Raw genomic sequence first — 226518 nt, forward strand, 5'->3', positions numbered from 1 at the left:
CGGGACCCAGGCAGCGGGCAGTAGCGCGGAGAAATGGGCCCCGGCTCTGCGGCGCATCGCTGAAGCAGCGCTGCGCCGCGTCCGGGGCAAGAGAGTGCCTCACTTCTCCGCCAGATAGATCTCGCCCAGCAGCGACGAGTTCGACCACGGCACCTGCTTGTTCTTCGTGTCCGAGACCACCTCGGCCCGCACCCGCGTCAGCATCTGCTGCACTTCCAGCCCCGGCGTGCCGATGTGGCGGCGCCGCGGAGAACGGCGAATTGGCGCCTTCGCCATCGAGCGCCACCTGGCCCGGTGCGGTCGCGAATGCGATCAGCGTGCCGGCCCCTAACGTCGCGCCGGACCCGAGGCTCGACGGAGGCGAGGCCTGGCGCGCCCTCGATGCCGCGACTGCTGCCGGCGCTTGCGACCTGCTGCGCCATCGGATTGTTGCGGCAGGCATCGAAGATCAGGATATTAGTACGGACCTGGTCGTCGAGGCCGGCCTTGATCGTGTCCATGTCGATCATCGCTCGGTCATGCTCTCGCCCGGCTTGAGTTCGACATCGAGGGAATGAGGTAGTTACGGCCGTCGACCTGCACGCCGCGGCCGGCATAGTAAACGATTGCGACCTGCGCCCGCGCCGCATCACGCAAAAACGCGCGTGTCATCCTCTGAGATCGTTCTTCGCGCGCCAGATCGCAGTGCGGCATTGCCGCGGTTGTGGAAGATGATGCCATCAGGCGGCCCGAGCTTCAGTGCGTCGTCGAAATCCGCGATCGCGAGGTCGTAGGCGCCGTTGTCGTAACAGGCCGAGCCCCGCAAATTGTAGGCCGCCTGGCTCGGCTGCAGCCGGATAGCTTCGGTGGTATCGGCAATGACAGGGGCGTAATCGCCCTTCTTATTCCAGCCCACCGCGCCAGAAATAGACCATCGCGAGCTGCTCGCCCTTGAACACCTTCAGCGCGATGATCTTGCTGCAGGCGTCGACCATCTGGTCCGCCGGCGTGGTCTCGGTGGTGCAGAGCGGGCCGAGCTGGCTGCGCGATTGCCCGGATGCCGGCGCCGAACAGAGTGTTGAAGCGAGCAGGCGGAGCGCGACAAGCAGGCGGCGCATGGCGATGGTCCCGGACTTCAGGAGAGGCGCTCGTTTGTCGCCCGGCGGCGGGCCGGGGTTGATCGCTCCCACCATCACCAACCTCGCGGGCGGCTGCTTCATTCGGGTATTCCCAGAGTGGGCAGAATTTGCTAGGAGGCAAGTCCCAACTTCTCTGCCCACTGCCATCCCACTTATGAAAAACGACGAAATCCTGAGCCAAATCACCGAGTTCTGCCGTAAGGCGGACATGGCGGAATCGACGTTTGGCCGACGTGCAGTGAACGATGGGAAGCTCGTGCAGCGGCTGCGGGAGGGCAAGCGCATCACCATCGACACGCTGGAGCGAATCCAGGCCTATATCGCCGCGTCCACGACGGGCGGCCTGCCGCCACCGCGGGGGCTCCAGGTACCCCCGGAAAAGCGCGATCCGCGCGGTAATTTCCGCTTCTTCGAGAACCGGCAGAAATATCTCTTGTTCGTCCACACCTGCAGTGAGAAGCGGGTGGTTGCGGAGCGCGTCTCGCTGGAACTCGCCAGCATCCATCCTCGGCCGCCTGCCCTGCGCATCTTCGACGCCGGCGTCGGCGACGGCACGGTGCTGGCGCGGGTGCTGCGCGCCACGCATCAGCGCTACCCGCACATGCCGTTCTACGTTGCCGGCAAGGAGCTCAGTCTCGAGGATTTGCGCCTGACGCTGGAGAAGGTGCCGGATCGAATTTTCGAACATCCTGCGTCGGTTTTCGTCTTCACCAACATGTTCTACTCGGAGGCGCCCTGGCTGACGCCGGCCTCGCCTGCGGCCGCCGCTGCCACCGTCTGGCACGAGGTCCCCCTGCGGGGCGCCTCATCAGGCGAGTTCGAGCAGCAGATCGCCGAGCTTCGGCCGTTCCTGGAGCAGAACTGGCGTGCCGCGATCAGCCCGCGCACGGCGATGCCGCTATATGAACGCCCGGTCGTGCTGGTGCTCTACCGCGAGGACCACCGATTCCTGCTGGATTCGACTATTCCGCGACCGGGCCAGACCGAGGCCAATTTCGACCTCGTCATTGCATCCCAGCCATACCGGGCCCTGTCCTCGGTCAATTTCCGGGCCAAGCGGATCATCGCACCGCTGGCGCGGGCGTTGCGGCCGGGCGGCCGCCTGATCGGTATTCACTCCCATGGTCACGATCCGGGCATGGAAATGATCCAGGCGATCTGGCCTGGAGAAAATCCTTTCTCGGTGAGCCGTCATGAGCTATTGCGCGCCGTTAAGTATGAGCTTGGATCGTTGGGCCGCGACTTAAATTTTAATGCATATGCGGATAACCGTTCGATCTTCAGGTATGATATGGAAGCGCTGCCCAACGAGGTGACGGGTACCATCGGAACCTCGACGGCCTTTGCAGCGTGGAATGCGGCGGTGTATGTCGCTCAGATTGAGGACGACCGGTTGACAGATATGACTCAAAACGGTCGCACTCTGGATGCCGCCAGGGATGTGCTGCGAAAGTACAACGGGCTCTGGTTTCTCGACGAATCCTACGTCATCTCGCGCCGGCGTGATTGACATAATCCAAGGGTAAACATCGCAAACGTCCGCCCGAAGCGGCGGAACAAGGGGTTACTGATGCGCGCGTCCTATCTTTTCACCAGCGAGTCCGTGTCCGAAGGCCATCCGGACAAGGTCTGCGACCGGATTTCCGATGAAATCGTCGACCTGTTTTACCGGGAAGGGCCCAAGGCCGGCATCGATCCCTGGCAGATCCGCGCGGCCTGCGAGACGCTGGCCACCACCAACAAGGTCGTGATCGCCGGTGAGACCCGTGGTCCGAAGTCCGTCACCAACGAGCAGATCGAAAGCGTCGTGCGCGACGCGATCAAGGACATCGGTTACGAGCAGGACGGCTTCCACTGGCAGAAGGCGGACATCGAGATCTTGCTGCACCCGCAATCGGCCGACATCGCGCAGGGCGTCGACGCGCTGCAGCCGGGCGAAGTCAAGGAAGAGGGCGCGGGCGACCAGGGCATCATGTTCGGTTACGCCACCAACGAGACGCCCGATCTGATGCCGGCGCCGATCTTCTACGCCCACAAGATCCTCCGCCTCATTTCCGAAGCGCGTCACTCCGGCCGCGAGAAAGTGCTGGGCCCGGATTCCAAGAGCCAGGTCACCGTGCAGTACGAGAACGGCAAGCCGGTCGGCGTGCGCGAGATCGTGGTGTCGCATCAGCATCTGGTCGAGGACATCTCGTCGAAGCAGATCCGCGACATCGTCGAGCCCTATGTGCGCGAGGCGCTGCCGAAGGACTGGATCACGCCGAAGACCATCTGGCACATCAATCCCACCGGCAAGTTCTACATCGGCGGTCCCGATGGCGACTCCGGCCTGACCGGCCGCAAGATCATCGTCGACACCTATGGCGGTGCGGCCCCGCATGGCGGCGGCGCGTTCTCCGGCAAGGATCCGACCAAGGTCGATCGCTCCGCGGCTTACGCGGCCCGCTACGTCGCCAAGAACATCGTCGCCGCCGGCCTTGCCGACCGCTGCACGCTGCAGCTCGCCTACGCCATCGGCGTCGCGCGGCCGCTGTCGATCTACATCGACACCCACGGCACCGGTAAGGTGTCCGAGGATCAGCTCGAGAAGGCCGCTGCCAAGGCGATGGACCTCACCCCGCGCGGCATCCGCAGCCATCTCGATCTCAACCGCCCGATCTACGCGCGCACCTCGGCCTATGGCCATTTCGGCCGCACGCCGGACAACGAGGGCGGCTTCTCCTGGGAGAAGACCGATCTCGTCGAGGCGCTCAAGCGCGCGGTCTGACGCTCTTACCTCGCCCCGCTTGCGGGAGAGCATAGGCCGCCTTCGGCGGCCGTCTCTTAGAGACGCCGAAGCAAAGCTTCGGCTATGCGCGAAGCGGCGGGTGAGGGGGACTCTCCGCGAAGGCAGTGCGCCGATAGAGCCCCTCACCCCAGCCCTCTCCCCGTAAGAATGGGGGAGAGGGAGAAACTCTGCCACAAAGCCCTCAGCTTGCTTTGTTACTGACACGCCAGCCCCATCGATTAGGAAACAGACATGAACGCGAAGCCCGGCTTCACCGATTACATCGTCAAGGACATCTCGCTCGCCGATTTCGGCCGCAAGGAGCTCTCACTCGCCGAGACCGAGATGCCGGGCCTGATGGCCACCCGCGAAGAGTACGGCCCGAAGCAGCCGTTGAAGGGCGCGCGTATCGCGGGCTCCCTGCATATGACGATCCAGACCGGCGTGCTGATCGAGACGTTGGCAGCCCTCGGCGCTGACATTCGCTGGGTCTCCTGCAACATCTATTCGACGCAGGACCACGCCGCAGCGGCGATCGCAGCCGCCGGCATTCCGGTGTTCGCGGTCAAGGGTGAGACGCTGACCGAATATTGGGACTACACCGCAAAACTGTTCGACTGGCACGGCGGCGGTCACCCGAACATGATCCTCGACGACGGCGGCGACGCCACCATGTATGTCCATCTCGGTCTGCGCGCCGAGAACGGCGACACCGCGTTCCTGGACAAGCCGGCTTCGGAAGAAGAGGAAGTCTTCTTCGCGCTTTTGAAGAAGCAGCTCAAGGAAAAGCCGAAGGGCTACTTCGCCGGGATCGCCAACAGCATCAAGGGCGTTTCCGAAGAGACCACCACGGGCGTGCATCGTCTCTATGACATGCAGAAGGCGGGCACGCTGCTGTGGCCTGCCATTAACGTCAACGACAGCGTCACCAAGTCGAAGTTCGACAACCTCTATGGCTGCCGTGAATCGCTGGTCGATGGCATCCGCCGTGGCACCGACGTGATGATGTCGGGCAAGGTCGCGATGGTCGCGGGTTTCGGCGACGTCGGCAAGGGTTCGGCGGCTTCGCTGCGGCAGGCCGGCTGCCGCGTGATGGTGTCGGAAGTCGATCCGATCTGCGCGCTGCAGGCGTCGATGGAGGGTTATGAAGTCACCACGATGGAAGACGCCGCGCCCCGCGCCGACATCTTCGTCACCGCGACCGGCAACAAGGACATCATCACCATCGAGCACATGCGTGCGATGAAGGATCGTGCCATCGTGTGCAACATCGGTCACTTCGACAACGAGATCCAGATCGCGTCTCTGCGCAATCTGAAGTGGACCAACATCAAGCCGCAGGTCGACGAGATCGAGTTCCCCGACAAGCACCGCATCATCTTGCTGTCGGAAGGCCGGCTCGTGAACCTCGGCAATGCGATGGGCCATCCGTCCTTCGTGATGTCGGCGTCCTTCACCAACCAGACGCTGGCGCAGATCGAGCTGTTCGCCAACAACAAGGACGGCAAGTACAAGAAGGAAGTCTACGTGCTGCCGAAGACGCTCGACGAGAAGGTTGCGCGCCTGCATCTGGCCAAGATCGGCGTCAAGCTCACCGAGCTCCGCAAGGACCAGGCCGACTATATCGGTGTGAAGCAGGAAGGTCCGTACAAGTCGGACCATTATCGCTACTGAGCCGCTGATCACATCGATCATCGATGCAAAGCCCCGGAGCGATCCGGGGCTTTGTTGCTTCGGCCTATGGAATTCAACTCGCTTTGCAGTTGCTGCACGGCTGTTTGCCGATTGACGGCTAGCAGCGACGGGCGGACAATCGCTCCCGGCGGAGGAAACGATGCAACAAGAGCATTTCGACGTGCTGATCGTCGGTGCCGGCCTGTCCGGTGTCGGCGCGGGCTATCATCTTCAGAGCAAGTGTCCGGGCAAGAGCTACGTCATCCTGGAGGGGCGCGACTGCATCGGCGGCACCTGGGACCTGTTTCGCTATCCCGGCATCCGCTCCGACAGCGACATGTTCACGCTCGGCTATTCCTTCAAGCCGTGGACCGACCCGAAGGCGATCGCCGACGGGCCGCAGATCCTGAACTATGTGCGCGAGACCGCCGCCGAGAACGGCATCGAGAAGCACATCCGCTTCCGTCATCGCGCCACGCGCGCGGCGTGGTCGACGCCGGACGCGCGCTGGACCGTCGAGGTCGAACGCGCCGCAGGCGACGGCGCGACCGAGCTCGTGCGCTTCACCTGCAATTTCCTGTTCATGTGCTCGGGCTATTACAAATACGAAGCGGGCTATACGCCGGAGTTCAATGGCGTTGCCGATTTCGCCGGCCGCATCGTGCATCCGCAGAAATGGACTGAGGACATCGACTATGCGGGCAAACGCGTCGTCGTAATCGGTTCGGGCGCGACGGCGGTGACGCTGGTGCCGGAACTCGCCAAGAAAGCTGCACAAGTCACCATGCTGCAGCGCTCGCCGACTTACGTGGTGTCGCGCCCGGCGCAGGATCCCGTCGCCAACAAATTGCGCCGCAATCTGCCGACGCGGCTGGCTTATCACGTCATCCGCTGGCGCAACGTGATGTGGGGGATGTTCTTCTTCCAGCTCAGCCGGCGGCGGCCGGACAAGGTGAAGAACCTGATCCTGGGCGGCGTGCGGATGGCGCTCGGGCCGGACTACGACATCGCCACGCATTTCACGCCGCGCTACAACCCCTGGGACCAACGGCTGTGTCTCGTACCCGATGGCGATCTGTTCAGGGCGATCCGCGAAAAGCGCGCCGCCGTCGTCACGAACGAGATCGACACCTTTACCCGCGATGGCATCCGCCTGAAGGACGGCAGCGAGCTTGCCGCCGATATCATCGTGACGGCGACGGGCCTGGTGCTCCAGGTCGTCGGCGCGTTAGAGGTCAGCGTCGACGGCCGCACCGTCGATTTCGCCAGCACGCTGACCTACAAGGGCATGATGTATGCCGACGTGCCGAACATGGCTTCGGCCTTCGGCTACACCAACGCGTCCTGGACGCTGAAATGCGATCTCACCTGCGAATATGTCTGCCGTCTCATCAACTACATGGACCGGCACAATTTCCGCCAGGCCATGCCGCACAATGACGACCCCGAGATCACTGCGCAGCCGTCGCTCGATTTCACCTCGGGCTATGTGCAGCGCTCGGTCGCGAAGATGCCGAAGCAAGGCTCGAAACAGCCGTGGCGGCTGTACCAGAACTACGCCCTCGACATCGTCTCGTTGCGCTTCGGCCGGATCGACGACGGCGTGATGCGATATTCCTGATCCCGCCGCCGCTCTATGCGGCTGCCAATGCGTTGTTTTGCGTATACGGCCGCCCCCGCTGAATCAGGGATGGTTCCGAACGGTTAACGCCGGATTAACGGATGAGTCCTAGCCTGTCCCGGCCGGGGTTACTCGCGAGGCCGAGGTGAGCCCAATGGAAGCCCAGAAGATCGCGGTCGATGCCGTCGTGGCGCTGACCGATTGCGACCGCGATGCGGTCATCGCCTTTATCCGCCGGCTCTATCTCGCCGGCGTCACCGACCCCAAGCGCCTGACCTTTAAGGGCCTTCAGGCGCTGTCGCGCTCGTGATTCGGCTCGTTTCGGCCCCGTGCCCCCAAGATTGACCGCAACCCACCGGTGAATATCTTGCCGCTTGGGCCGGACGGGGGTAGATCACGTCCCCGGTTGGGTTCACTCGGGAACTTGGGGAATGCTAAAGCAGCTTTTTGCGCCGCAACTTGTCGTTTTGTATGTGCTTGCGGCCTCGACGATTTACGTTCATTTCCGCGGCAAGCAGCGGCTGCGCTTCGCGCGCCAGCTCGGCGATCACTCGACCTATCTCGCTCCCTACAATGTGCTGATGTATGCGGGCTCGGCCGTGCCGAACAAGCCCGTCATCGCCGTCGAGCAGTTTCCCGAACTGAAGCCGCTCAGCGAGAACTGGGAGTCCATCCGCGACGAGGCGGTCCGCCTATTCGACGAAGGCTTTATCCGCGCGGCAGCGAAGAACAACGATTGGGGCTTCTACTCGTTCTTCAAGAGCGGCTGGAAACGCTTCTACCTGAAATGGTACGACGACTTCCTGCCCTCGGCGCGCTCGCTGTGCCCGAAGACGGTGGAGCTGCTCAATTCGATTCCGAGCGTGCATGGAGCGATGTTCGCGATGCTGCCGCCGGGCGGCAAGCTCGGCGCGCACCGCGATCCGTTCGCGGGCTCGCTGCGCTATCATCTCGGCCTGGTGACGCCGAACTCGAACAAGTGCCGCATCCTGGTCGACAGCGTCGAATGCGTCTGGCGTGACGGGGAGGCCTTCATGTTCGACGAGACTTTCATTCACAGCGCGGAGAATGCGACCGGCGTCAACCGCATCATCCTGTTCTGCGATGTCGAGCGCCCGATGAAGTTCGGCTTCATGACCGCGATCAACCGCTGGGTCAGCCATCACATCGTCAAGGCGTCGGCGACCCAGAACGTCGACGGCGAGAGCGTCGGCGTGCTCAATAAGGTCTTCGGCAAGCTCTACGAGGTCCATCTCGGCAGCCGCAGGGTCAAGGAGTGGAATCGTAACGTCTACTACACGCTGAAATACTCGATGACGGCCCTGATCCTCGGCCTGATCGTGCTGTCGGCGCTGCGGTGAATGGGGCAGGCCGTGGAGCTCTTGCCGGTCGCGAACGCGGATGTCGTGGAGTTCTTCCACCGCTGGCTCGAAACCTTCGCGGGTTATGTCCGCGAAGTCGACTATGCTTCGGCGCGGCCGCTCTTCCATCCTGATGTGTTGGCCTTCGGCACGCATAACGATGTCATTCCGGGCCTCGATCAGTGGGTCTCGTCCCAATGGAATAACGTCTGGCCGAAGACGACCGACTTTCGGTTCGTGCTCGAGCAGGCCGCGATCCTGGCGTCATCCGATGGCACGATGGCGACCGTGATCGCGCCCTGGACCAGCGCAGGCTATCATCCCGATGGCAGCGCGTTTCCGCGGCCGGGCCGGGCAACGATGGTGTTTTCGAGGGATGGCGATGGTTGGCTGTGCGTGCATTCGCACATGTCGCTCAATCGCGGCGTTCCGCAGGCGAGTCATGCCAATCGGCCGGTGAAGGCCTGGTAAAGGGCAGTCACCGCGGGCCCGATCGGCGACTAAAGTTTTAGCCTCTCGTTCCGGCCGGTTGGAACCATCGGAACCTGATATCGTTCGTTCTACAACGAACAATCGATGAAAACGCGCAAGCGGGGGTCTGTCGGAGGGAGCATTCCGATGGCAACACTTGACCTTGATGTCACCCAACTCACTACATCCGAGCATCAGCGCCAGCTTCGTCGCGCCGTGATCGCCTCCACGATCGGGACTGCGATCGAATGGTATGATTTTTTCCTCTACAGCACTGTCACAGGTCTGGTTTTCGCAAAGCTGTTCTTTCCGCACTCCGATCCCTGGGTCGGCACGCTGGAAGCGTTTGCGATCTACGCGGTCGGCTTCGTCGCGCGCCCGATCGGCGCGGCCATCTTTGGGCACTATGGCGACCGCATCGGACGCAAATCCACACTGATCGCGACCCTGCTCTTGATGGGATTGGCGACTGCAGCGGTGGCCGTGGTGCCGACCTATGCAAGCGTCGGCATCTGGGGTGCCGTGATCCTGACCGTACTGCGATTCATTCAGGGCGTCGGCGTCGGCGGCGAATGGGGCGGCTCCGTGCTGATGTCGATGGAATGGGCCCGCAACGATCACTCCCGAGGATTGATCGCATCATGGCCGCAATTCGGCGTGCCATGCGGCCTGTTTCTCGCCAATCTCGCCGTGCTGGCGTTCAGCCAGATGGCGGGCGATCAGTTCCTGGCGTGGGGCTGGCGCATTCCGTTCGCGCTCAGCATCATCCTGGTCGGTGTCGGCCTCTACATCCGGCTCGGCATTCTCGAAACGCCCGTGTTCTCAAAGCTCGTGGCCGAACGTCAGGTCGACCGCACGCCGATGCTGACCGTGATCCGGGAATATCCGAAGGAAATTCTGCTGTCCGCCTTCGCGCGCATGTCGGAGCAGGCGCCGTTCTACATCTTCACTGCCTTCGTGTTCTCATATGGCATCGGCACCCTGCACGTGTCGCGCGACTTCCTGCTGACCGCGGTGCTCTCGGCCTCGGTGCTGTCCTTTGTCTCGATCCCGCTCTGCGGGCACATCTCAGATCAGATCGGCCGCAAGAAAATGTACATGCTCGGCGCTGCCGCGACCGGCATCTTCGGCTTCATCTATTTCGCGATGCTCAATACCGGATCGCTGACCATCATCTTCCTGGCGATCATCCTCTCGCTGATTCCGCATGACATGCAGTACGGGCCGCAAGCCGCCTTGATCGCCGAGAGCTTTACCGGGCGCCTGCGCTACAGCGGCTCCTCGCTAGGCTATCAGCTCGCATCCGTGATCGCCGGCGGCCCCGCGCCGCTGATCGCCGCCTGGCTGTTCGGCACATTCCACTCGGCGACCGCCATTGCGGTTTATATCGCGATCTGCGCAATCATCACGCTGGCCGCAACCGCGATGATGACCGACTACACCGGGAAGGACATCAACGCGGCGGGAGCGCACGAGCGGCGAATTTGAGACCACAAAAAGCCTCGGACGCAATGTCCGGGGCTTTGCTCTTCCCGCCATATAAAATCAGCCTTACTCCGGCTGGCCGATGCTCACCTTCAGCGTGCCGACGCCGTCGACGCCGCATTCGAGCTTGTCGCCGGGCTGGAGCTGCGACACGCCGGCGGGCGTGCCCGTCATGATGATGTCTCCGGCGGCGAGCTTCACCTGCTGCGACAGCTGCCAGATCGTCTCCGGCACGTTCCAGATCATCTGCTCGGAGATCGCCCGTCTGCGCTTCCTTGCCGTTGACCGTGAGCCAGATCTTGCCCTTGGAGGGATGGCCGATCTTTGAAGCCGGCTGCACCGCGGAGGCGGGCGCCGAGCCGTCGAATGACTTGCCGATCTCCCACGGACGCTCCTTCTTGCGCGAGGCGATCTGAAGGTCGCGGCGGGTAAGGTCGATGCCGACGGCGTAGCCGTAGACATGGTCGAGCGCCTTGTCGGCGGGGATGTTGAGGCCGCCGCTCTTCAGCGCCACGATCAACTCGACCTCGTGATGCAGATCCTTGGTCAGCGGCGGATAGGGAATGGTGGCGCCGTCCGGCACCAGCATGTCGGCGTGCTTGGCGAAGAAGAACGGCGGCGCGCGCTCGTCATTGCCCATCTCGCGAATGTGCTCGAGATAGTTGCGACCGACGCACCAGATGCGGCGCACCGGGTAACGGCCGGACTCGCCGACGACGGGAAGCGAAGCCTGCGGCGGAAGCGGGATGACGTAGGAGGCGGCGTTCATGAAGCGATCTCGCTGCTCTTGAGGTGGACGGAACTTTATGCGGTGGCGCTGATCGGCGCCCGAGCGCCGCTGTCGCGATGTTGCAGGCGGAAGAACGAGGCGTAGCGGCCGGAGCGGCGGAGCAGCTCCTCATGCCGGCCCTGCTCGACGATCTCGCCGGCCTCGACCACCAGGATCGCATCCGCATGCATGATGGTGTGCAGGCGGTGCGCGATCACCAGGGTGGTGCGGTTCTGGCAGAGATGCTCGATCGCCTCCTGCACCTGCCGCTCGGACTCGGAATCGAGCGCGGCAGTGGCCTCATCCAGCAGGATGATCGGGGCGTTCTTGATCAGCGCGCGCGCCACCGCTATGCGCTGGCGCTGGCCGCCCGAGAGTTGCGTGCCGTGCTCGCCGACCGGCGTGTCGTAGCCGAGCGGGAAGCTCATGATGAAATCATGCGCGCAGGCGGCCTTCGCGGCCTCCATGATCTCGCTCTCGCTCGCGCCTGGTTTCCCGAAGGCGATGTTGTTGCGGATGGTGTCGCGGAACAGATAGACGTCCTGGCCGACATAGGCGGTCTGCGCCCGCAGCGATTTGCGCGACGCCGCACCGATCGACTGGCCATCGATCACGATGTCGCCTTGCGTCACCTCGTAGAAGCGCAACAGCAGCGCCAGCACGGTCGACTTGCCGCCGCCGGAGGGGCCGACCAGCGCGGTGACCTTGCCGGGTTCGGCGACAAAACTCATTCGGTTGAGCACGGTCTCATTGGCGCGATAGGAGAAGCTGACGTCGCGCAGCTCGATCCGCGCATCGGAGAGTTTGAGCGCCGGCTTGTCGTCGTCGGAATGCTCGCTGGCCGGGCTGTCGACAACTTCGAGCAGCATGCGCGCGCCGACGAGCTGGCTGTTGAGGTCGATGTTGAGCCGCGCCAGCCGCTTGGCCGGCTCGGTCGCCATCAGGAAGGCGGTCATGAAGGAGAAGAAAGCGCCGGGCGTGGCGTTGAGCGCGACCACGCTGTAGCCGCCATAGAGCAAGCAGCCGGCGACCGCGAAACCGCCGAGCATTTCCATCAGTGGGTTGGAGCGGTTGGCGACGCGGGCCATCTTGTTGGCGTTGCGCTCGACGATTCCGATGTTCTCGTCGATGCGCTTCTGCATTGTCTCTTCGAGCGTGAACGCCTTCACGGTGCGGATGCCTTGCAGCGACTCCTGCATCGTTTCCATGATGTCGGCGGTGCCGGTGAACTGGTTGAAGGCGAGACCCTTGATGCGCTTGACCAGCTTGCGCAGCACCAGCATCGCCGGCGGCACCGCGACGAGGCCGATCAGCGACATCAGCGGATCCTGCCACACCATCACGCCGATCATGGCGAGCAGCATCAGCAGGTCGCGCCCGATGGCGTTGACCAGCATGTTGAGCACATCTGTGATCGATTTGGCGCCGGCCGTCAGCCGCGCCAGGAATTCGGACGAATGCCGCTCCGAGAAGAAGCCGACGCTCTCGCGCATCAGCTTGGTAAACAGCTGGCGCTGGTTGGTGGCGAGGATGGCGTTACTGATCTTGGTCAGGATCACCATGTGGCCGTAGGTCGCCACGCCCTTGATGAACAGCAGGATCACGGTGATGCCCGAGAACATCGCGATGCCCGGAATGTTCTTGTCGACATAGGCCTGGTTGATGACCTGACCGAGCACGTAGGTTGCGCCTGCTGTGGCGCCGGCGGCCGCCGCCATCAGCGCAAAGGCGACGAGATAGCGCCGCCAGTAGACGACCCCCTGTTCCGTGACCAGGCGGCGGATCAGGACCATCGCCTCATAGGGATCGTCGGTAATTTTCTTTGGAAACTGGGCCATGCGTAGTCCATTGACGGCCAAGGCGAAAAGCCTGCCCGCGCGTCAGGGATCGAATGGCCTCTGTGCCCGCTAAAGCTACGCTTTTCAAGCCCAATTAAGGGCTTGCGCCTGGAGGGTTTTAGGCCGACACGGCGTGACGGAGCTCGCCGTGGCGCTCGCGGAACAGCTTGTCCTCCCAGGCCAGCGCGTGTGCCGCAATGGTCTCGAGGTCGTCATATTGTGGCTTCCAGTCGAGCAGGCCGCGAATGCGGCTGGTGTCGGCCACCATGGTCATGATGTCGCCGGGCCGGCGCGGGGCGTATTGCACGGCGAAGCTGCGGCCCGACACCCGCCGCACGGCGTCGATGGTTTCGAGCACCGAATAGCCGCGGCCATAGCCGCAGTTCAGCGTGGTCGAGGCGCCGCCATTGCGCAAATAAGCCAGCGCCGAGCGATGCGCCTGCGAAAGATCCGTCACGTGGATGAAGTCGCGGATGCAGCTGCCGTCCTGGGTCGGGTAGTCGGTGCCGAACACGTCGATCTTGGCGCGTTGGCCGGTCGCGGCTTCCACCGCGATCTTGAGCAGATGCGTGGCGCCGATGGTGGCAAGGCCGATGCGGGCCTGCGGGTCGGCACCGGCGACATTGAAATAGCGCAGGGTCACGTACTGCATGCCGTAGGCGGCGGCGACGTCGTGCAGCATGATCTCGGTCATCAGCTTCGACGAGCCGTAGGGCGACAGCGGCCGCGTCGCCGCGTGTTCTGGCACCGGCACCTGGTCCGGATCGCCGTAGACGGCCGCGGTCGAGGAGAAGATGAAGCGGCCGATGCCGCGCTTGACCGCGACATTGAGCAGGTTGCGCGCGGTCATGAAGTTGTTGCGGTAGTAGCCGAGGGGATCGCGCATCGACTCGGGCACGACCACCGAGCCGGCGAAATGGATGATGCTCTCGATGTTGTGCTGGGCGATCACGCCCTCGAGCAAATTCTCGTCGCCGGCATCGCCGATGAACAGCGGCACGCCTTCCGGCAAGTAAGCGGAGAAGCCGGTGGAGAGATCGTCGATCACGACGACGTCCTCGCCGGCTCCCGCCAGCGCGAGGACCGTGTGACTTCCGATATAGCCGGCGCCGCCGGTGACTAGCACAGTCATGATCTCACCCGTCTTCGATCAACGCACTAAGTTAACGTTTGCGCGGTGAAGAGGGGGTTTCGGCGCGGCTGAACTGGTCACTATGCTTAATGTTGCGTATAGGGGGCGCACCAGACGGAGCATGACGTGGCGAATTTCCCGGACGATCTGCAGGTGATCGTGCCAAATCTGCACAGGCGCTATTCCGGGGTCACCGCGACGAACCGGATGGTGGCGCCGCGGCTGGCAAAACTCTATCGCGCCGCATGGTTCGGATCGGACGCGCCGGAGGGGATTGCGCGGCTGGGCGCCGCCGGTGTCCTGAAACTGTGGCGCCGCAAGTCGCCGCTGATCTGGCATGCGCGCCGCAACAACGAGATGATCGCTGGCGTCGTGCTGCGCGCGCTCGGCTGGCCGCTCAAGCTCGTCTTCACCTCGGCGGCGCAGCGGCATCACAGCTGGATCACGCGCTGGCTGATCCGGCAGATGGACGCGATCATCGCGACGTCAGACATCTCGGCCTCGTTTCTCAAAGTGCAGTCGACCGTGATCCCGCATGGCGTCGACACTGAAATCTATGTGCCGCCAGCAGATCGCGCCGCGACGTTCGCGGAAAGCGGCTTGCCGGGCCGTTACGCCATCGGCTGCTTCGGCCGCGTGCGCGCGCAGAAGGGCACCGATGTGTTCGTGGATGCGATGTGCCGATTGCTGCCGCGCTATCCTGAGTTCACGGCCGTGATCGTCGGACAAGTCACGGCCGAGCAGACGCCGTTCGCGAACGATCTGAAGAAGCGCATCGAAGCAGCCAATCTTCAAGCGCGCATCGTCATCACCGGCGAATTGCCAATCGAACAAGTGCAGCGCTGGTATCAGCGGCTGACCATCTACGCCTTCACCTCGCGGAACGAAGGCTTTGGCCTCACGCTGATCGAGGCGATGGCAACCGGCAGCGCGCTGGTTGCCGCGCGCGCCGGTGCGGCCGAACTCGTGGTCGAGGATGGCGTGAGCGGCGTGCTGATCCCGACCGGTGATGCGGAGGCGCTGGCGGCTGCGCTCGAGCCGCTGATGCGCGACGTGGCTCTCGCGACCGCGATGGGCGAGCGCGGTCGCGCGCGCGTGCTCGAAAAGTTCAGCCTCGACGCCGAGGCGGCGCGGATCGGCGAGATCTATCGTCCGCTGCTCTGAGCGACCGCAGACAAAAGCGCGAAAACAACCCCATGCACAGTAGCCCGAGGCAACAAAATCAACGGCTTGCCGGGCAGGCACGAGGGCGGTGCGGATTTTACGAATTTCATTTGACTCGTCGGGCAAAACAAGGGCACGATGTCATGATCGGCGTAGCTTCGATGGCTACCTGAGTCAAAATGCCGCTTTCGCAAGTGTCAGCGACGCTGCCCTTTCTCCGCGAATGAACCGACCACGTCACTAAAGCAGGCAGGCGGAAATCAAGACCTTCTGCTGGATCACGGCCATGCCCTCGCGGCTGTTGATCTTGTCAACCCTTGGATGCTATTCAGATATTATGCAATTGGGCCTCTCACAAAGGCCCTTTGTCCGCGAGGTGCCTAAAAGGCGGCTGGCATCTTTGCCCTCCCGATTGATAGCCGCCGAGAACACCCCGGCCGCGCGCAATGCCGAGCCGGGTCGACACTTCTGCAAGCCATGTCGGCTTCAGGTGCATGCCAGGACGAGGATCATGTCATGAGTAACGATAGGATTCCGGCAAATCCCGAGACAAGCTCACGGCCAACGGGTCCAGAATTGAAGCGCCGCGATCTCTTGTTGAGCGGTAGCTCTCTCACTGCGGCTTTGGCACTCTCCGCCGTCGGTCCGATAAGTTTCGCGCAAGCGCAGCAGCCAACAGCGGCCCAGGCCACAGCCCCGGCCGGGCAACGGCCCAACATCGTCGTCATCATGGGCGACGATATCGGCATCTGGAATATCGGTGCTTACCATCGCGGGATGATGGCTGGCCGGACGCCGAACCTCGATAAGATTGCGGCCGAGGGCATGCTCTTTACCGATTACTACGCCGAGGCGAGTTGCACCGCGGGCCGCGCCAACTTCATCACTGGCGAGCTCCCGATCCGCACCGGCATGACGACAGTCGGTCAAGCAGGCGCCCCCACAGGCTTGCCCGCGGAGGCCGTGACGATTGCGACCGCGCTAAAAGGGATGGGCTATGCCACTGGCCAGTTCGGCAAGAACCACCTTGGGGACAAGAACGAGTTTTTGCCAACAGTGCACGGCTTCGACGAATTCTTTGGCTATCTGTATCACCTCGATGCGATGGAAGACCCGGCCCACCCGGCCTATCCGCAAGAGCTGCTGAATAAAGTCGGTCCGCGCAACATGGTCCATTCGTGGGCGACCACTGTGGACGATGCCACCGTCGATCCGCGCTGGGGCAAGGTCGGCAAGCAGAGGATCGAGGATGCCGGAACGCTCTATCCCAAGCGGATGGAAACCGTGGACGATGAGATCCGCGACTTAGCGCTGGGGTTCGTTGAAAGGGCAAAGGCGGAGAACAAGCCGTTCTTCTTGTGGCTCAATCCAACCCGCATGCACATCGTCACGCACCTGTCGCCGAAGTACCAAGCGATGCGCAACTCCAAGAACGGCTGGTCGATTCATGAAGCCGGCATGGCGCAGCTCGACGACGATGTCGGCATCGTGATGCAAAAGCTCAAGGACATGGGCGTGGATGACAACACCATCGTCATCTTCACCACCGATAACGGCACCGAGGTCTTCACCTGGCCGGATGGCGGACAGACGCCGTTCGCGCAGAGCAAAGGTACGGTCATGGAAGGCGGCTTTCGCGCGCCGGCGATGATCCGCTGGCCGGGCAAGGTGCCGGCCGGCAAGGTCGAGAATGGTATCATCTCCGGGCTGGACTGGTTTCCGACCTTGCTGGCCGCTGCCGGCAATCCGAACATTGCCAACGAATTGAAGAACGGCAAGCTCATCGGTGACCGCAGCTACAAATGCCATCTGGACGGCTACAATCAGATGGACATGATCACCGGCAAGGGACCGTCGAACCGGCACGAAATCTGGTACTTCGGCGAAAGCGAGCTGGGGGCCGTGCGCATCGACGACTACAAATATCGTTTCATCGACCAGCCCGGGGGATGGCTCGGCGAAAAGAGCAAGGTCGACGTGCCGTACCTGATCAACCTTCGCCTCGATCCGTTCGAGCGAACGGGCTGGCCCGACAGTGGGACCAAATACGGCGCGCAAGAATACTTCGACTGGTTCAAATATGAGTTCTGGCGATTCGTGTTTGTCCAGCAGGAGGTCGAGAAACTGGCCATGACCGCCGTCGAGTTTCCGCCAATGCAGAAGGGCGCGAGCTTCAACCTCGATGCCGTGAAGGCGAAAATCGAGGCTGCAAGGACGGCGATGGGAAAATAAGCTGCGTCTATGATCATCATGATGGGACGGCCCGCATCCGGGCCGCCCCACGCCCCAGGCGACATGCATCAACGTTGGTGATAGTCGCTTTGCGGGAGTCGAGCGGACCGGCCGTCTAAGCCCGCCTGTTCCGCGCCAGCACCCCCGCCACGAAGGCGTCGAGGTCGCCGCCTGGGAAGAGGAAGCCCGGCAGTCCGAGAGCCTTGCCGGCCTCGATGTCCCGGGCCTGGTCTCCGATCACGAAGCTGCCATCGAGTTGCACGGGCCAGTGCTGGACGAGATCGCGCAACATGCCGGGCGCGGGCTTGCGCCAATCATGCTCGCCGATGTAGCCTGGGACACTTCCCTGCGGATGATGAGGACAAAAGCGGATGTCGTCGATACGAGCGCCTTCGCGGGCGAGCTCGTCGCGCATCCAGCCGTGTAGTGTGTTCACATCCTCTTCGGTGAAGAGGCCGCGCGCGACGCCGGACTGGTTGGTGAAGACGAATACCCAATAGCCGGCCTCGTTGAGACGGCGGATGGCTCTCGCGACGCTGGGCATCCAGCGGATGCGGTCTCGCGTGCCGATATAGCTATCGTCATGGTTGATGACGCCGTCGCGATCGAGGAATGCGGCGGGCTTCGCGGCGCGGCCGTCAGACATTTGCAAGTCCCTGAGTCCTGGCAAGCACGTCTGTTGCGATCTCGACCACGTCCTGTGCCGTGATGTCACGCATGCAGCGGTGGTCGTTCATCCGGCAGATCGTGCTCTGGCAAGGCTGGCAGGCGAGCACGCTTTTATTCTGGACCACGGTCGCGGCGAGGCCGTTGAGGGGCGCCCAGAGATAGGGACTGGTCGGGCCGAAGATGCCCATGGTGGGCGTGTCGAGCGCGGCCGCGATATGCATCAGGCCTGAGTCGTTGGAAATCGCGACGCCGGCCGCGGCCATGGCAAGGACGCCGTTGCGCAGATCGTTGCCGGTGAGGTCCCGCACCGCCCGGGCCACCGGCTGTAACGATCTCCTGGGCGAGACCCTTTTCCGCGGGGCCGCCGACCACCCAGACCTCGAGCCCGCGCGCGACCAGCAGGCGGGCGGCCTCCGGATAGGAGGTCCAGCGTTTTGACGCCCCGACCGAGCCGGGGGCGAGCGCGACGGCGGCCGCGGTGCCGAGGCCATTGGCCTGCCGCCAGCGGGCGATCTCTTCGGGCGGCACCCGCAATTGCGGCACCGGCCATTCCGGCGGCAGGGGCGCGCCGTCGGGTTGAGCGAGGGCGGCATTCTTGTCGATAAAGCGGGGCAGCTTCTTCTCGCCCCAGCGCCAGCGGTTGAGCAGGCCGAACCTGAATTCGCCGACGAAGCCGACCCTTTCAGGTATGCCGGCCAGCGCCGGTGCAATGGCCGCCTTCCAGGTCCGCGGCAGCACTAGGGCGGTGCCGTAGTTCCGCTCGCGCAGGAGCCGCGCCAGGCCGAGCTGGCGGCCCACGGCGAGGCGGCTGCGGGGCAGGTCCCAGACGATCCCGGCGCGTACGCCGGGCATGTAGTCGACCAGGGGAGCGCACAGGGACGTGGTCAGGAGATCGACCGGCCGGTTCGGCCATCGCTCCTTCAGCACCCGGACAACGGTGTGATTCCGGACGAAATCGCCGATCCACATGTAGGGCACGATCAGGATCGGGCGGGTGTCGCTCCGATCCTCACTTCCGTCAAATTGCGAATCATCGTTCATTCGTTGGTTGGGCCACGCGCGCTCTCGCGCTCTGATGTGACGGTTCGGTTAGCCGCTCCCGGCCCACAGGTAAAGCCGGCGGAAGCGGCGGTCCCAAAACCGCTTACACTTTGGCGGATCATGCGCTAGGGCAGGATCGGACCGTAGGCAGATCGGGCAGGGTGATTGGAATGTTGCTGGTGACCGGCGGGGCCGGTTTTATCGGATCGAATGTCGTCGCAGCGCTGAACGACGCCGGCCGCAGCGACATCGTGGTCTGCGATCTCCTCGGCAGCGACGGCAAATGGCGCAATCTCGCCAAGCGGCAGCTTGCGGATATCGTTCCCCCGGCCGAACTGCCTGACTGGCTCAAGGGTCGCAAGCTCGACGCCGTGATCCATCTCGGGGCGATTTCCGAGACCACCGCGACCGACGGCGATCTCGTGATCGAGACCAATTTCCGCTTCTCGATGCGCCTGCTCGACTGGTGTACGGCCAATGCGGTGCCGCTGATCTACGCGTCGTCGGCTGCGACCTATGGTGACGGCGCGGAAGGTTTTGACGACGATGCCTCGCTGCCGGCGCTGAAGAAGCTGCGGCCGATGAATCTCTACGGCTGGAGCAAGCAGCTGTTCGATCTCGCGGTCGCCGAGCGCGTCGCGCGCGGCGAGAGGCTGCCGCCGCAATGGTCGGGCCTGAAATTCTTCAATGTGTTCGGCCCGAACGAATACCACAAGGGCACGATGATGAGCGTGCTGGCGCGCCGCTTCGACGACGTCAAGGCGGGCCGCGTCGTGCAGCTGTTCAAGTCGCATCGCGACGGCATCGCCGACGGCGACCAGCGCCGCGATTTCATCTATGTCGACGACGTCGTGCGCGTGATCCTGTGGCTGCTGGCAACGCCATCGGTGTCGGGGCTGTTCAATGTCGGCACCGGAAAGGCGCGCAGCTTCCGGGAGCTGATGCTGGCTGCCTATGCCGCGCTCGGCACGAGGCCCAACATCGACTATGTCGACATGCCCGAGCAGATCCGCGGCAGCTATCAGTATTTCACCGAGAGCAAGGTCGATCGTCTCCACCGCGCCGGCTATAACGGCGGCTTCACGACGCTCGAGGACGCGGTGAAGGCCTATGTCGCCGATTATCTCGACCAGCCCGACCGTTTCCGCTAAGGCCCCAAGGATCTGAGGCCCAATCACCATGCCGACGCCCATTCTCGATTTCGATGCCCTCGCGCAAGCCATCTCCGGCCGCACGGTGCTCTGCATCGGCGACATCATGCTGGACGAGTTCGTCTATGGCGAGGTGTCGCGGATTTCGCCGGAAGCGCCGGCGCCCGTCATCGCGGCCCAGCGCAGCGAGATCCATATCGGCGGCGCCGGCAACGTCGCGCGCAATATCGCCTCGCTCGGGGCCCGCTGCGTCTTCGTCGGCCTCGTCGGCGAGGACGATGCAGGGGCGCGGCTCAAGGCCGCGCTGGCGGACCATGCCGGCATCGAGAACGTGCTGGTGTGCGACCCGTCGCGGCCGACCACGCGAAAAGTCCGCTTCGTCTCCGAGCATTTTTCCACGCATATGCTGCGCGCGGATTGGGAGCAGGCGATAGCGGCCTCCGACGAGGTCGAGACCAGGCTGATCGAGGCGATCCTGCCGCAGATCGCGCGCGCCGACATCGTGCTGCTGTCCGACTACGCCAAGGGCGTGCTGACCGCGCGCGTGATCCGCCACACCATCGACGCCGCGCGAAAGCTCGGCAAGCCCGTGATCGTCGATCCCAAGAGCCTGAACTGGGCGATCTATCGCGGCGCCACGCTGCTCACGCCCAACCGCAAGGAATTTTCGGAAGCCACCCGCAGCCGCGCCGACACGGTGCAGAGCATCGTCGATGCCTCGGAAGACGTGATGCGGCTGGCTGATTGCGAAGCGATCCTGGTCACCCAGGGCGAGCACGGCATGACGTTGGTGCCGCGCAAGGGTGAAGCCGTCCATGTTCCGGCTTTTCCGGTGAAGGTGCGCGACGTCTCCGGCGCCGGCGACACCGTGGCCGCCGCGCTCGCGGTCTCGATCGCGGCGGGCGCGGATTGGGACACGGCGCTGCGCGTTGCGAGTGCGGCCGCCGCCGTCGCGGTCGGCAAGCAGGGCACCGCCAGCGTGAGCGCCGACGAGCTGCGGCGAAAGATCCTGCCGCATGCCACTCTCGCGGCCGAGGAGAAGGTCGTGAGCGCGCCTGATACGCTCGAGGCCCAGCTCGCCGAATGGAAGGGGCAGGGGCTGCGCGTCGGCTTCACCAATGGCTGCTTCGACATCCTGCATCCCGGCCACGTCAAGGTGCTGACCGCGGCGCGCGCCGCCTGCGACCGCCTGATCGTCGGGCTGAACAGCGACGCCTCGGTGCGGCGGCTGAAGGGCGCGGATCGCCCGGTCCAGGACGAGCGGGCGCGTGCCGAAGTGCTGGCCGCGCTCGAAGCCGTCGATCTCGTCGTGATCTTCGAGCAGGACACGCCGATCGACCTGATCGCGCGCATCACGCCGAGTGTGCTGGTCAAAGGCGGCGATTACACCCGCGAGCAGGTGGTCGGCCACGAGGTCGTCGAGGCCGCGGGCGGCACGGTCGTGCTGGTCGACATCCTCAAGGGCTTCAGCACGACGGCGCTGGTCCATCGCGCGCGCGGAGAGACGAAGTGACGGAGCTCGTGCGGGAGTCGATGTGGGGGACGACGCTGCGGCGCTTGCGCAGTCCGGCGGCATGGTCGGAGACGGTCGACCTGTTTGCCATCCTGACCGCGGCCTCGCTGCCGTGGTCGACGTCGCTGGCGGCCATCTTCAACGTCACGATGCTGATTTGCATGGTGCCGTTTCTCGACGTCAGGGACTTCCTTCAGTCGCTGAAGCGACCGATCTGCGCGCTGCCGATCGCGCTGTTCCTGCTCGCGCTCGTCGGCACGCTGTGGTCGGGGGCGGCCTGGGGCGCGCGGCTCTACGCCGTGAACCCGACGACGAAGCTGCTCGTGCTCCCGGTCCTGATCTATCATTTCGAACGCTCGTCGCGCGGGCACCTTGTGTTTATCGCATTTCTGGTGTCCTGCGCGCTGTTGTCTGTGATGTCCTGGCTGGTGTTTTTCCATCCCACGCTCTCGCTGAAGCCGCCTGATGAACCCAACTCGCGCGGCATCTTCGTGAAGAACTACATCGACCAGAGCCAGGAATTCACTTTGTGTGCGGTCGCGCTCGCGTTTCCGATCGTGAAGCTGCTGCAGAAGAACAGGGTCTGGCTTGCCGCGCTGCTGACGGCGGTCGCGCTCAGCTTCTTCGTCAACATGGCCTTTGTGGTGATCTCGCGTACCGCCCTCGTGACCATACCGATCATGCTGGCGGTGTTCGGGCTGCTGCATTTGAAATGGCGCAGCGTCCTGATCATCTTCGCTGTTCTCGCGGCCTTCGCCGCGCTCACATGGAAGACCTCGTCGACGCTGCACAACACGATTGAAACATTCTCCGTGCAGTACAAGCTCTACAGGGACGAGGGCATTCCAACATCGATCGGGCTTCGCCTCGAGTTCTGGCGCAAATCGCTGGGTTTCTTTGCTGAGGCGCCGGTCGTCGGTCATGGAACCGGCTCGACGCGCGGCCTGTTCGAGCTGGCTGCGACCGGCGGCCCCTATCAGGCCTCAAGCGAGGTGATCGGCAATCCCCATAACCAGACGCTGAACGTGGCCGTGCAATGGGGCGTTGTCGGCATCATCATCCTGTATGCGATGTGGGCGGTGCATCTCCTCCTGTTCCGCGGCGACGCGCTCGCCAGCTGGATCGGCTTGCTGGTCGTTGTCCAAAACGTATTCACCTCGCTCTTCAATTCCCATCTTTTCGACTTCCATGAAGGGTGGATGTACGTGCTCGGCGTCGGTGTGGCCGGCGGCATGGTGCTCAATTCGCGCCGGAACGGCCGGAGCCCGGGAGGAGCCCGCGCCTGAGCTTCGGAGCGCTGGCAAGTCCCGGCGAGATGCGCTATCAGCGCGGTCAGTTTGTATGCAGCATTGGAGATATTCGGCCGCAGATGACGCGTCTTTCGCATCTTACCTTGCGTAACTTCCTGATCGCGCTTCACGACCTGGTGGCGACGGCCGCGGCCCTGTTCGTTGCGTTCTATCTGCGCTTCGAGGGCGGCGAGGGCTTCACGGCCCGCTTGCCGCTGCTGCTGCAGATCCTGCCCTATTTCCTCGCCTTCAGCGTGGTCGTCTTCTACGTCTTCAACCTGACGACCACGAAGTGGCGCTTCATCTCGCTGCCTGATGCGCTCAACATCATCCGCGTCGCCACGGTGCTCACCGTCGCTCTCCTCGTGCTCGACTACATCTTCGTCGCGCCGAATGTGCACGGCACCTTCTTTCTCGGCAAGATCACCATCGTCCTTTACTGGTTCCTGGAAATCTCCGCGCTGAGCGCGTTGCGGCTAACCTACCGCTATTTCCGCTATACCCGCGTGATGCATCACGTCAGGACCGAGAATGCCGCGACGACGCTCCTGATCGGGCGCGCCGCCGATGCCGAGGTCGTGCTGCGCGGCGTCGAGAGCGGTGCCATCAAGCACCTCCGTCCGGTCGGGGTGCTGTCGCCGTCCCGGGCCGATCTCGGTCAGCTCATCCGCAACGTGCCGGTCGTCGGCGCGCTCGACGATATCGAGCACGTCATCGCCAGCTTCGCCAAGCGCAACAAATCGATCGCCCGGGTGGTGATGACGCCCTCCGCCTTCGAGCCGGAATCGCATCCCGAATCCGTGCTGATGCGGTCGCGGCGGCTTGGCCTGATCGTCAGCCGCCTGCCGTCACTCGAGCAGGGGGATATGCCGCGGCTCACCTCGGTTGCGGTTGAGGACCTGCTGCTGCGGCCGAGCGAGACGATCGACTACGTGCGTCTCGAGGCCCTGATCAATGGCAAGAGCGTCATCGTCACGGGCGGTGGAGGCTCGATCGGCTCGGAGATCTGCGAGCGCGTGGTTGCCTTCGGCGCGGCGCGTCTCCTGATCGTCGAGAATTCGGAGCCGGCCCTTTATGCGGTCACCGAGGCGCTCGCCGCGCGCGGTTCCGGCGCCGAGATCGAAGGCCGGATCGCCGATATCCGCGACCGCGAGCGCATCGCGCGTCTGATGGCAGAGTTCAAGCCGGACATCGTGTTCCATGCCGCCGCGCTCAAGCACGTTCCTATCTTGGAGCGGGACTGGAGCGAGGGCGTCAAGACCAATATCTTCGGTTCGATCAACGTGGCCGATGCCGCGCTTGCGGCAGGCGCCGAGGCCATGGTAATGATCTCGACCGACAAGGCGATCGAGCCGGTCTCGATGCTCGGCCTAACCAAGCGGTTCGCGGAGATGTATTGCCAGGCGCTCGACCACGACCTCGTGGCGCAGGCCGGCGGCAGCAAGCCGGCGATGCGCTTCATCTCGGTCCGGTTCGGCAATGTGCTGGCTTCGAACGGGTCGGTCGTGCCGAAGTTCAAGGCGCAGATCGAGGCCGGCGGTCCAGTTACCGTGACGCATCCCGACATGGTCCGCTATTTCATGACGATCCGCGAGGCCTGCGATCTCGTCATCACGGCCGCCACCCACGCGCTCGGCGCCAAGCGTTTCGACGTTTCGGTCTACGTGCTGAACATGGGCCAGCCGGTGAAGATCGTTGATCTGGCGGAACGGATGATCCGGCTCTCGGGTCTGCAGCCCGGCCACGACGTCGAGATCGTGTTCAGCGGCATGAGGCCGGGCGAGCGGCTGAACGAGATCCTGTTCGCCTCCGAGGAGCCGACCGTCGATATCGGGGTCGCAGGCGTCATGGCGGCGAAGCCGAACGAGCCGCCGATGCAGACGTTGCGCAAATGGATCTCCGCGCTCGAGCTCGCCATCGCGCACGATGATCGCGCCACCATCAGGACCATCCTGAAGGATGCCGTTCCGGAGTTCGGCGTCAACGCGAGCGCTGCATCCTGAGGAACGCCGGCGAGCGGAGTTGAAAGATCCGCCGGGCAAAGCGCAGGAAGAACGCGGCATCGACGACCGGCGCGTTCAGATGCTGCCGGCGCGACCGCAGGCACTCCAGATTGGCGCGCAATGTCACGCGCCAGCCGCTGGTGCTGATGCCGCCCATCTGGAAATCGGCGATGACGCGCTGGAGGTAGGCGACCCTGTAGTCGTTCAGCGCCAGCGCACGCAACATGTAATCGTAATCGGCGGTCGTGACGTAGCTGAGATCATAGTCGCCGACCGTCTCGGCGACCTGCCGACGCATGTAAAAGGTCGGATGCGGCGGAACCCAGCCGAGCTGAAACGAGTAGCGACCGTAGTGTCCGCCACGCCAGGCGCGCACGAGGGCCTTGGATTGGTGATCGGTGACCATGTCGAGGTCGCCATAGACGACATCGGCCTGTTCCAGCGCCGCCGCGATCGCCGCCAGCGCGCTGTCGTTGTGGAAGGTGTCGTCCGAATTGAGGAAGCCGATCGCGTCGCCCTTGAACAGATGCAGCCCCTTGTTCATGGCGTCGTAGACACCCTTGTCGGGCTCGGAGATCACGCGGATATCGCTGGAGCCGAACGACTCCACGATCTTCAGCGTCGCATCCTTGGAGGCACCGTCGACCACCAGCATCTCCTTGTCGGGATGTGTCTGGGCGAGGAAGGATTCGATGGTGGCGCCGATCGTCGCCTGGGAGTTGTAGCTGGCAGTGATGACGCTGATCTTCATTCCGGGTCCGTATTCCGGGTCCGTGATGCTACACGCCGGAGGATTATAGGAAACAACCCCTACGGTTGATAGGTAATTGCAGCAGTCGCGGTGCTTCTGTGCCGACCTTGTTATCCGTTATTCACGCGCCCCGATCGGCGCCGAGCCCTGCGCGGCTTTTTCCGCACTGAGGATCCAGACCAGGCCGCCGAACGCGCCGACGATGAAGGAGACCGCGCCGAGCAGCAGCGAGACGTTGACGCCTTCATTGGCTGCCAGCCCGGCGAAGCCGAAGGCCAGCCCCATGCTGGCCTCGCGCACGCCCCAGCCGGCGATCGAGATCGGCATCAGTGTGATCAGCATCACCGGCGGCACCAGCAGGAAGACCTGCGCGAAGCTGACCGGCGCTGCGATCGACTGCACCACACACCAGGCGATGACCACGGCAAGCACGTGAACCAGCAGCGACAGGATCGCGATCATTGGTCCGCGCGTGCGGTTGAAGATCACGCTGTTGGCGATCACGGCGCAGGCGTGAAGGTGGTGGGTGGCCCACCAGGTCTTCAGCCACGGCCATTTCAGCGCGCCGAAGATCAGGAAGCCGATGCCGCCGGCAAGTGCCGCGAAGTCGACGAGCAGCAGTGCCGAGCGGCCGTGCGGATCGCTGATGAGCGTGTAGCTCCAGGGCAGGCTCGCGACGATGAGGATCGCCAGCGCAACTAGGCCGATCGCGCGGTCGACGAAGATCGAATAGGTCGCTGCGCGCCATCCGGCGCCGGCGCGCGCCACCAGCCATAGCCGGACGGCATCGCCGCCGATCGCGGACGGCAGGGTCTGGTTGAAGAACGAACCGATCACGTTGTAGCGCATCGCGCGGCCGAGCTCGAGCGGCGCACCGCATGCGTCGCTGACCTCGCGCCAGCGCAGTACGCCGACGAAGATTTGCAAGAATGTGACCGCGATCGCCATGCCGATCCAGAACAGGCTGGTCGCGGTGAAGCGCGAGACCAGCTCGGTCAGGTCGACCTTGCGCAGCGCCAGGTAGAGCAGCGCCGCGGAGATCAGGATTTTGGCCGTCGACAGCAGGATTCGGCGCATCTCGCCCGCTTGAACAGGGTTTCGGGGCAACCCGACGCGAGGCGCCGAATTCGGCCGCTTTGGTATGGTTTTGGCGCCGATCTTGCAATAGCCGTCACAGAGGAGCTGTCACGGATGGGCTGTAAAGGGGACAGCGGCCTATTGCGGCCTCGTCGGTGTCGGCTAGAGAGGTGCCGCGGGCCCACTTCAAGGATTACTTGGGAACAGGATGACGGATCAGACGATTTTGGTCACGGGTGCCGCCGGTTTCATCGGCTTTCACGTCGCCCGGCAGCTCCTGGCCGAGGGCCGGTCCGTGGTCGGGCTCGACAATCTCAACAACTATTACGATCCGGCGTTGAAACGGGCACGGCTTTCGCTGCTCGGCAACGAGTCCCGTTTCTCCTTTGTCCAGACCGATCTGGCCGATCGCGAGGCGATGGCGGCGCTGTTTGCGCTGCATCGCTTTTCAGAGGTCGTGCATCTCGCCGCCCAGGCCGGCGTGCGCTACTCGATCGAGCAGCCGCAGAGTTACGTCGATTCCAATCTGCAGGGCTTTCTCAACGTGCTCGAGGGCTGCCGGACGAGCGGTTGTCGTCATCTCGTCTACGCCTCGTCATCTTCCGTTTATGGCGCCAACACCAAACTGCCATTTTCCGTGCAGGACCGGACCGATCATCCCGTGAGCTTCTACGCAGCGACCAAGAAGGCCAACGAGGTGATGGCGCAGTCCTACAGTCATCTCTACCGGCTGCCGGTCACTGGCTTGCGCTTTTTCACCATCTACGGTCCGTGGGGACGGCCTGACATGGCCATGTTTCTGTTTGTCAACGCCATCATGGCGGGCCAGCCGATCCGGCTCTTTAACCATGGCAAGATGCGCCGCGACTTCACCTATGTCGACGACGTGACCCGTGTAGTATCCAAGCTGATCGATTTTGTGCCTGCGGACAATCCCGCTGCCGCAAATGCGCCGTCGCGGGTCTACAATGTCGGAAATCACCGCCCCGAAGAACTGATGCATGTCGTCGGAGTTCTGGAGCGGGAGCTGGGTCGGACGGCGGTCAAAGAATTGCTGCCGATGCAGCCGGGAGACGTGGTGGAAACGTTCGCGGATGTCGAGGACTTGATGCGCGACACCGGCTTTGCACCATCAACGCCGATCGAGCACGGGGTCCACAAATTTGTCACCTGGTATCGCGACCACTTCAAGGTTTGAAATGACGATGGACAAACGCATTATCCCCCTGATCATGTGCGGCGGCGCCGGCACGCGGCTGTGGCCCGCATCACGCGAGGTGCGCCCGAAGCAGTTCCTGCCGCTGTTCGGCGCGCGCTCGACCTTCCAGGACACGCTGCTGCGTGTTTCGGATGCCTCGCTGTTCGACCGCCCGATCGTCATCACCAACGCCTCCTATCGCTTCATGGTGCTGGAGCAGCTCGCCGAGATCGGCATTGAGGCCGACGTGATCCTCGAGCCGATGCGGCGCGACTCCGGTCCCGCGATCGCCGCCGGCGCGGCCTTCGCGCAGAACCGCACCAGTGAAGCGATCGTGCTCGCGCTCGCCGCCGACCATGTGGTGCGGGACAACGCCGCCTTCGTCGCGGCGTGCCGCGAGGGCCTCGCTGCCGCGAGCACCGGGCGCATCGTCACCTTCGGCGTCAAGCCGGAGCGGCCGGCGACCGAATACGGCTATATCAGCCCGGGTGAGGTGATCTCCGGCGAGGTGCACGCGGTCGCCCGCTTCGTCGAGAAGCCGGACGCCGTGAAGGCCGCCGACTACGTCAATTCGGGCTATCTCTGGAACAGCGGCAACTTCATGTTTCCCGCCGCCCTGCTGCTCGACGAATATCGGAGGATCGATGCGGCAAGCGTCGAGGCGGTGTCCAGCGCGGTTGCCAATGCCGGCCGCGATCTCGGCTTCGTGACGCTGGAGCCGCAGGCCTTCGGCGCGGCCAAGGCGATCTCAATCGACTATGCGGTGATGGAGAAGACCTCGCGCGCAGCGGTGGTGCCGGTGTCCTGCGGCTGGTCCGACGTCGGCTCCTGGCACGCGGTGTGGGAATTGTCGGACAAGGACGCGCAGGGCAACGCCTCGCATGGCGCTGCGGTGTTCGAAGACTCGCGCAACTGCAACGTCACGACGGATTCCGCACTCGTCGCGCTCGAAGGCGTCGATGATCTCGTCGTGGTCGCGACGGCGGACGCGGTGCTGGTCTCGCGCCAGCAGGATGCCAACGGGCTCAAGCGGTTGGTCACAAAACTCAAGGCGGTCGCGCCGAAGGTCACCGAGGAGCATCTCAAGGTGCATCGGCCCTGGGGCAGCTACCAGTCGGTCGACAATGGCGAGCGCCATCAGGTCAAGCGCATCGTGGTGAAGCCGGGCGGGCGGCTGTCGCTGCAGAAGCATCATCACCGCGCCGAGCACTGGATCGTGGTCCGTGGTGCCGCCCGCGTCACCGTGAACGAGACCGTGAAGACGGTGCACGAGAACGAGTCGATCTACATCCCGATGGGCGCGGTCCACCGGATGGAGAATCCCGGCAAGATCATGCTGGAACTGATCGAGGTCCAGACCGGCTCCTATCTCGGGGAAGACGACATCATCCGGATTGAAGACGACTATCAAAGGTCGTAACCAGCAAGCTCCGAATCACGGAATCCGGGCCTGAAACATCCGCTTCATGCGGCTTAAGACCCGGAGAACGTGTAATTTTTTGAATCAAATCGTGTCCGGGCCATTTTGCCGGCATTCGCCACAAATGTGGCGCCCGTGCTAGAAGCGGCCCGGGGATTTGCGGTGAATCGGGGTTCGATCAGATGAGTTCCAAAGGGTCACAACCGGCAAAGGCCGGTTTGCGCGTCGGCGTCATCGGCGCGGGTGTGATGGGCAGCAACCATGCGCGCGTGCTGAGCGGTCTGCCCGGCGTCGGCCTGGTCGGCGTGGTCGATCCTTCGCTATCGCACCGCGCGCGCACCACAGAACTGGCCGGCTGCCAGGGGTTCGAGACCATCGAGCAGCTCTTCGCCGAAGGCGTCGATGCCGTCACCATCGCGGCGCCGACCCATCTGCATCACGAGGTCGCGCTCGCCTGCATCGCCAAGAACATCCACGTGCTGGTCGAGAAGCCGATTGCGTCCACGGTCGCCGAAGGCCGCGAGATCGTCGCCGCCGCGCAAAAGGCCGGCGTCACGCTGATGGTCGGCCATGTCGAGCGCTTCAATCCGGCGGTCGCCGCCGTCAAGCAGGCGATTGCGGGCGAGGACATTCTCTCGATCGCGATCACCCGCGTCGGTCCGTTCCCGCCGCGCATGTCCAATGTCGGCGTCGTCATCGATCTCGCCGTGCACGACATCGATCTGATCCGCTGGTTCACCGAATCCGACATCGTCGAGGTGCAGCCGCAGCTGTCGAGCGCGGTCGCCGAGCGCGAGGACATCGCGCTGCTCCAGTTCCGCACCGCCAACGGCGTGCTCGCGCACATCAACACCAACTGGCTGACGCCGTTCAAGGCGCGCAGCGTCACGGTCGCGACTCGCGGCAAATACGTGATGGGCGATCTCCTGACGCGCCAGGTCACCGAATGCTTCGGCTTCAGGCCTGACGGCAGCTACTCGATGCGGCATCTGCCGGTCGGCCATGACGAGCCGCTCCGCGCCGAGCTGATCGCCTTCCTCAAGGCCGTGCGTCACGGCGAGACGCCGGCGGTCACCGGCGACGAGGGCGTCGCCAGCCTCGAGATCGCGACGCAGTGCCTCGAGACGCCGTCGCGGCCCGCAGCCACGTCGCCCGCCCGCAAGGGCCCGCGCCGCGTCGCCGGCTAAAACGCTTTCCATGTCGACCATTCAAGAAGGCGCCAAGGACCAGGTCATGAACCAGCATTTGCGTTCCGAACCCATTCCCTTCATCGACGTGGCCTCGCAGCGCCGCCGGCTCGGCGCATCGCTCGATGAAGCGGTCAAGCGGGTTCTCGACCATTGCCAGTTCGTCAATGGTCCCGAGGTCACTGAGCTCGAAAAGCAGCTCGCGGCCTATTGCGGCGCCAGGCACGTCATCGGCTGCGCCAGCGGCACCGATGCGCTGCTCATGGTGTTGATGGCGAAGAACGTGGGTCCCGGCGATGCCGTCCTGTGTCCATCGTTCACCTTCATCGCGACCGCGTCGCCGGCGGCGCGGATGGGCGCGACGCCGGTCTACGTCGACGTCGACGAAGCGACCTTCAACATGAGCCCGGACTCGCTCAAGCGCGGCATTGCGACGGCGCGCAAGGCCGGCCTGAAGCCTGTCGCGGTCATTCCCGTCGATCTGTTCGGACAGCCTGCCGACCACGACGCCATCGCCGAAATCGCCAAGGCCGAGGGCCTGTTCGTGATCGATGACGCCGCGCAAGGTTTTGGTGCAAGCTACAAGGGTCGCAAGCTCGGCACCTTCGGGCTTGCCACCACGACCAGCTTCTTTCCGGCAAAGCCGCTCGGCTGCTTCGGCGACGGCGGCGCGATCTTCACCGACGACGACGAGCTCGCGGCGACGCTGCGCAGCATCCGCGTGCACGGGCAGGGCGTCGACAAATACGACAACGTCCGCCTCGGCCTGACCGGCCGGCTCGACACCATGCAGGCCGCGATCCTGATCGAGAAGCTGAAGATCTTTGATGACGAGATCGCCGCCCGCAATAAGGTCGCCGAGCGCTACGCACGCGGCCTCTCCAACGTCGTCACCGTGCCGCGTCTGGCGCCGGGCAATACCTCAGTGTGGGCGCAGTACACGATCCGTCTCCCTGAGGGGACCGACCGGGATGGCTTCGCCGCCGCGCTGAAAGCCCAGGGCGTGCCGACCGCGATCTATTATGGCAAGTCGATGCATCAGCAAACCGCCTACAGGCAGTATCCGGTCGCCGACGGCGGGCTGCCTGCTTGCGAGCGCCTGTCGCAGGACGTCATCAGCCTGCCGATGCACGCCTATCTGACCGAAGCCGATCAGGAGCGAATCATCGCGGTCGTACGCGGCGCGCTTTCGGCCTGATCTCGCCGCTTTGCCCTCTTCCCCTCTCCCCCTGTGGCAGAGGGTGGCTCGCCGCGATAGCGGCGAGACGGTGAGGGGTCTCTCTCCGCAAGGAATGCGCGGAGAGAGACCCCTCACTCCAGTGAGCTTGTGTCTACTCGCGGCGCTGCCCTCTCCCACAAGGGGAGAGGGCGCAGCAATGCGCATCGCAAGATGCGGTCGATCTCTGTCCGATAAGTATTTAAAACAATCGCATGCTCGGACGCATCTTCACGGTCGGTGGTTATACGCTGCTCTCGCGGCTGACGGGATTTGCCCGCGACATCATGCTCGCGGCGATCCTCGGCGCCGGCCCCGTGGCCGACGCCTTTTTCGTGGCGCTGCGGCTGCCCAATCATTTCCGCGCGATCTTCGCCGAAGGCGCCTTCAACGCCGCCTGGGTGCCGGCCTATGCCCATGTCCATGGCGAGCGCGGGGAGGGGGCGGCTCGATTGTTCGCCGACCGCATCTTCACGCTGCTGCTGGGATCGCAGGTCGTGCTGCTGATCGTCGCGTGGCTGTTCATGCCGCAGGCCATGAGCATTCTGGCGCCGGGCTTCAGTGAGGACGCCGAGCAGCGCAGGCTCGCGATCGAGCTGACCCGGATCACGTTCCCCTATCTGCTGCTGATCACGCTGGTGACGCTCTATGGCGGCATGCTCAACGTGATGCAGCGCTTTGCCAGCGCCGCGGCCGCGTCGATCTTCCTTAACGTCGCGATGATGATGACGCTGGCGCTCGCTGCCTGGTTTCCGACCGCGGGCCACGCCGCCGCCTGGGGTGTCCTGATCTCGGGCTTCCTGCAATATTTCCTGCTCGCAGGCGATCTCGCCCGGCATGGCGGCCTGCCGCGCTTTGCGCCGCTCAAGCTCGACGAGGACGTCCGCGGCTTCTTCAGGGCGCTGGGACCAGCGACGCTGGGCTCGATGGGCACGCAGGTCGCGCTGTTCGCCGATACCATCATCGCGACCTTCCTGCCGGCGGGCGCGCTCTCGGCGCTCTATTACGCCGACCGGCTCAATCAATTACCGATCGGCGTCATCGGCATCGCGATCGGCACGGTGCTGCTGCCGGAGATGTCGCGGCGGATCACGGCCAACGACCACGATGGTGCGATGAAGGCACAGCGCCGCGCCTTCGACTTCACGCTGCTGTTCTCGGTGCCCTTCGTCGCCGCCTTCCTGACCGTGCCCGACGAGATCATGCGCGCGCTGTTCGCCCGCGGCGCGTTCTCCAGGGACGATGCGGTTGCCGCAGGCAGCACGCTCGCGGCCTATGCCATCGGCCTGATCCCCTTCGTCCTGATCCGCAGCGCGGTCGCGACTTTCTATGCGCGCAAGGATACCGCGACGCCGGTTCGCGCCTCGTTGTCGGGTATCGCGGTCAATGTCGCGCTGAAACTCGCCTTGATGGGATCGTTCGCCCAGATCGGCCTGGCGCTGGCAACCGCCGTCGGCGTCTGGACCAATCTGCTGCTGGTGCTGTTCTTCGCCGTGCGCCGCGGCTTTCTCGTGCCGGACCGCGCCTGGCTGCTGTCGCTCGCCAAATTCCTGCTGAGCGGGCTGATCCTCGCCGCCGCCTTCTGGCTGATCGCGCACTTTGGGGGTTCTGCGCTGGGCGCCATGCACTTCCGGGACGAAGTGATGCTGGTCCTGTTGGCCGCCGGCGGCACCATCGTCTATGCGCTCGCGATCCTCGTATTGTTCGGTCGCAACTGGCTGGTCGCGCTGGTGCGTGGTTAGAGCAGATATCAGCCGGCGCTGTGTGAAACTGCCCCGCTCCTCCACATCTCCGCGAGGAAGCGTGCCGCGAACGCGCCTGCTCGAATCGAAGAGGCTTCGATGAATCGATACGCCAGTGCTGCGATGCCGATCGCTGCGACAAGTGACGTCACCATCACGAACAGGTTGCCCCAGGCCTGCGTCGGCACGATCGAGCCACAATCGACCGCGATGAGGGCGCAGACATAAAAGATCGGCCAGTGCACGAGGTAGAGGCTGAACGAGATTCGTCCAAGAAACCGGAGCGGCGCGCTCGTCGTCCACCGCAGCATGTCGCGTGACGACACCACCGCACCCATCATCAGCGCGGCTGCGGTGGCCGAAACCAGCACAATGCCCGTCGTATAGAACTCATCGTAGGAGCCGGCTATTTCCAATCCGACCAGACCGGAGACGAACGCAACTGTGGCAAGCTGCCTTCGACCCGCGAGCAGCGCGGCAAACTCCTTGACGAGAAAACAGCCGAAATAGAACCACAGCAGCGTTCGGTAAGGGCCGCTCGCGAGCAGGATCGTGACCGCGGCAAACAATGCCCAGCGCCATCGTGGTTCAATCCTGCCGTGCGCAGCGACCGCGAAGGGCAACATCACGGATCCCAACAATTCGGGAAAGAGCGTCCAGGTCGGTCCGTTCACCCGATTGGAGCCGAGCAGCAGATTGTCCCACAGATCGTGCCAGGTCGGTTGCGGCCAGAACAGCTGCCGGAAGCCGGATGTGAGCCCGTTCGGGGCCGGATCAAGGCGCAACAGGCGCTCGCAGGCGAAGGCGAACACGACCGCTGCCGCAAACGGCGGTATCAGCCGGAACAGCCGTCTTGCCAGGTAAGGCGCGATTGTAAGGTCGCGCTCCAGCGAGGCCCCGAGCACATAGCCGCTCAGCACGAAGAAGAACATCACGGCCGCGGCCGGATTGGCGGCCAGCAGCAGCGTGTCGAGGAAAGCCGATTGCGGATTGCTTTCGAAGACGTGCGTTGCGTGGAATACGCATACGGTCAGGCAGGCGAGGCCACGCAGCGATTCCAGCCGAGGGTCAAATGGTGAGGCGGGCAGCGCGTCAGCGAGACGATGCTCTCGTGGGTTCGATTCCGCGACCCCGAATCGTTGGAGACTGCTGACGCCCGGCCTTGCAGCCGCAGAGTGAGAAACATCCCCGGTCATACGAAGTCCTCAATTCCAACGCGACTTATTAAATCGCAGGGCGTATCGCCGGAGTTAAATTAAACGTCCAACTTGAACAAATCGTCGCTCACCGGTGCGCGAGCATTTCAGGGAGCTGCCTGCGGCAGCTGATGCGGCCTCGACCAGGACGCGCAAGATCAACCCGATGGCTTGGGAAGAGCGCCGAAATGAGGCTCGCCTCCAGGGTGTGGGCTCAGTCCGCACATCTATTGATTTTGTGCGGTTGCCGTGCTATTCGAGCGCCCATGATCAAATGGTCGCGCAACGTTAACTTCTCGCACATGACCCGCTTCGGCTGGGCCGTGGAAGGAGTCGCGCGCTAGGTTCGTCGACGACATCTTTTCCACCAGGCCCCGCCGGCATCGGACGGGGCCTTTTGTTTGGCCACGCTCCCTGCCGGCACAACAGCAGGAGCATCCGATGCCACCCCAACTGACGAACATCTCACCTGAAATTGAGGGCGATGCCGCAAGGCGCGGCCTCGCCCTGTCCATCGTGCAGGCCAAGAGTGCGGTCGACCAGGCGTTGGCAGCGCGCCTCAAGGCTTCCGCGGCAGCGCTGGAGAACGTTTTCCCGGACAAGGATGCCGCCCGACCAGCGGTCGCACCGGCGCGAAGCGTCCTCGGCCTGCTCGGGCAATATTGGCGTGCGTTTCGGCAGCGGCGCCAGAACCCGCCGCTCTCATTGCAGGACCTGAGTGACAGGGAACTCAAGGACATCGGCCTGACGCGCACCGAGATCGACCACTTCTCGCCGCAGCGATCGATCGATAGACTGAGAGACAGCACGCGGTATCTGTCGAGCCGTGGTGGGATGTAAATGATGAACTGCGTGAGGCTGATATGCCCTCCGAGAGCAAGCGGCAGTCGATAAAGCCGCTTGCTCTCAGGCGCGTCTTTGCAGGCCGTGCCTGCTATTCGAGAATTGTCTCGGAGCTTCTCGTCGGGAAGCTTTCACAATCAGGATTTGTTCCTGCCTCACGAGCCGCGGCCGTGCGGCAGAGGTCGCCGCGCCCGGGATTGAGGTCCGGTCCTGACAAAGCCGTTTGCCTTGCCAATTTTTCCACGGCAATATGCCGGCAAAACAACCATAGGACGGGACAAGACAATGGCGGCTCCCATCAAGTTCGGCGTTGGCCAAAGCGTGCTGCGCAAGGAGGACGACGCGTTGATTCGCGGCAAGGGCCGCTATACCGACGATTACGCGCCGCAGGCTGCGCTTCGCTGCCTGGTGCTGCGCTCGCCGCATGCGCAGGCGAAGTTCACCATCGACGCGAACCGTGCCCGCAGCCTTCCCGGGGTGGCGCTGATTCTGACCGCGGCCGAGGTTGCGGATCTCGGCGATCTGCCCTGCCTGTTCAACCTCGAGACCGATCCGTTCACCGGCCCGCCTTACCCGATCCTCGCCAAGGACGAGGTGCGCCATGTCGGCGATTCCGTCGCCTTCATCGTCGCCGAGACCATCGATCAGGCCCGCGACGCGATCGAGGCGATCGAGGTCAAATGGTCGCCGCTGCCGTCGGTGACCGGCCTCGTCAACGCCGTTAAAAAGGGCGCGCCGCAGGTCTGGCCGGACAAGCCCGGCAATGTGCTGTTCGACGTCTCGGTCGGCGACAAGGCCGCGACTGAAGCTGCGTTTGCCAAGGCGCATACGGTCGCCGAGATCTCCATCGTCAATCCGCGCGTGGTCGCGAGCTTCATGGAGACGCGCGCGGCGGTCTGCGAGTACGACGCCAAGAACGATCATCTCACGCTGACAATCGGCAGCCAGGGCAGCCACCGCCTGCGCGACATCCTGTGTCAGAACGTGCTGAAGATCCCGACCGAGAAGATGCGCGTGATCTGTCCCGATGTCGGCGGCGGCTTCGGCACCAAGCTGTTTCCCTATCGTGAATACGCCCTGGTGGCGGTCGCGGCGCGCAAGCTCAAGAAGGCGGTGAAATGGGCGGCCGACCGCTCCGAGCATTTCATGGGCGACGCGCAGGGCCGCGACAACGTCACCACCGCGAAGATGGCGCTGACGGAGGACGGCAAGTTCCTTGCGATGGATTGCGACCTGATGGGCGACATGGGCGCCTATCTCTCGACCTTCGGCCCCTACATTCCGCATGGCGGCGCCGGCATGCTGCCCGGCCTCTACGACATCCAGGCCTTCCACTGCCGGGTGCGCACCATCTTCACCAACAGCGTGCCGGTCGATGCCTATCGCGGCGCGGGCCGCCCTGAAGCGGCCTATGTGATCGAGCGCCTGGTTGACGCCTGCGCGCGAAAACTCGACATGACGCCGGACGCGATCCGCCGCAAGAATTTCATCCAGCCGAAGGCGCTGCCCTACAAGACCGCGACCGGCAAGGTCTACGATTCCGGCGACTTCGCCGCGCATCTGAAGCGCGCGATGGAGATCGCCGACTGGAAGGAGTTTTCCAAGCGTGCCAAGGCGGCCAAGAAGAATGGCCTGATCCGCGGCATCGGGCTTGCGAGCTATGTCGAGGTTTGCGGCACCATGGGCGAGGAGACCGCCAATGTGCGGATGGACCCCAATGGCGACATCACCGTGCTGATCGGCACGCAGTCGAGCGGCCAGGGCCACCAGACCGCTTATGCGCAGATCGTCGCGGAGCAGTTCGGCGTCGCGCCGGAGCGCGTGCACGTCCACCAGGGCGACACCGCGATGATCGCCACCGGCCTCGGCACCGGCGGCTCGGCCTCGATCCCCTCCGGCGGCGTCAGTGTCGAGCGCGCCACGCGCGAGCTCGGCCAGAAGTTGCAAGAGATCGCGGCGCAGGCGCTGGAAGCCAGCGCGGGCGATCTCGAGATTTCGGAAGGCGTGGTGCGCATCGCCGGCACCGACCGTTCGATCTCGTTCGCCGATCTCGCCAAGCGCGCGGGCGCCGATCCGTCGAAGCTGAACGCGAGCGCGACCTTTGCCAGCGCCGACGGCACCTATCCGAACGGCACGCATGTCGCGGAAGTCGAGATCGATCCGGCGACCGGCATCATCAAGGTCGTCAATTATGTGATCGTCGACGATTTCGGCAAGACGCTCAATCCGCTACTGTTGGCGGGCCAGGTGCATGGCGGCGCCATGCAAGGCATCGGCCAGGCTTTGATGGAACAGGTGGTCTATGGCGCGGGCGACGGCCAGCTCATCACCGCGACTTTCATGGACTACGCGCTGCCGCGCGCGGCCGACGGTCCGTCCTTCGTGTTCGAGACCAACAACATTCCCTGCACCACCAATCCGATGGGCGTGAAGGGCGCGGGCGAGGCCGGCGCGATCGGTTCCTGTCCGGCCGTCGTCAACGCCATCGTCGACGGGCTCTGGCGCGAATACAAGATCGACCACATCGACATGCCGGCGACACCGGAACGTGTTTGGATCGCGATCAACGAGCATCATCGCCGCCACAGCTTGTAAAGCGTGGCGCCGGCGGCGGGAATAATCGCCCGCCGCCGGGTTCTAAATGAATGATCTTCCCCCAAGCCGCCGTGTGAGCCGGAGAAACAGGCCGATGAAGCGAATTCTGATTGTCGCGGGCACCCTGGTGCTGGGCGCGGGCGCCGTGATGGCGCAGCAGGAGATTGCCGTCCAGCAGGACAATCTGATGCGCTCGCAGGCCAAGAGCATGTACGGCGTGATCCTCAAGATGACGAAGGGCGAAATCCCGTACGATCAGAAGGCCGTCGACGCGGCGATCTCCAGTCTCGAGGCCGACGTCGCCAAGATCGCAAAAACCTTCGAGGTCAATCCCAAGCAGAACGTGGTGAACGCGACTTATGGTTCCTCGCCAAAGGTCTGGCAGAACAAGGCCGATTTCGACTCCAAGATCCCGCCGGTGCAAAAGGCGATCGCTGAGGTCAAGGGCAAGATCACCGATCTGGCGAGCCTGAAGGCCGCCTATACCGCGATGAACGATCGCTGCACCGACTGCCACGAGACCTATCGGCTGAAGCTGAAGTAGGCGGCGCGGGCGCATCACTACAGCTCGGTGTCATCGCCCGCCTTGTGCGCTCTTGCTGGGGCGGGCGATCCAGTACACCGAGGCGATTCGGGGAACGTTTGATGTCTCTGGAATACTGGATTCCCCGCTTTCGCGGGGAATGACAGCAGTGGGCGAGGCTTCGCAATCGCGGTCATGCTGCTCATGACCGGCGCGCAGCTCATCAGCAAATTCTGCTCGCATGGCCTGACGGATCGACGTCAGAGTAGTTATCTTTGCTCGCGCCGTCGCGGCGTTGATGCCTCACGACGTCTGGGGTTCCGACGCGCGGCGGTGGTCCCAGGCAACAGCGAGACAGGCCATGGTCAAACCGTTCCCGTCGAAAACCCATATCGGCAACCATATGCTGCATCCGGAAACGTTGATGCTGACCTATGGCTATGATCCGCAGCTGTCGGAAGGCGCCATCAAGCCGCCGGTGTTCTTGACCTCGACGTTCGTGTTCAGGACGGCCGAAGACGGGGAGGACTTCTTCGATTTCGTCGCGGGCCGGCGCGAGCCGCCGGAGGGCATGGGCGCGGGCCTGGTCTATTCGCGCTTCAATCATCCCAACAGCGAGATCGTCGAGGACAGGCTCGCGGTCTACGAGCGCACCGAGAGCTGCGCGCTGTTCTCATCCGGGATGGCGGCGATCTCGACGACGATTTTGGCATTCATCCGGCCTGGCGACGTCATCCTGCACTCGCAGCCGCTTTATGGCGGAACGGAAACGCTGCTGACCAACACGCTGGCGCGGCTCTCGATCGGCGCGGTCGGCTTTGCCGACGGCATCGATGAAGCGGCGGTCAATCAGGCCGCCGAGGAGGCGATGCGCAAGGGCCGGGTGTCGATGATCCTGATCGAAACCCCGGCCAACCCGACCAACGGTCTGGTCGACGTCGCGCTGATGCGCCGCGTCGCCGACGCCATCGGCAAGGCCCAGGGCCACACGCCGATCATCGCCTGCGACAACACGCTGCTCGGGCCGGTGTTTCAGCGGCCGATCGAGCATGGCGCCGACCTCTCGCTGTACTCGCTGACCAAATATGTCGGCGGTCATTCCGACCTGATCGCAGGCGCAGCGCTCGGCAGCAAGGCGATCATGAAGGGCATCAAGGCGCTGCGCGGCGCCATCGGCACCCAGCTCGATCCGCATTCCTGCTGGATGATCAATCGCTCGCTCGAGACCTTGAGCCTTCGCATGGAGAAGGCCAATAGCAACGCGCGCCTCGTCGCGGATTATCTGCGCAACCACGCCAAGGTGGCCAAGGTGCACTATCTCGGTCATCACGAGGAGACCTCGCCGGCCGGACGCGTGTTCGCGCGGCAATGTCTCGGGGCGGGATCGACATTCTCGTTCGACATCGTCGGCGGCCAGGCGGCGGCGGAGAAATTTCTCAACGGCTTGCAGATCTTCAAGCTCGCGGTCAGCCTTGGCGGAACGGAGTCGCTGGCGAGCCTGCCGGCGACGATGACTCATTCCGGCGTTCCCGCCGACATCCGCCGCAAGATCGGCGTGCTCGATTGCACCATCCGGCTGTCGATCGGCATTGAAAATCCGTCGGACCTGGTCGCGGATCTTGAGCATGCGCTGAGCGCTGCGTAGCGACAGGCATACTGCGCGCAAGCGTTCGGCCTGACGCGCTCAGCCGGAATCGAAAAGGCCGGACGCGTTACTCGCGCCCGGCCTTCTCGGCAACAATTGCAATAAAGCTTACTTGGTCACCTGGCCGCGGATTTCGCCGCCCGGATTGGCCGCAGTGTGAATGTTGACGTAGAGCTTGCCGGCGAGGAGATCGGAGGCCTGCGCATCGGTCAGCGTCGCCGAGCCCTCGACAGGGCTGTTGGCAGCACCCGGGATCGGCACCGCGACGCCGGCATTCTTGCCGGCCTCGGCGGGGCCATGGAAATGGGCGGCGGTGGCGGGGCCGGAGAGGCCGGAATAGGTCAGCTTCCAGGACAGCTTCTTGGTGGCGGCGTCATAGTCGAGATCGGCGGTGCCGGTGCCGCTGCTGGTGGTGGCGGGCACTTCGGACTTGCCGTCCAGCGTCGCCTTCAGTTTCTCCGCGCTGGCCGAGCCTGCAAATGCAACGGCGGCTCCGAGCGCCAGCGTGGCAAAAAGCGCTTTGTTCATGGGTCTCTCCCTGTTGACGTCTGATTGCGGTCAACTTGCAAACAGTGCGGCTCCGACTTTATTCCCGGATTCCGATCAAACCATCTAAATTATTCGTGGCTGGAGCGGTTGCGGGATGATCCGTAAATTCGCCGGAGCTCGATGGGATTCTCCATGCTGCGACGAACAATTTCTGTCATCCTGATCGCCGCTGTCGCAGCCGTTGCCGTCTACTGGTGGCTGACCGCGCCGACCGCTTTGGCCTTGCCGGCGCCGACGCGCGGGCCCGATCTCGCCAATGGGCAGGAGTTGTTCAATGCCGGCGGCTGCTCGTCCTGCCATGCGGTGCCCAACCAGCCCGATCGTCTCAGGCTCGGCGGCGGCCTGGCGCTCGGCTCGCCATTCGGAACGTTCTACGCCCCGAACATTTCGCCTGATCCCACCGACGGCATCGGCCGCTGGAGCGAGGCCGATTTCGTCAACGCGGTGATGCGCGGCCTCTCGCCCGAGGGCGCGCACTATTATCCGGCGTTTCCCTACACCTCCTATCATATCGCCAAGGTCGACGACGTTCGCGATCTCTTTGCTTATCTGAAGACGCTGCCGCCGATATCCGGCCGCGTGCGCGACCACGATTTGCCGTTTCCCTTCAACATCCGCCGCAATGTCGGCATCTGGAAATTGCTGTTCATGGACGTCAGGCCGTTCATGCCGGATGCAACGCGGTCGGCGCAATGGAATCGCGGCGCCTATCTCGTGAACGGATTTGGCCATTGCGCCGAGTGCCACAGCCCGCGCAATTTTCTCGGCGGCGTCATCACTTCGCAGCGCTTTGCCGGCGGTCCCAATCCCGAAGGCGAGGGCTGGGTGCCGAACATCACGCAGAAGGGTGTTGGTGACTGGAGCGAGAAAGATATCGCCGACTTCCTCGAGACCGGCGACATGCCCGAAGGCGACACCGCATCGGGCTCGATGCGGCCGGTGATCAAGAACCTCGCGCGGTTGACAGCGGAGGATCGCGCCGCGATGGCCGCCTATCTGAAGTCGCTGCCGCCGGTCGACGGCCCGACTCCGCCCAAACGCAAAGAGGGTGGCGGCTGACACAGGTCGTTGGGATTGAAGTGAGTACTGGGAGTCATGGCCGTGACCACGACGGCCCCCGGCTACGCAACACGGCGGCTTGCGCCGATTGCAGGAGCTAGCTGGTACCGAACGCCTTGAAGGTGATGATGGTGAGCGTGTCCTGGATGCCGGGCAGCACCTGCACCTTCTCGTTGATGAAGTGGCCGATGTCGGTGTCGTTATCGACATAGAACTTCACCAGCAAATCGTAATGGCCGGCCGTGGAGTAGATCTCGGAGGCGATCTCGGCTTCGGCAAGCGCATTGGCGACCGTATAGGACTGGCCGAGCTTGCATTTGATCTGGACGAAAAAGGGAACCATTGCACTCACTCCGAAGGCGTATTCTTCCAGCTAATAGGCCAAAACCGGCCGGATTTAGCAAGCGGACTTGCGGCCCGCGGGGATAGGCCGCCCGCGCACAAACACCGGCTTTACCCTACGAGATCACCGCTGCGGCGGCAAAGGCGTCCCTGAGCCGCTGGGCGAGTTCGGCCCTGCGATAGGGCTTGGTCAGCACGACGGCCTGCGGCGGCGCGCGGCCCTGCTCGACCAGGGTCTCCAGCGCATAGCCGGAGGTGAACAGCACCGGCAGGCCGGCCGGATCCGCCGGGCCTGGTCGGCGAGCTCCCAGCCGCTCATTCCGGCGGGCATGACGATGTCGGTGAACAGCATGTCGATGTCGGGATCGGTGCGCAGCCGTTGCAATGCCTCCTGGCCGTTGACGGCGGCGACGACACGATAGCCGAGCGCCTCCACCCGCTGGATCACCGAGGAGCGCACGAACGGATCGTCCTCTGCAATCAGGATGGTTTCGTGGCCGCGCGGTGCGGCGTCCTCGCTGTCCAGCACATCCGTCGGCGCTTCTCCGCCGCCCGGACGCGGCAGGTAGATCCGGACCGTCGTCCCAAGGCCCTGTTCGCTATAGATCGACACGTGGCCGTCGGATTGCTTTGCGAACCCATAGACCATGCTCAGCCCGAGGCCCGAGCCTTTGCCGACCTCCTTGGTGGTGAAGAATGGTTCGAAGGCGCGCTCGATGACCTCGGGCGTCATGCCTTCGCCGTCATCAGTCACGGAAATCAGCGCGTAGGCGCCGGACGCCACTTCCGGGTGCAGGGCGCGATAGTCCTCATCGATTGCGGCCAGCTCCGTGCTCAGCGTCAGATGTCCGCCTGACGGCATCGCGTCCTGCGCGTTGAGCGCAAGGTTCAGCACGGCGGATTCGAGCTGGGCGCGGTCCGCAAAGGCCTGGACGGCGCCAGGACCGAACGCCGTCTTGATCTCGATGTTTTCGCGCAAGGTGCGCTTGAGCAGCTTGAGCATGGACCCGAGCAGCTCGCGGCAATCGACCGTCCGCGGCTGGAGCAATTGGCGGCGACTGAACGCGAGCAGCCGCTGCGTCAGCTCCGCGCCGCGTTCGCCGGACTCGCAGATGTCGTCGGCAAATTGCCGCAAATCGGGCTGCGTCTTGAGCTGCTCGGCGAGATGCTCGGCGTTGCCAATGATCACAGTCAGGAGATTGTTGAAGTCGTGCGCGATGCCGCCGGAAAGCTGGCCGACCGTCTCCATCTTCTGGGCCTGCTGGAGCTGTAGTTCGGTCAGCTTGCGCGCGGTCAAATCGCGGATGATGCCGACGTAGATCAGTTCGCCGTCCTCCCAAGCCTGGCCGACCGACAGATCCATCGGAAAGCTCGATCCGTCCTTGCGCAGGCCGACGGCTTCCCGGTCGCCAAGCGCCGCGCGTGACCGGTGGAGAGGCGCCTCTCCTGGTGGGACATCAGCATGCCGATGTCGCGATTCATGACCTCGGCGGCGTGATAGCCGAACAGCCGTTCGCAGGCGGGATTGAACAGGAGAATGCGGGCTTGCGCGTCGAACAGGATGACACCGTCGACGGCGGTCTCGACGACCGCGGTGAGACGCGTCATGCTTTCGCGCATCGCGCGCTGGGCGTCCCCGACCTGCCGCAGCAGCAGCGTCGCGTCGCGGCTCTTGATCTCTTCCTCCTCGAGCGCAGCCCGAACCTTCTGCAGCTCGAACGGGGAAGGGATGGACAGGATTTTCGGCAAGAGCGGCCAAAGTGCACCGGCGGTGACGATGGAGGCCACAGCCGTGACCGCCTTGACCAGGCCCTCGATGCCGTAGATCGGGACCCAGAGCGTGTAGATCGACAGCAGATGGGTCAGGCCGCAGGCAATGATGAAGATGGCGAACGCCCAATAGACCCGGCCGAATTGGAGGTCGTGCCGCTTGGTGACGAGAATGGTGAGAGCGAACGGGATTGAGAAATAGGCGGCGGCTATGATGGCATCGGAGGTGACGTGGAGCCACATCAGCTCAGGCTGCCACAGCAGGCAGATGCCGTGCGGTGAGAACATCGAGGAGTCGAGGATGCGTTCGAAGTAGGCCCACATGATTCCACTCCGATAGACTTGCGGGCCAGGGGCGGGCCCGCGACCTTGGTCGGTTCCACCAACTAACGTCTCACTCCTGCGCGTCGCCGCCAAGGGCCAAGGCGATATCGGGCTGAATTTTGCAGCCTGTGCACGAATACGGGTCGACAGCGCCTCGCCGGATCACGGTTGGCTGATTCGCCGGTGCCGCGAATCGCAGCCGGTCCGGCTTGCTGGGGCTCCGCGCGCGCGCTAGGACAAGCCATGGCTGTGTCCCTATCAAGCAAGCGTTTTCCTGCGATGACCACGCCCGTGGCGCTCACCATCGCAGGGTCCGATTCGAGCGGCGGCGCGGGCATCCAGGCCGACCTCAAGACTTTTGCAGCGCTCGGCGTCTACGGCGCGTCCGCCATCACGGCGCTGACGGCGCAGAACACCAAAAGCGTCAGCGGCATTCACACGGTGCCCGCCGCGTTCGTCACCGCACAGATCGATGCGGTGTTCTCCGATCTCGAGGTCGGCGCGGTGAAGGTCGGCATGGTGGCGCAGGCCGAGAGTATCGATGCGATCGCCGCTGCGGTGGCGCGCTGGAAACCTCGCCATGTCGTGCTCGATCCCGTGATGGTCGCAACGTCGGGCGATCGCCTGCTGGCTGCAGACGCCGTCGAGGCCCTGCGCACGAAGCTGATGCGGCTGGCGTCTGTCATCACGCCAAATCTGCCGGAGGCGGCCGCGCTGCTGGACGAGCCGATTGCGCGAAGCGAGGCCGAGATCGTGAGCCAGGGGCGTCGTATACTCGGGCTCGGCTGCCGCGCGGTGCTGATCAAGGGCGGGCATGGCGAGGGCGTCGAGAGTACCGACTATCTCGTCGAGGCCGAAACTATGATCGCACTTGCCGCGCCGCGCGTCGCCACCAAGAACACCCATGGCACCGGCTGCTCGCTGTCAGCGGCGATCGCGGCAGGTCTCGCCAAAGGCGAGGATCTTGAGACGGCCGTGCGCAACGCCAAGAGCTGGATCAGCGCTGCGATTGAAGCTGCCGACCGCTTCAGCGTCGGTCACGGCCACGGGCCGATCCATCATTTCCACAAGTTTTACTGACGCGCTTCGTGCGGCCCGCCCGCCCGGCGTTAACCGGCAGGCCATGGAATTCCGGACTTTTGCGGACAACCCATGTCGCCTGATTGTCGCATGCGACTGATATTCGCGGGGAGGGCGAGGCGAGGTTTGATTCGTACCTGAGGGTGCCTCAAAGGTTCGATCGGTCATCCACCTGTCACGGGACATTGTTACAGGCTGTCGCATGGGAAGCTATGATGTGAGTGACGAGAGCCCTGAAAGGCGCTTTCGCACCTTGTTCATTTCCGATGTCCATCTCGGAGCCCGCGGCTCGCAAGCCGACCTTCTGCTGGACTTCCTGCGCTACCACGATGCCGACACCATCTATCTCGTCGGCGACATCGTCGACGGCTGGGCGCTGAAATCGAGTTGGCACTGGCCGCAATCGCATAACGACCTGGTGCAGAAGCTGCTGCGCAAGGCGCGTAAGGGCGCCAAGGTCATCTATGTGCCCGGCAATCACGACGAGTTCCTGCGCAACTATTACGGCACGCATTTCGGCGGCATCGACGTCGTCGAGAACACCGTTCACACCGGCGCGGACGGCAAGCGCTATCTCGTCATCCACGGCGACATCTTCGACCTCGTGGTGCAGAATGCGCGATGGCTCGCCCATCTCGGCGACAAGGCCTATGACTTCGCGATCCAGATGAATCGCTTCGTCAACTTCTTCCGCCGCATGTTCAAGGTGCCCTACTGGTCGCTGTCGCAATGGGCCAAGCAGAAGGTCAAGAACGCGGTCAACTATATCGGCGCGTTCGAGCAGGCGCTCTCCGCCGAAGCACGGCGCCATGACGCCGACGGCGTGATCTGCGGCCACATCCACTACGCCGTGATCCGCGACGAGAACGGCATCCGCTACATGAATTGCGGCGATTGGGTCGAGAGCTGCACTGCGCTGGTCGAACACGATGACGGCCGTTTCGAGATCATCACCTGGGCGGACCACGCGCAAAAGCCTGCAGCCGTACCGCAGGTGGCGGCAAGGGCGGCTTGATGCGCATCCTGGTCGCGACCGACGCCTGGCACCCGCAAGTCAACGGTGTGGTTCGGACGCTGACCAAGCTCGCTGACGCCACCAAGACGCTCGGTACCGAGATTACATTCCTGACGCCGCAATCGTTCCGCACCTTTGCGATGCCGAGCTATCGCGACGTGCGGCTCGCGATGCCGCGCCCCGCGCGCATCGCCAGACTGATTGAGGAAGCGCGGCCCGACAGCATCCACATCGCGACGGAAGGGCCGATCGGCCTGATGGTCCGCCGCTATTGCCGGCAGCGCAAGCTGCCGTTCACGACCAGCTTTCACACCCGCTTTCCCGAATATGTCCGCGCCCGGGTGCCGGTTCCGGAATCCCTGATCTGGCGGGCGTTGCGGCGTTTCCACGGCGCCAGCCGCGCCGTGATGGCGGCGACGCCTGCGCTGGCTCGCGAGCTTAGCGAGCGCGGTTTCGACAACGTCGTGCTGTGGCCGCGCGGCGTCGACACCCATCTGTTCTACCCCGCGCCATCGACCTGTGCCTACCGGCACCGGTGTTCCTCTCGGTCGGCCGTGTCGCGGTGGAGAAGAATCTCGAGGCGTTCCTCGATCTCGATCTGCCCGGCACCAAGGTGATCGTCGGCGATGGCCCGGCGCGCAACGCGCTGGAACAGGCCTATCCCGAGGCGATTTTCTTGGGCGAAAAACACGGCGAGGAGCTGGCCGACATCTATGCGGCGGCCGATGTCTTCGTGTTTCCGAGCAGGACCGACACGTTCGGCCTGGTCCTGCTCGAGGCGCTCGCGAGCGGCCTGCCGGTTGCGGCCTTCCCCGTGAAGGGGCCGCGCGACATAATCGGCGATGCGCCGGTCGGCGCGCTGGACAATGACCTGCGCAACGCCTGTTTCGCGGCGCTCGACATCTCCAGGCCAGCCTGCGTCCAATTCGCCGCCAATTACACCTGGGAAGCCTCGGCAAGGGCGTTTGTGGACAGCATTTTGGCGGTCGGTGCCGTGCTGCCCGGCCGGAACGGAGCGGACCCGGACCGGTTTGCCGCCTGATCGCGAAGATCCTCTCGCGGAGGTGTCTTGCCCGCGCCGCGTCTGCCGCGATAACATCACCCCCATGTCCGAACAGCCCCTTCCGATCGGCCCTGCCGATATCGATGCCGCAGCGCGCGTGCTCGCCCCTTTCGCCGTCCGCACCCCGCTGTTGTCGTTTCCCGTGCTCAACGAGCGCGTTGGCGCGAAGGTCTTCCTGAAGCCGGAGATGCTCCAGCGCACCGGCTCCTTCAAATTCCGCGGCGCCTTCAACAAGGTGTTCTCGATCCCGCAGGACAAGCGCGCCGGCGGCGTCGTCGCGTTCTCCTCCGGCAACCACGCCCAGGGCGTGGCGGCGGCGGCCAAGATCCTGGACATGCAGGCGACCATCGTGATGCCGACAGACGCGCCGCTGTCGAAGCGCGAGCGTACCAAATCCTATGGCGCCGAGGTCGTGCTGTACGATCGCGACCGCGACGATCGCGAGGCGATCTCGCGCGGCATCGCCGAGAAGCGCGGCGCGACGCTGGTCAGGCCCTATGACGATCCCTTCGTGATCGCGGGACAGGGCACCGCCGGCCGCGAGATCGCGGAGGACATGGCCACGCTCGGCCTCTCACCCGACATCGTGGTGGCGCCGGCCTCCGGCGGCGGCCTGATCGCGGGCGTCGCGACGGCCGTGAAGGCGCGCTATCCGCAAGCCCAGATCGTGGTGGCCGAGCCCGAGGCGTTTGACGATCACGGCCTGTCGCTGACCGCAGGTCATCGCGAGCCGCACGCGCCGGCTGGCCGCACCATCTGCGACGCGCTGATGGCGCTGATCCCCGGCGAGATGACCTTTGCGATCAACAGCAAGCTTCTGGCGCGCGGCGTGACCGCGTCGGACAAGGAAGTCGGCGCGGCCGTCGCCTTCGCCTATCGCGAGCTGAAGCTCGTGGTCGAACCCGGCGGCGCGGTGGGCCTCGCCGCACTGCTTGCGGGGCGTCTCGACGTTGCCGGCAAGAACGTGGTCATCGTGCTCTCCGGCGGCAACGTCGATGCGGATCTGTTCGCCGAGCTGGTGGCCTGAGTTTTGGGCTTCTGACAAATCACGCGTAAGGGCGTGGGGCGTTTGCCTCACACTCCGTCATTGCGAGTTGGGACCGGCTTGAGGAGCCGACGCGCGCTGAATGAAACGTTGTTTGGCGACGCAAATGGAATCAATGGGTTAGCTCGACGTTTCTTCCTAGCGCAGCGAAGCAATCCAGAATCTTTCCCGCGGCGGCAGTCTGGATTGCTTCGCTGCGCTCGCGATGACGATGGCGAGAGTGCGCAGCGTTACGAGAAGAACGCGATCTTCTCGGCCTGGGTCATGCGGCGGATCGGCGCCAGCGCGTCGTTGGCCGCGGGGCGGGGCTTTGCACGATGCCGCTGGCGAGGACCGTGGCGCCGAGCGAGAGCTCGGGCAGGGGGACGACGGCACCGGAAGTGACGCGGTCGGTGCTGCGCCGAAATTCGCCACGGCCGCCATGGCGGGGCTGGCTGCTCCATCACTTCGGCGGCGGCTTCGGCGATGGCATCGGTCAGACGCGCGAGCGATTCCATGGCGATCGGCGCTTCGATGATCGGCTCCTCAACAACCCGCTCCTCGACAAGGGTCTCCTCAACTTGCGGTGCGATTGGCGCCGCCATGGCGACCGGCTCCGCGATCTCCGCAGCCATCGGCTCCGGCATCGGCTCGGGCATCGGCTCGGGAATGGCCGCTTCCATCTCCATGGGCTCGACGATCTCGTCGAACTCCGGATCGGGCGCGGCCATTTCCATCGCGATCCGCGCCAGCACGGCGTCGTCTTCGGCCTCCGCGGCGGCATCGAGCGAGAACTCGTCCGCGATCTCGGCGACGGAGGCGGGATCGGCCAGGCTGTCCTCGACCGCAGCAGAACGCTCTTCGACAGCGGTGTGGCTTTCGGCGATCTCGGGCGCGATCGCGAGGTCCATCGTCGCGTCCTCGGCGCTGCCGCTCGCGTGAGCGGCCGCCGCGATCTCCTGCGGCGCCTCCGTAAAAGCGACGGGTGCTTCGCTCACGGTCGCGGCGGGCGCTTCGGCAACCGGCGGTTCTGCAGGGCGCGGCTGCACCGAGCCTTGCGGCGCTTCGACGCCGCCAAGATCGGTCTGCTCGACCCGGTCCTTGAGCAGATCGAAGGCGGCCTTGAGGTCGGCGCGCGGGTCGATGGTCGACACTTGGGCGCAGGCTGCTTCGATCGAGGCGAGCTGCGAATCAATCAGGTCGCAGATTCGCCCATCCGCGCCGATCTCGCGCCACCGCCAGGAGATCTCCTTGATGATGCGCACGCCGCGCGGGATCGGTGCGAGGCTCGCCTCGAGCACAGCCGGATCGAACGCCTTGCCGGCGGCGCTTTCTGCGTCCTCGACGGCGCGGCGGATCGCGACCAGCGCTTCGGGCAGGCGGTCCTCGACGATTGGTTGCCGCTGTGCCGCAAGGGTTTCTTCGATTTTGGCGACCGCGTCGAGCACCATGCTCGTGTCTGCATTGCGGTTGCGCTTGGCGTATTCGCCGAGGAACCAGCGGCCGCGCGCGGTCTCCATGAAGGCTTCGCGGATCGCGTCGTAATCCTGCTCGTTCGGGTCGGCCGCGCGGGCCGACATGGGCGAGAGGGCGAATGCTTCGTTGGCCATGACAATCTCGTCGCGCAAATCACCGCGCGTTACTGTAACGATCACCACGATATCGACCGAATCGCAATTGGTTTGATGGCAGGCGAATCACAAATTCCCATCGCGACATCCGTCAAGCGGCGATTCGCCGTGCGTCTCGCGCTGTTCTATTCGGCCGTGTTCGCGGTCTCGGGCACGCATCTGCCGTTCTTCCCGGTCTGGCTCAAGGCGATCGGCGTCGATGCGGCCTGGATCGGGATCATCAACGCGCTGCCGGGGATTACGCGCTTCACCACGCTGCCCTACGCAACCGCCTTTGCCGAAAAGCGCCACGCGATTCGTGCCGGCATGGTGGTTTCGGTCTTCGCGACGGCGGTCGGATTTGCGCTGGTCGGCTTGCAGCACCAGCCGCTGGCACTTCTGCTGGTCTATGCGCTCACCTGCATCATGTGGACGCCGGTCGTGCCGCTCACGGACGCTTATGCATTGCGCGGCGTCATTCGCTACGGTTTCGACTATGGGCCGGTTCGGCTGTGGGGCTCGGCAGCCTTCGCTGCCGGCGCACTCGCCTGCGGCTATCTCCTCGACAGCATCGACACGCGCGAGCTGATCTGGGTCATCGTCGCATGGGCGCTCGTTGCGGCCATCGCAGGCCTGTTGCTTCAGCCGCTCGACGACGTCAGGCGAAGGACGGCGGAAAAGCATGCCGGCAATGCGCTGCTGCGCGACGCCGGCTTCTGGTCGGTCATCATTTCGGCCGCGCTGATCCAGGGCAGTCATGCCGCCTATTACTCATTTTCGGCGATCAGCTGGCAGGCGCATGGGCTCGGCGGGTTCACAATCGCAGGACTCTGGACTCTGGGCGTGATCGCCGAGATCGTCGTCTTCGCCCTGTCGCCGCGCTTCTCGCTGCATCCGTCATCGCTGATGGCGATCGGCGGCGTCAGCGCGGTGCTGCGCTGGATCGTTACGGCGCAGGAGCCGCCGCTGGCGCTGCTCGCGGTCGCGCAGCTCGGTCACGGCCTCACCTTCGGCATGACCATCGTCGGCACCATGAACTTGCTGGTGCAGCGCGTGCCGTCGCATCAGATTGCGCGGGGGCAGGGCTACTATGCTGCGTGCAGCGGATTGCTGGGCGCGACAAGCTCGATCGCCTCGGGCGCGATCTACGCCCGCATCGGCGACAGCCTCTATTACGTCATGGCCGGGATGGCGGCTGCGGGCGCGATTGTCATCTGGTCGGCGCGGCATCGGCTCAAGGCTCAGCCCCAGAGCGAAGCGTCCGGCGGATAGACCAGGCTCTCGTCGTAACGCAATCCATGATCGCGATCGCGCGCCAGCAACAAGGGGCCGTCGAGATCGATGAAGCGCGCCTGCGGGGTCACCAGCATGGCGGGCGCCATCGACAGCGAGGTTGCGACCATGCAGCCGATCATGATCTCGAATCCGAGTGCCTGCGCTGCATCGGCCATGGCCAGCGCCTCGGTGAGACCGCCGGTCTTGTCGAGCTTGATGTTCACGGCGTCGTAGCGCGCCCGCAAGGGTGCCAGCGAGTTGCGATCATGTACGCTCTCGTCGGCGCAGACCGCGAGCGGCCGCTTGATCCGCGCCAGCGCGTCGTCCTGGCCGGCCGGCAGCGGCTGCTCCACCAATGTGACGCCGACGGCGTCGCAGGCGCTGAGGTTGGCTTCCAGATTGGCCTCGGTCCAGGCCTCGTTGGCATCCACGATCAACTCGGACTCGGGGGCCGCCTTGCGCACGGCCGCGATCCGCTCCGGATCGCCGTCGCCGCCGAGCTTGATCTTGAGCAGCGGCCGGTGCGCCGCATTGGCCGTCGCCGCCGCCATGGCCTCAGGCGTGCCCAGCGAGATCGTATAGGCGGTGGTGCGCTCGCCGGGCTCGGGGCGGTCCAGCAGGTTCCAGGCTCGCAGGCCCGCGGCCTTGGCTTCCAGGTCGATCAGGGCGCAATCCAGCGCATTGCGGGCCGCCCCAGGCGGCATGGCGGCCTGGAGCGCCTGCCGCGTCAGCCCGCCCGCCACGGCCGCCCGCATGGCCTGGATCGCGGCCAGCGTTGCCTCGGGCGTCTCGCCATAGCGGGGATAGGGGACGCATTCGCCGCGGCCGATCAGGCCGTTTTGGCTCACTTCGGCCACAACGGTCACGGCTTCCGTCTTGGCGCCCCGGCTGATGGTGAAACTGCCGGCGATGGGAAACCGCTCGATTCGCGCGACAAGGAGAGGAACTTTGCTGGAAGTCATTTTGAACTCTGGCGAAATCTGAACCTGCTGGTTACCTCTAGCAACTAACATTAACCAGTTGGGGATACCTTTTCTGGGTAAGGGCGCGTGCGCAACGATCCGATTTCTCCCGCCCTGGTACAGGAGCGGACATCTTGAGCGGCGATCCGAAGCTGGAACGGATTGCCAAAGGCAACGCGCTGGCCCTCTGCGCCACCGGAACCTGGACTGCGAGCTTCGCGCCGGTGCTGGAGCGGATGGTGGCCGAGGCCGAGAAACTCGCCGGCGGCCCCCAAAGTATCTTCATTGACGTCTCCGAGGTCGCCAAGCTCGACACCTTTGGTGCCTGGCTGATCGAACGGTTGCGCCGCAGCCTGACCCAAGGCGCCGTCGAGGCGCAGATCGCGGGGCTGTCGGCCAACTATTCGAGCCTCGTCGACGAGGTGCGCCGGGTGCGGGCGACGGCGGTGGTTGAGACCTCCGCGATCACCCTCACCGGCATGCTGGAGCAGATCGGCCGCGCCGTGGCGGGCATCGGCGGCACCATTGCGAGCGTGATCGACATGCTCGGCGCGGTGCTCGCGGCGGGCGGGCGCGTGCTGATCCATCCGCGCTCGCTCCGCCTGACCTCGACCGTGCATCATCTGGAGCAGGTCTGCTGGCGCGCGGTGCCGATCATCGTGCTGATCACCTTCCTGATCGGCTGCATCATCGCCCAGCAAGGCATTTTTCATTTCCGCCGCTTCGGCGCCGACATCTTCGTCGTCGACATGCTCGGCGTGCTGGTGCTGCGCGAGATCGGCGTGCTCTTGGTCGCGATCATGGTCGCGGGCCGCTCGGGCAGCGCTTACACCGCCGAGCTCGGCTCGATGAAGATGCGCGAGGAGATCGACGCGCTGCGCACCATGGGCTTCGACCCGATCGAGGTCCTGGTATTGCCGCGCATGCTGGCACTGGTGCTGGCGCTGCCGATCCTGGCCTTTCTCGGCGCCATGGCTGCGCTCTATGGCGGCGGGCTCGTTGCCTGGCTTTATGGCGGCGTCGATCCAGAATCGTTTCTGCTGCGGCTACGCGACGCCATCTCGATCGACCATTTCATCGTCGGCATGGTGAAAGCGCCCGTCATGGCCGCGGTGATCGGCATCGTCGCCTGCGTCGAGGGCCTCGCCGTGCAGGGCAGCGCGGAATCGCTCGGACAGCACACGACTGCGTCGGTGGTGAAGGGCATCTTCTTCGTCATCGTCATGGACGGCGTGTTCGCCATCTTCTTCGCCTCGATCGGGATGTGACGATGGCGCAGGAAACTCAAGACGCGATTCAAAACCCCATCATCCGAGTCCGCGACATCACCGTGCAGTTCGGCGCGACGCGCGTGCTCGACGGCCTCAACCTCGACGTCAAGCGCGGCGAGATTTTGGGATTTGTCGGCCCGTCGGGGGCGGGCAAGTCGGTGCTGACGCGGACTATCATCGGCCTTGTCCCCAAGGTGGCCGGATCCATCGAGGTGTTCGGCGTCGATCTGGATTCCTCCAACACATCGCAGCGCCGCAATGTCGAGCGGCGCTGGGGCGTGCTGTTCCAGCAGGGCGCGCTGTTCTCCTCGCTCACGGTGCGGCAGAACATCCAGTTTCCGATGCGCGAATATCTGCGGGTTTCGCAGCGGCTGATGGACGAGATCACCATGGCCAAGCTCGCCATGGTCGGCCTCAAGCCGGAAGTGGCGGAGCGCTTCCCGTCGGAACTCTCCGGCGGCATGATCAAGCGCGTCGCGCTGGCCCGCGCGCTGTCGCTCGATCCTGACCTCGTCTTCCTGGACGAGCCGACCTCCGGCCTCGATCCGATCGGTGCCGGCGACTTCGACGATCTGGTCAGGACGCTGCAGCGTACTTTGGGGCTGACCGTTTTCATGGTAACCCACGACCTCGACAGTCTCTACACGGCCTGCGACCGGATCGCCGTTTTAGGGAACGGTAAGATCATTGCGGCAGGGTCGATCGCCGACATGCAGGCCTCGCAGCATCCCTGGCTGAGGCAGTATTTCCATGGCAAGCGCGCCCGCGCGGTCGTGACTTGAGTAGCCGGAGCAGCTGATGGAAACGCGGGCGAACTACGTACTGATTGGATCCTTCACGCTGGCCGTGCTCGCGGCTGCGATCGGCTTCGTGCTGTGGTTCCAGTCGCTGCACACCACCAAGCAGCGCAGCCCCTTCCGCGTCGTGTTCGAGGGCCCGGCCGCCGGCCTGCGCAACGGCGGCAGCGTCAACTTCAATGGTATCCGGGTCGGCGAGGTGGTCTCGGTGAAGCTCGACAACCCGCGGCGGGTTGTCGCACTCGCCATGATCGAGAACAACACGCCGCTCCGCAAGGACACCCTGGTCGGCCTCGAATTCCAGGGCCTGACGGGTGTGGCCGCAATCTCGCTCAAGGGCGGCGAGGAGGCGGCTCCGCCGCCGCCGCTCGACGAGGACGGCATCCCGACGCTGACGGCCGACCCGAACAAGCTCCAGGACGTCACCGAGGCGATCCGCGGCACGCTGCAGAACATCAACAAGATCGTCGCCGACAATCAGGAATCGGTGAAGAACTCGCTGAAGAATCTGGAGACGTTCACCAACTCGCTCGCCCGCAATTCCGAGAAGATCGACGGCGTGATGGCCAAGGTCGATGGCGTCATGCTGAAGGCCGACAACCTCATGCTCGGCCTCAACACGCTCGCCGGCGGCAAGGACGGTGGCGAGCTGTTCCTGACGGTCAAATCGATCCGCGAACTCGCCGAGGATTTCGACAAGCGCTCGGGTGCGCTGATGACCGACGGCCGCCGCACCCTCGGCGACATCAGCCGCGCCGTGAACAACTTCGACCGCAACCCGACCCGCGTGCTGTTCGGCGCCAGCAACAGCGCACCGGCCGCCGCCCCGCCTCCGGCAGAGGCGCCCAAGCCCGCGCCCGCGAACGAGCGCAAGCGGCAGTAGGGCCTCTCTCCTCCGTCATTGCGAGCGAAGCGAAGCAATCCAGACTGTCCCTATGGGTAGCCTGGATTGCTTCGTCGCAAGAGCTCCTCGCAATGACGGAGCTTGTGGGGGCGTCGTAATTTCCTAACGGTGAACTGTTGGCGCAACATCGGCCAAAACAAAACGGAGCCCGACAGGGCTCCGTTTTCTCATTCGCTATTCGCGACTCGCGAGCTTTGTTTACCCCAACCGGCCCGCCGCATGAGCGAGCAGCGTGTACACCAGGCCCGTCTCCGACGTGAGGTGGCTGCGCAGCTCCTGCGGGCCGCGGCCGTCGCGGGCGACTTCGTCGAGCAGGCGCTCGAACTCGCCGATGTAGCGGTCGACCGTGCCCTTGAAGTTGCGGTCGGCGCGGTACTTGCGGGCGACCTCGTCAAAGGCCTTCTGGCCGGCGGGCGTGTACAGGCGTTTGGTGAAGGCCTTGTTCTCGCCGCGCTGGTAGCGGTCCCACATCTCGCTGGCGAGATTGCGGTCCATCAGCCGGCCGATGTCGAGCGACAGCGATTCCAGCGGATTGCCGCCATTCTGCGGGGCCTGCGGCTGCGGAGCGGGAGCAGCCTGGCGGCCGCGCGGGACCTCGCGCCCGTTCGGGGCAGCCTGGTTGGCGTCGGTGCGGTTCAACAGATCCGACAGCCAGCCGTCGCGGCCGGGATCGTTGGCGCCCGGTGCGACCGGCGGCGCTTCGGTGCGCCGTGAGGCGGCGGGCATGCCGAGGTCGGGCGGCGGCAGCGTGGAAGCGCTGCCCGTGTCGCGCATGCGGGTCTCGGTACCCCGAACGCCCGCACTTGCCATCACCGGCTCTTCCTGGCGCTGGACGGCGACGGAAGCGCGGCCCGTCGTGGTGACGTCGAGGCCGCGGCCGTGCTGGGCCACGATGCGGTTGAGCTCGGCGAGCGCCTCGATCTGGTCGACGATCACCTTGCGCATCTGCGCAGTGCTCTCGGCGGCCTCCTGCGGCATTTCGAGCACGCCGCGGCGCAGCTCGTTGCGGGTGGCTTCGAGCTCGTTGTGCATCTCGAACGCCATCTGCTTCATGCTGGAGACGAGGTTGCCGAACTTCTCGGCCGACTGCTTGAACATCGCATCCGCCTCGTCGGTGGTCTGGCGGTAGATGTCGTGCATGGCATCGATGGTCTGGCGATGCTCCTCTTCGGACGCCGACCGCACCGCCTCGAACTGGCGGGTGATCGCGGCCGAACCTGCGCCGGCGGTCTCCGCGACCACGCGGGCGATGTCGCGGGCACGCTCTTCGGCCGCAGCGAGCGACTCATCGAGCAGCCCGGTGAAGCGCGACAGCCGCTGGTCGAGATCGGCGGTGCGCAGGTCGATGGTGGTGACGAGCGATTCCAGCGCCTGCTTGCGCTCGGCGAGCGAGGCGGTGGTGTTCTTGTTGCTCTGCTCGACGACCTGCGCGGCATCGACGAGCGCCTTGCCGTGGGCGTCGAACTGGGTCGACAGTTCGCCGAGGTCCTGGAGTGCGCGCGTGGTCTTGGTGTTGAAGACGTTGAGCTGGTCTTCCAGGTTCTGCGTCGCAGCGCCGTTGCGCGAGGTGACGTCGTTCATCGCCGAGACGAAGTCGGCGACGCGTGTCACCAGCGCCCGCTCGAGCGAGTTGAGGTTGTCGTGTGCACCGGTCAGCACCTCCTGAAGGAGGATGTTGCCCTCGCGCAGACGCTCGAACAGCGCGACCGTGTCGGTGCGCAGGATCTTGCTGGTCTCCTGCATCTCGGTGACGGCCGCAATCGAGACCTGGCGTGACTGGTCGATGGCCGCACGCGAGGCCTGTTCGAGGTCCTTGAGCGACTTGCCCACCGCACTGGTCGCGATCTCGCTCGCCGCGTTGATGGTGCGGGCGACTTCGTTGCCGTTGCCCATCATGGTCTGCGAGAAGGCCGTGCCGCGCGTCTCGATCGACTTCAGCGCGTCGGAGGTGACGCGGTCGATATCGAGCGTGAGCTGGCTGGTCTTGGAGCCGATCGCGTCCACGAGCGAGCCGCGCTTGGCATCGATCATGTTCGCGAGGCGGTCGGCCTGCTGCTGCACATAGGTGACGATCTCGTCGGTCTTGCCGGTCATGGCCTGCCCGAAGCTGCTCGAGGCGGAGAGCACCGAGCGCTCGACGTCGGCCGAGCTCGACTTGACCCGCGAGCTCGCCTCGTTGGAGGCGTTGATCAGCGCATTCTGGGCGTTGAGCGCGCTGGTCTGGATGTCGTTGGTCGCGTTCGCCGTGGCCGTGCTCAGCGTGCGCTCGATCTCGGTCGAGATCGTGCGGATCTGGCTTGCGGCGTCCGCCGAGCTCGCGGTCAGCGAGGTCTGGGCCTCACGTGCGCTGCTGAGAATGGTCGAGGCGGTGTCGGCGCCGACCGCGGTCAGCGTGCGCTCGATGTCGGTCGTCAGCGACTTGATCTGGCTCGCCGCATCGGTCGACGCCGATATCAGCGTGCCCTGGGCCTCGCGCACGCCGCTGGTCAGTGCCTCGATGGTGGCGCCGCCGGCAGTCGCCAGCGCGCGCTGCATCTCGGCTGCGAGCGAACGGACCTGGCCGGTCTGTTCGGCCGAGACCGCGAGTAGGGTGCTCTGGGCGTCGCGGGCGCTGGCCGTGATCGTCTCGGCAGTGCTCTGGCCGACCTGCGAGAGCGAGCGGTGCACTTCGGCCGCGAGCGATTTGACCTGGCTCGCCGCATCCGAGGAGGCGTTGACCAGCGTGCTCTGGGCTTCGCGCGCACCGCTCATGATGGTCTCGGCGGTCGAGGTGCCGGCCATCGAGAGCGAACGCTGCACGTCGGAGGACAGCGTCTTGATCTGGTTGGCGGTCTCGGTCGACGCCGCGATCAGCGTGCCCTGCGCGTCGCGAGCGCCGGCGGTGATCGATTCCGCCGTGCTGGTGCCGGCGAGCGACAGCGAACGCTGCACGTCGGCGGTGAGCGTCTTGACGTGGTTGGCCGCGTCCGACGAGGCCGTGACGAGCGTGGTCTGCACCTCGCGGGCGCCGGCCAGGATCGAGGCCGCGGTGGCCGCGCCGGCTGCGGACAGCGTGCGTTCGACGTCGGCGGCGAGGCCCTTGATCTGGTTGGAGGCATCGCCCGACGCCGCGACCAGGGACGACTGCGCCTCGCGGGCGCTGGTCAGGATCGAGTTCGCAGCACCGGTGCCGACCGTGGTCAGGGCGCGCTCGACCTCGGCGGAGGTCATCTTGAGCTGGGCGTTGACGTCGGAGGAGACCGTCATCAGCGACTGCTGCGCAGTGCGCGCACCGGTCTGGATCGTCTCGCTGGTGTTGACGACGAGGTTGGTGAGCGAGCGCTCGGCGTCCTCGACGTGCGAGCGGATCGCGGTCGAGATCATCTCGGCGCGGGACATCATGTCCTCGCTGGCCTGGCGGCCGCTGCTTTCGATGCGGCCGGCGACGGCCTCGACACGCGAGCCGAGCAGGTCTTCGAACTGCGCCACGCGCACGTCGATGTCGCTGGCAACCGAACCGACCTTGGTCTCGATCGCCTGGTGGATGTCCTGGAAGCGCGCCGTGACCGTGTCGGTCAGGTACGTGCTGCGACCATCGATCAAATCGGCGACGCTGGTGATGCGGCGGTCGACCGCCTCGATTGCCTGCGCCGTGCCGTCCGTGAGCGTCGAGGTCAGCAGGCTGAGACGGGTGTCGATCGACTGCACGGCCTGCGAGGCGCCGTTGGTCAGCGCGGTCGTCAGATAGGTGAGGCGGCTGTCGACGGACTCCAGCGCCTGCGATGCGCCGCTGTTGAACGTCGTCGTTAGGTACGTCAGCCGCGTATCGATCGCCTGGATCGTCTGCGAGGCGCCGTCGGTCAGCGTCGTCGTGAGGTGGGTGAGACGGGAGTCGATGGACTCGAGCGCCTGCGATGCGCCACCGGTGAGTGTCGTCGTGAGGTGCGTCAACCGCGTGTCGACCGACTGGATCGCCTGGGCGGCACCATCGGTCAGCGTCATGGACAACGTGTTGAGACGTTCGTCGACGGTCTCGGTGACGGACCTGGCGCGGGTGTCGAACGACTGCTCGAGCGCGGCGACGCGGCCAACGAGCTGCTCGTCGAAGGTCTTGATGTGGCCTTCGATGGTGCTGTCGAGGCTGGCGATCTTTCCGTTCAGCGAGGCGTCGAAATTGGTGACGCGTTCGCCGATCGTGGTTTCGAACTCCACCAGGCGCTGGTCGAGCACGGCCGTGATGGCACCGCCATTCGAGGTGAAGCGGGTGTCGAAATTGTCGACATAGGTCTTCAGCGACTCGTGGATGTCGTGGGTGCGCTGGCCCATGCGCTCGACGATCTCGCCGCCGAACGTCTTCACGGTGCGGTCGAACTCGGAGATGTGGCGCGTGATCAGGGCACCCAGCGTGCCGGAATCGCGGGCGAACTTCTCGACCAGCTCGGAACCCTGGTTCTTCACCAGCTCGTCGAACGCACTCATCTGCAGCGACAGCGAATCGTGCGCGGTCTCGGTCTGGCTCACGACCTTGGCGACGAGGGTGTTCACCGTGGCGTCGAGCGCTTCGCTCGCCTTGTCGCCGGAGGTCATGATCTGGCCGGCGAGGCGGCTGCCGGCGTCGTCGATCTTGGCGGAGAGGTCGTTGGAGCGCAGCTCGAGCTCGAGCAGCAGCGAGTCCGACGAGTTCTTCAGGCTGTCATGCACCTGCTCGGTACGCTCGGAGATGCCGTCGACGATCGCGGCGGAACGCTGCTCGAACTCGCCGGTGATGCGGTCGATGCGCTCGTTCAGCATCTCGTGGACGCGGTCGGCGAGGTCGACGAACTCGTCGTGGACGTGGCCGGTCTTGAAATTGAGGCTGGTGGTCAGCCGCTCGCTGGCATCGAGCACCGCGCGGGTGGTCTCGGCGCTGGCCTCCTCGAGGCGGTCGAGCAGGTCGCCGCCGCGCTCGCCGAGCGCCAGGATCATGTTGTCGCCGGCCTGGCTCAGCGCGCCGGTGATGTGGGCGCCGCGCTCTTCCAGCGCGCCGGTGATGGATTTCGCGACCTCGTCGACGCGCGAGGCGATCGCGTCCGAGATCAGCGCGATATCGTGGCGGAGGTCGATCTGCACGCCGGAAATGGCGCTGCGGACCTGCTCGGCCTGGCCGACCAGGTTGTCGCGCTGATGCGCAATGTCCTGGAGCAGGGCGCGGATGCGGACTTCGTTGTCGGAATAGGCGCGCTCAAGCGCGGCGACTTCGTTGGCGACCAGCGTCTCGAGCTCGCCGGCGCGCGCGATCGCGCGCTCGATGCCGTCACCCATCGCCGCGACCTCGCGGCGGATGGCCTGGCCGACGGTGACCATGGAATCGGACGCCGAGCCTTCCGGCTCGGAGAAGCGGATCGCGACCTGCGCCATCGCCTGTGCGACCTGGCTCATCTGCTGGCCGCGCCAGACCAGGCTGGCGAGGAAATAGAACAGCATGATCGGCGCAAAAAACATCGTGGCGAGGCCGGCGATCGCCAGCACGCCGCCGCTCTCGCCCATCGCAGCCCGGATCGAGGGCAGGAAGCCGACCGTCAGCGCGGCGCAGGCCGCAAGCCAGACGACGGTGAAGATGGTTGCGCCGGTGTAGATGTTGCGGGCAGGGCGGCCCGTCTGCAGCGACTGGAGCAGCTGGCCGATTGTCTCGCGGTCGTCATTGGCGGCGCGGCGCGAGGTGCGCGGCTCCTCGATTGGATCGAACACCGCGCGCTCGTTGGCGGCGGGGCGCGGCTCGAACGTCGGCTCGTCGAACACGGGAGGTGTGGGCGGCGTCACCGGAGGCGCCGTTTCGTTGCGCATCGATGCGTTACGGCTGGTGTCGGCAGCCGTGTCGCTTATGTTGAGGGCTTCCTGGATCGCAGAAAGCGCAACTTCTGTGGGGTCTTTGACCTTTTTGGGAGTGTTGGCCATGTTCAGTCGAGCCCTCGTTACTGGTACGCGTCCCCCCGCGAGCCCTGCGCGCTCCGCAAGCCCACAGACCGGATCATGCCGCTTGCGCGGATCTCCGAGCCATCCCCACCCGGACGGCTTGTCCGCTAATTTCCGCAACATCCTATTGGCAGAGCGTCGCGAATGAAATGCCTGCGGTTAAGACAATCTTAATCATCGTTAACAGGATCGCGCCGTAACACCTTAGGGCTAAATGAAATTCTCCACGGAACTTGGTGGATTGCGGCAACTTTTCGTCAACAAACGGGCAGATTTGCGTAAAACGGCCCAAACACTTCGTTAACCATTTCCATGCTTCGGTGGGGCGAACCGCCGGACCGGCGGACCGTCGCGCGATGCCGGGGCCTGCGCCATGATGCCTGAACTGCAACGGATGGACTGGATGCCCTCGCCCCCGCTTGCGCCCATCGACAGCCCCCTCGACCTCGACCACCTCTCGCGGATGACGCTCGGCGACGCGGAGCTGGAACAGGAAGTGCTTGCGATGTTCGCCGAGCAGGCGATTCGGCTGATCGCGACGATGACGGCGCTGCCGGCCGAGACCGGTGCGCTCGCGCATAAGCTTAAAGGCTCGGCGCGCGGGATCGGCGCTTTTGCGGTCGCCGATGCGGCCGCCGGGCTCGAGACCGCTGTCAGGACCGGCAACAACCCACCCCGGGCTTTTGCGGATCTGAAAGAGGCGGTTGCCGAGGTCCGCGCCGCCATCGCCGCGATCCTGAAGCATTAGGCCGCGCTCCCGCAAAGGCGGGTGGACTGCGCACTAGCGCTGCCCTGACCGACCCGTTATAGGACAGCCCGGACCCTCCTTTTTCCCCAGATCCCGGCAGCACGAGTACTCATGGCCAAAATTCACTTTGTCGACCACAAGGGCGAAACCCGTACGGTGGATGTCGAGAACGGCGCAACCGTGATGGAAGCTGCCATCCGCAACAGCATTCCCGGCATCGAGGCCGAGTGCGGCGGCGCCTGCGCCTGCGCGACCTGCCATGTCTATGTCGACGAAGCCTGGCGCGAGAAGGTCGGCAGCCCGACGCCGATGGAAGAGGACATGCTCGACTTCGGTTTCGACGTGCGCCCGAACTCGCGCCTGTCCTGCCAGATCAAGGTCTCCGACGAGCTCGACGGGCTCGTGGTGTCGACGCCGGAACGTCAGGCCTGATCCTTCTTACGATATGCTCGGCTGCGCGACCTCGATGCCGCGCTTGTGCCAGGGTTTGAATTTCTCGATCACCTCTGCAGTCAGCGGCGCCGGTCGCCGCGTCGTCTCGTCGAGCAAGACGCCGACGGATGTCGCGGAGGCGATGCATTTTCCCTGCGAGAAGATGACCTGCTCGAAGGTCACTGACGTCCGTCCCAGCTTCACGACGCCAAGGCCGAGCTCGATCGTGTTCGGCCAATGCAGCTCGGCGCGGAAATGCATGTCGAGCCGCACCATGATCCAGGCGAGGCCCGGCGGGGTCAGCCCGTATTCCGGGAGCTTCATCAGCGTGACGCGGCCGGTCTCGAAATAGGTGGCGTAGACCGCATTGTTGACGTGCTGGTTCGGGTCGAGATCGCCGAAGCGCACGTTGTCGCTGAGGCGAAAGGGGAAGTCCTCCAGGCGCGGCGTCGTATCGAGGCGGCTTGGTGCGTTCACCGATTGATCTCCGTCATGTCCAACCTCGTTACAGCCCAGTTATTTTGACCCGGCAAGTGGGCGCGGCTGCGGGGCGCTCCCGCTTTTATGCCTTCCCTGATCCATTCCCGTTGGCTAGACAGGCAGGGTCACCTCTGCCCGCCGGGCGCCGTCCAACCGATAACGACCGATAAAGAGACGACATGAGCGACGTGATCAAAACCGATGTGCTGATTATTGGCGCCGGCCCTTGCGGTCTGTTCGCCGCTTTCGAACTCGGCCTTCTCGACATGAAGGCGCATTTCGTCGACATCCTCGACAAGGTCGGCGGGCAGTGTGCCGAGCTTTATCCGGAAAAGCCGATCTACGACATTCCCGGCATTCCGAAGGTTTCGGGGCAAGGCCTCACCGAAGCGCTGATGGAGCAGATCAAGCCGTTCCACCCGACCTTCCATCTCGGCGAGATGATCGAGACCGTGGAGAAGATCGGCGATCCCCTGTTTCGCTGCACTACTGACGCCGGCAAGGTGTTCGAATGCAAGGTGGTGGTGATCGCGGCCGGCGGCGGCTCGTTCCAGCCTAAGCGTCCGCCGGTGCCGGGCATCGAAGCCTATGAAGGCACCTCGGTGCACTACGCCGTGCGCAAGATGGAAAATTTCCGCGACAAGAACGTGCTGGTCGTCGGCGGCGGCGATTCCGCACTCGACTGGACGCTCAATCTGCATCCGATCGCAAAGCGCATCACGCTGCTGCACCGGCGCGACGATTTTCGTGCCGCGCCTCACAGCGTCGAGCAGATGCGCGCGCTGGTGGCCGACGGCAGGATGGATCTGCGGCTCGGCCAGGTCACCGCGCTCTCGGGCGCCGGTGGCCTGCTGACCGGCGCCACGGTCAAGGGCAACGACAACAACATCAGCGATATTGCTTGCGATACCATGCTGCCGTTCTTCGGACTGACCATGAAGCTCGGTCCCGTCGCGAACTGGGGCATCGCGCTGGAGAACAATCTGGTGCCGGTCGAGACCTCAGCGTTTGAGACCAACGTATCAGGCATCTTCGCCATCGGTGACATCAATACTTATCCCGGCAAGATCAAGCTGATCCTGTGCGGCTTCCACGAAGGTGCACTGATGTCGCAAAAAGCCCACCGCTACGTCTATCCGGAGAAGCGGCTGGTGTTCCAGTACACGACCTCGTCCTCCAGCCTGCAAAAGAAGCTTGGTGTCAACTGATCGCGAGGGAGCGGAGGGGCGATGCCCCATGTTTCTGGTGCTGGAATCGTTCGCGAAATCGCCGTAGTCTGCGGCCATTGCAGCGGCGGCTTAGCAGGATGATCATGATGCGGAATCTCTTTACCGGCTTTCGACTGCTCCCGTTTCTCGCGCTCGCGACGTCGCTCAGTGCGGTGAGCCCGGCTGCGGCGCAAGCGCAGCAGCCAACTGCTGCGGGCCTCTGGCAGAAGGTCGAAGACGGCAAGACCGTGGGGTGGTTCCTCTTCATCGACCACAACGGCATCTTCGAAGGTGTCATCGCCAAGACCTTTCCGCGCCCCGGCGACGACCCGAACGAGGCCTGCACGAAGTGCACGGACGATCGCAAGAACCAGCCGGTGCTCGGGCTCTCCTTCATCCGCGACATGAAACGTGACGGGCTGAAGTATGAGGGCGGCAACGTGGTCAATCCGCGCGACGGCAACATCTGGAAGGCCAAGATGACGGTGAGCCCGGACGGTCAGGTCCTGACCATGCGCGGCTTTCTCGGCATTTCCCTGTTCGGCAAGGACGAGACCTGGCAGCGTTTGCCGGATGCAAGCATCGCGGAAGTCGATCCCGCCATCATCGCCAAATATCTCCCCGCACAGGCCGTCGCGACCAAGCCGGCGCCCGCACCGGCGACCAAAAAAGGCGGCGCGATGATGATGGCGCCGGCAGCGAAGAAGTAGGCTGCTTTCACGCCGACCGTCTGCCAATCTCAATACGTCCGCACCTTCGTGCAAGGCGCATAAAACCTGCCGTTGCCGGCGACGACCCGCTCAAGGCATTGCCGGATCGGTGATCTCGTCTTCGACCCGAAAATAGTAAGCCTGCGGTCCAAGGACGTTCCAGGCCGATCAAGCGGGGCTGTTGCGCCAGTAGTTCCCCGGAATGCGCGCTGGCGCTGAATTTGCATAGCTGTCGGTAAATCTGCCCGGAGGAGCGAGTCGTCGCTGCCGCGCCTGCTCGGGGGCGTGAGCGACGTCGCCTGTTCCTCGCGGCGCTGACTTCGATCCGTGAGATGACGCGATGAGATTTGCAAGACGATGTGCCGCGACGCTGACGGGACTGACGTTGCTGCTGGTGACATCGGCGATGGCGCGCGACGACGGACGCTATGCCAACTCGCCGCTCAAACCCTGGTTCGAGAGTCTGCGCAGCGAGTACGGACAGTGCTGCTCGGATGCCGACGGCTATGTCGTCGCAGATGTCGACTGGGAGTCCGATAAGGGGCACTACCGCGTGCTTCTCGACGACGAATGGGTGGTCGTGCCCGACGGCGCCGTGGTCACCGAACCGAACAAGATCGGCCGCACCATGGTTTGGAAGCACTATGTAGACGGCCACCCGCGCGTGCGGTGCTTCATGCCGGGCAGCATGACGTGAGAATGCTCCTGGAATTTATGTCGAGCAGGTTGTTGACATCGCGCTGAAGCCGGCCTCGGGCGGGTTTTTCGGTTGCGTGAGACGACGGTACGAAACGAGGAGGAGTTCTCCGCGTCAATATCTCCGGACGGTTTCGCGAAAAACCGGCGATCGTGCTTTACGCGCCGAGTTTGGTCTCTCGCACCACTGCGTCGGCGCGTCGGCGCAGATCCGGATTGAGCGCGAGTCCGAGCCCGGGGGCAGTCGGTGCCAACACGATGCCGTTGTTCACGACGGGCAGCGCGGTGACGAGGTCGCGGTACCAGGTCGACAGCGTCGCGCGCACGACCTCCTGGAAGATCGCGGTTGGCGCATGCAGCGCCAGATGCAGCCCCGCCATCAGCGCGACGGGGCCGGTGCAGTCATGCGGAGCAAGCGGCTTGTTGTAGGCCTCGCCCAGTGCGGCGATCTTGCGCGCCTCGCTCAGGCCGCCGCACCAGCCGATGTCGAGCATCACGACGTCGACGGCATCGGCCGCGAGCAGATTGCGGAAGCTCGCCGCCCCCGCCAGCGTCTCGCTCCCGCAGATCGGCGTCTTCACGCGTCGCCTGAGATCGGCAAGCCCCTGTACGTCGTCCATCTTGTTGAGGGGGTCCTCGACCCAGAACACGCCGTAGTCCTCGAGCGCGCGGCAGATGCGCTCGGCGGTGTGCATGCCCCACAGGCTGTGCAGCTCACACATGATCTCGATGCGGTCGCCCACCGCGTGACGGATTTTGCGGAACGGCTCCAGTCCGGTCTTGAGGTCGGTGAGCGAGATCGCATGGCCGCCATTCGCGGCAAAGGATCGAACGGCCAGATCTTCATCGCGCCGTAGCCTTCGCTCAGAAGGCTTTCGGCAAGCGCTCCGGCATCGCGCATGAAGGCGATCTGGTCGTCATAGGGGCCGCGCGCGGCGTCGTCAGTGCCGATCTCGCGGCGCCCGGCGCTCTTCGTGTTGTAGGCATAGCCGGCGCAGGTGTTGTAGGCGCGGATCTCGAGCCGGCTCGCGCCGCCGAGTGCCTCGTGCACGGGAATGCCGTGACGCTGGCCCTTGAGGTCCCACAGCGCTATATCGATCGCGCTGGCCGCGCGCACCTCGGCGCTGACGCTATGGAAGCCGAGATAGGGCGTCAGCAACTGGCGAGAGATCGCCTCGATGCGGCGGGAGTCCTGGCCGAGCACCAGCGGCGCAGCGAGTTCGTGCACCGTGGCTTCGACCGCCTGCGCGCCGCGAAAGCTCTCGCCGAGGCCGGTCAGTCCCTCGTCGGTTTCGATCTCGACCCAGATCAGGTTCGGCCGCTCGTCGATGCGGACCGTGCGCAGGGTCGTGATGCCCGACATCGAGCTCCTCTTGGACCAGTTGCCGGCGCTCAGGTCACCGGTGCCGGATTGAACAGCGTGAGGTCGTTGTGGATACCCCAGCGATCCGACCACGGCTTGATGCGGCCGGAGGCGACGTCGAGGATCAGGTGGAACAGGTCCCAGCCCGTTTCCTCGATGGTCTTTTCACCGGTGGCGATGCCGCCCGCGTCGAAATCGATCAGGTCCTTCCAGCGCCGCGCCAGTTCGGTGCGGGTCGCGACCTTGATCACGGGCGCAGCGGCAAGGCCGTAGGCGTGCCGCGGCCGGTGGTGAACACCTGCAAGGTCATGCCGGAGGCAAGCTGGAGCGTGCCGCAGATGAAGTCGGAAGCCGGCGTCGCTGCAAACAGCATGCCCTTCTGCGTCGCCTTCTGGCCGGGCGACAGCACGCCGGTGATGGCGCTCGAGCCGGACTTGACGATCGAGCCGAGAGATTTCTCGACGATGTTGGCGAGGCCGCCCTTCTTGTTGCCGGGCGTGGTGTTGGCACTGCGATCGGCGCCGCCACGGGCGAGATAAGAGTCGTACCAGGCCATCTCGCGCACCAGCGCGCGGCCGACCTCCTCGTTGATGGCGCGTCGCGTGAGCAGCTGGATGGCGTCGCGCACTTCGGTCACTTCCGACAACATCACGGTGGCGCCGGCGCTCACCAGAAGGTCGGCGGCGAAGCCGAGGGCGGGGTTCGCAGTGACGCCGGAGAAGGCGTCGCTGCCGCCGCATTGCAGGCCGATCACCAGATCGGCGGCCGGGCAGGTCTCGCGTGTGCGTCTGTTCAGGATTTTCAGGCGGGCTTCCGCCTGGGTCATGATCGCGTCGACGATCGCGCCAAAGCCGTCGAAAGCTTCGTCCTGCATGCGCACGATGGCATCGCTGACGCCTTCGGGGACCAGCCGCTCGGGCGCAAGCTTCTCGCAGCCGAGACTGATGACCAAAATCTCGCCGCCGAAATTCGGATTGAGCGCGATGTTCTGCAGCGTGCGGATCGGCACCACAGCATCGGGCGCATTGATGGCGACGCCGCAGCCATAGGCGTGCGTCAGCGGCACGACGTCATCGACGTTCGGGTATTTCGGCAAGAGCTCGGCGCGGATGCGCTTCACCGCATATTCCATCGTGCCCTTGACGCATTGCACGGAGGAGGAAATGCCGAGGATGTTCTTGGTGCCGACCGAGCCGTCGGAATTGCGAAAGCCTTCGAAGGTAAAGCCTTCGAGCGGCGGCAGCGGCGCGGGCACGGCGGTGGAGATTTCCAGCTTGTCCAGCGCTGGCGCCTCCGGCATGCGGATGCGCGCCTCATCGACCCATTCGCCGGCCAGGATCGGAGAGAGCGCATAGCCGATCACCTCGCCATAGCGGATAATCGGCGCGTCCTGCGCGATGTCGACCAGGGCGGTCTTGTGCCCCTGCGGCACGAAGGCGCGCAGCGTCAGCCCGCACGCAAAGCGGGAGCCGGCGGGAAGCCCGAAATCATTGACCACGATCGCGACGTTGTCGCGCGCGTTGAGCTTGATGTAGCGGGGTTGTTCTTTCGCCGCGACGTCCTGGTCCATGCGCTTTTGCCTCAGAAGCTCATCGTAGGGTGGGCAAAGGCACAACGCGCCGTGCCCACCATGTGCCTCACGCCGAACGTAAGCGGTGGGCATGCTTCGCTTTGCCCACCCTACGATATCTTCCCCGTGGTTAGCCGGGATACGTATAGGCCGTCTTCACCGTGGTGTAGAACTCGCGCGCATAGGAGCCCTGCTCGCGGGCGCCGTAGCTCGAGCCCTTCCGGCCGCCGAACGGCACGTGATAATCGACGCCGGCGGTCGGCAGATTGACCATGACCATGCCGGACTCGCTGTTGCGCTTGTAGTGCGAGGCGTATTTCAGGCTGGTGGTGCAGATGCCCGAGGCGAGGCCGAATTCGGTGTCGTTGGAGATCGCAAGCGCTTCCTCGTAATTCTTCGCGCGGATGACGGTCGCGACCGGGCCAAAAATCTCCTCACGCGCGATGCGCATGTTGTTGTTGGCTTCGGTGAACAGCGCCGGCTGAAGGTAGTGGCCGGGCGTCTCGCGCTTGAGCAACTCGCCACCGAAAGCGAGCTTGGCGCCTTCGTCCTGGCCGATCTTGATGTAGCGCAGGTCCTGGTCGAGCTGGCTCTGATCGACCACGGGTCCGATATGGACACCGGCCTTGAGCGCGTCGTCGACCGACAGGCCGTTCAGACGCTCGGCCATCGCCGCGACGAAGCGGTCGTGGATGCCCTCGGTGACGATCAGGCGGGACGACGCCGTGCAGCGCTGCCCGGTCGAGAAATAGGCGCCGTTGACGGCGACTTCGACGGCGGTCTTGAGGTCGGCGTCGTCGAGCACGACCAGCGGATTCTTGCCGCCCATCTCGAGCTGGAACTTTTTCATGTTGCTCGAGGTCACGCAGGCCTGCGCGATCTTGCGGCCGGTCTGCACCGAGCCGGTGAACGAGATCGCCGCGACATCGGGGTGCTCGAGCATGGTCTGGCCAACCACCGAGCCGGATCCGACCACGAGGTTGAAGACGCCGGCGGGCATGCCGGAGCGGGCGATGATCTCCGAGAGCGCATGCGCCGAGCCAGGCACCAGCTCGGCCGGCTTGAACACGACCGCATTGCCGTAGCAGAGCGCGGGCGCGATCTTCCAGGCCGGGATCGCGATCGGGAAATTCCAGGGCGTGATCATGCCGACGACGCCCATCGGCTCGCGGGTGAGCTCGACGTCGAGGCCCGGGCGGACGGACGCGCCTTTCTCGCCGATCAGGCGCAGCGCCTCGCCGGCGAAGAACGCAAAGATCTGGCCGGCGCGGGCGACCTCGCCGATGCCCTCGGGCAGAGTCTTGCCTTCCTCGCGGGCAAGCAGGCGGCCGAGCTCTTCCTTGCGGGCGAGGATTTCGAGAGAAATCTTGTTCAGCGCGTCATAGCGCACCTGCGGCGTCGACTGGGCCCAGGCGGGGAAGGCGGCTTTCGCGGCCGCGATCGCCTTCTCGGTCTGCGCCTTGTCGGCCTTGGCGTATTCGCCGACCAGATCGTTGGTGTTGGAGGGATTGATGTTCCTGGTGATGCCGGAGCCGTCGACCCATTCACCGCCGATAAAGTTCTTCAGCATCGCAGTCATAGATTCCTCCAGAGTTTCTTAGCGCACGAGGCACGGACGCTTGTCGTCAAAGGTCCAGCCGGGGATCAAGTCCTGCATGGCTGTAGCGTCATCGCGGGCGCCGAGTCCATGCTGCTTATAGAGCTCATGCGCGGCCTCGATGGCCGCACGGTCGATCTCAATGCCGAGGCCCGGACGATCCGGGACCGCGATCTTGCCGCCCTTGATCCGGAGCGGTTCCCTGGTGAGCGCCTGGCCATCCTGCCAGATCCAGTGCGTATCGATCGCGGTGACCTTGCCGGGGGCCGCGGCGCCGACATGGGTGAACATGGCGAGCGAAATGTCAAAATGGTTGTTGGAGTGCGAGCCCCAGGTCAGGCCGTTGTCACGGCAGGTCTGGGCGACGCGGACCGAGCCTTGCATGGTCCAGAAATGGGGGTCGGCCAGCGGAATGTCCACTGCACCCAGGCGCAGCGCGTGGCTGAGTTGGCGCCAGTCGGTCGCGATCATGTTGGTCGCGGTCGGCAGGCCCGTGGCACGGCGGAACTCGGCCATGATCTCGCGACCGGAGAAACCGGCCTCGGCGCCGCAGGGATCCTCGGCATAGGCGAGGATGCCATGCATGTTCTTGCAGAGGCGGATTGCCTCATCAAGCGACCAGGCGCCGTTCGGATCGAGTGTGACGCGCGCATTCGGAAAGCGCTTTGCGATGGCCGTGACCGCCTCGATCTCCTGCTGGCCGTGGAGCACGCCGCCCTTGAGCTTGAAGTCGGCGAAGCCGTAATGGTCCTGGGTCGCTTCCGCCAGCCGCACCACCGTCTCCGGCGTCATCGCCTCCTGATGGCGGAGGTTGAACCAGTCGGGTTTGCCGGTTTCGCCCTTGACGTAATCGAGCCTGGATTTGCGGATGTCGCCGACGAAGAAGAGATAGCCGAGCGTTTCGACGCTCTTGCGCTGCTGGCCTTCGCCGAGCAGCGCCGCGACGGGAAGATTGAGGTGCTGGCCGAGAAGGTCGAGCAGGGCGGATTCGATCGCGGTAACCGCGTGAATCATCACGCGAAGGTCAAACGTCTGCTTGCCGCGGCCACCGGCATCGCGGTCGGCGAAGGCCGTACGGACATCGGCGAGGATGTTGTTCATCGCGCCGACGGTCTTGCCGATCACGAGATCGCGGGCGTCCTGGAGCGTCTGCCAGATCTTTTGCCCGCCCGGCACCTCGCCGACCCCGGTGTGACCGGCATTGTCGGTGAGGATGACGATGTTGCGGGTGAAGAACGGCGCATGCGCGCCGCTCAGATTGAGGAGCATGCTGTCGCGGCCTGCGACCGGCATCACCTGCATCGCTGTGACGACCGGTGCGCCGGAGACTGCCGCGCCGGAGATGTCAGTCTGGGCCATCGCACGCTCCTCCCTGTCGTTTGTTATTCTGCAGCCTGTTGTGACGATCGAATGGCGGGCAGGTTCTTCACCAGCGCGGTCAGCTCCGCAATCTCCTGCTCGTTGAGATCGGTCAGCGGCGGACGGACCGGGCCGGAATCGCGGCCGATGACCTTCATGCCGGCCTTGATGATCGAGACCGCATAACCCTTCTTGCGGTTGCGGATCGCGATCAGCGGCAGGATGAAATCCTTCAGGCCGGCGTGGATCGTCGCATGGTCGCGCTTGCGCACAGCGGCGTAGAAGTTGGTGGCGAATTCCGGCACGAAGTTGAACACGGCCGACGAGTAGGTCGTCACGCCCATGTCAAGATAGGGCAGCGCAAACGTCTCGGCGGTCGGCAGGCCGCCGACATAGGTCAGACGGTCGCCGAGCTTGGTGTAGACGCGAGTCATCAGCTCGATATCGCCGATGCCGTCCTTGTAGCCGACGAGGTTGGGGCAGCGCTCGGCGAGCCGGGCGACCGTGTCGGGCTGGAGGATGGCGTTGTCGCGATTATAGACGATGACGCCGATCTTCACGGCGGCGCAGACGGCCTCGACGTGGGCGGCAAGGCCTTCCTGCTCGGAATGGGTGAGGTAGGGCGGCAGCAGCAACAGGCCGTCAGCGCCGGCCTTCTCGGCGCCGATCGCGATCTCGCGGGCGATTGCGGTGCCATACCCGGTGCCGGCGAGCACGGGCACGCGGCCCTTGGTCTCCTCGACGGCGACCTTGACGACGTGGGGGACTTCGCTCGGGGTCAGCGAGAAGAACTCGCCGGTGCCGCCGGCCGCGAACAGACCTGCGACATCATAGCCGCACAGCCAATCCATGTTGGCGCGGTAGGTCGCCTCGTCGAACGAATAGTCCGCCTTGAATGGCGTGACGGGGAAGGACAGGAGCCCGGATCCGATCTTCTGGGCCATTTCCTGCGGGGTCATCTTGCTCATGGGCGCTGCTCCCTGTTTCTCGTGTTGTGGCGGCCGCAACAAGGCCGCGCGTCCATGTGTCGTTGTGTAGGAGACCGTTCGATGCGGGTCCAAGCCAAAGCCTATATCGACCGATGCGGATTGAGCATCAATCTTCCAGCACCTCGGCCGACGATAATTCGCTGGCGATCTTGACCAGCGCGGACAGCAGCGGATTCTCGTCGTCTCGGCGCCAGACCATGAAGAGCTCGACCGGAACGCGGTTGCGCAACTTCAGAGGGCGCAGCCGAACGTCGGAGATTTTCAGGCCGGCGGCCGCAGCCGGCACGATGGCGAGGCCAAGGCCCGCGCGCACCATCGCGAGGATCGAGTGGATCTGGCTCAGGTGCTGGACGTAACGTGGCAATATGTCGGCGCGGGTGAACAGCGCCACCAGGAGATCGTGGAAGTAGCGGCTCTCATAGGGCGAATACATCACGAAGGGCTGGCCGTCGAAGTCCTTGATGGTGATGCTGTCGGCATTCGCGAGCGGGTGCTTCTTCGGAATCGCGGCGAGCAGGGGCTCGGCGACGACGCGGCGGCTGGCAAGCTCGGGCCGCGCGATCGGCGGCCGCAGCAGGCCGGCATCGATCTGGCCCGAGGTGAGCGCCTCGAACTGGTCGCCGGAGACCATCTCCTTCAGCGAGAAATCGACCTCCGGCAGCTTGGCGCGGCAGGCTGCGACCAACTCGGGGAGAAAGCCGTAGGCAGCCGCGGCCGTAAAGCCGATCTTGAGCGAGCCGATTTTGCCGAGCGCGATGCGGCGGGCAACCTGCGAGGCGCTTTCCGCAAGCTTCAGGATGCGGCGGGCCTCGGGCAAAAAGCTGCGCCCGGCCGGCGTCAGGCGCACCGAACGGCTGGTGCGCTCCAGCAGCGGCGCGTCGATGATGTGCTCCAGCACCTGGATCTGCCGGGACAGCGGCGGCTGGGTCATGTTCAGCCGCGCTGCGGCACGGCCGAAGTGCAGTTCTTCGGCCACCGTGACGAAACAGCGGAGCTGGTTGAGGTCGAACATCGATACATGCCTTAGATGAATAAGGCGTTTCCCCGGCACTTCTAGCATCGATCATCACCAAAACAAAGACGGCGGCCTTGTGAGCCGCCGTTGAGTTGCCTGTCCCACTCCGATCACTCGGAGCGCTCAGGAGGAACGTTTGAGCACCACCCGCTCGATCTTGCCGACCACCACGAGATAGGCGACCGCGGCGACCAGCGCGTTGATGCCGACGAACACCAAGGCACCATTGAAGGATCCGGTCGCGGCCACGATGTAGCCGATCACGATGGGCGTGGTGATCGAGGAGAGGTTGCCGAAGGAGTTGAACAGGCCGCCGGAGACGCCGCCCGCCTCCTTGGGGGAGGTGTCGGAGACAACCGCCCAGCCGAGCGCGCCGATGCCCTTGCCGAAGAACGCGAGCGCCATGAATCCGACCACCAGCGCCTGGCCGTCGACATAGTTGCAGGCAATGATCGACATCGACAGCAGCATGCCGCCGACGATCGGGATCTTGCGCGCCATGGTCAGCGATCCGGTCCTGCGCAGGATGGCATCGGAGATGATGCCGCCGAGCACGCCGCCGATGAAGCCGCAGAGTGCGGGCAGCGTCGCGACGAAGCCGGCCTGCAGGATCGACAAGCCGCGCTCCTTGACCAAATACACCGGGAACCAGGTCAGGAAGAAATAGGTCAGCGTGTTGATGCAGTATTGGCCGAGATAGACGCCGAGCATCATGCGATTGGAGAGCAGCTGGCGGATATGGTCCCATTTCGGGCCGGAATCCGGCGCACGCTCGTCTTTGGGCGCGTCGATATCAACCAGCGCGCCGCCTTCCTTGATGTAGTCGAACTCGGCCTCGTTGACCGAAGGATGCTCCTTCGGTCCGTAAACGGTCTTGATCCAGGCAAGGCCCATGATGACTTCGAGGCCGCCCATCACGAAGAACACGCAGCGCCAGCCGTAATCATGGGCGATCCAGCCCATCAGCGGCGCGAAGATCACGGTGGCGAAATACTGGCCGGAATTGAAGAAAGCAGAGGCGGTGCCGCGCTCATTGCCGGGAAACCAGGCCGCGACGATGCGGGCATTGGCGGGGAAAGACGGCGCTTCCGCGACGCCGACCAGGAGGCGAAGCCCGAACAGCACGACGATCGCAGTGCCGGCGCTGAAGAAGCCGACCCAGCCTTGCAGCATCGTGAACAGCGACCAGACGATGATGCTGAAGGCATAGACGAGGCGCGAGCCATAGCGATCGAGCAGCCAGCCGCCCGGCACCTGCGCGGCGACATAGGACCAGCCGAACGCAGAGAAGATCCAGCCCATCGCGACGGGATCGAGATGAAGTTCCTTCGAGAGCGCGGGACCCGCGATCGAGAGCGTGGCGCGATCTGCGTAATTGACGGTCGTGACCAGGAACAGCATGGTCACGATGAACAGCCTGACGCGAGACCTCCTCACGTCCGTTGCGGACACCACTGCGCTCATCAGGCGCCTCCTTAGAACTCGAAATGTTTCCTCACTGCGACTCCTAGAGGCGCGCGCAGGAAAGTGTCCAAGTTCAAGGGAGTATCGATTGATGCCGTTTTTGAATTGATGGAACGGCAAGTCGCGGGAACGACGGGGAGCGAGCTCGCTTTTGTCTCTACTGCTGCACGCCCGGCAGGAGCGGCGCCAGCAGTCCGCGCGTGACGCCTGGCGGCACGGCGTCAAGGCCGAGCACCGCGCTCGCGGCCGGCAGTGTCGCGTCCGCCATCGCCGCGTGGCCTTCGGCGCTCGGATGCACGGCGCCGCCATAGACGGCCGAGAGCACGCCCCAGGTCGCGTCGTGGATGTCGTTCGGCTGGCTCGCCGCTGGCAACCCTTGCGGATAGGTCATCGCCGCAAAATAACTGTCATTGGCATCGCGGATCCAGCGCGCGCGCGGCAGGTAGGCGCGATATTCCGAGGCGCCGCGGCCGCACAGCATCGGCTGGCTCGCCGCGCTGACGATGTCCGGATTGAAGCTCTGGCCGTTCTCGGCGAAGCAGGTGCGATCGAATTCGGGATCATTGCCGGAATGAGCGCAAAATCCATGATCGGCGAACGCCTCCTGATGCGCGTCGACGAAGGTCATGCGGTCAGCCTCGGGATCGCGGCACAGCGCGCCGTGCGTGCAGGTGGCGAGCCCCTTCAGTTGTGGCAGGAACTCGGTGTCGACGAAGGTCGAGACATGGGCGAGACGTTGCGGATCGGCGCTGAAGGCAGGATGGATGTCGAAGCCGGCGCGGCCGCCGCGGCAGGGCACGCCGCCGTCGGCCAGCGCCGGATTGGCGTAGGAGACGTAGACCACGTGCGAGAGATCGCCGCCGAGCAGCGGCTTCAGCTCTTCGCGCAGCTTGACGAAATTTTGGGGCAGCTCGCGCTGGAGCGCATCGCGGGACTCCTCGACGCTCGCCATCACGCCGGAGCGGCGGAACAGTGCACGTTCGGTTGCGGTATCGACGATGACGTCGGCGACGAGACCGGAGAAGTAGACGTCGTTGGCGCCGATCGAGAGCAGCACCAGATCGAGATTGCGATCCGGCTGGCGTTTCCTGGCCGCGGTGAGCGCCTCGCGCAACTCCGCGACTTGGGCATTCACGCTGGTGTTGCAGACGCCGGACTTGCCGGGCGGGCATTCGCGGGCGCGCTGTGAGCCGAGCAGCCCGTCGCTGATGCTGGCGCCGGTGCAGGCGAGCGGCAGATAGGTGACGGCGATATGGGTGTAGCGCACCGCGAGCGCGAGCGCGGTGCGGGCCTGGTAGCTGTAGAGCGAGCGGTGGCAAGGTGAGTTGAACCAGAGCGCACCGTAGCGCTGCCAGTTGGCGAGCGTATCCGGCGCTTCGCAGGCGCGACCGCCCTTGAAGCCGGCGCGGCTCGGCCGGTAATACTGTCCACCGGCGGTGCCGAGATAGGAGCGGAAGCAAAAGCCGTCGTCCGACAGCGCCAGCGGCCGGTCCGGATTGCCTTCGCCGGAGGCGATGCTGTCGCCAAGGCCGGCGATGAAGATGTCGCGGACCTGGATCTCGGTCTGGACGCGCTGGCTTGGATCGGAGCCGGAGGAGACGTCGACGCTCGCGACCGTCTGCTTGCCGTAGCGGACCCGCAGATTGACCGGCTCGGCGCAGTCGAAGGTCGAGGTCTGTGGTCCGTCGCCATCGTCGAACGACCATGCGCAAGTGGCGCCGACCGGCACGGTGCCGGTCAGGCGCACGGTGACGGGGTGGTCGATCGGGGTGATGTAGTTCTCTTTGACGTTGTCGCGGGTGCAGGGCTGGTTGATCCGGCCCTGGAGGTCAATGCAGAGCCGGTTGACCATGTTGCGGGCCCAGCCGCGGCCTTCGCTCTGCAGCTCCAGTGACTGTTCGGCGGCGAGGATGCTGCGGTTACGCGCATTCTCGACATGCAGCAGGAAGTCGCGCTCCTCGCGGAACAGGCGGAAGCGGTTGCGGACCTCCCAACTGATCTGCATGGCGCCGGCATCCTGAGCGACTGCGCGCTGAAGCGGCAAAACGGCAAGCAGCCCGGCCAGCAGCAGGGCGCCCGAGAGAAAACAGCGAAGGGAAACAGGGATCATGGCCCGCGTCTTCAACGGCAAAGTTGAGGCGGAAATAAGAGAGCATAGCTCTCCGCACCGCAACCTTTGTCTGCCGGACTGCCGGCGTGACCGCTGGCTGGGCGTTATCGTTTGCTGGCCTGGCGCACCAGCCGCTCGCGCTCCATCGGCGTCACCTGCTTGGGCAGGTTGGCCTGGGCGCAGGCTTCCGCCAGCCGCCGCCGCTCCTGCCAGGGCTGGACGACGTTCATCCAGAGCTCGCGGGTACCCATGATGGAAATGGCGAGGCCGAACGGGATCACGAAATAGAGGATGCGGAAGACGAGCAGGGTCGCCAGCAACTGCTCGCGGCCGAATTCGGGCAGCGCCACCAGCATGGCGGCGTCGAACACGCCGATGGAGCCCGGCGCATGGCTGGCGAAGCCCAGCAGAGTCGCCAGGATGAACACCACTGCGAGCGACAGGAAGTCGATCGGCGGATTGGCTGGCATCAGCAGGTACATCGCCAGAGCGCAGAAGCCGAGATCAACCACGCCGATCAGGATCTGCACCAAGGTCAGCGGCGCCGACGGCAGCACGACCTTCCAGCCCTTCTGACCGAGTTCGCGGCGTTTGTCGCCCATGCAGAGCCAGACCAGATAGGCGGCGATCGAGGCGAGGCCGCCGAGCGCGATCAGCCGATTGATCGACGACGGCAGCTGATCCATGTAGGAGGCCGCATCCGGGTGGATGGTCATGCCGATCGAGAGCACGAAGATGTTACCGAGCCAGAAGGTCAGGCCGGAGAGGAAACAGATCTTGGCGACGTCGATCGCATTCAGCCCGTAATCCGAGTAAATCCGGAAACGGATCGCACCGCCCGTGAACACGGTGGCACCGATGTTGTGGCCGATCGAGTAGGATGTGAAGCTCGACAGCGCTGCGATGCGGTAAGGCACGTGCTTCTTGCCGATCGTTCGCAGTGCAAAAAAGTCGTAGAAGGTCAGCGTACAGAACGCGAAGAACACGCAGATCGCGGCGAGCCCGATATGCCCCCGGGGAATATCGGTCAGTGCGGTCAGGATGACGCCGGTATCGATGCCCTTGAGGGTCCGCAGCAGCGTGGTGACCGCGAAGGCGATAATCATCACGCTCGCGGCAACACCGAGCCGTCGCCAGCCGATCCATCTCTTGAAGCCGCGTTTCAGCGCGGGCAGCAGTCCGTGCATTCATCCTCCCGGCGGGGGGCAAAACCGACCGGGCCAGGTATTGGCCGCTCGGTTGCGATCACTGCCCGAAACGGGCGTCGATCGCTAGGCATGATGTAGCTCATTTAAGGCAAAAACAGCGGCTTGTGCAGCCCTTGACAACGACACCTTCTGCGCCGGACCGCCTGTTTTTGTCATAAGTGGTTCACATGCCGCGCGCGTTAAGCATATGAGTCGAGGGACCGACTTGCATCATGCCCCCGATGTTCAGATGGTCTCAAATCTTGCGGCCGCAAGCATGGTTCCGGTGCAAAACGCTGCCGGCTTTCTTTGGAACGACGGCGCGGTGGGCAGGTTAGCGCCCCATCAGCAATCGAACACGACGAAACAACCGGCTTCGTACAAGCCGGTGCCGTCGTGTTCCCGAAACCCAGGAGGATCGGAACGATGGGACTGTTCACAAAAGACATCAAGACCATGAACGACCTGTTCGTGCATCAGCTGCAGGACGTCTATTACGCTGAGCAGCAGCTCACCAAGGCGCTGCCGAAAATGGCAGATAAGGCGACGGATCCGCAGCTGAAGCAGGGCTTTTTGACGCACCTTGAAGAAACCAAGCAGCACGTCACGCGGCTCGAGGAAGTGTTCAACATGCACGGTGTCCAGGTGAAGGCGGTCGACTGCCCGGCGATCGACGGCATCATCGAGGAGGCCGACGAGACCGCGGGCGAAGTCGCGGACAAGGCGGTGCTCGATGCGGCTCTGATCAACGCGGCGCAGGCCGCCGAGCATTACGAGATCGTCCGCTACGGCAGTCTGATTGCCTGGGCCAAGCAGCTCGGCCGCAACGACTGTGCCGCCGTGCTGGCGAAAACGCTCGAGGAAGAGAAGGCGACGGACAAGAAGCTGACCTCGCTTGCCGAGAGCAAGGTGAACCTGCGGGCGGCGAGCTGACGGCAAGATACACTTGCCAAGATACTTGCCGAGATAACTTGCCGAGATAACTTGCCGAGATAACTTGCCAAGATAACTTGCCAGGAGACGCCGTGCATCCGCGCGGCGTCTCTTTTTCGGGCTTCGTCTCTAGCTGGCTTGGTATTTCAGGCCGAACACCAGGGCAAGCACCGCAAAGACCGCAATGGTCGTGGCGAAGACCAGGCTCGCCACACTCGAGCTGATCAGGGTCGAGAGGACGCCGATTCCGATCACCGGAAGCGCATTGCCGAGGAAGCAGCAGATAAAATAGGCCGAGACCACTTCGGCGCGGCGATCATCGGGTGCGATCTGGTTCACCACCTGCAGGCTACCGCGATAGCCGAGGCCCGCCGCTATGCCGCAGGTTGCGGTTGCCGCGATCATGACGCCGAGCGATGCTGCGAACTGTGCAGTCACGAGCAGGGCAAGGCTCGGCAGCATCAGGCCGAGCGACCAGAGCATCGCAGCGCGGCTCGACAGCGACCGCGTCAGAGCAATGACGAGTGCGACGGCAGCGGCAAGCTCGAGGAAGATCGCGCCGGCGACCGCGTGGCTGGTGACATGCAGTTCGGTGGCGAGCACGCTCGGCTCAAGTGCGGCAAAGAAAGCAACGAGGGCCATGGCGCCGAAGCCGGTAACCGCCGGCGCCACGAAGCGTGGCCGGATCGACGACGGAACGCCGGCGCGCGGCTGCACCGATAGCCGGGCGAAGGCGGCCAAAGGACGATTCACTGTCTCGCGGGCGAAGCCGAGAAGGGCCGCGACCACGACCAGTGTCGTGAGATAGGCGATGAACGGCGTCCGCAGCGGAAGCGCGACATACTCGGCGAGCAGGCCGGCGATCAATGCGCCGAGACCGAGGCCGGTGAAGTTCGCGATCGTCGCAATCACGGTGGCGCGGGAGCGATCCCGTTCGGCAATCAGTTCCGCCAGCCACGCGGTTCCGGTTCCCGCGCCGATCCCGATCGCAAGGCCGCTCAACACCCGTGCGATGTAGAGCGAGCCGACCCCATGTGCAAAGAGGAACACGAGCGCGCCGATGATGGCAATGCCGATGGCAATGACCGCGGTACGCCGCCGCCCGACTTGATCGGACATCCGGCCGAATATCAGGAGTGCGGTCAGGTTTCCGATAACGTAGACGGCGTAGATCAGGGTCAACGTGATCTGGGAGAATCCCAGCTGCTGCTTGTAAATCACGTAGAGCGGGGTTGCGACCGTGCTGCCGGCGAACAGCGCGCCGATCATGCATCCGACAGCAACAATGGTTGCGGTCTTGCCGAACTCAGAACTCGCGCCCGACGGAGCCGAGGTGTTGCCAACTCTTGCCATGACTTTTTGCCTTGCAGGTTTGGGCTCAACACGAAGCAATCTGGTGCTGTTCCCATGCCTCCGTGCGGACGGGACTTGCATGGCGAGCAGGGCGCGAGACCAAGACGTCTTCCGCCGAAGGATATGGTTCATCTCGCGATGATGCTTCGATCATAACCGAAGCATGGTCACGCAACGAAAGCCTAATGGTAGCGTTCACCTGCAAACATCGAGGTGGATCATGCCGGTAGAATCTCTTCAGCTGCATTCGTTTCCGAAAGCGTGGAAGGCGCAAGGCGCGCAAGTGGCGTCAGCTCTGACGCTGGCCGCGATGAGCCTGGGCTATGGCGTGGTGCAGCTCGACGTCACCATCGTCAACACCGCACTCGACGCGATGGGCAAGTCGCTCGGCGGCGGCGTTGCCGAACTGCAATGGGTGGTCAGCGCCTATACCATTGCCTTTGCCGCCTTCATCCTGACGGCCGGTGCACTCGGCGATCGGATCGGCGCCAAACGCGTCTTCATGGCGGGGTTCGCGATCTTCACAGCGGCCTCGTTGGCCTGCGCGCTATCTCCCAACGCCGTCGTGCTGATCGGCGCACGGCTGGTCCAGGGGCTGGCTGCTGCGATCCTGGTGCCGAATTCGCTGGCGCTGCTCAATCATGCCTACACGGACGAGCGCGCGCGCGGCCGTGCCGTCGCGGTCTGGGCCGCAGGCGCGAGTCTGGCGCTGACCGCCGGTCCGTTCGTCGGCGGCGCGCTGATCACGCTGGTCGGCTGGCGCGCGATCTTCCTCGTCAATCTGCCGATCGGCCTCGCCGGTCTGTGGTTGAGTTGGCGTTTTGCGACCGAGACCACGCGCGCGCGCTCGCGCGAGATCGATCTGCCCGGCCAATTCGCGGCGATCGGCGCGCTTGGGGCTCTCGCGGGTGCAATCATCGAAGGCGGCGCGCTCGGCTGGCAGGATCCGCTCGTGCTTTCGGCTTTCGCGGCGGCCGCGGTCCTCGCCACGCTGTTTGTCTGGCGCGAGAGCCGCACGGCGCAGCCGATGCTGCCGCTGTCTCTGTTCGGTCACCGGCTGTTTACTTTGACCACGGTCGTCGGCCTCCTCGTCAACATCGCAATCTACGGCCTGATCTTCGTGCTCAGCCTCTACTTCCAGCGGATCAACGGCTTGTCGGCGTGGTGGACCGGGCTTGCCTTCGTGCCCATGATGGGCGCGGTGTTGCCGGTCAATCTGCTGGCGCCGCGCCTTGCCGAGCGTATCGGCGCGTGCTCGACCATCGTCGTCGGCGCCTGTATCTCGGCGCTCGGCTGTCTTGGTCTGGTCTGGATCGAGGCCGGGACAAGCTATTGGGCGATCTTCGCGCAGTTGATCGCAGTCAGCGCGGGACTTGGTCTCCTGGTGCCGCCACTCACCTCGACCTTGCTCGGCAGCGTCGAGAAGGCGCGCTCCGGTATCGCTGCGGGTGTGCTCAATGCAACCAGACAGACCGGAAGCGTCCTTGGCGTCGCGCTGTTCGGTTCGCTGGTGGCTTCGGACAGCGACTTTATGATTGGCCTTCACCAGTCGCTAATCATATCGGCGGCCGTGCTGCTGCTGGCCGCCGGCGTGATCGGCCTCGGTGCAAAAGCGCACGGGCGAACAATGTGAGCAGCCGCGCAAATTGCCTGTTCACCATTCCGGTAACCGGCTGATGGCCGGTTACCGACTGTCCATCTCTGCCGGTTCTAGTGCCCGACGGAATAGGGACCGGCAATGTATCAAGTTCTGTTTTGTCTGACGCACCAGCATGATTGGCGCTTGGTCGTGCTCGGGGGAGCGGTATGTCTGCTCGCAAGCGCGGCGGCAATCAGCCTGTTTCATCGCGCGCGTGCGGCGAGTGGGTCGGCACGTCTGGTGTGGATCGGGCTCGATGCCATCGTCGCCGGCTGCGGCATCTGGGCAACCCATTTCATCGCCATGCAGGCCTACGGGCCGGGTGCCGGTGGCGCCTACAACGTCCCCCTGACCGTCCTGTCGCTGCTCTTTGCGATCGCGGTCACCTTCATCGGCCTCAGCATCTCGGTTTCGACGACGCGCGGAGTTCTGGTCGCTGTCGGCGGCGCCGTCGTTGGCGCGGGTGTGGCCGCGATGCATTACACCGGCATGATGGCGTTCGAGATTCCTGCCCATGTTGGCTGGACCACCGGGACCGTGACGGTGTCGGTCTTGCTCGGCATCGTCTTTGGATCGTTCGCCCTGCACGTCGCGGGACGAGGCGATAGTCTCTCCAACGCGCTTGCCGCAACGATCCTATTGACGGTCGCCATCGTCTCTCACCATTTCACCGCGATGGGCGCGCTGGAATTGACGCCAGATCCTACGCTTGTGATCAGCGGTCTTGCGATTCCGCCGGCGTCGTTGTCCATGCTCACCGCCAGCGCGGCCGCTGCCATTCTCGTCATTGCGCTCTCGGCGGCGGTGCTCGATCGTCGCGCCAAGGGCGAGATCGGACGCCAGCAGGTCGTGCTCGACACCGCGCTCGAGAACATGTCGCAGGGCCTGTGCATGTTCGATGCGGACGGCAAGATCCAGCTGTTTAATGAGCGCTACGCCGCGATGCTCGGCCGCACCGGCATTCCGCTCACCGGTCGACTGCTGGTCGATGTGCTGCGGGAAGAGCAGGCCAAGGGCCAGTGGCAGGGAGATGCGGGTGAATTTTTCGCGCGGCTCGTCGCCGATGCGCGCGACTCTGCGCAGCTTCCCCTTCGACAAGATCAAGATCGATCGTTCGTTCGTGTCGGAGCTTGCCACGCGCGAGGATTCGGTGGCGATCATCCGCGCCGTGACGGGCCTTGGCCGCAGTCTCGGCATCGTAACCACGGCGGAGGGCGTCGAGAACGACGCGCAGCTCGAGCTGCTCCGCCGTGAAGGCTGCACCCAGGCGCAGGGCTTTCTGTTCAGCAAGCCCAGGCCCGCATCCGAAGTGGGTTTGATGCTGGAACGCCCGCGGCTGCTTGCCTCGGCCTGAGAGGGCTTAGCCGCGGCGCAGTGCGAAATGCGCGCCGCAGAACGCCATGACCGCCCCGAGACACAGCGCCGCGAGGCCTGCGAGCACGCCGGAAATGGTCGGGATCGGGCTCGGCGCCGAGGCCGCTTGTCCGGCGCCGGCGAGCAGGAGCACGCCGACCGCGATAAGGAACTGGCGCATCCGTTGCGGGATCTGGCCGGAGACGGCGCTTTGCATCAATGACGCGGTGAAATAGCCGCCGGAGAATCCGACGGTCGCAATCAGCCACCAGGCGATCGCCGCACCCGTCGGCATGAACTCATGCGTGTCCGAACGCCAGAGGCCGCCGAGGTCGAGCCCGTAGCGCGCGCCGAGCATGTGCACCGCGAGCGCGAGCAGCACGCCCGAGATCATGGCGGCACCGAGAATCAGCCGGCGCGGAAAATAGATCGTCTCAGCCATGTCCCGCTTGTAGGATGGAGGAGGGCGATCGCGCAAGCGGATCGCAGACGGGATTGACAGATGCAGGTTTCGGACGGTCAGGGCCGGTCGGTTACGAGCTATGCCTACAAGGCGTCGCTGATCGGATCGGCGCATCGCTTCGAGCTGACCGATGACGGATTGTCCTGGCACGTCGCCGGCCGCTCGGGCGTCTGGCGCTATGATGAAATCAGTGCGGTCAGGCTGTCGTTCCGCCCGGTCTCGATGCAGCAGCACCGCTTTCGCGCCGACGTCAGCCGTAGCAGTGGCGGCCGCATCGCGATCCTGTCGACGAGCTGGCAGACCGCGGCGCTGATGGCGCCGCAGGACAGCGGCTTTCGCGATTTTCTGGTGGAATTGCACGCGCGGATGGCGAAGGCCGGCAGCCGGGCGGAGTTGACCGCCGGCCTCGGCCGCAACACCTATGCGGCGGTGCTGGCGTTCCTCGCGGTGCTGGCCGTGGCGATGACGGGGTTGTTGATCCGCGCGCTCATGATCGGCGAATTCGCCGGCGTCCTGTTCATCCTCGGGTTCGCCGCGCTGTTCGCCTGGCAGGTCGGCGGCTTTGTCCGGCGCAACCGGCCGCGCAGCTACAGTTTCGATCGGCTGCCGGCCGGCTTGCTGCCGTAGCGCTTGCAATCGGCCGCAATCAAAATTGACTTCGCAGCCGCGCGCCGGTCCCGCATCGTGCCGCGATGACAGTCAGGGATCGCAGCACGCGCCTGCCGACGGCGGACGAGATCGCCGAGATCAATCGCACCCATCTCATCGATACGCCGCTCCGGCCCGCCGACCTGCTGTTGCTGTTCGGCACCCGCGAGGACGTAGCGCTCCGCGTCGAGACGGCCGCGCGGCTGTGGCGCGAGGGCTTGTTCCGCTGGTCGATTGTCAGCGGCGGCGTGACGCCCGGCTCGGAGCAATCCGAGTGCATGGTCATCAAGGCGGCGATGGTCGATGCCGGCATTCCGGCGGATCGGATCCTCGAGGAGCATCGCGCGAAAAACACCGGCGAGAACGTGATCTTCTCGCTGCCGATCATCGATGCGGCGCTGGGATTGCACAACATCCGCAGCGTGATCTGCCTCGGCAACACCTGGACCGCGCGGCGCTATCCAATGACGCTGCACCGGCACTGGCCCGAGGTGGCGAAGCTGCTGGTCACCGTCGACAGTCTTGCGACGCCACGCTCGCTCTGGCATACCGACGCCGAATTTCGCCGTCGTGTCCTGCACGAGTGGGACAAGATCGAGCCGTACCGGGCGAAGGGTTTTATCGCGGAGTGGCCGGAGCGCTGACCGGCGAGGGGCTACTCCGTCGAATCGAAATCTTCCTCCTTGGTGCCGAGCAGCGAGACGATCGTGCGCAGTCCGGAATCGAGCTGCTCGAACGAGGGCGGCGCGAGCGCCAGCCGCACCGCGTTCGGAGCATGGCCATGCGCGACCGCGAAGGTCGAAGACGGCGTCAGCGCGATGCCGCGCCGGGCCGCCGCGGCCACGAACGTCTGCGAGCGCCATTGCGGCGGCAGCGTCAGCCAGAGATGATAGGAGCGCGCATCGGCGGCGATCTGGTAACCGGCGAGCAGTCGTGCCGCGGTCTGCTGGCGGCGTGCGGCGTCGATGCGCTTGAGCCGTGTCAATTCGGCGACAGTGCCGTCGGCCATCAATCGCTGACCGGACGCGAGCGCGTGACCCGACGCGATCCAGCCGCCGGTCCGGACCGCGCTCATCACGCTCTCGCGCAAGCGAGGGGGCACGACGAGGATGCCGAGCGCGAGACCGGGCGCAACCTTCTTGGACAGGCTGTCGAGCACGATGCAGCGGTCGGGTCCGAGCGCGGCCAGCGGCGTGTCGTCGGCGAGGAAGCCGTAGACGGTGTCCTCGATAATGGTGAGGTCGAGCTTCTCGGCGACGCGCATGATGTCGGCGCGCCGCGCCGCGTTCATGGTGACGCCGAGCGGATTCTGGATGATGGGCTGCAGATACAGCGCCGACAGATGCGCCTCGCGATGCGCCTTCTGGATCGCGTCCGGCCGCGCGCCAAATTCGTCCATCGGGATCGGCACCAGCGTGATGCCGAGCCGGGTGGCGATGCTCTTGACGTAGGGATAGGTGAGCGCCTCGACGCCGCAGCGCCCGCCGGTCGGTACGAGCGCGGCGAGTGCGGCCGCGAGCGATTGCTTGCCGTTGGCGGTGAACACGATCTGCTCGGCCTGCGGCGTGAAATCCTTGCGCCCGAGATAGGCGGCGGCCGCATTGCGCACGCTCTTGGTACCGGTGCTGGTCGAGGCGCGCAGCGCGGCTTCGAGCGCGTCAACCCGTTCGAGCCCGGCGAGGCTCTTGGCGATCATCGCCCATTGCTGCGGCAACAGCGGATAATTGACCTCGAAATCGATGCGCGCATCACGCGGCTCGGTGATGGTCTCAACCTCGCGCCTGATGTCGCCGGAGATGAAGGTGCCGCGGCCGACCTCGCCGACCACGAGGCCGCGGCGCAACAGCTCCGTGTAGACGCGACTCGCGGTCGAGACCGCAATGCCACGGTCATAGGCAAAATTGCGCTGCGGTGGCAGCCGGTCGCCGGCCCTTAACCTGCCGTTAGAGATATCCGCGGCAATGGCATCCGCAAGCTTCACGTACTCGAACTTGGACATATTGCACCGAGAGCAATGTTTTCCTTGCTCCGAGCAATGTACCGGAGCATTTAGGTTCCATCAAGGTCCGCGATTGAGCCGAGGAGAGCGAGAGCAATCCGACGGCAAATGAGGTGCAGGCGCTCAGGCGTTTGCGCCAACGGCATCGGCTTCGCCGCGCAGGACCAAAGGCCGGAGAAGAAACATGACCACGATCTCGCAAACTGCCGGGCGGAGCTTGCGCCCATCCTCGTCGAGCGGATTTTTTGGCACGCTCGTCACCGCCGCCTATGAGCTGTTCGATCGGCTGGAGCGCCGCTCCGCCGTCAAGACGCTGAACGAGCTCGACGACCGCGCTCTGCGCGACATCGGCATCCACCGCAGCCAGATCGAGGACGCCGTCTACGGGCAGTTCAAAGCCGAGCTGACGCGGTATCTGTGAGCGACTGTCGCGACGCCCAGCAGATCTGGGCGTAGTGATGTACAGTGTTGCGGCATCGTCATTGCGAGCGTAGCGAAGCAATCCAGAGTCCCTCCGCGGAGGCAGTCTGGATTGCTTCGTCGCAAGGGCTCCTCGCAATGACGGAGTGACAAGTGAGGGCGTCGCTCTTTCAATTCGCATCATCATCACAGACACGCCTTCGCCCTCTCGGCTCATTTCGCCCGAGTCTTGCTTCGTCGCCTTGCCCTCAATCGAAAGAGGGCGCAGGGAAGACCGGGTGCCGGCTGGCACCCGCGGTCCACTGTGCGAATTTGCGCTACGAAAAAGCTGCACAGCGGCATACAGGTGAAGCCAAACAACCGGCCTTCCCTGCGCAGTGGTTTTACGGTTTATGTCGCGCTCTCCCCGGGGAGCGATGCACTATTGCCCCCGTCGCCTTGCGGATGACTGATACGCATATCCGGTTGGACACAACGCATCACCGCAAGCCTTGGCGCACAGACCCCGGGCGCGAGGACCACACGATTTCACCGTACGCAGGTCACCCCAGTCGTGTGCGCGACGCTTTTGCTCACGGTTGCCCGCCCTGCAAAACCCTTCGCGCCGACGTGACCCGCGTCCACCGCCATCCGGCCCGCGTTCGTGACGATCGCGATACGCCCTCTTCCTTGGGCCGGGTTGTGCGACACATACGCTGTTTCCGAATTTCGGTAAAGCGGAATATTTTTGACGGCGCGGATGACCGAGAGTTTGGGTGTTTTGCCCGTCAGGCAGCGCTAGACCTTGCAGCCGGAATCAGGCCAAGGCGACGTGGTCCCACATCCCGCCATGAGCTCGATCATCCTCGGGTTGATCAGGCTTGCGGCGAGGCCGCGTCGGGCCACCCCGCTGGCGCCGGTGCCGGACATCGAGACGCTGCAATTGTGTGACAACGCCGCCGGTGAGCAACGCAATGCGCGCCGCCGCTTGTTTGACGACGAACAAGATCGTCGTGATGCGACCCAGCACGCCGAGCAGCAACAGCACCGAGAAGATATCGATATAGGCCAGGAAATCGCCGATCAACATTAGTTCCGGCGGAATGGGAATGCTGTGATAGTAGGCGGCTATGAGGATGATTACGGGGATGAAGGCAATGACCTTCCGCACCGTCAGCCGGTCGAGCAGCACGGCCAGTTGAACGACCAGCACCTCCCATAATGCATCTCCGATTGCGAGCGGGACCTCGTGGGTCCATCTCCGCCACCATTGCTTCACGACATTGCTCCGCGTTTAGTGTCTCACCACCAGCACCGAACACTTGGCATAACGCACCACATGCCCGGCGTTCGAGCCGAGGAAATAGGTGCGCATCGCAGGCCGGTGCGAGGTCATGACGATCAGATCGGCCTTCATGTGCACGGCTTCCTCCAAGATCTCGTGATAGATGCCGCCCTGGCGCACCACGCTGGAGATGTGAGAGGCGTCGATCCCGGATTCGCGGGCGACGATGGCGAGCGCTTCTTCCGAGGTCTGGCGCTGCTGTTCGTCGAAATCGGCCGGGACGTATTCGGCCAGCATCACCGGCGTCATCGGCAGCACATTGAGCAGCCGGATCGATCCGCCCCAGTTCTGGGACAGCGTCGCCGCGGTCGCGATCGCCGGCTTTGCCAGATCGGTGTCGGCGAGGTCGATGGGTACGAGGATGGACTTGAACATCTGCGCCTCCAAATCTTCCAGTCAAGATCTTGGGACCAAGCTGGTCAACCGGTCGAGACGGCGTCCGCGCGTCTCATCCCAATCGAAGCAACTTGGGGCTGACGAACAGCACCAGTTTGCCGCGGCGGTAGGCCACGTCATTCCAATCCTTGACGTCAAAGTCGAGGACCGCAAGCCCCGCGGTCGGAAGATTGTCGGCAAGCGCCTTGGCGCCGGCCGGATCGCCGCTGCCCATCAGCATCAGGCCGGCCTCGTGCATGCCCGGATTGTGCCCGACCAGCAGCAATTGCTTGGAATTGGCGGCGACGGTTGCAGTGCGAATGGTTGCAAGAATCTGCGCGGGATCAGCGCCGTAGAGTTCCGGTAGGATCTCGACCTGCGGCGCTGCGACCCGGTCCTTCATCGCCTGCCAGGCGATGTCCCAGGTCTGCCGGGCGCGGACGGCGTGCGACACCAGCACGAGTTCGGGCACGGGCGGGTGGGCGGCCATCCAGTCGCCCATCTCGGCGGCATCCCGCTGGCCGCGGTCGTCGAGCCGGCGGTCCTGGTCGCGGCCGCTCGGCGCGTCGGTCTCGGTCTTGGCGTGACGCAGCAGCATCAAACGGCGCATGGCATTCTCGAATCGTTCCACGTTCAGGATAGTCTCAAGGGATAATCTACGGGCGCCGGTTGAGGAGAAGGTGACAAGCGCCCGATTGGTCCTTTAAGAAGATTGCTCCCTTAACAAAAACGACATGAGCGAGACTTTCACAAGCGTGTCCCAGGAAGAAGCCGGCTTTCGTGAACGTGCGCGGCTGTCGTTCGATCTCGACGCCGACATTTGCGTGATCGGGGCGGGGCTTGCCGGCCTCTCCATTGCGCTTGAAGCGGCCCGGCTCGGGGCCAGCGTCGCGGTGCTCGAGGGCCGCCATATCGGCTGGAATGCCTCCGGCAACCAGCTCGGCGCCGTGACGCCGGGCTTCGCGCTGCCGCTCGCGGAGCTGATCGAGCGCATCGGCTTCGAGGACGCCAGCGAATTGTGGACGCTCTCGAAGGAGGGCGCCGAGTTCGTCCGGGCCAACGCCACCGAAGAGAACATGCCGGGCATCGGTCTCACCGACGGGGTGCTGGAAGTCTCGAACGTCGATGCCGGCGACCGGCTGATCAGCCGGCTCCAGATGCTGAACGAGGATTTCGACACCGAGGCCGAGGGCTGGCAGGTCGATCGCGTCCACGAGGCGCTCAAGACCGATCGCTACTTCCACGGCATCTATTACCCCAAAGCGTTCCAGGTCGACGGCCGCAAATATGTGCACGGCCTGGCCGCGCTGGCGCGGCGCGCCGGAGCCCGCATCTTCGAGGATACGCCGGTCGTCAGCATCGATCATTCCGGCATCCGCAAGCGCATTGTCACGCCGTCGGCGCGGCTGCGCGCCACGCACATTGTGCTCGCCGGCAACATCCATCTCGGCGCGCCGTTGCGGCGGTTGTCGGAGACGCTGCTGCCGGTCTGGCGTTATGCCGGAATTACCGCGCCGCTCGGCGAACGGGTGCACGAGATCATCGGCTTCAAGGGATCGGTGATGGATTCCGACGGCGTCGATCATTTTCGCATCGTCGACGGCGACCGGCTGATGTGGGAGAGCCCGGAGACCACCTGGGCCGCGCGGCCGCAGCGCTTTGCAGGTCCCGTCAGGCGGCGGATCCGCACGATCTTCCCCCGGCTCGGCGATGTCGAGATCACCGAGATGTTCGGCGGGGTCACCGGCCAGACCGTACATGGCATGCCGCAGATCGGGCAGCTGCGCAAAGGCCTGTGGGTGGCGAGCGGGTTCGGCCGCCACGGCATGAACACCTCCGCCATGGCGGGGCAGCTGATCGCGCGCAGCATCCTGTGGGGCGACGAGCGTTGGAAACTGTTCTCGCCGTTCGAGCTGGTCTGGGCCGGCGGCACCGCCGGGCGGGTCGCGGGCCAATTGGTCGGCATCTGGGGCAGGGCGAGTTCGGCCGCCGCGGGATCGCTGGCCCGCTACCGCGAGCGGACACGGGTCAAGGACAGGGAACGCGAGGCGCGGCTGGCCGAGGCCAACCGGGCCGCCGGCACCGGTCCGCGCCGTCCGCCGCACGATATTCGACCGCGGATGGGCCCGCCGCCGCAGCCGGTTGCCACGGAGGAGGCGGAACCGGTTTCCGACGAGCAGGGCGTCTCGCAATAAGTTGAGAAAAATCCCGCCCGGAAGTGTAACGTCCGCCGTTAGAACCCGTATGTCAGGGCGTGGACTTCCTGCGCACGGAGAAAGACATGTTTGACCGCCGCATCCTGTTGACGACCGTCGCCGGCCTGTTCGGCCTTTCGGCCTTCCGCTGGCTGAGAGCAACCCCGGCCCAGGCTGGTGAGAAGGCCGCCGAGAAGTTCGAGATCGAGAAGACCGATGCCGAGTGGCGGGCCCAGCTCACCCCGCAGCAATACGAGATCCTCCGCAAGGAAGGCACCGAACGGCCGGGCTCCAGCCCGCTGCTCAAGGAGCATCGCAAAGGCGTCTTCGCCTGCGCCGGCTGCGATTTGCCGGTGTTCGCCTCGGAGACCAAGTTCGAGAGCGGTACGGGGTGGCCGAGCTTCTATCAGCCGATCGAGGGCAATGTCGGCAAGACCGAGGATCGCACCTTCGGCATGGTGCGTACCGAGGTGCATTGCCGGCGTTGCGGCGGCCATCTCGGCCACGTCTTCGACGACGGTCCGAAGCCGACCGGTTTGCGCTACTGCATCGACGGTTTCGGGCTGGTCTTTCACTCGGCGTCGCCATCTGCCACGTGAGCTTTGCGTGACGTTTAATCCCGGCAATTGTTGCCGGCCCGGCAATTGTGCCCCGGTCATCAGACCGGGGCATGTCTATTTAAGTCATTGATTTCCTGAGAATACCCGCATTGGCATAGGCCTTGCGACGTCTCCACCGAATGCGGCCATTGGTCTGCCGGCCGCCGAGATCGGATCTGGAGACAAAGTTATGGGTATCTTCGATGCAATGAACACCTCGGTAGGTGGCCTGCAGGCGCAGTCCTACGCGCTGCAGAACATTTCCGGCAACATCGCGAATTCATCCACCACCGGTTACAAGGGCATCGGGACCTCATTCGAGGATCTCATCCCCGACGCCTCCGTACCGAGCAAGCAGGTCGCCGGCGGCGTGACCGCGCACGCACAGGCGACCATCACCACTCAGGGCACGATCTCGGCCTCCAGCGTCGCAACCAACATGGCGATCACCGGCGACGGCTTCTTCTCGGTGCAGAAGGCGACCGGCACCGTCGACAACGTGCCGGTGTTCGACGGCGTCACCTATTACAGCCGCCGCGGCGACTTCCAGGTCAATGCCAACGGCAATCTCGTCAACGGCGCTGGCTACTACCTGATGGGTGTCACGGTCGACCCGAAGACCGGCAACCCGACCGGCAGCGTGCCGACGGTGCTGCAATTCCAGAACAACTTCGTCCCGGCGCAGGCGACCACCTCGATCCAGTATGCGGCGAACCTGCCGTCGCAGCCCAACACCGTGTCGAGCTCCACGGCGCAGAGCGGAACACTGCTGGCTGCTGGTGGACTCAATCCGTCGGACTATGCCTCGAACCCGCTGACGGTGGGCACGCCGCCCGCGCCGTATACAAGTGCGGCGGCTTCCGGCGCTGCCGCCACCGGCAATACGCGCTCGGCCTACACGTCGACGATTGCGACGGGTTCGGTTGCGCTGCAGGACAATGCCTCGGCAGCGGCAGGCACGGGTACGTCTCTCGACAGTATCCAAGGTTCGCACCTCAATCAGGCCATGCTCACTGCGCTTGACGGCACATTCATGACTATCAACGGCACCAAGATCGCCTTCGACAGCAGCGCCTCAGGCGTGACGAACGTGGCGGGTCCCCCCGCGGTCACCACGATCGGTATGGCGGCGGGCTCCGGTACGACCGTTAACAGCATCCTGACCGCAATCAAGAGCGCCGGTGGCTCTGGCGTCAACGCTACTCTGACCGCCAGTGGCAACATCCAGATATCAAGCGGCACGAGTGTCGACGTGGCGATCAGCGGCGCCGCGGCCACCACGCTCGGCATCAGCTCTGTGACACGCGGCGGCAATGTGCTGTCCACGCCCGCGATCACCGGCTCAACCGTGCTGAGCGGCGCTGCGACAGCCGGCGGTACGGAGGTCCTCTCATCGGCCTTCGCCAACAACGATACCATCACCGTCAACGGCCAGACTTTGACCTTCGTTGCCCCGCCCGCGACCGCGTCGGGCGCCAACCAGATCAGCACTACCGACAATATCTCGAACTTGCTCCTCAAGATCGACGGACTCACCGGCGCGACTGGGTCCTCGATCTCCAACGGCGTCATCACGCTGAACACCGGTACGGTCAAAGACTTGTCGGTGACCAGCTCCAACGCCAGCGCCTTCGCCGCGCTCGGCTTTACATCGACCATCACCAAGAGCCGCGGCGGCGGCGGTACCGCCGGCACGGGCACTGTGGTCGGCAACGACATTGCGACCTTCACCAAGGAATCGATCAGCGGTGGCGCGGTGACCGCATACAACGCAGCGGGCACGCCGGTGAATCTGCAATTGCGCTGGGCCAAGACGGACAGCGCATCGCTGGGCGCCGGCCATACCGATAGCTGGAACCTGTTTTATCAGACCGATCCGAATGCGACCGGCACGACGGTCGGCTGGATGAATACCGGGCAGACCTTCACCTTCGCGAGTGATGGTTCGCTCACCTCGCCGAGCGGTTCGGGCATCACCATTCCCAACGTCACCGTCAGCGGTCAATCGCTCGGCTCGGTCGCCTTGAACATCTCCTCGGGCGGTCTGACGCAATATGCGAGCACCAGCGGCGCGGTCACCATCAACACCATCACGCAGAACGGCTACGCCGCCGGTCAGCTCCGCTCGGTCGCCGTCAACAACAATGGCCTCGTGGTCGGCACCTTCTCCAACGGCCAGAATCTCGACCTCGCCTCGGTGACGCTGTCGCACTTCAACGGCACCAACTATCTGAAGGCGATGGACGGCGGCGCCTATGCCGTGACCGATCAGTCGGGTCCGGCGATCGCGGGCGCCTCGGGCACCATCAGCGGTTCGTCGCTGGAGGGATCCAACACCGACATCGCCGACGAATTCACCAAGCTGATCGTGACCCAGCAGGCCTATTCGGCCAACACCAAGGTGATCACGACGGCGAATTCGATGGTCCAGGATCTCCTGAACGTGTTGCGCTGATCGGCGCGTAACGTAACCAAAGGCGGCTAGTCAACATGGGTTTGAGTTCAGCCCTTGCCAGTGCGATGAGCGGTCTGCGCGCCAACCAGGCGGCGTTGTCGATCGTCTCGTCGAACGTCGCAAACTCGCAGACGCCGGGTTACGTCGCCCAGACGCCGAACCAGATCGAAGTCACCACCGGTGATTTCGGCTCGACGGCGAAGACCACCGGCGTCAGCCGCGACATCGACAGCTATGTGCAGAACCAGCTGCGCACCGAGACCGGCGGCAGCGGCTACGCGGACCAGATGGCCAACATTCTGAAGCAGCTTCAGAATGTCTACGGCACACCCGGCAACAGCGGCACGCTCGAAACCGCACTGAACAATTTCACCAGCTCGCTCCAGGCGCTGTCGACCAGCGCAGGCTCGTCGTCGGCGCAGACGGTTGCGGTCGGTGCGGCGCAGGCGCTGGCAACCCAGCTCAACGTCACCACCAAGGGCATCCAGTCGCTGCGCTCAAACGTCGAGCAGGATCTCGGCACTTCGGCGCAGCAGGCCAACGCGGCGCTGAACCAGATTGCAGACATCAACACCAAGCTGCAGGGCCTGGCCTCGACCGATCCGTCAGCGGCGACCCTGATGGACCAGCGCGATCAGGCCATCAACTCGCTGTCGAAATATGTCGACGTCCGCGTCACCACTGATGGATCGAACCAGGCCAATATCTACACGACCACCGGCATCCAGCTGGTCGGAGCGGGACTGGCCTCGCAATTCTCGTTCGCATCTGCTGGCGCGTTGGGTGCGACATCGCTCTACAACATCGATCCGGCCAAATCCGGGGTCGGCGCGCTCACCATCAAGCTGCCGAATGGCGCGTCCATCGACGTCGCCGGCAACAACGTCGTCTCCTCCGGCCAGATCGCGGCCGACCTGAAGCTGCGCGACCAGACACTGGTGCAGGCGCAGAACCAGGTCGACCAGCTCGCCGCGACGATGTCGAGCGCGCTGTCGGACAAGACCACGCCGGGCAGTGCCGTGTCCGGTCCGCCCGCCGGCTTCGACATCGACCTCGCCGGCGCGCAGCCGGGTAACACCGTCAACATCACCTATACCGACTCCACCAACACGCAGCGCCAGATCACGCTGGTGAACGTGACCGATCCGGCGGCGCTGCCGCTTCAGAACGCCACGAACGCGAACCCGATGCAGATCGGCGTCAATTTCTCCGGCGGCAGGGGCGCGATTGCCTCGGCGCTCAACACTGCGCTGCCTGGCTCGCACCTGACCTTCTCCGCGGCGCCGTCGCCGGCGACCGCGACGACGCTGCGCGTCACCGACGACAACTCCGGCCTTGCCAAGATCACTTCGGCGTCGAGCACCAAGACGATCTCCTCGCTGACCTCAGGCAGTCCGCAATTGCCTCTGTTCACCGACGGCGGCACGGCGCTCTACACCGGCGCCATCACGGCATCGGGTTCGCAGATGACCGGCCTTGCCGGCCGCATCGCCGTGAACACGGCGTTGTCCACCGACCCGACCAGGCTGTCGGTCTACAGCACCTCGCCGGTGACGCCCACCGGCGACACCACGCGCTCGGACTATTTCTACTCGCAGCTCACCAACACGGTGTTTTCCTATTCGCCACAGACCGGTCTCGGTTCTGCCAGCCAGCCGTTCAGCGGCAGCGTCTCGAACTATCTGCAGCAGTTCCTGAGCGTGCAGGCCAACGCCTCAACCCAGGCGACCGCGCTCCAGCAGGGCCAGAGCGTCGTGGTCTCGACGCTGCAAGCCAAGTTCAACTCGACCTCCAGCGTCAATCTGGACTCGGAGATGTCGAACCTGATCCAGCTTCAGAATGCCTATGCCGCCAACGCGCATGTGATGTCGGTGGTGCAGAGCATGATGAACACGTTGATCCAGGCTCAAGGGTAATCAGTAGGGCTCTGAAACATGTCGATCAGCAGCATCAATTATGGTTCGTCCGTTCTCGGCGCGCAGGTCCGGAACATCAACCAGCAGCTCACCGACCTGTCGACACAGCTCTCGACCGGCAAGCTGTCGCAGAACTATTCCGGCATGGGCACCAACGAAGGCTTCGCGATCGCCTCGCGCGCCCAGCTTTCGAACATCGCCGCCTATACCGACACGATGACCAACGTCAACGTCAACATCAACCTCGCCAACACGGCGCTGCAGTCGCTGACGACGATCCGCAACACGGTGCAGACGGGCTCGGCCACCAGCTCACAGGATCTCAACGTCAACGGCCAGACGGTGGCGCAGAACACCGCGGCCGCGCAGTTCGGCTCGATGGTTGGCGTTCTCAACACGCAGTCGGGCAACCGCTATTTGTTCTCCGGAACCGCCTACAACACCCAATCCGTCGCGAACGCCGGCGACATCATCAACGGCACCACCACGCAGGCGGGCCTGAAGACCGTCATGGCCGAGCGTCAGGCCGCCGATCTCGGCGCCAACGGCATGGGGCGGCTGGTGCTGACGACGCCACAGCCGACGCCGAGCTCGGTGCAAGTGTCCGAGGACGTTGCGGGATCGCCGTTCGGCCTGAAGATCGCCGCCGTGTCCTCGACCCTGACGGGTGCGACGGTCACCGGTCCCAGTGGTTCGCCGGTGTCGTTCTCGGTCGATCTCAACGGCGTCAACCCGAAGAACGGCGACAAGCTCAGCGTGCAGTTCACGCTGCCTGATGGTTCGACCGAGCAGATCGACCTGACCGCCTCGACCGTGACGCCGACGCCGGTCGGCAGCTTTGCGATCGATCCCGGCAACGCCAATGTCGTTCCGGTGGTGCCACCCGACCCGAACATCACGGCATCGAACCTCGACACCGCGCTGAACACCGCGATCACGAAGCTCGCCAACACGTCGCTTGTGGCGGCGTCGGCCGTGGCCGCCGGCGACAATTTCTTCAACACGGATAGCTCGGCGATCGGCGCCGCCAAGACCAACCAGGCGACGCCTGCAGTGCCGATCAGCGGCACCACCGCGCTATCGGGCGCTGCACCGTCGAACTCGATTGCGCCGGGCTTCTCTGCCGGCGACAGCATCACCGTCAACGGCACCACGCTGAGCTTCGTGGCCTCGGGCGCGACCGGCAACCAACTCAATGTTGCCGACAGCATCCAGGCCCTGATGAGCAAGATCGACGCCATCACGGGCACCTCGCGGCCGTCGACCATCCATGGCGGCTCGATCACGATCAACACCGACGATGCGGCGAGCCTGAGCATCTCGGGCTCGACCCCAGGTGCGACCGCCGCGCTCGGCGCGCTCGGTTTCAGCTCGACGCCGATCACGGCCACGCAGCCGCCGTTGCGGGTCGGCTCGTCGCCGGCAAGCTCGGCGACGACGCTCGTGAACGGCTCGGCCACGACAGTGAAATGGTACACCGGCAATGACGGGCCGGGCTCGGCGCGCTCGACCGCGGTGGCGCGGGTCGACGATTCCGTCACGGTGCAATACGGCGCCCAGGCCGACGAGGACGCGATCCGCAAGCAACTGCAGGCCGTCGCCGTGTATGGGACGTTCTCGACCTCGCCGACCGGACAATATTCAGGCGCGCAGGTCGCGGCGCTGAGCCTGCGCACGACGCAGGCGCTGACGCCGCAGGCGGGGCAGCAGAAGATCGAGGACATCCAGACCGACATCGCGATGGCCCAGAACACGATGAAGGACGCGAGCACGCGCCAGACCCAGGCCAAGGCGCAGCTGCAGAATATCGTCGATCAGGCGGAGTCGGCTTCGCCCGACCAGGTCGCCAGCGAAATCCTGTCGCTCCAGAATGCACTGCAGGCCTCCTACCAGACTACCGCCAATCTCGCGCAGCTCTCCTCGTCAAGTTCCTGTAGGCGCGCATTAAGGCGCCGTTAACCATGCCTGTTTACCTCTTGGTGAGGATTTGAGCGGGGGCGGGGCCGTCGATGTCGGACAAGGTGCAACTGGTGGTGGCTACGCCGTGCTTCGGCGGGCAGGTGTCGAGCATCTACGCGAGCTCGATCTTCGCGCTCCAGCGTGCCGTGCACGGCATGTCCAATCTCGGGCTCAAGGTGCACTTGCGCGACAGCGACGCGCTGATCACGCGTGCACGGGCCAATCTGGTTGCGATGTTCCTGGACGACCCCGATGCGACGCATTTCCTGTTCGTCGATGCCGATATCGGCTTCATGCCGGAGCAGGTGTTCCGGCTCATCGGATCCGGCGCCGACGTCGTCGCCGGGTGCTATCCGATCAAGCGCGTCAACTGGGACAAGGCGACGCGCGCGATCAAGGCGGGACGGACCGATGTGACGGCGGCCTCGCTCGACTACGTGCTCGAGATCGAGGATCCCGACCGCATCGTGGTGGTCAACGGCTTTACCCGCGTGCGCTATGCTGGCACCGGTTTCCTGATGATCCGCCGCCAGGCGCTGGAGGCGATGTGCCGCCATCCGGACTATGCCAATCTGCAATTCTTCCGCGAGCATTCGCATGACTCGCTGGTCGCGAGCCAGAACAGGTTCGCGCTGTTCGAATGCATGATCGATCCGGCGACCGGGACCTACCTCTCGGAAGACTTCGCCTTCTGCAAGCGCTGGACCGATATCGGTGGCGAGATTTGGGCCGACATCCAGAGCTCGCTCGACCACGTCGGCCCCTCGGTGTTCCACGGCGACATCGCCTCGCAATTCGCGCCGGCCCCCGCCGCTGCGGCCGACGCGGCGTGAGCCTGTCGGGATGAGCATCGGCGCATCCGCCTGTCAGACATCGAACGAGCGTCCGAGGGCGGCTCGCGCTATCGCCTGCGCGATCTCTTCACGCCGCTGGACACGTTGCTCACATCCGGCGGAGACCAGCGGCTGGCGCTCGATCCGAAAGAGCGCGTCAATGCCTATGGCTGCGCGCCGTCTCCCGAACCCGAGATCTGGAATTTCGCCTCGTCGACCGCATCGCCGATCTCGCAGGCGGCCTATGGCCGTGCCGCGCTGGCGCGCGAGGACCTGGTCCACAAATCGCTGTTCGACGAGGTCGAGATCGCCTTCGACCGCCGCTGCGAGAACATGCGCGACGAATTGCGCGGTCACTTCCAGCTCCGCCGCGCGTCGATGTCGTGTTCTCGGCATCAGGTACCGATTCCCAGCTCCATGCCTTGTTCCTTGCGCACGCGGTGCTCGGCGGACCGCCGGTGTCCATCGTGGTCGGGGCCGACCAGACCGGCAGCGGAACGGCGCATACCGCGCGCGGGCACCATTTCAGCACGATGACGGCGAGCGGCGTTGCGGTGCGCAAGGACGCTGCGATTGCCGGTCTCGCCGGCGACAGCATCGCGGTGCCGCTGCTCGACGCCAATTCGGGCCTCGCGATGCGCACCGACGCTGATGCCGAGGTCATGCGTGTCATCGAGGACAGCCTCGCGCAAGGCCGGCGCGTTTTGTTGCACATCATGGATTCGTCAAAGCTCGGCTGGCGCGCGCCGAGTGCCGCCTGCCTCGATGAGATCGCGCGGCGCTGGCCCCGCAAGGTTCAGGTCGTCGTCGATGCCTGCCAGGCGCGGCTCGGCCGCCGGCGGCTGCGCTCCTATCTCGATCGCGGCTACATGGTGCTGATCACCGGTTCGAAGTTCTTTGGCGGGCCTGCCTTCAGCGGTGCGCTCCTGGTGCCGAAGGGCCTGTCGCGCACGCTCGACCGGATTGAAGGGATCGCGCCGGGCTTCTTCGATTATGTCGGCCGCTGCGATTGGCCGATGAATTGGACGGCGCTGCGCTCGCGCTTTGAACGCCGTCCGAATTTCGGCCAATGGTTGCGCTGGGAAGCGGCGCTGGCCGAGATCGGCAATTACTATGCGGTGCCCGGGGCGTTCCGCGCCAAGGTCCTGGCCGAGCTCGCGGCCGGCATCGACAGCATGATTGCGCTGTCGCCATCGCTGCGCGCCGTACCGGCAGCCTTCGACAACGCCGATGCGGACGACGAGGAATTCGCGCAGCGCACGATCTTTCCATTCACCCTGCTACGTAACGGCAAGCCCGTGTCCATCGCCTACGCTGGCACCGTTCATCGCGCGCTGGCGCGCGACATGAACGATGACATCGTCGGGAGCGCGGCGGACCGGCAGGTTGCCGCGCAGCGCTGTCTCGTCGGCCAACCGGTGCGGCTGGAGCAGCGGGACGGCGTGCCGCAGGCTGCGCTGCGCCTGTGCATCGGTGCGCGGCTCGTCACCGACGCCTGGTCGGCCGACAGCGCGCAAGCGCAACGCAATGTGCAGCGAATCCTCGATCGCATCGCCCACGTCCTGGTGAAGACCGAGCTGCTGCTTGACCATACCGCCGATGTGCCGGCGTAGCCTTCATAGGTGTGAGATGTTGCATCCGCTTGCCGCGCCGAACTTTGCCGACCGCATCGGCTTTGCGCATTTGACGCGCCAGGCCTTCGAGGGCGTCGATCTGCATCCGTTGCGCGAGCGGCTGCTGGCGCGGATCGCGGAGGGGACGGCGCAGGCGGGCGAGGGCCTCGATCTGTCGCTGATTGCGCAGCTGATGGGCGAGAAGGAAGCCGGGCTCGTGATCCAGTCCGAGGTGCTCTCGTTCCACCAACTGTTTCGCACGCCCTCCGCGGCGCCGAAGCCGGGCTTGCGCGTGCTTGCGCTTGCGGCCGATATTGACATGGGCGGCAACACGCCGATCGAATTTCTGCTCGAAGGCTCCGACATCGAGCTCCTGACGCTCTACGTGACCAAAACAAATGGCCTGCCGGAAACGTTGCCCGATCACGACGTTGCCATCGTGGTCGCATCCGATTCCGAGGAATGCCGCGAGGCGCTGGCACTGATCGAAAAGGCCGCGCCGCGCTGGCCTCGGCCGCTGCTCAATCGCCCCGAGCTGGTCGGCAATCTCGACCGCGACAAGCTCTATCGGTTGCTGGCCGATATCCCCGGTCTCGATATTCCCGTGACCGCCAACGCGACGCGTGCGCAATTGGCGGCTCTCTCGGAAGGGCGGATCGCTTGCGCGGAGATCTCGGGCGAATTGCACTTTCCGATGATCACACGGCCGCGCGGCACGCACGCCGGCGTCGGGCTTGCGAAGATCGACGATGCTTCCGCGCTCGCGGCCTATCTTGCCGAACGGCAGGAGCAGGACTTTTTCGTCGCGCGTTTCGTCAACTATGCGAGCCCCGACGGGCTGTTTCGCAAGATCCGGCTCGCCATGGTCGACGGCAAGCCTTATGCCTGCCACATGGCGATCGCCGATCGCTGGGACATCTGGTATCTCAACGCCTACATGGCTTTCAGCGACGAGAAGCGCGCTGAAGAAGCCATCTTCATGCAAGACTTCGACAGCGCTTTCGCAGCGCGTCACAAGAATGCGCTCGACGAAATGAGCAGGCGCATCGGCCTCGATTACTTCATTGTCGATTGCGCCGAGAACCAGAACGGCGAGCTTCTGGTGTTCGAGGCCGACAACACCGCCGTCGTGCACAACATGGATTCGCCGGTGGTGTTTCCGTACAAGCCGCCGCAGATGCGCAAGATCTTTACTGCGTTCACGTCGATGCTGTCGCGGCATGCCAAGGCCAGCGCGGGACGTGCAGCATGAACGAGATCATCCGCAACACGCAAAGCTCCGTCACGCACACCTCGCTCGATCCGCAGGACTGGAGCGAGTTTCGTGCACTCGCCCATCGCATGCTGGACGAGGCGATCGACGGCATCGCCAATGTCCGCGCGCGCCCGGTCTGGCAGCCGATCCCGAGGAGGTTCGCGCGGCAATCCGGACCGGCGTGCCGCGCGAAGCGACGTCTCTCGCGGACGTGTATCGCGAATTCGCCGAACACGTCGCGCCTTACGCGACGGGCAATGTTCATCCCGGCTTCATGGGCTGGGTGCATGGCGGCGGCACCGCCGTCGGCATGGTCGCGGAGATGCTCGCGGCCGGCCTCAATGCCAATCTCGGCGGCCGCGATCACATGCCGATCGAGGTCGAGCGCCAGATCGTCGAGTGGATGCGCGGCCTGTTCGGCTTGCCGGAGGGCGCGAGCGGTATCTTCGTCACCGGCACGTCGATGGCCAATCTGATGGCGGTGCTGGTTGCGCGCACGAGCGCGCTCGGCGCGCTTGCGCGGCAGCACGGCATCGGCAATGACGGCGCGCTGCTCACGGCCTACGCCTCGAAGGCCGCGCATGGCTGCATCTCCCGTGCGATGGACATCGCCGGGTTCGGCACCGATGCGCTGCGGAAGATCGACATCGATGGCGATCACCGCATCGATGTCGCTGCGCTGCGCGCGCAGATTGCGGTCGATCGCGAGGCTGGCTTCAGGCCGTTCCTGGTCACGGCGTCCGCCGGCACCGTCGACATCGGCGCGATCGACGATCTCAGGTCGCTGGCGGATCTGTGCCGCGAAGAAGGTATCTGGTTTCACGTCGACGGCGCCTTCGGAGCGCTCGCGATCCTCTCGCCCGAGCTTGCGCCGTTGCTCGAGGGCATCGAGCTCGCGGATTCGATCGCGCTCGACTTCCACAAATGGGGGCAGGTGCCCTACGATGCCGGCTTCCTGCTGGTGCGTGATGGCGAACGGCATCGGCAGGCCTTTGCGCAGCCGGCGGCCTATCTGAGTCATGAGGCGAGGGGCTTGCGGCCGGTGCTGTCTGGCCGTGCGATCTCGGTCCGGATCTGTCGCGCGGTTTCCGCGCGCTGAAGACGTGGTTCACGCTGAAGACGTTCGGCACGGACCGGCTGGGTGCGGTCATCGCGCGCAGCTGCGCGCTCGCAAGGTATCTCGAGACGCGCGTGCTCGCCGAACCGCGACTCGAACTGCTCGCGCCCGTCAATCTCAACATCGTCTGCTTCCGCTATCGCGCCGACGATGCGGTCAATCGCGAGATCGTCGCCGATATCCAGGTATCAGGCATTGCCGCGCCGTCTGGCACGACGCTGGACGGTAAGTTCGCGATCCGCGCGGCGATCGTCAATCATCGCACGGCGGAGCCGGATATCGACGCGCTGGTGTCGGCCGTGATCAGGTTCGGTATGCGGCGGACGGGCGGATTGATCGAGGTGGACGCGCCGCCGCTCGCCGCGCAGTAAGAGCGACCCGTTGAAACGACAACGGCCCCGGAGACGATCCGGGGCCGTTGTCGTTTGCGCGGGTCTCTAGCTTAGGTCTTAAGATCCTGGATCAGGCGGCCGTGCTGACGTCGCTTTCGGAATGCGCTGCGTTGTACTGGTCGCGCAGCTTCTCTTCATAGGCGATCAGCTTGCGGGCATCCTTCAGCGCCCGGTAGAGGTCGCCGTTCAGGATGTTGTTGTTGATGCCCTCGATGATCGGCCAGGAGCTCGGCACGGCGGTGACGATGTCGCGCACCAGGTTGAAATAGGTGCCGTGCTGGGTCTGCGGGTCCGGCGAGATGTACATGAGCTGGACCGCCAGATAGACGAGCTTGGCGGGCGTATCCGCGGTCTCGGGCGTGAGGATATCGCGCTCGCGCAGGATCGGCACGTTGTCGCCATCGATCAGGAGGCGAGCCCGCTGGTCGGTGTTGGTGATGACGCAGTTACCGACAATGATGCGTTCGTGCGGCCTGAGCTCGACCTTGAGGGCCATTGCCTGTTCTCCATCAACGCTTTCGTAACCGAGCGCGTGTTGCGGCGGGTCAGGGTGTAATAGTCCATCAAGACTAGTTAACGAGTTGTAAATCTCGGGCCTCTGTGCAGAAAAGTTCAACAATTTCAATGACGAAACAACGCGGCGGTGGAGCGGCTCGCACGGCTAGATTGGCCGAATCAGGCCGCGACTCGGCGAAAGCGCCATTTTCATTTCATGCTTCGTTAGATTCTCGGAGCCACGGTCCGCCGGTCGCTGGGTCGATCAAGATCCCAGGAGACGCGTAACAGTAAGCGTCGTTTACCAGAAAGGTAACACAGCATGTCCGGTATCGTTCTCTCCGCATCGGTTCGTCAGAACCTGCTCTCCCTCCAGTCCACCGCTGATCTTCTCGCCACCACCCAGAACCGTCTGGCCACCGGCAAGAGCGTCAACTCGGCTCTGGACAACCCGACCAACTTCTTCACCGCCCAGTCGCTCGACAACCGCGCCAGCGACATCAACAACCTGCTCGACAACATCGGTAACGGCGTGCAGGTGCTGCAGGCTGCCAACACCGGCATCACCTCGCTGCAGAAGCTCGTCGACTCCGCGAAGTCGATCGCCAACCAGGCGCTGCAGACCACGGTCGGCTACTCCACCAAGTCCAACGTCTCGACCACGATCTCGGGTGCGACGTCGTCGGATCTGCGCGGCACCACCAGCTACACCAGCGCGGACGCGCTGAGCAACGTGCTGTACAAGGGCGCTGCCGGCGGCACGACCGCTGCTGCCTCCACCACCACGCTGGGCGGCGTTGCTGGCGCCTTCACGGGTACGGTGATCAACGCGGCGACCACCGCGACGAGCCTGCTCAACGGTACGGCCACGGCGGGTGACGCCAACGCCGGTATCGCGGCTGGCGACACGCTCTCCGTCAACGGCAAGACCGTCACCTTCGCTGCGGGCGACCAGCCGGCCACGGTCCCGAGCGGCCTGACTCAGGTTGCGGCGGTTGCCAACACGACGACGGGCAACGTCTATACCGACACCAGCGGCAACGTCACCGTCTATCTCGGCTCGACCACCAAGGCTTCGGTGGGTGACTTGCTGACCGCCGTCGATCTCGCAAGCGGCGTGCAGAGCAACGTCGCCGGCACTCTCACGTCGAACACCGGCCAGACCCCCTCGACGGTCAGCGCCGGTGGCGCGCTCGTGCTGCAGAGCTCGACCGGTGCCGACCTGAGCATCAGCGGCAAGGCCGACATCCTGAAGGCCCTCAAGCTGACCACCGCGACCGGCGCCGGCAACGTCACCGTCTCCGCGACCCGCACCACGAGCACGGCGACGTTGTCGTCGTTCATCTCGTCGGGGTCGACGCTGAACGTCGACGGCCACGTCATCAGCTTCAAGGATGGCCCGACGCCTGGTGCTTCCTCGCTGGGATCGACCCAGGGTGTGTCCGGCAACGTCGTCACCGACGGCAACGGCAACTCGACGGTTTACCTGCAGGGCGCCACGATCGCCGACGCGCTGAAGGCTGTCGACTTCGCCACGGGTGTGCAGACCTTCACGCTCAATGGCAGTGGCGGCGGCACGCTCGCAACCGCCTCGGGTCAGACGGCTTCGTCGATCAACGCCTCCGGCCAGCTCAATCTCTCGACCGGCGTCAATGCCGATCTGTCGATCACCGGCACCGGCAACGCGCTGCAGACGCTCGGTCTCGCCGGCAACACCGGCACGTCCTCGGCGTTCACCGCAGCTCGTACCTCCGGCACCGGCGGCATCAACGGCAAGACCCTGACCTTCACCTCCTTCAACGGCGGTGCGGCGGTCAACGTCACCTTCGGCGACGGCACCAACGGCACGGTCAAGACGCTCGATCAGCTCAACACCGCGCTTCAGGCCAACAACCTGTCCGCGACGATTGACGCCAACGGTCTGCTGACGATCTCGACCACCAATGACTACGCGTCCTCGACGATCGGGTCGAACGCCGCGGGTGGTGCGATCGGTGGCACGCTGACCTCGTCGCTGACGTTCTCGACGGCCTCCAGCCCCGTCCAGGACTCTGTTGCGCAGACGGCGCGTGCCAATCTGGTTTCGCAGTACAACAACATCCTGAGCCAGATCGACTCGACCTCGCAGGACTCCTCGTTCAATGGCGTCAACCTGCTGAACGGCGATCAGCTCAAGCTGGTGTTCGACGAGACCGGCAAGTCGAGCCTGAACATCACCGGCGTGACCTACAACTCCAAGGGTCTGGGCCTCGCCGCGCTGACTCAAGGAGCGGACTTCATCGACAACGCCGCGACCAACAAGGTGCTGACCAATCTGAACTCGGCTTCGAGCACGCTGCGTTCGGAAGCATCGAGCCTCGGTTCGAACCTCTCGGTCGTGCAGGTGCGTCAGGATTTCAACAAGAACCTGATCAACGTGCTGCAGACCGGCTCGTCGAACCTGACGCTGGCTGACACCAACGTCGAAGCGGCCAACAGCCAGGCGCTGTCGACCCGCCAGTCGATCGCGGTCTCCGCGCTGTCGCTGGCCAACCAGTCGCAGCAGAGCGTGCTCCAGCTGCTCCGCTAACAAGCGGACAACATCGCAAGACATTAGAGCGGCGGGGCTTCGGCTCCGCCGCTTTCTTTTGACGCAAGTGTTTGAGGGCATCGTGTAGCGACGCGAAGACGATGCATTCAGATGCAGCCGTTCGCTGACTCTGAGTTATGGTTGACAAGTGGCAAACGTGTTGCGGTTGCACGAAAAAGCATCATCCGATCATGACGATACGTGTGAGCTCGATTTTGCTTCGAGCGCGCATATGGTGAATCAGCGCAAGGACTGGCGCGACACGCTTCATGCTTTGTTAGCCACCTACGTTCACCGTCCCGGCATCGATTAATCCTAATCGAAGTTTGTTGCGTTGCGTACCAGAAGGGTAACACTCAATGTCCGGTATCGTTCTCTCTTCGTCGGTTCGTCAGAACCTGCTCTCCCTCCAGTCCACCGCTGATCTTCTCGCCACCACCCAGAGCCGCCTGTCGACCGGCAAGAGCGTCAACTCGGCCCTGGACAACCCGACCAACTTCTTCACCGCCCAGTCGCTCGACAACCGCGCCAGCGACATCAACAACCTGCTCGATGGCATCGCCAATGGCGTGCAGGTGCTGCAGGCTGCCAACACCGGCATCACCTCGCTGCAGAAGCTGATCGACTCTGCGAAGTCGATCGCCAACCAGGCGCTGCAGACCACGGTCGGCTACTCCTCCAAGTCCAACGTCTCGACCACGATCTCGGGTGCGACGTCGTCGGATCTGCGCGGCACCACCAGCTACACCAGCGCGGACGCGCTGAGCAACGTGCTGTACAAGGGCGCTGCCGGCGGCACGACCGCTGCTGCCTCCACCACCACGCTGGGCGGCGTTGCTGGCGCCTTCACGGGTACGGTGATCAACGCGGCGACCACCGCGACGAGCCTGCTCAACGGTACGGCCACGGCGGGTGACGCCAACGCCGGTATCGCGGCTGGCGACACGCTTACGGTCAACGGCAAGACCGTCACCTTCGCTGCGGGCGACCAGCCGGCCACGGTCCCGAGCGGCCTGACTCAGGTTGCGGCGGTTGCCAACACGACGACGGGCAACGTCTATACCGACACCAGCGGCAACGTCACCGTCTATCTCGGCTCGACCACCAAGGCTTCGGTGGGTGACTTGCTGACCGCCGTCGATCTCGCAAGCGGCGTGCAGAGCAACGTCGCCGGCACTCTCACGTCGAACACCGGCCAGACCCCTCGACGGTCAGCGCCGGTGGCGCGCTCGTGCTGCAGAGCTCGACCGGTGCCGACCTGAGCATCAGCGGCAAGGCCGACATCCTGAAGGCCCTCAAGCTGACCACCGCGACCGGCGCCGGCAACGTCACCGTCTCCGCGACCCGCACCACGAGCACGGCGACGTTGTCGTCGTTCATCTCGTCGGGGTCGACGCTGAACGTCGACGGCCACGTCATCAGCTTCAAGGATGGCCCGACGCCTGGTGCTTCCTCGCTGGGATCGACCCAGGGTGTGTCCGGCAACGTCGTCACCGACGGCAACGGCAACTCGACGGTCTACCTGCAGGGCGCCACGATCGCCGACGCGCTGAAGGCTGTCGACTTCGCCACGGGTGTGCAGACCTTCACGCTCAATGGCAGTGGCGGCGGCACGCTCGCAACCGCCTCGGGTCAGACGGCTTCGTCGATCAACGCCTCCGGCCAGCTCAATCTCTCGACCGGCGTCAATGCCGATCTGTCGATCACCGGCACCGGCAACGCGCTGCAGACGCTCGGTCTCGCCGGCAACACCGGCACGTCGACGGCGTTCACCGCAGCTCGTACCTCCGGCACCGGCGGCATCAACGGCAAGACCCTGACCTTCACCTCCTTCAACGGCGGTGCGGCGGTCAACGTCACCTTCGGCGACGGCACCAACGGCACGGTCAAGACGCTCGATCAGCTCAACACGCAGCTCCAGGCCAACAACCTGTCCGCGACGATCGACGCCAACGGTCTGCTCACCATCACCGCGACCAACGACTACGCGTCCTCGACGCTTGGTTCGGCGGTCGCGGGTGGTGCGATCGGTGGCACGCTGACGACCTCGCTGACGTTCTCGACCGCTTCGACCCCGGTCGCTGACAGCGTTGCCCAGACGTCTCGCTCGAACCTCGTCAACCAGTACAACAACATCCTCCAGCAGATCGACTCGACCTCGCAGGACTCCTCGTTCAACGGTGTCAACCTGCTGAATGGCGACCAACTCAAGCTGGTGTTCGACGAGACCGGCAAGTCGAGCCTGAACATCACCGGCGTGACCTACAACTCCAAGGGTCTGGGCCTCGCCGCGCTGACTCAAGGAGCGGACTTCATCGACAACGCCGCGACCAACAAGGTGCTGACGAATCTGAACTCGGCCTCGAGCACGCTGCGTTCGGAAGCCTCGGCACTCGGTTCGAACCTCACGATCGTGCAGGTGCGTCAGGACTTCAACAAGAACCTGATCAACGTGCTGCAGACCGGCTCGTCGAACCTGACGCTGGCCGATACCAATGTCGAAGCGGCCAACAGCCAGGCGCTCTCGACCCGCCAGTCGATCGCGGTCTCCGCGCTGTCGCTGGCCAACCAGTCGCAGCAGAGCGTGCTCCAGCTGCTCCGCTAACAAGCGGACAACATCGCAAGACAGGTTAGAGCGGCGGGGCTTCGGCCCCGCCGCTTTTTTGCACCAGTGCGGCGGCCTCGATGAAGCTCCGAAAAGTAACCAGCGGTTATGGTTAATGAAGCGTAAGCGCAAAAATCGTCAATAAATTCAGTCGGATTTCAGACGCTTCCAGCGTTCGCCGCCGGTTTATGGTGAACCGGCGCTTAGGATGGCGCAGCACGTTTCACCCTTTGTTAGCCATGTCGCGGCACGCTGTCCCCGTCACTCGATCCGAAGCGATCGAACAAAGACGCGTAAACCAGAAGGGTCAGAGTTATGTCCGGTATTGTTCTCTCTGCGTCGGTTCGCCAGAACCTGCTCTCCCTCCAGTCCACCGCTGATCTTCTCGCCACCACCCAGAGCCGCCTGTCGACCGGCAAGAGCGTCAACTCGGCCCTGGACAATCCCACCAACTTCTTCACTGCACAGTCGCTCGACAACCGTGCCAGCGACATCAACAACCTGCTCGATAGCATCGGTAACGGCGTGCAGGTGCTGCAGGCTGCCAACACCGGTCTGACCTCGCTGCAAAAGCTGATCGACAGCGCGAAGTCGATCGCCAACCAGGCGCTGCAGACCACCGTCGGCTATTCCTCCAAATCGAGTGTCTCGACCACGATCGCCGGCGCGACGGCGGCTGATCTGCGCGGCACCACCAGCTTCTCCAGCGCAGTCGCAAACAGCAACGTGCTCTACAGCGGTGCTTCCGGCGGCGTAACCGCCGCAACTTCCGGCGCAACACTGGGCGGCATTGCGGGGACCGACACGGGCACCGTCATCAACGCCGCAACGACCGCCGCCAAGCTCTTGAATGGTGCAGCCGCGGGCGACGCGAATGCCGGCGTTGCGGCGGGCGACACGCTTACGGTCAACGGCAAGACCGTCACCTTCGCTGCGGGCGACCAGCCGGCCACGGTCCCGACCGGCCTGACTCAGGTTGCGGCATCTGCAGGCGTGACCACGGGCAACGTCTACACTGATGCCAGCGGCAACGTCACTGTCTACCTCGGCTCCACCACGAAAGCCTCGATTGGCGACGTGCTGACCGCTGTTGATCTTGCGAGTGGTGTGCAGAGCAACGTCGCCGGCACTCACCCCGAACGCCGGCCAGACCCCCTCGACAGTCAACGGCAGCGGCGCACTGGTGCTGAAGAGCACGACCGGTTCCGACCTAAGCATAACCGGCAAGGCTGATATCCTGAAGGCGCTTGGCCTCACGTCCGCGACCGGCGCCGGCAATGTGACCGCCACCGCTGCTCGCACCACGAGCTCAACCACGCTGTCATCGCTGCCTTCGTCAGGTTCGACCCTGAATGTCGATGGCCATGTCATCACCTTCAAGGACGCGCCGACGCCGACTGCCGCCTCGCTTCCGGCTACTCAGGGCGTGTCGGGCAACGTCGTTACCGATGGCAACGGCAACTCGACCGTCTATCTGCAAGCCGGCTCGGTCGCCGACGTCCTCAAGGCGATCGATTTTGCCACGGGCGTGCAGACCTTTACGCTGAACGGCAGTGGTAGTGGCACGCTGGCGACAGCGTCGGGTCAGACGGCTTCGACGATCAACACCTCCGGTCAGCTCAAGATCTCCACCGGCGTCAACGCCGATCTGTCGATCACCGGCACTGGCAACGCGCTGCAGGTGTTCGGTCTCGCCGGCAACACTGGCACTGCTTCGGCGTTCACCGCGGCGCGTGCCTCCGGCAACGGCGGTATCGCTGGCAAGACCTTGACCTTCACCTCCTTCAACGGCGGTGCGGCAGTCAACGTCACCTTCGGCGACGGCACCAACGGAACTGTCAAGACGCTCGATCAGCTCAACTCGCAGCTCCAGGCCAACAACCTGGCCGCGACCATCGACGCCAACGGTCAGCTCACCATCACCGCCTCCAACGACTATGCGTCCTCGACGATCGGCTCCACGGCCGCGGGTGGTGCTATCGGTGGCACGCTGACCTCGTCGCTGACGTTCACGACCGCCTCCACTCCGATCCAGGACGTGGTGGCCCAGTCGGCTCGTGCAGATCTGGTCTCGCAGTACAACAACATCCTGAACCAGATCGACACGACCTCGGTCGACTCTTCGTTCAACGGCGTGAACTTGTTGAACGGCGACCAGCTCAAGCTGGTGTTCGACGAGACCGGCAAGTCGAGCCTGAACATCACGGGTGTGACGTACAACTCCAAGGGTCTGGGCCTGGCGTCGCTGACCGTCGGCCTGGACTTCATCGACAACGCCGCGACCAACAAGGTGCTGACCAATTTGAACTCGGCGTCGAGCACGCTGCGTTCGGAGGCCTCGGCGCTCGGTTCAGATCTCTCGGTCGTGCAGATCCGTCAGGACTTCAACAAGAACCTGATCAACGTGCTGCAGACCGGCTCGTCGAACCTGACGCTGGCTGACACCAATGTCGAAGCGGCGAACAGCCAGGCGCTGTCGACCCGCCAGTCCATCGCGGTCTCGGCGCTGTCGCTGGCCAACACCTCGCAGCAGAGCGTGCTTCAGCTGCTTCGCTAATAAGCAACTGAAACTACTCAATAAAGCAGGGCGGCGGGGCTTTTGTCCCGCCGCCTTTTTTTGCGTTTTGAGGCGGGACAAAGCGTATACCAGCCATTAACCGTGTCCCTTAAACCGGCGTTAACCATACTTTAAAGGACAGCCCCTAAAACTGGACAAAAGCCCGCTTCCAGACCCGCGCGGCCGATTCGTATCCGGTTGAAGAGGAAGACCTGCCAATGTCCAACATCGTTCTCTCGGCGTCCGTTCGCCAGAACCTGTTGTCGCTGCAGTCGACGGCCGACTTGCTGGCCACCACGCAGGAGCGGCTGTCGACCGGCAAGAAGGTGAACACCGCGCTCGACAATCCCACCAACTTCTTCACGGCGCAGGGATTGGACAATCGGGCGAGCGACATCAGCAACCTTCTGGACGGCATCAACAACGGTGTGCAGGTGCTCCAGGCGGCCAATACCGGCATCACTTCGCTGCAGAAGCTGATCGATAGCGCCAAGTCGATCGCCAACCAGGCGCTCCAGACCACGGTCGGCTACTCCACCAAGTCCAACGTCTCCACCACGATCCCGGGTGCGACGCCGGCGGATCTGCGCGGCACGACCTCGTATGCGAGCGCGACCGCCAACAGCAACGTGCTTTATACCGGTGCGGCCGGTGGCGTCACGCCGGTGACGGCGGCGGCCGCGCTCGGTGCATCGCTCGGTTCGAGCGCCGGCACCCTGGTCGGTGGCACGACGCTCGCAGCCGATAATACCACCGCGCTCGCCGGCACGGACACGCTGCTCGGCACTACGACATCCACCACGTTCAGCACGCCACCCGCGGACGGCGACACCATTACGGTCAACGGCAAAACCATCACTTTCCGCAGCGGTCCCGCGCCGACGACGCAGCCGACGGGCTGGGGCCTGAACGCCAGCGGAAGCATTGCCACCGACGGCAACGGCAACTCGATCGTCTATGAGGGCACGGCGGCGGCGCCGAAGGCGACGGTCGACGACGTGCTCAGCGCGATCGACCTCGCCAGCGGGGTCAAGACCGCGACGATCAGCGCCGGTGCGGCCACGATCGCAACCAGCGGCACGACTGTCGGTACGGTCCAGACGCCGTCCTCCATCGGTGCGGGTGGCGTAGTCACGCTGAAGAGCTCGACCGGCGCCGATCTGAGCGTCGCGGGCAAGGCCGACTTCCTCCACGCCCTCGGCCTGACCGCTGCGACCGGCGCAGGCAATGCCAGCGTGAGTGCAAACCGGTCGACGACGACGGGCTCGCTGGGGTCGCTGGTCCAGGACGGTTCGACGCTGAATGTGGACGGCCACACCATCACCTTCAAGAACGCGCAGACGCCGCAATCGGCGGCAAGCGTGGCCACCGGCTATGGTGTCAGCGGCAACATCGTCACTGACGGCAACGGCAACTCGACGGTTTATCTGCAGAGCGCAGATCTGACCGACCTGCTGAATTCGATCGACCTCGCGACCGGCGTAAAGACCGCGAGCCTCTTCAACGGTGCTGCGACGCTCAATCCCACCTCGGGGCAGATCCCGTCGTCGGTGAACTCGAGCGGCCAGCTGTCGATCTCGACCGGCATCAACGCCGACCTCTCGATCACCGGTACCGGGAATGCACTCAGCGCCTTCGGTCTCAGCGGCAACACCGGAACGGCCACGGCGTTCAGCGCGGACCGCAAGTCTGGTGTCGGCGGCGTCAGCGGCAAGACCCTGACCTTCACCTCCTTCAACGGCGGCACGCCGGTCTCCGTGACCTTCGGCGACGGCACCAACGGCACGGTGAAGACGCTCGACCAGCTCAACGTCCAGCTTCAGGCCAACCACCTGACCGCAACGATCGATGCCAACGGCGTGCTGACGGTGACCACCGTCAACGAATACGCATCCTCGACGCTCGGTTCGTCGACGGCGGGCGGCGCGGTCGGTGGCACGCTCACCAGTGTGCTGGCCTTCACCACCGCGCAGCCGCCGGTCCAGGATCCGGTCGCACAGACCGCGCGTTCCGGTCTGGTCAGCCAGTTCAACAACATTCTCGCGCAGATCGACACCACCTCGCAGGACTCGTCCTTCAACGGCGTCAACCTGCTGAACGGCGATACGCTGAAGCTGGTCTTCAACGAGACCGGCAGCTCCACGCTCGGCATCAACGGCGTGGTGTTCAACGCGGCGGGCCTCGGCCTCAGCAATCTGGTGCCGGGCACGGACTTCATCGACAACGGCGCCACCAACAAGGTGCTGACCAGCCTGAACGCGGCCTCGAGCACGCTGCGCTCGGAAGGTTCTTCGCTCGGTTCGAACCTGTCGATCGTGCAGGTGCGCCAGGACTTCTCCAAGAATCTGATCAACGTGCTGCAGACCGGCTCGTCGAACCTGACGCTCGCCGACACCAACGAGGAAGCGGCCAACAGCCAGGCGCTGTCGACCCGCCAGTCGATCGCGGTCTCCGCTCTGTCGCTGGCCAACCAGTCGCAGCAGAGCGTGCTGCAGCTGCTCCGCTAATTCGCAAACGCAGAATCGAATCTCGAGACGGCGCGGCGAGGCTAAAGCCCCGCCGTTCTTTTGAGGGAGTTCGCTAAGACGAGATTAGCTGAGATCGACGTGCATGATGCAGTGCAAGTTTACAGCTTGTGTCTGCGCATCTAGCCTCGCGCTACAAGGACTCCGCGACCCGTAATAATCCGGAGTGCTTCCAAGCGCTCACGTAAGCAAATCTTAAGCGCTACTGCATAGGGTTGGGAAAGAAATCCTTAAGCCCGTTCAACGGGCTAGGAAGCTTCCAAGGTGTGATTGATGTCGAATTCTGCTGCCTCGGCCTACGCGCGTGTTGCAACGACCACCGCATCTCCTCGTGACATCGAGGCGCAGACCCTGCTGAAGGCAGCCAACAAGCTCCAGGACGCGATCAACGCCGCTGATCCCTTCAGCGAGCAGACCACGCAGGCGCTGATGTTCAACCGCAAGCTCTGGACGATCTTCCTGAGCGAGGCGATGCGCGAGAACAACCCGCAGCCGCTCGATGTCCGGCAGAAGATCGCCAACATCAGCGTGTTCGTGCTGAGCCAGACCGCGGCGCTGCAGATGAGCCCGCAATTCGATCACTTCCGCCCGCTGATCGAGATCAACCGCAACATCGCCGCCGGTCTGTCCGGCCGGCCCTGACGGAGACTCGTGATGTCGGACATCATGAGCATCCTGTCGACCGCGTATAAGGCGAGTACGCTTTCGAGCACGACGGGCTCGTCCAAATACGTTGCGGTCGACTCGTCGCAGTACCAGGGCAACTGGACCGGCAGCTATGCCGACGGCAAGAAATTTTCGCTCAACATCTCGCAGGTCAACGGCTTTCGCGCGCAGATTCACTATCAGAGCGATGGAAACTCGCAATACCAGCAGGTGCTGATCAAGGACTCGTCGTTCCGCTTCGGCAACACGAAGTTCACGCTGACCGACACCGGCACGGCGCAGATCAAGAACGTCGTCACCGACCCCGCGACCGGCTCGAGCTATCTCGACACCGCCCAGGCCACGGTCGACAGCTGATCGGCAGGCGTTCTCTAAGCGCTGAGATCCGTGTTGAGCGGGCGCGAGGGCTCCGACTTCAAATCCAGTGCATGGAAATAGGCTCGCCGGCGCAGCATCGCCTCGTCGGGGAACTGATTGACCACGGCATCGGTCCGGTCGTTGACGACCTGGAAGACCATGGATGCGGACGCCTGGTCGAACACGACCTGGCGCGAGATGTTCGCGTTGCTCTGCAGATCATTGCCCGCAGCCGCGGTCGTGTCGCTCGCGGCCACCGTCTGGCTCACCGGTAAATCGGTTCGCACGGCATCGTTCGCCGCCGAATTCGACGTCGTGACGATCTGTACGGGGGCCGGTATCCCCACCGGCCTGATGCTGAAATCTGTACTCATGGCAGCCTCCTGGTTGCCTTGTGCGAGTCAAATCCCAACCCCTCTCAATACGCAACCATGGAACACCAGGATTGAACATCGAGTAAGCAAACGTGACTAACCGCGCGACGCTTTCGCCGCGCGGTTTTTCGTAAAATTGGATAGGGTTCTTTGTCTGCGCTCAGAGCGTGCGGCTGACCGCGAGCGGCGTGATGTGACGCGGGCCAGGCATGGCACGGCGCCCCGCCGCCGTATAGGTGTTCGGCACGTTGCGCTTCTGGATCTCGGCATTGACGCCGCGCACGACGCTCTCGGAGACCGCATGCGCTGTCGCAAGCACGGTGAGATTGACCTGAAGCATGGCGCGGAAGGCGTCGTGGTGGCGGTGCAGCGTCGAGAGCAGCTCGGGCGCGGATTTCGAAAGCTGGGCCTGGTTCGCCTTCAACTGGCCGACGGCGCCGACGTAGCGCCGCGACAGCTCCTGCTTCTGGCTCTCCATCGTCATCGCTTCGCGGACCTTGCCGGCACGGACCAGCTCGGTCTCGCGCTCGATCAGGCCGAGCAGGGCGCTCATCGCGTCCATCAGGTCCTCCGCGAGCTTGCGCGCCGCGGCGCTCTCGGGCGGGTTGTCCGGACGCTGCGCTGGCACCGGCCGACGGGACGCGTTGAAGTGGTTCATCTCGTTTGACCTTATGCCGTACGAAGAGTGGTTTTGGCCTGCTGCATGATCAGGGTACGGTAGACGTCGCGGGCGACACCGACGCCGCCGGCATTGGCGAAGTTCTTGGAATATTGCTCGGTCAGCATCGAGCGCCAGACGCCGGTGCCCAGCGTGTCCCCGAACGGGCCTTCGCCCTTCAGCCCCGAAGTCATCTGCGCGAACATGCTGTTGAGGAACATGCCCTCGAAGTCGGTGGCGGTCTTCTGCGTCTTCGCCTGCTGCTGCGGCGAGACCTTTTGCAACGCTGCGGCAAGCTCGAAATCGGGACGGCCGTTGCGGCTTTCCACGGAGAAGGCGGGGTTCGAGAGCGCGGCGGTGACGACGTGCGCGGTGTTGAGCATGCCGGTCTGCATCACATCACCTCGATATCGGCTTCGATCGCACCCGCGGCCTTGATCGCCTGGAGGATGCTGATGAGGTCGCGCGGGCCGATGCCGAGGCCATTGAGGCCGTCGACGAGCTGCTGCAGCGAAACGCCGTCCTTGACGACGGCGAACTTCTTGCCGTCCTCGGTGACGCCGACGCTCGATCGCGGCGTGACCACGGTGCGGCCCCGCGACAGCGGATTGGGCTGGCTTACCTGCGGGCTCTCGGAGATCGTGACCGTGAGATTGCCTTGCGCAACCGCGACGGTGGCGACGCGGACGTCGCGGCCCATCACGATGATGCCCGAGCGCTCGTCGATGACGATCTTGGCGGCGAGATCCGGATCGACCTGAAGCTGCTCGATCTCGGTCAGGAAGGCGACCACGTTGCCCTTGAATTCCGGCGGGATGGTCAGCTGCACTGTCGAGGGATCGATCGGCTCGGCGCTCTTGACACCGAGATAGTCGTTAATCGCTGCCGCAATGCGCTTGGCGGTGGTGAAATCGGCGTTGCGCAACGCGAGCCGCACGTTGGGCAGCCGGTTCAGCGCGAACTCGATCTCGCGCTCGATGATGGCGCCGTTGGCGATGCGCCCCACGGTCGGAACGCCGCGCACGATTTTCGCCGCTTCACCCTCGGCCTGGAAGCCGGAGATCGCAAGCGAGCCCTGCGCCACCGCATAGACGTTGCCGTCGGCGCCGAGGAGCGGGGTGACGAGCAGGGTGCCGCCGCGCAAATCCTTGGCATCGCCAAGCGCGGAGACGGTGACGTCCATGCGCGTGCCCTGCGTTGCGAAGGCCGGCAGATTGCCGGTCACCATGACGGCGGCGACGTTGCCGGTGCGGATGGTGGCGCCGCGGATGTTGACGCCCATGCGCTCGAGCATCGCTTGCAGCGACTGCTTGGTGAAGGGGATGTTGTTGAGGGTGTCGCCGGTGCCGTTGAGGCCGACGACGAGGCCGTAGCCGATGAGCTGGTTCTGCCGCACGCCTTCGATATTGGCGAGATCCTTGATGCGCGAGGTCGCACTCGCAGGCGCGACCGAGAGCACCAGCGCTGACAGCGCGGCGCAGGCCACCCCAAACACCCCGCTAAGAATCCTCACCCAACGTACGCCTGGCATCCTCTGCTCCCCGAGGCTCCTCACATCGCGGACCATCTGCGACACTCCCATGACGAGCTGGTCCGACGCTTTCCTTGCGAGCGCTGTGCCAACACGGGGCAGAGGGGTTAGTCGACTGAATAGGTTGAATTAATCTCTTCGGATGGATGCCGGTTGGCATTCGCCCCAAGGAGCGAAACTGCCGCATGCCGGCAGATTTTGCCGGGCCGTTTACGTCCCGTTAACCATAAGGCGGCGAATGTGGCGCATCGATCACCCGGATTGCTTCGATGCGCATCTACGGACCGAATGGCACCACGCTTGGAACGCCGGCCAGCCAGGCCAGGCGAACGAGCTCCGGCACCTTCGTGCTGCCCGACACGAATTCGGCGCAGGAGACGCGCAGCGCCGCCGCACCGAAGGCCTCCGCCAACATCGATGCGCTGCTCGCGCTGCAAGGCATCGAGGAAGATCCGGTCGAGCGGCGCAAGCGCTCGGTCGTCCGCGGCAAGACCGCGCTCGATGTGCTCGACGACCTCAAGATGGGACTCTTGTCCGGCAATCTCGACGCGTCGACGGTGATGCGGCTGCGCGATGCGGCTGCCAACCTGAAATCGTCCTCCGGCGATCCCGGTCTCGATTCCGTGCTGTCCGAGATCGAGCTGCGCGTCGAGGTCGAGCTGGCCAAGGCCGGGCAGGCGTAATCGTCCAGCGGATCATTTGAGGCGCTTACAGATCGGCTCTACGCCGCTTCCTCCTTCTGCTGCGAATCGTAGCGGCGCTGTGCGGCGAGCACGTCTTTCAGATTCTCCTCCGCCCAATCGCGCAACGGATCGACCGCGGCGGCGAGTGTCAGGCCGAGCTGCGTAATCGAATATTCAACCGTCACCGGCACGGTCGCGATGGCGTGGCGCTTGATCAAGCCGTCGCGCTCGAGCGACTTGAGAACCTGGCTCAGCATCTTCTGCGAGATACCTTCAATCGTGCGGCGTAACTGATTGAAGCGCATCGGCTCCCTGCGCAGCAGCAACAGGATCAGCACGGCCCATTTGTCGCCGATGCGATCGAGGATCTGGCGCGTCGGACAATCGGCGGCATAGACGTCGGGTTTCATCTCATTCCTCGCGCTTGGCTCAGCTTGCCGGTTACTTCTGCGTAATCAGGTAAGCACAAAGTGCTCTCTTAACACCAGCATTCCCCGCGATATCTAGTCACCATTGGTTACTACAAAAGCGAAGGAGCCTTCCATGAAAATCGCAGTTGCCGGCGCCTCGGGCCGGGCGGGTTCGGAGATCACCAAGGAACTATCCAACCGCGGCCATGGCGTCACCGCCATCGCACGCAACCCGGAGAAGATTGCAATCCTGCCGAACGTCACGCCGATCAAGGGCGACGTGCTCGACCAGGCCGGGCTGACCAAGCTCTGGGCCGGGCACGATGTGGCCATCAGTTCCGTCCACTTCCTGGCGAGCGACCCGCATAAGCTGATCGGCGCGGCCAAGGACTCCAAGGTCGGGCGCTATCTAGTCGTCGGCGGCGCCGGCAGCCTGGAGGTCGCGCCCGGCGTCAAACTGGTTACAACCCCCGGTTTTCCGGTCCAATACAAGGCCGAAGCAGAGGCGGGTGGGGTCTTTCTCGACCTGCTGCGCCAGGAAAAGGAGCTGAATTGGACTTTCATCTCGCCCTCGGCGCTGTTCATCGAGGGGGAGCGGACCACCAAGTTCCGGCTCGGCACCGATCAGCTTCTCGCAGATGCGAACGGCAAAAGCTGGATCAGCTTTGCCGACTACGCCATCGCGCTCGCCGACGAGGTCGAGAAGCCGGCCCATGTGAGGCAGCGTTTTACGGTCGGTTACTAGGCTTTTGGCCGCCCCCGGGCCCTTGCGGATAGACCTTCCTGTGCAAGGGCTTGGGGGCGGCAACTTCGCTATTAAGGAAATATTGTCTGTCACATGGGGTAGCTATATAAGCCCCGGCTCAACGGACCCCGTTCCGTTCACGAGTCGTTGCTTAAGAAGATAGGCCGCCCTTGGAAAAGTTGAAAAACTACCGACCGACCGAAAAAGAGCCTTTCATGAACGACCGGCAGAAGGAGTACTTCCGTATGAAGCTCCTCGCCTGGAAGGATGAGATCCTCAAAGAGTCCAAACTCACCCTGCAGGCTCTGCAGGAGGAGAACGTGAACCACCCCGATCTCGCCGATCGGGCATCGTCCGAAACCGACCGCGCTATCGAACTCCGCGCCCGCGACCGCCAGCGCAAGTTGATCGCCAAGATCGACGCCGCGCTTCAGCGCATCGAGGACAACACCTACGGCTATTGCGAGGATACCGGCGAGCCGATCTCTTTGAAACGGCTCGAAGCCCGGCCCATCGCGACGCTCTCCGTGGAAGCGCAGGAGCGCCACGAGAAACGCGAGAAGGTCTATCGCGACGAATAGAGTCCGGGCCGCAGCGATGCGGCTCTTTTTTTTTAGGCTCACGGCGCCATTTCGCGCCGCAATCGGTATTTTTGCCTGACGTTTGCCGCCGCGCGCTTCGACGCGCGAACGCAACGCGAAAACTGAATCGCGATCAAGGAGGTAGAGTCGATTCCTGCAGCCTCACGTGAGTTCACATGAGAGACAGCCTTCACTTCAGATGCGGGAGGTTTTGCGAGTCGCATCAACGAGATCGGCTCGGATGCTGAGAGGCTGATCCAGCTGCTTCACGCTTCGCTGCAATCAGGTTTCATGCGACGCCGCCAGGCGCGCATGCCGATAAAGCCTGGACCAGCTCAATATTTCCTTAAGCGCCGGCAACAGGCCGTAGGCCGCGTTCGTCAGCTCGTGCTGACCTGCAAGGGGTTCGCGACGACCGCGAGCCTGACCCGGCTGGCCCGTCAAGGCATGAGGCCGCCGGCCGCACGCGGCTTGTCAGGCCCGAGCGGGGGTGCTGAAGTGCTGCCCTCGATTGCGTAGCGTGGGAGGCGGCGCCGATGGACAAAATTCTAGAAGCCGCAAAGGCGATCGCGCTGGCGCGCCGCAATCGTGCGCCGCTCGCGGCACTTCAGGTTCCCCCGGATGACGAGGCCGAGGGCTATCAGGTTCAGCGCACGCTGCATGATCTCCTGCTGAAGAACGCCGGCCCGCTCGTCGGCTACAAGATCGGCTGCACCAGCCAGGTGATGCAGGACTATATCGGCATCCCATACCCCTGCGGCGGCGGCGTGTTCCAGAAGGGCGTACACGACAGCGGCGTCAAGCTCGCGGCCTCCGACTATGTCCGTGTCGGCGTCGAGTGCGAGATCGCCGTGCGCCTGAAGCGCAACCTGGCCGCCGGCGAGGCGCCGTTCACCGCCGAATGGGTTGGCGAAGCGGTCGAGGCCTATCATCCCGCGATCGAGATCGTCGACGACCGCTACGTGAAATGGGAGACGATGGGCGCGCCGACGCTGATTGCGGACGATTTCTTTGCCGCCGGCTGCGTGCTGGGTGCCTCCGTTCCGCGCTCGTCGGTGCCGGACCTGAAGGCGGTCAAGGGCCGCGCCCTCGTCAATGGCGAGGAGGTCGGCCACGGCACCGGCGCCGACGTGCTCGGCCATCCCCACAACGCACTCGCCTGGCTCGCCAACCACCTCGCCGCCGAAGGCAAGGGCCTGCACGCGGGACAGCTCGTGCTGACCGGCAGCCTGGTGAAGACACTTTGGCTGAAAGCCGGCGACAAGGTCCGGATGGAGCTGGACGGGCTCGGCGAGGTGGAGGCGGAGTTTACGTGAGGCGTTGCCACTCTCTCCGATGTCATTCCCGCGAGGGCGGCGGATCCAGCACAGTGTGCTGTATCGGTTCAGCAATGAAGGCCTCGGAGTACGGGATCGTCCGCCTTCGCGGGACGATGACAGCTGAACCGCCAAAATACATGCGGCCCTCGCCAGGGGAGCTAGCGAGGGCCGCGTCGTACATCGTCGTTCGCGCCTAGGTTCGCGAACACGATGTGGGAGCTCTGCAGAGACTTAGAAGGGCAGCAGCACGTCCATGACTTGCTGGCCGTAGCGTGGCTGCTGCACATCCGTGATCTGGCCGCGGCCGCCATAGGCGATGCGGGCCTGCGCGATCTTGCTGGAATCGATGGTGTTGTCGCTCTGGATGTCTTCGGGGCGGACGATGCCGGCGACCACGAGCTCGCGGATCTCGAAGTTGACGCGGATCTCCTGCTTGCCTTCGACGACGAGGTTGCCGTTCGGCAGCACCTGGGTCACGACTGCCGCGACGTTGGTCTGCAAGGCTTCCGTGCGCTGCACGCTGCCCTTGCCGTCGCTGGAGGCGGTGGAGTCGGCGGTGAGGATGCGGCCGGGCAGCACCTTCTGCGCCTGGACGCCGAGTGTCTTCGAGCCGATGAAATCGGTGATGCCCGAATCTTCCGAATTGGTGCGGCTGCGCTGGGTCTCGTTGGAGAGGTTGGCCTTGTCGGTGATGTTCACGGTCACGGTCAGGAGGTCGCCGACATGCGTTGCGCGCTGATCCTTGAAGAAGGCGCGGCTGCCGTTCCGCCACAGCGAGTTCGGATTGTAGGAGGCGACTTCCGGCTTGGGCATCGGCATCTGCACCGGCTTGTAGCCGGGCTGCGTCGTCGGATTGTCGATCGCCGACAGCCTTGGTTGTTCGCCGATCTGCGAGAGGCGGTCGATCGAGGAGCAGCCGCTTGCGAGCGCGCAAGTGGCGAGCAGCAGGGCAGAGATCGCGATGCGACGGAGACGGGAAGCCGAACTGAACGAGGACATGACTTACTCTGACTTGGCTGGAGCTTGCTTGGCTGGAGCTTGCGAGATGCGAACTTGCGGGATCTGGGCTTGTGCGATCTGCGCCGGCGACGCAGGGGCCTGGACCAGGTTCCGGAGGAGGGCTGCAGTGTCGACCGGGGCGGGCGCTTCGTCACGCCTAAGCGAGGAGGTCTGCTCCACCGTAGTCTCCATCGGAGCGGACTGGCTGGCGCCGAGCACGGTCACCTGGCCGCGGCCGGTGACGACGCCGGTCAGCGTACGCTTGGTCTGCAAATTGAGGACGCTCACGGTGTCGCCCTCGGCGCCACTCTCGATCGCCTTGCCGCGGGTGGTGAGATAGATCCCGGGGACCTGGTAGATGACGGTGACGCTCTGGTCGCGCGACACGAATTCGGGCTTGGCGATGTCGGCGGCGCGGATTGGCGTGCCCGCGCGCATCGGCCGGCGCAACTGCATGCCGACAGCGCGTTCGCGCAGCGCGGGTTCGCCCGTCACTTCGGCTTTCGGCCGGCGCTCCTGTGCGACGTCGGAAGATTTCAGCATCTCGCTGCGGTCGATGTCGCGGGTCAGGACCGCGACCTCCACGGTCTCGATCGCAGTGCCGGTGAAGCGCAGCTTGGTCGGCGCCGGGTTGCTGTCGTTGTTGATCTCGAAGGCGATGTCGAAGCGGCCGCTGCGGGCGTCGTAGCGGGTCGAAACCGGCTGCAGCGCGCCGCTGTTGGAGGCATCGAGCCGCATGTCGGACACGCCGCGGTCGAAGGTCACGTTGATGTTGGCGGCCTCGCCAAGGCCGAAGCGGCGTTCGAGCGCGGAGGCAACCGCGTTTTCGAGGTCCTTGTTGGCAAAGGTGCGGGCAAGCCGCGTGACCTGGACTTCCCTGATGTCGCCGGTCATCACGCCGATCACCTGCTTGGCGCGGAGCACGCTCAGGACCTGGGCAACAGGCAGCGCGCCGGTGGTGCCGAGATCGGGCGAGCGATAGACCGCAATCAGCGCGGCCGAGCCGGCGTTGTCGATGAGGTCGCCGACCCGCACCACGTCGGAAGTGACGGTGACGCTGGCGCGCAACGTCGGCACGGCGATGCCGTCGTCGGCGGCCTGCGCCGGCAGCGCCAGCACGAGCAGGGCGGAGAGAGTGGCGAGCGTGATGCGGATCATGGTCATCACCTCAGCGGAACAGCGCCGTGGTCGATTGCATCATCTGGTCGGCGGCGCTGATCACCTTGGCGTTCATCTCATAGGCGCGCTGCGCGGCGATCAGATCGCTCATCTCCGACACGACGTCGACATTGGCCTGTTCCAGGCTTCCTTGCGTGATCTTGCCGTAGCCTTCGGAATTCGCGGTGCCGTCCTGCGGCGGTCCCGACGACGTCGTCTCGGTGAACTGGTTGCTGCCGACCGGCTGCAGACCCGCCTTGTTGATGAATCGGGTCACGCCGATCTGGCCGAGAATGGTGTTGCTCGACGAGCCCGGAAGCGTCACGGAAACCTGGCCCTGCTCGTTGACCGTGATCCCCGAGGCGTTGTTCGGGATCGTGATGGTCGGCTGCACCGGGTTGCCCTGCGCAGTGACGACGCGGCCCTGGTTGTCCATCTGGAACGTGCCGTCGCGGGTGTACTGGTAGGTGCCGTCGGGCATCAGGATCTTGAAGAAGCCTTCGCCGGACATCGCGAGATCGAGGTCGTTGCCGGTCTGCGACAGCGTGCCCTGCGTCATGCTGCGCGGGGTGCCGACGGTCTTGACGCCGCCGCCGATGTCGACGCCGACCGGCAGGATGGTGCCCTGGTCCGAGGCCTGCGCGCCGACGCGGCGGACGTGTTCGTAGATCAGGTCCTGGAACGCCGCGGTCTGCTTCTTGAAGCCGGTGGTGCGCAGGTTGGCGATGTTGTTGGAGATCACCTGAACGTTCAGTTCCTGTGCCGCCATTCCGGTCGCAGCGGTGTGGAGCGCTTGCATGTCAGTGGTCCCCTAATCAGGCCGGAACGTCGGCGAGCTTTTCGATCGCAGATTTGTGGAGGTCGCTCTGCTGCTGGAGCAGGTTGGCGATCGCGGTGTAGCTGCGCATGACCTCGACCATGCGGCTCATCTCGCCGACCGAATTCACGTTGGACTTCTCGATGTAGCCCTGCTGCAGGGTGGATTTGGAATCAGTCTGCTGGTTGGCGGAGCCGACGTCGTAGAGATTGGCGCCAAGCTTGATCAGCTTGGCCGGATCGTCGAACGACACCATGCGGATCTTGCCGCGGATCGAGTCGGTCTTCGCTGTGCCTTCGAGCACCGTGATGGTGCCGTCAGGGGCGACGTTGATGTCGTGGTCGGTCGGCTGGAAGACGATCGGGCCGCCGGTGCCGAGCACGAGGTTGCCGTCGGAGGTCATGAGCTGGCCGGTGCTGCTGAGCGCGAACTTGCCGTCGCGAGTGTAGCGCTCGGCGCCACTGGCCTGCACGGCGAAAAAGGCGTTGCCGCTGATCGCCATGTCGAGCGGGTTGTTGGTCGCCTCCATCGGCCCCTGGCCGACGTCGCGGTAAGTGCCGCGGTCCTGCACATAGGAGACGCGACGGTCGGAGCCGACGAAATTGTCCTCATGCGCGTTCGAGTTGAGGTACTCCTCGAACAGCGAATGGTCGGCTTTGAAGCCGTTGGTATTGGCATTGGCGACGTTGTTGGCGATGACATCCATCTGCCGTTCCAACGTCATCTGCCGTGACAAGCCGATCAGAAGCGCATTCTGCATCGGTAGATCTCCCCTGCGTGAGATCCGCCATTTCGCTCTCCCAAGCGCCTTGGCCGATCCCGTGAACGAGACCGTCGGGTTCTCCCAAACCGTTCAGTCCCGCCCCTCTCCCAGCGAAAGCCGTGCCAACTTGAAATGATTTGGAATTACAATGTCTTGGCTGTTTTCCGGCGACGCCAATGGGGGGCAGAAAGGTTCTGTTAGCCATGTTTGCCCGGCAGATTTTTCCTAGCGGAGGCCCAATCGAAAGGTTCCGTTAACCATTATTACCGTAGCGTTTGCAGGTAAGAGGAGCGCTTTGCGCTGGGGCATTTGTATCGCGTCACTGTCTGCCAGGAGGCTTCGCTCTTTCGAGCTTTTTTTGAGATGAGCGAGCCCGGACGATCATGGCAGAGAACGAAGCGGAAGGCGGCGCAGCCGTCGAAGGCGCGGAAGCCGCTGCCCCCAAAAGCAAGTTCAAGCTGATCCTGATCGTCGTCGGCGCGCTGGTCCTGCTCGGCGGCGGTGCCGCGACCTGGTTCCTGTTCTTCCGACATGGCGAAGACGAGCATCACGCCGAGGTTGCCCCCCGCCGAAACCGCCGGTCTTCGTCGAAGTGCCCGACATGATGGTCAACCTCGCCGGTGCCCCCGGCGAACGCGTGCAATATCTGAAGCTCAAGATCGTGCTCGAGCTGAAGGAAGAGAAGCAGGTCGAGGCGATCAAGCCGACGATGCCGCGCGTCACCGACATCTTCCAGACCTATGTGCGCGAGCTTCGCTCCTCCGACCTCAACGGCTCCGCCGGCATCTTCCGTCTCAAGGAAGAGCTGACCAAGCGCGTCAACGCCGCGGTCGCACCGGTGCAGGTCAGCGCGGTGCTGTTCAAGGAAGTCGTGCTCCAGTGACCGCTCAGGGAAGGGTACGGGCTAGCGTCATGGCCGGCAACGAGCAGATGGACCAGGATGCGATTGCCGCCCAGTGGGAGGCGTCGCTCGATTCCGAGGATCCCGCGGAGGCCGCGAAGGCTGCTGCCGAAAACGAACTCTCGGAGACCATGGCCCTGCAATGGGCGGCGATGGTCGAGGACGGCAGTCGCGATCTCGGCACCGGCAAGAACTCCGGCGAGCGGGTGCTGTCGCAGGAGGAGATCGATAATCTCCTCGGCTTCACCGTCGGCGACGTCACGCTTGACGACCATTCCGGCATCCGAGCGATCATCGATTCGGCGATGGTCTCCTACGAGCGTCTGCCGATGCTCGAAATCGTCTTCGACCGCCTGGTGCGGTTGCTGACGACGTCCTTGCGTAATTTCACCTCCGACAATGTCGAAGTCTCGCTCGACCGCATCACTTCGGTGCGCTTCGGCGACTACATGAACTCGATCCCGCTGCCTGCCGTGCTCTCGGTGTTCAAGGCCGAGGAGTGGGACAATTTCGGCATGGCAACGGTCGATTCCAACCTGATCTACTCGATGATCGACGTGCTGCTCGGCGGCCGTCGCGGCTCGAGCCAGCTCCGCATCGAGGGCCGGCCCTACACCACCATCGAGACCGAGCTGGTCAAGCGGCTGGTCGAGGTGGTGCTGGCCGATGCCGAGCAGGCGTTCCGGCCGCTGTCGCCGGTGACCTTCACGATCGACCGGCTCGAGACCAATCCGCGCTTCGCCGCGATCAGCCGTCCCGCCAACGCCGCGATCCTGGTGCGCCTGCGCATCGACATGGAAGACCGCGGCGGCAACATCGAACTGCTGCTGCCTTACGCGACCATCGAGCCGATCCGGGCCGTGCTGCTCCAGATGTTCATGGGCGAAAAGTTCGGCCGCGACCCGATCTGGGAAGGCCATTTCGCCACCGAGATCGCGCAGGCCGAGATTTCCGTCGACGCCGTGCTCTACGAGGCCGACATTCCGCTCAAGCAGCTGATGCGGCTGAAGGTCGGCGATACGCTGCCGCTGGACATGCGCGCCGATGCCAACGTCACCGTACGCTGCGGCGACGTCACGATCACCGAAGGACGCATGGGCCGGGTCGGGGAGCGCGTTGCGATCCGCGTGACGAAACCCTTGCGCAAGCCAAGTACGACACTTGCGATGTTCGAGAAGGTGGACGAACAGAACAAGCTGATGGAGGCCCCATGAACCACTCCCTAGGAATGGCAATCGAGACGCTGGTGGCCATCCTGCTGATGCTCACGATCGGCTACTGCATCCTGCTCAACAAGCGGCTGATGCGGCTGAAGGCGGACGAGCATTCGCTGAAGGCTGTCATCGGCGAGCTGATCACTGCGACCGAGATCGCCGAGCGCGCGATCGGCGGGCTCAAGCTCGCGGTGCGCGACGTCAACGAGAATCTCGGCAGCCAGCTTGCTGCCGCGACGCAGATGTCCGGCCAGCTGCACAAACAGCTCGGAGAAGCCGACAACGTGGTGCGCCGCCTCTCCAAGATCGCGATCGCGGCGCGTCCCGTCACGAATCCGGAAGCCGCAGCCACGCCCGTCGCCAAGCCGTCGCCGGCGAAAGCGGTGGCCGCTGCCGCCGAAGCCTTCTCGGAGCGCCGAAGGTCCAACGGTCTCGCCGCATAAAGTCAGGGTATGAAGTCCTTTCGTAACATCCGCGTCATTCCGGTCGTCCTGGTTGCGGTCGCAGGTCTCGCCACGCTGAAAGTGGCGGGCCTCGTGATCAACGGCGGCTATGTCTTCGACTACCAGCCGAACCATGTGAAGAAGTCCTGGGCGCAGGAGAATCTGAATTTTCCAGGGGGCGAGGACCCTGACATCACCGGCTCGACGCATGGAGCACCGAAGGAAGCGCCGAAGCCGGCCGCGCCCGAGACCAAGCCCGAGGGGACTCCGATCAATATGGACGAGGCCCAGCCGCAGGTCTCGGCTTCGGAGCGCGCGGTTCTTGAGCGGTTGCAGGCGCGCCGTCAGGAGATCGAGTCCCGCCAGCGCGAGATCGACATCCGCGAGAGCCTCTTGAAGTCGGCCGAGAAGCGCATCGAGGGCAAGGTCGAGGAGATGAAGGCGGTGGAATCCCGCATCAACGCGACTCAGGCCGAGCAGAAGGCCGCCGAGGCCCAGCGCTTGAAGGGCCTCGTGACCATGTATGAGGGCATGAAGCCCAAGGACGCGGCGCGGGTGTTCGACCGGCTCGAAATGGGCGTGCTGATCGAGATCGCCTCGGCGATCGCTCCGCGCAAGATGTCGGACATCCTGGGCCTGATGTCGTCGGAAGCCGCCGAGCGGCTGACCGTCGAAATGGCCCGCCGCGCCAATGGGGGCGGGGACCAGGCTGCTTCCGCCGGTGATCTCCCCAAGATCGACGGCAAGCCGACGCAAAAGCCGAATTGAGGGCTCATACTTAAGAAGTCCTTAATTGGCAAAACCTACATTCGAGGGCATGGGCCGGCACCCGCGCCGGCGTGGACCCGTCGAACCGGAAGAATGCCGCCAATGGCGCGAGAGGCTGCCGCTGGATTTGTGTCGCGAGCCCGCGGTTTGGCGGTGGGACTGTCGCGTCATGTCCGCAAGGCGGTCGTGTTGGCGGGCTGCGTGCTGATCGGCCTGACGAGCGGTGCCCGCGCGGCTGACCCGGTCCGGGGCGAGGCGAGCTTTTCGGCTGGCGGCGGCTTTGCCCGTCTCATCATCAAGCTCGGCGAGGACATTCCGTCCGAGGTCACGACCGCCGGCTCAATACTCATCATCCGTTTTGACCGTCCCGTCGACGTTCCCGTCGACCGCGTGCCGGAAGGCGCGCCCGATTACGTCAACTCCGCCCGCCGAGACCCCGATGGCAGCGCGATCCGGCTGTCGCTGGCGCGGCGCGTCACCGTCAACACCATGAATGCTGGCGAGCGTACCTTCGTCGATCTGATGCCGGAGGGCTGGAAGGGGCCGCCACCGAGCCTGCCGCAGGAGGTGGTCAAGGAACTCGCCGAACGCGCGCGCGCCGCCGAGCGGGCGCTGCGCGCCCAGCGCGCTGCGGCCGAGAGCAAGAAGCGGCCACCCATCCGCGTGCGCGCCTCGGTGCAGCCGACCTTCGTGCGCTTCGTGTTCGAGATGCCCGACGGCGTCGGCGTCTCCTCCGTGCTCAACGAGCAGAAGCTGACGCTCGCCTTCAACGCCAATCTCAGTTTCGACCTCGCCGATGCCGTCGTCGCCGCGCCGCCGAATGTCGCGTCGATCAAGCAGAAGTCCGACATCGACCAGACCAGCGTCGAGATCGCGCTGATCGGCGATTCCGACGTGCACTCCTTCCGCGACGACAAGAACTACGTCGTCGACATCGCATTCCAGCCCGACAAGGGCAAGGCGGCCGCGACGCCTGAGGCCACGATCGCAAAGGCCGAATCCGGCGGTCACGGACCGGCGCCGGCCGCTGAAAAGCCGGCGGGCGCAAAGCCGAAGGACGCACATAGCGAGGTCAAGCCGCCGACCTCGGAGGCGATCGCGCGCGAAGCCAGGATTGAGGCGAAGCCCGAGACGAAATCGGAGGCGAAGCCGGAAGCGCCCGCTGCGATGCCGTCCACCGAGGCGCCAAAGCCGGCACCGGCAATAAACTCGACCGAAGCTCCGCACGTCGCGGAAGCACCCAAGCCCGCGCCGCCCACGATGGAAGCCGCCGTGCCTGCCGCTCCTGCAATGCCGGTGGTAACCGAAGCCCCCAAAGAGGCCGTGAAGGAAGCTGCGAAGGACCCGGTCAGGAAGAGCCCAAGGAAGCGATCAATGAAGCGCCCAAGCTTGCGCCCGCCGAGGCTCAGGCCGCGCCGCCGCCTCCCGTTGCCAGCGTCGATGCGCGCCGCGACAGCGACGGCCTGCGTGTGACATTCCCGCTTCCCGTCGCAACGCCGGCGGCCGCGTTCCGGCGCGGCGACACGGTATGGCTGGTGTTCGACTCGTCAAAGCCGATCGACATCGAGGCGATCCGCACCCGGGGTGGTGCGATGATCGGGGAGGTCAGCCGCATGCCGCTCGAGAAGGGGCAGGCGGTACGCATCCGTCTCACCCGGCCGCTGGTCTATTCGCTGAGCAGCGAGGAGGTCGGCAAGGAGACCAATTGGCTGCTGACGCTCGCCGACAAGATCCAGGCAACGCCGCTGCCGCTGCTGATCTCGCGCAACATCACCGATCCCGCGCTCGCCAACATCGCCATCCCCTTTGCCAATCCGGGTCTGCTGCACAAGCTCACAGATCCCGATGCGGGCGACGTGCTGTACGTTGTCACCGCGCAACGGCCGGTCCGTGGCTTCATCAAACGGCAGGATCTGGTCGATGTCTCGCTGCTGGAATCCGCGCATGGCATCGCGATCCGGCCGAACTCCGACGAGGTCGGCATCGAGGTCGGATCGGACAAGGTCATCCTCGGCAAGAAGGGCGGCCTGACGCTGTCGCCGGTCGATGTTTCGGCCGAGCGGGCACCGACTGCGGTGCGGCCGGTGTTCAGTCCCGAGGGCTGGCGCAGGGGCCAGGCGGAAGATTTCTGGACCCGCCAAAGCGATCTGATCACGGCGATCTCGGCCGTCGAACCGGCGCAGCGTTCGCTGCCTCGGCTCGATCTCGCCCAGTTCTACATGTCGCGCGCGATGTATCACGAAGCCAAATCCGTGACCGAATTGATGCTGAGCGATCCTCTCAACAAGGAGGAGAGCAGCGCGCTGATCATCCATGCGATCGCGAGCATCTTGATCGGCCGGCCGGCGCAGGGCCTGAAGGATCTCGCCAATCCCGTGATCGGCAATAGCCACGATTCACAGCTCTGGAAGGCGCTCGCCTATGCGCGCCAGGGCAAATGGGCGGACGCCCGCGAAAAGTTCAAGAACGTTGAATTCGCCATCGCCTCGCTGCCGCTCGACATCCAGCGCATCGTGACGATGGATGCGATGCGGGCTTCGCTCGAGGTGAAGGACTATGCCGGCGCCTCGAAGCGCCGCAGCGAGATGGAGGTGGTCGGCGTCTCGCCGGAGGCTGGGCCGGGCTTTGCCGTACTGCGCGGCCGGCTTGCCGAGGCGCTCGGCCACGACAGGGATGCGCTCGACGACTATAAATTCGCGGTCGCCTCGAATGACCGGCCGGCCGCCGCCGAAGCCAAGCAGCTCGAAATCGCGCTGCGGCAGAAGCGTGACGAGATCAGCAAGGAAGACGCGCTGAAGGAACTCGAGACGCTGTCGATGACCTGGCGCGGCGACGCGATCGAGGTCAAGACGCTGCAGATGCTATCGCAGCTTTATTCCGAGAACGGACGCTATCGCGACGCGCTCACCGCGGCGCGTACCGCGACCAAGCTGCAGCCCAACGCGGAAGCCTCGCGCCAGGCGCAGGATCTGGCGTCCGATCTGTTTACGCAGATCTTCCTGGGGCCGAAGGGCGACGAACTGCCGCCGGTCGAGGCGCTGGGGATGTTTTACGAGTTCCGCGAGCTGACGCCGATCGGCCGGCGCGGTGACGAGCTGATCCGCCGCCTGGCCGATCGTCTCGCCTCGATCGATCTGCTCGACCAGGCCGCCGAGCTCTTGCAATACCAGGTCGACCATCGCCTTGAAGGCGCCGCGCGCGCGCAGGTCGCCGCGCGCCTTGCTATGATCTACCTCGCCAACCGCAAGCCCGACATGGCGATCACGGCGCTGCGCGCCAGCCGCATCAGCGATCTCTCCGGCGAGTTGCGGCAGCAGCGCCTGCTGCTGGAAGCGCGCGCGCAGAGCGACGTCGGGCGCCATGATCTCGCGCTCGACATCGTCTCCAACGTCAGTGGGCGTGAGGTGCTGCGGCTGCGGTCCGACATCTTCTGGGCGGGACGTCGCTGGCGCGAGTCCGCCGAGCAGATCGAGCTTTATTACGGCGACCGCTTCCGCGACTTCAAGCCGCTCAATGCGGTGGAGAAGAGCGACATCATCCGCGCCGCCGTCGGCTACGCGCTCGCCGACGACTCGATCGGGCTGTCGCGGTTCCGCGAGAAATATGCGCCGCTGATGAGCGAGAGCGCCGATCGGCTCGCCTTCGACATCGCCAGCAAGCCGGCGGGCGCCTCCAGCGCCGAATTCGCCGACATTGCCAAGCTCGCCGCAAGCGTCGACACGCTCGACGGCTTCCTCCGCGAAATGAAGCAGCGTTTCCCCGACGCCACCGCACGTGCGCCCGCCGCCCCGCAGGCCAAGGACGAGACCGATCACACCGGCTCGCTGCCGACGATCCCCGTCGTGCGGCAGATCAAGATGACGCGGTAGGACCCGAGCTATTTCTGGCCTCTCGACAGGTCCCGCGCGAGACGGCAACCTGTGCACCTTCATGCCGGGAGAGCGACGATATGAGCAAGCCTGCCAAGACCGAAGCCGAACTCATCGCCATGGCGCGGGCCGAGTTGAAGGTCCATGCCGACGGCCCCGAGGGCATGTCCATCTCGATCGTTCGCGACGGTGACAGCTGGGAGTTTCGCGCCGATGCCGACCAGGCGACACGCGAGAAGCCGGGTTTCCCCGAAAGCGTCGCGATGCTGGTGCAGATCGGCGATCACCTCGGCAAGCAGTATGACGTGAAGGGGTAGGGGCGGCCACTACCCGCCGTAACTCTGCACCAGGCTTCCCGCCACCAGCGACCAGCCGTCGACCAGCACGAAAAAGATCAGCTTGAACGGCAGCGAGATCGTCGCGGGCGGCAGCATCATCATGCCCATCGACATCAGCACGGAGGCGACGACGAGGTCGATGATCAGGAAGGGAGGAACAGCAGGAACCCGATCTCGAAGGCGCGCTTCAGCTCGGAGATCATGAACGCAGGGACGAGGATGCGCAGCGCGAGTTCGTCGGGCGTCGCCGGCGGCGGCTCGCCGGAGAGATCGAGAAACAGCTTCAGGTCCTTCTCGCGCACGTTCTTCTGCATGAAGCCGCGCAAGGGAACGGAGGCGCGCTGGAGCGCGTCCTCGACGCCGATCTGGTTGGCGACGAGCGGGCGGATGCCGTCGTCATAGGATTTTTGCAGCACCGGCCCCATCACGAAGAAGGTGAGGAACATGGCCAGCGCCAGGATCACCGAGTTGGGCGGCGCGGTCGCCGTGCCCATCGCGGTGCGCAGCAGCGACAGCACGACTACGATGCGCGTAAACGACGTCATCATGATCAGGATCGACGGTGCGATCGACAGCACGGTGAGCAGCGCGATCAGCTGGATAGCGCGCTCGGTGACCCCGCCGCCGCCCTGACCGCCGAGATTGATGCTGATGTCCTGCGCGTGCGCAGGGGTGGCGAGCAAGGCCGCGGCGATCAGGACAGAAGGGACAAGAACTCTACGCGGGAAGGACGGCAGCCTCACGAAGACGGCTTCGGACGGCCGAGCAGCGAGGCCATCTCGTCTTCGAGATTTTCAAAGCTGGTCTTTTCCGGAGCCGGCTTGGCCGCCGGCGCCGGAGGCTCGACCCGTGCGGCGCGCGGCGGAGCGGCGGGCGGATCCGGCGCAACCGGCGGGGCGATAGTCTCGCCGGCCGGGCGACGGAGCGCCGCCTCGAGGCGCTGGGCCATCTCGGCGAGATTTTGCTCGGCACTCGACGGCGCTGCAGCTGCGGCCGGCGGCGGAACGGGCGGAGCCTGCGGCACCGGCGGAGGAGGCGGCGGTGCGGCTGCGCGCTCGGCACGCACCGGCGGCACCTTCGCCGGCTCGTTCTGGCGCGGCGGCCGCGGCATCAGCGGCGGTTCGCCACGCGCAATGCGCGGCGGCATCGGCTCGGGGCGGGGCTCACGATCGAGACGCGGCGGCATCGGTTCGGGCGAAAAGCCGCCGACCGCCGGTTCACTGCGGCGTTCGGCCAGAGCGGGCGCCGGCCGACGGACTTCGTCGGCGAAGGACGGACGTCCGGGCCGCGGCGACGGCTCGGGCATTTGTGGCTGGGGATGGTCGAGCACCTCGGGTCGCGGCGCTTCGTCGGCCCAGCTGCTGGCATCCGGCATCGGGGCGAGGCGCGGCGGCTCGGCTGCGCTGGAGCGTTGCGGAATCTGGTCGCGGCCGGCTGCGGCGCGCACGATATTCGGTTCGACGACGATGTCGGTCGGGCCGCCGATCATCAGGAGATGTTCGACATTGTCACGGCGCACCAGCACCAGGCGCCGGCGGCCATCGACCGCGGCCGCGTCGATCACCGCAAGCCGGGGCATCCTGCCGCGCTGGGTGTTGGCGCCGAGCCGCGTGGTCGCGAATCGGCGGACCAGCCACGCCGCGACGCCGATCAACGCCAGAACGACGATGAACGCGACGATGAAGGTGATAGGGCTACCGTTCATACCTGTCCCCGGTAAATGGCGCTTCTCTCGTGCCTATGGTCGGATGCGCCGACCACCGGCGTGCGATGCCCCAAAACTGTGATCTCTTAACGTCCCACGGCAAGTTTTGCCGTCCCCATGTCTTAATAACCCATGAATCGCCCGATCCAAAACGACTTCTTGGCCTGTGCAGGGCCGCCAGGCGGTTGGGTTAATGCAGCTTTTGGAATGGGTAGAATCACGGGGGGAGCGTGGCATGTCTCAATCAGAAACATGCATTCGCCCCGCCTTAACCACCTGTTAACCATACACGCGGCAAATTCTGCCTAGCTTCGGACCTCAGGGTCTGCAAGAGGCGCAAGGAGCCGCAACGATGTCCATCAACGATCTTCCGGTGCTGTCGGCGCTTCGCACCAAGATGCAGTGGCACCAGGAACGCCAGCGCGTCCTGTCCGAGAACGTCTCCAATTCCGACACCCCCAATTTCCGGCCGCGCGAACTGGTCGAGCCGAAATTCGACAAGACCGGCGCCCCTGCGGGCTCGATGGGGCCGTTGGCCATGGCCGTCACCAGCGCCTCGCACATGACGCCATCAGGCGCGGCCTCGAGCTTCGACCAGAACAAGAATGCGGGTTTCGAGACCCGTCCTGCGGGCAATGCCGTCAATCTCGAAGAGGAGATGATGAAGTCCGCCAACAACCAGATGGACTATGCGGCGGTCACCTCGCTCTATTCGAAGAGCCTGCATCTTCTGAAGACCGCGATCGGCAAGGGCTAGAGCTCGGGGACATAGATCATGGCGAATGACAGCAGCGACTTTGCCCGCTCGATGGCGATCGCGACCTCCGGATTGCGGGCGCAGGCGGGGCGCATGCGGGTGATCTCGGAAAACATCGCGAATGCGGACTCGACCGCGCCGACCGCAGGCGGCGATCCCTATCGGCGCAAGGTGCCGACGTTCTCCGCGGCGCTTGACCGCACGCTCGACGCGCAGGTCGTCACGCTCGGCAAGATCAAGCCCGACCAGTCCAACTTCCGCGTCAAATACGAGCCGAGCAATCCGGCGGCGGATGCCACCGGCAACGTCAAATATCCCAACGTGAATTCGGTGGTCGAGATGACCGACATGCGCGATGCGCAGCGGTCCTACGAGGCCAATGTCAACATCATCAGTGCAACGCGCCGGATGATCCAGCGCACGCTCGACATCCTCAAGAGCTGAACAGGAAACCTTGGGCCATGGCAACACCGACAATCGCGGCCAATGCTTATGCCAACCTTGCCCGCGTGCTGGAAAACACCGGCGCCGGCAAGGGCAGCGAGGCGAGTGGGCAGTCCTTTGCCTCGCTGCTGAAAGACGCCGTTGGCAGCGTCATGGAATCCGGCCGCAAATCGGACGCGCAGACGGTGGCTATGGCCGCCGGCAAGGCCAACGTGATGGACGTGGTGACGGCGGTCGCCGACACCGACGTTGCGGTGTCCACGCTGGTCTCGGTCCGCGACCGCGTCATCGCGGCGTACGAAGACATCATGAAGATGCCGATTTGATTTCGGCGCCGTCATTCCGGGGCGCGACGAAGTCGCGAGCCCGGAATCCATGGCGCGACCAACGCTGCGGCCCGATGGATTCCGGGTTCTCGCTTCGCGAGCCCCGGAATGACGAAAAGCAATTCACAGTGAGAAATCGAAAATGACCGGACCCGAGACCCTCGACGTCGCCCGCGACGCGATCTGGACCATCGTCATCGTGTCCTCGCCGCTGATGGTGGTGGGGCTCGTGGTCGGCGTGATCGTGTCGCTGTTCCAGGCGCTGACGCAGATTCAGGAACAGACGCTGGTCTACGTGCCGAAGATCCTGGCCATCTTTGCCACGATGCTACTGGCGTTACCGTTCATGGCCGACGCGCTGCATTCCCACATGCTGCGGATCTCGTCGCGAATCATCGGCGGCTGAGGCACTATGCGCCCACCATGCGCATCGACGTCTCGTTGCTGCCGGCGCTTGCCGCGGCCTTCATGCTCGCCTTCGCCCGGATCGGCGCGATGGTGATGCTGCTGCCGGGGCTCGGCGAGACCAATATCCCGACGCGGGTGAAGCTGTCGATCGCGCTTGTGCTGACGCTGATCATCCTGCCGCTGCATCGCAGCGCCTATCAAGTCGACATGGGCTCGCTTGCGCCGATGCTGGTGTTGATGCTGCATGAGATTGTGATCGGCATCGTGCTGGGCGCAACCGCGCGCGTGACACTGTCGGCGCTCCAGGTCGCAGGCGCCGTGATCGCGCAGCAGATGGGACTCGGCTTCGTCACTTCGGTCGATCCGACGCAGGGGCAGCAGGGCGTTCTGGTCGGCAACTTCCTGACCATGCTGGGTGTCACGCTCCTGTTCGCCACCGACAGCCATCATCTGGTGATCGCTGCGCTGAACGACAGCTACGCAATCTTCGCGCCGGGCGAGACCGTATCGAGCGGCGACATCGCTTCGCTTGCCACCCGGGCGTTTTCCGCCGCGTTCCTGCTCGGCCTGCAGCTTTCCGGGCCGTTCCTGGTGTTCGGCCTCGTCTTCAATATCGGGCTTGGCGTGCTGGCGCGGCTGATGCCGCAGATGCAGGTCTATTTCGTCGGCGTACCGCTATCGATCTTCGCGGGCTTCATGGTGCTGGCCGTGGTGCTCACGGCGATGATGGGCACTTACCTCGACTACTTCATTGGTGTCATGCACCAGATGCTGCCGCTCAAGTAGGTGATCGATGGCGGAAGACAATGATCCAGAGAGCCAAACAGAAGACCCGACGCAAAAACGTCTCGAAGAGGCGCTCGAACGCGGCGACGTCGCGAAAAGCCAGGAGATCAACACCTGGTTCATGATCGCCGGCGGCACGCTCGTGGTCTCGACCTTCTCCGGCTCGGTCGGCAGCGGGCTGCTGACGCCGATGCGCAATCTGCTTGCCAATTCCTGGATGATCAAAACCGACCCAGGGAACCTGCTCGTGCTGATGCAGCAGGTCGAAGGGGCGGTGTTCGCGGCGGTCGGCGTGCCCTTGCTGATGCTGGTGCTCGCTGCGATTGCCGGAAACATGCTCCAGCACCGGCTGGTGTGGTCGGCCGAATCCCTCACGCCCAAATTCAGCAAGCTCTCGCCGGCAGCCGGCTTCAAGCGCATCTTCGGCAAGCAGGCGGGGGCCAATTTTCTCAAGGGCATCGGCAAGCTCGTCGTGCTCGGTGCGGTCATGACCACGATCCTGTGGCCGGAGCGGCACCGCATGGAGGCGATGGTCAAGCTCGATCCGATGGCCATGCTCGGCGCCACCACCAGCCTGACGGTCCATCTGCTCGGTGCAGTGGTCGCCGCGCTCGCGATCATCGCCATTGGCGACTATTTGTTCCAGTACCGCAGCTGGTTCCAGCGACAGAAGATGTCGCTCCAGGAGATCAAGGAAGAGTTCAAGCAGTCCGAAGGCGACCCGCATATCAAAGGCAAGCTCAGGCAGTTGCGCCAGCAGCGCTCCAAGAAGCGCATGATGGCTGCGGTTCCCAAGGCTTCCGTGATCATCACCAACCCGACCCACTATTCGGTGGCGCTGTCTTATGAGCGTGGCATGTCGGCGCCGATCTGCGTCGCCAAGGGCGTCGACAACCTCGCTTTCAAGATCCGGGAGATCGCGCGTGAACACGATATCCCGATCGTCGAGAACGTGCCCCTGGCCCGAGCGCTTTACGCGACCGCCGACATCGACAAGGAAATCCCTGTCGAGCACTACCATGCGGTCGCCGAAGTCATCGGCTATGTCATCCGGCTGAAGCGCGGTTTCAGCGCCGGCCGGCAATAAAGCCCCGAAAAGTACCGGAAATGGCTGTAAACTGGGAATCAGCGTACGTTTCGCCTCTGCCGCCCTTGCGTCCGCGGGTCCGATTCAGGCAGGGAGGACCCCACGTGCCCCGTGGCGCGTTGATTCTCTGCCGACAGGCCATGCCAGCGTGAAATGACTGCCGAGACCGACCACGATCTGTCACGCGAGCCCGTTGCGGCGCATGAGCCGTCGCCGCGCTCGGGCAGCATTGCGCTGGTGCTCCTGGTAGCCACCGCTCTGGTCGCGGTCGCCATCGGGCTGATGACGCTCGGGCGCGCGCAGGCGCAGCCCTATATCCTCGGCATTCTCGCCGTGCTGGCGATGATCGGTCTGTTCAATCTGTTCGCCTTCGCCGCCGGCATCATCCGCTTCGTCGACCGCAATCTCGACGATCCCGTGATGGGGCGCATCGCCGATCACGCCTTCGACGGCCTCGCGGTGACCGATCCGCGCGGCCATGTGGTCTATTCCAACGCGGCCTATCTGACGCTGACCGGCGCGTCCGGCCCGCAGGACGTGCGGCCGGTCGAGCGGGTCTTCATCGGCAACCCCGACGTCTCGGAAGCCGTGTTCCGCCTGCTGAAGGCCGCGCGGGAAGGCAAGCGACAGCAGGAAGAGGTGCGCATCTCCGGCCAGGACGGCAGCCACGGGCGCTGGCTGCGCATGCGCGTGCGTCCGCTCGGCACCGGAAAGCGCGAGGCCAAATATGCGGTGTGGTCGATCGCCGACATCACCCGCGACCGCGAGCGCCAGGAGGACGTGTTCCAGGAGCTCCAGCACGCGATCGAATATCTCGATCACGCGCCATGCGGCTTCTTCTCGGTCAATCCCGCCGGCGAGCTCGCTTATGTCAATGCGACGCTGGCAAATTGGCTCGACTATGATCTCGCCGAGATCGGCTCGGGCGGCCTGAGGCTCGCCGACATCGTCTCGGGCGACGGCGCTTCGCTGCTCAGCTCGATCGTGGCGGTGCCGGGCGAAGTGAAAACCGAAATCTTCGACATCGATCTGCGCATGCGCACCGGCAAGACCATGCCGGTCCGGCTCTATCACAAGCTCGCGTTCGGCGCCGACGGCGCGCCAGGGCCCTCGCGCACGCTCGTCATCAGCCGTGCCCGCGACGAGCGCAGTGATCCCGACCGTGCCGCCGAAGTGCGCTTCATGCGCTTCTTCGATCACACGCCGATGGCGATCGCCACCGTCGACCGCGGCGGCAACGTCGTCCGCGCCAATGCGCGCTATGCCAAGCTTGCGCAGGGCCTCGGGCTCGACAGCGCCAGCAAGTCGATCTTCCGCGCGGTCAATGCGCGCGATCGCCACCTTTTGATTGCAGCCATCAACCACGCCGCCGAAAACCAGGCCGACATCGCGCCGGTCGAAGTGGCGCTGGAGGGGGCCAAGGATCGCTGGGGCCAGTTCTTCGTGACGCCGGTGGATGCGGCCGAGAACGACGCGGAAGCCGCCATCGTGCACATGCTCGAGACCACCGAGCGGCGCGCGCTGGAGAACCAGATCAACCAGTCGCAGAAAATGGAGACGGTCGGCCAGCTCGCCGGCGGCATCGCTCACGACTTCAACAACGTGCTCTCCGCCATCATGATGGCGAACGACTTCCTGCTGAACGCGCACAAGCCGACCGATCCGTCGTTCCAGGACATCATGCAGATCAAGCAGAACGCCACGCGTGCTGCGACGCTTGTGCGGCAGCTGCTCGCGTTCTCGCGGCGGCAGACGCTGCGGCCGCAGGTGCTCGATCTCGGCGATGCGCTGTCCGATCTCACCATGCTGCTGCGCCGGCTGATCGGCGAGAAGGTCAAGCTGGACCTGATCCACGGCCGCGATCTCTGGCCGGTCAAGGTCGACGTCTCCCAGTTCGAGCAGGTCATCGTCAATCTCGCGGTGAACGCGCGCGACGCCATGCCCGACGGCGGCAAGCTGATCATCCGCACCGCCAATATCGCGACCGGCGAGGCGGGCAAGCTCGCCTACAAGGGCATGCCGGCGGCGGACTACGTACGGATTGAGGTCGCGGACACCGGCACCGGCATCCCCGCCGACATCCGCGACAAGATTTTTGAGCCGTTCTTCTCGACCAAGGAAGTCGGCAAGGGCACCGGCCTCGGGCTGTCCACCGTCTACGGTATCGTCAAGCAGACCGGCGGGTTCATCTATGTCGATTCCGAGCCGGGGCAGGGCACCTCGTTTCACATCTTCCTGCCGCGCCATCACGCCGAGCCGGAAGTGCAGGTCGAGCAGCCGGCGGCCGCGACCGCGGCGATTGGCGGCGCGAAGGACGCCGCGCCCGCGACCACGGAGACGAAGCCCCGCACCGATCTCACCGGGCAGGGCACCATCCTGCTGGTCGAAGACGAGGAGGGCCTGCGTGCATTGAACGCCCGCGGGCTGCGCTCGCGCGGCTATACCGTGGTCGAAGCCGAGAACGGCGTCGAGGCGATGGAGATGCTGGAGGAGCAAAGCGGCGGCATCGATCTCGTCGTCTCCGACGTCGTGATGCCGGAGATGGACGGGCCGACGCTGCTCAAGGCGATGCGGGAGAAGAACCCCGATATCCGCTTCATCTTCGTCTCCGGCTACGCCGAAGATGCCTTCGAGAAGAGCCTGCCCGAGGGGCAGCAGTTCGATTTCCTGCCAAAACCATTCACGCTCAGCCAGCTCGTGGCGGCGGTGAAGGAGACGATGACGAAGCAGGGGTGAGGAGGCGCGCTCGCCACGGAGAGGGCGGAATTCTCGTCGGGAAACCGCCGGTACCCCGCGACCGCAGTTCCCGCCCACATCCGGCCAAACCCCAGGCAAATATGGGCTTTCGCCACATCCCCGCGACTGAGGGCCGCAGCGGGGGTTCCGAAACCGGCTTCCCTTTTGCTAAAGGCTGCCCATCTTACTGGCACGTCCCCATGCCGGGGATTTGGGAAACGCACATGAATTTCTCGCAATGGTCCCGCACTCTCGTGAAGACGATTGCCGTCGTTCTGGCGCTCGCGCTGCCGACGGCGCTTGCGATCTCCTCCGCTGACGCTCGCGTCGGCGGCGGCTTCTCGTCGGGTTCGCGCGGTTCGCGGACCTTCTCGGCCCCGCCGTCGACCACGACCGCTCCGGGTTCGACCTCGCAGTTCAACCGCACCTACAGCCAGCCCGGCGCCGGCATGAACACGGCTGCGCCCGCCCGCGGCGGCCTATTCGGCCGCGGCGGCGGCTTCCTGGGTGGTCTTGCGGCCGGGTTCCTCGGCGCAGGCCTGCTGGGCATGCTGTTCGGCGGTGGCCTGTTCGGCGGCCTCGGCGGGCTGTCGTCGATCCTGGGCCTGATCATCCAGATCGTGCTCGTCGTGTTCGTGGTGCGGCTGGCGATGTCCTGGTGGCAGCGCCGTAACGCGCCGCAGGCGGCCTATGCCGGCGCTGACACCGGTCCGGGATCGCAGACGAGCCATCGCAGTGGCCTCGGCGGCGGCGGCTTCGGCTTCGGCGCCAACAATGCGCCGCTCGAGATCAAGCCGGACGACTACGAAGCATTCGAGCGTCTGCTCGGCGATATCCAGGCCGCCTGGTCGAACGAGGACGTTGCGAAACTTCACACGCTCGCGACGCCGGAGATGGTCTCCTATTTCGAGCGGGATCTCGCCGAGAACCGCGCGCGCAACGCCATCAACAAGGTGACCAACGTGAAGCTGTTGCAAGGCGATCTCGCGGAAGCCTGGCGCGAAGGCGAGACCGACTACGCGACCGTGGCGATGCGCTTTGCGCTCACCGACAAGACGGTCGACCGCAACACCGGCGCGCTCGTCGCCGGCAGCGAGCAGCCGGGCGAAGTCACCGAAGTCTGGACGTTTGCTCGCCGCCCCGGCAGCGCCTGGGAATTGTCGGCGATCCAGCAGACCAACTGATCGCGCGCAACATCGGAAACCAGGGCGTCGTGCTTTTTGCACGGCGCCTTTTTCATATGCGGAGAGCTCTTTCAGCCCGGCAGTGTGGCGCGAGCATCTGGTTCCCGCTCCGACGGAACCTTCCGCTGCGTGTTACATTGGTTCCGTCGCCTCCACGCTCACGGACCCTCTCATGAAATACGAGCTCTACTACTGGCCCGAGATCCAGGGCCGCGGTGAATATGTCCGGTTGGCGCTGGAGGAAGCGGGGGCGGCTTACGACGATGTCGCACGCGGCCCGCGCGGCAGCGGCGCCATGATGAAGATGATGGAGGCCCACCAGGGCACGCCACCCTTTGCGCCGCCGTTCCTGAAAGCGGGCAAGCTCGTCATCGGCCAGACCGCCAACATCCTGCTGTATGTCGGGGCCCGTCACGCCCTCGCGCCAAACACCGAAGCCGGAAAACTCTGGGTGCACCAGCTTCAATTGACCATCACCGACTTCGTGGTCGAGATCCACGACACCCATCACCCGCTCGGGCCTTCGATGTACTACGAAGATCAGAAGCCGCCGGCCAAGAAGCGCACCGCCGAATTCTGGGACGAGCGCGTGCCGAAATATCTCGGCTATTTCGAGCAGCTTCTCGACGCCCATGGCGGAGCCTATGTCACCGGTAGGCGGTTGACTTACGTCGATCTCTCGCTGTTCCAGATTGTCGAGGGCCTGCGCTATGGCTTCCCGAAGCGGATGAAGGCGTTCGAGAAAAACATTCCCGGGCTCGTCGGGCTGCACGAGCGTGTCGCGGCCCGGCCGAACATCAAGGCCTATCTTGCAAGCGAGCGGCGTATTCCCTTCAACGAGCAGGGCATCTTCCGCCGTTACAAGGAGCTGGATGCGTAAATCACCACAGTCCGGGCAGCAGGCGGTAGCGCACCCGCGCTGCATAATCGGCATAGCCGGGCAGGCCTGCGATCAGCGTGCGCTCCTCGATGCGGATGCGGGCCGCAAGCAGCACCAGGAAGAGCGGTGCAATTGCTAGTCCCCACCACGAGCCGAGGATCAGCGGCACGCTGGCGAAGAACAGGATCATGCCGCTGTACATGGGATGGCGGACATGGGCGTAGGGCCCGGTCGAGATCACGCGCTGCGCGCGCTCGGCCTGCAGCTTCACCACGGGTGCTGCGAACGAATTCTCGCGAAAGACCCACAGCGTGAACAGCGTCGAGGCGAGGAACAACACCAAGCCAAGCACCTGCCATGCGATGTTCATGTGGGACGCAAGATGACGCCGGTCGAGCCCAATCGCGACGAGCCAGCCCAGCATCGCCACGACGAACACGACCATGAAGATCTTGTCCGCGGCCGGCTGATCTTTCTGAAGAACAGGCCGCAGACGTTCGGCCAGAAGCGCCGGGTCGATCCGATAGAGCCACCAGCCGCAGAGCGGGCCGAGCAGGACGGAGGTGACGAGAAACACCCACGCGCCAGGCCAATGCAGCGTGCCGGCGGCCGCGAACAGCAGGGCCCCCATTCCGGCGGTGAGAACGGTGTTCTGCAACAGCAGGCGTGCGATCATGCTCGGCTCCGTCACGCGACCGGGCCATTGATAGCATTCTTCGGCCAGCATGGCAGCGCGACAGGGTTGGCCTCAGATCTTGATAGGCGGTGTAAAGGCCGCGACGAGCCGCACCAGATCCGCCTGCCGCTTGGTTCCGGTCTTCGTAAAGATCCTGGCGAGATGGGTCTTGATCGTTGTTTCGGCGACGCCCAAGCGTTTGGCCACATCAGGAACCCCGCCGACTTCGACAATGGACAGGAACACGCGCAGTTCGGCCGGCGTCAGCTTGAAGAGCTTGCGGATGAACTCGGGAGCGGCGATCGTATCGATCGCTGCCTTGCAGACGAACAGGACGGCGCAAGCCTCATAGCCGGCGCCGAGCGTTTTGCGGCGCCCGGCGGTCAGCGGCACGAGATGCCCCACATAATGCGACCCGTCGCGGGCCGCCAGATGCAGCGAGATGCCCGTCGTCGCTCGGTCGCCGAGAACCGTGCCCGCCAATACCTGCCGCAGCATGCGATCCGCATTCAGGTCGGAGGTCACGAGCCGGCCATGGAGCGAACGGAGGACGTCGGCTTCGTCCAGGATCTCCCGCGCGCTCGCGTTGGCGTGCGTGATATGAGCGTTGACATCAAGCAGCAGGGTGGCGGCGCGCAGGGGTCGAGCACGCGCGCCGAGGTCATCTCCAAAGCGTTCTGCTGCTGCAGCTTCTGGCGGATATGCATGGCGCGCTGCATGTGCGGCGTGATGTACGAGATCACCTGATACATCTTGCGATCGACGGGACCGCCGGCCTTCATGATCGAGAGGCGGGATATGCCGTCAGCGGATTTCTCGAGCAGGATATTGGCGGCGTCCTCGAGACCCTGCGGCCGCGTCCATTCGTTGTAGAACATGGTGGTCCGGAATTCGTCGACGTCGATCCAGTCTCCGATTGTCTGGATCTGACCGACCGGCGCGTGGAGCACCGCGCGCGACGGATCGAATGGCTCGTAGGTTTCGATATAGGACTGAACGCAAGCAGGATCGACGCCGACGGCATGCGAGATCACGGCCTCCCCGCGAGCCCCGATCCGGACCAGACCGCCGCCCTGACCGCCCGCGAGATCGACGAGGTCGGCAAGCGTCGTCGTCCATCGCAGAATCGTCGAGCGCGGCATCGTAGATGTCCCCACCAGCGCCGGCAGCTCTTCGTTCGGTTCCATCAGCTTGTCCATGAACGCGGTGGGGGCTCGTTCGGCCTCGCACATGAGCACGCCGGATGTGGAAATTTGATGAGGCGGATCACACTTCAGGGGCACTGAACAATCAGCCCGAAGGCCAACGGCGAGGCCCGGCGGACGCGAACGGCAAGGCGCGCGCGTCGCGATGGCGGCAACATGATGCAATAGGAGGCGTGCGATTAAGCGCGGTTCGTCGTCGTCCCCGCACGAATTTGGCCGCGCTATCCGGCAAATCGGACGCGCGAAAAGCCCGGTCAACCGGACCGGGCGATCCATCGCAGGCAAGCCGGATCAGGCGAGCTGATCGATCCGCGTGCCCTGGCCCGGCGGCAGCGGCGCAGGCGGCGTCGGCTGATAGGTCGGGTCGTTGTCCTTGGTCCTGGTCTGGTCGTCCGCCTGCTTGGTCGTGTCGTAGCTCGGGACCACGACCGTCACAGGCGGCGGCGCAACGCTGGAAACGCTCATCCACAAATCCTCACAGATTGAAACAATTGATCCTGCCCCGGAGGGAACGAAAGCTCCCTCAAGCCAATCGTTAAAATGCGAGGGATCAGATGCGAAAAGACGCGCTGTTTCGTGCCTGACATTGTGCTGTGTTAGGGAGAGCTCCGATTTCTCGCCGTCATTGCGAGCGCAGCGAAGCAATCCAGAATCCCGCGGAAAGACTCTGGATTGCTTCGCTGCGCTCGCAATGACGGAATATGTGGCGGGCGGCGTTGTAACGCGGACGTATTGCGCTCGCGGTTGGCGGGCGCTCGACCTACTCGTCCTTCGGTCGTGTGATCGCGATCGCGGCATCCGTCTTGGTACGCGTGCATTCCATGTTGAGGCGCTTGTAGCGCATCGTCACCTTGTCACCGCGCAACAGGCCCATGCGCTTGAGGCAGCGCGTCGCGCCGGTCGTGGTGTCGTCCTTCGTCACTGTGAAGATGATCGCGGCCGCGGAGGCGACCAGCTCGTAGAACTGCGGCGTCGGCTTGCGGTCGCCCTTGGCGTAGAGCTCGTTGGAATAGGTCTGTCCCTGGGCACGGCAGCCGAGCGACAGCTCCTTCGCCGCCGGATGGGTCAGGTAGATGATATTGGCGGCCTTGAAGTTGACCTTCAGCCCGTCGACCCCGCCGGCGAGCTGCTTGGCGATGTCGTCGCACTGATCCGCGCGCGCAGGCAGAGCGTGGGTCACAAGACCGATGATTGCGGCGGCGACAACGATCGCGCCGCGGAGGTGCAGTTTGAAAAACATGATGAAAGGCCCCTTAGAACGCGTATTCAACCGTCGCCGCGCGTGAAGCGCAAGGGGTGCAACCGGGCTTGATGGCAAAACCACGAGCGTCCGCTGATCGAAGGAGGGGACCGCAAAAAATGGCTGACATGGCACCGAATCGGGATGCCCCGGCCGCGCCAGAACGCCTTCCCTTTGCAGCAAAAAAGCTTAGAACGCTTCCATGCTTAGAGGCCCGCGAGGGCTCCAAAACCCGAGATTCTCCCCATGAACGCTCCCACCGCCTTCCCCGACGCCTCAAAACCCGTCCCACCTTATAAGCACACCCCGCTGTTCCCGCTGGGCAAGGACGAGACGCCCTACAAGAGGATCACGTCCGAGGGCGTCAGGGTCGAGAAGGTCCTGGGCAAAGACATGCTGGTGGTGTCGCGCGAGGCGCTGCGGGCGTTGTCGGAAGCGGCCTTCGGCGACATCAACCATTATCTGCGGCCCGGCCATCTGAAGCAGCTCCGCGCGATCCTGGAGGACGGCGAGGCGAGCCCGAACGACAAGTTCGTGGCGCTGGATTTTCTCAAGAATGCCAACATCGCGGCCGGCGGCGTGCTGCCGATGTGCCAGGACACCGGCACCGCGATCATCATGGGCAAGAAGGGCTGCAACGTCATCACCGACGGTGACGACGAGGCGGCGCTGTCGGAAGGCGCGCGCGATGCTTACCTGCGCCGCAATCTGCGCTACTCGCAGGTCGCGCCGCTCTCGATGTACGAGGAGAAGAACACCGCCAACAACATGCCGGCGCAGTGCGAGATCTACGCCGAAGGCGCTCTCCAGAAGTAGATTCGGCCTACAAGTTCATGTTCATGGCGAAGGGCGGCGGCTCCGCCAACAAGAGCTTTCTGTTCCAGGCCACGCCCTCGGTGCTGACCAAGGACCGGCTGCTCGCCTTCCTGAAGAAGAAGATTCTCACGCTGGGCACCGCGGCGTGCCCGCCTTATCACCTTGCCATCGTGATCGGCGGCACCTCGGCTGAGCTTTGCATGAAGACGGTGAAGCTGGCGTCGGCCCGTTATCTCGATGCGCTGCCGACCCACGGCTCGCCTGACGGCAACGCCTTCCGCGACCTCGAGATGGAGAAGGAAATCCATGAGATGACGCAGTCGCTCGGCGTGGGCGCGCAGTTCGGCGGCAAATATTTCTGCCACGACGTGCGCGTGATCCGCATGCCGCGCCATGGTGCTTCGCTCCCGATCGGGCTCGGCGTGTCGTGCTCCGCGGACCGCCAGGTGCTCGGCAAGATCACCAAGGACGGCGTCTATCTCGAGGAGCTCGAGCACAACCCCGCGCAGTACCTGCCGCAGGTGGAGGAGTCGCTCGGCGGCGAGGTCGTCAAGATCGATCTCAACCAGCCGATGAAGGACATCCTTGCGACGTTCTCGAAGTACCCGACAAAAACGCGGGTCTCGATGACCGGCACCATGATCGTTGCGCGCGATAGCGCGCATGCCAAGCTGCGCGAGCGGCTGGAGAAGGGCGAGCCGCTGCCGGACTATTTCAAGAATCATCCGGTCTACTACGCCGGCCCGGCCAAGACGCCCGAAGGCTACGCCTCAGGGGCGTTCGGCCCGACCACTGCGGGCCGCATGGACTCCTTCGTCGACCAGTTCCAGGCCGCCGGCGGCTCAATGGTGATGGTGGCGAAGGGCAACCGCGCGCCTGCGGTGCGCGAGGCCTGCAAGAAATATGGCGGCTTCTATCTTGGCTCGATCGGCGGTGCCGCGGCAAATCTCGCCGAGCACTGCATCAAGAAGGTCGAAGTGCTCGAATATCCCGAACTCGGCATGGAAGCGATCTGGCGCATCGAAGTCGTCGACTTTCCCGCGTTCATCATCATCGATGACAAGGGGAACGACTTCTTCAAGGAGTTGAACCTGGGCTGAGGAGGCATGCTAGCGCCGTTATTCCGGGGCGCGCCTCTTGGCGCGAACCCGGAATCCATAGGCCTCAGTGCTTGCGGAAAAATGGATTCGGGCCTGCGTGCTGCGCACGCATCCCGGAATGACAGTGAGGCGGGTAGCCTTAAGCCTTCGTGCCCGTGAACGGAAAACTGCCCATCGGGCCGATGCCCATCTCGCCGCTCATGCTGTCGCCCGAGACTGTTCCGATGAACTCGAGCGTCAGCGGCATCGGGTTGGTGATGGAGACCTTCCAGTTGACAGCGTCACCGCTGGCGGCGCCGTCAAAAATCTCGGCGGTATTGCCTTCCGCGCTCTGCGTGCCCGTGAGCGTGCCGCCCGCTTGCTTCAGGTTCAGCGTCGCCTGGCGTTCGCCCATCGGCGTCGTCATGGTCAGATTCCAATTGCCGTCCAGGGCCATGCGCGTCTCCCGAACAATGTCCCGGCGGGCTGCGATGATCCGCAATCCGTCCTGGACCGAGTCTATAGCGCAACTTGAAGCCGCTGCCTAACGGCCCCTTGGGCGGCATTCAGGCGCGGGCGGCGGCGCGCCTGCGGCTGGTGACGACGAGCCTGAACACCACGTATTGCACGGCAAAGGCGAGGGCCTTGGCGCCGCCCGCGACCGCAGAGATATAGAACGCCCAAAGCTTCAGATCGCCGGTGGCGGCGACCGCGATCGTGCCGGCGCCGAGGACGAACATCAGCGCGGCCCACGCATAGCCCGCGGCTGTGACATATTCCGGTGCGGTCTCGACCACGATCGGCGGCATGTAGCGCAGCATCCAGCCGCGTTTGAGCATGATCGCGCCGATCGCGAAATGCGCGATCGCAGGCTTGGCCAGCATGAAGCGGGGATCGTTGGTCAGCAGCGTGACCGTGCCGAGAACGATCACGAGCGCGACGCTCGCATAGGTCATGTAGCCGAGCTCGCGACCCTTGACGCGGGCGTAAATCACCTGCGCGATCGCGCCGGCAATTGCCACCGAGGTCGCCAGGATGACGTTGTCGGTGACCAGATAGATCACCAGGAAGACGATGGCCGACAGGAAATCGGAGGCGAGGCGGGCGAATACGTCCTTCATTGTCGGTCCTGTCTCACTGGGCTTCGGGCAGCGCGCCGGCGGGCGCACCATACTTGATCTGGCGATATTCGGGATACCACTTGGTGAAATAGATCGCGCTGTTGCGGGCGGCGAAGGCGACCGCGAGGCCGAGCCAGACCGGCAGGCCCGGAAAGTAGAGCAGCACGATGTTGGCGGCCATCATCAGCAGAGCGGCCATGGTCCATGCGCCGGTGATGACGTAGTTGGCGGTGAGGAAGCCGGGCATCGCTGCGGTCTCGGCCGGCACGGATTCAACCGCGTATTGCAGCGTGAAGGGCCGGCGCGCCAGCATCGAGCCTAACGAGATGACGAAGATGCCGATATCGACCGAGAGTTTGACGCCGAGGCTGCCGAGCTTCGGATCGAACAGCACAAGGGTGAGGCCGATGCCTGCGAACAGGATCGCCGAGCCCGCGGCCAAAATCTTCACCGACCGGCCGCAGGCGACGTCGATCGCGATGGTGGCGAGGCAGATCGCGGAGGCCACGAATACGCTGATCGTGGCCGACGTCAGCATCATCAGGACAGTGTAGACGCCGTAGGGGACAAGGATCAGGAAGATCGTCATGGTCGCCTCGGTCCAACCTATCTTTACGATGTCAAGATTGATACTTCAGGACCGGTGCCGGGTCAATCAAAATCTTTACAGTGTCAAAATGACGTGAATGACCTGTAAAAATTCAATTGTTGCAAATGCTTGATCCGATATTTCGTCGGCGACGGCCGCCCAGGGCAGGCGCGACAGGACGGTCAGCGCGGTGCTGATCAGCAGGCCGATGGTGAGGAAGATGCTGCCGCTGCGGCAGATCAGGAATTTGAGCGAGCCCGGCATCGCGGACATGCCGAGCGGATGCAACAGCCGCGACAACACGAGCGCACCCATCAGCAGGTGAATGCGCGCGGGCGATGCGCCCGACATTTCGAGAAGCGCGACCATCAGCGCGATGATGGGGACGTATTCCATGAAATTGCCATGGGCGCGGATCGCACTGCGCAGGCCGTCATTGCCGCCGTCGCTGAACGGGGCGCTGCTGTTCCGCCGCAGCCGGATGACTTGCAACGCCAGCGCCGCGTAGATCAGCGCGAGGATCGCGAGATAGTTCGCCGTAATGGCGGGGATGTGCATGCGAAGTCTCCTGGATGACGTCCGCAACGGAGTGGCGAGGGGGCTACTGCGCTCCCACCCAATTGCCGTGAAAGCCGTCGGGCACGCGATGGCCGAGCTGCACCAGCGCGGCGGGACCGGCCTCGATGTCGGTGGCGTTGAACACGGCGAGGTCGCTGCGGTTCTCCCGCGCACGCCAGACCACCGCCAGCAGCCAGCCGTGGCCTTCCGCAGCATCTTTCGATCGCTCGACGAACACAGGCTCAGAGATGGTGTCGCCCGCCGGCAGCAGATACTGGCCGAGCCGCTTGCCGGTGCCGTCGACATGGACGATGCCTGACAGCGCGCCGAACATCGGCAGCCGCGGATTGGCGCAGGCGTACCAGCCATGACGGCTCTTCAGCCCGGCGCGGCGATCATCGATGCGCGGGAATTCGCCGATGAGGTCGTCGAGATAGGTCTGCTGGAAACGGTCGGTATTGCCCGCGAGATCGAAGGTCCAGCGGCAATGGCGTGCAAAGGATTTCTCGGGATTCGTCGGCCGGCCGTCCGGATGCGGAAACAGCGGCGCCTCCTCGAACTGCATGACGTCCGCGATGATGCGGTCGCCGTCCTCCCATGCATTCATGACGTGGAAGACGTAGCAGGCCTCCGCGCGGAACCAGACAATGTCCTTTGCCGTACCGCTGCGCTTTATCACGCCGACATAAGCGCCTTTCTCCGGCTCCCAGGCATAAGGCGGCCGGCCCGCCATCGCGCGCTCCACGCTGCCGGTAAGGGGAAGGATCGGAAACAGCACGTGATTTTCGGTGACGATGAAGTCGTGCACCATGCTGGCATAAGGCGCCTCGAACCGCTCGAAGCGCGTCGCTTTGCCTGATGCATCGATCGATCCGTAGGAGAGGGCGCGCGTCAGCGGTCCCGCGGCATTGTAGCCGAAGAACACCATCTCGCCGGTGATCGGATCGATCTTCGGGTGCGCGGTGAAGGTGCCGGCGATGCGGCCTTGATAGTTATGATAGCCGCGGGTCTGAAGCGTGCCCGGCTCGATCTCGGTCGGCAGATGCGCTTCTTCCAGCGCGAGCAGCTTGCCGGCGTGGAAGATGATGTTGGTGTTGGCGACGCCGCCGTCAGTCACATGAGCAGGTGCGTCCGGCAATTTGCGGCCGAAGCCGTTGCCGAAGAACGCGCGGCCGGCATCGTGCTCGGCAAGCCATTTTGGCGTGCGGACCCAACGGTTGCGGTAACTGGCGCCGCCGTTTTCGAGGTGAAAGGCATGCAGCATGCCGTCGCCCACGAACCAATGTGCGCCGGGGGATCGAATTGCGGATTGGGGCCGTTGCGGTAGAGCGTGCCATTCAGCTCGCGCGGCAATTCGCCGACGATCCTGAGGAAAGGCGCGTCCGCCTCGAACGGAATCGGCGCGATATTGTTGCGGCGCTCGGTGATGGCGTCCTGCTGCACGGCGTATCGCTCCCTATCTTTACATCGTAAAGATGGAATAGGGCAAGTGTAGCTTGCGTCAAGCGAAATCTTTACACTGTCAATATTGCGTCATATAGCTTGCGGATGGCCAAGAGCGATACCAACAGCGAAACAGCGCGCGGCCCCCGTGCTTCCCGACGAACATCGTCGGCATCACGTCCGGGGCGCCGCCCGGCGAGCACGAAGACCGAGACGCCCTATCATCACGGCGCCTTGCGCGAGGCGTTGCTGCAAGCGGCCGAACGGGTGCTGGAGCGCGACGGGCTCGGCGGCCTGACGCTGCGCGCGGTGGCGCGCGAGGCGGGGGTGTCACACGCCGCACCGACCCATCATTTCGGCGATCTCACAGGGCTCGTCAGCGAGCTCGCCGCGATCGGCTTTCGCCAATTCAATGCGGCGATGGCGTCTGCCTGCGACGCGGCCACCTCGCCGCTGGAGCGGGCACTGGCGCGGCCTAAAGCCTATGTCGCCTATGCCCAGGCCCATCCCGGCATGTACGGTCTGATGTTCCGCACCGAGCGGCTCGATTATTCCAGGCCCTCACTGCACGAGGCCGCAGAATCCTCGTTTGCCGGACTTGCCAATGCGATCGGCGCGATGCGGCAGGAGCCGATCAGCGGCGACAAGCTGACCATCGAGCAGGGCGCAGCAATCGCGCGGGCCTGGTCTATGGTGCATGGCTTCACCATGCTGCTGCTCGACGGACGGCTCGAGGACATTTTGGAGCGGCTGCCTGATGGCACGACGGCCGAGCAGCTTCTGGAAGCGATCCTGAAGTCGACGGTGGCGGGAAAGCTGCCAACCACCTGATCGACCCAAACGTCGATGCGGAACTCGCGGCTTCCGGCACTTTCACTGTGGGCAAGGTTAAACGCGCTTCCGATAGTCCTGACAGCGGCGCGGAATCGTTCTAGAAGAGCGGCTTCGCTTGGGCTCATGCAGCCTCGTTCGCGTCCTCTTTACACTTGATCATGCCAGCCATCTCGTCGAACAAACCTTATCGCGTCGGCCGCTCCAAGACCGGGCTTGGCCTCTTCGCCACCAAACCGATCAAGAAGGGCACCCGGATCATCCGCTATTTCGGACCGATTCTGGACTGCCGAATCCCTGCGCAGGACGAGATCGAGAACAAATATCTGTTCGAGCTCAACGGCCGCTGGACTATCGACGGCTCGGTGCGCAAGAATGTCGCCCGCTACATCAACCATTCCTGCCGGCCCAACGCGGAGTCTGACGTCCGTCCGCGCGAACGCAAGGTGTTCATCCGCGCCATCAAGGACATCGAGCCGGGCGACGAGATCAATTACGATTACGGGACCGATTATTTCAAAGCCTATCTGAAGCCGATCGGCTGCAAGTGCCCCTCCTGCGAAGCCAAGCGCAAGAAGCAACGCGCGGAGGCCCGTGCCGAACGCGCCAAGGTAAAGGCGCGCGCCGAGCGCAAGGCGCAGAAGGCGGGCGCGACAACCACGACGGCCAAAAAGAAGAAGCTGAACGGCAAGCACTTCGCCGGCAAGGTCGGTCGCGCGAAGGCGTAGCTTCAGTCGGCCGCGCTACATCAGTCCGCTACGTCGATCCTGTGCTTCGTCTCGAGTCCGGCAGGTTCTTGAACTGCCCGGGGCCTTGAAGCTGCTGATGGCTGTGTTCACTTCTGGACATTCGAAGTTCGAAAGAGCGGGCATATTTAGCTATGCCTGTCAGGTGAGATCAGGCTCGCTTCACGGAACAGAACCCGCGCCTTGTGCATATTAGTTTCGCCGGAACTCAAAACCCCACGGTTAGGACCCGTCAGACGAGGTTGTATCATGCAGCGCCGACGCCGCTTCAAACAGACCGTTCCTCTTGAAGAACGACTTGCCGAAGAGGCGCAACGCCTCCGGGACGAAGCCAGATCCTTTCCCCCGGTCCGCAACGCGAGGACGCCCTCCGAAGAGCAAGGCAAGCCGAGACAGGCTCGCATATGAGCGAGTGGCTGCGAACGCCTCGGGCTTCAGCCACCTGAGTAGATCCTCGCGAGCTCGCAACGACGATCTGAAGAGAGCGCACACCTCGCTCACGTCTCGTGCCCCCGGACGTAGCGCAGCGCCAGTTCGGCGGTGCGCTGCTGAGCCGGGGCCCATGTCTCCGAGAGCAATCCTTCCCGCGCGGATCCCGGCTGCGCAGCAACACCAAAAGCGTTGCAGCGCGTCCGGGACACAAGACATTACGCTGCCACCACGCTGCCGCTTCTCCGCAGCCCCACATATTGCAGCTCGGCGAATACACCGGTCGCGATCGCCTGCGCCACGACCATGAGCTCGCCGGCGAGGTTCGGCGACACCGCGCCCGAGAACAGCAGCGCGATGCTGCCGACCGTCCAGGCGGCGTTGCCGACCACAACCAGCAACACGAGCGGCTTCAGCACCGCTGCGCGGAGGCGAGCCATCCGACAAGCGCGGTATAGGCGATCAGGAACAGCCCGGTTTCACGCAGCAACGCCTCGGGCAGGTTGAACAGCGTCGCGAACGCGCCGGCGCCGAAAGTGAAGCCGAGCGCGGCGAGGCCGCTGAACACAGTATCGGCGAGCAGGGCGCGGCGCAGGAAGGTGGATGCATCAATCATCAGAGGTCTCCATGGTTGGGTTGGCTTGGGGTGAACTCAACGCAAGCCGCGCCACCAGGCGCGGAGCAGGCGGGCGAGGCGGAACGGGCAAAGGCTTCTGCCGACGCTGTGCTCGAAGGCGGTGACGTGCGCGACGACGTAGTCGCCGGTTGAATGCACCAGCGGCTCGGGCATGTTGAGGCTGCGTGCCAGCATCCGGGTCGCGAACGCCATGGCCCAGGGAAGAAGGTGGTCTGCAAGGATGCGGTAGAGCAGCAGCGCGATCATGGTCATCTCCTGTGTCCGGGAAGATGCGCCACGGTGGGACCCAATTCGATTACCTCGGGGGTAATGGAAGGGCCGAAATCTGCGTGATAGGTTTTCGACCATGAACGCACATGCATCCACGGCACGCGCCGAACCCAGCCAGCCGGTCCATATCGGCGACCATTTGCGCGAATGGCGGCAGCGCCGCCGCATGAGCCAGCTCGATCTCGCGGGCGAAGCGGAGATTTCCGCGCGGCATCTGAGCTTCGTCGAGACCGGGCGCGCCGCGCCCTCGCGCGATATGGTGCTGCGGCTCGCCGAGCGTCTCGACGTGCCCTTGCGCGAACGCAACGTGCTGCTGGTCGCCGCCGGCTACGCGCCGGCGTTTCCGCAGCGTCCGTTGGAGGATCCTGCCTTGACATCAGCCCGTCAGGCGATCGATCTCGTGCTCAGAGCACATGAACCCAATCCGGCGCTGGCCTATGACCGGCGCTGGAATCTGGTGACCGCCAATCGCATGGTGGCGCCGCTGCTTGCCGGCATCCCGGAGCGGCTGCTCGGCCAGCCCTTGAACGTGCTGCGGCTCGCCTTCCATCCAGAGGGGCTGGCGCCGCGCACGGTCAATCTCGCGGAGTGGTGCGCGCATCTGCTCGAGCGCCTGCATCGGCAATGTGAGGCGACGGCCGATCCGGCGCTGATCAAGCTCTACCACGACCTCAAGAGCTATCCGATCCCGGCGCGCTCGGCGCCGCTGTCGAGCGACAATGTCGCAATCCCATTCAAGCTGCGCCATGACGGCGGGATACTAAGTTTCTTCTCCACCACCATGGTGTTCGGCACACCGGTCGACATCACCCTGTCGGAGCTGGCACTGGAGACGTTCTTTCCGGCGGACGAACGCACCGCCGCCTGGCTGAGACAGACGGCCGCAAATGTGGCCTAGCACCCTTGCCCCGGGCGGCGTTCGGCTTATCTACCGACGAAATCGCACCGCCCGAAGGAGGCGCTCATGAGCACGCTGAAACCGCTCCAGATCGATGTCGTCTCCGACGTGGTGTGCCCGTGGTGCTATATCGGCAAGCACCGGATCGAAAGCGCGCTGGCGCTCGTGCCCGACGTTCCGGTCAAGCTGAATTTCCGACCCTTCTTCCTCAATCCCTGGGTGCCGCGCGACGGCATCAGCCGCGAGGATTATCTCACCACCAAGTTTGGCTCGGTCGAGGCCTATAAGGGCATTGCCGGCCGCGTGGTCGCGGCCGCCGGCGAGGAAGGCCTCGTCTACAAACCCGAGCTGGTCGCGCGCCAGCCCAACACCACCGACTGCCACCGCCTGATCCTCTGGGCCGAGGCGATCGGCAAGGCACCCGAGATGAAGCAGCGCCTGATGGAGCTGTATTTCCGTGACGGCGGCGATCTCACCGACGCCAACGTGCTGGTGCAGGCGGCCGCCGATGTCGGCCTCGATGCCGAGGACGTGCGCAAGCGCCTTGCCACCGACGAGGATGTCGCGCGCGTGTCGGCCGACGCGCAGGAGGCCGCCGAAAAGGGCATCTCCGGCGTGCCGACCTACGTGTTCGCGCAGAAATACGCCGTCTCCGGCGCACAGGATCCGAATCTGCTCGCCCGCGCCATCCGCCAGGTCTCGGCGGAGATCAACGCGCAGGCGGCGGAGTAGGGACGGCTTATTTGCGGAGCAGGCGGATCGCGCGGCGCGCTGTTTCGCGTGCGAAGCCACGGGCAATCAGCGTCGTGTGAATCAGGGCTGTCATCGGATCGTTGCGCCGCAGCGGGATCAGCACGTCGCCGATTGCAAAGCGGCCGCGCCAGATCGGGTTGATCATGGGATGATCGGCGCTCGCGGTGGAATCCGCGCTCGCAATGGACGGGTCGGCGCAGAGATGGCGCGTCAGATCGAGCGTGAGTTGCACGCCCGGCGAATGCTTTGCAAAACGCTCGTCGATGCCGAGCTTGAAGAAGAAGGCGCGGTCCTGGTGGCGCAGCACGATGCCGGCGGCAACCGGCGTCGCGCCGGCGCGCAGGGTGACAATCTCGCATTGCGCGGTCTCGGCGAGTGCGGAGACGGCGCGGCGAATGAAGGTCGCATCGCCCGGGTCCTGAATCAGTGCAGTGCCGCGCTCGCCCTTCCAGCCGCTGGCTTCGAGCTGCAGGAAGGTTTCGAGCGCGGGCCTGACCTCGTCGGGCTTGCGCGCGATGTCGAAGCTGATCGCGCCGTGTTCCTCCAGGCGATGGCGCTGCCGTCGCAATTCCTTGAGCTTCTTGGCGCCAAGAGCCTCGTGCAGCAGCCTGTCGCCGTCCTGTCTCGCATCGAGGCCGGCGCGGACATAGGAGCCGAGCACGCGTGGCTTCAGGCCGAGCTGGCCGAGCGCTTCCCTGAGCGATGCCATCGCAGCGCCGTCCAGCGCGACGTCACGCAGGATCAGCGCATGCGCGCCGGCGTCGCGCGCGGTGCAGCAGGCCTGTCGCGGCGTCGATTGGCCCGTCACGGTCAATCAACGGGCTGCACAGCGTGCCGTAGGGATGCGCGCTTACCAGCGCCGGCAAGGGAATCTTCCAGGCCTGCCAGAGCGAGACCACCGGCATCAGGCCGATCAGCCGCGTCGCGGAGCCGCCGCATACGGACAGGGCCGAGGCACCGACACGATCGCGCGCGGTTGCGCTGACGGCGAGCTCCCAGCCGGGCAGATAATAGCCGTTCGGCTCGACCGTCCGCTGCGCCAGTGCGCGCCATTGACCGGGCTCGATCGCCGTAAGCGGGACGAGCGCGGGCGCGGCATCCGTCGCCGATGCCGGATTGATCGCAGCCTGATGCGCGATGTCGACCACGTCCCGTCGTCCCCGTTCACACCAGGCAGCCGCCGGCGCTATGCCGACATGCTTAGCGCAAAGATTGGAAAATCCGGTTGGGACGCCGCTTCAATTCGGGTGATATTGTTAACGTCTCATTGAGCATCAGGCCGGCCCGCTGGCGGATGCCGTCTCGATTCGGAGGATCAAAATGGTCGTCACGCCTTTCACGCCGATTGCCTCGCTGCTCGGGGGCACGCTGATCGGCCTGTCCGCCGTACTGCTGATGTGGACGACGGGACGGATCGCCGGCATCAGCGGCATCGCGGCACGGTTGTTTCCACCTTACGAGGACGGTGAGTTTGCCGGCCGTCTCGCCTTCGTCACCGGCCTCATTGCCGCACCCGTGCTGGTGCGGCTTGTGACGGGAACCCTGCCGGCGCAGACGATCGCGGCGGGAACGCCGGTGCTGATCGCCGCAGGGCTGCTCACCGGTTTCGGCACAGTATGGGGCAGCGGTTGCACGTCAGGCCATGGCGTCTGCGGTCTGTCGCGATTGTCGGTGCGCTCACTGGTCGCGACCATCACCTTCATGGCGACGGGCGTCGCCACCGTCTTCGTGATGCGGCACTGGAGCTGACGGCAATGACCATTCTCGTTCAATTCGCAATCGGGTTGCTGTTCGGCCTCGGGCTTATTGGCTCCGGCATGTCAAATCCCGCAAAGGTGCTGAACTTCCTCGACCTCGGCGGCATCCCGGCGGGGACATGGGACGCGAGCCTCGCCTTCGTGATGGTCGGCGCCATCGCCGTGACCTTCGTCGGCTTCAGGCATGTCCTGAAGCGTGCACATCCCGTCTTCGCCGGACGCTTCTACGTGCCGACGCGCAGCGACATCGATCCCAAGATCGTTGTTGGGCCCGCGATCTTCGGCATCGGTTGGGGCTTGGCAGGCTTCTGTCCAGGACCGGCACTGACTGCACTGGGCTTTGGTTCGACCTCAGCCGTCATCTTCGTCGCCGCGATGTGCGCCGGCATGGTAATTGCCCGCTTCATCGCGCAGCTGCAATCATCGGCACGGATCGCGGCACCGGTTGATCCGCTCGAGACGTGACGCAAGTACAGGACCGGACGAGCTGTCTCGTCCGGTCCTTTCAGTCATGCCGTGTTGCTTACCAGCGGTCCCCGCCGACGCCGACGCCCACGCTGACGCCGGGCGCGCGAATGCCGACGCCGCCGCGCGGACCGTCGTCCCAGTCGCGATCGCGATAGGTGCGGCGCTCGTAATAGCGCTCGCGCGGCATTGCATCATAGGAGTCGCGCACGATCACGCGTGCGCCGCCGCGGGTGCGATAGCAATTGCCGGCGTCATCGCAGACGAGCCGGACCTCCTGAATCAGATTGGGGCTGGTGTATTCGCTGCTCGTGTACAGATCCGCAGCCTTCGTGCTGCTCGCCGCAGCGAGAGCCCCGACGCCGGCCAGCAGTGCAATCGTGAACGTCCTCATCCTGTCCTCCTCCGAAACTGCCCTTGGCGGTAACAAGAATGGGAGGGGACGATCGTTCCGGGCGAATTACAGGTTTTTCCCGGAACCGGAGGCGTGGTGAGATCGATTGCTAGATCGGCTCGTAGGCTTCCGACCCGCAGATGTCGTCGGCTTCCGCGCGCCGCCTGTCGACGACGTTTCCGCCGTTGATCGTCACGATGTAGGTCTGGGTGCCCAACGCCGAGCCGGTGGCCGAGGTGAGTTGCGCCCGGACACAGGCCGTCCAGCCCGGTCCGCGGACCTCGTGATGGGGCAGGGCGACTTGTACTTCGCGGGGATTGGAGGTGTTGAGGAAGACCACTTCGATCTGCTCGCGGACCACGCGCTTGATGTCAGGCGGCGGTTCGGGCGGCGGCTGGTCGGCTTCCTTGAGACGCATGAATTCGGGTACGGGCGCGCGGCTGTCGGCAAAGCCGCATGCGCCGAGCGCGAGCGCGCTGGCGAGCAGCGCCACATGAGCAACAATCCGCAACATTCGTGAAGGTCCCCTGCGGGCCAACAGATAGGTGCGAATTCGACGGGACGAAGTCCCGGCCGATCAAAATTTGCTGAAGGGCTGAACCCAGCGCATTTGCTATTAGAGGATTGCAGGCTAGTTTGTACCCCGGATAAGGCGGATCGCACCAATGAGAATCTTGGTCATAGCGGCTGCGGTGGCGGCGCTGATGGTTGCTTCCGCGCAGGCGCAGATGGGCGGCGGCCGGCGCCAGCACGATGGCGGCCAGAAGGCGGACAACAAGCCCAAGGTCGACGAGAAGGCCTATAAGGCCGCGCTCGATCGCATTCCGGAGTCCAAGGAAAAGTATGATCCGTGGGGCGGGGCGCGTCCGAGCGAGCCCGCCAAGAAGCCGAAATAGAGCGAGGGCGCGGGGTGGCGGGCCAGCTGCGACATCTGATTGGCCTCGTCATTCTGCTTGCTGCGCGGCCGTGCCTCGCCTGGGAGAGCTGGGGTGGCGATCCCGGCGGTTCGCGCTTCTCGCCATTGCGCGAGATCACGTCCGACAATGTCGGCCAGCTCGTCCGCGCTTTCGAATTTCACACCGGCGATATTACGGCGCGTCCGCCTGAGGTGATGCGGCGAACCAAGTTCGAGGCGACACCGCTGTTCGTCGAGGACAGCCTGATCTTCTGCTCGCCTTTCAACGAGGTGATCGCACTCGATCCCGGCACGGGCACGCAAAAGTGGCGCTACGATCCGAAGATCGCCATCAACCAGCGTCCGGCCAATCGCTATGTCTGCCGTGGCGTCACCCACTGGGTTGACGACACCGCGCCTCGAGGCGCCGCCTGCCGATCGCGCATCTTCATGGGAACGAACGATGTTCGCCTGATCGCACTCGATGCCAAGACGGGTCTTCCCTGCGCGGATTTCGGCAAGGGTGGCGAGATCAAGCTCGATACCGGCATGCCGCTGGAGTGGCCCGGCGAATTCCAGATCACGTCGCCGCCGGCGGTCGGCCGCGGTGTTGTCGTGGTCGGCTCCTCGATCGGCGACAACCGCCGCGTCGATGCGCCGAGCGGCGTGGTGCGCGCGTTCGACGCGCGCAGTGGCGAGCCGCGCTGGACCTTCGAGCCGCTCAAGCGCGACGGCATCGAGGCCGGCCACGCCAACGTCTGGGCCGCAATGTCGGTCGATGCGGCGCGTGGGCTCGTCTTCCTGCCGACGTCTTCGCCCTCGCCGGATTTTTGGGGCGGCAAACGGCCGGGCAATAACGAGCACGCCGATTCGGTTGTCGCGCTGCGCATCGAGACCGGCGAACTGGTATGGGCATTTCAGACCGTTCATCACGATGTCTGGGATTACGATCTGGCGGCGCAGCCGACGCTGGTGCGCATCGACACGGGTGAGGGCTCGCGCGATGTCGTCATCCAGCCGACCAAGCAAGGTTTTGTGTTCGTGCTCGACCGCGACACCGGCAGGCCGGTGTGGCCGGTCGAGGAACGAGCGGTGCCGCAAGGCGGCGCCGAGGGTGAACGACTCGCCGACGCAGCCGTTCCCGACACATGTCCCGGCGCTGACGTCGCAGACGATCTCGACCAGCGATGCACTCTCGCTGTTGCCTGGCCTGCGCCGCTCGTCTTGTGAACGTCAGTTCGCAGAAGCGCGCAACGAAGGTCTCTTCACGCCGCCTTCGACGCAAGGCACACTGGTGTTTCCCTTCACCGGCGGAGGGGTGAACTGGGGCAGTGCGGCGTTCGATCCCGTCAATCAGATCCTCTATGCCAACACCAGCCGTGCCGTCCATCTCGTCAAGTTGATCCCGCGCGCGGACGCGGCGGATTCAATCCGCCACCGGGTCATGATTTCGGCCAGCAAAAAGGCGCGCCCTATGCGATGTCGCGTGCCGTGGTGACGTCGCCGCTCGGGTTGCTCTGCAACAAGCCGCCCTGGGGCGAAATGGTCGCGGTTGATCTCAAGGCCGGCAAGATCCTCTGGCGTTCGACCGTCGGCACCACCGAGGATCTGGCGCCGCTCGGGGTGCCGCTGCCCTTCGGCGCGCCGCTGGTGAACGGGCTCGCGGTGACTGCAGGCGGTGTCGTCTTCACCGGCGCGATGGATGCTTACTTGCGTGCCTTCGATGCGCGAAGCGGACGAGAGCTGTGGCAGGGGCGGCTGCCGGTGCCCGGCGTCGCCAATCCCATGACTTATCTCTGGAAGGGCGAGCAATATGTCGCGATCGGCGCCGGCGGTCATTCCGAAGCCGGCACCTCGATTGGCGACAGCCTCGTCGCGTTTCGTCTCGCGCGCCCGGGCGAAGCGCCGTCATTGTGGTCGCGCACGATCGATCGCCCCGGCGGACGATTCTTTGCGGCATCGTCGGCCATCGCGCTCACGATTGTCGCGCTGATCATCGCGGGGCTGCGCTGGCGTCGCCGACGTCGTCGTATCAGGTCGACATGATGTTTGCGTGCGTGCGATGCGAACAGGCATTCACATTGTACGCGCTATCGCACGAAGGCGAGGCCGATGCGCTTGTCATTGCGCCACACCGTGCGGCAATTCCGCACGAAATTGTCGCGTGAAATCGACAACGTGAACGATTGTGGCAACATGACAGGGTTTTCGAGATCGATCGCGGCGCCGCTGTCGGACATATTGCGTACGGTGCACGCGATACCGCTATTTTCAAAGGTAACCGTGCCACCCTTGAAAACCCGGTAACGTTGCGCTGCACGCTTCTCGATCATCGGCGTCAATCCAGAATGATGATTGTGAAACAGTGCATAGAAATTACGTTGAACTAAACTCAATACTGGCGCTACTTGCACAGCGCTTCAGACTTCGTTTACGACGTTGAAGCGGCGAGTCACTTCCCGCCGAGTTTACCCCGCAAGCCTTTCCTTTATGGCGTTACGCGCCGATGGAGATTTCGATGAAGACCACGCTTTCGCTTCTGTTCGCCGCAGCGCTCTCGCTGTCATCCATGCCCGCCCATGCCGCCAAGCTTGATCTCGCGACCATGAGCTGCAAGCAGTTCCTCGAGAGCGGCGACGACACCATCAAGATGGTGCTGACCTGGATGGACGGCTGGTACAAGGGTGACGAGGACAACGCGATCATCGACACCAACGTGTTCGTCGAGAACGCCAAGAAGTTCGGCACCTATTGCGGCACCAATCCGAACGTCAGCATCGTCACCGCCGCCGACGAAGTGCTCGGCAAGTAATTTTGGCAGCGTCGCCACGGACGCGTGATTGCATCGTGCTTGCGTCTCTTGCGTCGTTATGATCGTCATCGAGAGCCGCGGAACGCGTTTGCGCTCACGCGGCTCTCTTCGTTCGGATGAGGCTCAGCCCGGCAGCATCGCGAACGCGCTCGACACCATCGCGACCTGCTTGTTGTCGGTGGCGGAGAGCAGGGTGACACGGCCAAAGCTCATGGTGCGCCCGAGCCGCACCACGCGCGCATCCGCCAGCACGTCGGACGAGGAGACCGCGCGCATGAAATGCGTGGTCTGGTCCACCGTCGTCATCGGACGATAGCCGCGATTGGCGGCGAGATTCGCGATCACCATCGCGGTGTCCGCAAGCGCCATCAGCGCCTGGCCGCAGACCACGCCGCCGTTGCGGCACAGCCGCTCCGAGAACGGCATGCGGAGCAGCGCGCCCGGCTGCCAGTCCGGCTCGTCAGCGGGTGGGGTGTGCTCGATGCGCTCGACGGAGAGGTTGAGATCCTGTACCCAGGGCGCAAAGACCTCGCCGAGGATGCGTCTGGCCTCAATGATGCCGAACTCGGCGTCTGGCTGCGGTGGCATGACTGTCGTCCCCTCCTGTGTTGCCGGATATTTCGCTCATTCTGCCCGGTCGGGCGCGGCAAAGTCACCGGGTCGCTCGGCTTGAAAATGCCCGACTTCGCCCGATATGATGCCACGCTTGGGAGCGTGGTGGACGATGTTGCGTCGATGTGTCCTTGTCATTTGCCTGGCCGTGCTTGGTTTGGCGCTGAATGGTTGCACCAGGTGCGGCCCGATCTGGGACGACTGGCTCCACGGGCCGAAATCGTGCAAATCGGATCGGCTCTAGTGAATTGAAGCGGCGCTCGGAGCCGTGAAGAAGGTCAGGGTGCGGCATCCGCCCCTGTAGCGATGATCAAGGAGTGAGTGATGAAGCTTTTCCGTATGGCGGCGGTGCTGGCGCTGGTGGCTGGACCGGCCTTGGCGCAGGAGGCGCCCCACATCAATCTGATGGCGGACGGCCCCTCCAAGACCGACGACGAGAAGGCCGCGGATGTCGCGCGCGACAAGGCCTACAAGGAGACGTTGAAGAAGATTCCGGATGCCAAGACGTCCAACGATCCCTGGGGCGGAATGCGTGCCGACCCGCCGAAGCAGCCTGCGCCGAAGGCCGCAGCGGCCACCAGCGCGCCCAAGAAGACCAAGGCCGGCACGGCCGCCAATTGACTGTAGGGGCCTCGGGGGCTGGCGACGCCTCTTTCCGGGACTCCCTTGGCTCGGCCCTGATCCTACATTCTCTCGTAGTGTTGCGTTGAGGAGGAGGATATGGCGGATCGCCCGCGGGACCTCGCCGAGCGGATGGCGCGTCGGCGCAAGCCGGCCGCTGGATCGGGCGACAAGGCCGGTGACGGCTATCTGCGCGAGAGCTTTACTCTGCCGCGCGCGGCCGCACGGGCGAGGGCGCAGGCGTTCTTCGCGCGCTATCCGAAGGCTGGCTACATGAGCGAAGTCGAGACCTGGCGCGAATTGCCCGGCGGCGACATCGAATTCACCATGCGGCGGCTGCCCAGCGCCGACTAGCCCTCTCAACCTGCCGGTTCAGGCGGTCTTGTTCAGGCCGTCTTGCCGCCGATCGCCTTCAGCTCCCGGTCGATGCGCAGCTGCACGCGACGGATCGCCAGCAGATCGATCTTGGTCTCGGTCTTGCCGGTCTTGGTCTCGTCGCCGATCCGGAACTGCCACTGCCAGACACCGGGGATCGCCGTCTTTGCAACCGTGAACTCAACGCCCCTGTGATTCATGGTCAGCTCCACGATTCACCTCGCCATGTCAGGTAACATGTTGGCCGTCGCAATATTCCAGCGACAAGCAAAGTTTGCCGTCAAGTGGCGGACAGCTCATCGGATTTCAGCAAGCGCGCGCAGCTCCCCAGCCCACCCGGCCAGGAACTCTGTTCATGGTCGGAGAACCACGGAGGCATACGCGGAGCACGCACGACGGGTCCGTACTCGCGCAAGAAAAACCCCGCCAGGGGAGAGCCGGGCGGGGTAGAAGGTTGTTGGAGGCTGAGGTGCTGGGCTGCAACACCATAGCCGGACGACCGTAGCCCGTTCAGCTTACGACAGCCTGACAGACCGGGGCGCTTGCGGCCAGGTTGAGAGCCGCTCTCACGTCCCAATTCAGACATCCCCCCGCACAACTTCAGACACATCCGTTGGCGACACTTTGCGGGCACGGCGAAGCCATGGGGAAACGTGGCGCGCCGCTAGCGGGGTGGCATCATGGACAAGGTAGAGCGGTCATTCGCCGCCGCGACGGCGGCTGGCTTCGTGGTGTTGGTCATCGGCATCGTGCTGCTGGCGCTGATGTGAGAGGCGGCTTTGGCGGCACACGCCAAGCAAAGCGCGAAAACAACCCCATGCACAGTAGGCTACAGCCGGTTTCGCCTGGCGTTTGCCGGATCGCCGCCGCGGTCGGCCCCCTCGCGCCTCTGGCGCTGCTGATTCTTGGGGACGCGAAGCGGCCGGCCTCTGCCAATTGAGGAGGCTTTCAGGGCGCTGCGAAATGAAGGGCAACGGCGGCCCCGACGCACAGGCCAATGGAAATGGCGGCTCCATAGCGAGGATCTGGCCAAACCCCGCCTGTGACGAGCACAAGCCCCGCCGAGGCGACCAGCTTGAGGACATTGATGACCATGCATCGAGCATGGGCCTTCCGGCGCTCTGGGCACACTCACAAATTCGAAATGGGAGACCTCCGGGGACAAAATCGGCCCACTCTCCAAAAGAACATATTGCGAACCGAGAACAAATAGAGTACATTGTTTTTATCGACGACCCGCTGCGCCAATCATTTGTCCCGCACCCGAATCCTCGCCATAAGGAGCACGACCCGATGTCCACCACTGCCCTGCGTATCGTCGAAGGATCTTCCATGGACAAGAGTAAAGCTCTCGCCGCCGCGCTCTCGCAGATCGAGCGCCAGTTCGGCAAGGGCTCGGTGATGAAGCTCGGCAAGAACGATCGCTCGATGGATGTCGAGGCAGTGTCGTCCGGCTCCCTCGGGCTCGACATTGCGCTCGGGATCGGCGGCCTGCCCAAGGGGCGCGTCGTCGAGATCTACGGGCCGGAATCCTCGGGCAAGACGACGCTGGCGCTGCACACGGTGGCGGAAGCCCAGAAGAAGGGTGGTATCTGCGCCTTCATCGACGCCGAGCACGCGCTCGACCCGGTCTATGCGCGCAAGCTGGGCGTCAATATCGACGAGCTTCTGATCTCGCAGCCGGACACCGGCGAGCAGGCGCTGGAAATCTGCGACACGCTGGTGCGCTCGGGTGCGGTGGACGTGCTGGTGGTCGATTCGGTCGCAGCGCTGGTGCCGAAGGCCGAGCTCGAGGGCGAAATGGGCGATGCGCTGCCGGGACTTCAGGCGCGGTTGATGAGCCAGGCGCTGCGCAAGCTCACGGCCTCGATCAACAAGTCCAACACCATGGTGATCTTCATCAACCAGATCCGCATGAAGATCGGTGTGATGTATGGCTCGCCGGAAACCACGACCGGCGGCAATGCGCTGAAATTCTATGCCTCCGTCCGCCTCGACATCCGCCGCATCGGCGCGATCAAGGAGCGCGACGAAGTGGTCGGCAACACCACCCGCGTCAAGGTGGTGAAGAACAAGCTGGCACCGCCCTTCAAGCAGGTCGAATTCGACATCATGTACGGCGAGGGCGTCTCCAAGATGGGCGAGATCCTCGATCTCGGCGTCAAGGCCGGCATCGTGGAAAAGTCCGGCGCATGGTTCTCCTATGACAGCCAGCGCCTCGGCCAGGGCCGCGAGAACTCGAAAGCGTTCCTGAAGGCCAATCCCGATATCACCAGCAAGATCGAGACCTCGATCCGCCAGAACTCCGGCCTGATCGCCGAGCAGATTCTCGCCGGCGCCCCCGAGCGCGATGCCGACGGCGAGGAGCCGGCGGACGAGTAAACCTTAGCTTGTTGTTGAGCGTGATCTTTTCGGAAAACCGCTGCACACTTTTCCGGATCATGCTCTAGAGTTTTTCGCGAGGAGCGGGCGCTGAGGACGTTGAGTTGCCGACGTCGTCAGCGCCCGTTTCATTTTTACGCGTGGGGGACGAACGTTGAGTATGGGACCACCGGCCGCCCACCAAATCTTCTTGATATATTCCGAACACGGACACTCCGCTGTTCCTCACGGCGATGGCCGAGCTACGGCTTGTTTGCTCCGCGCACGATGGACATGATGGAGTAGCAGCGAATGGACGTTTTGGAATATTGGCATCCGACAATTGATTGGACGCGCTTTGATCAAGCCGGCGTCTCGGATCAGATGTGGACAGCCTTTAGGCAACTTGTCCAACTTTGCCATCGCGTCGAACATTGGCGCGAGAGCCATCGTGCGCTAAGCCTGACTAGGCCGCCTGCGCCGTTATACACGCCAGAGAAAGTCGTCACTATCGAAAAAAGCGACTGGATGAATGGAAGCGGCCTAGCCAAGCGGCTGAGAATCACATGCATCGCGCAGCGCACCTTGCAGACGACAAAGTGGCGGAAATGTCATGGCTTATCGGCCCAAATGATCAGGGCAAGCCAGATTGGAAGCTGTATTTTGCTTCCGCCCAATCAATAGGTAGATCACTCGGGCATCTGCGAGCACGTTACAAGTCCGGTGCATTCGACCAATTCGCCTCGGATGCACTTTCTGATTCCGATCCATGTCGGACTGCAAGTGAATGGCTAGAGCGAGCAGGCGTCGCCGAGCAACGACCAATGCTGTAGCGACTGAGCGGGACTAGGGACGATTAAAAAGATGCGGCGCGTCATCGATCAGGATACCGGCAGGCCTTACTATCTCGATTACACGGACGAACTGCTCACCGAGATCGAGGTGCACGGTCGAGCAAATTGCAATCATGCGCAAACAGAGATTCGACGGCGCAAGAACCGAGGCGGCGCGTTTCTCCTCCAACGACAATGTAGTGCGTGCGGAACGTCAGTCGGTTCGGCGATAAAGCAAACGCCTGATCTAAAAGATTGCCCGGCTTGGACGGAAGGGCAAGAAGATCGTTACGTCGCAAGCCGGAGTGCGGCGCTTGAAGCGATCTATCAAAAACATGTTCGCAAACAGAAAGAGCACGAAGGGATATTCGGGCGAAAGTACGACGCCTATTTAAATTCGCCGGAATGGCAAGCCAAGCGTGCGAAGGTGATGAGGCGAGCTAATGGCTTCTGTGAAGGGTGCTTAGAGCGCAAGGCAACACAGGTCCACCATCAGACCTACGAGCACATTTTCGAAGAGTTTATGTTTGAGCTTGTCGCCGTTTGCGACGAATGCCACGTGCGCTTACATCCTGAAAGGGAAGGCAACGGGGCAACCTTCGATTTCGAAGCAGAGTGGCACGACGGTCATCCCTGTGACGGCTGCCGGCACGGCGGCGAAGAAAAAAATAGGCGATGGTGTTTCATCTTGGATAAGTTTGCCGCCGACGCCCTGGTCGAGGGCGGCGGTTGCGGGTCAAACCACGATAACTTCGAAGAGTTGCGCTAGCTGCTCTGGAACAAGCCGCGAGCCAATTCCGGGACTTTCGGTTCCCTACCTTCATCTAGGAGCGTAGGGTGGGCAAAGGCGCGGAAGCGCCGTGCCCACCATATCTCAACGTGCACGGAGGTGGTGGGCACGCTTTCGCTTTGCCCACCCTACGACACCTCCGTCGCGTCTTACTCCGCGGCTTCCGCGTAATCGCTCACCGGCGGGCACGAGCACATCAGATTGCGGTCGCCGTAGACGTTGTCGACGCGTCCGACCGGGCACCAGTATTTGTCGGTGCGCGAGGAGCCCGCGGGGAAGCAGCCCTCGGAGCGGGTGTAGGCGCGCTTCCAATCGTCGTCGGCGATGTCGTGCACGGTGTGCGGAGCGTGACGCAAGGGCGACGCTTCGATCTTGAAACGGCCGGCTTCGACCTCGGCGATCTCCTTTCGGATCGCGATCATGGCATCGCAGAAGCGATCCAGCTCGGCCCTGGATTCCGACTCGGTCGGCTCGATCATCAGCGTACCCGGCACCGGAAAGCTCATGGTGGGCGCATGGAAGCCGTGGTCGATCAGGCGCTTTGCGATGTCATCGACGGTGACGCCGGACGTCGTCTTCAACGGCCGGGGATCGACGATGCACTCATGGGCGACGCGGCCCTTCTCGTTCTTGTAGAGCACCGGGAAGTGCGCATCGAGGCACGCTGCGATGTAGTTGGCGTTGAGGATCGCGATCTCGGTGGCGCGCTTCAGGCCTTCGCCGCCCATCATCAAAATGTAGACGTAGGAGATGGTGAGGATCGAGGCCGAGCCGAACGGTGCGGCCGACACTGGACCAACCGGTGCATCGGCGCTTGTCGCGGGATGACCAGGCAGGAACGGCTTGAGATGTGCCTTGACGCCGATCGGGCCCATGCCGGGGCCGCCGCCGCCATGCGGGATGCAGAAGGTCTTGTGCAGATTGAGATGGCTGACATCGGCGCCGTAGTCGCCGGGCCTGGACAGGCCGACCTGCGCGTTGAGATTGGCGCCGTCGAGATACACCTGGCCGCCATGGCCATGCACGATGTCGCAGATCTCGCGAATGTGCTCCTCGAACACGCCATGGGTCGAGGGATAGGTGATCATGACCGCGGCAAGCTCGTTCGCATGCTTCTCCGCCTTGGCGCGGAGATCATTCACGTCGACGTCGCCGTTGGCCTCACAGGCGACCACCACCACGTCCATGCCGACCATCGCGGCGGAGGCCGGATTGGTGCCGTGGGCGGAGGAGGGGATCAGGCAGATCTTGCGATGCGTCTCGCCGCGCGCGGCGTGATAGCCACGGATCGCGAGCAGGCCGGCATATTCGCCCTGCGCGCCCGAGTTCGGCTGCAGCGAGATCGCGTCATAGCCGGTGATGTCGCACAGCCACCTCTCCAGCCGCGCGAACAGGGCGTGATAGCCGGCGGCCTGCTCGCGCGGGGCGAACGGGTGCAAGGAAGCGAATTCCGGCCAGGTCAGCGGCATCATCTCGGTGGTCGCGTTCAGCTTCATGGTGCAGGATCCGAGCGGGATCATCGCGCGGTCGAGCGCGAGGTCGCGATCGCTGAGCTTGCGCATGTAGCGCAGCATCTCGGTTTCCGAGCGATGGGCGTGGAACACCGGGTGGGTGAGGAACGCAGTGGTGCGCTTCAGCGCCTCCGGCAGCGCTTCGCGCGTGGCGGCGTCGATCTCGGCGTAGGAAAGCTGACCGCCGAAGGCGCGCCAGACCGCTTCGACGGTGGCGGGCGTGGTGGTCTCGTCGAGCGCAATGCGCAACGCGCTCTCGCCGACGCCGAAATTGATCTTCTCTGCGGCCGCGCGTGCGATGATCTCGGCGCGCCTAGCGCCGGCTTCGACGCTGAGCGTGTCAAAGAAGGCGTCGCTGGTCGGAGCAAAGCCGAGCTTGCGCAGGCCGCTCGCGAGCACGGCGGCACGGCGATGCAGATTGCGCGCGATCTGGATCAGCCCTTCGGGGCCGTGATAGACCGCATACATCGCGGCGATCACGGCGAGCAGCACCTGCGCGGTGCAGATGTTGGAGGTCGCCTTCTCGCGGCGAATGTGCTGCTCGCGGGTCTGCAGCGCGAGCCGATAGGCGGGCGCGCCGCGCGAGTCCACGGAGAGGCCGACGATGCGGCCGGGCAGCGAGCGCTTCAGCGCATCGCGCACCGCCATGTAGGCGGCGTGCGGGCCGCCATAGCCCATCGGCACGCCAAAGCGTTGTGCCGAGCCGATCGCGATGTCGGCGCCGAGTTCGCCGGGCGAGGCCAGCAGCGTCAGCGCCAGCAGATCGGCGGCAACGATTGCAAGCGCGCCCCTGGCCTTCAGCGCGGCGATCGCGGGCCTGAGGTCGCGCACCGCGCCCGATGTTCCCGGATATTGCAGCAGTGCACCGAGCACGTCGGCCTCGTCCAGATCGGTGAGGGTCGCCGACCACCAGCGACCAGCCGAGCGGCTCGGCACGGGTGCGCATCACCGCCAAGGTCTGCGGGTGGACGTCCTTGTCAACGAAGAAGGCTTTCGCCTCGACCCGCGAGTGCCGCTCCGCGAGCGCCATGGCTTCGGCCGCGGCAGTGGCCTCGTCGAGCAGCGAGGCGTTGGCGACGTCGAGCCCGGTAAGGTCGCAGATCATGGTCTGGAAGTTGAACAGCGCTTCCAGCCGGCCCTGGCTGATTTCGGGCTGATAAGGCGTGTACGCGGTGTACCAGGCCGGATTCTCCAGGATGTTGCGCTGGATCACCGCGGGCAGGATCGTGCCGGAATAGCCCTGGCCGATCAGCGAGGTGAAGACCTGGTTCTGACGCGCGAGCTCGGCCATATGCGCGATGGCCTCGGTCTCGCTCAACGGCTTGCCGAGATCGAGCGGGGCGGCCTGCCGGATCGAGGCGGGCAGCGTCTCCGCGATCAGCGCGTCGATGCTTTTTGCGCCGACCGTTTCGAGCATTGCGCTGACATCGCGCGCCGACGGGCCGATGTGGCGGCGTACGAAAGTGGCGGTGTCGCCATTGGATTTGCGGTGCGCGGTCATCATGGGTCCTCGCTAGATTTCGCTGTCGCCGTCATGCCCCGCGAAGGCGGGGCATCCAGTAAACGCAGCCAGTAGTGCTTGAACCGAGAAGCCGCGGCGTACTGGATCACCCGCCTTCGCGGGTGATGACACTGTGTATGGAGCGGCTGTCCTCATCATCTCACGCCGTATGTGCCTTGTAGGCGGCTTCATCCATCAGGCCGCCGAGCTCGCTCTTGTCGGCAATCTTGATCTTGAAGAACCAGGCTTTGCCTTGCGCATCCGAGTTGACCAGCGCCGGCTCGCTCGCGAGATCCGGGTTGGTCTCCAGCACCTCACCGGTCACGGGCGCGTAGACGTCGGAGGCGGCCTTCACCGATTCCACGACGGCGGCGGCTTCCGCCTTCTTGAGGACGCGGCCGAGCTTGGGCAGTTCGACGAACACGACGTCGCCGAGCTGCGACTGCGCGTAATCGGTGATGCCGACGGTCGCGACATCGCCGTCGATCGCGAGCCATTCGTGGTCGGTGGTGTACAGCGTCGTGGTCATTTTCTGAAGTCCTCAGCGTTTGTAGGTGTTTTTCACGAAGGGCATCGCGGCAACGGTGAGGGGCAGAAATTGCCCGCGCACCTCGGCAAAGAGTCTTGTGTCGAGCGCGCTCAGGCCTGTGGGCACATAGCCCATCGCGACCGGCGCATTCAGGCTCGGGCCGAAACCGCCCGAGGTGACCTTTCCGATCGGCTCGCCGCCTGCGCTATCGGTAAATAGCAGCGCGCCTTCGCGCACCGGCGCGCGACCCTCAGTGCGCAAGCCGACGCGGCGGCGGCTCGCGCCATGATCGAAATGAGCGAGGATCTTTTCGGCGCCGGGAAAGCCGCCGGCGCGGGCGCCACCGCTGCGGCGGCTTTTTCTGCACCGACCATTCCAGCGCAGCCTCGACCGGCGTGGTCGCGGTGTCGATGTCGTGGCCATAGAGGCAGAGCCCGGCTTCCAGCCGCAGGCTGTCGCGGGCGCCGAGGCCGATCGGCATCACATCGGGATTTTCCAGCAGCGTCTTGGCGAGCCGTTCGGCATCTGCAGCGGGCACCGAAATCTCAAAACCGTCCTCGCCGGTGTAGCCCGAGCGCGAGACGAAACAGGCAAGCCCGGCGACTTCATGCGGACCGGCATCCATGAACTTAATAGCGGGGGCCTCTGCACACAATTTCGCCAGTGCGGCTTCGGCCTTCGGGCCCTGCAATGCGATCAGCGCGCGATCGGCGAGCGCATCGATGATGCAGGCGTCCGAAAGATTGGCGCGCAGATGCGCCTCGTCCTCGGCCTTGCAGGCGGCGTTGACGACCAGGAACAGGTGGTCGCCGAAATTGGCGACCATCAGATCGTCGAGAAGGCCGCCATCCGTATTGGTGAACTGGGCGTAGCGCTGCCGGCCCGGTGCAATCGCCAAAATATCCTGCGGCACCAGCCGCTCCAGCGCGCGGGCGGCGTCCTCGATCCTGCCGGATTTCGGCCGAAGCGCGATCTGGCCCATGTGGGAGACGTCGAACAGGCCAGCGGAATTGCGGGTATGGAGGTGCTCTTTGAGGACGCCCGCGGGGTACTGCACGGGCATGTCATAACCCGCGAACGGCACCATCTTGCCGCCAAGCGACACATGCAGGTCGTAAAGAGGGGTACGTCTAAGGGACTCTCGGTCGTCGCGCACTGGCATCACAGGGGCCCTCGGCGGTTCCCCGGAGATGATTCCCCGGCGGACACCAGTCGAAGCCCCATCTGTCGCTGTGCCTGAGAGTATTATCCCGTCGGCGGACGCAGTCCGGGCCTTAAGCCCGCCGGCGCCTCTTTCCAGATGTCGTCAAAGCCACGCGGTCCTTTTGCCTGAGAGTTTCCGGGGCGGTTGCTCCTTCGGCGCCGGCAGTGAAGCCGGTCTCTCCCGACGTGGCCGTACGATACAGATGGGTAGAGACCACAGCCCGGCCAAGCCTGTCAACGCGCCCTTTGCGGCTTTCAACGGGATTGCAACGGGGATTGCGCGGCTGCGGCAAGCCTCTGATCTGTCTGCACAGTTTCTGGACAGCGAAGCTGGCCTTGTCTAAAAGCGCTTTGGCCCGCAGATATCAGCCCAAATCACCGGTTTGGATGGCAAGTCAGCGGGTCCAAGCACACCCGATTGGATGAACATGAGCGGCGTCAACGAGATCAGGTCGACCTTTCTGAACTTCTTTGCCGAGAACGGCCACGAGATCGTGTCGTCCTCGCCATTGGTGCCGCGCAACGATCCGACGTTGATGTTCACCAATGCCGGCATGGTGCAGTTCAAGAACGTCTTCACCGGCGTCGAGAAGCGGCCCTATCAGCGCGCCACCACGTCGCAGAAATGCGTGCGCGCCGGCGGCAAGCACAACGACCTCGACAATGTCGGCTACACCGCGCGCCATCTCACCTTCTTCGAGATGCTCGGCAATTTCTCGTTCGGCGACTATTTCAAGGAGCGCGCGATCGAGCTGGCCTGGAAGCTCATCACGACCGAGTTTGGGCTGAAGAAGGACAAGCTGCTCGTCACCGTCTACCACACCGACGACGAGGCGCACGGGCTCTGGAAGAAGATCGCCGGGTTCAGCGACGACCGCATCATCCGCATTCCGACCTCGGACAATTTCTGGGCGATGGGCGACACCGGTCCGTGCGGCCCGTGCTCGGAGATATTCATCGACCGCGGCGACCACATCTGGGGCGGCCCTCCGGGCTCTCCCGAGGAGGACGGCGATCGCTTCCTCGAATTCTGGAACCTCGTCTTCATGCAATACGAGCAAGTGACGAAAGAGGAGCGCGTGGATCTGCCGCGGCCCTCGATCGACACCGGCATGGGCCTGGAGCGCATGGCCTGCATCATGCAGGGCGTCGACAGCGTGTTCGAGACCGATTTGTTCCGTCACCTGATCGATGCGACGTCGTCCGCGCTCGGCAGCGGACCGAACGAGCAGACGGTCGCCTCGTTCCGCGTCATCGCCGACCATTTGCGTTCCTCGGCCTTCCTCGTTGCGGATGGCGTGCTGCCCTCGAACGAGGGCCGCGGCTATGTGCTGCGCCGGATCATGCGCCGCGCGATGCGCCATGCGCAGCTGCTCGGTGCGCAAGAGCCGCTGATGCACCGCCTGGTCTGGGCGCTGGTCCGCGAGATGGGCCAGGCCTATCCCGACCTGATGCGCGCGGAAAATCTGATCGAGGAAACGCTGCGGCTGGAAGAGACCCGCTTCCGCAAGACGCTGGTGCGTGGCCTCGCCATCCTCGACGAGAAGAGCGCGTCCCTGAAGAAGGGCGACATGTTCGACGGCGACGTCGCCTTCACGCTGTACGATACCTACGGCTTCCCGCTGGACCTGACGCAGGACGCGCTGAAGTCGCGCGGCATCGGCGTCGACCAGTCCGCCTTCACCGACGCGATGGAGCGCCAGAAGGCCAAAGCGCGCGAGTCCTGGAAGGGGTCCGGTGAAGCGGCCTCCGAGGCGATCTGGTTCCCGCTGCGCGAAAAACTCGGGGCCACCGAATTTCTGGGTTACGAGACCGAGAGCGCCGAAGGCGTGGTGTCGGCGCTGGTCAAGGACGGCCGGGAAGTCGCGAGCCTCAAGGCCGGCGACACCGGCGCGCTGCTGCTCAACCAGACGCCGTTCTATGCGGAGTCGGGCGGCCAGGTTGGCGACACCGGCGTGCTGACAGGTGAGGGCGGCATCAAGTTCCGCGTCACCGATACGCAGAAGAAGCTCGGCGATTTCTTCGTTCACGTCGGCACATTGGAAAGTGGCGAGCTGAAGGTCGGCACCGCGCTGCAGCTCGAGGTCGATCACGGCCGACGCTCCTCGATCCGCGCGCATCACTCGGCGACGCATCTCATTCACGAGGCGCTGCGCCAGGTGCTCGGCGATCACATCGCCCAGCGCGGCTCGATGGTCGCGCCGGATCGTCTGCGCTTCGACTTCGTGCATCCGAAGCCGATCACGGCGGAGGAGCTCGCCCGCGTCGAGGACATCGCCAACGACGTGGTGCTGGAGAACGACGAGGTCACCACCCGCGTCATGGGCGTCGACGAAGCGCGCGAGGCCGGCGCGCGCGCCCTGTTCGGCGAGAAATATGGCGACGAGGTTCGCGTCGTCTCGATGGGCAAGACCGCGCGCGAGCGCGGCGCCAACGCGCTCGGCTGGTCGGTCGAGCTCTGCGGCGGCACGCATGTGCGGCGCACCGGCGATATCGGCTTGATCACGCTGACGGGCGAGAGCGCGGTGGCCTCGGGCGTGCGCCGCATCGAGGCGCTGACCGGCAATTACGCGCGAAAACATGCGAACGAGAGCATGGCGCTGGCGAAGACTGCGGCCAACGAGCTGCGCACCTCCATTGACGACGTCCCGGCGCGCATCGCCGCGCTGATGGAGGAGCGCAAGAAGCTCGAGCGCGAGCTCTCCGACGCCCGCAAGAAGCTCGCGATGGGCGGCGGCGCGGCCGCCGGCAGCAATGGCGCAGCCAGCGGCGTGCGCGAGGTCGGCAACGTCAAGCTGATGGCGCGTGCGGTCGAGGGCATCGAGATGAAGGATCTCAAGAGCCTGGCGGACGACGGCAAGAAGCAGATCGGCTCCGGCGTGGTCGCTATCGTCGGTGTCACCGAGGACGGCAAGGCCGGCATCGTGGTCGGCGTCACCGCCGACCTGACCGCGCGCTTCAACGCCGTGAACCTGGTGCGCGTCGCCTCCGAGGCGCTGGGCGGCAAGGGCGGCGGCGGCCGGCCCGACATGGCGCAGGCCGGCGGTCCAGACGGTGCCAAGGCGACCGAGGCGCTCGCCGCGATCGAAAAAGCGATGGCGGGCGCTTAAAGCCCCGCGCCTCGTTCCTCAGCGCTTCTTCAGGAAGACGTACTCGGCCGAATAGGGCGCGCTCTTGAACTCGCCCGCCTTGTCGCAAGCGCCATCGAGCTTGCCGCCGTGGGTGTTGATGCGCTGGACCGTGGTGACCGGCGTCAGCACGCCGCTGCCGCGGCGGGCGGTGACCTCCAGCTTCAGCCAGGGGATATCGGCAGTGGTGGCGCCCGGCGCGTTGCCGATCGCCTTGCCGGCGACGGCGCTACCGTCGGCATGCTCCCAGTTCGGCCCGGCATAGTGGCGGCCGACGGTCTTGCCATCGGCAAGCAGCGTCGCGATCGGCTCGCGAAACGCCCAGGCGAGCTTGCCGTCGGCGCCGGCCTTGCACTCATACACCTGCGCGCCCTCGGCGTGGACGCTGAGCACGACGCTCTCGCCGGCTGCGGCGATGGCCTCGGGGAGGGCGTCGGCGGCGAACGCGGAAGTGCTTGTCAGCGCGAAGATCGCAAGCGCTAGGCTCTTGAGTGCCGGCATGATGTGTTCCCGAGCATAGGTCTCGTCATTGCGAGGAGCCCGCGACAAAATTGCGAAGCAATTTTGCGCTGGTGCGACGGAGCAATCCAGACTGTGCCCGCGGCGGGATTCTGGATTGCTTCGCTGCGCTAGGAAGAAACGGTTGGTCGTTTGGCGTCAGGCGGCCTCCGCTATGGGCTGGAGTTGAACGGCGAAGCCGAGCTTTTGAGACGTGCGACCAGTCGGCTTGCTTTGACCTCGGTGGGCCGGCGGTCGAAGTAGTCGGCGCCGAGGTCATGGTGCTCCGTGCCGTTCTTGAGGATGTGATAGATGGCGGTGAGGATCGAGGCGGCGACGGCACAGATGGCTTTTTGCGGCCCGCGTTTGGCCTGCAAGCGGAAGAATTGGGCTCGGTAGTAGCTGTTCTTTGCGCGCTTGGCGGCCCAGGCACATTGAACGAGCATGGTCTTGAGCCACGGTGCCCCTTGCGCAGGCGCGAGGACTTGCGCTTGCCGGCGCTCTCGTTCTGCCCGGGACACAGTCCGGCCCAGGCGACGAGATGGCCGGCGGTCTGGAAACGGCTCATGTCGGCGCCGATCTCGGACAGAATGGCTGGCGCCGCCACTGCGCTGACCCCGGGAATCGTGGTCAGCAATTCGATCAGGTGGCGAAAGGGGGTTTTGCCGCCATCGATTTCCGCTTCCATGCCCTCGATCCGCTGAGCGATTTCGGCATCGAGCTTGCGAATCGTTTCATCCAGACCATCCCATTGGCGCAGATGAAGCGCGAGCAGGAAGCGGTGGTGATCCGTCAGGCGCCCGTGCAACGCATCGTAAAGCTCCTTTGGCGACGCCTTGATCTGCTTGCCGGCAAGCTCGGCCAGCTTGTTCGGCTGCCGCACGCCCTCGATCATCGCCTGGATGATCCGCCGCCCGCTCGCGCCCATGATGTCGGAGATTACCGAGCCGAGCTTGATGTTGGCTTCCGCCAGCGTCTTGTCGATCCGCTGCACGTGCCGCGTCTGCTCGCGCACCAGTTGCTTGCGCGTCCGCGTCAGCGCGCGCAGCTCCTGCACCTCCTCCTCCGGAATGAAGCTGCCCTTGATCAGCCCGCAGGCCAACAGATCGGCAATCCACATCGCATCGTTCATGTCGGTCTTGCGTCCCGGCACGTTCTTGATGTGCGCTGCATTGGCGATGATCAGGTCAAAGGCGCCTTCGCCCAGGATCCGGAACACCGGCATCCAGTAGACTCCCGTCGCCTCCATCGCCACATGCGTGCACCGGCATTCTTCCAGCCACCTTCGCAGTTCCACAAGCTGCTCCGTCGTGGCCAAAAAGGTCCGGCACTCCCGCTGCGCCTTGCCATCGACCATGATCCGCACACAGGCCACGACCGTGTCCCTGTGCACGTCCAGGCCTGCCACCCGCTCGTACAAAATATCCATGCTTCTCTCCTCAACATTTGGCGCCGGCGGCACAGGCGCCTGTCAGAAAAGAATGCTAGGAAGCGTGCTCCAGAGCCTTGCGGCTCCTCCGCGCCAGTGTGGGTCATCCAGGCAACCCGGGTCCAACTCGCAACCGGGCTCTCACGCACCAGAGAGTAATCGACCTCTTTGCCGACGGCGCTCCAGTCTACCGCCTTCGCCCACCCGTGAAAAGTTTCATTCAGCGCGCGTCGGCTCCTCAAGCCGGTCCCAACTCGCAATGACGAGGAGAAAGTCGGCCTACGCCGCCAACGCTTTCGTGAGATTCTCGGCGACCTTATCGAGGAAGCCGGTGGTCGACAGCCAGCGCTGGTCGGCGCCGACCAGCAGCGCGAGGTCCTTGGTCATGTAGCCTTCCTCGACGGTGTCGACGCAGACCTTCTCCAGCGTGTTCGCGAACTTGGCCAGCTCGGCGTTGTTGTCGAGCTTGGCGCGATGCGACAGGCCGCGGGTCCAGGCGAAGATCGATGCGATCGAGTTGGTCGAAGTCTCCTTGCCCTTCTGGTGCTCGCGGTAGTGACGGGTCACCGTGCCGTGGGCGGCTTCGGCCTCGACCGTCTTGCCGTCGGGGGTGAGCAGCACCGAGGTCATCAGGCCGAGCGAGCCGTAGCCCTGCGCGACCGTGTCGGACTGCACGTCGCCGTCGTAGTTCTTGCAGGCCCAGACATAGCCGCCGGACCATTTCAGCGCCGAGGCCACCATGTCGTCGATCAGGCGATGCTCGTAGGTCAGGCCCTTGGCCTCGAATTCCTTTTTGAACTCGCGGTCGTAGATGTCCTGGAAGATGTCCTTGAAGCGGCCGTCATAGACCTTGAGGATCGTGTTCTTGGTCGAGAGATAGACCGGGTAGTTGCGCAGCAGGCCGTAATTGAGCGAGGCGCGGGCGAAGTCGATGATGGAATCGTCGAGATTGTACATCTCCATGGCGACGCCGGCGCCGGGCGCCTTGAACACTTCCTTCTCGATCACGGTGCCGTCCTCGCCGACGAACTTCATCGACAGGGTGCCCTTGCCCGGGAACTTGATGTCGGTGGCGCGGTACTGGTCGCCATAGGCGTGGCGGCCGATGATGATCGGCTTGGTCCAGCCGGGGACGAGGCGCGGCACGTTCTTGCAGATGATCGGCTCGCGGAAGATCACGCCGCCGAGGATGTTGCGGATGGTGCCGTTCGGCGACTTCCACATCTGCTTGAGGTTGAACTCCTTCACCCGCGCTTCGTCCGGGGTGATGGTGGCGCACTTGACGCCGACGCCGACCTTCTTGATGGCTTCGGCGGCGTCGATGGTCACCTGATCGTTGGTGTGGTCGCGGTACTCCATGCCCAGGTCGAAATACTGCAGTTCGACATCCAGGAACGGGTTGATCAGCTTGTCCTTGATGTACTGCCAGATGATCCGGGTCATCTCGTCGCCATCGAGTTCGACGACGGGATTGGATACCTTGATTTTTGCCATGATCGGGGAAGCCCTCTTGGGAACGGCGCTTTGGCGGCCGCGGTGGAAATCTCCCGCGCTATAGCACCGCCCGGTGGCGGGCGGAAGCGGAGCGGTTATGCACTTTCAGCCCATCTTTTCGCCGAGAACCGCCATTCCGAACAGGTCGGAATGACGGCTGTCGCACCTTGTTTGGGCAAGTGTCCCTCGAGCGAACCAGCGCCGTCCGAGAACACCTTTAAAAGGCGGCCTGCGTGGCCGTGCCTGCCACGATGTACCAGGTCACGAACAGGCCGGAGATCAGCGCGCCCGGCAGGCTCGATCCGGTCCGCCGCCAGGTGAAGGTCGCGATCACGGCGACGATCGCGAGCAGCGGCACAAACTGGATGGCGACGATGGTCGAGAGGGGCACGAAGCCGGGGTCGGGGAGCGGGTTGAAAAGCTTTCCGGTCAGCCAGAGCGTGCCATATTGCAAGACCAGCGGCACGATGAAGCCGAACGTCAGCGCCAGGATATTGGTCAGATAGAGCGTGAGCCGCGGCGTCTCCATGGTCGAGAAGTTCCGGTGCAGCACGTGCAGCGCCACGACGAAAAACGCCGTGAACGGAATCAGGTAGATCAGGAAGATCACAAACTGCTTCGCGTTCATCAGCTTCAGCGCGATGATCCAGAAGCGGAAGTCGATCTTGAAGACGAGGTCGGCGAGCCACAACGCGGGATAGCCGACCGCGACCGAAGCGATCGCGATCACGAGCGACTGACCGAGCAGGCCGGTCCGGCCTTTGCGCTTCGGGGCGAAACGCATCAGCGCCAGCGTAATCAAGCCGTTGATGACGGCCCAGACCAGGATCTGGTTCGTGATGCCCTGCGGCAGGAACGCGGTCGGCGTCACGAAGCTGCCGGCCAGCGCAAAGGCCGGATAGTAGGTCAGGGCCGGGATGAAGGCGGACAGGATGAACGCCGCGGTCCAGCGCCGGCCGGTGGCGGCGTGATGCGGCGGCATGGTGCCGTCGGGCGCCGCGGGCAGGCGGAGACGGGAGAACATTTGCGCCTCGAGGAGGCCGTCGAAAGTGCCGATCAACAGCGCGACGAAACCGGCAAACGCGACCAATGTGCCGAGCTCCTTGCGGAACCAGATCTGGTCGTCGGCCGGCCGCGGCGTGCCGCCCTGCAGCGTCTTGGCGAACCAGTCGAGGCTGTAGCCGATCGCCTCATGCGAGATGTGTTCGGCCGGGTGAGTCATGGCGGGCGTGTACAGCACCCGCGCAGTCCCGGCCGCCGGGTCGCCATAGACCTTGCCGGGCTCGACCGGCCCCTGCGTACCGAACATCGCCCACAGCTTGGGGCTCTTGGTGACATCGCGGGCGCGGTCGACGCCCCACATCAGGGTGGAGAATTCCTCGTACTGGGCAAACACCAAGGCGGTGTTGCGCGGCCAGCTGGGGGTGCCGTCGGCAGCGAATGGCTTCCCGGTCGAGGAGCCCTCCAGCACCATCGACTTGTAGTCATTCGGCATCGCGGTGGCTGCGGCCAGCGCGGTCCAGCCGCCCATCGAGTGGCCCTCGAGGCCGATATTGGCCTTGTCGACGATGTCGAGGCTGCGGAGATAGGCGAGCCCGTCGGGGCCGCCAAAGCCGTTGGCAAAGGCGGGCGGATCACTATAGCCATGGCCGGTCTGGTCCAACGCCAGCACGACATAGCCGCGGCGGGCGAATTCGATGGCGAAGCCGTCCTGCGTCTCGCGCGAATTGATGTAGCCGTGGACGGCGAGGATGCCTGGTGCCGGGGTCTGCGCGGTGGCATTTGCCGGGACGTAGAGCAGGGCACTCATGGTGTTGCCCTTGGCGCCCTTGAACCTGACATCCTGGATCCGGATGCCGCCGGCGGTCTGCGTGAGGTGGGCGACGAGACCGCCCACCACGATCAAGACCGCTCCCAGAATTGCCAACGTCCATCGGCCGCGCATCACCACCCCCTGAATTGCGTTTTCAGCTCCGCCCTTTCGGCTTCGCTTTGGTTGTGGTTGATAGCCATATCCGAAAGCAAAGCGCGCACAAGCGGGGCAAGGAAACCGTCCCCAGCTGAGATGCCGATTGCGGATTAGCAAACGGCGCTAACCCTGTTATCTCCGTTGAGAAATTGCACTGCACGGAAGGCGGGCCGGCGGCTTGGATGAAGGCTTGAATCAGCGTCTTCAGATAGAACTTCAAGTTTCTTCGGACGCTGAACGAGACGAACGCTGAACCAGAAAGTGGAATGATATGTCCGGCACCGACAAGACCAAGGCGGGCCTCGCCCTCGACGGCCCCATCGTGATCCTGGTCGAGCCGCAGCTCGGGGAAAACATCGGCATGGCCGCGCGCGCCATGGGCAATTTTGCGCTGAGCCGTTTGCGGATCGTCAACCCGCGCGACGGCTGGCCGAACATCGCCGCACAGCGCGCGGCCGCCGGCGCCGACCACATTCTGGAAAAGGTCGAATTGTTCGACACGGTCGGCGAGGCCGTCGCCGATCTCGACCTGCTGTTCGCCACCACCGCGCGCCCCCATGACCAGGCCAAGCCGGTGGTGGGGCCGGAAGCCGCAGCAAGCGAGATCTCGGGGCACCTCGCCGCCGGGGGCAAGGCCGGCATCCTGTTCGGCCGGGAGCGCTGGGGCCTGACCAACGAGGAGGTCGGGCTCGCCAACCGCATCATCACCTTCCCGGTCAATCCGGGCTTCGCCTCGCTCAACCTCGCCCAGGCCGTGCTGCTGGTGGGCTATGAATGGTTCAAGCGGGCGACATCCGGCGAGCTGCCGCACAGCATGCCGGAGCGCTCCGAGCGCGCCTCGCAGCACCAGATGCAGGCCTTCTTCGACAATCTCATCCGCGAGCTCGACCGGGTCGAATTTTTGCGCCCGGCCGAGAAGCGCGACACCATGCTGGTCAATCTGCGCAACATCTTCACCCGCATGGAGCCGACCAAGCAGGACATGCACACCCTCCATGGGGTGGTGATGGCGATCGCGGAGGGGCGCAAGGGCCCGGCGAAGGGCGGTGTGCTCGACGGCGAGCAGGCCACGCGCCTGCGCGCGCTGCTGGCCGAGCACGGGCAGGGCGGCGGCGTGCCCGATAGCGGCTCGACGGTGCGTGGGCTGGCGCGCCTGCTCCGCCGCAACCCGACCGATGCCGAGCGATTGCTCTGGCAGGCACTCACGCGCGACCGCCGCTTCGCAGGAGGCTTCAAGCGCCAGACCCCGGTCGGCCGGCACATCCCGGACTTCGTCTCCTTCCCGCACCGGATCGCGATCGAGCTGGTCAACCCGGGCGAGGGTGAGACCATCGCCGCCGACCGCGCCTCGCGGCGCGCTTGGCTCGAGGCGCGGGACTATCGCGTGCTGGAGATCCGGGCGGCCGATGTGGAGCGCGATCTCGAGGCGGAGCTGGTGCGGCTGCAAGGGATGATCGAGCAGGGCGCGTAGGTTGCCTCATGCGAAGGTCTCGTAGGGTGGGCAAAGGCGCGTAGCGCCGTGCCCACCACTTTGTCTCGCGGCGATGGTGGGCACGCTTCGCTTTGCCCACACAAGACCGTCATCCCCGCCCGAGTTGGACATCGCGGTCGACTGCAATCCATGTTGTCTTCGCCACGGCCAGCAACCTCCCGGCTTCATCATGTAGCGCGGCCTCGGCGGTGCGCTTGCGGCCGTCGCGGCCGGTGGGCCATGCCGTGACGACGCAGCGCGTGCCGGGGCGCGGCCGGAATTCGATCCGCGCTGACATCCGGCCGAGCAGGAGCGGCGTCTTGTCGACGGTGCTGCTCTGCGGATCGCAATTGCAGGCGAAGCCGGTGGGACAATCGAGTGCCGACCAGAGAAATTCGGGCGCGACGAGGCCGTCCTCGGCGGCAAGATTTGGATCGGGTGTCCAGCTCGCGGCGAGCACGGGCGTCTGTGCGTCACGTCCGAGCGGTCCGGCGAAAATGCGCAGGCCATCGCCTTTCGCCCGTGCGGGGCCGCAGACGAAACAGTTTGGCAGCGGATGCTCGTGCGGCTTGACCGGCGTCAGCAATTCGGCGGCGCAGGCCTCCCCAAAACTGGCGGTCTCCAGCCGCGCAAGCTCGACGCTTGTCGCGCGTCCGGTCGCGACGATTTTGGCGCCGTCGCGAAGCTCCCATGTGCCGTCGCCCGTCGCGATCGCAGCGAGCGGTGTGTCCAGCGGAGGCGGCGCGCGCGGCGTCACTTCGGCGCCACCCGAAACGTGCAGGGCCAGCCGGCCGCAGACATAGCCGCCGTTGCCGGAGTTCGGCGGGCCGCAAAACCGCTTGTCGATGATGATCTCGGTCAAAACTTGTCTTCCTGTCTTGCCAGTGCATGCGCGCACTCTATCGGATCTTGAGCACAATTCTTCCCTGAACGGTCCGATTGGCTATCGCTTGCATGGCTTCGCTGGCGTCATCCAGAGGGAGGATGCGATCGATATGTGGGTGGATGTTTCCGTCAGCCAGCAATTGCATCAGCGTGTCATTCATGCGTGCGGCCTCGGCGGAAAATCTCTCCGCCCAGGCGCCGGCGAAGACGCCGATGATGGCATAGTTCTTGAGAAGCGGCAGGTTCATCGGGACCTGCGGAATGGCGCCGCTGGTGAAGCCGATCGGCATCAGCCGGCCGCCCCAGTTCATCAGTCGTGCCATCTGCTCGAGGATTCCGCCGCCGATCGTGTCGAAGCCGATATCGATGCCTTGTCCTGACGTGATCGACTTGATCCGGTCGCGCAGATCTTCGCTGCGATAATTGATGACCTCGCTGGCGCCATAGCTGCGCACCAGCGCCGCCTTGTCGTCCGAGCCGACGCCGGCGACGATGCGCAGGCCCAGATGGCGACCGAGGTCGACGGTGGCGAGCCCGACGCCGCCGGCGGCGCCCGTGACCAAGACGGTCTCGCCGCGTTGCGCCCGGGCCCGCTCGACCAGCGCATAATAGGCCGTGCCGTAATTGTGCAGCACTGTCGCTGCGGCTTCGAACGCGACGCCGTCAGGCAGGCGCACGCTCTTCGACTCTTTGGCAATCATCCGTTCGGCGTAGCCGCCGGTCCAGCTGCTGCACGCCACGCGATCGCCGGGGGCGAATTGTGTGACCTTCTCGCCGATCGCGGCGACGACTCCGGATGCTTCCGTGCCGGGCACGAAGGGCAGGGGCGGCCGCATCTGGTAGAGGCCCGAGACCAGCAACTGGTCCATGAAGCTCACCGAGGCCGCATGGACGTCGATGAGAATCTCGCCATCGGCCGGCTTCGGCTCGTCGATCTCGCTGACGCGCAAATCCTGCGGCCCGGTGAACGAATTGCAAAGAACCGCTCTCATCGCGGCGCTCCTTCCGTCTGGCGGCGCGCGAACAGACGCGGCACCAGCATGGGAACGCGTTGGCGATATTGCTGATAGGTCGCACCGAACTCGGCAATCAGATCCCGCTCCTCGAACTGCAGCGCGACCAGGATGTAGGCGGTGTTCGCGAGCGCGAACAGCAGATGGCCGACGGTCATCTCGGGTGTCGCCCAGAACGCGAGCAGGAAGCCGAGCATGAGCGGATGCCGCACGATCTTGTAAAGCAGCGGCGTCTTGAAGGATTGGCTGGGCATCTCGGCTCCGCGCCACGCGACAAGGGCCTGGCGCAAGCCAAACAGATCGAAATGATCGATCATGTGGGTCGAGGCGAACGCGATCAGCCAGCCAAGCCAATGTACCGAGATCAGCAACCAGGCCACCGGTCCGCTTGCCCGCCAGATCGGCGTCGGAATCGGCCGCCACTGCCAGAACAGCAAAAGCAGGATCAGGCTGGAGAGCAGCACATAGGTGCTGCGCTGGCAGGCCGGGGAAGGAATTTGGCCGACCATCGTTTGAAGGCGGGACGCGCCATGACGCTGTGCTGGATGGCAAACAGGACCATCAGCAGCAGGTTGACGACGATGGCCTCGCTCACATTCAAGGAGGTGCCAATGTCGACCGACTTGTCGATTGACCTGGGCACGACATAATTGCCGACGAAACCGAGCGCATAGAGAAACGAGATCGTGAACAGGGCGTAGCTCACGAGGGCGTAGAGCAGGATCAGGGCGCGCGAGATCATGTTTTTTCCTATAGTGCCTGCAGCCGCGGTGCCGCATTCAGGAGCCTGAGTCGCACGCTGGCGAAGGGGCTCGATCTGGCTCGATGGTTACCGCGCGACCGTCCCCTGTGCGTCCCCCGGGGACGCCGAGGCAAGAAAGGATGTCGATGACGGCTTTCTCGCTCGGGACGTTCGGGTTCCCGGAGGTCCACTCCGACGGCCGCCCGATCAAGCTCGCCTTGCGCAAGGGGCTTGCGCTGCTGGTCTATCTCGCGGAGGCCAAGGGCGCCGTCGCGCGGGAGGTGATCGCGACGCAGTTGTGGCCCGAGGCCGACCGCGAGACCGCCCTCGCGCGCTTGCGGCGCCTGCTTCATCGCATCGAGCTCGCGCTTGGCGCGCCGGTGTTCGAGACCGACCGCACCAGCGTGCGATGGTCGCCGAATATCGAGCTGAAATTCGATACGTATCTGTTCGAGAGCGCCTGCGACCGCGGTGCGTTTGAAGACGCCTGCCAGATGTATCGAGGGGACTTCCTGGCGGGCTTCTCGCCGGAGGGCTCTCCCGAATTCGACGATTGGGCGTTCTTTCGTCGCGAGGCGCTGCGGGGGCGGCTCGTGCATGCGCTGGAGCGGCTCGTGCAGGACAAGAATGCAGCCGGCGATCATTTTGCCGCGACCGCGCATGCGGGGCGTCTGGTCGAGCTCGATCCGTTCAGCGAAGTCTATGGCCGGCACCTGATCCGCAGCCTGCTGCTATCGGGCGATCGCGGCGCGGCGGAACGGCATCACGCAGCCCTGACGCAGCGGCTGCGCGACGAGCTTGGCGTTGCGCCGGAAGCCGAGACGGAAGCGCTGATGAGCCCCGCGGCTGCACCGCATGCGCTTCCAACGACGCGCTACGTCAAGGGCGCGGGCGTGCATCTGGCGTATCAGACCTATGGCAGCGGCCCGTTCGACATCCTGGTGATGCCCGGCTTCGTCTCGCATGTGGAACGCTCCTGGGAGCATCCCGCCAGCCGGACGTTTCTCACGTCATTGATGAAGCTCGGGCGCCTGATCGTATTCGATCGCCGCGGCATCGGGCTGTCCGACCGGGTCGGCTCCGCGCCGAATATCGATGTCACCGCGGAAGATATCGGCACGGTGCTGCGCGCGGTGGATTCGCGCCGCGTCGTGCTGTTCGGCGCATCCGAATGTGGTCCGGCCTGCGTCAAATTTGCGGTCGAGGATAACAGTCGCGTGGCGGGACTTATCCTGTTCGGCGCACTCGCAAAAGGCTGCTGGGCGGAAGACTATCCGCATGCGCTGCGCGCCGGCCAGTATGATGCCTGGAGCAAGCATCTCATCGCGCAATGGGGCGGCCCGGTCGGGATCGAAACCTTTGCGCCCAGTCTGGCGGGCGATCCGCAGGCGCGCGCCTGGTGGGCGGGGCTGTTGCGCGCAGCGTCCAGTCCGGGCGGCATTTCGGCCGTGCTGGAAGCGTTTCGCGACGCCGACGTGCGAGACCTGCTGCCGCAGATCACCGTGCCAACCCTGGTGCTGCACCGGCGGAACGACAAGGCGGTGCGCATCGCGGCCGGTCGCGATGTGGCGGGCCGGATCAGGGATGCGCAATTCGTCGAGCTCGACGGCCAAGATCACTGGTTCTTTGCCGGCGATCAGCAGCCCGTGCTGGAGGCGATCGGGCGCTTTACGGAGACTTTGAAGCCTTAAGCCTCATTTTTTGGCACGTTTCGTGCCTCCCAAAGCGGCAGGACCGACACGGTGCCTGGCAAAAGGAGACCCTCACATGAAACGCGAAGACCTCACCGAGAAGCTGCTCGACATCAAGCGCGAGAAGGGTTGGAGCTGGAAGTACATCTGCGAAAAGATCGGCGGCTATTCCGAGGTGCTGATAACAGGCGCGATCCTCGGCCAGATGAAATTGACAAAGCCGCAAGCCGCGAACGCCGCCGAACTGTTCGGCCTCTCGAAATCCGAGACCACCATGCTCAACGAGACGCCGATGCGCGGCATGCCGATGCCGCCGACCGATCCGTTGATCTATCGCTTCTACGAACTGGTGATGGTGAACGGGCCGGCGTGGAAGGCGCTGATCGAGGAGGAATACGGCGACGGCATCATGTCGGCAATCGACTTCGACATGGTGATGGAGCGCCTGCCGAACCCGAAGGGCGACCGCGTCAAAATCACGATGTCGGGCAAGTTCCTGCCGTACAAATATTACGGCGCCAGCGGCAATGTGCCGGAGTACGGGTTCAAGGAGGAATAGAGGGCGAATGGCGGATCGCGAGTAGCGAATGGAATTTTCCACTCGCTATTCGCCACTCATCATGCGCTACAGGATCGCGCCTGGCGTGTACTTGGCCGCTTCGGGCTTCGCCTTCGCCAGCGCATCCACCTGTTCGGCGAAGTAGTCGACCTGGGCCCCGGCGTCGCCGGAATTGGCGCGACCGTGATCGAGCACGCGCTGCAGTTCGGCCTCGCTCAAGCCGAGACGCTGATCGGCGGCGAGGCGTTGCAGCAAATCGTTCTGCACGATCTTGCCGGTGCGCAGGTCGCGGATCGTCGCAACCGCGTGCTCCTTGATCGCCTCATGCGCGCCTTCGCGGCCGGCCCCCTTCTTCACCGCTTCCATCATCACCGTGGTGGTGAGCAGGAAGGGCAGGTAACGGTTGAGCTCGGTCGCGACGACGGCGTCGAACACTTCCATCTGGTCGAGCACGGAGAGCAGGGTCTCGAGCAGGCCATCTATGGCGAGGAAGGCATCGGGCAGCATGACGCGGCGGACGACCGAGCAGGAGACGTCGCCTTCGTTCCACTGATCGCCGGCGAGACCGGCGGCCATCGCGAGATAGCCCTTCAGCACGACATGCAGGCCGTTGATGCGCTCGCAGGAGCGGCTGTTCATCTTGTGCGGCATCGCGGACGAGCCGACCTGACCCTTGGCAAAACCTTCGCTGGCGAGCTCGTGGCCGGCCATGAGGCGAATGGTCTTGGCGAAATTGCCGGGACCGCTGGCGAGCTCGGTGAGGACGCTGACCGCGCGGAAGTCGAGGCTGCGCGGATAGACCTGGCCGACCGCATCAAAGCTCCTGGGCAGGCCGAGGTGCTTGAGGATTTGCTGTTCGAGCGCGCGCGCCTTGCCGGCATCGCCGTTGAACAGCGTGATCTGGTCGAGCCTTGTGCCGACCGCGCCCTTCAGGCCGCGCGCGGGATAGGTGTCGAGCACGTTGACCAGGCTCTGATGCCCGATCAGCATCTCCTCGCCGAACATGGCGATGCGCTTGCCGAGCGTCGTGACCTGTGCGGCGACGTTGTGCGTGCGCGCCGTGAACGGCATGTCGCGCAATTGCTTGGCGTGCCTGGCAAAGCGAATCAGCGCGGCGATGCTCTTGGTCTCGACCAGCTGCAGCCCGCGGTAGACCTGCAACTGCTCCACGTTCTCGGTGAGGTCCCGGCTGGTCATACCCTTGTGCAGGTGCTCATGACCGGCGAGTTCGCAGAACTCCTCGATCCGCGCCTTCACGTCGTGGCGGGTGATGCGCTCGCGCCGCATGATGGAGTCGAGGTCGACCTGGTCCTTGACGCGCTCGTAAGCCTCGATCACGCCGTCGGGCACGGGAATGCCGAGATCGCGCTGGCCTTTCAGCACGGCGATCCAGTAGTCGCGCTCGAGACGAACCTTGCCTTCGCCGCTCCAGATCGCGCGCATGGCGGGCGAGGCATAGCGTTGGGCGAGGACGTTTGAGATGTGGTCTTGGGCGCGATCCTGGGACATGCCGCTCATTTGGCATTGCCCGGGGCCCGCCGCAAGCTGTTATGGAGCGAGCGGCGAACGGGGTGTACCTCGCCTCCGGCACTCCCCGCGGGCCTATTTTCCGGCCTTCACCTCGGCGGCCGCGACCACAATCAGCTCGCTCATCTTGCGGCGAATCGCCTGTTCGGTGACGGCGACGTTTTTGGCGGCGAAATCGGCCATGACCTTGCGCAGGACGTCGCCATCGCCGGCCTCCTCGAAATCGGCTGCGACCACCTCCTTGGCATAGGCCGTGGCGGCTTCGCCGGTGATTCCGAGCTTTTCGGCCGCCCATAGTCCCAGCAGCCGGTTGCGGCGGGCTTCCGCCCTGAATTTCTGCTCCTCGTCGAGGGCGAACTTCTTCTCAAAGGCTTCCTCGCGCTTATCGAATTCGCTCATGCGTCTACCAATCCCCTGGGGCTGCCGGACGTGGCGGCCCTCGTTGCGAGGGCCCCTGCGCATGCCTAGATAGGGGGCACGAATCGGCGAAACAACGAGCCGTAAAGCCGCAGGCAAGGTGGTATAAGTCAGCGTCGGATGGGCCGGATCGATTGTGCTGGGACAGCCAATCGGATAGGTTGCCTAAAGGCTTGGTTCCCGTTCTGTTTCCGATGGTTCCAGATGGGTCGCAGGCCGTTCACGGCAGCTCCGCTGTGGGTCGTAACCTGGTAACCGGAGCACACCAAACACATGGATTTCAACAAAACACGGTACATCCCAATGAGCCGTCGGCGTCGCATTTATGAAGGCAAGGCAAAGGTTCTCTATGAAGGTCCGGAGCCCGGTACCCTGATCCAGCACTTCAAGGATGACGCCACCGCGTTCAATGCGAAGAAGCATCAGGTGATCGAGGGCAAGGGTGTCCTCAACAACCGGATCTCGGAGTACCTGTTTCAGCATCTCAACGACATCGGGGTGCCGACCCACTTCATCCGCCGCCTCAACATGCGCGAGCAGTTGATTCGCGAGGTCGAGATCGTGCCGCTCGAGGTGGTGGTGCGGAATGTTGCTGCGGGTTCGCTGTCGCAGCGCCTCGGCATCGAGGAAGGCACCCAGCTGCCCCGTTCGATCATCGAGTTCTACTACAAGAACGACCAGCTCAACGACCCCATGGTGTCGGAAGAGCACATCACCGCCTTCGGCTGGGCCACGCCGCAGGAGATCGACGACATCATGGCGCTCGCCATCCGCGTCAACGACTTCCTCACCGGCCTCTTCCTCGGCATCGGCATTCGCCTCGTCGACTTCAAGATGGAATGTGGGCGGCTGTTCGAGAACGAGATGATGCGCATCATCGTCGCCGACGAGATCTCGCCAGATAGCTGCCGTCTGTGGGACATCAAGTCGAACGAGAAGCTCGACAAGGATCGTTTCCGCAGGGATCTCGGCGGCCTGCTCGAGGCTTACACGGAAGTTGCAAAACGCCTCGGCATCCTCATGGAGAACGAGCGTCCGCAGGGCACCGGTCCGGTGCTGGTGAAGAGCTGAAGAGGGATTTGACGTGAAGGCACGTGTTACCGTTACCCTGAAGACCGGCATCCTCGATCCGCAGGGCAAGGCCATCGAAGGCGCGCTGAAGTCGCTCGGCGTCGACGGCGTCGCCAGCGTCCGGCAAGGCAAGGTGTTCGACATCGAGCTCGCCGGCGCCGACAAGGCCAAGGCGGAAGCCGCGCTGAAGGACGCCGCCGACAAGCTGCTCGCCAACACCGTGATCGAGAACTATCGGGTCGAACTGCTCTGATGGATCGGATCACCAAGCAACAGGTGCTCGATCTGGCGCTGGTGGTCTTGCGTGATCTTCAGAAGGTCGAATCGTCAATCGACCAGCTTCTGCTTGAAACGCGGGCCTGCGGGCGAGAATTGTTGGCGCAACGACAATTCTCGCTTGAGGCTTCGCAGGATTTTTCGAAGGTTTCTCTTTGATGAAAGCCGCCATCCTCGTCTTCCCCGGAATCAATCGCGAGCGCGACATGGCTCGCGCGCTGAAGCTCATCTCGGGCCGCGAGCCTGCGATGGTGTGGCACGCCGAGACGTCGCTGCCTGCGGGCACCGATCTCGTGGTCGTGCCCGGCGGCTTCTCCTACGGCGATTACCTGCGCTGTGGCGCGATTGCGGCGCGGGCGCCGGTGATGGATGCGGTGCGCGACTATGCGGCCAAGGGCGGCCTCGTGCTCGGCGTCTGCAACGGTTTCCAGATTCTCTGCAGATCCGGCCTGCTGCCGGGCGTGCTGATGCGCAATGCCCGGCTGAAATTCATCTGCAAGGACGTGCATCTGCGCGTCGAGCGTTCCGACACCCCTTTCACCCGCGGCTACAATGCCGGCCAGGTGATCCGCGTGCCGGTCGCGCACGGCGAGGGCAATTACGAGGCGGACGAAGAGACCATCAAGCGCATCGAGGGCGAGGGGCGCGTGCTCTATCGCTACTGCTCGGCCGACGGTGCGGTCGACGAGAGCCACAACATCAACGGCGCGGCGCATTCCATCGCCGGTCTCGTGAACGACAAGGGCAACGTGCTCGGCATGATGCCGCACCCGGAAAACCACGTCGAAGACATCATGGGCTGCACCGATGGCCGCGGCCTGTTCGCAGGCCTCACCGCGCATCTGGAAAAGGCGGCGTGATTTCGTTCGTGGTGAGGCGTGTGCTCGCTGCGTTCGCGGCGCTGCTGTTTGCGACGGCCGCCTTCGCGCAGGATTTTCCAAAGCATCCGATCACCATGATCGTGCCGTTCGCGGCCGGCGGCACCTCGGACGTGATCGCGCGCACGGTGGCCGAGCAGATGGGCGTGGCGCTCGGCCAGTCCATCGTGATCGAGAACGTTGCGGGCGCCGGCGGTTCGACCGCGCTGGCGCGCGCCTCGCGTGCCGAGCCTGATGGCTACACCATCGCGATCGGCAATGCCGGCACCAATGCCGCGACCTACACGATCTATCCGAAGCTGCCGTTCACGCCGGACTCCTTCGCGCCGATCGCCATGGTGGCCAAGACCTTCGGCATCATCGCGTTGCGCAAGGATTTTCCGGCGCAAGATCTGAAGGAGTTCATCGCCTACGCCAAGGCCAATCCGGGCAAGATCAATCTCGGTCATGCCGGCGTCGGCTCGTCGAACTACCTCATTTGCAAGAGTTTCGTCACGGCCGCCGGGATCGACGCGACCCTGGTCGGCTATCGCGGTGCTTCGCCCGCGCTCACCGACGCGATCGGCAGCCAGATCGACGGCGTCTGCGACGCGGCGGCCTCGGTGTCGCAGTCGATCAACGAAAAGCTGGTGAGAGGGCTCGTGGTCGGCTCGACGGTGCGGCTCGCGACGCTGCCCGATCTGCCGACACCAGCCGAAGCCGGTCTGCCGGAATTCGAGGCGCAGGGCTGGAATGGCCTGTTCGCGCCCAAAGGCACGCCGCCGGCCATCATCGCAAGGCTGAACGCCGCCGCGCGCACGGCCGTGGAAACCGATGCGGTGAGGAAGCGTTTTGCCGATCTTTCGACCGTCGCGCCCGATCCCGACGAGCACACGCCCGAGGTGCTGCAAAAGCTCGTGACGCGCGACGTCGAGAAATACCGGAAGATGCTGGCGGAGGACGCCAAGCAGTAGAGGTTCGCGCCAGCGGTATGAAAACGGAAGCTGCGGAGCTATGTGTTGGCCTGCAGTGCCGGCTTCCGCTTCACCCGCTTGATCGTGCCGGAGAACGTGAACAGCGGTCGGCCGCTCGAGGTCAGCTTGCCGCGCAGGAAGATCAACGAGCCGCCCGCGCGGGACACTTCGCCCGTGCATTCGACCAGCGCGCCCTCGCGCGCCGCGTCGAGGAAATCGCAGGCGAAATTGGTGGTCACGGCCGGGCCGTCCAGCTCATGGGTGGCGATTGCGAACAGGCAATAGTCAGCGAACGCCATGAAGCAGCCGCCATGGACGTTCCCGGAGCCGTTGAGGTGCTTTTTCTCGACCCGGAACGCGCAGCGAATGCTGCCGTCGTCCTCGATCTTGTGCCAGAACGGGCCGATATGGCTCTCGAAACTGTCGCGGATCCAGGTCCGCCAGCCCCTGAACTCGCCCTCGGTGGCGACGTGCAGATCGGGACGGCGGGTGGAGGGGACTTTGGTCAATTCGTGCAAGGAAATGGGCCTTCAATTACGGGTCTTTAGCCCTTAAATCCGATCCGTCAGCGCCTTGCAATTCCCGTTCCCGCCGACCGCCTGCCTGCAAAACGTGGGACAGCGGGAAAATGCGCCATAAAGGGCTTTTCGCCAGCCCCCGATGTTCCTAAGAACGGCCAAACGCCGCCGAAAGTCCAAAATCCATGAAGAACGAGCCCAAGATCACCCCCGAACTGGTTGCCGCCCACGGGCTCAAGCCCGACGAATACGAGCGCATCCTGAAGCTGATCGGGCGGGAGCCGACCTTCACCGAGCTCGGCATCTTCTCGGCGATGTGGAACGAGCACTGCTCGTACAAATCCTCGCGCATCCATCTGAAGGGGCTGCCGACGAAAGCGCCCTGGGTGATCCAGGGTCCCGGCGAGAACGCCGGCGTGATCGACATCGGTGACGGCCAGGCCGTGGTCTTCAAGATGGAGAGCCACAACCACCCGAGCTATATCGAGCCTTATCAAGGCGCGACCACCGGCGTCGGTGGCATTTTGCGCGACGTCTTCACCATGGGCGCGCGCCCGATCGCCTGCCTCAATGCGCTGAGCTTCGGCGCGCCCGAGCACGCCAGGACCCGGCATCTCGTGTCCGGCGTCGTCGCCGGTGTCGGCGGCTATGGCAATTCCTTCGGCGTGCCGACGGTCGGCGGTCAGGTGCGCTTCCACACCCGCTATGACGGCAACATCCTCGTCAATGCGATGGCGGTGGGCCTCGCCGATGCCGACAAGATCTTCTATGCCGCCGCTTCCGGCGTGAACATGCCGATCGTCTATCTCGGCTCCAAAACGGGCCGCGACGGCATCCACGGCGCCTCGATGGCCTCGGCCGAGTTCGACGACAAGTCCGAGGAGAAGCGCCCGACCGTGCAGGTCGGCGATCCCTTCGCCGAAAAGCTTCTGCTCGAGGCCTGCCTCGAGATCATGGAGAAGGGCTGCGTCATCGCGATCCAGGACATGGGCGCGGCGGGCCTGACCTGCTCGGCCGTCGAGATGGGCGCCAAGGGCGACCTCGGCGTCGATCTCGATCTCGATGCGGTGCCGACCCGCGAGACCGGGATGAGCGCCTACGAGATGATGCTCTCGGAAAGCCAGGAGCGCATGCTCATGGTGCTCAAGCCCGAGAAGGAAAAGGAAGCCGAGGCGATCTTCAAGAAGTGGGGCCTCGACTTCGCCGTGGTCGGCTACACCACGCCGAGCAAGCGCTTCGTGGTCAAGCATGGCGGTGACGTCATGGCCGATCTGCCGATCAAGGAGCTCGGCGACGAGGCGCCGCTCTACGACCGTCCGCATGTTCCCTCCGCCGCGCTGCCAATCGTGCATGCGCGCGAGGTGCCGGCGCCGATGGCGCTCGGTGCGGCGCTGGAGAAGCTGATCGGCACGCCCGACATGTGCAGCAAGCGCTGGGTCTGGGAGCAGTACGACCACGTCATCCTCGGCAACACCATGCAGCGTCCCGGCGGCGACGCCGCCGTCGTGCGCGTGCAGGACGGGCCGAAGGGCCTGGCGCTGACCGTCGACGTCACGCCGCGCTATTGCGAAGCCGATCCTTACCAAGGCGGCATGCAGGCGGTGGCGGAAGCCTGGCGCAACATCACAGCCGTCGGCGGCAAGCCGCTCGCTATTACCGACAACCTGAATTTCGGCAATCCTGAGCGACCTGAGATCATGGGCCAGTTCGTCGGCTGCCTGAAGGGCATCTCGGACGCCTGTCGCACGCTCGACTTCCCGGTCGTCTCGGGCAACGTCTCGCTCTACAACGAGACCAACGGCCGCGCGATCCTGCCGACGCCCTCGATCGGCGGCGTGGGCCTGCTCGACGATTTCACCAAGTCTGCGTCGCTTGCCTTCAAGGCCGAGGGCGAGGCGATCCTCTTGATCGGCGACACCCATGGCTGGCTTGGCCAATCCGTTTATCTGCGCGACATCTGCGGTCGCGAGGAGGGCGCGCCGCCGCCGGTCGATCTTGCGGCCGAGAAGCGCAACGGCGACTGCGTGCGCGGCATGATCCATGCGGGCACTGCGACCGCCGTGCACGACCTCTCCGACGGTGGCCTGCTGATCGCGCTCGCCGAAATGGCGATGGCGAGCGGCATCGGCGCAAGGCTGCTGACGGCGCCGACGGCGCTCGTGCCGCAGGCCTACTGGTTCGGTGAGGACCAGGCGCGCTATCTCGTCACCGTGCCGGAAACCGAAGCCGGCCGCGTGCTCGCCAAGATGCGCGGCTGCGGGGTGCCCTGCGTGCGGATCGGCACCACGGGTGGCGATGCGATCGCGATCGCGGGCGAGGCGCCTGTATCGATCGACGCGCTGCGGACCTCGCACGAGCACTGGTTGCCGGATTACATGGGCGGAAGGGCGGCCTGAGGGCCGCCACCAACTCCCAGAGTCTTACCGCCGAGGCAGTTCTGGATTGTTTCGCGGTGCTCGCAATGACGGGCCGAGAGACTGTGCCTTACAATACGTGCGACGCACCCGGAATCTTTCGCAACGCCGCCGTCAGGCCCCAGCTCAGGATCACCGTCAGCACAAAGACGATCGCAGCCTTTGCGATCGCAGGCAGCCCGTAGTCGAGCAGGGCGTACTGGATCCACAGCGCGATCGGGTAGTGCACCAGGAACATGCCATAGGCATCCGCCTGCATGCGGTCGAGCAGGGTCGGGCCCGGTGTCTTCGAATGCAGGAAGAAGCCGAGGATCGCGAGCAGGATCGCGGCCGAGAACAGCACGAAGAACGTACCGTAGATCGCCTGGTACCAGTCCGGCAGAACGCCCGGATTCCCCAGGATTTCGCGCTTGATGTAGATCATGCCCCACATCCCGCAATAGGGGATCAGCGTCACGATCGTCCAGAGCCAGCGACTCCTCGGCAGCTGGCCGTCGGCGCTCAGGATGCCGCGATCGAAATTCGCAGCCCCAACGCTGACGCCGATAAAGAAATAGGCGAAGTACAGCAGGATGCGGCTCGCCTGCACCGAGAACGGCCCGAATTCGAACCATTTGTTGACGCCGAAATAGATCAGCGCGGGCACGTAGACGATCGCCGTGACGATGGCGAGCAGCAGCCAGAACACGGCGGGCTCATTAAAGCCCCGAACCGAAATGCGGTTGACGGGATCGACCAGATGCGCCGAGATCCGGTAGAGCAGGCTTGCGGTGAGATCAAACGCCAGCAGCACCCAGACGAACCAGATCGGACCGCTCGGCCACGGGCCCACGGTGATCGTTTTCCACCAGAACGCCGCGAAGGTCAGCTCGGGATTTTCGCGCAGCGCAATTGCGTAATATGCGAGCGGAATGACGGTGAAGGCCGCGATCACGAATGGCAGTCCGAGCCGCAACAGGCGATCGCGCAGGAAGACTGATGGTGCCTTGCGCGCGATGCCGGGCCAGGTGAACAGTCCGGACAGGAAGAAGAACATCGCCATGAAGAAACTGTCTGTGGCGAGCACGACGATGTCGATCCGATCCAGGAGGTTGGGTCGGTGTGGCCGAAATAGGTGTAGGGGATGATGGCGTGATGCAGCAGCACCACCAGCGTCAGGAAGGTGCGGGCGCGGTCGAGCGATAGATTGCGCACTTTCGCTTTCGGCTCGGCATGCGCCTCTGCGCCGATCGCCGCGGAATGTGACATCGCAATCATGGCCGCCCCGCTCGCGTTTCCTCTGGACCGGACTGTGCCGCCGGGAACCCGATTCAGCAAGGGCCGTTTGTGCCGCGACACCTGCCGCCGGTGCGTTTAGGAACCAGTTCCGTGCACCGCGGTTAGTGTTTCCAAACGGGTGAAGGCCGCCGATTGCGGCGGCCACTGTCGCGGAGCTGGCGATGACGATATTGAAATGGGCGCTGATCTTCCTGCTGATCTCCATCGTGGCGGGTGTGCTCGGCTTCACCGGCATCTCTGCCGCCTCCGCCGACGTCGCGCGCTTCCTGTTCTACATCTTCGTCGTGATCTTCCTGGTGCTGCTGATACTCGGGCTCACGATCTTCAGGGCGTAGCCGGGCTGCTCCCACACGCCCAGTCGTCGTGCCCGGGCTTCCACGTCTTCGTTCTGACTGCCGGGAACGTGGATGGCCGGGACAAGCCCGGCCGTGACGACGGCACAGAACGGGGACTACCCCACTTCCTCGATCTTCACCTTGTCCGGATAGAAGGCGAGATGGCCAGTGATCTCGGTCATCGCGGGGAAGGGGGTCTCGTAGGTCCAGATGGCGTTGTCGAGCGTCTTGCCGTCGGCCTTGATGCTGTAATAGCTGGCGTCCCCCTTGTAGGGGCAGTGGGTGGTGCGCTCGGTGCGCTCCAGCAGCGCCATGTTGGCGTCCTCGCGCGGCACATATTGCACCGCCGGATATTTGGCCTCTTTCAGCGTCAGCGCCTTGGTGCTCTCGGCAATCACGACATCACCCGCCGTGACGCGGACGCGCCGGGGGTTTTGGGTGATGGTGATGGGGTGGTCGGGGCCTGGAAGCTTCATGATTTCACGCCTTTTCGATCGATCTGCCGCGCGCGGCACTTTGTCGTGCCTTTATCCTGATGGGATCAGGGATATAGTGCCTGAAGGCGTGACGTAGAAGGCCGTTCACGCTAAGTTTGGCCCTGCCGGCAAGTTTGGCTTTGCAGGGCCGGATCCCGGCAAGGCGATTCGACGCCGAGGCTGTAAGCCGACACAAGGAGCAAGACCCGAATGCCCATGGACGCCCACGATATCGAGGCGATGATCAAGGCCGCGATCCCCGATGCCGAGGTGACCATCCGCGACCTCGCCGGCGATGGCGATCATTATGCCGCGACCGTGATCTCGGAATCCTTCCGCGGTAAATCCCGCGTCCAGCAGCACCAGATCGTCTATCGGTCCCTGCAGGGCCAGATGGGCGGCGTGCTGCATGCGCTGGCGCTGCAAACCGGCGTACCAGGTACTTGAATCATTTGCACCTGACCTGATCGCGCGACGGGGACGATGATGGTGGCGGACAACCCGCGCGGCGCGATCTTTCGCGTGATCGTGCCGAACCAGCCCAGCCGCGTCACCAATGCCGAGCTGTTCTTCGATCTCGTCTTCGTCTTCGCCGTCACGCAGATCTCGCACACGCTGCTGCACCACTTCACGCCGCTCGGGGCGGTCGAGGTCACGCTGCTGTTCCTGGCGGTGTGGTGGGTGTGGGTCTACACCGCCTGGGTCACCAACTGGCTCGACCCCGAGCTGACGCCGGTCCGGATCCTGATCTTCCTGATGATGCTGGGCGGCCTCGTGCTGTCGACGACCATCCCTGGCGCGTTCGAGGGGCGCGGCCTATGGTTTGCGATCGCCTATGCGGTCATGCAGGTTGGACGCACCGCCTTCTGGCTGTTTGCGACCCCGCGCCATCGCACCGCCGTGCGGCACAATGCGATCCGCATCCTGGTCTGGCTCTCCTGCTCCGCCGTGTTCTGGATCCTCGGCGGTCTGGCCCATGCCGAGCAGAGGCTGTGGTTCTGGATCGTGGCGCTGACGATCGAATACGTCTCGCCCGCGGTGCGCTTCTGGGTGCCGAAGCTGGGCTTCTCGTCGGTCGAGGCCTGGGCGGTCGAGGGCAACCACATGGCCGAGCGCTGCGCCGGCTTCATCATCATTGCGCTGGGTGAAGCCGTCGTCGTCAATGGCGCCACCTTTGCCGAACTGGACTGGACGGCGGACAACATTTTGGCCTTCCTCGCGTGCCTGGTCGGCAGCATCGCGATGTGGTGGGTCTATTTTCACAAAGGCGCTGAGGCCGGCTCCGAGCGGATCTCGAAGAGCGCCGAATCCGGCCGGCTGGCGCGGCTCGCCTACACCTATCTGCATATGCCGATCGTCGCCGGCATCATCCTGACCGCGGTTTCGGACGAGCTGGTGCTGAAGCACCCGACCGGACATTCCGATGTCCGCACCATCGTCAGCACAATCGGCGGACCGCTGGTATTCCTGGTCGGCACCATCCTGTTCAAGCACGCGATCCGCGGCTTTCTCCAGCTCTCGCACGGTATCGGCATCATTCTGCTGATGGTGCTGTGGTGGTTTGCCGCCGATCTCTCGCCCTTATGGCTGTCGGTCGCGACGAGCGTGATCATGATCGTCGTCGCGGTGTAGGAGTCGGTGTCGCTGGGATCGAAGCCGGAAGAGGCCGAGCAGCGCTAAGCTGCCGGCCGGCGGTAGCTCCGCAACGTTTATTCCGCCGCCTCCAGCGCGTGCACCGAGAACATCTTCGCGGCGTCGGTCCAGCTCTCGCGCACCCGCCAGCCGGCGCCTTGCGCCAGCGTCGCAAAACGCTCGATGCTGTACTTGTAGCTGTTCTCGGTATGAATGCTCTCGCCCGGCCGGAACGAGAAGCTGGTGCCGAGCAGGCGCACCGTCTGGCTCTTGCGGCTGATCAGGTGCATCTCGATGCGATGCTGTTCGTGATTGTAGATCGCGCCATGGCTGAAGGCGGAGAGGTCGAAATTGCCGCCGAGCTCGCGGTTGATCCGCACCAGCACATTGAGGTTGAAACGCGCGGTAACGCCGGCCGCGTCGTTATAGGCAGCGTGGAGCAGGCGCTCCTCTTTCTCCAGGTCGGCGCCGATGATCATCTGCGCGCCCTTGCCCAGGATCTGGCGGGCGCTCTTCAGGAAGGCCTGCGCCTCATGCGGCTCGAAATTGCCGATGGTCGAGCCCGGGAAGAAGCCGACCTTCGGCATGGTCGCGACCGCCTTCGGCAGCTCGAACGGCGTGGTGAAATCGGCGGCCACCGGATAGATGCCGAGCGGGGGGAAATCCCGCTTCAGCCCGTTGGCCTGTGCCTTCAGGAAATCGCCGGAGATATCGACGGGGACATAGGCCGCGAACTTGCAATGATTGAGCAGCAGACGGACTTTCGTGGTCGCGCCTGCGCCGAACTCGACCAGCGCCGCATGTTCCGGAATGATCCTTGCGATCTCGCTGCCGCGCTCCTTCAGGATCGCAAGCTCGGTGCGCGTCGGATAATATTCCGGCAGGCGCGTGATCGCCTCGAACAGCTCCGATCCGGTCGCGTCATAAAAATATTTCGGCGACAGTTTCTTCGGCTGCTGCGAGAGGTCTTCGATGGCCTCGCGGGCGAAGGCAGTCGTCTGCTCGTCGGGGAGATGGGCTTCGGCCAAGGCGCTGGCGTGCACATTCATGATACTCTCCTGAACGCGCTGTCCGGCGCGCGGTTGTCGTCGGATGAGACTTCAAAGACTTCAGACGTAATCGGCGAGCCGCAAACCCGTGAACTGCCAGCGGTGATGCGGATAGAAGAAGTTGCGGTATGTGACACGGCTGTGACCGTCCGGCGTCGCGAGCGAGGAGCCGCGCAGCACCAGCTGGTTGACCATGAACTTGCCGTTGTACTCGCCGAGCGCGCCCTCAATGGCGCGGTAGCCGGGGTAGGGTGAATAAGAAGAACGCGTCCACTGCCAGACGATGCCGAAGGCGTCGTTGAGCTGGCCGGCGCGCGCGGCGACCTCCCATTCCATCTCGGTCGGCAGATGTTTTCCGGCCCAGCGCGCAAACGCATCGGCCTCGTAATAGCTGACATGGCAGACCGGGGCGTCGGGATCGACCGGCGTGACGCCGGCGACCGTCATCACCTGCCATGCGCCATCGACCTCGCGCCAATGGCCCGGAGCCTGCCAGTCTTCCTTGCTGGCCGCAGCGAAGCCGTCCATCAGCCACAGCGTTGCGTTCCGGTAGCCGCCGTCGCGCATGAAGGCTAGCCATTCGCCATTGGTGACAAGATTGCGGGCGATCTTGACCGGACCAACGAGCGCGGTGCGCGGGCTTCTCATTGTCGAAATGAAAACCCTCGTCGACATAGCCGACGGTGTGGATGCCTTCGTTGAGCGTCAGCCAATCGTCGCCGGTGCGCGTCGCGGCTGGAAAGCGCCAATCCTTGTTATAGGCCGGATAGATCGGATTCTGCGCGAAGGCGTGCAGGATATCGGTGAACATCAATTCCTGATGCTGCTGCTCGTGGTTCAGCCCGACCTCGACCAGTGGCGCCAGCGCGCGGAGCTTGTCTTCGCCAGCCTCGCGGAAAAATCTGACGACCGCCGCATCGACATAGAGGCGATACGCGCCGACCTCCGCGGCACTCGGCCGGGTGATGTCGCCGCGATGATTGCGGGCATGGCGGGGGCCGGCGCTGACGTAATAGGAATTGAACAGGAAGGCGAAGTCGGGGTGGAAGGGCCGGTAGCCAGTGGCGTGCTGGCCGAGCAAGAACTGCTCCCAGAACCAGGTGGTGTGGGCCCGGTGCCATTTGATGGGGCTCGCATCCGGCATGGACTGGATCTGCTGGTCTTCGGGCGAGAGCGGCGCTGCCCGGCGCTCGGTCTCGTTGCGGACGGCAACGAAGGCGGTCTCCAGCCCCTGAGCAAGGCCGTCCGGGACGGTCGACGGTGACGAAAGCGGCGAGGTGGCCGTAGCGGAGGCTTGTTTCGTCACGTTTTTCTCCAGACAGGACAAGAGAACGTTGTTAGCGAGACCCGGTTCCAAAGCCGAGGTTCGTCCTAGATAGGGGTTCCGTTACGGTATGAAAGTCCTCCCGGCCGATGATATTCGTATCATCATGCAATAGGGCCGGGGCCATCAGGCCGAGCCGTCAGGGGCCGTTCGCCGCCATTTTACTTTGGATGCACAACGGTTTGGGCTACATATATACCCAGGTATCGGGTTAAATCGGCTGAGCCGGCCCGAGGATATTGGTAAGGGCTCTGCCCCAGAAGGACACGGATATGAGCATCGCGGAATTCATCGACAACGAAGTGAAGTCGAACGACGTGGTTCTGTTCATGAAGGGTACGCCGCAATTTCCGCAGTGCGGTTTCTCCGGCCAGGTCGTGCAGATCCTCGACCACATCGGCGTCGGCTATAAGGGCCTCAACGTGCTCGAATCCGCCGAACTGCGCAATGGCATCAAGGACTACTCGAACTGGCCGACGATCCCCCAGCTCTACGTGAAGGGCGAGTTCATCGGCGGTTGCGACATCGTCCGCGAGATGTTCCAGGCCGGCGAGTTGCAGCAGCTCTTCTCCGAGAAGGGCGTCGCCGTCGCGGCCTGATACGTGACGGTGCTGACGCGCCAGATCCGCGGCGTCCAGCTCGACGTCATTGTTGCTGACATACGACTCTCGGCGTTGACGCCATCGTCAACGCTGCCAACACGTCGCTCCTCGGCGGCGGCGGCGTGGACGGCGCGATCCATCGGGCGGCCGGACCCGAGCTCATCGCCGAATGCCGCATGCTCCATGGCTGCGAGACCGGCGACGCCAAGATCACCAGGGGATATCGGCTCAAGGCCGCGCATGTGATCCACACCGTCGGTCCGGTCTGGAACGGCGGCAGGATCGGCGAGGATGATCTGCTCGCCTCTTGCTATCGCCGCGCGATGGAGCTGTGCGGAAAACACAAGCTGACCTCGGTGGCGTTCCCCGCGATTTCGACCGGCATCTATCGTTTTCCAGCTGACCGCGCGGCCGAGATCGCTGTCCGCACCACGGTCGAAATGCTGCCCGCCACGCCATCCCTTGATCGGGTCGTTTTCTGCTGCTTCTCCGAGCCAAGCGCCAAACTCCATGCCGAGGCACTCGCGCGACACAGCGGCCCTTGTGCCTGAGGACGCCTTCAGTACACTCCGCCGGCCATGTTCCGGGGAGGGGATATGATTTTACGTTTTGGACGGTTTGCGTCGGTCTGCGGCGCGCTGGTATCGCTTTGCACCATGTCGCTCGTGCGCGCGGAAGGCACCTACGAGATTCCGGCCGGCGCGCATTTCAATCAGGACAAGCTCGGGAAGATCAGCGAATTCTTCAAGAATGAGGTTGCGACCGGCAAGATCGCCGGCGCAACCGTGCTGATCAAGCAGCACGGCAAGCCGATCTACCACGAGGCCTTCGGCGTGCAGGACGTGGTCAGCAAGGCGCCGATCACCGACAAGACGATCTTCCGACTGTTCTCGATGAGCAAGGCGATCACCTCGGTGGCCGCGGTCAAGATGGTCGAGGACGGCAAGATCAAGCTCGATGATCCCGTCTCGAAATACATCCCGTCCTTTGCCAATGTGAAAGTCGGCGTCGAGGAGAAGGCCGAAGACGGCACCAAGTCGCTCAAGCTGGTGCCGCCGAACCGGCCGATGACGGTGAAGGATCTGATGACGCACACCTCGGGCGTCACCTACGGTTTTTATGGCGACAGCCTGGTTCGCAAGGCCTATCGCGACGCCAACATCTATGCCGGCGATTTCGATCTCGCCGAGTTCGCCGAGCGTATCGCAAAGCTGCCGCTGCACAATCAGCCCGGCGCGCTCTGGCAATACGGCCATTCCACCGACATTCTGGCGCGCGTGATGGAAGTCGCGGCGGGCAAGCCGCTGCTCGATATCGAGCGGGAGACGCTGCTCGGTCCGCTCGGCATGGTCGACACCGGATTCCTCGTCACGGATCCCGAGAAGCAGAAGCTGCTGGCCCAGCCGGTGCCGAACGACAGCGATTTCCGGGTCGGCCGGATCAACGATCCGACGGTCGTCAAGAAGATCCAGTTCGCCAGCGGCGGCATGGTGACGACCATGGCCGACTACGAGCGCTTTGCGCAGATGCTGCTCAACGGCGGCAGCCTCGACGGCAAGACCATCCTCAAGCCCGCGACGTTCAAGCTGATGACGACCGATCAGGTCGGCCCGAATTCCGGCGTCGATCGTGACTATTTCTACTTCCCCGGCGACGGTTTCGGCTTCGGACTCGGCCTTGCCGTCCGCACCGATCCCGGCAACGCAAAACCGCCGCCGCCCGGCGATCTCGGGGAATTGAAGTGGGACGGCGCCTCCGGCTGCTATTTCGTGATCGACCGCAAGCAGGACATGTTCTTTGTGCTACTGGAACAGACCCCGACCGAGCGCCAGCGCATCCAACGGACATTGAAGCAACTGGTTTATGAAGCCATGGAGAACTGACATGCACGGGCGCCGCGGCCTGCTTGCGGCGCTCGTCGCTTTGTTCGGCGTCGTCAGTGCGCAAGCGGGCTCCGAACGCCGCGCGCACAACTTCACGCCCGAGGGCCTCTCAAAAGTCTCTGACTACATCAGGAACGAGATCGCGACCGGCAAGTTTCCGGGCGCGATCCTGTTGCTGCAACGGCACGGCAAGCCGGTCTATTACGAGAGTTTCGGCGTCCGCGACGTTGCAACCGAGATCTCGATGAGCGCGGGCACGATCTTCCGGCTCTATTCGATGTCGAAGCCGATCACCTCTGTCCTTGCGATGATGCTGGTCGAGGAGGGCAGGCTTGCGATCAACGATCCCGTCTCGAAATACATTCCGGCTTTTGCCGGCATGAAGGTTGGCGTCGAGAAGAAGGCGGAGGACGACAAGATCTCGCTGGAGCTGGAGCCGCTCAATCGTGCGGTGACGATCGAGGATTTGATGCGCCACACCGCCGGCATCCCATACGGCTATTATGGCGGGGGCCTGGTGAACAAGCTCTATGCCGACGCCGGTCTGTTCGACAACAAGGATGCAACTAACGCCGAACTCGTCGCGAAGATCACCGCACTGCCGCTCGCCGAACAGCCCGGCACCGTCTGGGATTACGGCCACTCCACCGATGTGCTCGGCCGCATCATCGAGGTGATATCCGGGAAATCGCTGTTCCAGTTCGCGAAGGAGCGGCTGCTTGATCCGCTCGGAATGAAGGACACCGCGTTCTATGTTGCCGATCCCGCCAAGTGGCCGCGGATCGCCGAGCCGCTGCCGCAGGATCGCGCGATCAGCCCGATGACGCAGGTCCGCGATATCAGGAAACCGCTGAAATGGGAGTCGGGCGGCGGCGGCCTCGTCGGCACCGTCGGCGACTATGCGCGGTTCTCGCAGATGCTGCTCAATGGCGGCAGCTATGAAGGCCGGCGCTATCTCAAGCCTGACACCATCGCCTTGATGGCGTCGGATCACGTCGGTCCCGAAACCCATGTCCAACGCGATAAGAACTATTACCCGGGAGAGAGCTCCGGCTATGGTCTTGGCGTCGCCGTGCGCAATTCGGTGCCGCCGGGCACCGCGTGGCCGCTTGGCGAATATCGCTGGGATGGCGTCGGCGGCACGTTCTTCTTCATCGATCCCGAAGATGATCTGTTCGGGATTTTCATGGTGCAGACACCGTCGCAGCGCGGCCGGATTCAGCTGGCGCTGAAGACGCTGATCTATCAGGCAATGGGGCGGTAGATTTTTACGCCCCGCGCACGATCTCGCGCACGTATCCGATCGTTTCCTCGATCTGGCTCGCATTGACGTCGAGATGGGTGCAGGCGCGGATGCGGCCGTCCATCATCGCGAGGGTCACGCCGCGCTGGCGCAGTGCGGCGACCATCTTGTCGCCTGGCACGCCGGCGCCGTCGGGCTTGAAGAACACGAGATTGGTTTCGGGCTCCTGCACTTCGATGCCCGGTATCTGTGAAAGGCCGCGGGCCAGAGCCCGTGCATTGGCGTGATCGTCGGCGAGGCGTTCGACGTGATGATCGAGTGCGTAGATGCAGGCGGCCGCGCAGACGCCGGCCTGCCGCATCGAGCCGCCGAGGCGCTGCTTCCACTGCCACACGGCGTCGATGAAGGCGCGGGTGCCCGCGAGCACGCCACCAATCGGCGCGCCCAGGCCCTTGGAGAAATCGATCCAGGCCAGATCCCAGCCCGCCGTCATGTCGCGCGGGGAGATGCCGCTCGCCACTGTCGCGTTGAGCAGGCGCGCGCCGTCCATGTGCGTGACGAGGCCGTGTTGCATGGCGATCGCGACGATCTCGTCGAGCGCGGCCTTCTTCCAGATCGTGCCGCCGCCGATATTGGCGGTCTGCTCGACGCTGACGACCGTCTGGGTCGGCTGGTAGCGCGTGCGCGGATGCAGCGCCTTGCGGAATGTCTCCGGCGTGAACTGGCCGTCGGCGCCCTTGAGCTGCGTGACCTGGAAGCCGCCGATCGCGGCATGCGCGCCGCCTTCGCGGGCGATGATATGCGCGGTCTCGTGCGCTAGGATCTCGTCGCCGGGACGGCAATGCACCAGGGTCGCGGTGACGTTGCACATCGTGCCCGAGGGCATGTAGACGGCGGCTTCCTTGCCCATCAGTTCGGCGACGCGCTCGCACAGCGCATTCACGGTCGGATCGTCGCCGACCTGCTCGTCACCGACTTCCGCGCGCGCCATCGCCTCGCGCATCGCAGCCGTCGGCTTGGTCTGCGTGTCCGACAGCAGATTGATGCGCACCGGCGGCGCTTCGGGATCGATCGGGGGAGGAGTGTAGAGCATTGCTGGTCTCGTCATCTAGTCGAACAATTGCGATCGAATGTCTTGCGCGCCGTGAAGGATGGCACGGATTTCGACGTGGTCGGGTTGCACGGTGTAGAAAATTAGATGGGATTGAAAGCGGAAACGTCGATAGCCTGCCGCTAGTTTCATCCACTTGCTGGCCAATCAGGGGGAAATCTGCGAGAAGTCCGAAGGATCGGATCAGGCCTGCGTAATAGGCTTCAGCGTGGTATTTGCCGAATCGGCTCTCGCTGAAGTCGTAGATATCGATCAAATCGGCTCGGGTACGCTCCGATAACCGGTACTCAGCCATGGTGGCGCTGGGCGACGCGTTGGCGCGCGGCAGCGAGGATGTCGTCTGGCGTGTCCGAGGTGAAGGTGTTGCAATCAGGCTGAGTGAACAACGCTTGGTACCGGCGGACCTGCTCGTCGCGAGGCAGCTTGGCCCATGCCTCAAGCTCGGCTTCGGTTGGCGTTGCCGAGGGGATGATATTGGCGAGCTGATCGCTGGTCTGGGACATCGGCAGCGATGCTATCACAACAAAAAGGCCCCGGAAACCGGGGCCTTTCTCAGATCTTAGCGCGAATAGAATTCGACGACCAGATGGGGCTCCATCTGCACCGGGAACGGCACGTCGGAAAGATGGGGGATGCGCACGTACTTTGCGGTCATCTTGCCGTGGTCGACTTCGAGATAGTCGGGGGTGTCGCGCTCGGGGAGCTGGCTCGCTTCGAGAACGTGGGCGAGCTGCTTGGAGGCTTCCTTGACCTCGATCACGTCGCCGACCTTGACCTGGTAGCTCGAGATGTTGACCTTGCGGCCGTTCACCTTGATGTGGCCGTGGTTGATGAACTGGCGCGCGGCGAAGATCGTCGACACGAACTTGGCGCGGTAGACCACCGCGTCGAGACGACGCTCGAGCAGGCCGATCAGGTTCTCGCCGGTGTCGCCCTTGAGGCGGCTCGCCTCGACATAGACGCCGTGGAACTGACGCTCGCTGATGTTGGCGTAGTAGCCCTTCAGCTTCTGCTTGGCGCGCAGCTGCACGCCGAAGTCGGAGAGCTTGCCCTTGCGGCGCTGGCCGTGCTGGCCGGGGCCATATTCGCGGCGGTTGACGGGGCTCTTCGGGCGGCCCCAGATGTTCTGGCCCATACGGCGATCGAGTTTGTACTTCGCCTCACTGCGCTTAGTCATCGCGTCCTCTTCAGGTACATGGTTTGAGGAAACGCGCCCTCCTGGGTGACGGGCTGGCCCGGCACTGACAGGTCCGATCCCCAAAGCTTAAGGGAGAGGACCACGGGTCGCGAAACGCTTCGCGGGCCGAAATCGGCCCGCGAGCAGGTGGCTTTAGGAGAGTTTGGGCCGATTTGTCAATGCGAGACGGTCGTTCCGGGCGCTCGTAGAGCGAACCCGGAATATCGAGATCCCAGGTTCGGTGCTTGTGCGCCGCCCCGGGATGACCGCTACGCGGTCAGGTCCCGACAACCCGGATCGGCTTGGCGCCGGCTGCCTGCAATTCGGCAGCGATTTCAGTGTTCAGCACCTGTTCCAGCCGGGTCAGGACGCGGGCAATCGGGGCGGCGTCGGTAACCCGGTGATCCCAGCGGATCACGACATGGATGGTGTGGTCGGGCTCGACCAGGCCATAGCTGAGGATGAAGGGGCCGGGCGTCATAGGGTGGAGCTCGCCGCCGCCATAGGCGGCCACCGAGCTTACAGCGAAACTGCCGAACCAATTGCCCCGCTGCCGGCCGAAATTCAGCCCGATCGCCCAGGACAGCCGCCGCAGCGGCAGCGGCAGGCGGGTCGCGCGCATGATCTTGCGGAACATCGGGACGTCGTCGATCGGCGCGGTCTTGGCCCGCCGGATCTCGGCGTCGACCGCGGCCAGCGCCATGGTCTCCGGGGCCGCGATCCGCTGCGGCATCACGCATTCCTCGCCGTCCTCGATCCGGGCGATGGCGATGAGCGCGACACTCCTCGGCAGCTCGTAGAGCGATGGCCAGGGCCATTTGGCATAGACGGTGCGCAGGACCGGCTCGTCCCTAGCGACCAGGGCGAAGGCCTTGACGAACATCGCGGCCCAGCCGGCCGGCGCCATCGCGCCCGCGCGGGCCTCCAGCAGCGGCCGGATGTTGAGCGAGCGGGACAATGAGACGAACGGCACGCCCATCGAGGCGCGCATGAGGTCGATAATCAGGCGCCGCGGCAGCGAAATGTTCTTGGGTTGACCGCGCATCGTTCTCCGGTTCCCGCGGACTGAGTTGGGGGACTGACTTGGGAGGGAAGCCCGCTCGCCGCCTCCTTTAGCACGAGCCAACCGCCTTGGGCGCGGATCGGTTCGGCCTTCCTCCCTGGAACGGCCGACCCTAGCAGCGCCGCTGTTCCCGGCAAGGTGGCAATCGGCCCGTTCAGCGCTTGATGCCGTCGAACGCGGCCATGATGCCGCGCTGGAATAGCGACCAGTCGAAGCCGAGGGCGATCGCGCGGTAGCCGCGGTCGACCAGGGCATTGGCCTGGTCCGCGGTGCGCGCCACGCCGCCGATCGGGACGCCGCTTCTGAGGATGCCGGCTTCTGCACGGGCGACCAGTTCGAGCAGCTCGGGATCGTCCATCTGTCCGCGCTTGTTGATGGACGTGGCGAGATCGCCAGGGCCGATGACGGCGACGTCGATGCCTGGTGTGGCCATGATCTCGTCGATGCGGTCGACCGCATCGACATGCTCGATGGTGATCATGCAGATCATCTCGTCGTCGGCTGACGCCATGTAGTCCGGCATCGACTGGCCCCAGCGGAACGGCGCGTGGAATGGACCCCAGAGACGATCGCCGCGCGGTGGGTATCGCACGCTGCGCACCGCTTTCTCCGCCTCGCTGCGGTTCGTGATCATCGGGAAATTGATGCCGAAGGCACCGATATCCATCGGCGCTTTCGCAAGCCACGGCTCGTTGGCCGCGATCCGCACCAGCGGCGTGCACGGCGTGCCCGTCGTCGCGGCGATCATCGCATGCGCTTCGGTCAACCCAATCGGCCCGTGCTCGAGATCGACGATGATCCAGTCGAGCGAGCGCGCCATGATCTGCACCATCTGCACGCTCGGGATCGTTGCGATCGCGCCGAAGGCGGGCGGCCTTCGCTCCACAATTGGCGGAGGCGATTGAGCGGCGTTGCGGGGACCGACATGTGATGACCTTGCGCGAGATGACGACGGCGAAGCCTAGCAGCGCGCTATCTCCGCGAAAAGTCAGGCCGGTGCGCGGCCGCCGAAGAACGGCGTCAGGGTCGCCCCGAGCCCATGTGCGCGGTTCGACGTAAATATCAGCTCGGCGCCGGATTGCGCGATCCCCACCGTACGGGCCGAGCAGATCCGAGACGCGGCGGGCGATGGCAGGTGCAGGATCGATCCACTCGACCGGCCAGGGCGCCAGCCGCTCCAGCCGGGCGAGCAGCAGCGGATAATGCGTGCAGGCGAGGACAATCGTGTCGGTGCGCGCGCCCGCGCCTGCGGCATCGCCGACGAAGCAGGGTGAGCTCGGCGAGGATATCGCCGTCGCTGATCGCCTGGCCCCTGAGCTCGCGCTCGGCAAGCGAGGCCAACTCGGGCGAGCCGACCAGCGTCACCTCGCAGCCCTGCGCGAAGTCGCGGATCAGCGCCTTGGTGTATTCGCGCTTCACGGTGCCTTTGGTGCCGAGCACCGAGACGCGGCGGGTCTTCGACCGGGCGCAGGCCGGCTTGATCGCCGGCACCGTGCCGACGAAGGGCACGGAATAAGCGGCACGCAGATGCGATAGGACCAGGGTGGAGGCGGTGTTGCAGGCGATGACGACGAGGTCAGGATCATGGGTGCCGATCAGTTCCCCATCAGCGGCACCACGCGGGCGATGATCTCGTCCTCGCTGTGATGGCCGTAGGGGAAGAAGGCGTCGTCGGCGACATAGACGTAATGCGCGTCCGGGCGCGCGGCGACGACCTCACGCAGCACGGTGAGGCCGCCAAGGCCGGAATCGAATACCAGGATCGTCGGAGATTTGGTCACGTCACCACCCTAGCCCGCCATGGTTACCATTGGGTTTTTGGGGCGGTTTTGCGGCGGGGACGGCCGCAGCCCGGTTTGGAACGATTCAATTTCACCTTTGCCCCATGTTCCCGCTATTTGCAGCGCTGCTGCGCCGCGGTTGGGACATCCGCAAATTTTCAGGAGCCGGCATGATCAGAAACACGAGGACCGGCTGGGGAAGTGTTGCCCGCTGGTTTCACTGGGGCTTGGCGCTGGCGATCATCGGCATGATCGCCTTCGGCTGGTGGATGAACCACATTCCGGCGCGCGCCGATAAGTTCTTCTATCGCTCGATCCATGCCGATATCGGGTACGTGATCCTGCTGCTCACGGTGCTGCGGATCGTCTGGCGCGCCCTCAACCCGACGCCGGCGCGGCCGGCCGGGCTCTCGCGTTGGCAGAAGATCGCGGCCCATGTCAGCCATGGCGCGCTCTATCTCGTCGTCATCCTGGTCGCGATGCTGGGCTGGGCACATTCCGGCGCGCGCACGCCCAACTACTCGGACTTTTTCGGCCTGTTCAACGTGCCGCAATTCACCTCCCCCGACAAAGCGGCAGCCGGCGCCTATGAGGACCGCCACATCTTCTTTGCTTATGTATTGCTGGCCCTGATCGCGATCCACGTGATCGCTGCCCTCTGGCACCACTTCGTCCGTCGCGACCGCGTCGTGGCACGCATGGTGGCCGACGAGGCAGGGTAGGGGACGGTCTCTCCAATGACGGAGTACGATGCAGCCCTCATCACAAATACACGCGGCGCGATCGCCGGAGCCATCTGCACAGGACACGCCCATGCTCACCGTTCATCATCTCGGCAGATCGCAATCCGAACGCATCGTCTGGCTCTGCGAGGAGCTCGAAATCCCCTATGAGCTGAAGCGCTATGCGCGCGATTCCGGCACCATGCTGGCGCCGGCCGACTATAAGGCGCTGCATCCGATCGGGGCGGCGCCTGTTATCACCGATGGCGCTCTCGTGCTCGCCGAATCGGGCGCCATCGTCGATTACATCATCGCCAGGTACGGCAAGGGGCGCCTGCTGCTCGGCACCGACGATCCCGACTTCGCGCAATTCCTGTACTGGTTTCATTTCGCCAACGGCACGCTGCAAGCCGGCATGGGCCGGCTGATGCTGCTGAACCGGCTCAAGCTGACAGAGGACAATCCGATGCTGGCCGCGACCAGGGCGCGCGTCGACCGTGCCTTCGATCTCATCGATGCGCGCGTGCGCGATGCCGAATATCTGGCGGGCAGCACCTTCACCACGGCCGACATCATGACGGGCTTCTCGCTCACCACGATGCGCTATTTCCAGCCCTACGATCTCGCGCGCTGCCCGAACGTGGTCAAATATCTCGGCCGCATCGGTGCGCGTCCAGCCTACCGGCGCGCGATGGAAAAGGGCGATCCCGGGATGGCGCTGCTCTTGGGCTGAGCGGCAGGGCCGGGTCCGCGGAGCCTGTTCACGCGATCCGGTTCGTTGTCGCGGCCCGCTCCGTCGCGAGCTGCTTCTGCAGGCGATCGATGTTTTGCAGAAGGCGCTGGCTGGTCAGCACCAGGAAATAGTAGCCGAACTGCGGATCCTGGAAGTAGATCTCGAGCAGGCGGTCATAGGTGATTGTCAGCACCTGGCCGTCTTCGATGCATTCGATCGTTCCGGTGCGCCGGTTGTCCGGCGTGAGGAAGCCGAGCTCGCCCATCAGCGCGCCGGGCCCGATCTCGACGTTGATCTCCTTGACCAGGAACTTGCCAGTGACCGTGAGGAGCATCTCCTTGGCCGGATCGCCCAGTTTGAACAGCGTGTCGCCGTGGCGATATTTGCGCTCGGTCATGAATGGCTTGAGCCATTCGATCGACATGTCGCCTTCCGCCGCATGGCGCGCCTTCTTGACCAGCTTGAGCATCTGTCGCAGGCGCAAGGCGTTGATCGGAAGCAGCAGCAGATAGAGCAGGAACGTCGAGACGTTGGCCGAGAGCGCGCCGAAGATGGCGAAGAAGGCGCAGCCGACCATGTTGGCGACGCGGAGCGGCACCATCGTCCGCATCAGCAGGGTGGCGACGAAGAAGCCGGCGCCGACCGCGGCGAACATGTTGGCCAGCGTGATGTTGTGAACGAAGATCTCCAGCAGCCGGTTGAAGATCGCGTCGTAGGTGACGTTGTTGGGATCGAGGCCCATCTGGACCAGGATCTTCGCGATCCTGAGGTTATCCGTGGCCGCGTCGAGAATGCGGTCGAGGATCGAGGAAATGTCTGCACTGCCGGACGGCATGGTACTATCCCTGCGTAAGGCTTTCAGCCCTGTTCGGTATTCGTATAGCCGAAATCGAATGACGACCGCTTGAATGAAGCCTTCGGCCAGCATGCTGCAAGAGGCAAATTTTAGCCTGCTCGGGCATTTCGGCAATTGCCCGTTGGTTGCGCGTATGAGCTCGGTGCGGCCCGCGATTCGGGACCACCGGGGCGCGGGCTTGGGGCGTCGTGAGCGGACCCGGGCGTCCCGGCGGCGGGGGCGCGGGGCTATCTCCGCCTCAGGGCTTGGCGGTGGGCTGGATGACCTGCTGCTCGACGAGGGTGAGGTGTCCGGGCAGCGCGCCGGCCCGGAGCAGCATGGCGACGCTGTTGGCCTCCTCGAGGGTGAAATTGCCGGAGATCTGGACCGAGCCGCCGGTGATGGGCTCGCGGATCACGGGGGCGGAGATCACCTTGTCGTCGAGCACGATGGCGAACGATCTGCCGACGCCCTCTTCCGTAACGTGGGCGAGGCGCCGCGTGCCGCGTCCGTTGAAGCGGAACGAGGCGACCGGATCCTTGGTGCCGGCCGCAAAGCCGGGCGCCGCATAGTTGATGTCCTCGCCGTCGAGCACACTGTCCTTGGCGACCAGATAGGGCCGCTTGTCCTTGAAGCCGGGCAGGAGTTCGGTGCCCTCCGGTGCCGTGCCGGATTGCGCCTGCTCTGGTGACATCGAGGCATCGATCAGGCGGAAGCTGACCTTGACCTTCCGCGCGAAGATCGCGGCGATGCGCTCGGGCTCGGTCACGCCAGGCAGAAAGATGCGGATGCGGTCGGCCCCGTCAGGGACGACGCTGACAAGCTTGACGCCGGAATCCTTGAGGCGCTGCTCGATCATGGCGATCGACTCTTCGACGAGTTCATTCAGCCGTGCCGCGGATGCGGTATCGGTCGGCGCGAGCCTGACCGCTCCATCGCTGCCGTCGGTCACCGCGAGCGCATGCGAGGGCAGCCCCTCCGCGGCGGCAGCGAGCTTGCGGGCGAGCTGATCGCGGCCTTTGGCGTCCGCGATCTTGACATCGACGCCGCCGTCGCGGATCGCAAGGTTGGAGAAGGCGATATGGCCGTCATGCAAGTTCTTGTAGACGTTATCGCGCAGATCCATGACGACGGTCTCGCGCAGGCCGGAGCTGTCCACCTTGTAGATGATGCGCGTCCCGCCCAGCTTTTCCATCTTGTCGCCGACGAAGGCCACGATCCTGGCGCGCATCTTGTCGAACTGGTCATCGGCGAGCGCGGCGCGCGGCAGGGCGATCGCAATTGCTGTGATCGCCGAGGTCATGGCGAGCGCGACGATCAGCCGTGTGGCGCGGTCCCGCGGGGGCGTGGTCATGGTAACCTCGAGTCTTGCGGCAGGGCGCTGGCAGGCGAATCCGGTGCATGTTCTTGGTCCCCGGATCGGGCACGCAGGTTCAAACGCTGCGCTCCCCGGTGCCGGGCCCGTAGCCGCTAGGTCATGGACGAACGCGAAATCATCCATCATGCTGTCTGCGCTCGTCCGCCAATCGGTCGAGGCCTTGCCAAACCAAATGTCAAAAGACAGGGGCGAGGAGATGCATCTGAGGGAGGACGGAATTCCATGGCGGGCATCCATACGCTCGATCGGCTCATCGGCAACGCGTATCCTGAGCTTTTGACGGACGAGGAGGTCCGGGCATTCGAGCAGGTCCCTTACGCGGACCGTGTCGCAGCCGAGAGCACCTATGATGCGATCAGGCTCGGGGCTGCGCGCAATCCCGACGGGGCGGCGATCCAGTTTCTGCAGAATGCCGATCCGACTGATACGCCGCTCGTGGTCACCTATCGCGATTTCATCGCGCGCGTGACGCAGGCCGCCAACATGTTTCACGCGCTCGGCGCGGATAAGGGCGACGTCATCTCCTTTATGCTGCCGCTGTTGCCCGATGCCTTCGTGACGCTGTTCGGCGCGGAGGCCGCCGGCATCGCCAATCCCGTCAACCCGCTGCTTGAGCCGCACCAGATCGCGGAAATTCTGGAGGCGGCGAATACGAAGATCCTGGTGGCGCTCGGACCGATGCCGGGCACCGACATCTGGCAAAAGGTCGAGCAGATCCGTCCGCAGCTCAAGCACCTCAAGGCGATCGTGCAGGTGGCAGGCGGCGGCGATGCGGAGAATGGTATCTTTGCGTTCAAGGACCTGATCAAGCAGCAGCCGTCGGATCGGCTCGTCAGCGGGCGCAAGATCGCGGGCCACGATATCGCGGCCTATTTCCACACCGGCGGCACCACCGGCACGCCAAAACTGGTGCGGCACACCCATACCAATCAAGTTTATCAGGCCTGGGCACTGAACCTGCTGCTGAAGGCAAGGCCGGGTAGCAACATGCTGTTCGGCATGCCGCTGTTTCACGTCGGGGGATCACTGACGCAGGTGCTGTTGACGCTGTCGGCCGGCGGTTCGCTGGTGGTGCTGTCGCCGAGCGGCTGGCGCAACCCGAATGCGGTGAAGAACATCTGGGGCCTGGTCGAGCGCTTCAAGCCGGAGGCGCTGTCGAGCGTGCCAACGGTGCTGGCCGCAACGCTCGCCGTGCCGCCCGGCAATGCCGACATCTCCAGCCTGAAATATGCAGCCGGCGGTGGTTCGGCGATCTCGGTCGCGGTCGGCTCGGCAATCCAGGAAAAACTCAAGCTGCCGGTGGTCGAGGTGTACGGCATGACCGAGACCTCGAGCGTGCACACGCTCGCCTATCCCAGCCGGCCGATCCGGCTCGGCTCGGTCGGCCTGCCGATGCCTTATTCGCGGGTGCGCATCGTGCAGCTCGATGCCGATGGCCGCCTGATCCGCGACTGCAAGCCCAACGAGATCGGCGTCGTCATCATGGCCGGGCCCGGCGTGTTCGGCGGCTATCTCAACGACGCCCACAACAAGGGGGCTTTTGTCGATGAGGTCTGGGTCAATTCCGGCGATCTCGGCCGGCTCGATGCCGATGGCTATCTCTGGATCACCGGCCGCGCCAAGGACCTCGTGATCCGCGGCGGTCACAACATCGATCCGGCGCCGATCGAGGAGATCATGTTCCGCCATCCCGCGGTCGGCTTTGCCGCGGTGGTCGGCCAGCCCGACGCTTATGCCGGCGAGCTGCCTGTTGGTTATGTGCAGTTGAAGCCCGGCGCCTCGGTCGAACCCGGCGAGCTCGAGACGTGGGTGCGCGAGCGGACGCCCGAGCGTGCCGCGGTTCCGGTGCAGGTCATCCCAATCGACCCGATGCCGGTGACCGGCGTCGGCAAGGTGTTCAAGCCGCAACTGCGCTGGGATGCGGCGCAGCGCGTGTTCACCAAGGTGCTGGCGCCGCTGGTCGCGCGCGGCATCGACTGCAAGGTGAAGGTCGGCGCCCATGGCAGCCACGGCTCGATCGCAACCGTCACGCTTGCAGGGCTTCCGGCGGACCAGCGCGAAATCGTTGCCGGCGAGGTGCACACGCTGCTCGCGCCATTCGTAATGCGGCACGAGGTGGTGCACGGATAGCCGGCGAGCACCGCACTTCAAAACGCGCGGGAACCGCGGCAGCGAGTTTTGGTTAAGTCAACCAGGAGGCCAGCATGCGGATAAATATCGTTGGCGCGCTCTGCGCCGTCGCCCTGGTCGGAACCGCACAGGCGGCGGTTCGGGAAGAACCGGTGACCTATACGGACGGCGGGGCCACCATGAAGGGGTTCGTCGTCTACGACGATGCGGTCCAGACCAAGCGACCCGGGATCGTGGTGGTGCCTGAATGGTGGGGCATCACCCAGCATATCCACAACGAGGCGCGAAAGTTCGCGGAGCAAGGCTACACCGCCTTCATTGCCGACATGTATGGCGACGGCAAGACCGCTGACAATCCGAAGGACGCCGGCGCGCTCTCGTCGTCGGTAATGAAGGACCCGAAGGAGATGGAGCGGCGTTTCAATGCAGCCAGGGACCAGCTTGCCAAGCAGGCCTCGGCCAATCCCCAGCGGATCGGCGCCGTGGGTTACTGTTTCGGCGGCGCCGTCGTGCTGAACATGGCGCGCGCCGGCGCTGACCTCGCCGCCGTCGTGGGCTTTCACGCCTCGCTCGGTCTCAATACGCCCGCGCCCGCACCGGGAGCCGTCAAGGCCAAGGTCCTCATCCTGAACGGCGCGGATGACCCCTTCGTGAAGCGCGAGCAGTATGCGGCTCTGAAGAAGGATTTTGACGCCGCGAAGGCGGATTACCGGATCATCGAGTACCCTGGCGCCGTGCACGCCTTCACCAACCCCGAAGCCACCGAGCTCGGCAAGAAGTTCAACCTGCCGCTCAGATACGACGCCAAGGTCGATCGGGAGGCGAAGGCCGAGGCTGCGAACTTCTTTGCCGCAGACCTGAAATAGCAGCGCGGACGTTGATCCGTGGTGGTGGGTTTCGCTGCGCTAACCCACCACTACCAAGGCTGCCAACCCGCCGGCATCGTCGTCTCGATCAGGCGCACCCAGAACGATGCGCCGTGGCCGAGGATGTTGTCGTTGAAGACATAGGCCGGGTGGTGGCACGCCGGGCTATCACCCATGCCGACCAGCACCATTGCGCCAGGGCGCTGTTCGAGCATGAACGAGAAATCCTCCGCGCCCATCATCGGAATGATTTTGTCGTTGACGCGGTCGTCACCGACGATGTCGCGGGCGACGTCGGCGGCGACGCCGGCTTCGCGCGCATGATTCAGGGTGACCGGATACATCCGCGTGTATTTCGTCTCCGCCGAGCCGCCATAAGCGCGGGCGACGCTGTCGGCGACTTCGCCGATCCGGCGCTCGACGAGATCGCGCACGTCGGGATCGAGCGTGCGCACGGTGCCGCTGAGCTCGGCGGTCTCGGGGATGATGTTGAAGGCGGTGCCGGCGTGGAATTGCGTGACCGAGATCACCGCCGATTTCAGCGGATCGACGTTGCGCGCGACGATCGATTGCAGCGCGTTGACGATCTGCGAGCCGATCAGGACGCTGTCGATCGCCTGGTGCGGGGTGGCGCCGGCATGACCGCCCTTGCCGTGAACGGTGATGCGGATGTTGTCGGAAGAGGCGAGCAGCGGACCCGGCGTGGTCGCGAAATGGCCTTCGGCGAGGCCCGGCATGTTGTGCATGCCGTAGACCTGGTCGATGTTCCAGCGCGTCATCAGCCCGTCCTCGACCATGGCCTTGCCGCCGCCGCCACCTTCCTCGGCGGGCTGGAAGATCACGACCGCCGTGCCGTCGAAATTGCGAGTCTCGGCGAGATACTTTGCGGCGCCCAGCAGCATCGCGGTGTGGCCGTCATGGCCGCAGGCGTGCATCCTGCCGGGGATCTTCGAGACGTAGGGCACATCGGCGGTTTCCACGATCGGCAGCGCGTCCATATCGGCGCGCAGGCCGATGGCCTTGCCGGAGGCCGACTTGCGGCCGCGGATCACGCCGACCACGCCGGTGCGGCCGATGCCGGTCACCACCTCGTCGCAGCCGAACGCGCGAAGCTTGTCGGCGACGATCCCGGCGGTGCGGTGGACTTCGTAGAGCAGTTCCGGATTCTCGTGAAAGTCATGGCGCCAGGCGGCCATTTCGTCGGCGAGGGCGGCGATGCGGTTGACGATGGGCATGGGGAGGATCCGTTTCTTCTTCGTAGGGCGGGTGAGCGCAGCGTAACCCGCCGAGGAGGCGGGCGGCGGCTTTAGAGGGTGGCGCCGGTCAAAATGCTTTTACGCCGTGATTTGGCAGAGGGGGAGGGCCAACCAAGCGGTACGGCAAGGTGGTGGGAGATCAAGGCGGTGGGGAGCTGGGTGTTTTCGGCCTCCAGTGCGCCAGGCGGCCGGCCGTTGGGCCAGACTGAGCCGGCTGGCAGACGATCCCCAAATATCAGCTGTCAATCACGGATCATTGAATGACAGATGTTGAAATCTGTCAGTGAGACATGTATATTCCTCCTCGGACGCTCCGATTGGGCGTCTGGCGGTAATGGAAGCCCGAACGTCCCAAACAAGTGGGGGATCGAGGGTCGAAATTGAACAATGGGCCCGCCAATGATTGGAGACTTACGACAATGACGATCGAAATCATCAATCTCACCGGGACGATTGGGCATTGGCTCAATTTACTGGTGGCGCGCCAGATCGCGGCGCAGGCTGCAAAACTGCCTCATTAAGGCGAGAGCTTTCCGAAACGGCCGGCAGGGGCGCTTCGGAAGCGGCCCCATCGCCGGGTAACTGAGCCCTTAACGGGAATATGGTGCTGGCATGAACGAAGCCGTTGTCTTGACGCCGGAGCGGATCCTCGAAGTCACCGAGGACGTCTTGCGGCGCTACGGACTTGCCAAGGCCACAGTGGTCGATGTTGCCCGTGCGCTCGATGTGAGCCACGGCAGCGTCTATCGCCATTTTCCGAGCAAGGCTTCGCTGCGCGAGGCCGTCGCCAAGCGCTGGCTCGACCGCATCGACGCGCCGCTCCTGGCCATCGCTAAGGAGCAGGGCCCTGCGCCGGCGCGGCTCGACCGCTGGCTGCGCACGCTGTTCGCGGCCAAGCGTTCACGCGTGCTCGACGACCCCGAGATGTTCGAGACCTATCTGACGCTGGCCCGCGAGGCCTGCGCGGCGGTCAAGTGTCACAAGGACACCATGATCGACCAGATCGCAGCGATCCTGTCCGACGGCGTGAAGCAGGGCGAGTTCGATGTGGCTGACGTCAAGACCACCGCACGCGCGCTGTTCGATGCGACCTGCCGCTTCCATCATCCGGCCCATGCCGACGAGTGGAAGGATGCCGAACTGCCCGCGCGCGTCGATGCGACGCTCGCCTTGTTGCTGCGCGGGCTAAAGGCGGCCTAGAAGCGCTCCTCCTAACTTGCCCTCTTGCCATGAAGCACTCCGCCGTTGCGGGGCGCCGACGAGGAAGTGGCATGCCTTCGCGGGTGGAATGTGCCGTCGGACGACGGGACGACCGGCGGGCTCTCCGGATATGCACTGACCGCGATTTCGACGGCGTCCTTCGACTGCTTTCGGAGGCGGTGGAATGTCAGTTCCTGATCGAGCATAGGACAGCGGAAGTGGACAACAGCCGTGTCCGGCAAGCGGCAAAGCTGGTCGATAAGCTCGCCTACGGTAATGACGGTGGGATGGTCGACTGCCTTGTGATGACCCTTACTCATGGCGTGTTACTCCTCCACTCCGCTACTAACCGGAGTTGGATGGTCTACGTTCCATTGCGTTCAGCAGATTGAAGCGCCCGGAAATCCGGCAGTCCCGCTGCTAGATCTTCGTCAGCCCGCAAGTTGCCGCCAGCCGCACGAGCTGCGCATCCGTGCGCGTGCCGGTCTTGGTCTTGATCAGATAGTGATAATTCTGGACCGTCTTGACGCTGAGATTGAGATGCGTCGCGATCTCTTCGGTGGTGGCGCCGCCGGCGAACTGGCGCAAAATCTCGATCTCGCGTTCGCCCAGCTGATCCAGCGCTGAGCCTGTCGACAGGCTGTCCTCGGCCAGCACATGCGCGATGTCGTCGCTCATGGCCCGCTCGCCGCGGGCGACGCTGCGGATGGCGTTGACGACGGCGGAGGGCGCGCTGCTCTTGGTGACGAAGCCGGAAGCGCCGGCACTGAAGGCGGCTTTGACCAGCACCGCCTCGTTGTGCATCGTGAAGACGAGGATCCGCGCCCGCGGATTACGTGCGCGGATGTTGCGGATGGCCTCGAGGCCGCTGGCGCCGGGCATCGAGATGTCCATCACGACGACGTCGGGGTCGTGCGTCTTGAAGGCGCCATAGGCATCCGCGGCATTGTCGGCTTCCGCCACGACGTGGAGGTCGCCCTGGCTCTCCAGCACGCGCCGGTAGCCCTGGCGGACGATCGGATGGTCGTCGACCAGCAGCACCGAAATGCCTGTTGCTGCGACCTCGCTCATGGCCGCCTCATGCAGCGAGCGGAATCGTCGCGGCGACGCTGAGGCCGCGCCTCGCGGGCAGGATCGACAGCGAGCCGCCGGCGGCCGTCACGCGCTCGCGGATGCCGGTGAGGCCGAAGCCGGCCGACTGCGCCACCCGTGCCGCATCGCCGCCGCCGTCGTCCTCGACGCGGATCAGAAGCGCATCGTCCTCGCCCGCGCACCGCTCGACATGCAACGAGATCGCGCGGGCCGCCCCGTGGCGCAGCGCATTGGTCAAGCATTCCTGGGCGACGCGATAGGCGGTGGTGGCTGCCGGACCGCTGATGTCGGTGAGGTCGCCCTTGAGGTCGAGCTGGATCGTCGGCTGCGTCGCGCTCTGCGAGCGCCAGCTGTCGACGAGGTTGACGAGGCTCGCTTCCAGCCCAAGCTCCTCGGGCAGCGGATTGCGCAGGCGTTTCAGCGCATCGCGCAGCGAGGCCATCAAATGGTGCGTGGCCTGCGAGATCATGCGCGCGTCCTGCGCGATGCCATGATCCCCGTCTTTCGTACTCGCCGTCTCGATCGTGTTGGCGAAAGCGAGGATGGCGGAAAGATTCTGTCCGAACTCGTCGTGCAGCTCGCGGGCGAGCGCGCGACGCTCGTCGTCGCGGATCTCGATGAGGCGCCGCGTCAGCGCCGCGCGTTGTTCGATGGATTCTTCCAGCCGGCTGCCGAGTTTCTCGACGGCGCCGCCGATCATCCCAAGCTCCATGGAGCGGAAGCGCGGCAGTTTGGTGCGATACTGACCGCGCGCCATGCGTTGCAAGGCGGTCACGATGGCGCGCGCCGGCGCCAGCGTGTGCGCGATCGCAAGCGAGGCGAGCAGGGCGATCGCCGCCGCCATCAAAAGCGCGACGTCGATCACGTTGAGAATGTACTCCCAGGCGAGCGAGATTGCGGCCGCCTCATCGGGCGTAGCAACCACCGTTCCGGCGGCCACGGCGCGCGGACTGACGGGCCGCACCACCTCGGCGTGGCTGCCGAGGAAGGTCGGAACGATCGACGCGAACCAGCGCGGCGGCGCCCGGCCGATCCCCTGGCTCTGGCCGCAGAGCGGCTTTTCGAATGCGGTCGCCGGCTGGAACTCGACACAGACGCCGGGCGAGATCAGCTTCATCGTCTCCAGCGTCCGCCACTCCGGAACCGGCATGAGATGCTCGCGCATCCTGCTGCTGCGCAGCAAGAGCTCGTGCCAGTACAGCGCCTGAAGCGCTTGCGCGACCCGCTGCGCGGAGGCCGCAGTCGCCCGGTCGACGCTGCGATAGGCGTCGAACGTGGCCCATATGGTCGCGGCGCCGAGGCAGAGCGCGACGATGAGAAGCAAACGGGCGACAAGCTGAAGCACGAGGCGCATGCGATCACCCCAAAGTTTGGTAAGCTCAGCCTAACAACGCAGCTCGACCTTGCCAATTGCAGGGTTTCGGTCGCATCGCAGCTCGGGCAAATTTCCCAAGCCGGATTGGGCATGGGTCTTTGGACCGGATGCGGTGGCTTTGATCTAATCTGGGCGGAATCGTTGCAGGCCAATTCCTGCAGGCCAGGAGCAGTGCAGCATGAGTTCGATGACGATTGGACCGATCGCAAACACCGCGTCCGACCCATCCGAGCGCAGCGCGCTGCTGTTCTGGATGATCTTCACGGGGCTCTCGATCTTTGCCGTCGTGCTGCTGTGGCGGTTCGGTCTGATCCATCTGATGCTGACCTCGGACCGGACTTACATTTCGAGCGTGATCGCGGTGCTCTATATCCTGACCTGCGGACATTGCTTCCTGCGCACACGGGCGATTGCCCGTGAAGGGGCCGCGGCACGGCGCTGCCGCGCGGTGCTGGCGGCGCCAGAGGGCAGCAAGGTGCTCGATGCAAGCACGGCTGCGCTGCCGCGCGGGCTGGTGCGGGATCACATCGACAGCCTGGTGACGAAAGCAGCAGCGCAGGACTACCGCCCGGTCGACCAGACGCTGCTGTTGCGGACGCTCGCCGACCGCCTGCGCGGCTCCAACGGGTTCGGCGCCTTCGTCTCCGACACGCTGATGAAGCTCGGCCTGCTCGGCACCATCATCGGCTTCATCATCATGCTGGCGCCGATTGCCGGACTGGATGCCGCCGACAAGGTCGCGATGCGCTCCTCGATGGGGCTGATGAGCGACGGCATGGCGGTTGCGATGTACACGACGCTGGCGGGTCTCGTCGGCTCCATCCTGGTCCGTATCCAGTACTACATGCTCGATTCAGCGACCCAGCGGGTGTTCTCGGATGCCGTCGTGCTGACCGAGACCTATGTGACGCCGGTTCTCGAGCGCAAAGGCGCTGGAACGCCGTCATGATGGATGATTTCGGACTCTATCCGCGCGAGGAGCCGTTCGATCCGCTGGGCGTGATGCTGTTCAAGGCGCTCCAGGTGGTCGCCTTCTTGTTCTTCCTCGCGTTGCTCGCGGTCTCTCCTGATGCCAAGGAGGGCAAGATCGACTCCAAGGCCGAGTTCATGATCACGCTGGACTGGCCGGACAACCATCCCGACGATCTCGACCTGTTCGTGCAGGATCCTGCCGGCAACATCGCCTGGTATCGCCACCGCGAGGCCGGCTTCCTCACGCTCGATCGCGACGATCGCGGCGGGGCCAACGACTTCATCATGGTCAACGGCAAGAAGATTGCCTCGCCCATCCGCGAGGAGATCGTGACGGTGCGCGGCATCGTCGCCGGCGAATACACCGTCAACGTCTCGCATTTCGTCGCCACGACCGGCGAGCCTGTTACGGCCAATGTGAAGGTGCAGAAGCTCAATCCGACCGCCCAGGTGGTCTTCGACAACAAATTCACGCTCGACCACACCGGTGACGAGAAGACCGCGGTGCGGTTCCGGCTCGATGCCGAAGGCAAGGTGGTCAGTGTGGACCAGCGGCCGAAATCGCTGCTGGAAACCTTCCGCAGCACCTGGCGCAACGGCGCGGACGTCGACCCGAAGACCGGGGTGAGGATACGCCGTGATTAATCTGCAGACGGTCATCCTCACGCTGTCGGTCGCCTATGCCGTGATCGGCGCGCTGCTGCTGGTCGTGCTGGTCTATGCACGGCTGCACTGGTCGCTGAAGGCGGTCGCGGTGGTCGTGACCAGCGCCTTCTACGTCGTCAGCTTCACGGAGATGCGCGGGCTGCTCGGCTGGGCCAGCACGGACAGGCTGCCTACTGCGTTCAAGCTGCTCAAGGCGCGGATCGTCGAGCCGCATTCGCTCGAGGGCGATCCCGGCTCGATCTACCTGTGGGTCGAGGAACTCGACGAGGATCACCGTCCCAGCGGCATCCCGCGCGCGTTCCGCGTCCCCTATAACGACACTCTGGCCGACAAGACCCATGCGGCCGAGAACGAGATCGCTGCGGGCCACCCGCAAGGCGGGCGCGCGGCTGATTTTGGCGGCGGCGAGGGCAGCCTGATCGACATGGTCCGGGAATATGTGACGCCGAAGGTCATCCTCGAGACCAGCGGCGGCGATTCCTCCACCGGCGAATTCAATGCCCCGCCGGCCGGCGCGCAAGGAGCGGTGTTCACGCCGCTGCCCCCGCCCCGGATGCCGCCCAAGGACGAGCAATAGCCTCTTCACCATTGCGCAGCGCGGCGCTGGTAAAGCGCCCCGCGCCGGCGCATCTTGTTGATCTCCCTCAAATTGGCTTGATAGGCGTCAAGAATTTGAGGGTGGAGGGTGCGTGCTTCTCGCTGTCTTCTCGGATATTCACGGCAATCGGCAGGCGTTTGAGGGATGCCTGAAGGCGGCCCGCGCGAAGGGCGCGGAGCGGTTCGTCATGCTCGGCGATTTGGTCGGCTATGGCGCCGATCCGGAATGGGTCGTGGATACCGCGATGGAGCTGGTCGCCCGGGGCGCCGTTGCCGTCCGCGGCAATCACGACCAGGCGGTGAACTCCTTGTCCGAGACCATGAGCAATGAGGCGCAGATCGCGATCGAATGGACGCGCGGACGGCTCGACACCGCGCAGCGCCGGTTTCTTGCCGAGCTGCCGATGCTCGTGGAGGACGGCGACCGCCTGTTCGTGCACTCGGAAGCCTCTCATCCCCAGCGCTGGCACTACATTCGCTCGACGGCGGACGCTGCCAGGAGCCTGATATCGACCCCCGCTCACGTGACCTTCTGCGGCCACATTCACCGTCCCGCGCTCTATTCGATGTCGGTGACGGCGAAGATGACTAGCCTCGTGCCCAAGACCGATGTTTCGGTGCCGCTCCTGCGCGGGCGGCAATGGTTGGCCGTGCTCGGTGCGGTCGGCCAGCCGCGCGACGGTGATCCATCCGCGGCGTTCGTGCTGTTCGATACGGTCTCATGCCAGATCACGTATTGCCGGGCACCCTATGACGTGGCGAGCGCGGCGAACCGGATCCGCGAGAACGGCCTACCGCACTGGCTCGCAGACCGGTTATCGGAGGGGCGCTAAAGGCCGATGCCGAAACCCCTGGTCAAATCCGGCGCCGTGATCGACGGCTACACCATTGGCGAATGCGTGCATGCCGGCGGCATGGCGACACTCTGGACCGTCACGCATGCCGGCATTGACGCCCCGCTGCTGATGAAGATCCCAAGGGCGTCCGAGGGCGAGGACCCGGCGGCGATCGTCTCCTTCGAGATGGAGATGATGATCCTGCCGCGGCTGACAGGGCCGCACGTGCCGCACTGCTATGGCACCGGCGACTTCGCGCATCAGGCCTACGCCGTGATCGAGCGCATTTCGGGGACGACGCTCTACAAGCGGCTGCCTGACCTGCCGCTGCCTTACGACGAAGTTCGGCTGCTTGCCGCCAAGATCGCGACCGCGCTCGCTGATTTGCACCGGCAGAACGTGATCCATCACGACATCAAGCCGAGCAGCATCATGTTCCGCGATCATGGTGAGGCCGTGCTGATCGACTTTGGCCTGTCGCATCATAATCATCTGCCAGATCTGCTGCAGGCGGAGTTCCGCGTGCCTTACGGCACCGCGCCCTATATGGCGCCGGAACGGCTGTTGGGTGTGCGCGACGATCCCCGCAGCGATCTGTTTTCGCTCGGCGTGCTGCTCTATTTCTTCACCACCGGCGAACGTCCCTTCGGCGAAGGAGAGACGCTGCGCGCGATGCGGCGCCGGCTGTGGCGCGACCCTTATCCGCCGCGTGCGCTCCGCAGCGACTATCCGCCCTGGCTCCAGGAGGTGGTGCTGCGGTGCCTCGAGATCCAGCCGGACTGGCGCTATCCGACAGCGGCCCAGCTCGCCTTCGATCTGACCCATCCGGACCAGGTCAAGCTCACCGCACGCGCGGAGCGGATGAAGCGCGATCCGCTCAGTGTCGCCTGGCGGCGCCGCTTCAATCCCGACGTCAAGCCATCGGGTGC

181 protein-coding genes, 32 pseudogenes and 1 riboswitch (1 of these 214 cut by a window edge) are annotated in these 226518 nt (G+C 64.4%); of the genes and pseudogenes, 121 read left to right on the top strand and 92 right to left on the bottom strand.

Going from position 1 to position 226518, the window contains the following annotated elements:
- Positions 1–99: 99 nt before the first annotated feature.
- A pseudogene (locus ACTGJ9_RS18940) lies at positions 100–1097 on the bottom strand (caspase family protein).
- 175 nt (positions 1098–1272) lie between these two features.
- On the opposite strand from ACTGJ9_RS18940, the gene ACTGJ9_RS18945 reads away from it, so the two are divergent.
- The 8 genes from ACTGJ9_RS18945 (at position 1273) to ACTGJ9_RS18980 (ending at position 10500) form a co-directional block, all read left to right on the top strand.
- Positions 1273–2628, top strand: a complete 1356-nt coding sequence (locus ACTGJ9_RS18945) for a hypothetical protein (RefSeq protein ID WP_456678572.1) — start codon at positions 1273–1275, stop codon at positions 2626–2628.
- 60 nt (positions 2629–2688) lie between these two features.
- Positions 2689–3885 carry a methionine adenosyltransferase gene (metK, locus tag ACTGJ9_RS18950; RefSeq protein WP_456678291.1) on the top strand — a complete coding sequence of 399 codons (1197 nt, stop codon included), beginning with the start codon at positions 2689–2691 and terminating at the stop codon, positions 3883–3885.
- A 252-nt stretch (positions 3886–4137) separates the two neighbouring features.
- Positions 4138–5559, top strand: a complete 1422-nt coding sequence (gene ahcY, locus ACTGJ9_RS18955) for an adenosylhomocysteinase (protein WP_456678292.1) — start codon at positions 4138–4140, stop codon at positions 5557–5559.
- A 160-nt stretch (positions 5560–5719) separates the two neighbouring features.
- Positions 5720–7180, top strand: a complete 1461-nt coding sequence (locus tag ACTGJ9_RS18960; protein ID WP_456678293.1) for a flavin-containing monooxygenase — start codon at positions 5720–5722, stop codon at positions 7178–7180.
- Between the two features lie 154 nt (positions 7181–7334).
- A complete protein-coding gene (locus ACTGJ9_RS18965; RefSeq protein ID WP_167527491.1) occupies positions 7335–7490 on the top strand; it encodes a hypothetical protein in 156 nt (51 codons plus the stop codon).
- 121 nt (positions 7491–7611) lie between these two features.
- Positions 7612–8541: an aspartyl/asparaginyl beta-hydroxylase domain-containing protein gene (locus tag ACTGJ9_RS18970; RefSeq protein ID WP_456678294.1), complete on the top strand. Its 930-nt coding sequence runs from the start codon at positions 7612–7614 to the stop codon at positions 8539–8541.
- Between the two features lie 12 nt (positions 8542–8553).
- Positions 8554–9012 (top strand): YybH family protein, encoded by a 459-nt coding sequence (locus ACTGJ9_RS18975; RefSeq protein ID WP_456678295.1) that lies wholly within the window; start codon positions 8554–8556, stop codon positions 9010–9012.
- Between the two features lie 147 nt (positions 9013–9159).
- On the top strand, positions 9160–10500 hold the full coding sequence (locus ACTGJ9_RS18980) for an MFS transporter (RefSeq protein WP_456678296.1): 1341 nt from the start codon (positions 9160–9162) through the stop codon (positions 10498–10500).
- 63 nt (positions 10501–10563) lie between these two features.
- On the opposite strand, the pseudogene ACTGJ9_RS18985 reads toward ACTGJ9_RS18980, so the two are convergent.
- The 3 genes and pseudogenes from ACTGJ9_RS18985 to galE all read right to left on the bottom strand — a co-directional run bounded on the left by ACTGJ9_RS18985 (position 10564) and on the right by galE (position 14236).
- A pseudogene (locus ACTGJ9_RS18985) lies at positions 10564–11266 on the bottom strand (fumarylacetoacetate hydrolase family protein).
- A gap of 35 nt (positions 11267–11301) precedes the next feature.
- Entirely contained in the window at positions 11302–13104 is a 1803-nt protein-coding gene (locus ACTGJ9_RS18990; protein ID WP_456678297.1) for an ABC transporter ATP-binding protein, read from the bottom strand.
- Between the two features lie 118 nt (positions 13105–13222).
- Positions 13223–14236 carry a UDP-glucose 4-epimerase GalE gene (gene galE / locus ACTGJ9_RS18995; RefSeq protein WP_456678298.1) on the bottom strand — a complete coding sequence of 338 codons (1014 nt, stop codon included), beginning with the start codon at positions 14234–14236 and terminating at the stop codon, positions 13223–13225.
- Positions 14237–14362: 126 nt separating this feature from the next.
- Here galE and ACTGJ9_RS19000 point away from each other — a divergent pair, with 126 nt between their 5' ends.
- Both ACTGJ9_RS19000 and ACTGJ9_RS19005 read left to right on the top strand, forming a co-directional pair.
- On the top strand, positions 14363–15400 hold the full coding sequence (locus ACTGJ9_RS19000; RefSeq protein ID WP_456678299.1) for a glycosyltransferase family 4 protein: 1038 nt from the start codon (positions 14363–14365) through the stop codon (positions 15398–15400).
- A gap of 516 nt (positions 15401–15916) precedes the next feature.
- Positions 15917–17632 carry an arylsulfatase gene (locus ACTGJ9_RS19005; protein WP_456678300.1) on the top strand — a complete coding sequence of 572 codons (1716 nt, stop codon included), beginning with the start codon at positions 15917–15919 and terminating at the stop codon, positions 17630–17632.
- A gap of 115 nt (positions 17633–17747) precedes the next feature.
- Here the strand turns inward: ACTGJ9_RS19005 and ACTGJ9_RS19010 are convergent, their stop codons facing one another.
- Together ACTGJ9_RS19010 and waaF are read right to left on the bottom strand one after the other, a co-directional pair.
- Positions 17748–18278, bottom strand: a complete 531-nt coding sequence (locus ACTGJ9_RS19010) for a D-glycero-alpha-D-manno-heptose-1,7-bisphosphate 7-phosphatase (RefSeq protein WP_456678301.1) — start codon at positions 18276–18278, stop codon at positions 17748–17750.
- A pseudogene (gene waaF / locus ACTGJ9_RS19015) lies at positions 18271–19342 on the bottom strand (lipopolysaccharide heptosyltransferase II). The gene ACTGJ9_RS19010 and the pseudogene waaF overlap by 8 nt, the downstream one beginning before the upstream one ends.
- A gap of 170 nt (positions 19343–19512) precedes the next feature.
- Between waaF and rfaD the strand changes: the two are divergent.
- From rfaD to ACTGJ9_RS19035, 4 genes are all read left to right on the top strand, one after another.
- A complete protein-coding gene (gene rfaD, locus ACTGJ9_RS19020; protein ID WP_456678302.1) occupies positions 19513–20493 on the top strand; it encodes an ADP-glyceromanno-heptose 6-epimerase in 981 nt (326 codons plus the stop codon).
- Between the two features lie 28 nt (positions 20494–20521).
- Positions 20522–22006: a D-glycero-beta-D-manno-heptose-7-phosphate kinase gene (rfaE1, locus tag ACTGJ9_RS19025; protein ID WP_456678303.1), complete on the top strand. Its 1485-nt coding sequence runs from the start codon at positions 20522–20524 to the stop codon at positions 22004–22006.
- A complete protein-coding gene (locus tag ACTGJ9_RS19030; RefSeq protein WP_456678304.1) occupies positions 22003–23292 on the top strand; it encodes an O-antigen ligase family protein in 1290 nt (429 codons plus the stop codon). Before rfaE1 ends, ACTGJ9_RS19030 begins: the two co-directional genes overlap by 4 nt.
- A gap of 83 nt (positions 23293–23375) precedes the next feature.
- Positions 23376–25298: an SDR family NAD(P)-dependent oxidoreductase gene (locus ACTGJ9_RS19035; RefSeq protein ID WP_456678305.1), complete on the top strand. Its 1923-nt coding sequence runs from the start codon at positions 23376–23378 to the stop codon at positions 25296–25298.
- Here the strand turns inward: ACTGJ9_RS19035 and ACTGJ9_RS19040 are convergent.
- Positions 25276–26049, bottom strand: coding sequence for a glycosyltransferase family 2 protein (locus ACTGJ9_RS19040; RefSeq protein WP_456678306.1), 774 nt, complete (start codon positions 26047–26049; stop codon positions 25276–25278). The two genes, ACTGJ9_RS19035 and ACTGJ9_RS19040, sit on opposite strands and share 23 nt — an antisense overlap.
- Positions 26050–26166: 117 nt before the next feature.
- Positions 26167–27126: a lysylphosphatidylglycerol synthase transmembrane domain-containing protein gene (locus ACTGJ9_RS19045; RefSeq protein WP_456678307.1), complete on the bottom strand. Its 960-nt coding sequence runs from the start codon at positions 27124–27126 to the stop codon at positions 26167–26169.
- Positions 27127–27334: 208 nt separating this feature from the next.
- On the opposite strand from ACTGJ9_RS19045, the gene ACTGJ9_RS19050 reads away from it, so the two are divergent.
- From ACTGJ9_RS19050 to murJ, 5 genes are all read left to right on the top strand, one after another.
- Positions 27335–28324: an SDR family NAD(P)-dependent oxidoreductase gene (locus ACTGJ9_RS19050; RefSeq protein ID WP_456678308.1), complete on the top strand. Its 990-nt coding sequence runs from the start codon at positions 27335–27337 to the stop codon at positions 28322–28324.
- Between the two features lie 7 nt (positions 28325–28331).
- Positions 28332–29744, top strand: coding sequence for a mannose-1-phosphate guanylyltransferase/mannose-6-phosphate isomerase (locus ACTGJ9_RS19055; protein ID WP_456678309.1), 1413 nt, complete (start codon positions 28332–28334; stop codon positions 29742–29744).
- 182 nt (positions 29745–29926) lie between these two features.
- Positions 29927–30931: a Gfo/Idh/MocA family oxidoreductase gene (locus ACTGJ9_RS19060; protein ID WP_456678310.1), complete on the top strand. Its 1005-nt coding sequence runs from the start codon at positions 29927–29929 to the stop codon at positions 30929–30931.
- Positions 30932–30941: 10 nt separating this feature from the next.
- Complete coding sequence (locus ACTGJ9_RS19065) at positions 30942–32129, top strand: DegT/DnrJ/EryC1/StrS family aminotransferase (RefSeq protein WP_456678311.1); 1188 nt, start codon at positions 30942–30944, stop codon at positions 32127–32129.
- Between the two features lie 233 nt (positions 32130–32362).
- The gene (gene murJ / locus ACTGJ9_RS19070; RefSeq protein WP_456678312.1) at positions 32363–33889 is read left to right on the top strand and encodes a murein biosynthesis integral membrane protein MurJ; all 1527 of its coding nucleotides are present in this window, start codon (positions 32363–32365) and stop codon (positions 33887–33889) included.
- Positions 33890–33897: 8 nt separating this feature from the next.
- Here murJ and ACTGJ9_RS19075 read toward each other — a convergent pair whose 3' ends face one another.
- Complete coding sequence (locus ACTGJ9_RS19075; protein ID WP_456678313.1) at positions 33898–35085, bottom strand: acyltransferase family protein; 1188 nt, start codon at positions 35083–35085, stop codon at positions 33898–33900.
- A 441-nt stretch (positions 35086–35526) separates the two neighbouring features.
- Here ACTGJ9_RS19075 and ACTGJ9_RS19080 point away from each other — a divergent pair, with 441 nt between their 5' ends.
- From ACTGJ9_RS19080 to ACTGJ9_RS19095, 4 genes are all read left to right on the top strand, one after another.
- Positions 35527–35925 (top strand): DUF1127 domain-containing protein, encoded by a 399-nt coding sequence (locus tag ACTGJ9_RS19080; protein ID WP_456678314.1) that lies wholly within the window; start codon positions 35527–35529, stop codon positions 35923–35925.
- A gap of 288 nt (positions 35926–36213) precedes the next feature.
- Positions 36214–38523 carry a xanthine dehydrogenase family protein molybdopterin-binding subunit gene (locus ACTGJ9_RS19085; protein WP_456678315.1) on the top strand — a complete coding sequence of 770 codons (2310 nt, stop codon included), beginning with the start codon at positions 36214–36216 and terminating at the stop codon, positions 38521–38523.
- 94 nt (positions 38524–38617) lie between these two features.
- Positions 38618–39067 carry a c-type cytochrome gene (locus ACTGJ9_RS19090; protein ID WP_456678316.1) on the top strand — a complete coding sequence of 150 codons (450 nt, stop codon included), beginning with the start codon at positions 38618–38620 and terminating at the stop codon, positions 39065–39067.
- Between the two features lie 340 nt (positions 39068–39407).
- Entirely contained in the window at positions 39408–40691 is a 1284-nt protein-coding gene (locus ACTGJ9_RS19095) for a cystathionine gamma-synthase family protein (protein ID WP_456678317.1), read from the top strand.
- Between the two features lie 108 nt (positions 40692–40799).
- On the opposite strand, the gene ACTGJ9_RS19100 is transcribed toward ACTGJ9_RS19095, so the two are convergent.
- Complete coding sequence (locus ACTGJ9_RS19100; RefSeq protein ID WP_456678318.1) at positions 40800–41219, bottom strand: CHRD domain-containing protein; 420 nt, start codon at positions 41217–41219, stop codon at positions 40800–40802.
- Positions 41220–41372: 153 nt separating this feature from the next.
- On the opposite strand from ACTGJ9_RS19100, the gene ACTGJ9_RS19105 reads away from it, so the two are divergent.
- A complete protein-coding gene (locus ACTGJ9_RS19105; protein WP_456678319.1) occupies positions 41373–42299 on the top strand; it encodes a c-type cytochrome in 927 nt (308 codons plus the stop codon).
- Between the two features lie 97 nt (positions 42300–42396).
- On the opposite strand, the gene ACTGJ9_RS19110 is transcribed toward ACTGJ9_RS19105, so the two are convergent.
- The 3 genes from ACTGJ9_RS19110 to ACTGJ9_RS19120 form a co-directional block, all read right to left on the bottom strand.
- Positions 42397–42642: an Lrp/AsnC ligand binding domain-containing protein gene (locus tag ACTGJ9_RS19110; protein ID WP_129271476.1), complete on the bottom strand. Its 246-nt coding sequence runs from the start codon at positions 42640–42642 to the stop codon at positions 42397–42399.
- A gap of 189 nt (positions 42643–42831) precedes the next feature.
- Positions 42832–44004 carry an ATP-binding protein gene (locus ACTGJ9_RS19115; protein WP_456678320.1) on the bottom strand — a complete coding sequence of 391 codons (1173 nt, stop codon included), beginning with the start codon at positions 44002–44004 and terminating at the stop codon, positions 42832–42834.
- On the bottom strand, positions 43962–44735 hold the full coding sequence (locus ACTGJ9_RS19120) for a PAS domain S-box protein (protein ID WP_456678321.1): 774 nt from the start codon (positions 44733–44735) through the stop codon (positions 43962–43964). Before ACTGJ9_RS19120 ends, ACTGJ9_RS19115 begins: the two co-directional genes overlap by 43 nt.
- Positions 44736–45014: 279 nt before the next feature.
- Between ACTGJ9_RS19120 and thiD the strand changes: the two genes are divergently transcribed.
- The 4 genes and pseudogenes from thiD to ACTGJ9_RS19140 all read left to right on the top strand — a co-directional run bounded on the left by thiD (position 45015) and on the right by ACTGJ9_RS19140 (position 48920).
- The gene (gene thiD / locus ACTGJ9_RS19125) at positions 45015–45815 is read left to right on the top strand and encodes a bifunctional hydroxymethylpyrimidine kinase/phosphomethylpyrimidine kinase (protein WP_456678322.1); all 801 of its coding nucleotides are present in this window, start codon (positions 45015–45017) and stop codon (positions 45813–45815) included.
- Positions 45816–46017: 202 nt separating this feature from the next.
- Positions 46018–46830, top strand: coding sequence for a UDP-2,3-diacylglucosamine diphosphatase (locus tag ACTGJ9_RS19130; RefSeq protein ID WP_456678323.1), 813 nt, complete (start codon positions 46018–46020; stop codon positions 46828–46830).
- Positions 46830–47872 (top strand): annotated as a pseudogene (locus ACTGJ9_RS19135) (glycosyltransferase family 4 protein). The gene ACTGJ9_RS19130 and the pseudogene ACTGJ9_RS19135 overlap by 1 nt, the downstream one beginning before the upstream one ends.
- A gap of 64 nt (positions 47873–47936) precedes the next feature.
- Complete coding sequence (locus ACTGJ9_RS19140) at positions 47937–48920, top strand: threonine/serine dehydratase (protein ID WP_456678324.1); 984 nt, start codon at positions 47937–47939, stop codon at positions 48918–48920.
- 248 nt (positions 48921–49168) lie between these two features.
- Here the strand turns inward: ACTGJ9_RS19140 and ACTGJ9_RS19145 are convergent.
- A pseudogene (locus ACTGJ9_RS19145) lies at positions 49169–50527 on the bottom strand (hypothetical protein).
- 75 nt (positions 50528–50602) lie between these two features.
- Here ACTGJ9_RS19145 and ACTGJ9_RS19150 point away from each other — a divergent pair.
- Positions 50603–51799: an MFS transporter gene (locus ACTGJ9_RS19150; RefSeq protein ID WP_456678325.1), complete on the top strand. Its 1197-nt coding sequence runs from the start codon at positions 50603–50605 to the stop codon at positions 51797–51799.
- Here the strand turns inward: ACTGJ9_RS19150 and dgcA are convergent.
- Complete coding sequence (gene dgcA, locus ACTGJ9_RS19155; protein ID WP_456678326.1) at positions 51769–52764, bottom strand: N-acetyl-D-Glu racemase DgcA; 996 nt, start codon at positions 52762–52764, stop codon at positions 51769–51771. The genes ACTGJ9_RS19150 and dgcA overlap by 31 nt on opposite strands.
- Positions 52765–52898: 134 nt before the next feature.
- Between dgcA and ACTGJ9_RS19160 the strand changes: the two genes are divergently transcribed.
- From ACTGJ9_RS19160 to ACTGJ9_RS19170, 3 genes are read left to right on the top strand one after another with little or no spacing between them, the layout of a single operon-like run.
- On the top strand, positions 52899–54032 hold the full coding sequence (locus ACTGJ9_RS19160) for an MlaE family ABC transporter permease (protein ID WP_456678327.1): 1134 nt from the start codon (positions 52899–52901) through the stop codon (positions 54030–54032).
- Positions 54033–54034: 2 nt separating this feature from the next.
- Complete coding sequence (locus ACTGJ9_RS19165; protein ID WP_456678328.1) at positions 54035–54817, top strand: ABC transporter ATP-binding protein; 783 nt, start codon at positions 54035–54037, stop codon at positions 54815–54817.
- 16 nt (positions 54818–54833) lie between these two features.
- Positions 54834–55715, top strand: coding sequence for an MlaD family protein (locus ACTGJ9_RS19170; protein WP_456678329.1), 882 nt, complete (start codon positions 54834–54836; stop codon positions 55713–55715).
- A gap of 219 nt (positions 55716–55934) precedes the next feature.
- On the opposite strand, the gene ACTGJ9_RS19175 is transcribed toward ACTGJ9_RS19170, so the two are convergent.
- The gene (locus ACTGJ9_RS19175) at positions 55935–61649 is read right to left on the bottom strand and encodes an apolipoprotein A-IV repeat region-like domain-containing protein (RefSeq protein WP_456678330.1); all 5715 of its coding nucleotides are present in this window, start codon (positions 61647–61649) and stop codon (positions 55935–55937) included.
- A gap of 421 nt (positions 61650–62070) precedes the next feature.
- Between ACTGJ9_RS19175 and ACTGJ9_RS19180 the strand changes: the two genes are divergently transcribed.
- Entirely contained in the window at positions 62071–62415 is a 345-nt protein-coding gene (locus ACTGJ9_RS19180; protein ID WP_456678573.1) for an Hpt domain-containing protein, read from the top strand.
- Positions 62416–62526: 111 nt separating this feature from the next.
- Complete coding sequence (locus ACTGJ9_RS19185) at positions 62527–62847, top strand: 2Fe-2S iron-sulfur cluster-binding protein (RefSeq protein ID WP_237864982.1); 321 nt, start codon at positions 62527–62529, stop codon at positions 62845–62847.
- Between the two features lie 6 nt (positions 62848–62853).
- Here ACTGJ9_RS19185 and ACTGJ9_RS19190 read toward each other — a convergent pair whose 3' ends face one another.
- Positions 62854–63324, bottom strand: coding sequence for an acyl-CoA thioesterase (locus ACTGJ9_RS19190; RefSeq protein WP_456678331.1), 471 nt, complete (start codon positions 63322–63324; stop codon positions 62854–62856).
- 182 nt (positions 63325–63506) lie between these two features.
- On the opposite strand from ACTGJ9_RS19190, the gene ACTGJ9_RS19195 reads away from it, so the two are divergent.
- From ACTGJ9_RS19195 to ACTGJ9_RS19205, 3 genes are all read left to right on the top strand, one after another.
- Positions 63507–64535 (top strand): NAD(P)/FAD-dependent oxidoreductase, encoded by a 1029-nt coding sequence (locus ACTGJ9_RS19195; protein WP_456678332.1) that lies wholly within the window; start codon positions 63507–63509, stop codon positions 64533–64535.
- A 107-nt stretch (positions 64536–64642) separates the two neighbouring features.
- The gene (locus ACTGJ9_RS19200) at positions 64643–65245 is read left to right on the top strand and encodes a DUF2147 domain-containing protein (protein WP_456678574.1); all 603 of its coding nucleotides are present in this window, start codon (positions 64643–64645) and stop codon (positions 65243–65245) included.
- Between the two features lie 340 nt (positions 65246–65585).
- Complete coding sequence (locus ACTGJ9_RS19205) at positions 65586–65942, top strand: hypothetical protein (protein ID WP_456678333.1); 357 nt, start codon at positions 65586–65588, stop codon at positions 65940–65942.
- 157 nt (positions 65943–66099) lie between these two features.
- Here ACTGJ9_RS19205 and ACTGJ9_RS19210 read toward each other — a convergent pair.
- From ACTGJ9_RS19210 to ACTGJ9_RS19250, 9 genes and pseudogenes are all read right to left on the bottom strand, one after another.
- Positions 66100–67304 (bottom strand): annotated as a pseudogene (locus ACTGJ9_RS19210) (mandelate racemase/muconate lactonizing enzyme family protein).
- A gap of 29 nt (positions 67305–67333) precedes the next feature.
- Positions 67334–68967, bottom strand: a pseudogene (gene garD, locus ACTGJ9_RS19215) (galactarate dehydratase).
- Between the two features lie 37 nt (positions 68968–69004).
- Positions 69005–70453 carry an aldehyde dehydrogenase family protein gene (locus ACTGJ9_RS19220; RefSeq protein WP_456678334.1) on the bottom strand — a complete coding sequence of 483 codons (1449 nt, stop codon included), beginning with the start codon at positions 70451–70453 and terminating at the stop codon, positions 69005–69007.
- Positions 70454–70471: 18 nt separating this feature from the next.
- The gene (gene gudD, locus ACTGJ9_RS19225; RefSeq protein WP_456678335.1) at positions 70472–71830 is read right to left on the bottom strand and encodes a glucarate dehydratase; all 1359 of its coding nucleotides are present in this window, start codon (positions 71828–71830) and stop codon (positions 70472–70474) included.
- A 23-nt stretch (positions 71831–71853) separates the two neighbouring features.
- Positions 71854–72798 carry a 5-dehydro-4-deoxyglucarate dehydratase gene (kdgD, locus tag ACTGJ9_RS19230; protein WP_456678336.1) on the bottom strand — a complete coding sequence of 315 codons (945 nt, stop codon included), beginning with the start codon at positions 72796–72798 and terminating at the stop codon, positions 71854–71856.
- Between the two features lie 127 nt (positions 72799–72925).
- Positions 72926–73831 (bottom strand): LysR substrate-binding domain-containing protein, encoded by a 906-nt coding sequence (locus ACTGJ9_RS19235; RefSeq protein WP_456678337.1) that lies wholly within the window; start codon positions 73829–73831, stop codon positions 72926–72928.
- 126 nt (positions 73832–73957) lie between these two features.
- Positions 73958–75298 (bottom strand): MFS transporter, encoded by a 1341-nt coding sequence (locus ACTGJ9_RS19240; RefSeq protein ID WP_456678338.1) that lies wholly within the window; start codon positions 75296–75298, stop codon positions 73958–73960.
- Positions 75299–75455: 157 nt separating this feature from the next.
- On the bottom strand, positions 75456–77408 hold the full coding sequence (locus tag ACTGJ9_RS19245; protein WP_456678339.1) for a hypothetical protein: 1953 nt from the start codon (positions 77406–77408) through the stop codon (positions 75456–75458).
- 104 nt (positions 77409–77512) lie between these two features.
- On the bottom strand, positions 77513–78595 hold the full coding sequence (locus tag ACTGJ9_RS19250; protein WP_456678340.1) for a lysylphosphatidylglycerol synthase transmembrane domain-containing protein: 1083 nt from the start codon (positions 78593–78595) through the stop codon (positions 77513–77515).
- Positions 78596–79021: 426 nt separating this feature from the next.
- Here ACTGJ9_RS19250 and ACTGJ9_RS19255 point away from each other — a divergent pair, with 426 nt between their 5' ends.
- Positions 79022–79528, top strand: coding sequence for a YciE/YciF ferroxidase family protein (locus ACTGJ9_RS19255; protein ID WP_456678341.1), 507 nt, complete (start codon positions 79022–79024; stop codon positions 79526–79528).
- A 129-nt stretch (positions 79529–79657) separates the two neighbouring features.
- Here the strand turns inward: ACTGJ9_RS19255 and ACTGJ9_RS19260 are convergent, their stop codons facing one another.
- Positions 79658–80881 carry an MFS transporter gene (locus ACTGJ9_RS19260; protein ID WP_456678342.1) on the bottom strand — a complete coding sequence of 408 codons (1224 nt, stop codon included), beginning with the start codon at positions 80879–80881 and terminating at the stop codon, positions 79658–79660.
- Positions 80882–81101: 220 nt separating this feature from the next.
- Between ACTGJ9_RS19260 and ACTGJ9_RS19265 the strand changes: the two genes are divergently transcribed.
- The 3 genes and pseudogenes from ACTGJ9_RS19265 (at position 81102) to ACTGJ9_RS19275 (ending at position 83874) form a co-directional block, all read left to right on the top strand.
- The gene (locus ACTGJ9_RS19265) at positions 81102–82514 is read left to right on the top strand and encodes an MFS transporter (protein ID WP_456678343.1); all 1413 of its coding nucleotides are present in this window, start codon (positions 81102–81104) and stop codon (positions 82512–82514) included.
- Between the two features lie 309 nt (positions 82515–82823).
- Positions 82824–83579 (top strand): annotated as a pseudogene (locus tag ACTGJ9_RS19270) (MHYT domain-containing protein); the annotation flags it as partial.
- Between the two features lie 4 nt (positions 83580–83583).
- Entirely contained in the window at positions 83584–83874 is a 291-nt protein-coding gene (locus ACTGJ9_RS19275; RefSeq protein ID WP_456678344.1) for an EAL domain-containing protein, read from the top strand.
- 6 nt (positions 83875–83880) lie between these two features.
- On the opposite strand, the gene ACTGJ9_RS19280 is transcribed toward ACTGJ9_RS19275, so the two are convergent.
- Positions 83881–84315, bottom strand: a complete 435-nt coding sequence (locus ACTGJ9_RS19280) for a hypothetical protein (protein ID WP_354083960.1) — start codon at positions 84313–84315, stop codon at positions 83881–83883.
- A gap of 60 nt (positions 84316–84375) precedes the next feature.
- On the opposite strand from ACTGJ9_RS19280, the gene ACTGJ9_RS19285 reads away from it, so the two are divergent.
- Positions 84376–84963, top strand: coding sequence for a hypothetical protein (locus ACTGJ9_RS19285; protein WP_456678345.1), 588 nt, complete (start codon positions 84376–84378; stop codon positions 84961–84963).
- A 65-nt stretch (positions 84964–85028) separates the two neighbouring features.
- Positions 85029–85628: a YdcF family protein gene (locus ACTGJ9_RS19290; protein ID WP_456678346.1), complete on the top strand. Its 600-nt coding sequence runs from the start codon at positions 85029–85031 to the stop codon at positions 85626–85628.
- Positions 85629–85639: 11 nt separating this feature from the next.
- Here the strand turns inward: ACTGJ9_RS19290 and ACTGJ9_RS19295 are convergent, their stop codons facing one another.
- Positions 85640–86983, bottom strand: a complete 1344-nt coding sequence (locus ACTGJ9_RS19295; RefSeq protein ID WP_456678347.1) for an aminotransferase-like domain-containing protein — start codon at positions 86981–86983, stop codon at positions 85640–85642.
- A gap of 184 nt (positions 86984–87167) precedes the next feature.
- Here ACTGJ9_RS19295 and ACTGJ9_RS19300 point away from each other — a divergent pair, with 184 nt between their 5' ends.
- Entirely contained in the window at positions 87168–87404 is a 237-nt protein-coding gene (locus ACTGJ9_RS19300; protein ID WP_456678348.1) for a DUF1127 domain-containing protein, read from the top strand.
- 795 nt (positions 87405–88199) lie between these two features.
- On the opposite strand, the gene ACTGJ9_RS19305 is transcribed toward ACTGJ9_RS19300, so the two are convergent.
- From ACTGJ9_RS19305 to ACTGJ9_RS19315, 3 genes are all read right to left on the bottom strand, one after another.
- Positions 88200–88661, bottom strand: a complete 462-nt coding sequence (locus tag ACTGJ9_RS19305; protein WP_456678349.1) for a hypothetical protein — start codon at positions 88659–88661, stop codon at positions 88200–88202.
- 15 nt (positions 88662–88676) lie between these two features.
- Positions 88677–89102, bottom strand: coding sequence for a universal stress protein (locus ACTGJ9_RS19310; protein WP_148751331.1), 426 nt, complete (start codon positions 89100–89102; stop codon positions 88677–88679).
- 73 nt (positions 89103–89175) lie between these two features.
- Complete coding sequence (locus tag ACTGJ9_RS19315; RefSeq protein ID WP_456678350.1) at positions 89176–89712, bottom strand: SixA phosphatase family protein; 537 nt, start codon at positions 89710–89712, stop codon at positions 89176–89178.
- Positions 89713–89836: 124 nt separating this feature from the next.
- Here ACTGJ9_RS19315 and ACTGJ9_RS19320 point away from each other — a divergent pair, with 124 nt between their 5' ends.
- The 9 genes and pseudogenes from ACTGJ9_RS19320 to ACTGJ9_RS19360 all read left to right on the top strand — a co-directional run bounded on the left by ACTGJ9_RS19320 (position 89837) and on the right by ACTGJ9_RS19360 (position 103415).
- On the top strand, positions 89837–91297 hold the full coding sequence (locus tag ACTGJ9_RS19320) for an NAD(P)/FAD-dependent oxidoreductase (protein WP_456678351.1): 1461 nt from the start codon (positions 89837–89839) through the stop codon (positions 91295–91297).
- Between the two features lie 86 nt (positions 91298–91383).
- On the top strand, positions 91384–91896 hold the full coding sequence (gene msrB, locus ACTGJ9_RS19325) for a peptide-methionine (R)-S-oxide reductase MsrB (protein ID WP_456678352.1): 513 nt from the start codon (positions 91384–91386) through the stop codon (positions 91894–91896).
- A gap of 190 nt (positions 91897–92086) precedes the next feature.
- Entirely contained in the window at positions 92087–94351 is a 2265-nt protein-coding gene (locus ACTGJ9_RS19330) for a flagellar hook-basal body complex protein (RefSeq protein ID WP_456678353.1), read from the top strand.
- Between the two features lie 35 nt (positions 94352–94386).
- Positions 94387–96267: a flagellar hook-associated protein FlgK gene (gene flgK / locus ACTGJ9_RS19335; RefSeq protein ID WP_456678354.1), complete on the top strand. Its 1881-nt coding sequence runs from the start codon at positions 94387–94389 to the stop codon at positions 96265–96267.
- An 18-nt stretch (positions 96268–96285) separates the two neighbouring features.
- A pseudogene (locus ACTGJ9_RS19340) lies at positions 96286–98204 on the top strand (flagellar protein).
- A 72-nt stretch (positions 98205–98276) separates the two neighbouring features.
- Positions 98277–99059 carry a hypothetical protein gene (locus ACTGJ9_RS19345; protein WP_456678355.1) on the top strand — a complete coding sequence of 261 codons (783 nt, stop codon included), beginning with the start codon at positions 98277–98279 and terminating at the stop codon, positions 99057–99059.
- Between the two features lie 10 nt (positions 99060–99069).
- Positions 99070–100672: pseudogene (locus tag ACTGJ9_RS19350) on the top strand (hypothetical protein).
- A gap of 16 nt (positions 100673–100688) precedes the next feature.
- Positions 100689–101924, top strand: a complete 1236-nt coding sequence (locus tag ACTGJ9_RS19355; protein WP_456678356.1) for an ATP-grasp domain-containing protein — start codon at positions 100689–100691, stop codon at positions 101922–101924.
- A pseudogene (locus tag ACTGJ9_RS19360) lies at positions 101921–103415 on the top strand (pyridoxal phosphate-dependent decarboxylase family protein). The gene ACTGJ9_RS19355 and the pseudogene ACTGJ9_RS19360 overlap by 4 nt, the downstream one beginning before the upstream one ends.
- Before the next feature lie 91 nt (positions 103416–103506).
- Here ACTGJ9_RS19360 and flbT read toward each other — a convergent pair.
- Positions 103507–103932 (bottom strand): flagellar biosynthesis repressor FlbT, encoded by a 426-nt coding sequence (gene flbT / locus ACTGJ9_RS19365; RefSeq protein ID WP_456678357.1) that lies wholly within the window; start codon positions 103930–103932, stop codon positions 103507–103509.
- Positions 103933–104253: 321 nt separating this feature from the next.
- Here flbT and ACTGJ9_RS19370 point away from each other — a divergent pair, with 321 nt between their 5' ends.
- The 6 genes and pseudogenes from ACTGJ9_RS19370 to ACTGJ9_RS19395 all read left to right on the top strand — a co-directional run bounded on the left by ACTGJ9_RS19370 (position 104254) and on the right by ACTGJ9_RS19395 (position 115210).
- Positions 104254–106500: a DUF1522 domain-containing protein gene (locus ACTGJ9_RS19370; RefSeq protein WP_456678358.1), complete on the top strand. Its 2247-nt coding sequence runs from the start codon at positions 104254–104256 to the stop codon at positions 106498–106500.
- A gap of 359 nt (positions 106501–106859) precedes the next feature.
- Positions 106860–109105: pseudogene (locus ACTGJ9_RS19375) on the top strand (DUF1522 domain-containing protein).
- A 315-nt stretch (positions 109106–109420) separates the two neighbouring features.
- A pseudogene (locus ACTGJ9_RS19380) lies at positions 109421–111662 on the top strand (DUF1522 domain-containing protein).
- Positions 111663–111880: 218 nt separating this feature from the next.
- Positions 111881–114169: a DUF1522 domain-containing protein gene (locus ACTGJ9_RS19385; protein ID WP_456678359.1), complete on the top strand. Its 2289-nt coding sequence runs from the start codon at positions 111881–111883 to the stop codon at positions 114167–114169.
- Between the two features lie 291 nt (positions 114170–114460).
- Positions 114461–114829, top strand: coding sequence for a flagellar biosynthesis regulator FlaF (flaF, locus tag ACTGJ9_RS19390; RefSeq protein WP_456678360.1), 369 nt, complete (start codon positions 114461–114463; stop codon positions 114827–114829).
- 12 nt (positions 114830–114841) lie between these two features.
- On the top strand, positions 114842–115210 hold the full coding sequence (locus ACTGJ9_RS19395; RefSeq protein WP_456678361.1) for a hypothetical protein: 369 nt from the start codon (positions 114842–114844) through the stop codon (positions 115208–115210).
- Positions 115211–115224: 14 nt separating this feature from the next.
- On the opposite strand, the gene ACTGJ9_RS19400 is transcribed toward ACTGJ9_RS19395, so the two are convergent.
- From ACTGJ9_RS19400 to ACTGJ9_RS19415, 4 genes are all read right to left on the bottom strand, one after another.
- On the bottom strand, positions 115225–115584 hold the full coding sequence (locus ACTGJ9_RS19400) for a hypothetical protein (protein WP_456678362.1): 360 nt from the start codon (positions 115582–115584) through the stop codon (positions 115225–115227).
- 160 nt (positions 115585–115744) lie between these two features.
- Positions 115745–116242: a hypothetical protein gene (locus ACTGJ9_RS19405; RefSeq protein WP_456678363.1), complete on the bottom strand. Its 498-nt coding sequence runs from the start codon at positions 116240–116242 to the stop codon at positions 115745–115747.
- A gap of 11 nt (positions 116243–116253) precedes the next feature.
- Positions 116254–116637 carry a flagellar assembly peptidoglycan hydrolase FlgJ gene (gene flgJ, locus ACTGJ9_RS19410; RefSeq protein ID WP_456678364.1) on the bottom strand — a complete coding sequence of 128 codons (384 nt, stop codon included), beginning with the start codon at positions 116635–116637 and terminating at the stop codon, positions 116254–116256.
- Positions 116637–117773, bottom strand: coding sequence for a flagellar basal body P-ring protein FlgI (locus ACTGJ9_RS19415; protein ID WP_456678365.1), 1137 nt, complete (start codon positions 117771–117773; stop codon positions 116637–116639). Before ACTGJ9_RS19415 ends, flgJ begins: the two co-directional genes overlap by 1 nt.
- A gap of 269 nt (positions 117774–118042) precedes the next feature.
- On the opposite strand from ACTGJ9_RS19415, the gene ACTGJ9_RS19420 reads away from it, so the two are divergent.
- Positions 118043–118456, top strand: a complete 414-nt coding sequence (locus ACTGJ9_RS19420) for a flagellar assembly protein FliX (protein ID WP_456678366.1) — start codon at positions 118043–118045, stop codon at positions 118454–118456.
- 38 nt (positions 118457–118494) lie between these two features.
- Here the strand turns inward: ACTGJ9_RS19420 and ACTGJ9_RS19425 are convergent, their stop codons facing one another.
- Entirely contained in the window at positions 118495–118866 is a 372-nt protein-coding gene (locus tag ACTGJ9_RS19425; protein WP_456678367.1) for a winged helix-turn-helix transcriptional regulator, read from the bottom strand.
- A 133-nt stretch (positions 118867–118999) separates the two neighbouring features.
- Between ACTGJ9_RS19425 and ACTGJ9_RS19430 the strand changes: the two genes are divergently transcribed.
- From ACTGJ9_RS19430 to ACTGJ9_RS19440, 3 genes are all read left to right on the top strand, one after another.
- On the top strand, positions 119000–119611 hold the full coding sequence (locus ACTGJ9_RS19430; RefSeq protein WP_456678368.1) for an NAD(P)-dependent oxidoreductase: 612 nt from the start codon (positions 119000–119002) through the stop codon (positions 119609–119611).
- Positions 119612–119826: 215 nt separating this feature from the next.
- Positions 119827–120192, top strand: coding sequence for an RNA polymerase-binding protein DksA (gene dksA, locus ACTGJ9_RS19435; RefSeq protein WP_008142458.1), 366 nt, complete (start codon positions 119827–119829; stop codon positions 120190–120192).
- A gap of 536 nt (positions 120193–120728) precedes the next feature.
- A complete protein-coding gene (locus ACTGJ9_RS19440) occupies positions 120729–121508 on the top strand; it encodes a 2-keto-4-pentenoate hydratase (protein ID WP_456678369.1) in 780 nt (259 codons plus the stop codon).
- 234 nt (positions 121509–121742) lie between these two features.
- Here the strand turns inward: ACTGJ9_RS19440 and flgH are convergent, their stop codons facing one another.
- Genes flgH through flgF form a run of 4 tightly spaced genes read right to left on the bottom strand, consistent with a single transcriptional unit; the run spans position 121743 to position 125245 of the window.
- Complete coding sequence (gene flgH / locus ACTGJ9_RS19445) at positions 121743–122510, bottom strand: flagellar basal body L-ring protein FlgH (protein ID WP_456678370.1); 768 nt, start codon at positions 122508–122510, stop codon at positions 121743–121745.
- Positions 122511–122513: 3 nt separating this feature from the next.
- Positions 122514–123668, bottom strand: coding sequence for a flagellar basal body P-ring formation chaperone FlgA (flgA, locus tag ACTGJ9_RS19450; RefSeq protein WP_456678371.1), 1155 nt, complete (start codon positions 123666–123668; stop codon positions 122514–122516).
- Positions 123669–123678: 10 nt separating this feature from the next.
- Positions 123679–124467: a flagellar basal-body rod protein FlgG gene (flgG, locus tag ACTGJ9_RS19455; RefSeq protein WP_456678372.1), complete on the bottom strand. Its 789-nt coding sequence runs from the start codon at positions 124465–124467 to the stop codon at positions 123679–123681.
- Positions 124468–124483: 16 nt separating this feature from the next.
- Entirely contained in the window at positions 124484–125245 is a 762-nt protein-coding gene (flgF, locus tag ACTGJ9_RS19460) for a flagellar basal-body rod protein FlgF (RefSeq protein WP_456678373.1), read from the bottom strand.
- 386 nt (positions 125246–125631) lie between these two features.
- On the opposite strand from flgF, the pseudogene fliL reads away from it, so the two are divergent.
- The 6 genes and pseudogenes from fliL to ACTGJ9_RS19490 all read left to right on the top strand — a co-directional run bounded on the left by fliL (position 125632) and on the right by ACTGJ9_RS19490 (position 132760).
- Positions 125632–126131 (top strand): annotated as a pseudogene (fliL, locus tag ACTGJ9_RS19465) (flagellar basal body-associated protein FliL).
- Between the two features lie 29 nt (positions 126132–126160).
- Positions 126161–127363 (top strand): flagellar motor switch protein FliM, encoded by a 1203-nt coding sequence (fliM, locus tag ACTGJ9_RS19470; protein WP_456678374.1) that lies wholly within the window; start codon positions 126161–126163, stop codon positions 127361–127363.
- Entirely contained in the window at positions 127360–127806 is a 447-nt protein-coding gene (locus tag ACTGJ9_RS19475; protein ID WP_456678375.1) for a DUF6468 domain-containing protein, read from the top strand. Before fliM ends, ACTGJ9_RS19475 begins: the two co-directional genes overlap by 4 nt.
- Before the next feature lie 9 nt (positions 127807–127815).
- Positions 127816–128574: a MotE family protein gene (locus ACTGJ9_RS19480; protein WP_456678376.1), complete on the top strand. Its 759-nt coding sequence runs from the start codon at positions 127816–127818 to the stop codon at positions 128572–128574.
- Between the two features lie 102 nt (positions 128575–128676).
- Positions 128677–132443: pseudogene (locus ACTGJ9_RS19485) on the top strand (tetratricopeptide repeat protein).
- 80 nt (positions 132444–132523) lie between these two features.
- Positions 132524–132760, top strand: coding sequence for a hypothetical protein (locus ACTGJ9_RS19490; protein ID WP_456678377.1), 237 nt, complete (start codon positions 132524–132526; stop codon positions 132758–132760).
- Between the two features lie 9 nt (positions 132761–132769).
- Here ACTGJ9_RS19490 and fliP read toward each other — a convergent pair.
- Positions 132770–133524: pseudogene (gene fliP / locus ACTGJ9_RS19495) on the bottom strand (flagellar type III secretion system pore protein FliP).
- Positions 133521–134486 (bottom strand): flagellar biosynthetic protein FliO, encoded by a 966-nt coding sequence (locus ACTGJ9_RS19500; protein ID WP_456678378.1) that lies wholly within the window; start codon positions 134484–134486, stop codon positions 133521–133523. The pseudogene fliP and the gene ACTGJ9_RS19500 overlap by 4 nt, the downstream one beginning before the upstream one ends.
- Before the next feature lie 352 nt (positions 134487–134838).
- On the opposite strand from ACTGJ9_RS19500, the gene flgB reads away from it, so the two are divergent.
- The 9 genes from flgB (at position 134839) to ACTGJ9_RS19545 (ending at position 143094) form a co-directional block, all read left to right on the top strand.
- Positions 134839–135243, top strand: a complete 405-nt coding sequence (gene flgB / locus ACTGJ9_RS19505; protein WP_254132569.1) for a flagellar basal body rod protein FlgB — start codon at positions 134839–134841, stop codon at positions 135241–135243.
- A gap of 18 nt (positions 135244–135261) precedes the next feature.
- On the top strand, positions 135262–135687 hold the full coding sequence (gene flgC / locus ACTGJ9_RS19510; RefSeq protein WP_148751405.1) for a flagellar basal body rod protein FlgC: 426 nt from the start codon (positions 135262–135264) through the stop codon (positions 135685–135687).
- 17 nt (positions 135688–135704) lie between these two features.
- Positions 135705–136013: a flagellar hook-basal body complex protein FliE gene (gene fliE, locus ACTGJ9_RS19515; RefSeq protein WP_456678379.1), complete on the top strand. Its 309-nt coding sequence runs from the start codon at positions 135705–135707 to the stop codon at positions 136011–136013.
- 142 nt (positions 136014–136155) lie between these two features.
- On the top strand, positions 136156–136419 hold the full coding sequence (gene fliQ / locus ACTGJ9_RS19520; RefSeq protein ID WP_027534765.1) for a flagellar biosynthesis protein FliQ: 264 nt from the start codon (positions 136156–136158) through the stop codon (positions 136417–136419).
- A 17-nt stretch (positions 136420–136436) separates the two neighbouring features.
- A complete protein-coding gene (gene fliR, locus ACTGJ9_RS19525; protein ID WP_456678380.1) occupies positions 136437–137207 on the top strand; it encodes a flagellar biosynthetic protein FliR in 771 nt (256 codons plus the stop codon).
- Between the two features lie 7 nt (positions 137208–137214).
- The gene (flhB, locus tag ACTGJ9_RS19530) at positions 137215–138294 is read left to right on the top strand and encodes a flagellar biosynthesis protein FlhB (RefSeq protein WP_456678381.1); all 1080 of its coding nucleotides are present in this window, start codon (positions 137215–137217) and stop codon (positions 138292–138294) included.
- Between the two features lie 153 nt (positions 138295–138447).
- On the top strand, positions 138448–141030 hold the full coding sequence (cckA, locus tag ACTGJ9_RS19535; protein WP_456678382.1) for a cell cycle histidine kinase CckA: 2583 nt from the start codon (positions 138448–138450) through the stop codon (positions 141028–141030).
- A 200-nt stretch (positions 141031–141230) separates the two neighbouring features.
- On the top strand, positions 141231–142214 hold the full coding sequence (locus ACTGJ9_RS19540) for a Tim44 domain-containing protein (RefSeq protein ID WP_456678383.1): 984 nt from the start codon (positions 141231–141233) through the stop codon (positions 142212–142214).
- Positions 142215–142386: 172 nt separating this feature from the next.
- Positions 142387–143094, top strand: coding sequence for a glutathione S-transferase (locus ACTGJ9_RS19545; protein WP_456678384.1), 708 nt, complete (start codon positions 142387–142389; stop codon positions 143092–143094).
- Between the two features lies 1 nt (position 143095).
- Here the strand turns inward: ACTGJ9_RS19545 and ACTGJ9_RS19550 are convergent, their stop codons facing one another.
- The 5 genes from ACTGJ9_RS19550 to ACTGJ9_RS19570 form a co-directional block, all read right to left on the bottom strand.
- Positions 143096–143770 (bottom strand): methyltransferase family protein, encoded by a 675-nt coding sequence (locus ACTGJ9_RS19550; protein ID WP_456678385.1) that lies wholly within the window; start codon positions 143768–143770, stop codon positions 143096–143098.
- 72 nt (positions 143771–143842) lie between these two features.
- A complete protein-coding gene (locus ACTGJ9_RS19555; RefSeq protein WP_456678386.1) occupies positions 143843–144295 on the bottom strand; it encodes a helix-turn-helix transcriptional regulator in 453 nt (150 codons plus the stop codon).
- On the bottom strand, positions 144292–144957 hold the full coding sequence (locus tag ACTGJ9_RS19560; RefSeq protein ID WP_456678387.1) for a hypothetical protein: 666 nt from the start codon (positions 144955–144957) through the stop codon (positions 144292–144294). Before ACTGJ9_RS19560 ends, ACTGJ9_RS19555 begins: the two co-directional genes overlap by 4 nt.
- A gap of 309 nt (positions 144958–145266) precedes the next feature.
- On the bottom strand, positions 145267–145440 hold the full coding sequence (locus tag ACTGJ9_RS19565; RefSeq protein WP_456678388.1) for a hypothetical protein: 174 nt from the start codon (positions 145438–145440) through the stop codon (positions 145267–145269).
- A gap of 295 nt (positions 145441–145735) precedes the next feature.
- Entirely contained in the window at positions 145736–146215 is a 480-nt protein-coding gene (locus ACTGJ9_RS19570) for a hypothetical protein (protein WP_456678389.1), read from the bottom strand.
- A gap of 246 nt (positions 146216–146461) precedes the next feature.
- Between ACTGJ9_RS19570 and ACTGJ9_RS19575 the strand changes: the two are divergent.
- A pseudogene (locus tag ACTGJ9_RS19575) lies at positions 146462–148131 on the top strand (fumarate hydratase).
- Between the two features lie 139 nt (positions 148132–148270).
- Here ACTGJ9_RS19575 and ACTGJ9_RS19580 read toward each other — a convergent pair.
- The 5 genes and pseudogenes from ACTGJ9_RS19580 to ACTGJ9_RS19600 all read right to left on the bottom strand — a co-directional run bounded on the left by ACTGJ9_RS19580 (position 148271) and on the right by ACTGJ9_RS19600 (position 151821).
- Positions 148271–148567, bottom strand: a complete 297-nt coding sequence (locus tag ACTGJ9_RS19580; protein WP_456678390.1) for a hypothetical protein — start codon at positions 148565–148567, stop codon at positions 148271–148273.
- Positions 148568–148676: 109 nt separating this feature from the next.
- The gene (locus ACTGJ9_RS19585; RefSeq protein ID WP_456678391.1) at positions 148677–149231 is read right to left on the bottom strand and encodes an inner membrane-spanning protein YciB; all 555 of its coding nucleotides are present in this window, start codon (positions 149229–149231) and stop codon (positions 148677–148679) included.
- Between the two features lie 13 nt (positions 149232–149244).
- Positions 149245–149820 carry a hypothetical protein gene (locus ACTGJ9_RS19590; RefSeq protein WP_456678392.1) on the bottom strand — a complete coding sequence of 192 codons (576 nt, stop codon included), beginning with the start codon at positions 149818–149820 and terminating at the stop codon, positions 149245–149247.
- A gap of 75 nt (positions 149821–149895) precedes the next feature.
- The gene (locus ACTGJ9_RS19595) at positions 149896–150378 is read right to left on the bottom strand and encodes an MAPEG family protein (protein ID WP_456678393.1); all 483 of its coding nucleotides are present in this window, start codon (positions 150376–150378) and stop codon (positions 149896–149898) included.
- 43 nt (positions 150379–150421) lie between these two features.
- Positions 150422–151821: pseudogene (locus ACTGJ9_RS19600) on the bottom strand (carotenoid oxygenase family protein).
- 105 nt (positions 151822–151926) lie between these two features.
- Here ACTGJ9_RS19600 and ACTGJ9_RS19605 point away from each other — a divergent pair.
- The 3 genes and pseudogenes from ACTGJ9_RS19605 (at position 151927) to ACTGJ9_RS19615 (ending at position 153848) form a co-directional block, all read left to right on the top strand.
- The gene (locus ACTGJ9_RS19605; protein ID WP_456678394.1) at positions 151927–152652 is read left to right on the top strand and encodes a TetR/AcrR family transcriptional regulator; all 726 of its coding nucleotides are present in this window, start codon (positions 151927–151929) and stop codon (positions 152650–152652) included.
- Positions 152653–152813: 161 nt separating this feature from the next.
- Positions 152814–153380: an SET domain-containing protein gene (locus ACTGJ9_RS19610; RefSeq protein WP_456678395.1), complete on the top strand. Its 567-nt coding sequence runs from the start codon at positions 152814–152816 to the stop codon at positions 153378–153380.
- A gap of 267 nt (positions 153381–153647) precedes the next feature.
- Positions 153648–153848, top strand: a pseudogene (locus tag ACTGJ9_RS19615) (hypothetical protein).
- Positions 153849–154045: 197 nt separating this feature from the next.
- Here the strand turns inward: ACTGJ9_RS19615 and ACTGJ9_RS19620 are convergent.
- A pseudogene (locus ACTGJ9_RS19620) lies at positions 154046–154443 on the bottom strand (hypothetical protein).
- A gap of 36 nt (positions 154444–154479) precedes the next feature.
- Positions 154480–154710, bottom strand: a complete 231-nt coding sequence (locus ACTGJ9_RS19625; RefSeq protein WP_456678396.1) for a hypothetical protein — start codon at positions 154708–154710, stop codon at positions 154480–154482.
- A gap of 100 nt (positions 154711–154810) precedes the next feature.
- Between ACTGJ9_RS19625 and ACTGJ9_RS19630 the strand changes: the two genes are divergently transcribed.
- Both ACTGJ9_RS19630 and ACTGJ9_RS19635 read left to right on the top strand, forming a co-directional pair.
- Positions 154811–155632, top strand: a complete 822-nt coding sequence (locus tag ACTGJ9_RS19630) for a helix-turn-helix domain-containing protein (RefSeq protein WP_456678397.1) — start codon at positions 154811–154813, stop codon at positions 155630–155632.
- A gap of 66 nt (positions 155633–155698) precedes the next feature.
- Complete coding sequence (locus ACTGJ9_RS19635) at positions 155699–156364, top strand: DsbA family oxidoreductase (protein WP_456678398.1); 666 nt, start codon at positions 155699–155701, stop codon at positions 156362–156364.
- Positions 156365–156371: 7 nt separating this feature from the next.
- Here ACTGJ9_RS19635 and ACTGJ9_RS19640 read toward each other — a convergent pair.
- Positions 156372–157533: pseudogene (locus ACTGJ9_RS19640) on the bottom strand (GNAT family N-acetyltransferase).
- Positions 157534–157705: 172 nt separating this feature from the next.
- On the opposite strand from ACTGJ9_RS19640, the gene ACTGJ9_RS19645 reads away from it, so the two are divergent.
- Together ACTGJ9_RS19645 and ACTGJ9_RS19650 are read left to right on the top strand one after the other, a co-directional pair.
- Positions 157706–158134 (top strand): YeeE/YedE family protein, encoded by a 429-nt coding sequence (locus tag ACTGJ9_RS19645; protein WP_456678399.1) that lies wholly within the window; start codon positions 157706–157708, stop codon positions 158132–158134.
- Between the two features lie 5 nt (positions 158135–158139).
- Complete coding sequence (locus tag ACTGJ9_RS19650) at positions 158140–158607, top strand: DUF6691 family protein (RefSeq protein WP_456678400.1); 468 nt, start codon at positions 158140–158142, stop codon at positions 158605–158607.
- Between the two features lie 58 nt (positions 158608–158665).
- Here ACTGJ9_RS19650 and ACTGJ9_RS19655 read toward each other — a convergent pair whose 3' ends face one another.
- The gene (locus ACTGJ9_RS19655; RefSeq protein WP_456678401.1) at positions 158666–159001 is read right to left on the bottom strand and encodes a hypothetical protein; all 336 of its coding nucleotides are present in this window, start codon (positions 158999–159001) and stop codon (positions 158666–158668) included.
- Between the two features lie 109 nt (positions 159002–159110).
- On the bottom strand, positions 159111–159515 hold the full coding sequence (locus tag ACTGJ9_RS19660; RefSeq protein WP_456678402.1) for a hypothetical protein: 405 nt from the start codon (positions 159513–159515) through the stop codon (positions 159111–159113).
- Between the two features lie 151 nt (positions 159516–159666).
- Here ACTGJ9_RS19660 and ACTGJ9_RS19665 point away from each other — a divergent pair, with 151 nt between their 5' ends.
- The 3 genes and pseudogenes from ACTGJ9_RS19665 (at position 159667) to ACTGJ9_RS19675 (ending at position 161942) form a co-directional block, all read left to right on the top strand.
- Positions 159667–159897, top strand: a complete 231-nt coding sequence (locus tag ACTGJ9_RS19665; protein ID WP_456678403.1) for a hypothetical protein — start codon at positions 159667–159669, stop codon at positions 159895–159897.
- Positions 159898–159911: 14 nt separating this feature from the next.
- Positions 159912–161394 (top strand): annotated as a pseudogene (locus ACTGJ9_RS19670) (outer membrane protein assembly factor BamB family protein).
- Positions 161376–161942, top strand: a complete 567-nt coding sequence (locus ACTGJ9_RS19675; RefSeq protein ID WP_456678404.1) for an outer membrane protein assembly factor BamB family protein — start codon at positions 161376–161378, stop codon at positions 161940–161942. The pseudogene ACTGJ9_RS19670 and the gene ACTGJ9_RS19675 overlap by 19 nt, the downstream one beginning before the upstream one ends.
- 44 nt (positions 161943–161986) lie before the next feature.
- On the opposite strand, the gene ACTGJ9_RS19680 is transcribed toward ACTGJ9_RS19675, so the two are convergent.
- Complete coding sequence (locus tag ACTGJ9_RS19680) at positions 161987–162229, bottom strand: PilZ domain-containing protein (RefSeq protein WP_456672478.1); 243 nt, start codon at positions 162227–162229, stop codon at positions 161987–161989.
- A 185-nt stretch (positions 162230–162414) separates the two neighbouring features.
- Between ACTGJ9_RS19680 and ACTGJ9_RS19685 the strand changes: the two genes are divergently transcribed.
- The gene (locus tag ACTGJ9_RS19685; protein WP_456672479.1) at positions 162415–162708 is read left to right on the top strand and encodes an HdeA/HdeB family chaperone; all 294 of its coding nucleotides are present in this window, start codon (positions 162415–162417) and stop codon (positions 162706–162708) included.
- A 123-nt stretch (positions 162709–162831) separates the two neighbouring features.
- On the opposite strand, the gene ACTGJ9_RS19690 is transcribed toward ACTGJ9_RS19685, so the two are convergent.
- Positions 162832–163296, bottom strand: coding sequence for a PaaI family thioesterase (locus ACTGJ9_RS19690; protein ID WP_456672480.1), 465 nt, complete (start codon positions 163294–163296; stop codon positions 162832–162834).
- Between the two features lie 348 nt (positions 163297–163644).
- Here ACTGJ9_RS19690 and ACTGJ9_RS19695 point away from each other — a divergent pair, with 348 nt between their 5' ends.
- Both ACTGJ9_RS19695 and ACTGJ9_RS19700 read left to right on the top strand, forming a co-directional pair.
- The gene (locus tag ACTGJ9_RS19695) at positions 163645–163941 is read left to right on the top strand and encodes a hypothetical protein (RefSeq protein WP_456672481.1); all 297 of its coding nucleotides are present in this window, start codon (positions 163645–163647) and stop codon (positions 163939–163941) included.
- Positions 163942–164040: 99 nt separating this feature from the next.
- A complete protein-coding gene (locus ACTGJ9_RS19700) occupies positions 164041–164295 on the top strand; it encodes a hypothetical protein (protein ID WP_456672482.1) in 255 nt (84 codons plus the stop codon).
- Between the two features lie 32 nt (positions 164296–164327).
- Here ACTGJ9_RS19700 and ACTGJ9_RS19705 read toward each other — a convergent pair whose 3' ends face one another.
- A complete protein-coding gene (locus ACTGJ9_RS19705; RefSeq protein ID WP_456672483.1) occupies positions 164328–164516 on the bottom strand; it encodes a hypothetical protein in 189 nt (62 codons plus the stop codon).
- 1093 nt (positions 164517–165609) lie between these two features.
- Here ACTGJ9_RS19705 and recA point away from each other — a divergent pair.
- The gene (gene recA / locus ACTGJ9_RS19710; RefSeq protein WP_456672484.1) at positions 165610–166698 is read left to right on the top strand and encodes a recombinase RecA; all 1089 of its coding nucleotides are present in this window, start codon (positions 165610–165612) and stop codon (positions 166696–166698) included.
- 843 nt (positions 166699–167541) lie between these two features.
- Positions 167542–168279, top strand: coding sequence for a hypothetical protein (locus ACTGJ9_RS19715; protein ID WP_456672485.1), 738 nt, complete (start codon positions 167542–167544; stop codon positions 168277–168279).
- A gap of 170 nt (positions 168280–168449) precedes the next feature.
- Here the strand turns inward: ACTGJ9_RS19715 and gcvP are convergent.
- The 3 genes and pseudogenes from gcvP to gcvT all read right to left on the bottom strand — a co-directional run bounded on the left by gcvP (position 168450) and on the right by gcvT (position 173003).
- A pseudogene (gcvP, locus tag ACTGJ9_RS19720) lies at positions 168450–171312 on the bottom strand (aminomethyl-transferring glycine dehydrogenase).
- Positions 171313–171472: 160 nt separating this feature from the next.
- Complete coding sequence (gcvH, locus tag ACTGJ9_RS19725) at positions 171473–171841, bottom strand: glycine cleavage system protein GcvH (protein ID WP_456672486.1); 369 nt, start codon at positions 171839–171841, stop codon at positions 171473–171475.
- A 12-nt stretch (positions 171842–171853) separates the two neighbouring features.
- A pseudogene (gcvT, locus tag ACTGJ9_RS19730) lies at positions 171854–173003 on the bottom strand (glycine cleavage system aminomethyltransferase GcvT).
- Positions 173004–173149: 146 nt separating this feature from the next.
- A riboswitch (glycine riboswitch) is annotated at positions 173150–173238 on the bottom strand.
- Positions 173239–173472: 234 nt separating this feature from the next.
- Between gcvT and alaS the strand changes: the two are divergent.
- On the top strand, positions 173473–176154 hold the full coding sequence (gene alaS, locus ACTGJ9_RS19735; RefSeq protein WP_456672487.1) for an alanine--tRNA ligase: 2682 nt from the start codon (positions 173473–173475) through the stop codon (positions 176152–176154).
- Positions 176155–176172: 18 nt separating this feature from the next.
- On the opposite strand, the gene ACTGJ9_RS19740 is transcribed toward alaS, so the two are convergent.
- The 4 genes and pseudogenes from ACTGJ9_RS19740 to ACTGJ9_RS19755 all read right to left on the bottom strand — a co-directional run bounded on the left by ACTGJ9_RS19740 (position 176173) and on the right by ACTGJ9_RS19755 (position 181493).
- Entirely contained in the window at positions 176173–176673 is a 501-nt protein-coding gene (locus tag ACTGJ9_RS19740; RefSeq protein WP_456672488.1) for a DUF3455 domain-containing protein, read from the bottom strand.
- A gap of 156 nt (positions 176674–176829) precedes the next feature.
- Positions 176830–178099 (bottom strand): annotated as a pseudogene (locus ACTGJ9_RS19745) (IS110 family RNA-guided transposase).
- 279 nt (positions 178100–178378) lie between these two features.
- On the bottom strand, positions 178379–179593 hold the full coding sequence (locus ACTGJ9_RS19750; RefSeq protein WP_456672489.1) for an NADP-dependent isocitrate dehydrogenase: 1215 nt from the start codon (positions 179591–179593) through the stop codon (positions 178379–178381).
- 217 nt (positions 179594–179810) lie between these two features.
- Positions 179811–181493, bottom strand: coding sequence for an alpha/beta hydrolase family protein (locus ACTGJ9_RS19755; RefSeq protein ID WP_456678575.1), 1683 nt, complete (start codon positions 181491–181493; stop codon positions 179811–179813).
- Positions 181494–181833: 340 nt separating this feature from the next.
- On the opposite strand from ACTGJ9_RS19755, the gene ACTGJ9_RS19760 reads away from it, so the two are divergent.
- A complete protein-coding gene (locus tag ACTGJ9_RS19760) occupies positions 181834–183033 on the top strand; it encodes a TrmJ/YjtD family RNA methyltransferase (RefSeq protein ID WP_456672490.1) in 1200 nt (399 codons plus the stop codon).
- Between the two features lie 109 nt (positions 183034–183142).
- Here the strand turns inward: ACTGJ9_RS19760 and ACTGJ9_RS19765 are convergent, their stop codons facing one another.
- The 3 genes and pseudogenes from ACTGJ9_RS19765 to mddA form a co-directional block, all read right to left on the bottom strand.
- Entirely contained in the window at positions 183143–183895 is a 753-nt protein-coding gene (locus ACTGJ9_RS19765; RefSeq protein WP_456672491.1) for a PaaI family thioesterase, read from the bottom strand.
- Between the two features lie 37 nt (positions 183896–183932).
- Positions 183933–184910, bottom strand: coding sequence for an NADPH:quinone oxidoreductase family protein (locus ACTGJ9_RS19770; RefSeq protein ID WP_456672492.1), 978 nt, complete (start codon positions 184908–184910; stop codon positions 183933–183935).
- Positions 184907–185673: pseudogene (gene mddA, locus ACTGJ9_RS19775) on the bottom strand (methanethiol S-methyltransferase). The gene ACTGJ9_RS19770 and the pseudogene mddA overlap by 4 nt, the downstream one beginning before the upstream one ends.
- A 146-nt stretch (positions 185674–185819) precedes the next feature.
- Here mddA and ACTGJ9_RS19780 point away from each other — a divergent pair.
- Positions 185820–187364: an alpha/beta fold hydrolase gene (locus tag ACTGJ9_RS19780; protein ID WP_456672493.1), complete on the top strand. Its 1545-nt coding sequence runs from the start codon at positions 185820–185822 to the stop codon at positions 187362–187364.
- Positions 187365–187440: 76 nt separating this feature from the next.
- On the top strand, positions 187441–187923 hold the full coding sequence (gene cynS / locus ACTGJ9_RS19785; protein WP_148751459.1) for a cyanase: 483 nt from the start codon (positions 187441–187443) through the stop codon (positions 187921–187923).
- A 66-nt stretch (positions 187924–187989) separates the two neighbouring features.
- Here cynS and purB read toward each other — a convergent pair whose 3' ends face one another.
- Positions 187990–189441, bottom strand: coding sequence for an adenylosuccinate lyase (purB, locus tag ACTGJ9_RS19790; protein ID WP_456672494.1), 1452 nt, complete (start codon positions 189439–189441; stop codon positions 187990–187992).
- A gap of 84 nt (positions 189442–189525) precedes the next feature.
- Positions 189526–189849: a DUF1476 domain-containing protein gene (locus tag ACTGJ9_RS19795; RefSeq protein ID WP_456672495.1), complete on the bottom strand. Its 324-nt coding sequence runs from the start codon at positions 189847–189849 to the stop codon at positions 189526–189528.
- Positions 189850–190170: 321 nt separating this feature from the next.
- Between ACTGJ9_RS19795 and purC the strand changes: the two genes are divergently transcribed.
- The 5 genes from purC to ACTGJ9_RS19820 are packed head-to-tail and all read left to right on the top strand — an operon-like array spanning position 190171 to position 193045.
- Positions 190171–190938: a phosphoribosylaminoimidazolesuccinocarboxamide synthase gene (purC, locus tag ACTGJ9_RS19800; RefSeq protein WP_172782948.1), complete on the top strand. Its 768-nt coding sequence runs from the start codon at positions 190171–190173 to the stop codon at positions 190936–190938.
- Positions 190939–190951: 13 nt separating this feature from the next.
- Positions 190952–191191 carry a phosphoribosylformylglycinamidine synthase subunit PurS gene (gene purS / locus ACTGJ9_RS19805; RefSeq protein ID WP_015685059.1) on the top strand — a complete coding sequence of 80 codons (240 nt, stop codon included), beginning with the start codon at positions 190952–190954 and terminating at the stop codon, positions 191189–191191.
- Positions 191191–191373 carry a hypothetical protein gene (locus tag ACTGJ9_RS19810; protein ID WP_456672496.1) on the top strand — a complete coding sequence of 61 codons (183 nt, stop codon included), beginning with the start codon at positions 191191–191193 and terminating at the stop codon, positions 191371–191373. Before purS ends, ACTGJ9_RS19810 begins: the two co-directional genes overlap by 1 nt.
- Positions 191373–192074 (top strand): phosphoribosylformylglycinamidine synthase subunit PurQ, encoded by a 702-nt coding sequence (gene purQ / locus ACTGJ9_RS19815; protein WP_456672497.1) that lies wholly within the window; start codon positions 191373–191375, stop codon positions 192072–192074. Before ACTGJ9_RS19810 ends, purQ begins: the two co-directional genes overlap by 1 nt.
- Positions 192071–193045: a tripartite tricarboxylate transporter substrate binding protein BugD gene (locus ACTGJ9_RS19820; protein WP_456672498.1), complete on the top strand. Its 975-nt coding sequence runs from the start codon at positions 192071–192073 to the stop codon at positions 193043–193045. The genes purQ and ACTGJ9_RS19820 overlap by 4 nt, the downstream gene beginning before the upstream one ends.
- Positions 193046–193083: 38 nt before the next feature.
- Here ACTGJ9_RS19820 and ACTGJ9_RS19825 read toward each other — a convergent pair whose 3' ends face one another.
- Positions 193084–193563: a PaaI family thioesterase gene (locus ACTGJ9_RS19825; RefSeq protein ID WP_456672499.1), complete on the bottom strand. Its 480-nt coding sequence runs from the start codon at positions 193561–193563 to the stop codon at positions 193084–193086.
- Between the two features lie 185 nt (positions 193564–193748).
- On the opposite strand from ACTGJ9_RS19825, the gene purL reads away from it, so the two are divergent.
- Entirely contained in the window at positions 193749–195959 is a 2211-nt protein-coding gene (purL, locus tag ACTGJ9_RS19830) for a phosphoribosylformylglycinamidine synthase subunit PurL (RefSeq protein ID WP_456672500.1), read from the top strand.
- An 88-nt stretch (positions 195960–196047) separates the two neighbouring features.
- On the opposite strand, the pseudogene ACTGJ9_RS19835 reads toward purL, so the two are convergent.
- Positions 196048–197234: pseudogene (locus ACTGJ9_RS19835) on the bottom strand (acyltransferase family protein).
- 182 nt (positions 197235–197416) lie between these two features.
- Here ACTGJ9_RS19835 and ACTGJ9_RS19840 point away from each other — a divergent pair.
- Positions 197417–197590, top strand: a complete 174-nt coding sequence (locus ACTGJ9_RS19840) for a DUF1328 domain-containing protein (RefSeq protein ID WP_148742381.1) — start codon at positions 197417–197419, stop codon at positions 197588–197590.
- 116 nt (positions 197591–197706) lie between these two features.
- Here the strand turns inward: ACTGJ9_RS19840 and ACTGJ9_RS19845 are convergent, their stop codons facing one another.
- Positions 197707–198066, bottom strand: a complete 360-nt coding sequence (locus ACTGJ9_RS19845; RefSeq protein WP_456672501.1) for a DUF427 domain-containing protein — start codon at positions 198064–198066, stop codon at positions 197707–197709.
- A 210-nt stretch (positions 198067–198276) separates the two neighbouring features.
- Here ACTGJ9_RS19845 and ACTGJ9_RS19850 point away from each other — a divergent pair, with 210 nt between their 5' ends.
- Both ACTGJ9_RS19850 and ACTGJ9_RS19855 read left to right on the top strand, forming a co-directional pair.
- Positions 198277–198513: a BolA family protein gene (locus tag ACTGJ9_RS19850; RefSeq protein ID WP_015685068.1), complete on the top strand. Its 237-nt coding sequence runs from the start codon at positions 198277–198279 to the stop codon at positions 198511–198513.
- 39 nt (positions 198514–198552) lie between these two features.
- Positions 198553–199698, top strand: a complete 1146-nt coding sequence (locus ACTGJ9_RS19855; RefSeq protein WP_456678576.1) for a low temperature requirement protein A — start codon at positions 198553–198555, stop codon at positions 199696–199698.
- Positions 199699–199775: 77 nt separating this feature from the next.
- On the opposite strand, the gene egtD is transcribed toward ACTGJ9_RS19855, so the two are convergent.
- Positions 199776–200747 carry an L-histidine N(alpha)-methyltransferase gene (gene egtD, locus ACTGJ9_RS19860; protein WP_456672502.1) on the bottom strand — a complete coding sequence of 324 codons (972 nt, stop codon included), beginning with the start codon at positions 200745–200747 and terminating at the stop codon, positions 199776–199778.
- A gap of 60 nt (positions 200748–200807) precedes the next feature.
- Positions 200808–202104, bottom strand: a pseudogene (gene egtB, locus ACTGJ9_RS19865) (ergothioneine biosynthesis protein EgtB).
- 239 nt (positions 202105–202343) lie between these two features.
- Here egtB and grxD point away from each other — a divergent pair.
- The 4 genes and pseudogenes from grxD (at position 202344) to ACTGJ9_RS19885 (ending at position 205820) form a co-directional block, all read left to right on the top strand.
- Positions 202344–202670, top strand: coding sequence for a Grx4 family monothiol glutaredoxin (gene grxD, locus ACTGJ9_RS19870; RefSeq protein ID WP_456672503.1), 327 nt, complete (start codon positions 202344–202346; stop codon positions 202668–202670).
- Between the two features lie 3 nt (positions 202671–202673).
- Positions 202674–203224 (top strand): annotated as a pseudogene (locus ACTGJ9_RS19875) (O-acetyl-ADP-ribose deacetylase).
- Between the two features lie 45 nt (positions 203225–203269).
- A complete protein-coding gene (locus tag ACTGJ9_RS19880) occupies positions 203270–204556 on the top strand; it encodes a serine hydrolase domain-containing protein (RefSeq protein WP_456672504.1) in 1287 nt (428 codons plus the stop codon).
- A gap of 1 nt (position 204557) precedes the next feature.
- Positions 204558–205820, top strand: coding sequence for a serine hydrolase domain-containing protein (locus ACTGJ9_RS19885; RefSeq protein ID WP_456672505.1), 1263 nt, complete (start codon positions 204558–204560; stop codon positions 205818–205820).
- A 4-nt stretch (positions 205821–205824) separates the two neighbouring features.
- Here ACTGJ9_RS19885 and ACTGJ9_RS19890 read toward each other — a convergent pair whose 3' ends face one another.
- The 8 genes and pseudogenes from ACTGJ9_RS19890 to murI form a co-directional block, all read right to left on the bottom strand.
- Positions 205825–206892 carry a threonine aldolase family protein gene (locus tag ACTGJ9_RS19890; RefSeq protein ID WP_456672506.1) on the bottom strand — a complete coding sequence of 356 codons (1068 nt, stop codon included), beginning with the start codon at positions 206890–206892 and terminating at the stop codon, positions 205825–205827.
- A gap of 15 nt (positions 206893–206907) precedes the next feature.
- Positions 206908–207042 carry a type II toxin-antitoxin system RelE/ParE family toxin gene (locus ACTGJ9_RS19895; protein ID WP_456678577.1) on the bottom strand — a complete coding sequence of 45 codons (135 nt, stop codon included), beginning with the start codon at positions 207040–207042 and terminating at the stop codon, positions 206908–206910.
- 49 nt (positions 207043–207091) lie between these two features.
- Positions 207092–207205 (bottom strand): annotated as a pseudogene (locus ACTGJ9_RS19900) (type II toxin-antitoxin system RelE/ParE family toxin); the annotation flags it as partial.
- The gene (locus tag ACTGJ9_RS19905; protein ID WP_456672507.1) at positions 207198–207413 is read right to left on the bottom strand and encodes a hypothetical protein; all 216 of its coding nucleotides are present in this window, start codon (positions 207411–207413) and stop codon (positions 207198–207200) included. The pseudogene ACTGJ9_RS19900 and the gene ACTGJ9_RS19905, both read right to left, overlap by 8 nt.
- A gap of 56 nt (positions 207414–207469) precedes the next feature.
- Positions 207470–208087 (bottom strand): 30S ribosomal protein S4, encoded by a 618-nt coding sequence (gene rpsD, locus ACTGJ9_RS19910; protein WP_456672508.1) that lies wholly within the window; start codon positions 208085–208087, stop codon positions 207470–207472.
- Between the two features lie 277 nt (positions 208088–208364).
- Positions 208365–209132, bottom strand: coding sequence for an acyltransferase (locus ACTGJ9_RS19915; protein WP_456672509.1), 768 nt, complete (start codon positions 209130–209132; stop codon positions 208365–208367).
- Between the two features lie 172 nt (positions 209133–209304).
- Positions 209305–210077 (bottom strand): annotated as a pseudogene (locus ACTGJ9_RS19920) (HpcH/HpaI aldolase family protein).
- A 61-nt stretch (positions 210078–210138) separates the two neighbouring features.
- A pseudogene (gene murI, locus ACTGJ9_RS19925) lies at positions 210139–210931 on the bottom strand (glutamate racemase).
- A 170-nt stretch (positions 210932–211101) separates the two neighbouring features.
- Here murI and ACTGJ9_RS19930 point away from each other — a divergent pair.
- Both ACTGJ9_RS19930 and ACTGJ9_RS19935 read left to right on the top strand, forming a co-directional pair.
- Positions 211102–211653, top strand: a complete 552-nt coding sequence (locus ACTGJ9_RS19930) for a cytochrome b (RefSeq protein ID WP_456672510.1) — start codon at positions 211102–211104, stop codon at positions 211651–211653.
- Positions 211654–211744: 91 nt separating this feature from the next.
- A complete protein-coding gene (locus ACTGJ9_RS19935; protein WP_456672511.1) occupies positions 211745–212386 on the top strand; it encodes a glutathione S-transferase family protein in 642 nt (213 codons plus the stop codon).
- A gap of 28 nt (positions 212387–212414) precedes the next feature.
- Here the strand turns inward: ACTGJ9_RS19935 and ACTGJ9_RS19940 are convergent, their stop codons facing one another.
- Together ACTGJ9_RS19940 and ACTGJ9_RS19945 are read right to left on the bottom strand one after the other, a co-directional pair.
- On the bottom strand, positions 212415–213221 hold the full coding sequence (locus ACTGJ9_RS19940; protein ID WP_456672512.1) for a Crp/Fnr family transcriptional regulator: 807 nt from the start codon (positions 213219–213221) through the stop codon (positions 212415–212417).
- Between the two features lie 259 nt (positions 213222–213480).
- Positions 213481–214575 (bottom strand): SecDF P1 head subdomain-containing protein, encoded by a 1095-nt coding sequence (locus tag ACTGJ9_RS19945; RefSeq protein WP_456672513.1) that lies wholly within the window; start codon positions 214573–214575, stop codon positions 213481–213483.
- 246 nt (positions 214576–214821) lie between these two features.
- Here ACTGJ9_RS19945 and ACTGJ9_RS19950 point away from each other — a divergent pair, with 246 nt between their 5' ends.
- Entirely contained in the window at positions 214822–216729 is a 1908-nt protein-coding gene (locus tag ACTGJ9_RS19950) for an acyl-CoA synthetase (RefSeq protein ID WP_456672514.1), read from the top strand.
- Between the two features lie 74 nt (positions 216730–216803).
- Positions 216804–217595: a dienelactone hydrolase family protein gene (locus ACTGJ9_RS19955; RefSeq protein ID WP_456672515.1), complete on the top strand. Its 792-nt coding sequence runs from the start codon at positions 216804–216806 to the stop codon at positions 217593–217595.
- A 50-nt stretch (positions 217596–217645) separates the two neighbouring features.
- Here the strand turns inward: ACTGJ9_RS19955 and ACTGJ9_RS19960 are convergent, their stop codons facing one another.
- Positions 217646–218830 (bottom strand): M20 aminoacylase family protein, encoded by a 1185-nt coding sequence (locus tag ACTGJ9_RS19960; RefSeq protein ID WP_456672516.1) that lies wholly within the window; start codon positions 218828–218830, stop codon positions 217646–217648.
- Between the two features lie 633 nt (positions 218831–219463).
- Here ACTGJ9_RS19960 and ACTGJ9_RS19965 point away from each other — a divergent pair.
- Complete coding sequence (locus tag ACTGJ9_RS19965; RefSeq protein WP_456672517.1) at positions 219464–220051, top strand: TetR family transcriptional regulator; 588 nt, start codon at positions 219464–219466, stop codon at positions 220049–220051.
- Positions 220052–220471: 420 nt separating this feature from the next.
- Here the strand turns inward: ACTGJ9_RS19965 and ACTGJ9_RS19970 are convergent, their stop codons facing one another.
- On the bottom strand, positions 220472–221122 hold the full coding sequence (locus tag ACTGJ9_RS19970; RefSeq protein ID WP_456672518.1) for a response regulator: 651 nt from the start codon (positions 221120–221122) through the stop codon (positions 220472–220474).
- 7 nt (positions 221123–221129) lie between these two features.
- Positions 221130–222497 carry a sensor histidine kinase gene (locus ACTGJ9_RS19975; protein WP_456672519.1) on the bottom strand — a complete coding sequence of 456 codons (1368 nt, stop codon included), beginning with the start codon at positions 222495–222497 and terminating at the stop codon, positions 221130–221132.
- A gap of 199 nt (positions 222498–222696) precedes the next feature.
- On the opposite strand from ACTGJ9_RS19975, the gene ACTGJ9_RS19980 reads away from it, so the two are divergent.
- From ACTGJ9_RS19980 to ACTGJ9_RS20000, 5 genes are all read left to right on the top strand, one after another.
- A complete protein-coding gene (locus tag ACTGJ9_RS19980) occupies positions 222697–223467 on the top strand; it encodes a MotA/TolQ/ExbB proton channel family protein (RefSeq protein WP_456672520.1) in 771 nt (256 codons plus the stop codon).
- Positions 223464–224135, top strand: a complete 672-nt coding sequence (locus ACTGJ9_RS19985) for a hypothetical protein (protein WP_456672521.1) — start codon at positions 223464–223466, stop codon at positions 224133–224135. Before ACTGJ9_RS19980 ends, ACTGJ9_RS19985 begins: the two co-directional genes overlap by 4 nt.
- Positions 224128–224733 carry a hypothetical protein gene (locus ACTGJ9_RS19990; protein ID WP_456672522.1) on the top strand — a complete coding sequence of 202 codons (606 nt, stop codon included), beginning with the start codon at positions 224128–224130 and terminating at the stop codon, positions 224731–224733. The genes ACTGJ9_RS19985 and ACTGJ9_RS19990 overlap by 8 nt, the downstream gene beginning before the upstream one ends.
- A 112-nt stretch (positions 224734–224845) precedes the next feature.
- Positions 224846–225586: a metallophosphoesterase family protein gene (locus tag ACTGJ9_RS19995; protein ID WP_456672523.1), complete on the top strand. Its 741-nt coding sequence runs from the start codon at positions 224846–224848 to the stop codon at positions 225584–225586.
- Positions 225587–225592: 6 nt separating this feature from the next.
- A protein-coding gene (locus tag ACTGJ9_RS20000) for a serine/threonine protein kinase (RefSeq protein ID WP_456672524.1) crosses the window boundary here: on the top strand, positions 225593–226518 show its 5' portion. The gene runs 514 nt beyond the window's last position; only the first 926 of its 1440 coding nucleotides appear in the window; its start codon is at positions 225593–225595; its stop codon lies beyond the right edge, outside the window.

It is taken from the genome of Bradyrhizobium sp. RDM12, from assembly GCF_051917485.1.
Lineage (GTDB): Bacteria > Pseudomonadota > Alphaproteobacteria > Rhizobiales > Xanthobacteraceae > Bradyrhizobium.

Bases quoted from the DNA above. Each gene is read 5' to 3' on its own strand.
- ACTGJ9_RS18945 (WP_456678572.1), top strand. From the start codon at position 1,273: ATGAAAAACGACGAAATCCTGAGCCAAATCACCGAGTTCTGCCGTAAG.
- metK (WP_456678291.1), top strand. From the start codon at position 2,689: ATGCGCGCGTCCTATCTTTTCACCAGCGAGTCCGTGTCCGAAGGCCAT.
- ahcY (WP_456678292.1), top strand. From the start codon at position 4,138: ATGAACGCGAAGCCCGGCTTCACCGATTACATCGTCAAGGACATCTCG.
- ACTGJ9_RS18960 (WP_456678293.1), top strand. From the start codon at position 5,720: ATGCAACAAGAGCATTTCGACGTGCTGATCGTCGGTGCCGGCCTGTCC.
- ACTGJ9_RS18965 (WP_167527491.1), top strand. From the start codon at position 7,335: ATGGAAGCCCAGAAGATCGCGGTCGATGCCGTCGTGGCGCTGACCGAT.
- ACTGJ9_RS18970 (WP_456678294.1), top strand. From the start codon at position 7,612: ATGCTAAAGCAGCTTTTTGCGCCGCAACTTGTCGTTTTGTATGTGCTT.
- ACTGJ9_RS18980 (WP_456678296.1), top strand. From the start codon at position 9,160: ATGGCAACACTTGACCTTGATGTCACCCAACTCACTACATCCGAGCAT.
- ACTGJ9_RS18990 (WP_456678297.1), bottom strand. From the start codon at position 13,104: ATGGCCCAGTTTCCAAAGAAAATTACCGACGATCCCTATGAGGCGATG.
- galE (WP_456678298.1), bottom strand. From the start codon at position 14,236: ATGACTGTGCTAGTCACCGGCGGCGCCGGCTATATCGGAAGTCACACG.
- ACTGJ9_RS19005 (WP_456678300.1), top strand. From the start codon at position 15,917: ATGAGTAACGATAGGATTCCGGCAAATCCCGAGACAAGCTCACGGCCA.
- ACTGJ9_RS19010 (WP_456678301.1), bottom strand. From the start codon at position 18,278: ATGTCTGACGGCCGCGCCGCGAAGCCCGCCGCATTCCTCGATCGCGAC.
- rfaD (WP_456678302.1), top strand. From the start codon at position 19,513: ATGTTGCTGGTGACCGGCGGGGCCGGTTTTATCGGATCGAATGTCGTC.
- rfaE1 (WP_456678303.1), top strand. From the start codon at position 20,522: ATGCCGACGCCCATTCTCGATTTCGATGCCCTCGCGCAAGCCATCTCC.
- ACTGJ9_RS19035 (WP_456678305.1), top strand. From the start codon at position 23,376: ATGACGCGTCTTTCGCATCTTACCTTGCGTAACTTCCTGATCGCGCTT.
- ACTGJ9_RS19040 (WP_456678306.1), bottom strand. From the start codon at position 26,049: ATGAAGATCAGCGTCATCACTGCCAGCTACAACTCCCAGGCGACGATC.
- ACTGJ9_RS19045 (WP_456678307.1), bottom strand. From the start codon at position 27,126: ATGCGCCGAATCCTGCTGTCGACGGCCAAAATCCTGATCTCCGCGGCG.
- ACTGJ9_RS19050 (WP_456678308.1), top strand. From the start codon at position 27,335: ATGACGGATCAGACGATTTTGGTCACGGGTGCCGCCGGTTTCATCGGC.
- ACTGJ9_RS19055 (WP_456678309.1), top strand. From the start codon at position 28,332: ATGGACAAACGCATTATCCCCCTGATCATGTGCGGCGGCGCCGGCACG.
- ACTGJ9_RS19060 (WP_456678310.1), top strand. From the start codon at position 29,927: ATGAGTTCCAAAGGGTCACAACCGGCAAAGGCCGGTTTGCGCGTCGGC.
- ACTGJ9_RS19065 (WP_456678311.1), top strand. From the start codon at position 30,942: ATGTCGACCATTCAAGAAGGCGCCAAGGACCAGGTCATGAACCAGCAT.
- murJ (WP_456678312.1), top strand. From the start codon at position 32,363: ATGCTCGGACGCATCTTCACGGTCGGTGGTTATACGCTGCTCTCGCGG.
- ACTGJ9_RS19075 (WP_456678313.1), bottom strand. From the start codon at position 35,085: ATGACCGGGGATGTTTCTCACTCTGCGGCTGCAAGGCCGGGCGTCAGC.
- ACTGJ9_RS19080 (WP_456678314.1), top strand. From the start codon at position 35,527: ATGCCACCCCAACTGACGAACATCTCACCTGAAATTGAGGGCGATGCC.
- ACTGJ9_RS19085 (WP_456678315.1), top strand. From the start codon at position 36,214: ATGGCGGCTCCCATCAAGTTCGGCGTTGGCCAAAGCGTGCTGCGCAAG.
- ACTGJ9_RS19090 (WP_456678316.1), top strand. From the start codon at position 38,618: ATGAAGCGAATTCTGATTGTCGCGGGCACCCTGGTGCTGGGCGCGGGC.
- ACTGJ9_RS19095 (WP_456678317.1), top strand. From the start codon at position 39,408: ATGGTCAAACCGTTCCCGTCGAAAACCCATATCGGCAACCATATGCTG.
- ACTGJ9_RS19100 (WP_456678318.1), bottom strand. From the start codon at position 41,219: ATGAACAAAGCGCTTTTTGCCACGCTGGCGCTCGGAGCCGCCGTTGCA.
- ACTGJ9_RS19105 (WP_456678319.1), top strand. From the start codon at position 41,373: ATGCTGCGACGAACAATTTCTGTCATCCTGATCGCCGCTGTCGCAGCC.
- ACTGJ9_RS19110 (WP_129271476.1), bottom strand. From the start codon at position 42,642: ATGGTTCCCTTTTTCGTCCAGATCAAATGCAAGCTCGGCCAGTCCTAT.
- ACTGJ9_RS19115 (WP_456678320.1), bottom strand. From the start codon at position 44,004: ATGGATCTGTCGGTCGGCCAGGCTTGGGAGGACGGCGAACTGATCTAC.
- ACTGJ9_RS19120 (WP_456678321.1), bottom strand. From the start codon at position 44,735: ATGTGGGCCTACTTCGAACGCATCCTCGACTCCTCGATGTTCTCACCG.
- thiD (WP_456678322.1), top strand. From the start codon at position 45,015: ATGACCACGCCCGTGGCGCTCACCATCGCAGGGTCCGATTCGAGCGGC.
- ACTGJ9_RS19130 (WP_456678323.1), top strand. From the start codon at position 46,018: ATGGGAAGCTATGATGTGAGTGACGAGAGCCCTGAAAGGCGCTTTCGC.
- ACTGJ9_RS19140 (WP_456678324.1), top strand. From the start codon at position 47,937: ATGTCCGAACAGCCCCTTCCGATCGGCCCTGCCGATATCGATGCCGCA.
- ACTGJ9_RS19150 (WP_456678325.1), top strand. From the start codon at position 50,603: ATGGCAGGCGAATCACAAATTCCCATCGCGACATCCGTCAAGCGGCGA.
- dgcA (WP_456678326.1), bottom strand. From the start codon at position 52,764: ATGACTTCCAGCAAAGTTCCTCTCCTTGTCGCGCGAATCGAGCGGTTT.
- ACTGJ9_RS19165 (WP_456678328.1), top strand. From the start codon at position 54,035: ATGGCGCAGGAAACTCAAGACGCGATTCAAAACCCCATCATCCGAGTC.
- ACTGJ9_RS19170 (WP_456678329.1), top strand. From the start codon at position 54,834: ATGGAAACGCGGGCGAACTACGTACTGATTGGATCCTTCACGCTGGCC.
- ACTGJ9_RS19175 (WP_456678330.1), bottom strand. From the start codon at position 61,649: ATGGCCAACACTCCCAAAAAGGTCAAAGACCCCACAGAAGTTGCGCTT.
- ACTGJ9_RS19180 (WP_456678573.1), top strand. From the start codon at position 62,071: ATGCCCTCGCCCCCGCTTGCGCCCATCGACAGCCCCCTCGACCTCGAC.
- ACTGJ9_RS19185 (WP_237864982.1), top strand. From the start codon at position 62,527: ATGGCCAAAATTCACTTTGTCGACCACAAGGGCGAAACCCGTACGGTG.
- ACTGJ9_RS19195 (WP_456678332.1), top strand. From the start codon at position 63,507: ATGAGCGACGTGATCAAAACCGATGTGCTGATTATTGGCGCCGGCCCT.
- ACTGJ9_RS19200 (WP_456678574.1), top strand. From the start codon at position 64,643: ATGCGGAATCTCTTTACCGGCTTTCGACTGCTCCCGTTTCTCGCGCTC.
- ACTGJ9_RS19205 (WP_456678333.1), top strand. From the start codon at position 65,586: ATGAGATTTGCAAGACGATGTGCCGCGACGCTGACGGGACTGACGTTG.
- ACTGJ9_RS19220 (WP_456678334.1), bottom strand. From the start codon at position 70,453: ATGACTGCGATGCTGAAGAACTTTATCGGCGGTGAATGGGTCGACGGC.
- gudD (WP_456678335.1), bottom strand. From the start codon at position 71,830: ATGGCCCAGACTGACATCTCCGGCGCGGCAGTCTCCGGCGCACCGGTC.
- kdgD (WP_456678336.1), bottom strand. From the start codon at position 72,798: ATGAGCAAGATGACCCCGCAGGAAATGGCCCAGAAGATCGGATCCGGG.
- ACTGJ9_RS19235 (WP_456678337.1), bottom strand. From the start codon at position 73,831: ATGTTCGACCTCAACCAGCTCCGCTGTTTCGTCACGGTGGCCGAAGAA.
- ACTGJ9_RS19240 (WP_456678338.1), bottom strand. From the start codon at position 75,298: ATGAGCGCAGTGGTGTCCGCAACGGACGTGAGGAGGTCTCGCGTCAGG.
- ACTGJ9_RS19245 (WP_456678339.1), bottom strand. From the start codon at position 77,408: ATGATCCCTGTTTCCCTTCGCTGTTTTCTCTCGGGCGCCCTGCTGCTG.
- ACTGJ9_RS19250 (WP_456678340.1), bottom strand. From the start codon at position 78,595: ATGCACGGACTGCTGCCCGCGCTGAAACGCGGCTTCAAGAGATGGATC.
- ACTGJ9_RS19255 (WP_456678341.1), top strand. From the start codon at position 79,022: ATGGGACTGTTCACAAAAGACATCAAGACCATGAACGACCTGTTCGTG.
- ACTGJ9_RS19260 (WP_456678342.1), bottom strand. From the start codon at position 80,881: ATGGCAAGAGTTGGCAACACCTCGGCTCCGTCGGGCGCGAGTTCTGAG.
- ACTGJ9_RS19265 (WP_456678343.1), top strand. From the start codon at position 81,102: ATGCCGGTAGAATCTCTTCAGCTGCATTCGTTTCCGAAAGCGTGGAAG.
- ACTGJ9_RS19275 (WP_456678344.1), top strand. From the start codon at position 83,584: ATGCGCGCGACTCTGCGCAGCTTCCCCTTCGACAAGATCAAGATCGAT.
- ACTGJ9_RS19280 (WP_354083960.1), bottom strand. From the start codon at position 84,315: ATGGCTGAGACGATCTATTTTCCGCGCCGGCTGATTCTCGGTGCCGCC.
- ACTGJ9_RS19285 (WP_456678345.1), top strand. From the start codon at position 84,376: ATGCAGGTTTCGGACGGTCAGGGCCGGTCGGTTACGAGCTATGCCTAC.
- ACTGJ9_RS19290 (WP_456678346.1), top strand. From the start codon at position 85,029: ATGACAGTCAGGGATCGCAGCACGCGCCTGCCGACGGCGGACGAGATC.
- ACTGJ9_RS19295 (WP_456678347.1), bottom strand. From the start codon at position 86,983: ATGTCCAAGTTCGAGTACGTGAAGCTTGCGGATGCCATTGCCGCGGAT.
- ACTGJ9_RS19300 (WP_456678348.1), top strand. From the start codon at position 87,168: ATGACCACGATCTCGCAAACTGCCGGGCGGAGCTTGCGCCCATCCTCG.
- ACTGJ9_RS19310 (WP_148751331.1), bottom strand. From the start codon at position 89,102: ATGTTCAAGTCCATCCTCGTACCCATCGACCTCGCCGACACCGATCTG.
- ACTGJ9_RS19315 (WP_456678350.1), bottom strand. From the start codon at position 89,712: ATGCGCCGTTTGATGCTGCTGCGTCACGCCAAGACCGAGACCGACGCG.
- ACTGJ9_RS19320 (WP_456678351.1), top strand. From the start codon at position 89,837: ATGAGCGAGACTTTCACAAGCGTGTCCCAGGAAGAAGCCGGCTTTCGT.
- msrB (WP_456678352.1), top strand. From the start codon at position 91,384: ATGTTTGACCGCCGCATCCTGTTGACGACCGTCGCCGGCCTGTTCGGC.
- ACTGJ9_RS19330 (WP_456678353.1), top strand. From the start codon at position 92,087: ATGGGTATCTTCGATGCAATGAACACCTCGGTAGGTGGCCTGCAGGCG.
- flgK (WP_456678354.1), top strand. From the start codon at position 94,387: ATGGGTTTGAGTTCAGCCCTTGCCAGTGCGATGAGCGGTCTGCGCGCC.
- ACTGJ9_RS19345 (WP_456678355.1), top strand. From the start codon at position 98,277: ATGTCGGACAAGGTGCAACTGGTGGTGGCTACGCCGTGCTTCGGCGGG.
- ACTGJ9_RS19355 (WP_456678356.1), top strand. From the start codon at position 100,689: ATGTTGCATCCGCTTGCCGCGCCGAACTTTGCCGACCGCATCGGCTTT.
- flbT (WP_456678357.1), bottom strand. From the start codon at position 103,932: ATGGCCCTCAAGGTCGAGCTCAGGCCGCACGAACGCATCATTGTCGGT.
- ACTGJ9_RS19370 (WP_456678358.1), top strand. From the start codon at position 104,254: ATGTCCGGTATCGTTCTCTCCGCATCGGTTCGTCAGAACCTGCTCTCC.
- ACTGJ9_RS19385 (WP_456678359.1), top strand. From the start codon at position 111,881: ATGTCCAACATCGTTCTCTCGGCGTCCGTTCGCCAGAACCTGTTGTCG.
- flaF (WP_456678360.1), top strand. From the start codon at position 114,461: ATGTCGAATTCTGCTGCCTCGGCCTACGCGCGTGTTGCAACGACCACC.
- ACTGJ9_RS19395 (WP_456678361.1), top strand. From the start codon at position 114,842: ATGTCGGACATCATGAGCATCCTGTCGACCGCGTATAAGGCGAGTACG.
- ACTGJ9_RS19400 (WP_456678362.1), bottom strand. From the start codon at position 115,584: ATGAGTACAGATTTCAGCATCAGGCCGGTGGGGATACCGGCCCCCGTA.
- ACTGJ9_RS19405 (WP_456678363.1), bottom strand. From the start codon at position 116,242: ATGAACCACTTCAACGCGTCCCGTCGGCCGGTGCCAGCGCAGCGTCCG.
- flgJ (WP_456678364.1), bottom strand. From the start codon at position 116,637: ATGCAGACCGGCATGCTCAACACCGCGCACGTCGTCACCGCCGCGCTC.
- ACTGJ9_RS19415 (WP_456678365.1), bottom strand. From the start codon at position 117,773: ATGCCAGGCGTACGTTGGGTGAGGATTCTTAGCGGGGTGTTTGGGGTG.
- ACTGJ9_RS19420 (WP_456678366.1), top strand. From the start codon at position 118,043: ATGCGCATCTACGGACCGAATGGCACCACGCTTGGAACGCCGGCCAGC.
- ACTGJ9_RS19425 (WP_456678367.1), bottom strand. From the start codon at position 118,866: ATGAAACCCGACGTCTATGCCGCCGATTGTCCGACGCGCCAGATCCTC.
- ACTGJ9_RS19430 (WP_456678368.1), top strand. From the start codon at position 119,000: ATGAAAATCGCAGTTGCCGGCGCCTCGGGCCGGGCGGGTTCGGAGATC.
- dksA (WP_008142458.1), top strand. From the start codon at position 119,827: ATGAACGACCGGCAGAAGGAGTACTTCCGTATGAAGCTCCTCGCCTGG.
- ACTGJ9_RS19440 (WP_456678369.1), top strand. From the start codon at position 120,729: ATGGACAAAATTCTAGAAGCCGCAAAGGCGATCGCGCTGGCGCGCCGC.
- flgH (WP_456678370.1), bottom strand. From the start codon at position 122,510: ATGTCCTCGTTCAGTTCGGCTTCCCGTCTCCGTCGCATCGCGATCTCT.
- flgA (WP_456678371.1), bottom strand. From the start codon at position 123,668: ATGATCCGCATCACGCTCGCCACTCTCTCCGCCCTGCTCGTGCTGGCG.
- flgG (WP_456678372.1), bottom strand. From the start codon at position 124,467: ATGCAAGCGCTCCACACCGCTGCGACCGGAATGGCGGCACAGGAACTG.
- flgF (WP_456678373.1), bottom strand. From the start codon at position 125,245: ATGCAGAATGCGCTTCTGATCGGCTTGTCACGGCAGATGACGTTGGAA.
- fliM (WP_456678374.1), top strand. From the start codon at position 126,161: ATGGCCGGCAACGAGCAGATGGACCAGGATGCGATTGCCGCCCAGTGG.
- ACTGJ9_RS19475 (WP_456678375.1), top strand. From the start codon at position 127,360: ATGAACCACTCCCTAGGAATGGCAATCGAGACGCTGGTGGCCATCCTG.
- ACTGJ9_RS19480 (WP_456678376.1), top strand. From the start codon at position 127,816: ATGAAGTCCTTTCGTAACATCCGCGTCATTCCGGTCGTCCTGGTTGCG.
- ACTGJ9_RS19490 (WP_456678377.1), top strand. From the start codon at position 132,524: ATGAGCAAGCCTGCCAAGACCGAAGCCGAACTCATCGCCATGGCGCGG.
- ACTGJ9_RS19500 (WP_456678378.1), bottom strand. From the start codon at position 134,486: ATGAACGGTAGCCCTATCACCTTCATCGTCGCGTTCATCGTCGTTCTG.
- flgB (WP_254132569.1), top strand. From the start codon at position 134,839: ATGTCCATCAACGATCTTCCGGTGCTGTCGGCGCTTCGCACCAAGATG.
- flgC (WP_148751405.1), top strand. From the start codon at position 135,262: ATGGCGAATGACAGCAGCGACTTTGCCCGCTCGATGGCGATCGCGACC.
- fliE (WP_456678379.1), top strand. From the start codon at position 135,705: ATGGCAACACCGACAATCGCGGCCAATGCTTATGCCAACCTTGCCCGC.
- fliQ (WP_027534765.1), top strand. From the start codon at position 136,156: ATGACCGGACCCGAGACCCTCGACGTCGCCCGCGACGCGATCTGGACC.
- fliR (WP_456678380.1), top strand. From the start codon at position 136,437: ATGCGCATCGACGTCTCGTTGCTGCCGGCGCTTGCCGCGGCCTTCATG.
- flhB (WP_456678381.1), top strand. From the start codon at position 137,215: ATGGCGGAAGACAATGATCCAGAGAGCCAAACAGAAGACCCGACGCAA.
- cckA (WP_456678382.1), top strand. From the start codon at position 138,448: ATGACTGCCGAGACCGACCACGATCTGTCACGCGAGCCCGTTGCGGCG.
- ACTGJ9_RS19540 (WP_456678383.1), top strand. From the start codon at position 141,231: ATGCCGGGGATTTGGGAAACGCACATGAATTTCTCGCAATGGTCCCGC.
- ACTGJ9_RS19545 (WP_456678384.1), top strand. From the start codon at position 142,387: ATGAAATACGAGCTCTACTACTGGCCCGAGATCCAGGGCCGCGGTGAA.
- ACTGJ9_RS19550 (WP_456678385.1), bottom strand. From the start codon at position 143,770: ATGATCGCACGCCTGCTGTTGCAGAACACCGTTCTCACCGCCGGAATG.
- ACTGJ9_RS19560 (WP_456678387.1), bottom strand. From the start codon at position 144,957: ATGGAACCGAACGAAGAGCTGCCGGCGCTGGTGGGGACATCTACGATG.
- ACTGJ9_RS19565 (WP_456678388.1), bottom strand. From the start codon at position 145,440: ATGAGCGTTTCCAGCGTTGCGCCGCCGCCTGTGACGGTCGTGGTCCCG.
- ACTGJ9_RS19570 (WP_456678389.1), bottom strand. From the start codon at position 146,215: ATGTTTTTCAAACTGCACCTCCGCGGCGCGATCGTTGTCGCCGCCGCA.
- ACTGJ9_RS19580 (WP_456678390.1), bottom strand. From the start codon at position 148,567: ATGGCCCTGGACGGCAATTGGAATCTGACCATGACGACGCCGATGGGC.
- ACTGJ9_RS19585 (WP_456678391.1), bottom strand. From the start codon at position 149,231: ATGAAGGACGTATTCGCCCGCCTCGCCTCCGATTTCCTGTCGGCCATC.
- ACTGJ9_RS19590 (WP_456678392.1), bottom strand. From the start codon at position 149,820: ATGACGATCTTCCTGATCCTTGTCCCCTACGGCGTCTACACTGTCCTG.
- ACTGJ9_RS19595 (WP_456678393.1), bottom strand. From the start codon at position 150,378: ATGCACATCCCCGCCATTACGGCGAACTATCTCGCGATCCTCGCGCTG.
- ACTGJ9_RS19605 (WP_456678394.1), top strand. From the start codon at position 151,927: ATGGCCAAGAGCGATACCAACAGCGAAACAGCGCGCGGCCCCCGTGCT.
- ACTGJ9_RS19610 (WP_456678395.1), top strand. From the start codon at position 152,814: ATGCCAGCCATCTCGTCGAACAAACCTTATCGCGTCGGCCGCTCCAAG.
- ACTGJ9_RS19625 (WP_456678396.1), bottom strand. From the start codon at position 154,710: ATGATCGCGCTGCTGCTCTACCGCATCCTTGCAGACCACCTTCTTCCC.
- ACTGJ9_RS19630 (WP_456678397.1), top strand. From the start codon at position 154,811: ATGAACGCACATGCATCCACGGCACGCGCCGAACCCAGCCAGCCGGTC.
- ACTGJ9_RS19635 (WP_456678398.1), top strand. From the start codon at position 155,699: ATGAGCACGCTGAAACCGCTCCAGATCGATGTCGTCTCCGACGTGGTG.
- ACTGJ9_RS19645 (WP_456678399.1), top strand. From the start codon at position 157,706: ATGGTCGTCACGCCTTTCACGCCGATTGCCTCGCTGCTCGGGGGCACG.
- ACTGJ9_RS19650 (WP_456678400.1), top strand. From the start codon at position 158,140: ATGACCATTCTCGTTCAATTCGCAATCGGGTTGCTGTTCGGCCTCGGG.
- ACTGJ9_RS19655 (WP_456678401.1), bottom strand. From the start codon at position 159,001: ATGAGGACGTTCACGATTGCACTGCTGGCCGGCGTCGGGGCTCTCGCT.
- ACTGJ9_RS19660 (WP_456678402.1), bottom strand. From the start codon at position 159,515: ATGTTGCGGATTGTTGCTCATGTGGCGCTGCTCGCCAGCGCGCTCGCG.
- ACTGJ9_RS19665 (WP_456678403.1), top strand. From the start codon at position 159,667: ATGAGAATCTTGGTCATAGCGGCTGCGGTGGCGGCGCTGATGGTTGCT.
- ACTGJ9_RS19675 (WP_456678404.1), top strand. From the start codon at position 161,376: ATGTCGCGTGCCGTGGTGACGTCGCCGCTCGGGTTGCTCTGCAACAAG.
- ACTGJ9_RS19680 (WP_456672478.1), bottom strand. From the start codon at position 162,229: ATGATCGAGAAGCGTGCAGCGCAACGTTACCGGGTTTTCAAGGGTGGC.
- ACTGJ9_RS19685 (WP_456672479.1), top strand. From the start codon at position 162,415: ATGAAGACCACGCTTTCGCTTCTGTTCGCCGCAGCGCTCTCGCTGTCA.
- ACTGJ9_RS19690 (WP_456672480.1), bottom strand. From the start codon at position 163,296: ATGCCACCGCAGCCAGACGCCGAGTTCGGCATCATTGAGGCCAGACGC.
- ACTGJ9_RS19695 (WP_456672481.1), top strand. From the start codon at position 163,645: ATGAAGCTTTTCCGTATGGCGGCGGTGCTGGCGCTGGTGGCTGGACCG.
- ACTGJ9_RS19700 (WP_456672482.1), top strand. From the start codon at position 164,041: ATGGCGGATCGCCCGCGGGACCTCGCCGAGCGGATGGCGCGTCGGCGC.
- ACTGJ9_RS19705 (WP_456672483.1), bottom strand. From the start codon at position 164,516: ATGAATCACAGGGGCGTTGAGTTCACGGTTGCAAAGACGGCGATCCCC.
- recA (WP_456672484.1), top strand. From the start codon at position 165,610: ATGTCCACCACTGCCCTGCGTATCGTCGAAGGATCTTCCATGGACAAG.
- ACTGJ9_RS19715 (WP_456672485.1), top strand. From the start codon at position 167,542: ATGCGGCGCGTCATCGATCAGGATACCGGCAGGCCTTACTATCTCGAT.
- gcvH (WP_456672486.1), bottom strand. From the start codon at position 171,841: ATGACCACGACGCTGTACACCACCGACCACGAATGGCTCGCGATCGAC.
- alaS (WP_456672487.1), top strand. From the start codon at position 173,473: ATGAGCGGCGTCAACGAGATCAGGTCGACCTTTCTGAACTTCTTTGCC.
- ACTGJ9_RS19740 (WP_456672488.1), bottom strand. From the start codon at position 176,673: ATGCCGGCACTCAAGAGCCTAGCGCTTGCGATCTTCGCGCTGACAAGC.
- ACTGJ9_RS19750 (WP_456672489.1), bottom strand. From the start codon at position 179,593: ATGGCAAAAATCAAGGTATCCAATCCCGTCGTCGAACTCGATGGCGAC.
- ACTGJ9_RS19760 (WP_456672490.1), top strand. From the start codon at position 181,834: ATGTCCGGCACCGACAAGACCAAGGCGGGCCTCGCCCTCGACGGCCCC.
- ACTGJ9_RS19770 (WP_456672492.1), bottom strand. From the start codon at position 184,910: ATGAGAGCGGTTCTTTGCAATTCGTTCACCGGGCCGCAGGATTTGCGC.
- ACTGJ9_RS19780 (WP_456672493.1), top strand. From the start codon at position 185,820: ATGACGGCTTTCTCGCTCGGGACGTTCGGGTTCCCGGAGGTCCACTCC.
- cynS (WP_148751459.1), top strand. From the start codon at position 187,441: ATGAAACGCGAAGACCTCACCGAGAAGCTGCTCGACATCAAGCGCGAG.
- purB (WP_456672494.1), bottom strand. From the start codon at position 189,441: ATGAGCGGCATGTCCCAGGATCGCGCCCAAGACCACATCTCAAACGTC.
- ACTGJ9_RS19795 (WP_456672495.1), bottom strand. From the start codon at position 189,849: ATGAGCGAATTCGATAAGCGCGAGGAAGCCTTTGAGAAGAAGTTCGCC.
- purC (WP_172782948.1), top strand. From the start codon at position 190,171: ATGAGCCGTCGGCGTCGCATTTATGAAGGCAAGGCAAAGGTTCTCTAT.
- ACTGJ9_RS19810 (WP_456672496.1), top strand. From the start codon at position 191,191: ATGGATCGGATCACCAAGCAACAGGTGCTCGATCTGGCGCTGGTGGTC.
- purQ (WP_456672497.1), top strand. From the start codon at position 191,373: ATGAAAGCCGCCATCCTCGTCTTCCCCGGAATCAATCGCGAGCGCGAC.
- purL (WP_456672500.1), top strand. From the start codon at position 193,749: ATGAAGAACGAGCCCAAGATCACCCCCGAACTGGTTGCCGCCCACGGG.
- ACTGJ9_RS19840 (WP_148742381.1), top strand. From the start codon at position 197,417: ATGACGATATTGAAATGGGCGCTGATCTTCCTGCTGATCTCCATCGTG.
- ACTGJ9_RS19845 (WP_456672501.1), bottom strand. From the start codon at position 198,066: ATGAAGCTTCCAGGCCCCGACCACCCCATCACCATCACCCAAAACCCC.
- ACTGJ9_RS19850 (WP_015685068.1), top strand. From the start codon at position 198,277: ATGCCCATGGACGCCCACGATATCGAGGCGATGATCAAGGCCGCGATC.
- ACTGJ9_RS19855 (WP_456678576.1), top strand. From the start codon at position 198,553: ATGGTGGCGGACAACCCGCGCGGCGCGATCTTTCGCGTGATCGTGCCG.
- egtD (WP_456672502.1), bottom strand. From the start codon at position 200,747: ATGAATGTGCACGCCAGCGCCTTGGCCGAAGCCCATCTCCCCGACGAG.
- grxD (WP_456672503.1), top strand. From the start codon at position 202,344: ATGAGCATCGCGGAATTCATCGACAACGAAGTGAAGTCGAACGACGTG.
- ACTGJ9_RS19880 (WP_456672504.1), top strand. From the start codon at position 203,270: ATGATTTTACGTTTTGGACGGTTTGCGTCGGTCTGCGGCGCGCTGGTA.
- ACTGJ9_RS19885 (WP_456672505.1), top strand. From the start codon at position 204,558: ATGCACGGGCGCCGCGGCCTGCTTGCGGCGCTCGTCGCTTTGTTCGGC.
- ACTGJ9_RS19890 (WP_456672506.1), bottom strand. From the start codon at position 206,892: ATGCTCTACACTCCTCCCCCGATCGATCCCGAAGCGCCGCCGGTGCGC.
- ACTGJ9_RS19895 (WP_456678577.1), bottom strand. From the start codon at position 207,042: ATGAAACTAGCGGCAGGCTATCGACGTTTCCGCTTTCAATCCCATCTA.
- ACTGJ9_RS19905 (WP_456672507.1), bottom strand. From the start codon at position 207,413: ATGTCCCAGACCAGCGATCAGCTCGCCAATATCATCCCCTCGGCAACG.
- rpsD (WP_456672508.1), bottom strand. From the start codon at position 208,087: ATGACTAAGCGCAGTGAGGCGAAGTACAAACTCGATCGCCGTATGGGC.
- ACTGJ9_RS19915 (WP_456672509.1), bottom strand. From the start codon at position 209,132: ATGCGCGGTCAACCCAAGAACATTTCGCTGCCGCGGCGCCTGATTATC.
- ACTGJ9_RS19930 (WP_456672510.1), top strand. From the start codon at position 211,102: ATGATCAGAAACACGAGGACCGGCTGGGGAAGTGTTGCCCGCTGGTTT.
- ACTGJ9_RS19935 (WP_456672511.1), top strand. From the start codon at position 211,745: ATGCTCACCGTTCATCATCTCGGCAGATCGCAATCCGAACGCATCGTC.
- ACTGJ9_RS19940 (WP_456672512.1), bottom strand. From the start codon at position 213,221: ATGCCGTCCGGCAGTGCAGACATTTCCTCGATCCTCGACCGCATTCTC.
- ACTGJ9_RS19945 (WP_456672513.1), bottom strand. From the start codon at position 214,575: ATGACCACGCCCCCGCGGGACCGCGCCACACGGCTGATCGTCGCGCTC.
- ACTGJ9_RS19950 (WP_456672514.1), top strand. From the start codon at position 214,822: ATGGCGGGCATCCATACGCTCGATCGGCTCATCGGCAACGCGTATCCT.
- ACTGJ9_RS19955 (WP_456672515.1), top strand. From the start codon at position 216,804: ATGCGGATAAATATCGTTGGCGCGCTCTGCGCCGTCGCCCTGGTCGGA.
- ACTGJ9_RS19960 (WP_456672516.1), bottom strand. From the start codon at position 218,830: ATGCCCATCGTCAACCGCATCGCCGCCCTCGCCGACGAAATGGCCGCC.
- ACTGJ9_RS19965 (WP_456672517.1), top strand. From the start codon at position 219,464: ATGAACGAAGCCGTTGTCTTGACGCCGGAGCGGATCCTCGAAGTCACC.
- ACTGJ9_RS19970 (WP_456672518.1), bottom strand. From the start codon at position 221,122: ATGAGCGAGGTCGCAGCAACAGGCATTTCGGTGCTGCTGGTCGACGAC.
- ACTGJ9_RS19975 (WP_456672519.1), bottom strand. From the start codon at position 222,497: ATGCGCCTCGTGCTTCAGCTTGTCGCCCGTTTGCTTCTCATCGTCGCG.
- ACTGJ9_RS19980 (WP_456672520.1), top strand. From the start codon at position 222,697: ATGAGTTCGATGACGATTGGACCGATCGCAAACACCGCGTCCGACCCA.
- ACTGJ9_RS19985 (WP_456672521.1), top strand. From the start codon at position 223,464: ATGATGGATGATTTCGGACTCTATCCGCGCGAGGAGCCGTTCGATCCG.